Below are 210,015 nucleotides of genomic sequence, written 5' to 3'. Positions count from 1 at the left end.
GATGTCAACAAGGTCAATTGCTCCTGTTGGTCCTCTTTCACCAATGATAGAATCTTTGATTCGATAGCAGCAACCTCTTTATTTAGCTGTTTCTTGTTACGTATCAAGGAACGATAAACAAACTTTGAGGGTATGCCCAGAACAGCTTCCCCATGTATTTTGTTCTTGGTTGCGGTACGTTGTTTTAGATAGGTATCCAATAACCGGAACAACTGTAAACATTCGCTCTGGGTATCCGTCAAGGCATTGTAAATAGGAACCTCGTTGATAAGGGCATACTCACATATAGCCTTGGCATCGCTCTTGTCCGTTTTTACCTTGGCAAGTTTCATTTGAATAAAACGTTTGACAGATAATGGGTTTACTACTGAAACTATTACTCCATTTTTGTAAAGAAACTGGGCAAGTCTATAATGATAGTAACCGGTAGCTTCCATAACGACCAATGAACCTTTGGGTAATTCCTTAAGGTATTTCTTGAACCCCGTTTCATTGTTCTTATACTGGTCGTGGCCTGTTTTACTACCATGTACATCAAAGACATCTTTACTGATGTCAACTCCAAAAGTTTCTTTATATTTATTCATAAGAAATGTTTTATGAAAGAACCAGCTACTTCTGCTCACAACAACTTGAAAACGAGATCTAAAGTCTCACAGAACTGAACGTGATTTAAGTAGTAAAAGAGAGAGGATTATCAATGTTGTCGAAGTCTGAAGCTTCACCGTATATAGTAACCTTAATTCTCTCTTTTGTTCTTTCTAGTTATATCAACAATTTACTGAGAATCAAACTTAAGATGTATAAAAAACAGGCTAATTTATTATAGTGTCTAACTTTATGGGCTGTGCCTGTCGCCCGATTTTTTATACTAGACGTTGTGCGCAATATCAAATCACATCCAAATGGAATTAGAAAAAGACCGAATAATTGTTGCAAGTGATGTTCAACGTGACGGAATTGGGATTGAAGTTTATCGGAACAATGAATTGATTACTGAGATATTCCGTAGTGACTCCAAAAAAACGAGAACTATTAGAACTTTTAAAGAAAATGTTTCTCTCGAGTTAATGGAGGAATCCATTACTAAATTTAAAAAAGAAATTCCTTGGGAATACATTAGCCACTAACCATAAAAAGATATGGATAACGAAAAAAAGAAAGAAATTGGTTATGCGCTTGCAAAAGCTGGCTTTGGTTCAATTCCAGTTGTTGGAGCTGCCGCCTCAGAATTATTACAACTTTTAGTTACACCGCCAATAGAGAAAAGAAGAACAGATTGGATGAATCAAATTGGGGTAAGACTAAAAGATTTAGAAGATAAAAAGTTACTTGCTTTAGAGAGTTTACCAGAAAATGAAAAATTTATTGATGTTGTATTGCAAACAACTCAAGAAGCTATAAAAACGAGTGAAAAAGAGAAAATTGAATATTTCAGAAATGCCATACTCAATACTGCTGTTGGTCTAAACCCTGACTCCTCAGAAATACAAATATTTTTGAAATTTGTTTCAGATTTCACCGTCTGGCATATCAAAATTTTGAAATTATTTAACGACCCTAAAGAATGGTTTGAGAAAAACGAAAAAGAAATTCCAAATTATATGTCATCGGGTCTTTCAAGTATTCTGAGTTTGGCATATCCAGAATTGAAAGGAAGAAGGGAGTTTTATGATTTAATATGGGACGACCTTCACAGAGCTGGACTTCACAAAACAAGTGGCTTGCACGTATCAATGACCGGTTCTGGATTAATGGTGCCGAGAACTACAGAGTTTGGAAAAAGCTTTTTAAAATTCATAACGGAAAGCCCAACTGAATAAAAAACTATGCAAAACAAAGAACTGAGCTCAAAAACAAACAAATTCTAGCGCTACTTATCCACGTTGCTTCTATCAAAATTTATAACATTTAGCGATTAGGTAGTACGGCTATTTTAAATAGATTACGGGTTACCGTAATTCTACATTGAAGAAAAATACTACCTTGTTGTTCGGTTCTAAAACACTACTTCCCCCTGCCGTTTTAGAAGCAATAATGAATTGATTATATTTCCATTGTGGAGTAATCAAAACAAAGTAATTAGTCATATGAAACTAGAAAGTATACTTGATAGATTAGGCTCTATTGAAAAGAATTCATTTATAAAGATTATTGATAATATCATTTCAAAAAATCCAAAAAACGGTAAAGAGATTGAAAAGATTTTAAGTAGTTCTGATAAAGGTTTAAAATCAGTTGATAATCAAAATATTTCCACAATTTTCAACTTAACATCTTCAGAGTTCAAAGGCTATATCGAATGTGAATTTCAAGAAATCACATCTCAACTAGATATTTTAATTGATATAATTATTAGAGATGGTAATTGTATAATGAAACAAGATTGGTTCTCAAGACTATACGAAACCGAAATTAAAAACCTAAAAAATAAGATTAAAGGTCTTAATTCCGATTTTGAAGATGATAAATCAGAGTTAAGTCCTCTTAGGAAGAGAGACTACAAAATTTATAAATCCTGTTTGCATACAGCATATCAGAATGACATTGAGCATAATAGAGATGCTAAAATAACTTCTGATGAGCTCTCTATAATTCTAACATTAGCAAAGCAATTAGGACTATCGCAAGAGGAGGTTAAGTTGATGAATTATTCAATTATTCCTGTTAAAAAATTAGACATACAAGAAGTAATAAAAAGTCTTAAAAATATAGGTGTGATATTTTATTCTAATAAAGAAAACACGATTTATGTAGCAGATGAAATGGTTCGATTATTAAGAACTATAAGAAAGAAAGAGATTGCTACAAAGTTTTATAGAAGAACATTAAAATTACTTAGAGACCCGATAATAAACCAAATAGCAAGAGACCATAATATTGACAGAAAATTATCGTCTGCCCAAAAAATTGAAGAGATAATTAAGGAGGGTGTTTCATTTACTAGTTTGCTATTAGAAGATATCTACAAGCCAGGAAGTACCTTGACCGAAAAGAAGAAAACTTTAAATGAACTTTGCGAGAAAGGCTTAAATATTGGAAATCTAAAAGGAAATATTTTAGAAGATAAAATTGGGAGTTTAATTCAACATTTTGAAAATGTAGAACGTGACGAAAAAGTCGGAATATCTTTAGATGGTTTTGACAAACTACTAGTTGAATTAAATCAATCTTTACCTAAATTAAATAAAGAAATCAGAGCTCAATTTGAGTTACAAGACGAATTTGTTTTAAAGGGCGATTACTTATTAGACTACAACATTAAGCCTAGAGATATATTGGACTTAGTATTAAAATCTGATTTGACAAAGTTCATAAAAGACAATGGAATTAAGCAAAGAGGTGATGATATTTTAAATATTCTGGAACATTATAAAGATGTTGAGAATCTGTATTTAGAAAATTATTCTAATGTAGCTTTTAGAGATTTAAACTTGTTAAAAGAGAATGGCATTACTGTCAAAGAAAGTGAGCTAGGTTTGAAATTTGAAGAGTTGACGAAGGTAATTTTCAAAGGGCTTGGTTTTAATATAGATGATACTTTAAAACGAAAAATAAATACTCAAAATGATATGATTGATATCCTTTTGAATCTTGGGAACGAGGAGATTATTATTGTTGAATGCAAGACTAGTAAAGAAAAAGGGTATAATAAATTCAGCGCTGTCTCAAGGCAATTAAAATCTTATCAAAATTTAGCTTTAAAAAATAATCTGCGTATTGTTAAGATTCTATTAGTTGCTCCAGAATTCAGTGATGACTTTGTTACAGATTGTGAAATGGATACTGAAATGAATTTATCACTTCTAACAGCAACTACGCTGGCTAAAATTTTAGAATCTTTTAAAGGCTCCAATTACACTGAATTTCCTCATGTATTATTTAGAGATATTGTTATTAATGAAGAAAGAATTTTAAAGGCATTGAGTAAGTGACAATTTAATTTAAATAGATAGTTTCTGATAATTCTCATTATGGGTGTCTTTTTGCCTTCCTAACTATACCCAATCTAAATTATTTAGCAACCCATTAAGCATCAAACACTTAATTTAGCGATATTTTATCCGTTTAAAACTTACCTTTTTTTGTAAGAAAGTATTCACTGGTAATTCTTAACTTTCCCCTTTATATAAGTAGTTGCGAATAGTTTTGTTCCCCCAATAAAATTTATGAAATACTATGTAAATACTTCATTGTCAAGGCTCAAAATGAGTAATTATATTAATGTTTAATTTTAAATTTTAAAAGAATGAAAAATTCAATGAAAATGATGGCAATCGCTTTTGCTTCATCAATTTTATTAACATCATGTTATTCTTACACAAGTGTTGTAGGTAGTGGTGCTCAAGGTAACAGTGAAACTACAGAATGGAATCATTATGTAATTTACGGTTTGGCTCCAGTAGGTGTTTCTGATTCTAAGGCTATGGCTGGTGGTGCAGAAAATTACACAGTTACTACTAGACAATCATTTGTTAATGGTTTAGTTTCTGCAATTACTTTTGGTATTTATACGCCAACAACTACAACAGTTACTAAATAATTCAATTACAAAAGGGAGGTTGTTTTAAGTAACATCCTCCCTTTTATTATTTTCATATCATGAAAAAAATTATCTTTTACATTGCTGCAGTTTTCGCCTTTTTTATGTTGATTAATATAGCAAGCATTCTCATATCTGACTTTAGTAGACTTACCGAATATGGGTTTGGCTATTTAGCTGGTAAAGTGATACAATTTGTCTTGTTTGTAACTGTTGCGATTCTTTTAAGAAAACAAGTTTTTAAACCTGCTATAGAATCGTAATTACGATGCTATTCCGTAATTAAGAGTAGCGGTATGCTACTCCTTCACCAATTCCTTACTCAATTCCTCTAAAGAAACTCCTTTGGTTTCCGGCATTTTGGTAATTGCCCAAATAAGCTGCAATACCATCATGGCGCAGAAGAAATAGTAGATATACCACACTTGATCCTTTAATATACCTTGTGCGCTGTCTAAGAAAAACGGAGTAATCAATGTAATGATCGCTGCAAATACCCAGTGTATACTAACACCCCAAGATTGCCCGTATGCACGCACGCTGTTAGGGAATATCTCTGAGATAAACACCCAAATTACAGCTCCTTGCCCAATAGCATGAGAGGCAACAAAAGTACAAATGAAGGTAAGGGTTAGGGTAGAGCCTAAATCCATCTGAAAACAGAGTCCCACCATTATCAAGCTAATAATATAGCCAATAGATCCAATGATGATCAATTGTCGTCTTCCTAATTTATCTAACAATCGTATACCGATAAAAGTAAATATTAGATTTACGGCACCGATGGCAATAGAATTAAATAGCGATTCTTTACCGCCCAAGCCCGCTTGTTCTAATATTTCAGGGGCATAATACAGCACAAAGTTAATACCCGATAATTGATTGAAAAAAGCAATAAAAAAGGCTAGATAAAGCACCTTCGAATATTTTTTTTGAAAAAGACGTTCACTTTTGGTAGAATGTTTAAGGTCAGTTTTTATTTCTGCCAATTGCTGTGCAGCCTTTTCTCCTGGGTGTATAATCTCTAGTATTTTCAAAGCAGCGGCATCATCCCTTTTATGCAGTGCCAACCATCTTGGACTTTCTGGTACTGTGAATACCATTGCAGTGTATATAAATGCCGGTATGGCCTCTACGCCCAACATCCAACGCCAATCATTTATTCCGTCAAAACCTTTTAACAGCCAGTTAGAGACAAAGGCGATTAAAATACCGAATACCAACCAGAATTGGTACAGCCCTACCATTTTACCACGATTTTCTTTCGAGGTAATCTCAGAAATATAAATAGGGGCGGCAACGGTTGAAATACCTACGCCTACACCACCAATAAAACGAAATGCCGAGAACGAATAGGGGTCTTGTGCCAATGCAGAGCCTATGGCAGAAACCAAAAATAGAATACCGACCCAAAGTAAGGTCTTTTTACGACCCAGGTTTTTGGTGGGTATACCACCAAACAGAGAACCGAATACAGTACCCCACAGCGCCATACTCATGATAAAAGTTCCATGAAAAAGCGGAGAAGTGTTCCACAATTGTTTTATAGGTTCGTTTGCCCCGCTGATAACTACGGTATCAAATCCGAATAAAAATCCTGCGAGGGCCACGGTAATGGACCATACGATAATTCTGTTCATTGTTGAGTGTTAAGTTGTTGTTAAATATAATGAATGAAAACCACAAAATCGTAACCTTTTGGGTTAACAAAAAAATCAAAGAATTGGTAACTTGTGATAATTATAAAATTGAACGATGAAAGATTTGAAAAATAAAGTAGCCTACATTACAGGAGGCACGAAAGGTATTGGTTTTGCTGTAGCACAAACACTGCTAGGACAGGGTATGAGAGTTGCAATTAGTGGTCGATCTCAGGAAAGTGTAGACAAGGCACTTGAGGATTTTAATACTGATGCAGTTTTAGGAATTGTTTCTGATGTTGCTAAAATAGCAGATGAGAAAAATGCCGTTTCTAAAATTATGGACAAATGGGGTCAGTTAGATGTTGTTTTGGCAAATGCCGGTGTTGGTAATTTTGCACCAGTTGATCAGATGACAGAAGAAGAGTGGCACCAGATGATAGATATTAACCTAAGTGGAGTGTTTCATACGCTAAAGGCAACTGTAGAAAGTTTAAAGAAAACAGAAGGTTATTACATTACGTTGGCTAGTTTGGCAGGTACAAACTTCTTTGCACAAGGTGCAGGGTACAATGCTTCTAAATTTGGTGTAGTTGGTTTTACACAAGCTGCAATGCTAGATCTTAGACAGTACGGTATAAAGGTTTCTACGATTATGCCGGGTTCTGTGGCAACACATTTTAACCATAATGAGCCAGGGGATAAAGATGCATGGAAAATTCAACCTGAGGACATTGGTGAATTGGTGTTGGATCTATTGAAGATGAACGAAAGAACCTTACCTAGTAAAATAGAGGTAAGGCCAACAAGACCAGACAAGAAGTAAGCTTACACTTCTTTTTCTGTAAACGGAATGTCAGCATTACAGATTTCTGTAATTAGCTGACCTAGTATCTGCTCGAAATCAGAAATGACCTCATTAGTAATGATGTTATTTTTACTGGTTGATCGGGCAGATTCTTTTTGTGCAAATAACAACGTGCCCTCTGCAAAATTCTTTAGTGAAATTATACCTGCTTGAATAGATAAGTTTTCTGCGGGATGGGTTTTAGAATACATTAATCCGTAGCAAAGCAATTGAAACGCTTTACTATATTGATATTCTTCGGTTAGTATATCCCAATCCACAATTTCTACGTTACGGCGTTCTACCTTTCCGGTTTTATAATCTATGATACGGGTAATTCCGTCATATTCATCTACACGGTCTAACTTTCCTTGTAAGATGATGGGGAAATTTAATCCGGCAACCTCTAAAGGTACCGACAGCGCTTGCTCTAAAGCAAGAATGGTAATACTATGGTCGGCAAGTTCTTTAACCTCGACATCGATAAACGTTTGTATGTATTTAAGAATAACATGAAAAGAAATGTAGTTTTTGCCAGAACTGATGTTTCCGTCTTTGAAAGTTTTTTCAAAATTCTTAGCAACGATATTAGGTATGTGCTTTCGGATTCCGTTTAGTAAATCGGGCGTTAGTTCTTTGTTGATTAACGGAGTATACAATTCTTCTAAACTATCGTGTACAATGGTACCAAAAGTATTGGGTGCTAAAGTCTCTTCTACTTGTAAAACCTCGTTGATATTTAATAAATTCTGTTTGTAGAAATCGATAGGGTTTCTAATGTAATTACTGAGCGAACTAGGTGAAAAACCTTTTCTCGCTTTGTCTTGAATAAGGGCTACTAGCGAAGGAGTTTTTTCAATCTGTTCAATTTCTTTGGTAATAGGCTGTATAGTCGGGGTGGCAATAAAAGATTTAATATCGTTTCTATTGTCATCGGTCAATAATTGTGTAATCAATCGACTTCGCTCTCCGCCTTCTAATGCATCTGGTTCTGTGTTGTAGAGTATATATACATTTTTGGCACGTTGTAGTAAACGATAGAAGTGATACGTATAAACAGCATCTTTCTCTTTGTAGGTCGGTAATCGGTTTTTGATTTTTAGGTCGTACGGAATAAATGAATTGTTAGACTTACCCGATGGCAAAACACCTTCGTTGACAGAGGTGATAATGATGGTTTCAAAATCTAACAAGCGACTTTCTAGCATTCCCATAATCTGAATACCTTCAATAGGGTTACCTTGAAAATCTAAAGTTTCTGAGCTTAATAGCTGTGAAAACAGATGTTTTAAACTTTTAAGATTATTGATGTAGGTAAAACTGGTACATAAATCTTTCAGTTGATTAAATAGGGTGAAAAACTTGTATAGCTGTTCTAATAATAAAGAATTCTGCTTGACAACCTCAATAACCCGAATCGACTGAATCAGCGCTAAAAAATTATCAATAAACCGATTCGGATTATTTTTTACATCTTCGAAAAGTAATGTAATGGTACCATTATCTGGTAATAGTTCACGTATTTGTGCATTAGTGATGTATGACCAGTTATTTGTTTTAATTTTTGATATTAAAAGCTCTGTAGAGACTTGATTTGCGTCAAATAATAGTACGGCATACGAATGTGTCAAAAGATTAAGTAAGTGGTTGTAGAACCATCCTTTTTCTGTCTTTTGTTCGTGAAACTCTATAAGGTTGGTAAAAAAGCTCGCTAGTGTTGTAGAGGCTAGTTTTTGACCCATTGTAATATTCGTAGCAGGTATATTATCGGGTATTGAATTCAGTAAAGGGTTTAGCAATTCTTCATTACCCAAAACAATTGCGGCATTACGTAACGAATCTGGTGAGTCGTTCTGAATTTTGTACAGTAAATCGCCTACATAATTTACTTGAGAGATGTTTTTAGGCACCCCAATAATTTCAATATGCTTTTCGGTATTGTAGTAATTGGTGAGTCCCGCAAGAGGTTTTCCTTTTAGAACAGCCCAAGTATCTTGGTAGTTTCTTATAAAGTAACCGGCGTCATGAATGTTGTCTTGCAAAAAGTAGGGGTCAATGTCCCAGTAGATTGATGAATCTGTTTTTTCAAGAATAGTCTGTATTAGAATACTCTCTGCAGTATTCAAGGCATTAAAGCCAAGAAATATATGTTTTTTGTTGGTTGAATTTAGATAGTTAGGTAATTCCGATACCGATGTTTTGTAAATGAGTCCCTGATGACCGAGTCCCTGTTCTAGTAACCTACCATTGAATTGATGGTAGATGTCTTCTAAATACCTCCAGAAGTGAAGGTAGTTTTCAATCATTTCAGAATTATCAGGATTTAATGACCAGTGGTTGACTTCTTGTATGGCGGCAACGTTTTGGTATAGGGTAGAAGCGTCAACTAAGTAACGGTCTACTTCATTAAAATCTTGTAATAGTATTTGTCCCCATTTTAAAAAAGAATCGAAAGATTCCTTTTCATAATCGCCGACTTTTAAATAGGCATTATAGAGTTCAAATAATTGTGTGGTAGTATTTGCGGTTACAAGGTTAGAAACCTTTTCAATGAAATCTTCTATACTATAGATTTCAGGTGCAAGTACGGTTTGTGTTAGTGATTGTGAAAGTGTTTTTTTAAGAAATACACCTGCACGTTTACTGGGTAGAATAAAAATTACCTTACCAGTATCTGGATTATTCTTTAAAACGTCTTGTACTATATCTTTTATAAAGCTCTGCATTGTGTAAAAATAAAAAAGCTCCGCAATAATGCGGAGCTTTTATTTATTAAAACACTTAGGTTTTTATAAACTTATTTTACTAAGTTGATTTCTACCCTTCTGTTTTGAGTTCTACCAGCTCTAGTATTGTTAGTAGCCATAGGCTTAGACTCACCATAACCAACTGCAGATAATCTAAACTCTTCGATTCCTTTGTCAACTAAGAATTCTTTTACAGAAAGAGCTCTTGACTCAGAAAGACTTTGGTTTAATTTTTCGCTACCTACGCTATCAGTATGACCTTCAACAGTAAACTTAGCGTTAGGGTATTCTTTAAGGATTGTGATAATGTCAACCATTACAGAAGTAGACTCAGCTTTGATAGAAGATTTACCAGTATCAAATAAGATAGTTCTAGCGTAATCATTCAATTGCTTTTGAACTTCTTCAGTTACTTCAGGACAACCAGCGTTAGCTACGGTACCAGCAACATCTGGACATTGATCATCTTTATCAAGTACACCGTCACCGTCTTTATCAGCCCAAGGACAACCTTTGTTTTCAGCAGGACCAGCTTCAGAAGGACAAGCGTCATCTTTATCAGCAACACCATCACCATCAGCATCAGGACAACCAGCTAAAGCAGGAAGACCAGCTTCGTTTGGACAAGCATCATCTTTATCAGCAACACCGTCACCGTCAGCATCAGGACATCCGTTCATTTCTTTAGAACCAGCTTCGTTAGGACAAGCATCTTTGCTGTCTTCGATACCATCGCCGTCAGAATCAGGACAACCGTTGAATGCTTCAAGACCAGCAACTTCTGGACAAGCATCATCTTTATCATAAATACCATCACCATCAGTGTCAGTACCACCAAATTTAACTGAAATACCAGCTAAGTGTTGGAAATGAGTAACACCGTAATCTTCGAAAGCATGCTTGTAAGTAGATTGTAATGTAAGACCTAAGTTTTCAGTAAACCAAATGTTTAGACCAAGACCACCATTAACTGTACCTGCACCGATTTCATCAACCCAAGTATAACCACCACCAATCTCTACGAAAGGATCAAGAACGGTTTGTTTTTTAATTAAATCATATTTAATTGTACCATCAATAGCATAATGAGAAAGATCGTCAACGCTAGTATCTCCTATTTTGCTAATCTTGTTTAAAGAACCTCTAGCACCAACAGAGAAACCATCTCCGATTGATTTAGATACTCCTACATAAGAAATAGAAGGTAAAATGTTCCAGTGATCGTTCACATTAAAGAATTCGTTACCGAAAGAACTTACATCCGAAGTAGGATATACGTCAATGGCATTAACCCCAAATTGCACTTGCCAAGGGTTATTCTCGTCTTGCGCTTGTATGCTGTTGATACCTACTACAAGTAGGGCAACTGCCAATAATTTGCTAAGATGTTTCATGTATTAAATTTTAAGTTTAAGTGTTTATTAGCTGCAAATGTAACTTGTTAAATATTATTAACAAAATCAATTTCCTATTTTTTTTAATGCATTTAATAGATTAAATATTGCATTTAAACGATTTTAAGTTCTTTACCTACCTCAGTAAACGCTTTTATGGCACTATCTAAATGCTCAATCGTATGTGCTGCGGACAGTTGTACACGTATGCGCGCTTTACCTTTAGGTACCACAGGATAGAAAAATCCGATTACATAAATTCCTCTTTCCAGTAATTTATTTGCCATGTCCTGCGATAATTTTGCGTCATATAGCATTACAGGTACAATTGCAGAATCCCCTTCAACGATGTCAAAACCCGCCGCTTTGATGCCTTTTTTGAAATATTCAGTATTTTCTTGCAATTTATCTCGTAGAGAAGTATCGTTCTCTAGCATGTCGAATACCTTAATAGATGCACCAACTATGGCAGGTGCTAATGAGTTAGAAAACAAATAAGGTCTAGAGCGTTGTCTTAATAAGGTGATAATTTCTTTTTTACCGGTAGTATAACCACCCATGGCACCACCTAGGGCTTTACCTAAGGTACCTGTAATAATGTCGATCCTGCCCATTACCCCTTTTTCTTCTAAGGTTCCTATTCCTTTAGCACCTATAAATCCGGTGGCATGGCATTCATCGATCATGACCAAAGCATCGTACTTATCGGCTAAGTCACATATTTTATCTAAAGGTGCTACTATTCCATCCATAGAGAATACACCATCGGTAACAATAATCTTAAAGCGTGCACCGTCTTCGTTCGCTTTTATAAGTTGCGCTTCTAGATCTTGCATGTCGCTATTGGCATAACGGTAGCGCATTGCTTTACATAGGCGTACACCATCAATAATAGAGGCATGATTTAATGAATCTGAAATTATAGCATCCTCTGCATTCAACAAAGGTTCGAACACTCCGCCGTTGGCATCAAAGGCAGCGGCATATAATATGGTATCTTCAGTACCATAGAAATGTGCGATTTTTTTCTCAAGTTCTTTATGTATGTCCTGAGTTCCACAAATGAAACGTACCGATGACATTCCAAACCCATGGGTATCCATGGTATCTTTAGCTGCTTGTATAACATCGGTGTGAGATGATAGCCCTAAATAGTTGTTCGCGCAAAAATTTATAACCTCTTGCCCGGTGTTGATTTTAATAACAGCATCTTGCGGAGAAACAATAATCCGTTCTTCTTTAAAGAGACCGTCATTTTTAATATTCTCAATTTCTTGCTGTAAATGTTCTTTGATTTTTCCGTACATATTCCTTTATATATAATCTAGTTCTATTTCAGTATTAATATACACAATGATTTTGTGGTCTATAGTGTAGCCCATATTCGAAAAACTTTGGGCATACGTATTTACTTGATGGTGGTATTTAGGGTTTCGCTCACCGGTTTTGTAATCTATAATCGTAGCATGTTGGTTTTTAAGTACTACCCTATCGGGTCTTTGTACGCTACCATCTGCCATTAATAGGTCGCGTTCGTTTAGTGCTTCAACATCGTTTTGGTAAAATTGGGTCAAATCTTTATGATAGATGACTTTTTTTACAATATTCCTAATAGTGGTCACTTCCTGTTCTTTAATTAATCCCTTCTGTAAAGCCATTTGTACAGCTCTATCTAAATCTTTAGTAGTGTAAATAGCACCTAATATATAATGTATAACGTTACCTTGATTGATGGCCACATCTAAACCTTCGTCCCAAAGGGTACCTGCTAAAGCAAGTATTTTAAAATCGGGCCTATTTTTGTTGGTATATATATAAGGTATAGTCAATTGATCGGTACTCGTATGGTTTTTTGATTCATTTATTGCAAAATTACCAAAGTCGTACGACAGTTTATCTTGTTGATATGCACCGATACTTTTTAGAAAGTGAATAAAGAGTCCCGAATAGTAATTGGGGTTATGGTCGCCTTTTTTATCTAGATTATTGGCACTGATTATAAATAGCGCATTCACCGCCCTGGTAAGTACCACATATAGCAGGTTAAATGCATCTAACTGTAGCTTTTGGTGGTCAATGTCATAGAGCAGCGACTCTATTTCGCCATATTCTTGAACCTCTTGTTTTTTATTAATAAGAACTTCGGAAAAGCCAAGGAATTCATTTTTGTTTACAGGAAGCCATAATTTTGGGTCGATCTCTTCGAACACGTTTGAATTGGCATAGGGGAAAATAACCACAGGAAACTCAAGACCTTTAGATTTGTGAATGGTCATAATCTGCACCGACTCAATATTCTCTGGAGTACTTATACTCGCCGAATTTCCTTTTTTGTCCCAATAATCTAGAAACGACTGCATGTCTGAGCCGTATTTTTGCTCTACATCAAAAACCAAATCCATAAAAGCAGATAAATGAGCATCTGAAGTGGGAATGAGGTCGAATATTTTAATGGCATAGGCCAAACCGTCAAATACGGAAGTTTGCCTAAGTTTAGAAGAATCAAAACCGTAGGTTTCTAAAAGGTGTATATCAAGTTTCCCTAAGTTTTCATAGATATAGGCGTGTTTATCATCTTTACCATCCGACAGAAATTTCAAAATTTCATATTGAATCTCTAATTCTGCAGGCTGAACCATATATCGAATAAGCTGAACCAAAAAAATGGTTTTGTCGCTCTCGCTAAGTAAAAGTGAATCTGAAGAAACCACGGGAATTTTATGCTGCATTAAAAAATCTGCAAGTAGTAGCCCGTGTTTCTTTTTTCTAATAATAATACAGATATCACTATATGAATACCCTTGCGCCAAGCAATTTTCAATGGTTGCCAATGTGTTTGCCGCATATTCATCGTCGGTATCTTCTTCTAATAAAGATATATTGACATAGCCACCAATTTTCTGGTTAGTTTCTTGTGTGTTGCCCAGTTTAAAGAATTCTTGATAAATGTCGTTCTCTAAAAACGGACTAATACTCTGAAAGAAGTTGTTATTAAAGTTGATGATCTCGGCGTAACTTCTATAGTTTCTAGGTAGGGTAACAAGTTCAGAAGGTATGGTAAATGGGTGCGTTTGGTGTGTGGCCAATTCAAGAAATTGTTCTGCCTTACCGCCGCGCCATCTATATATAGCTTGTTTTGGATCGCCTACTAAAAATAAAGACCCTGTGTTGCCAATCTCATCCTCACCTTCCATAGCACTACCAATGAGAGGAATAAGGTTTTCCCATTGCATTTGAGAAGTATCTTGAAATTCATCAATAAAATAATGACGATACTTTTCGCCCAAACGCTCATAAATAAAAGGTGCAGGCTGATCCTTGATCTCTTTTGCTATCAATGTATTAAATTCAGAAATAGACAATTGGTCTTTCTCCTCTTGAATAATCTTCAGTTCTTTTTGAATCGCATTTAATAGCGCAAAGGGGATTATGTTTCTGTTGATATTGGCAAACAATCCTCTTCTATAAATAAGTTTTTTTATACCCTGATAATAATGGAGAAGTTGCGGGGCTAAATCTGCGGGAGCATCTTTTATGGTGGTCTTTAAAATCTTGCCATCAATTAAATTTTCCTCTAGTTTATTATTGTATATCTGGGTTGGTGCAAAGGTACCTGCTACAATTTTTTTGAAATGATTAGGTAGGGTTTCCCTGGGGAAATCTTTAAAATCCAATCCCGTTGCTGTCATCACATTAAGAGCAGCGGTAGCAAGTTCAATAATTTCTTTTTCTAAACTTGTCGTTTGTTTTTTAAGATGACTTTGCAATTTTAAGAAATCGCCTAATTCTATATCTTTTAGGTGCTTTAAATGTTCGGCATTGTTTTCATCGAAAATAAGTTTACCGATTTTAAGAAGGTCGAAAGCGATATCCCAACTTCTATCATCTTCAATTTTCTCTAAGGCAAAATCTAAAAGTATTTTTGTAAACTCAGGATCTTCACCTGCTTTACTAATTACACGCTCAACAGCTTCTTGCAACAATAGATCTACATCAAGCACCACTTCAAAATTTTGCGGAATCTTTAAATCTTTCGCAAACGTTCTTATGAGTCTGTGTGTAAATTTATCAATGGTAGAAATATCGAAGAAAGCGTAATTGTGCAGAATCTGCTTTAATCTAAGTTTACTAAGAGCAGGCAACTCTTCAAAAGTGTACTTAGTTTCGCTTATAATGTCTATAAATAAAGGAGCAGCGTCTTCAATAGAAGTAGTCTTAGAAAACTCGAACAGACTATTTAATATTCTGTGTTTCATTTCATTTACCGCTTTATTGGTAAATGTTATAGCTAAAATTTTTCTAAAATTCTGCGGAGAATCAAGTATAATTTTCAGATATACCTTGGCTAGCGCATAGGTTTTACCTGATCCGGCAGATGCATTATATATGGTAAAAGAATTACTGGACACTGATTTTTACTGCAAATTAAGGAATCCTGTACAGTTCTTAACAAATTATTACATGAATATAAATGTTAAAACCCGTAACTTTGGTAGACAATTAATATTAATCTTAAAACACATAAATTATGGCTTTTGAACTACCAAAATTGTCTTACGCCTATGATGCTCTTGAGCCTCATATCGATGCAAGGACTATGGAAATACATCATACAAAACATCACCAAGGATATACATCTAAGTTAAACGCTGCTATCGAAGGTACTGACCTTGCTGGAAAGTCTATAGAAGCTATCTTAACTGAATTGGATATGAGCAACGGTGCTGTTAGAAATAATGGAGGCGGATTTTACAATCACTCATTATTCTGGACAATTTTATCACCAAACGGAGGCGGAAAGCCAACTGGTGAATTAGCTTCTGCAATTGATAGCGCTTTTGGTTCTTTTGATGTATTCAAAGATAAGTTTACAACTGCGGCTGGGACAAGATTTGGATCAGGTTGGGCATGGTTATGTGTTCATAAAGGTGGTAAAGTAGAAGTATGTTCTACACCAAATCAAGACAATCCATTAATGCCAGGAGTGGAATGTGGAGGTCAGCCAATTTTAGGTTTAGATGTATGGGAACATGCATATTACCTAAATTATCAAAACAAGAGACCAGATTATATTGAAGCATTTTTCAACATCATTAACTGGGATGAAGTTTCTAAATTATATGCGAGTAACAAATAAGTAAGTGTAGAAATACTCTTAACTATCTTGTAGGAAACCACTTATGATTATTTCATAGGTGGTTTTTTTTGGTTTTAAAATAGAAAAGGGCGGAGAAGTCTCCACCCTTTTCGTCCCAAATCTTACCATAAACTTAACCTACTTATGCTATGGCGAGACTAAATTACTGGTATTGAGTAAATAAAAAAAGGATTTTTAAGAAAAAATTAATCTTTTATTTAACTAAAGATGTTTTCTTGGGATTGGTCGTTGTGGGTAGCAGAATGTTTTATAACCCAATTGGTATAAAATAAAAAGACGGAGCATTGCTCCGTCTTTTCCCCAAATCTTACCATGAACTTAACCTACTTATGCTATGGTTCTGTAAATATATAGGCTTACGGGGTATTGTAAAAAGCTATTCGTTGTACGTCACAAACTTAGGTTGTACTACCGAATTGAAAAATTGAGGAGAAATATTCGTCTTTTGTGAAGTTGAAAATGGATGAAAAATAAAAAGACGAAGCAATGCTCCGTCTTTTCCCCAAATCTTACCATGAACTTAACCTACTTATGCTATGGTTCTGTAAAGGTAATATGCTTATTAAGAAATGTAAAAGGTATTAGTTGAACATCTCAAACTTTAGGTGTACTGCTAGAATTAGAAATTTAGAAGATTTTATCTTGTTGTGAGATTAGTAATGGGTGTAAAATAAAAAGACGGAGCATAGCTCCGTCCTTTTCCCCAAATCTTACCATGAACTTAACCTACTTATGCTATGGTTCTGTAAATGTAATAGGCTTGTTAAGAAATATAAAAGGTATTGGCTAAACGTCTCGTAATAACGTTAAAGAGAGCTTTTTGAAGAAACGGATTACAACTATATGGCGAGAAAAAAAATGACAAATAAAAAAGGTGGAGAAGTCTCCACCTTTTTTGCCCCAAATCTTACCATGAACTTAACCTACTTATGCTATGGTAGCTTTAAAAGTAGAGCTGCTTAATTCAATATGACTATTCAATCGATAAAAGACCATTATCGTCGATGAAATGCACAAAAAGTATGTATTTCATCGAAATATTATTTAATAAGCACGTTCGTTATTCCCTTCGTAAAAGTTTATAAATGCTCTATTTACTACTCTGTTTCCGCCCGGGGTTGGGTAATTTCCTGTAAAGTACCAATCGCCTAAGTTTTTAGGACAAGCTTCGTGTAAGCTCTCAATAGTCTGATAAATAATAGAAACCTCGGCTTTAATTCCATCAGGACTCAAAAGTTCTCCTGTTTTCTTAGAAATCTCTTTTGCGGTAAAAGGAGCATAAAATTCTTTCACATAGTTAATAACATCTTTATCGTGTGTATTTACCTGAGTTAGACATTTTTTGTAGATTTCATCTACGATATGCATTGAGTTATGATCTTCATGTAATGCTAAAGCAGCTTTGAAAGCAATAAAATCTTCCAATTTTGCCATATCGATACCATAACAATCAGGATATCTAATTTGTGGAGCCGATGATACCACTATTATCTTTTTAGGCGATAATCTATCAAGTATTCTAAGAATGCTCTTTTTAAGTGTGGTACCGCGAACAATACTATCATCTATTATGACAAGGTTATCACCTTCATTTACAGATCCATAAGAAATGTCATAAACATGCGCTACCAAATCATCTCTACTACTATCTTGAGTAATGAAGGTTCTTAGCTTAGCATCTTTAATGGCAACTTTCTCAATTCTTGGGCGAACATCTAGTATCTCATGTAATTGTTCACCTGTAATACCTGTACCTAAAGCCAGTATTTGCTCTTCCTTTTTCTTGTTCAAGTAATTTTGAGCTTCTTTAACCATTCCGTAGAAAGAAGTTTCTGCGGTATTAGGTATGTAAGAGAATACCGTATTCTTGATATCCTCATCAATAGCTTCTAATATTTGAGGGAAAACCAATTTGCCTAAAGCCTTACGCTCTTGGTAGATTTCTTTATCGCTACCTCTAGAGAAATAGATACGCTCAAAAGAACATGCCTTACGCTCTTTTGGTTCTAGTATTTGTTTAATGTCACTAGTACCGTTCTTTTTAATAATGATTGCTGAACCTGGATCCAATTCTTTTACCTCTTCATAAGGTACGTTGAATACGGTCTGTATAGCAGGTCTTTCTGATGCTACTACGACAACTTCATCATCTCTATAGTAGTAAGCAGGTCTAATACCGCTTGGATCTCTTAATACAAAGGCATCACCATGACCTAATAAGCCGGCCATAGCATAACCACCATCAAAATTTTTGGCAGCCCTTCTAAGAATTTTATACACTTTTAAACGTTCGGCAATAAGTGGTGATGCTTCTTGTTTGGTATACCCTTCTTTTTTAATTTGCTTGTATAGTTTGGCGACCGCATCATCAAGAAAGTGACCTATTTTCTCCATTACGGTAACGGTATCTGCCATTTCCTTTGGATGTTGCCCTATCTGAATTAAGTTATCGAACAGTTCATGAACATTGGTCATGTTAAAGTTACCGGCAACAATAAGGTTACGGTGCATCCAGTTATTCTGTCTTATAAACGGGTGAACACTTTCGATGCTATTTTTACCAAAAGTACCATAACGTACATGCCCTAAAAGTAATTCACCAATATAAGGAATATGCTTTTTTTGCAAAGCCACATCATCTTCATACTCCGGGTGCTCTTTCAGCTCCGAATTGATACGATCGTTTATCTGGGCAAAGATATCTTGTATAGGTTGTTGTTGACATGAGCGTACACGGCTCATATAACGTTCCCCTGCTTTTACATCTAATTTAATACTGGCAAAACCTGCACCATCTTGACCGCGATTGTGCTGTTTTTCCATCATTAGATACATTTTATTTACACCATAAAATGCTGTTCCATACTTTTCCTTGTAATACTCTAATGGTTTTAATAACCGTATTACAGAAATACCACACTCATGCTTAATTGCGTCACTCATTGCTTTTGGTATTAAAAAAACCCCAAATATTTGGGGCTAGGGGGTTATTGTAATTCTATGTCAAACTGAGTCAGCTTTTTAAACTGATGCAGTCTCTTTCTAATTTCTTTGCGTTCTAAATGAATCATTCTTTCGGCTCCGAATTTCTCAACACTAAAGGAAGCTAAATTGCTTCCGTGAATAATTGCCTTTTTCATATTCTCAAAAGAACTATCATCACTAGCTGCTAAGTAGCCTGAAAAACCACCAGCAAATGTATCACCTGCACCTGTTGGATCAAACACTTCTTCTAATGGCAATGCTGGTGCAAAGAATACTTGGTCTTCGTTAAATAACAGAGCGCCATGTTCTCCTTTTTTAATGACCACATATTTAGGTCCCATCGTAAAAATCTTCTGTGCTGCCTTTACTAAAGAGTATTCACCAGTTAATTGTCTAGCTTCTTCATCGTTGATAGTTAAAACATCTATATGCTTAATGACTTCCATTAAATCGTTCAGAGCATTGTCCATCCAAAAATTCATGGTGTCCAATATGATTAACTTTGGTCGTTTTTTCATCTGATTAATTACACTCAATTGTACCATTGGGTGAAGATTGCCTAACATTACTACATCGGCATCAATATAATCTTCAGGAACTACAGGGTTGAAATCTTCTAGAGTGTTTAATTCAGTAGCTAATGTATCTCTTGAATTTAAATCGTTATGGTATTTGCCTTTCCAAAAGAATGTTTTGCCACCTTTTACAATTTCTATAGCAGAAATATCAATACCTCTATCGGTTAAAAGATCTAAATATTCTTGTGGCAAATCGTCACCAACTATAGATATAATGGCAGAATCAACATCAAATTGAGATGCTGCTAAACCAATATAAGTAGCAGCGCCACCTAGTATTTTGTCTGTTTTACCGAAAGGAGTTTCTATTGCATCAAAAGCTACAGTACCGACTATTAAAAGCTTACCCATAAAATTGTAAAAATTTAAGCTGCAAATATACGATTTTGATTTACTAAAATATGTCGTGAGATAAGCTATTCTACTATTATTATTCAGACAAAGAATCCTTTAATAAATGCTAGGGAAATTTTTAAAGCAATGACTAAAAATAAATTATTGAGCACTACAAGTGCAGAGGGTACAATTGTTGCAAATATGGGTAATAAAAATTTTATTACATTTAGAACTGTGTCCAGTTCGGGATTTGATGCAACAGTAAGTTTTAATTTTCAAAAGCTGTTGAATTCTAATAATTTTGTTTTAAAATTTTCTAAATCATGAAAACAATTAGTGATTATATTTCAAATCATATAGATGTTTTTTGTCCCAATTCAAATGAATTATTGCTTGATTTTATACATAATTTAGGTTATAATAATTTTGATAGTCTAGAAGTTAAATTAGATGTTTTAAGAATTATAGAAATTCTTCTTGATTTAGATTTAATTTATAGATACAAATGGTATGATAAATCACTTAAGCTTAATAAAGAACAAACTATAAATAATATTAGTGATATTTGGACTGAAAATGTTAAATATGAAGATTTCTATAATATGGTGTATTTTGGTTCGACAGATTGGTATGTAAAAAAATTAGAAAATTTGGGTATGAGTCAAACTACTGATTGGAGGTGTTTTGTGAAAAATAAGATAGGGGATTTAGAAAAATTCATTCAAAGTGAAAAACCAAAAAATATAGAGAAATAGAAAGATTTTTAAATAAATTTATTTCCTACCAAAATCAGCAGGAATTTCTCCCCAAGCTTTTGTTTCCCATTTTACCACTACCGTTGAATATTGATTTTTCTTTAGCCAGTCTACCGCTCTATCAATAAGCTCAAAAAGATTTTTGTTTTTGGCAGATACCGCTAGTTTTGTATTGCAGTTCTTTTTACGAACCCAGCTCATTGCAGTTCTAGAGTCTGTATAGATAATACGATCACTATTTCGTTCTTTTAAAAATGCTAGTCCGTGTACTATGGCTAAAAACTCCCCAATATTATTTGTGCCTTGCGGAAAAGGACCTTGTCGAAACAATTTTTTACCCGTTTTGGTATCTACACCTTGGTATTCCATTACCCCCGGGTTTCCACTTGATGCTGCATCAACAGAAATGGAATGGTAATTAGGTTGTCCTATTCGTATTAGCTCATCTTTTGACAGTGCGGAGCCAGTTTTCTTCTTTCCTTTAAAATCTGTATAAGAACCATTATATGCCTTTTTGGCCATATCAAAAGACTCGAAAGATTTGTATTCGGCACCAGCGTAGCCTGCAATAGTTTTTTTGCAAGCTGCCCATGAATCGTAAATACCTGGTTGTTTGCCTTTCCAGACGACATAAAATTTTCCTTTTTTTGCCATTACTGTTTTAATAGTAGTTCGTCAATAACTTTAGGAAAGTATTCATATTCTAATTGATGAACTTTTGCTGCGATTTCATGTGCCGTGTCATTCTTATCGACGCTAACTTTTACTTGTTCGATTATGGCACCTTCATCATAATGGGCATTTACATAATGTATGGTAATACCGGTTTTTGTTTCATTATGTTCCTTTACGGCAGTATGTACATGCATTCCGTACATGCCTTTACCGCCATACTTAGGTAAAAGTGCTGGGTGAATGTTGACTATTTTATTGGGGAAGGCATTGGTGATTGCTTCGGGTATTTTCCATAAAAATCCAGCCAATACTATTAGGTCTGGTTCTAGAGACTGCAACATATTTAAAATAAAGTCGCTTTTAGAGAAAGCTTGACGATTAAAAAATAGCGCATTAATTTCAAGTCTGTTACACCTTTCGATGACTTTGGCATCGCTTTTGTTAGTTAGTACACAGCATATAGTAACATCATTGCGGAGTTTAAAATAATTGGCAATGTTTTCAACATTAGATCCAGAACCGGAGGCAAAAAGAATAATTTTTTTGGTTTTCAATAGAAGTGGTCTTTTTAAGAGAGCGAACAATGAAATTAAATTTGGCATAAAAAGCAACTAAAAAGCTTGTCAGAATTTAGAAAAAAACGATTATCATTTATAGTTCTAATACCTCACTTCTTTTTAATATCTTTTTTCAACGTTACCGAAACGATATATTAATTTTGGTAAAATTACAGCACATGTCTTTAATTTTATTAAATTACCATACATTTTAACGACAATTAGTGTAATTAAACCAAAGTTTTTTATTTTTGCCTTCAATTTAAATTTTTAAAACAAATATTATTATGTCAGACATTGCATCAAGAGTTAAAGCTATCATCGTTGATAAATTAGGAGTTGATGAAAACGAAGTGGTAACGGAAGCTAGCTTTACCAACGATTTAGGCGCAGATTCATTAGACACGGTAGAGTTGATAATGGAATTCGAAAAAGAATTTGATATTCAAATTCCAGACGATCAAGCTGAGAATATCGCGACTGTTGGTCAAGCCATCAGCTATATAGAAGAAGCGAAGTAAAACATGTTTTCTTGAATAGAATTCAAATTATCCATGTGGTAAATGCTCCGCATGGATAATTTTTTTTAATTTACGCTTGGTTTAGATTTAAACAAATAAGAAGTTAAATGCAGTTAAAGCGAGTTGTAGTTACAGGTTTGGGGGCACTTACCCCAATAGGTAATAATATTGAAGAGTATTGGAATGCATTGGTCAACGGTAAAAGTGGAGCAGCGCCAATTACTTATTACGATACAGAAAAATTCAAAGTAAAGTTCGCATGCGAGCTGAAGAATTACAACATCGAAGATCATTTTGATAGAAAAGAAGGCCGTAAACTCGATAGATTTGCACAATACGCACTTGTATCTTCAGATGAAGCTATTCTTGATTCTAAATTAGATTTAGAAAAAGTCGATAAATTTCGTGTTGGAGTTATTTGGGGAGCAGGCATCGGAGGATTGGAAACTTTCCAGAACGAGGTCATGAATTTTGCCAATGGTGATGGTACACCAAGATTCAATCCATTCTTTATACCAAAGATGATTGCTGATATAGCACCAGGAAACATATCTATAAAACATGGTTTTATGGGTCCTAATTACACAACTGTTTCAGCATGTGCCTCTTCGGCGAATGCGATGATAGATGCCTTAAACTATATACGTTTGGGTCATTGCGATGTCATTGTTACAGGTGGTAGCGAAGCGGCCGTAACAATTGCAGGTATGGGTGGTTTCGGGGCAATGCATGCATTATCTACAAGAAATGAGAGTCCAGAAACAGCTTCAAGACCTTTTGATGCAACCAGAGATGGTTTTGTATTAGGGGAAGGAGCAGGGGCATTAGTTCTTGAAGAATATGAACATGCAATAGCAAGAGGAGCAAAAATATATGCAGAAGTAGCAGGTGGGGGTATGTCAAGTGATGCTTACCATATGACAGCACCACACCCAGATGGGATTGGCGTGGTTCGTGTTATGGAAAACTGTTTAAGAGATGCAGGCCTATCGATAGAAGATGTTGATGCTATTAACACACATGGTACATCTACACCATTAGGTGATGTTGCAGAACTTAAGGCGATTACCAAAGTATTTGGTGAGCATGCCAAGAATATAAATATTAATTCTACAAAATCAATGACCGGTCACTTGTTAGGTGCAGCCGGCGCTATTGAAGCGATTGCATCGATTTTGGCAATGGAACATGGTATAGTACCACCAACTATAAACCATACCACGGTAGATGAAAATATAGATCCTAGTTTAAACCTTACATTGAATAAAGCTCAAAAACGAGATGTAACAGTTGCGATGAGCAATACATTTGGTTTTGGTGGGCACAATGCATGTGTGGTTTTTAAAAAAATCGATTAATTAGTTTTATGTCATTTCCCACAAACTTATTTAATTCCCATCCAAAAGAGGATGGGGATTTTTTTTTGGGAATAACCAAAATTTTAGGTTTCAAGCCTAAAACCTTATCCTATTATAAAAAAGCCTTTCTTCATAGGTCAATGAATAAAAAGGATGATAAAGGTAATGCCATGAATTACGAGCGGTTAGAATTCTTAGGTGATTCTATGCTAGGTACTATAATTTCTAAACATTTATACAGCGAAGTACCAGAAGGTGACGAAGGGTATTTGACCAAAATGCGATCTAAAATTGTAAGTAGAGAGCATTTAAACGAGCTAGGTAAAGATTTGGGTTTAATAAATTATGTAGAAAGCAGAATACCTAAATCTCACTTTGGTCAAAACATACATGGTAATGTTTTTGAAGCATTGGTTGGGGCGATTTATTTAGATCGTGGTTATAATTATTGCGAGAAATTCATTCACAAAAGAGTAGTTGAGCCTTATGTTGACATTGAACAATTAGAAGGTAGGGTTATAAGTTATAAGAGTTTGGTGATCGAATGGTGTCAAAAGAAAAAGAAGTCTTTTGATTTTGATGTATACGAAGATACTGGCAACGACCCCTTAAAACATTTTGCCGTGAAACTCTCAATTGGTGGTAATGTGGTTGCAAAAGCTAGGGCAACATCAAAGAAAAAAGCAGAAGAAAGGGCTTCTAAAAGAGCATTTTTTGCTCTGCAGGACAAAATGGGCAATTAATCATTTGTAAAAATGATAAAATGCTAACATTTTAATAACTTTTAAAGTGTTTTTATCAATTTATGTAACTAGGCATTAAGGCTTAGAAGCTTTATATTTGCCCTTTTATTGAAGTATGGCTACTACTTACAAAATAAATGATGATTTTTACGATGAATCTTTTAGCCTTATAGCTTTACACACTACCTTAGAAGATTTTTCTTTGGCCTACGGGTTAAACCAAAGCATAAAGGCAAAATTTGTAAGAGCGAAAAAGAATTTTAATCTTGCTGAAAATAAATCGTTTCCAATTTTTGAATGGGATGATGAGTTTAATGATATGTATTGGGTATTAATAGCCAACCATAGCAGTGATAAAGAACTCGTTACTCACGATGATTTATTTAAGAACGAAACAACATATAAACGACCCAGGTTATTACCTGAGTATAAAGATGTTGACTATCTATTAAAAATAGAAACTGAAAAGGATTTTGATACAAATTCCTTAATAAAGAACATATTAATGTTGCCAAGAATTATGGCAGCTTATGAAATAAGTACTGACAAACTAAAATCAAAGAACAATCTAATTTTTTAAATATGCCAACTGTAAAAAAGACGAAAATTGTAGCCACATTAGGGCCTGCAACTAGCAAGAAAGAGGTACTCAGGAGCATGATTGATGCAGGAGTAGATGTATTCAGAATTAACTTCTCTCACGCCGATTACGCCGATGTTAAAGAGCGTGTAGCCATGATACGTGAATTAAACGCCGAAATGGACACCAACACATCCATACTAGCAGATTTACAAGGACCAAAATTACGCGTAGGTGTAATGGCAGGTGATGTAGTGGTAAGTCCGGGAGACGAAATTACATTCGTAACTGGCGAACCATTTGAAGGTACTGCAAAACGTGTTTACATGAACTATAAAGAATTTCCTAGAGATGTAAAAGCTGGGGAGCGTATTCTTTTAGATGATGGTAAATTAATGTTCGAAGTAGTAACGACAAATGGTGTTGATGAGGTTTTAGCCAAGGTTATACAAGGCGGACCATTAAAATCTAAAAAAGGTGTAAACCTTCCGAATACAAATATTTCTTTACCTGCACTAACTAAAAAGGATATTAAGGATGCTGAATTCGCTATCTCGTTAGAGGTGGATTGGATTGCGCTTTCTTTTGTACGTTTTAGCCAAGATTTAATTGACCTACAGAACATCATTAGTAAACACTCGAATCACAAAATTCCGATTATTGCTAAAATTGAAAAGCCAGAGGCTGTAGAAAATATCGATAAAATTGTTGCTTACTGTGATGGTTTAATGGTTGCCCGTGGAGATTTAGGTGTTGAGGTTCCTGCTCATGAAGTACCATTAATTCAAAAGCAATTAGTTTTAAAAGCTAAGAAAGCTAGAATACCGGTAATTATTGCTACCCAAATGATGGAGACCATGATTACTAGCCTTACACCAACTAGAGCAGAAGTAAATGATGTAGCAAACTCTGTTATGGATGGTGCTGATGCCGTAATGTTATCTGGTGAAACCTCTGTTGGAAATTACCCAGTACAGGTTATTGAAAAAATGACAAGTATTTTACAAAGTGTAGAAGGTTCAGATCTAATACATGTACCACATGATCCACCACATATTCGTACCAAGAGATTTATTACAAAATCTATATGTTACCATGCCGCTACAATGGCGACCGATATTAAAGCGAAAGCAATTTCTACTTTAACAAATAGTGGGTACACTGCATTTCAAATCTCTGCATGGAGACCAAGTGCGCATATTCTTGTGTTTACATCGAACAAAAGAATACTTACGCAATTGAATTTACTTTGGGGCGTAAAAGCTTTTTACTATGATAAGTTTGTATCTACCGATGATACTGTCGATGATGTAAACCGTATCGCTTTCAATAAAGGATATTTACAAGTTGGTGATATGATCATTAGTCTTGCCGCCATGCCTATTAAAGATAAGGGAATGGTAAATACATTAAGAGTTAGTGAAATTGAGTCTGGCGATATTTAGTCAGATTATCTATTATAAATAAAAAGGGTCGCTATTTAGCGACCCTTTTTTATGCTTTAAAGTAAAATACTTAAGCGACCTCTTTTTCAAATGCGATAAAGTTAACAAAAGCTCCATTTTTATCGAATATAGGTTCCCCTTGAATCCAACAATTATAAGTTGAGCCATCTTTTCGGTAGTTTACTACAGTAACCTCAAAAGGTTTTTTCTGATTAACCGCATCAGAAACTATTTTCAAAGTCGATTTGGATGTCAAATTTCCCTGAAACATTTTCGGACTTTTTCCTATTACTTCTTCAGGATGGTATTGACTCATATTCCACATGTTCTTAGTAGCAAAAACAATGTTTAATTTTGCATCAGTTACCACAACAACATTCTTGTTAGCTTTTAATTTTTCATCTAAAATATTGGTGTCAATATTCCATGAATTTGTAGAAACTAAGTTTAATAGTAGAGCAGCATCTTCTTCAGTACGTTTTATGTCTTCATAATTAGAAGCGTAAAAGTCCCAAGAAAGAACAGGCAACATAGTAAAGTTTAAGCTTTTTCTAAACTTAATTACGGCATTGTCGTAATTTTTTAAATCTATCATTCTGTGTAGTTTAGAGATAATTAAAATTTCTTTTTCATAGCAATTTGCTATAAAACTATAAAAATTACCAATGACACTTATAATTTTAAGAGATGATTCATGTAAATGTTTAAGTCTTCTTTCGTTAAACTTTAAAAAAGGCATTAAAAAGTTGAACACAAATAATGATATTTCTATCGTAAATACCTGAACATAAAGAAAAACCCTAATAGAAATTAATTCTATTAGGGTTTAAAATAGGTGCGTTATGTGCTAAAAATTAATTCCAACCGCCACCTAAAGCTTGGTAAACATTTACCCTTGCCATTAGTTGATCTTTCTTGGTTTCGACCAATTCCATTTTAGATTCTAAAGCTTCACGTTGTGTAAGCAATACTTCAATATATTCAATTCTTGCAGATTGAAATAATCGTGTAGACAGATCAATAGATTCGGTCAATGCTTTTACTTGGTTTTCCTTAAGGGTATAACTTTGCTTTAGGTTTTCCATTTTAGACAGTTGATTAACCACCTCTATGTATCCGCTCAAAAGTGCTTTTTCGTATTCGTATACGGCTTGTATCTGTTTAGAATTTGCGGTGTTATAATCTGCTTTAATCGCATTTCTATTGATAAGAGGACCTACTATATCGCCAACCGCACTATATATTAAAGATGCCGGAGTCTCGGTTAAGTATTTAGGTTTGAAAGCTTGAAGACCTATACCCGCTTTCAACCCAATTGAAGGGTAAAAGTTGGCTCTTGCCACTTTGATATTTAATTTCGCTGCTTCTAATTCATATTCAGCTTGTTTAATATCGGGTCTATTAAGAAGAAGTTGAGAAGGTAAACCTGCATAAATTGTATCCATTTCGGTTTCAATAAACCCTTCAGAATTACGGGCAATTAGCTGAGGTTGACGACCGATCAAGAAATTTAATTTGTTTTCCATTTCAACAATTTCTTGCTGTACTTCATACTTGTAGCTTTGATTCTTTAGCACCTCTGCCTCAAATCTTTTTACGGCAAGTTCTGTCGCTCTTGCAGCCTCTTTTTGCAAGCGAACCATTATCAGCGCATTGCCTTGTAGTTCAAGATTTTGCTCTATAAATGCCAATTGATTGTCTAATGCAATAAGCTCATAATACGAATCTGCAATTTCAGCAATTAATCTAGTCACCATAAAGTTTTTACCTTCGATGGTCGATAGATATTCTAGAGCAGCTGCTTTTTTAGAGTTGCGAAGTTTTTTCCAAACATCTAACTCCCAAGTAGCAAAAAGTCCAGCAGAGTAATCGGTTAAAGGCTCAGGAAACTCTTCACCATCTTTAATATCCAAACTCTTTTCTACAGCACCGTTACGGGTAAATTCACCCACTTTTTCGACTTCAGCACCAGCACCATAAGATATAAAAGGCAGGTATTCTCCCTTTCTAGCTTTAACCTCGTTTTGTGCAACGTCGATCTGCTGCATCATAATACGTAGTTCTTGGTTATTAGTTAATGCGGTATCAATCAATTTTATCAGGTATTTATCTTTAAAGAAATCCTTCCATTTTAATTGGGCGCTATTTGTTGAATCTGTTGCTTGATCAACATACTTTGATGGCGTAGTCGTATTCGCCACTTTCAAATCTTTAGTAGGTACGCATGAATAGAATAAACCTACATTAATAAGAACCACCAAAAGTAGCTTTCCATGCTTCATGGTTTTTTTAATTTTGATCATCTTCTTGTTTTTTGGTTAGTTTTTTAATCATTTGTTTTAGTTCTTTTATAGACTGATTGACCTTGGTGTCTCCTTCACTCGCTCTCATGAATTCTTCAGAAACCGGTTCAAATGATTCGTCTTTAATTAGACCTCTACCTTCGGCAAGTTTTGCGAATACAAAATACAGACCAGGAATTATAATAACTCCGAAAATTGTACCTATAAGCATACCACCAAGAGCAGACCCACCGATGGTGCGGTTACCAATAGCACCAGCACCAGACGCTATAACTAATGGAATTAACCCGGCGATAAATGCAAACGAGGTCATTAGAATTGGTCTAAACCTTGCTCTCGATCCTTCGATGGCAGCTTCTAAAACTGTCGCACCTTGTCGTTGTTTTTGAACAGCAAATTCAACAATTAAAACCGCATTTTTACCAAGAAGACCTACGAGCATAATAACACCAATTTGGGCGTATACATCGTTTGCCAACCCTGTCAATTTTAGTAATAAGAAAGAGCCAAAAATACCAACGGGTAAAGAAAGAATTACTGCAAATGGAAGTAGAAAACTTTCGTATTGAGCAGCAAGCACGAAATAAACGAAAATCAATACTACGATAAAAATGTAAAGAGATTCATTTCCTCTACTAGCCTCGTCATACGACAATCCTTCCCAAGCAATATCATAACCACTTGGTAGAGTTTCTTTGGCTACTTCTTTAATAGCTGTAATGGCATCACCAGTTGTAAAACCTGTTGCAGGTAAGCCGTTTATAGCTGCAGAGTTATAAAGGTTATATCTAGTAATCTCGTTTGGTCCCAATTTCTTTTCCATAGTCATAAACGCTGAATAGGGTACCATTTCACCTTCTTCATTTTTTACAAATAATTTTTCTAGATCAGAAGGTAGCGCTCTATACTCAGGCGCTGCTTGGGTATATACTTTAAAGAACCTACCAAAACGAATGAAACCTTGCTCATAAGTACTACCTATGAGTATGTTTAGGTTCTCCATTGCTTTACCTATACTAACACCTTTTTGCATAGCAATCTGGTTATTAATTTTCAGTTCGTATTGTGGGTAATTGGCAGAGTAAAACGTAAATAATCCGGTTAGTTCTTCACGCTCGCCAAGAGCTTTCATAAAATGGTTGTTGATTTTTTCGAAAACATGATAATCTGTGTTTTCAGTTTTATCCAGTAATCGCATAGAGAATCCGCCAGAAGAACCAAAACCAGGTACTGCAGGAGGTTCAAAATATTCAATTACCGCTCCTAAGTCTTTTGTTTCTTCCTCTAATTCTTCCATAATTTCGTGAACAGAATGTTCACGGTCAGACCATGGTTTTAAGTTAATTAAGCAAGTACCAGCATTTGAGCCCCTACCTTCTGTCATAATTTCATAACCAGCTAAAGAAGACACTGATTCTACCCCTTCCATTTCTTCGCAAATTTTCTGCAGTTTTCTGGCTACATCATTTGTACGCTCTAAAGTTGCACCTGGCGGAGTTTGAATAATCGCATAGATCATACCTTGATCTTCGTTCGGTATAAAACCAGCAGGCAGCGTTTTATTAGTAATAAAAATACCAACACAAAAAGCAATAAGAATACCAAAAGTAACTACGCGTCTTGCTACAATTTTATTTAATAGTTTAACATAGCTTCCGGTTAAACGCTCAAAGCCATTATTGAACCAGTTTATAAATTTATCAATCGGAGATTTCCGTTTTTCCTTACCATGATTGTTTTTCAACATCATAGCACATAGAACAGGAGTAAGGGTTAAGGCAACAATTGCAGAGATTACAATTGATCCAGCCATGGTAATAGAGAATTGTCTGTAAAAAACACCAACTGGACCTGACATAAATGAAATAGGGATAAATACCGATACCATAACCAATGTTATAGCTACGATTGCACCACCAATTTCGCCTAATACCTCTGAAGAAGCTTTGTAAGGGGAGAGGTTTTTCTCTTCCATTTTTACGTGGACCGCCTCGACCACCACAATGGCGTTATCGACCACAATACCAATAGCTAGTACCAAAGCAAATAGCGTAATTAGGTTTATAGACAACCCGAACATTTGCATTACAAAGAATGAGCCGATTAAAGAAACCGGTACCGCAATAATAGGTATTAAAGTGGAGCGCCAATCTCCTAAAAATAGGAACACCACTATAGCCACCAAAATAAAGGCATCTCTTAAAGTATGTAATACCTTTTCAATAGAGGCATCTAAGAAGTTAGAAACATCATAACTTACTTTGTAGTCTAAGCCAGGGGGCAAATTCACTTTTAGTTCCTCTAACTTTACCTTAACCGCATCGATAACATCTTTACCGTTACTACCTACCGTTTGTTTAAGAATCATAGAAGCAGAAGGGTGACCGTCTAAGTTGGAATAAATATCAAAAAATTCGCTACCTAATTCTACCTCGGCAATATCTTTTAATTTTAGAATTTCGCCCTCTTCATTAGCTCTAACAATAATATTTTCATATTGCTCAGGTTCATTATAACGACCTTCATAGGTAAGCACATATTCTAATGATTGCGATTTTTTACCAGAACTACCACCTAGTCTACCCGGTCTGGCAATTATGCTCTGTTCTTGCATAGCTTCCATAACCTCTTCGGCAGACACATTATAAGCACGCATACGGTCAGGTTTTAACCAAACACGCATTGCATATTTTCTACTACCTAAAATTTGGGCACTTGCAATACCATCGATACGTTGAATTTCAGGTACAATTTTAGTGTATGCATAGTTGTAAAGAAAAAGCTCATTGTCGGCTTCATTATTACTATACAAGTTCACGTACATTAACATACTGGGTTGTACAGGGGTTATTACTACCCCTTCCATTTGTACTAACTCAGGTAAGTTTGGCATTACTTGATCTACTCTGGTCTTTACCCTAACAACTGCTTGATCGGGATCTGTACCAGGTTCGAAAATAATACGTAATGTTCCTTCACCGGCACTTGTAGCATCAGAGGCTACGTAACGCATACCTTGTACACCGTTTATGGCAGTTTCTAAAGGAATAATAGTCGAATTAATAAGCACGTCTGCACTTGCACCAGGGTAAGCAATAAATATGTTTACCGTAGTAGGGGCAATTTCAGGAAACTGGGAAATTGGTAATTGCTTTATTGCCAATAACCCTGTAAAAACTATAATTACCGAAATTACGATAGCCAATACTGGTCTATGTATAAATCTCTTGAACATTTTTTTTGTATTTGTATTATATGGTTATTCTGTGTATAGATCTAAACTTGATAAAACCTTCTTAGGGGAAATAAATTCAGATTCTATTTGTTGGTTGTCTTTAACCATGCGTATACCATCAAGAATAATTTTATCTTTTTCAGTTAAGCCTTTGGTTACTACAAAAAGATTTGGCATTTCGCCACCAATAAATATTTCGCGTTGTTTTACAACATTGTTTTGATCAACAACAAAAACAAACTTTTTGTCTAAAATTTCGAATGTTGCTTTTTGAGGAATAATCAGTGCATCTTTAAAAGGTATGGTCATTAAAACACTACCGGTCTCACCATGTCTAAGTATTTTATCTGGATTAGGAAAAGTTGCTCTGAAAGCAATGTTTCCAGTTTCGTTATTAAACTCTCCTTCGATAGTTTCAACAATTCCTTTTTGATTAAACTCTTTATTGTTAGCCAATAAAAGACCTACTTCTTTTTTTACGTCTTTATCGCTGCTAATGATATAATCTAAATATTCGGCTTCTGGAACATTAAAATACACCCACATTTTAGAGTTGTCCGATAATGTGGTCAATAGTTCACCTTCATCTAAAAGGCTACCTTCTCTAACATGTAAATGGTCCATAATGCCATCAAAAGGAGCGCGAATACTTGTAAAACCTAAATGGGTCTGTGCTAAAGAAACTTCTGCATTTGCTTTATCTAAATTAGCTTTGGCCATAGCAAGTTCATTTTTAGAAACTACATTACCATCTGCCAATAATTGGGTATTTTGTAACTCTATTTCGGCAACCTTAGATTCGGCGCTTGCTTTTTGTAAATCTGCTTGATATATATTAGGCATAATATTGAACATTTTTTGCCCCTTTTTAACCTCTTGACCCTCATCAACGTGAATTGCCTTCAAATACCCTTTCTCAAGAGCTCTTAGTTCAATATGCCTTATAGAATGTATTTGGCTTACATAATCTTTAGTAATAGACGTGTCCATTTTTATAGGACTGGTCACTAAAAATTTAGCATGTTCTTCTTTTTTTTCTTTTTTAGATTCACAGCTTGTTGAAAAAAACAAAACACTAGCGACTGCGAACAGGAGAAATCTCTTGGTCATAATTTTAATATTAAATGGATTGGAAAATTTAAATTTTGAAATGCGGACGCGCATTGCAATTTGGGTGCTTTATAGACACAATAGGTCGTGTTAAAAGCGCCAAATACGAAAGTTTAGAGCACTTTTGATAAAATCAAATGCTCAATAAAAATTATAAACGAAATACTTGGTATAAGGCAAAGCGCCTATTTGCTGTAGGTAGAAAATTGAATAGCTTTTGAAGTGAATTGCTATTTGTAAAATAACTGAATAAGAATAGTACTGATAAAAGGTAATAAGAAATTGCTGCTTGGTGCTGCTCAATATCTTTTTTATAGAAAGTATGTTCACTCTCTTCTTCACCAATTTCTACAGCTTCAATTTCAAGCGCCTTCTCAGAATTATCTAAAGTACCTTTTAAAACTGCATCATTATCAACTACAACAGTTTCTACATTGTTGTCTATTGAATTTGTGAATTGTTGAATGGATTGAAAAGAGGTGGCCCCTATATTGTAGTTAGCCAATAGAGGACTGTATATACCAGAAAGTAATATACAGGTAGAAATAAGAAATTTTAAAAAACTCTTTTTCATTTAAGGAGCCAAAATTATTCTAGCAATAGTTGCTGTACAAGTATCCGTAGTTAATTTTTGTTAACATTTATGAGATTTATTTAAAAATCTAAAAATGAAGCCTTAACCATCAGAAATCGAAATTTAATTGAACTAAAATTGATTTATTGTCAATCTTTTTAGCTGTTTTATCATCGGTATTTAAGTTAGAAAGCGATATACCGAGCAGTCTTACAGAGTTTTGAAGTTCTTCTTGATACAAAAGATCTTTTGCCGTTTCAAGAATCAAGTTTTTATCTGCAATAAAATAGGGTAATGTTTTACTTCTCGTATTCAACGTAAAATCACTATACTTTATCTTCAAAGTAATTGTTTTACCTGCAACCTTAGATTTAGACAATCTTCTTTCTAGCTCTTGGGCAATATGATCTAAACGCTCGAGCATAAAAATCTCACTACTCAAGTTTTCATTGAAAGTACGCTCTGCACCAACTGATTTAGGAATGCGATGTGGTTTAACTTCACTATTGTGAATACCACGCACCACATGATAATAGTAGGGTCCACTCTTGCCAAAGTTTTCTGCCAGAAATTCTATTGATTTCTTCTTTAGGTCATTACCGGTAAAAATGCCCAGCTTGTACATTTTTTCGGCAGTAACCTTACCCACGCCGTAAAACTTTCTAATATCTAATTCTTCTAAAAAAGGAATTACCTCTTCTGGGTTGACCGTTTTTTGTCCGTTAGGCTTGTTGATATCACTGGCGATTTTGGCAATAAACTTATTGATAGATATACCTGCGGATGCGTTTAAGCCTGTTTTTTCTAAAATACGTTGTCGTATTTCAGCGGCAAGCATAGTTGCCGAAGGGTTGCCCTTTTTGTTGATTGTAACATCTAAATAAGCTTCGTCAAGAGAAAGGGGCTCAACCAGATCGGTATATTCAAAAAATATAGAACGTATTATTTTTGAGATTTCTTTATAACGTTCAAATCTTGGTTTTACAAAAGTTAACTGCGGACAGTTTTTCTTGGCCATAAATCCGCTCATGGCACTACGTACACCAAATTTACGGGCTTCATAATTGGCTGCCGAAACGACACCTCTTTTTTCACTACCACCTACAGCCAAAGGCTTCCCTTTTAAATCTGGGTTATCCAATTCTTCTACAGATGCATAAAACGCATCCATATCAACATGAATAATTTTACGAAGAGGCATTTCATTGGGCATAAGCAAATTTAAGACTTATCTTAGTTTATAGATAGTAGTTTTAACCATTCATATGATAGAAATAGAGCGCAAGTTTTTGGTAAAATCTGATGATTATAAATCAGTTGCAAGTTCTAAAACGCGAATTGTTCAGGGTTTTTTAAATACGGATCCAAATAGAACGGTTAGGGTTAGAATTAGAGGTGATATAGGCTTCATTACTGTTAAGGGTAAATCAAATGAAACAGGTACATCACGTTTTGAATGGGAAAAAGAAATTCCAGTCGATGAGGCAGAAAGTTTAATGAAATTATGTGAAAAAGGCATTTTAGAAAAAAGCAGGTACGAAATTTCAGTAGGGCAGCATACATATGAAGTAGATGAGTTTTACGGCGATAATTTAGGATTGACAGTTGCTGAAATAGAACTGAGTTCTGAGAATGAAAATTTCAAAAAACCTGATTGGTTAGCTGAAGAAGTTACGGGTAATGTAAAATATTATAATTCACAATTAAGTAAATTCCCTTTCAATCTCTGGTAGTTTTTCGATAAGTTGATAAGATGTAATTATCAATTAGAAATAATAAAAGATGCAAAGGGTCTCCGCGACATCATCCATTCCGACCCTTCACATCCAATTTCAAGTGTAACTTTAATGTTACACACTTGTTTTTATAATATTCTTATCAAAGATCTATTGCCATCCACCGCCAAGAGAACGGTATAATTCAACTGTAGCTGATAATTGAGCGAATTTGTTGTTTACTAAATTTAACTCAGCATTTAAAGAATTCTCTCTTGCGGTTAACAAATCTAAATAGGTTAGGTAACCACTATTCAACAATTCTTCAGAATTGCTTTCGGCTCTTTTTAATGCCGATACTTGCTTAGAGATATATGCCTCTTTTTCAATAGAAATATTGTAATCATATAAAGCTTCAGAAACTTCTTTTCCGGCACTTAAAAGAGCTTTTTTAAAAGTTAGTAAAGACTGTTCTTGTTGTATTTGTGCAACCTCATAAGCCGTTCTAATTTTTCTACCATTTAATATGGGCTGTGTTAAACCACCAACAAGATTAGCGAATATTGAACTAGAATCTATCCAATTATCAAGATCCAAACTTTGAAATCCGCCTTGTGCCGATAAAGTTATAGATGGGTAAAAATTACTTCTAGCAACGTTCGTTAATTCAAAACTATTTACTAAGCTATATTCCGCCTGCATAATATCAGGTCTGTTACGAAGTAAAAGAGCAGGTACACCTAATTGCATTTCGTTAGCTAAAGACTGCTCATCTAATGAACTGCGCTCGTAAGTTTGTGGTTCTTCACTTAATAAAATGCTCAAGGTATTTTCCGCTTGATAAAGTAGATTTTTAAGGTCTAATAATTGACTTTGAGCACTATATAATTGTGCTGCAGTTTGGTCAACACCAACCTGATTTGCTTGTCCGGCCTCTTTTAGCGCATTAATCGTTTCTAAACTTTTAGAGCGGTTTTCAATCGTCTCTTCAGTAACTGAAATCTGCTTATCCAAAGCCAAAATCTGATAGTAAGTAGTAGCAATTTGCGCCACTAAACTAGTTTTTACAGCTTTATGTGCCGCTACTGTTTGTAAGTAACTTGCATCGCTAGCACGTTTAGTACTTCTAATTTTACCCCATATATCTGCTTCCCAAGAAGCTGTGCCAGAGGTTTCATACTGATTAAAAGGCTGAGTGAAAAAACTACCAAACTGTCCGTTTTCACTTGTTCTGGCGGTTCTAGTTGCACTTGCGGCACCGCTTATAGTTGGTAAATAACCAGCTTTTCCTTGTTTAACATAAGCCTCTGCAGCCGCAATGCTTTGTAGCGCAATGCGAATGTCAAGGTTGTTTTCTAATCCTTTTTGAATATATGTCTTCAAATAAGAATCTGTAAAAATATCTTGGTAAGAAACCGAAGCGAAAGATATACTGTCTTGCGGCAGTTGATCAGTTCTATATAAATTTTCGGTCTCTAAAGTTGGTCGCTCGTATGTTTTTGCTGTAAAACAAGACTGCAGTAAAAGCGGCAGAACGGCAACCAGTAAAAGTTTATTCGATATTATTTTATTCATGATTTCTTTAGTTCTTTTATTCTTCAATAGAAGGTTGTGGAGCACCTGTAATACGCTCTTGAATAGTTTGGAAAATAACATACAATGCCGGTATAACGAATACACCAAATATGGTACCTATTAACATACCGCCAACAGCACTCATACCAATTGAACGGTTACCTACAGCACCAATACCAGATGATAGTGCCAACGGCATTAAACCAAGTATAAAGGCAAATGAGGTCATTAAAATTGGTCTAAGCCTTGCTTTTGCACCATCTATGGCAGAGTCAATAATAGACATACCATGTTTTCTACGTTGCAATGCAAACTCTACAATAAGAATGGCATTTTTAGAAAGCAAACCAATAAGCATGATCAATGCAATCTGGAAATAAATGTTATTTTCAAGTCCCGCCATACTAACAAAACCAATAGCGCCTGCAATACCTACCGGTAATGAAAGTAAAATTGCTAATGGTAAAATATACGATTCATACTGGGCACTTAGTAAGAAGTACACGAATACCAAACTCAATATAAATATCATGATAGTTTGGCTACCCGCACTGTTTTCTTCTTTAGTAAGACCAGAATATTCAAACGTATAATTATTTGGTAAAACTTCGGCAGCTACTTCTTCGATTGCCTTTATAGCACCCCCTGTAGAATAACCAGGGTTCATTGCCCCGTTAATTTTCACAGAGCTCAATAAGTTAAATCTACTCACTACCTCAGGACCGTAAATTTTCTTTAGCGATACAAATTGAGAAACGGCAACCGATTCTCCATTTGCATTGGTAACGAAAATATGGTTCAATGAATTTTCATCGGCTCTATCTTCAGGTTTAGCTTGGATCATTACACGGTATTGCTTACCGAACTTGTTGAAATCGGTAGTATAGAGACCACCATAATAACCTTGCATTGCGCTGAAAACATCGGTAACCGCTAAGCCTGCCATTTTGGTTTTTTCAACATCTACATCTAACTCATATTGAGGGAAATTGGCGTTGAAGTTGGTAATAGCGTATTGTACCTCTGGTCGTGCATTAATAGCAGCTAAAAACTCATTGGTAACTTTATTTACGGTTTGCCAATCATCAGCATCTTTACTTTGCAAGTTCATTTCAAAACCGGTAGAGTTACCGAAACCACGAACACTTGGCGGAGTAAAGAAAAATATTTTAGCATCTTTTAATCCCGCTGTTTTAGCGAATAAGCTTCCTACTACTTCTTGAACAGATTCTCCTTCACCTTCTCTTTCACCCCAATCTTTAAGACGAAGTACTGAGAAAGCATATGAACCACCATTTACACTATTTAAAATACTAAATCCGGTAATGTTCATTCTAGCTTGAATGATATCCATAGATTGGTAAATAGAGTCTAATTGCTTTACCGTTTTCTGTGTCTGCTCTAAAGTAGTACCAGGTGGCATGGTAACATCGGCAAATACAATAGCTTTATCTTCATTCGGAATAAAACCTGTAGGTGTCGACTGAAACAATAGGAAAGCGATTACTGCAAAAACAGCAAGAGATACCCATGTCACCCATTTTCTTTTCGCTAAGAATTTTACAGAACCAACATATTTATCGGTAACGGCATCAAAACCATTATTAAAAGCAGAGAAAAAACGTTTTACAACACCTTTCTTTTTTTCTTCGGATGTGTGATGTGGCTTCAACAAAAGAGCAGCCAAAGCCGGACTCAATGTCAACGCGTTTACAGCAGAAATAAGAATTGCGATTGCCAGTGTGATACCGAACTGTTGGTAGAATACACCCGACGATCCACTAATAAATGATACAGGAATAAATACTGCAGACATGACCAAGGTGATAGAAATAATAGCACCAGATATTTCAGACATGGCAGATTTAGTTGCTTTCTTTGCATCAGTAGCTCCCTCTTCCATTTTGGCATGTACCGCCTCGACGACCACAATGGCATCATCGACCACAATACCAATGGCGAGAATCATTGCGAATAGGGTTAGCATGTTAATGGAGTACCCAAATAACGAGAGAAAGAAAAACGTACCAACAATAGCCACCGGAACGGCAATGGCAGGTATTAATGTGGATCTGAAATCTTGTAGAAATAAAAATACCACTAAGAATACCAGTAAAAATGCTTCAATTAATGTTTGTACCACATGTTCTATAGAGGCACTTAAGAAATCTTTTGTGTTGTAAGGAATTACATAATCTAAACCTTTAGGGAAATCTGGTTTACTCTCATCTAAAATTGTCTGAATTTGGTCAATAATGGCGTTCGCATTAGAACCAGATGTTTGAAATATACCAACTGCGGTGCCGGGCTTGCCCATACCTTCGTTTTTAGTACCATAATTAAATGCACCTAGCTCAACTTCGGCAACATCTTTAAGACGTAAAAACTGACCATTTTCTTGAGCTCTAATAATAATGTTCTCATATGCAGCTTCGTCAGAAAGACGACCTTTATATTTTAATACATACTCATACACTCCGTCAGCATTTTCACCAATTTTACCGGTTGCTGCCTCAAGGTTTTGTTCTCTTAATGCGTTTTGAATATCAGATGGCATTAATTTATAGGCAGCCATTTTCTCAGGATTTAACCATATACGCATCGAGTAATCTTTGGCGCCGAAAACAGTTACGTTACCTACACCCTCAATACGTTGAAGCTTAGGTACTAGATTAATTCTAGCATAGTTCTCAACAAACGTTGCATCGTACTCATCGTTATCAGAAAATAATGAGAAGAAAAGTAATGCACTGGTCTGAGATTTTTGGGTAATAACACCAGTCTGTACTACCGCTTGTGGTAAAACACTATTTGCTCTTGCAACTCTGTTTTGAACGTTTACGGCAGCAATATCTGCGTTGGTACCTAATTTGAAAAATACATTTATTGTTGCAGCACCATCATTACTGGCAGTAGAAGTCATATATAACATGTCTTCAACGCCATTGATCTGTTCCTCTAAAGGAATTACAACACTCTTAAGTACTGTTTCTGCGTTTGCCCCCGTGTAAGTACTTGTTACTTGCACCGTCGGTGGCGCTATTTCTGGATATTCCTCTATAGGCAAGGTCGTTAAACCTAAAACACCTAGAATAACTATAATGATCGAAATCACCGTAGAAAGTACGGGACGATCTATAAATCTTTGAAACATTGTTGTTTATTTATATGTTATGTTTATTGGCGGATGCTTACTTAACCGGATTAATGCTCATTCCGTCCCTTAATTTTGAAACTCCTTCAATAACAATAGTAGTTCCATCTTCAATTCCAGTTTCTACTACAAAACCTTGTGGTGTAGTGGTAATGATATTCAATGGCATTGTAGTTACCGTATTATCAGTTTTTAAAACATAAACCAGTTTTTTACCTTGAAGATCAATAGTTGCAGTTTGTGGTATTTCATAAGCACCACTATAAATAGTTGGAATTTTAATTTTACCTGTACTACCACTGCTTAATAAATTGTTTTTGTTGTCAAAATCAGCTCTGGCTGTTACACTACCGGTTGTACTATTAATAATAGTATTTATCATCGCAATCTTACCCGGTTCGGCATATTCCTTACCATTTATCATTACCAAAGTTACTTCTGGCGCCTTCTCTATATCCATTTCATTGTTGTTGTTCTTAGGCATAGACTCTTTTAGTTTTAAAAGCTCTTTCTCGTTCATTGAAAAATAAGCACGAACCTCGCTAATATCAGAAACTGTGGTTAATGGTTTAGTCATAGCAGAGCTAACAAGTGCACCAATTTTAAAAGGAATCTCGCCAATATACCCATCAACAGGACTAGTGATACGTGAATAACCAATGTTAGAAGCTACACTTTGGTAATTTGCCTGTGCTTGTGCAAGTTGTGCTTTTGCAGTTTCTAATTGCACAGGGCTAATTATATTTTTTTCTACTAACGGCTTCAATTTATCTACTTCAACCTGTGCTACGTTAACAGAAGCTTTAGCCGCATTGGCGTCTTGATTTAGAGTTTGGGTTTCTAATTTAAAAAGTAATTGACCTTTTTTTATTTTTTGACCTTCTTCAACATATACCTCTTGAACGAAACCAGATACTTTTGGCCATATTTCTACATTCTGCTTACCCTCTAGTGTAGTAGAGAATTCATTATATATAGTTAAATCTTGCTTTTCTAGCTTAGCGACTTTCAAACTTGGTGGTGGGGGTACTGCCGGACCTTGTGCCGGTTTTTCAGATGACCCAAAGCAGGAACTCAAAAGAAGAGTCACACTTAAAATTCCTATAATTGATAAATTTCTCATTTTAGACGGATGTTTATATGTATTAAATAGTTGTTTGTACTTGTTAAGGTTTTGTTAATTCTGAATGTTCGGTTTAAAACGAACTAAAGGATTAAATTTTTTTAGAGTAGTTTTTTTAATGCTTCAATAGTGTCTTGGTATGTTTTTTCATTTTGACTAAGACATTCTAAATAAGCTTCTATTCTTGGCTTATTAGATGCATACTTTTCAGGATTATACTTTTGATCATATTCAGCAACAGTTTGTATTATTTTAGATTCTTTTGCTGCTTTTTTAAGTGCTTGTTCAAGTTTCTTAATGAAAAAGGTACTTTTATCCGATATTTTAAAATACCTTCTTCTATCTCCAGATTTAGTGAAATAGGTAATCATACCTAACTGAAGCAACAAATTTAGTGATGTTGAAATAGAGCTTTTACTTGCTCCTCTTTTTGTAAGACAATCATCAAATGTAAGTCCAACCTCTTCGGTTACCACAAGATTTCCAAATATTCTTGCTGCTAATGGAGGTAAATTATATTCGGCTTCAAAGTGAACTCCAAGCTCCTCTATTAACCTTTGTTTATTTTCTTCTTTTTCCATAATTCGCAAATTGAAGGAATAAAGGTATGATTAGTTCGGTTATAAACAAACTAAAAGAACTTAATTTATGTTAAAGTTTGTAAATGCTATTTGTTAGGTAGATTTATAAAGTAAGTGGTTGATATTTAATTGAATAAATATAACTTTTAACTGAATTGGGCTCTGGTAAGAAAACACTTATTCTAAATTAAATGCTATAAAAAGTTTTAAATTGAAGTAATTTAATAAAAGAAAAGGAGAAATTTAAAATGCAAAAATGCCATCTTTTTCAATAAGAGGAATGGTTATAAGGTTATTTTCTGTAACCGTATTTTTAGGGAATACAAACTTTTTCTCATACAATTTGTTATCTGCATAAAAAGTCATAAAAAATTCATTGTCCAAAGCGAGTAGGTCCTCTTGAACAACTTCAATTTTCTTAAAAGATTTAGATTCAAGATCACCAATAGCGTGTCTCATTATTGACGTTTTGCGTTCACCATCATAACCTTTGGATACTACCATGGTCAATTCAATAGGTGTATTACGATCATTTATGATATAGGCATTCCAGTCTTTGTCCAAGAATTCTTCGTTCCATTCACGAATAATGGCGATGTGTACATCTTTAACAACCGGTATTTCAATATCTTTTTTCACAGAGTACTATTAAAGGGCGCTTTTAAATTGTTCTAAAAAGCGTAAATCGTTTTCACTCAATAAACGTATATCTGTAATTTGGTGAAGAAGCATAGCAATACGATCGATACCTACGCCGAAAGCAAAGCCAGAATACACCTCAGGGTCTAGTCCACAATTAGTAAGCACATTTGGATCTACCATACCACAGCCTCCAATTTCTAACCAACCGGTGCCTTTTGTTATTTTGTAGTCAGATTCGGTTTCTAGTCCCCAGTACACATCAACTTCTGCACTAGGTTCTGTAAACGGAAAGTAAGAAGGTCTTAATCTAATTTTAGACTTTCCAAAAAGCTCTGCAGTAAAATACTGTAGTGTTTGTTTTAAATCAGCAAAAGAAACATCCTTATCGATATATAAACCTTCTACTTGGTGAAAGAAGCAATGAGATCGTGCCGAAATAGCTTCGTTTCTATAGACTCTACCCGGAGAAATCGTACGAATAGGTGGCTTGTTATTTTCCATATAACGCACCTGTACCGATGAGGTATGGGTACGTAAAAGAATATCTGGATCAGTTTGAACAAAGAAAGTATCTTGCATATCTCTCGCCGGATGATATTCTGGCAAGTTCAACGCAGTAAAGTTATGCCAGTCATCTTCGATTTCTGGACCTTCAGAAACATTGAATCCGATTCTTGAAAAGATATCGATGATTTTATTTTTCACTATAGAAATAGGATGACGTGATCCTAGTTCTAAAGGATAGCCAGGTCTGGTTAAATCGCCATACACCTGTTCGTCAATAGTGTTATTTTCTAAAACCTCTTTTAAAGATTCTACTTTTTCTGTCGCAGCTTGTTTCAGTTCGTTAATTGTTTGTCCGAACTCTTTTTTCTGGTCATTAGGTACATTCTTGAACTCCGCAAAGAAATCATTTAGAATGCCCTTTTTACCTAAAAATTTAATTCGAAACGTTTCAACAGCTTCCATATTGTCAGCCGTGAACGATGCTACTTCAGAGATTTGTTCTTTTATCTTATCAATCATGAATGTTGATTAAAGCCGCAAATTTAAAACTTTTAAAAGAGGTATGATATGTTTTTGTTGCATTTGATGTGTTAGCTATCACGGAATCTGTCTTTAACATTAGACTTTACCCAAATTAAGCACTCATCAAACGAAGCAAAAATATGCTCTTCAGGAATTAGATCCGGTATTAGTCCAACCCGCTCCATCATGTAACGTGGTTGTTTTAATACATCAACAAAAAGTATACTGATGCCCGATTTTCTAAGACTTATAAGCACATCTTCAAGAGTATACAAACCAGATTGGTCCATATACTGCATTCTCCCCATTCTAATAATTACGGTCGATGCAGTTCTAGGTATTTGATCGGCCATTTGTTGAAATTCACTTGTAGAACCAAAAAACAGGGGTCCTTTTAAGTGTTTTATAAATACCTCTTCTTGCAGACTTTTTGGAAAAGAAGCCTCATCTGGCCAATTCACTTCTTTCTCCAACGATTTCACATCCGATCGTTCTGCGGTTAAATCGCCCATTTTTTTCATGAACATTAGCGAAGCGATTATTAGACCAACACCAACGGCATATACCAAGTTCCAAACAGAAGAAAGTACGAGAACAACCAGCATGATAACAACCTCTGAGCTAAATTTAAACGGGCCTAAGCTCAAATCTTTAGGTAAACTCGGTATTGCTTTTAGACCTTTATAGTCCATAACACCAATACCTACCGTAACTAAAATACCAGCTAAAACTGCAGCAGGTATTTGAGAAGCTACTGGGCCAAGAGCTAAAAGAATAATTAGTAATAGCACACCAGCAACCATACCAGACAATTTAGTTTTGCCCCCGGCATTTATATTTACTACTGTTCGAATAGTTGCACCCGCGCCAGGTATACCGCCAAATATTGCGGCAATGCTATTACCGATACCTTGCCCGACCAATTCTTTGTTTGGCTGATGCTTTGTTTTTGTCATGTTATCGGCAACAACAGAGGTCAATAGCGAATCGATGGCGCCTAGAAGGGCTAGGGTCAATGCTGTAAATATATAAGGTGTTATTGAGCCTAATTCAAACTCGGTAAAAATACCAAAATTAGGCATTGGAAAACCGCTAGGTATTTGTTCTATAGGTCTATAGTCTAGCCCGAAACCATAGGCTACCCCTGAAACAGCGATCAATGCAACCAAGGCACTAGGTATATTAGTAGTTATTTTTTTAAAACCATAAATTATTATAATGGTTGCTAGAGAAAGAATTAATTCTAGCCAGTTAATATTTTTTAATGCCCTTGGCAAAACTTTTATAGCGCCAATAACACCAGATGCTTCTGATTTTGCCAATGTTTGAGCTTCTTTAAGCATATCTGCTTCTGTAATACTTTCTGCTCGAGCAATGGTTTCCTTAAAATTTTCAAGCACCAAAATACCTTCGCCAGCCTCTTCTTTCAAGATATTATCTAAAATTATCTCTTCGGCCATTGGTTTGTATTTATTTACGAACTCGGCATCTTCTTTAGGGTAATAACCAATTGCCGGTAAAATTTGCGTTACAAGAATAATAACACCGATGGCGGTCATAAAGCCAGATACTACGGGGTAGGGAATGTATCTTATATATTTACCTAACCCTATTAAACCTAGCCCAATTTGCATTAAACCAGCTAATAGAAAAACAATTAAAATAGCAGGTAAAGCTTTTTCTAGATTTCCGTCATTCATGGCAACGATACCTGCAATAACGACCATACTTACGGCGGTCATTGGTGCGGTCGGACCAGAAATCTGTGTGTTTGTTCCGCCAAAAAGTGCGGCGAAGAAACTAATAAATATTGCACCATATAATCCGGCGCTGGGGCCCATTCCTGAGCTAACTCCAAAAGCAAGTGCCAAAGGTAGTGCTACAATACCCGCTGTTATACCGCCAAATAAATCTCCTTTGAAATTTGAAAATAGATTCTTCATACTCTTAAAATAATCAATTTTAATGAGAAAATATCACGTTATTTTAAGGTGATATTACTCGAGTTTAATTAAAAAATTCTTCGTTGGCTGCGAATAATTGATTGATTTAATGGTATTTTAAAACCGATGAAAAACATCGGCTTTATAGTCACTATTTTTTTTATTAATTTCTAATTGTAGAAATCTACTTCACCTGTGGCAATATCATACATTGCACCAACTATAAGGACTTCGTCGTTTTTTTCCATTTCAGCTAAAACCGGGCTGTGCTTTCTAATATTTTCGATAGTCAATTCAACATTTTTAGCCGCTACCCGATCTACGAAGTCTAAGTTTTTAGAATTTCTTAAACTTTCATCTGTGGGCTCTTTTACAGCATCTACTGCAGGTTCTATTTTGTTGATTAAAGCAGTTAAATTACCTAGTCGTGCATGATCACAAGCACCTTTTATGGCGCCACAACTGGTATGCCCTAAAACGACAATTAATTTTGTACCCGCAAGTTTACAACCAAATTCCATACTGCCAAGAATATCTTCGTTGACAAAATTACCTGCTATTCTTACACTAAATATATCTCCCAACCCTTGATCGAATACTAGCTCTGCAGAAACTCTAGAATCTATGCAGCTTAATATGGTAGCAAATGGGAATTGACCTTCACTAGTGTCATTAACTTGTTCTAAAAGGTTACGATTCGCTTTTAAATTATTTTGAAATCTTTGATTTCCCTCCTTTAAGAAATCTAATGATTTCTTTGGGGTCATCGTTGCTTGGGTTTCTCTTGTATGTGCTTTCATATATTTTTATTTATTATACTGTATAATTATTTTGTCCCATTAGTAATAATGGAACATTAATATTATTGACCATGTCACTAATATTCGCTGGCATCGAAAGTGCTGAACTATCTTTCTTTTTCTTGTTTTCAAACCTGTTTACGCACAACAGGTTTATTTTGTTTTTAGTTATATAATTTGAAAGGTTCTTCATGGAATTAGAATTGTTCTCAAATATAAACTCAACCTCTTTTTTTTGTTGAGATGCTAAGGGTTTAGTTATGGTATTCATATTCTTTAAAATCTTAAATGATTTTAAAGGTTTTTGCGAATGAAGAAGTAAATCTTCGGTCAGATCAGCTATTAAAGTTTCTTTTGTATTGCTTTAGACTCCTAAAGATAAATCATTGCCAAAGCCTAATACATTTATCTCATCGGTTAAAAAAATAGGTCCTTTATGTATCTTCAATACAAATGGTATGAGTTTGTCACCAAGAATGTTGAAAAAGTTTGACTTCTTTTTACTTAGTACGATAAAATCGGGTTTCTCTTTTTCAATATAAGCGGCTATCTCATTCTTTAAATTACCGATGGCACATGAATAGGACATAGTAACGCCAAAATCTTTTGAATATGAGTTAACGATTGACTTTATATCATTATCCATAGTAATAAATTCACTATTTAAAGATCGAATAGCTGAAAGTTGGCTAGCTTCAGTTACAACTTCTGTGCCTTTTTTAACATGAAATATGGCTATTTCTCCATTAAGCATCTTAGCTAGGTTAAGCGTACTTTTAAGCGTGTTTCCTAACGACTCTTTCATGTCTGAGAAAACCGCTATTTTATATTTTTTACGCATGTCTTTTTTTTAGTTGATTGAAAACAACTTCAATCGGTTAGCTTAAGCTTATTTTCGACTTAGGTCTTTCCTCAAAGAATTCAATATAACTAGGCGGATTTTCTACTATACCACGTTTAGAAATGAGTTGAATATCAATATTTCTCTCCTTGGCCTTTAGACTAAAGTCTTCTAGAATCTCCACAATATCATAATCTAAATATCTAGTTTTTAAGACATCTAGCTCTAAGTAAGTATCATGAGGTAAACTATCAAGCTCTTTTAGAATAGCACCTTTGTTGAAAAAGGTAACTTCTTCTGCCAAAGTCATTTTTATTCTATGCTTACCATTGCTATTATCTTCGATATGAAGAAAGTGAGAGTTTTGGTAGCTTTTCAATAAAATAACTACGATACCTACGGCAAGCCCCAAACTAATTCCTATCAATAGATCCGTAAATACAATACCTAAAACAGTAACAAAGAATGGTATAGATTGTTTCCATCCTAACTTATACATTTTCATGAACAAGGCTGGTTTTGCTAATTTGTAACCTACAATAAATAGGATGGCAGCTAAAACCGATAAAGGAATCATATTTAATAACGTCGGAATCATGATCACAGAAATCAATAATAGAAATCCGTGAATTATCGCAGATAACTTTGTTCTACCACCAGATTGAATGTTTGCTGAACTACGAACGATTACTTGGGTAATAGGTAAGCCACCAATAAGACCAGAAACGATGTTACCTGCACCTTGCGCCAATAATTCTCTGTTTGTTGGAGTCACATTTTTGTGCGGATCTAACTTATCTGTCGCTTCAACGCAAAGTAAAGTTTCTAAACTGGCAACTAGTGCAATGGTAAAGGCTGTAATCCAAACTTGAGGATTAGTTATGGCACTAAAATTAGGAAAGCTGAACTGACCAACGAAAGAGGAAAAATCGTCTGGTACCGGTACACTTACTAAGTGATCTTTAGAGATTGCCAAAGCCCCACTATCTTGTGTAAAAACATAAAATATGATACCAATGGCAACAGCTACTAATGGACCTTGTATTATCTGAAACACTTTTCCTTTCTTAGAAAGAACTTTATCCCAAAGTAAAAGTATTGACAGACCAATTATTGCAATTAAGGTAGCCCCAGGGCTTATATTGTTTACAGTATTAAGAATCTCAGAAAACGTATTTTCGCCATCTACTTGAAAAAATGCCCAATCACCTTCGGGATCAGAATCGTAACCAAAAAAGTGAGGAATCTGTTTAAGAATAATGATAATACCAATACCGGTAAGCATACCTTTAATTACGGAAGAAGGAAAATAATAACCTATTACTCCCGCTTTTAAGATTCCGAATACAATTTGAATAACGCCACCCAATACAACGGCAACCAAGAAATTCTCATAACCACCTAAGGCACCGATTGCCGTTAATACAATTGCTGCTAAACCTGCAGCAGGGCCACTAACTCCGATTTTAGAACCACTAAGACCACCAACCAAGACACCACCTATAATACCGGCAATTACTCCAGAAAATAATGGGGCTCCACTTGCTAAAGCAATACCTAAACATAAAGGTAGAGCAACGAAAAATACTACGATACTGGCTGGAATATCGCTTTTGATAAATTTAAACATGTATAAAATAAAATTGTGCCCTAAAGTTATTTTTAGGACAGATTAGTCAATTGAAAAAAAGTGATAAAAATTAACTAGTCTTGTCGGGTGGTGGAGAGAAAACCTCTTGAGATAGATCTAAGTAACCTATTTGATTAAAGTTGCTGATAATTGAACTTTCGAAAATGGCAATGGTTGAAAAATCTAAAGAATTTTCTTTGAAAAACTTTTCTTCACCCATAGATTTTTTACCCGACTCTTGCTCTTCTTCGTTAAGGTTAGTTATAACAATTGGGTTATCAATATCGCATAGGGTTATTATGCTAGGTGCAGTAACTGCAAATAGCCATAATAGTAATAATGTAATGCGAGCAAAAATTGTCATATAATAAACATCGATTTTAAAGATAGTGTTGAAATAGTTAAAAACTGTTAACTATTTTCTAAAAATCTTTTATCAGTTTTAAATCTGTAGTTGGTAGCCATCCTATTTTGCCATCTGCAAGTTTAATTTTTTTCCAATCGTCTAATTGGTCCAACACATTTACTTTGGTGCCTGCGTGAATAGTAAATACCGCTGCACTAGTGTCATTAGGTTCAGATTTAACATTGCTTTCTTCAGCAAATAGTATTGCAGGTTGGTATTCATCAAAATCGCTTCGTTGTATAAATGCAAAAACAACAGCAATTATACATAAGAAAAGTGAAAGTAAACTACCAATGAACATCCACCTTTTTCTAGTGGAATATACAGCGTAATAAAAGAGAATATATAAAAGAACAAATAGCATCATAAAACCTATAGCCACATATGCCCATTGATCGAAGGTTAATTTACCGGTTATATTTTTATACAATTTAGACAAGCTCGTTTCTGGCATAGTATCTATGGCGTCTATGGTCATATTTTGAGCATAGCTGAGGTTGGTTTTCGTTTCTTGATCATTAGGTGAGAGTAATAGCGCTTTTTCATAAAAATAAATACTCTCAGCTATTTTGTTGAGCTTGTAATAAGAGTTGCCTAGGTTAAAGTAAACAGCGGCCGAGTGCTCGCCACTACTAAGAATATCATTGTAATAATCAACTGCCTGGTCATAATTACCTGCATTGTAAGCTTCGGTAGCCTGCTCAAACAATTTGTTGTTCTGAGCGGTACATAAGAGAACCGTAAAAAGACTAATAAGAGTAGCTAGCTTTTTGAACATACTTATAATTGTTTATCCATTATAGAAATTACCTCGCTTGCCTTGTCATAATCGGCTTGCATTTGTACGTTAGAGAACGGACTGTAGCGAGCTGCTTCGCAATTTTTAAGAAGAGATATAAAACTATTTACTGTTTCGTCATCTATCTGTTTTTGAGAAAGTAGCTCTGTAATTTTGTCTTTACTGAACTCAGAGGTCTCTATCTTCAATTTCGCTTTTAAATAGTTATGTAGCGCTCGCTCAAGGGCGACATAAAAAGCTTCTTTATTACCCAGTTGCTTTCTCGCTGCAGACAAATATTTACGTGCCAATTTGTTTGCTTTTCTAATTTTATTACCTACAACGTCACCTGCAATAGCATCCCTTTTCTTTCTAAATAGAATAGCTAAGGGAATAAGTAGAAGAGGGCATAATAACCACAAGTAAAATGAGGTAGAGCCGAAAAAGTATGAAACAGATTTATCTGATAGATTAGAATCTAGTTTTAAGAAATTAAATTCATTTCCGCTACTGACTACAGATTGTTTGTTGCTATTTGAAGACATCTCAGAATTAGACGATGCACTTAACGGACCTTCTAGAACATTAATTACAATTTCATCTGATGTTAGTGTAGTGTATTTTCCTGTAGAAGGATTAAAATAACTAAAACTTAAGGGAGCAATAGGATATTTTCCTCTAAACGATGGCACTATAGTATATTGATTGCTCACTTTACCTTGCATACCTGCAAGCGTAGTTCTTACACCTTCTGTAAACTCAGGCTCATATACTTCTAAGGCACTTGGCAACTCCAATTCTGGAAGCTTAAATAGTTTTAAATTTCCTTTACCACTTACTTCTATTGTTGCCTGCAAAGATTCTGATGCATTTAAACTTTTTTTGCTGGTAGAAACCGCAAAATCAAATTCACCAACGGCACCATTGAAATTGGCAGGTTGGTTTGTTAGCGGTAATGGTTTTACATTTATAGTTCTACTACCTGCAGAAACTGTTTTGTTCGTTTGGGCATACATTCTCTGACCAAAGAAATCTCTTCTGCCCGAAGGTACATCTACAGTAACATCGAGAGATAAGGGTTCAATGTCTAGTTCGCCAGATTTTTGCGGATAAAGAACAACGCGTTTTAAGATGACGTAACGATAAGGCTTGCCTTTATACGTGCCATTTTGAGCACTAAGTGCATTTACTTTAATATCTTGACTCCAGAAATTATTATAGGTAGGGTTGTCTAATGGTTGATAGTTCGATACGCTAATATTCGGACTAACATATAGCTTATAAATGACCGTAATGGCTTCATTCAAATACGGATTCGTTTTTGAAATCTCGGCAACTAAATGTAAGTTTTCATCAGCAACATCATCAGCGGTCATTTGGTCGCTCGGCTTATCGACAGCAGCTGTTACTTCGACATCTTGTGCTAATGATTTATAGGTTTCACCGCCAATTACAATAGATGCTTGCTTAATGGTGTATTTGCCTCTTGCTGAGGGCGCTAAAGTATATGAGTAAGATTTCGAGTAACTTCTAACTCCGTTAATCCAAGAGGAGCTAATAGATTGAGAAGGTCCCATTACAACTTTAAATCCGTTGAAATCTGGCGGATTAAAATTATCCCCATCTCGGTTCATAATAAAATCTACGCGCAACCTTTCATTAAGACCAAGCTTAGGTTTGCTCAGTTTCATTTCAAAAGTTACATCATTATTACCTTGGCCCATCATCAAAACTGATGATAGAAAAACGGTTACCAGTAACCCAAGTTTAGCTATGGACTTAAAGTCTACCAATCTTTTTCATTTTTAACCTTTACACCTTGCACTTTTTTTGCGTCGATTTTATCTTGAACCTTTTTTTCTGCATTCTGCATGGCTCTCAATAAATTATCGACCTGCTGCTTAGAAAGTTGATTGGGTCTAGGTTGTTGTTGCTCTTGTTCGTTTTCGCCCTCGCCTTGTTCGGGTTTCTTTTTTTGATCAGATTTATCCCCTTCACCATCTTTATTATCGTCTTTCTTCTCTTCGTTTTTATCGCCTTCGTCACCCTTATCTCCGTCTTCTCCTTGATCTTTCTTATCCTCGTTTTCTCCTTCGTCCTTTTTGTCTTCGTCTTTGTTCTCGTCTTGATCTTTGTCCTTGTCCTTATCGTCTTGATCTTGCTTGTTCTCATCTTGATCCTTTTTCAAAAGTTCTTTTGCCAAGGCTAAATTGTAACGGGTTTCTTCATCTGTAGGGTTATTACGTAAGGCCTCTTTATAAGCTTCTACCGCTTTTGCATAATCTTTACGTTTCATAAATACATTACCCATGTTATGGTAAGCTTTATGTTTATCTGCTTTAGATGTAGATGCTTCGCCTGCTTCTTTAAATCTGCCAAAAGCCTCATTATAGGTCTCGTTCTCGTAATAGGCATTACCTAAATTATAAGGTGCGGCGCTATTATCTGCGCTTTTTGAAATAGCTTTTCTATAGTCTACTTCTGCAGCAATAAAATTGTCATCAGACAAAGCTTTGTTAGCATCCCAAGTATAGTTTGTAGACGACCTTAATGCCTTTTCTTTTTCCTTCTCATCGATTTCTTGCGCGAAAGACGATAGGCAAACGAAAAGCAAAAGTAAAACTGTGCTTATTTTATTCATTTCTTTTCTCATTGAACAAATTGAGTTTCTTTAACCAGTTAGTCTTGCGGTCCAAGATAAATATATCTAAAAAAAGAAGCAACAATGCCCCGCCAATAAACCATTGAAACTGATCTTTAAATTCTGCGAATTGTTTGGCCTCGAATTCTTTCTTATCCATTTTCAACAATTCTCCTTTAATAAATTCTACTGCGGCTTCTGTGTTAGAGCCGTCTATATACTGTCCTTTTCCTTCGTTGGCAATATCTACTAAAACACTCTCGTTTAATTTTGTAATTACGGTTTCGCCCTGACTATCTTTTTTCAGGCTTTCTAAAATTCCGTTTCTTTTAATGGGTATCGGTGCACCTTTCTCTTTACCAACACCAATAGTGTAAATAATAATGCCTTCATCTACAGCATCTTCTACCGCATCTAAAGTAGAGCCTTCAGAGTGGTCTTCGCCGTCAGAAATAATGAACAGTACACGATTAGTTTGTTCGGCATCATCATAATAGGTAGTAGCTAACTCGATGGCTTGGTCTATGGCAGTACCTTGCGATGTTAGCATATCGGTATTCATGCCCTGTAAGAACATTTTTGCGGCGCCATAATCTGTTGTAATCGGTAGTTGTGGGTAAGCCTGGCCTGCATAAGCAATAATACCAATTCGATCGCTTGCCAATTGGTTTATGATCTCAGAAACTAATCTTTTCGCTTTTTCTATTCTATTGGGTGCAATGTCTTCTGCGAGCATACTTTTGCTGACATCAACGGCAAATACAATATCTACACCTTCGCGTTTTACGGTTTCTAGTTTGGTTCCAATTTTAGGATTTACTAATCCAATAATTAATAATGCAAGGGCAAGAATAAACACGACCAATTTAATGGTACCTTTATTATAAGAACGGTTTGGTGTTAGTCTTTTTAATAACTCTGAGTCTGCAAATTTCTTCTGCGTTCTCTTTTTCCACACCAATAATAATAGGAACAACACCACTATCACCGGGATGATAATGAGTAAATAAAAATATATTTTTTCGTCGTACTGTACCATATTATACAAAGCTTCTAAAAAGCGTGTTTCTTAAAATCCATTCTAACAAAAGCAAAGCTCCTGCCAATAAAACCCAAAGTCTAAATTTTTCTTCGTAGCGGTAATATTTAAATTCCTCTATTTCTGTTTTTTCAAGTTTATTTATCTCGTCATAAATTTCTTCTAAAGACTCATTATCTGTAGCTCTAAAATATTTTCCTCCTGTAGCGCTGGCAATATCTTTTAATAGATTCTCATCAATTTCTACTTGTCGCATTCCGTATCTAAAAGAACCGTCTGCGTTATAGGCGATTGGCGAAAGGGCATTACCGTTAGTACCCAAACCTATGGTGTATGTTTTTATTGCATATTCAATTGCAAGGTCGGCTGCCGTTTGTGGTTCAATAAAACCAGAGTTGTTGACCCCATCGGTCAATAATATGATAATCTTACTTTTTGCAGTACTTTCTTTTAAGCGGTTTACAGAAGTTGCCAACCCCATGCCTATTGCAGTACCATCTTCTAATTGACCATAAGTAATTTCAGAAAGCGCATTCAATACAATAGCTTTGTCGGTAGTAACAGGTGTTTTAGTGTAACCTTCACCGGCATACACTACTAAACCTATACGGTCATTAGGTCTTTTTTTGATAAAATCTGCCGCCACATCTTTAAGCGCCGATAGTCTATTCGGCTTCAAATCTCTTGCCAACATACTCGAAGAAACATCGATGGCCATAACAATATCAATACCCTTTGTAGTTTTGGTACGTGTAGATATATCTTCTGTTTGTGGTCTTGCCAATGCCACAATTATTGCACCTAGAGCCAGTAATCGTAAAACAAATAAACCAGGTTTTAATTTGGGTAAAATGCTATTATACCTAAAGCCCTTTACACTCGATATACGTAACGATGCAGTTTGCTCTTTTTGCTTAAAGATATACCACACGATTGCTAATGGCAGTAGTAAGAACAGCCAAAAGAAATCAGGATTTGCAAATGATATATTATCTAACATTTATGCTTCTGTTTTTACTTCTACCGATGCTAAAATTCGGTCTACTATTTCTTGTGCGTACGTGTCGTCTTTTAACCAGGTAAGAATTACGTATTGTTGAAAACCTTTACCACCAAAAAGGAGTACAGTATATTCCCCTGCCATTAATTCTTTTGATCCAGGTGCTAAAAATTCACCGCTTCCATAAACTTTAACCCCTTTAACACCACTAATCGTGCTGAATTCTTCTTGTTTGGTAATAATATTTTTCGCGCCTTGACTTTCAAAATTTGATAAAATCTGTTCAATGGTTTTATCAAAATCTGGTTCGGCATCTTGTTGTGCCAATGTAATAGACGTTGTTGCTGCATTGAAAAGACCGATTGGGCTAGAATATTGAAAAGCTTGAATATCTGCAATAGCAGCTTTCGCCTCTGGCGGTAATTTTATTTCTTGACGCACCAACACTTGCGGAGTCTCTAGTTGAATGGGAGGAAAGCCATAACTACTCCGCACCCATTCACCCTCTAAAAGTTCTTTGGTTGGGTGCCCAATAACTGTGTCTTTTAAGTAGCCAAAGCCAAATTTCACTCCCGCAATAGTAATACCTATCATTAGTAATGCAATAGTAGATAAAACAGCAATTTTTATTTTCTTCTTTTTTGCCTTACGTTCTAATTCTTCTTGATATTCAGCTTGTTGAAATAACTCTTCTTCGGTAGGTTCTGGTAAAGCATCGTGTGTTTTTACAACGATTTGTTCTACCAACTTTCTATCTTGTTCGGCAACAGAACTAGAAGGTTTATTTTTTGCGAACTTTACTAAATCTGCCGTCTGTAATATTTGCGAAAATTGTTTAATGGTGTCATCATCTAATTGTAATTCACCTGCATCTTTTAAAAGTTCTAGTTTTTCAATTAACTGACCGGTGGTGCTTTCTAATGCAGAAACATGTGCATCTTCTTCTAAATAAGAACGTACAATGGTAGTTAATTCAGAATAGTATTCTTTGTACTCGTCTTGAATTAAATATTTAGAATGTTCTAAACGTTTAAGTTCTAATAAAGCTCTATCGTAAGGCGGTAAAAGTGCTACTTTTTCCTCTTCGCTAAGTGGTTTTTTACGGAACACGAACCAATATAAAAGGGCACCTACAATTAAAAGTATTAAAAGACCGATCAATACATACTTCCAAAGGTCAAAATTGCTTTTATCTACGTTTATAAGAGGTTTAATATCATACATTTTCTGATTTAAAGTATCTACAGGTATTGTAGCTACATTAATCAGTGTTGAATCTGTCATAAAACCAGTACCGTTAATGTCGATACGTTGCGATGGTAGTTTGTAAGCGCCAGAATCGAATTGGGTAAGCGCGTATATTTTTTGAAGTGTAAGGCGGTCTTTTTTTCTTGTTGTATCGGTTGCAAAAGCCTCTACGGTTTCTAAAGGAGAAAATGTCTGCCCCTCCGGAAAAATAACAACGTCGGTAGAATCAACTTCAACTGTAACCGTCCATTTTACTTGCTCTCCAATTTTAATAAATGTGGTGTCGACCTTTGTAATTATACTCGGGCGTTCTTGTGCAGATAATTCAAAGAAAAACAGTAGAAATACCAATAAAGGTGAAATTCGTTTTATGAACGAAACACCGCTGTTAATTTTTCTATTCGTATAATTCATTCGTATCAACCTCTTCGTTTAAAATAGCCCAATAATTTTTTTACATAACTTTCGTCGACCCTACAATCTAAAACCCCGCAACCCGCTTTTGTAAAAGACTCTTTAAAATAGGCAACACGTTCTAAATTGTACGCAGCATAAGCGTTACGTACTTTTTTAGATTTGGTATTTACCAATTGTATTTTACCGGTCTCTGCATCTTCAATTTGCACCATACCCAAATTCGGAATGGTTTCTTCGCGTTCATCGTAAACACGAATACCTGTTACATCGTGCTTATTACCTGTAATCTTTAAAGTCTTTTCGTATCCTTCATCAATAAAATCAGAAAGAACAAAAACAATAGCTTTCTTTTTCATGATACTGCTCAAGAACTTTAATGCCTGTGCAATATCTGTCTTGTTACTTTTTGGCTTAAACTCTAGTAATTCTCTAATAATGCGTAAAACGTGGGTCTTTCCTTTTTTAGGAGGAATAAAAAGTTCTATTTGATCAGAGAACAAAATAACACCGACCTTATCATTATTTTGTAGTGCACTAAAAGCTAAGGTTGCCGATATTTCGGTTACAATTTCATTTTTGAATTGATTTGTTGTACCGAAAAGTTCAGAGCCACTAATATCTACCATTAACATCATGGTCAATTCTCGCTCTTCTTCAAAAACCTTTATATACGGTTCATTATAACGGGCGGTAACGTTCCAATCAATATTTCTTACATCATCACCAAATTGATACTGTCGAACTTCACTAAATGTCATACCACGACCTTTAAAGGTAGAGTGGTATTCCCCACCAAACATATGGTCAGAAAGACGTCTCGTCTTTATTTCAATTTTCCGTACTTTTTTGAGTAGCTCTTTGGTATCCATTTTTTTAGCAAACAGTTTACAGTTTCCTTTTAGCAGTATATAATATTCAGCATGTAAAATTGAAAATGCCGAATACCAAAAACTAGGTTAAGGTACCTCTATCTCGTTTACAATTTTGTTGATGATGTCAACAGAGGTAATGTTTTCAGCTTCTGCTTCGTAGGTTATTCCTATTCTATGTCTTAACACATCGTGTACAATTGCTCGTACATCTTCAGGAACAACATAACCTCTTCTTTTAATAAAGGCATAACATTTTGCGGCAATACCTAAGTTGATACTTCCTCTTGGCGATGCACCAAAACTGATTAAAGGTTTTAAACTTTCTAAATTATATTTTTCAGGATATCTAGTAGCAAAAACAATATCAAGTATATATTTCTCGATTTTTTCATCCATATAAACTTCACGTACTGCCTTTTGAGCACTTAGTATTTGTTCTATGGATACAACTGCATTTACGGTCTCATAATTACCCGCTAAATTCTGACGCATAATTAATTGCTCTTCATTTATTTTCGGGTAATCAATAACGGTCTTCAACATAAAACGGTCAATTTGCGCTTCAGGTAAGGGGTAGGTACCTTCTTGCTCAACTGGGTTTTGGGTTGCCATAACTAAGAAAGGCTTATCAAGAATAAAAGTTTCGTCACCAATAGTTACTTGCTTTTCTTGCATCGCTTCTAATAAAGCAGATTGTACTTTGGCAGGTGCACGGTTAATCTCATCTGCAAGCACGAAGTTTGCGAAAATCGGACCTTTCTTAATAGAAAAATCGTTTAGTTTCATATTGTAGATCATCGTACCAACAACATCTGCAGGCAGCAAATCTGGGGTAAATTGTATTCTACTAAAGCTACCTTTTACTGCTTTTGAAAGCGTGTTAATGGCTAAGGTTTTTGCTAAACCGGGTACCCCTTCGAGTAAAATATGACCTTGTCCTAAAAGTCCGATTAATAATCGTTCGACCATATATTTTTGGCCAACGATTACTTTATTCATCTCAAGCATTAGTAAATCGATAAAAGCACTTTCTCGAGCTATTTTCTCATTAACGGCACTAATATCAATTGAAGTATTTTCTTCCATTTAAAACTTTATATTATTGATTGTTAAGACTTCTAATTTTAACAGTCATGCAAATTGAAAATTTATTCAGTCAGTAGCTGTTAATGATAGGTTAAAAAATTGGAAAACCCCTGATTTTTATGAAGGTTTTAAGGGATTTCTTTTTAATTTCATTAAACAAATAACAATACATTGAAATATTCTAGAATAATTGCAGGTACTATGACGTGGGGTAAATGGGGAAAACAACATTCTACCGCCGAAATGATTTCACTAATGAATCATTGCATAGAAAATAATATAACCACTTTTGATCATGCAGATATTTATGGTGATTATACCAATGAAGAAGATTTTGGTAAAGCCTTTAAAGAGAGTGCCATCAAAAGGGAAGACATTCAATTAATAAGTAAGTGCGGTATTCAGTTCGATGTAAAGGAGAGGTCGAATAGGGTCAAGCACTACGATTATGATAAAGACTATATAATAGCATCTGTAGAGCGGTCTTTAAAAATGCTACAGACGGATCATTTAGATATGCTTTTGTTGCATAGACCTAGCCCATTAATGAATCCTTCAGAAATTGCCGAAGCTATTGATAAATTAAAGTTTGATGGAAAAATAAGGCAGTTCGGAGTCTCAAATTTTACGCCATCTCAAATTCAACTTATAGAAAAGGAAATTCAAGTAGAGGCAAATCAAGTCGAGTATTCCTTATCTTCAAATGGCGCAATGAATGACGGCACGCTTGACGATTCTTTAACTTATGATAGAATGGTAATGAGCTGGAGTCCGCTTGGCAGTTATTTTAGAGAAGAATCTAAAGCCAACGCTAGAATAAAAAACGTGTTAGCAGTATTGACGAAAAAATACAATGCAACAGAAGATCAGCTTTTATTGGCATGGATTTTAAAACACCCGTCTTATGTTTACCCTGTCGTAGGTACGGCAACACCGAAGCGTTTAAAAATGGCGATGGATGCGGTTTCTATTGAGATGGAGGTACAAGATTGGTTTTTATTACTAGAAGCGAATGAAGGACATGAAGTTGCATAATTAAAATATAAAATGACAAAAACAGCATTTATTACAGGAGCTACAAGCGGGATTGGAAAATCAACGGCGATTCATTTTGCTCTAAATGGAATTAACTTGGTGTTGTGTGGTCGTCGTCAAGATCGACTAGATGCGCTAAAAGAAGAATTGGGTAAAGAAGTTCAGGTACACACCTTAAATTTTGATATCCGAAATAAAGAATCGGTTCAAGAGGCATTTGATTCGTTACCCAAAGAATTTTCTCAAATAGACATTTTGATAAATAATGCAGGTAACGCCCATGGTATGGATACCATTCAAGATGGAAATACAGATGATTGGGATGCCATGTTAGATATTAATGTAAAAGGGTTGTTGTATGTTTCAAAAACCATAATCCCTCAAATGGTGGCTCGAAAATCTGGTCATATTATAAATATTGGTTCTACCGCCGGTAAAGAAGTATACCCAAAAGGCAATGTATATTGCGCAAGTAAGCATGCGGTCGATGCTATTAATCAAGGAATGCGTATGGATCTAAATGGCACAGGTATTCGAGTTGGCGCAGTAAACCCTGGGTTGGTAGAGACTGAATTCAGTAATGTTCGTTTTAAGGGAGATGAAGAAAGAGCAGAGAATGTTTATAAAGGATTTCAAGCCTTAAAACCTGAAGATATTGCAGATATCATTCATTTTGTGGTTACTAGACCTTTTCATGTAAATATTGCAGATTTAGTAGTAATGCCAACAGCGCAGGCTTCTTCAACTATGGTGAAGAAAGATTTATAGAGGAAAGTATTTTGAGTATCGGTAGCACAAAATTATCAGAGAATAGTAAAAAATTTTAGAATAAAATCTTTTAAGCCAAAAGCCAAAAGAAAAATCCTTAGAAATGATTAATAAACGCCTTTTGGTAAAAAACTTGCTCGCTCACAACGACGAAAATAGTTTTTACGATAAAAAGCGATTTATTTCAATAGGCGAAAAAGAGGGTAAGGGTAAGTTTTTAAAGCATGTATGTGCATTAGCAAATAGCAACCCCAAGAATAATTCATTTATAGTTGTCGGCGTTGAAGATGAGGATAATAAAATAGTAGGAGTAGATTTTTTTGATGATAGTAAGATTCAAAATTTGGTGAATGCCTATTTAGATAACCCGCCTTTAATTTCGTACGAAAATATTCCTTTTCCGCATTTGCCGAATGGTAAAGTGGTGGGCTTAGTAACCATAAAGTCAATCGGAAAAATTTGTTCGCTCAGAAAAAATATCTGGAAGTATTATGGCGGTTCGGTATTTTTTAGAGAAGGCAGTATAAGCCTGCCCAAGGTTTTTGATATTGAATTGAAAGATGTTAATTCTGAAGCTGTAGCCACTATTGAACAACATGCCAAAAATAACATAGAGCTTACTCTTGACGGTGTTATCGATTTTATAAACCACCGACATAAAGATTTAGAAAGTGATTATAAGGTCTTTAAAGAACAGTTCGTAGTCTGTTGGGCAGGCAATAAAAAGGTTACTAATGGAGAAACCTATTACTACAGGGTCGATATAGAATTGATAAATGAACAGGTAAAATTATTTTACTCCAACTTAGATGAGGTTACCATTGCTTATGACGATAATTCTTTTACTACAATTGAATATGTGCAGTTGGGTCTGGCCGCGAAACAAAAGTATTATCCGTTAGAAAAAGTGGTAATAAATTTTAGTGAGAATGGCACCTATCAAATAACCAGCGATTTACTTTTTGATCCTCCTGTACATGATAAACAAGAGCTACAAAAGATATATGAAAGCAATAATGCTTTAGTGATCAAAGCAGGTAAAAGTTTAGCACTGACTATACATGAGGTTAAAAGTTTACGATACTTGGCAGATTCGTATTTAATATGCTATCTCAACGGATTTGAAGAAGCTAAAGAACTAATGGAAAATGCCAGGCAAGTGCTTAAACCTAAATACCCGGCAATAAATGATTCGTTGAAAGAGGCACTTCGAGTACTTAGAAAGGTGAAGTATAGTTGATATTCAAGTTTAACTTATTTCAAAATGGCTCTCATCAATAAATCTTTAGCTTTATTGGCTTTATCAATGTTTTCATTAGAAAGCCATATTTTGATACTCCGATTTTCGAGGTCAATGTTTAAATAAGCTTTGTCTTTGTATTTACTACCGGATCCACTACCCGTAAAAAGATCTACGGTAAAACTTAAAATTGTAATGAACCAGTTAGTTTTTTTTCATTAACCTCAACATTTATAAGGTTCTAAATCAAAAAAAGCCCATTGTTATCTACATCCTCGGCATCAATTATTTCAAACTTTTCTTCGTTAAAAACAATTGTTACTTTAGGCTTAATTCTAATGTCTAATATTTGATTCATTTATTGATTTAATCTAAGAAATAATTAAATATTCTTAATCCAAATTTGCTCGTAAGGTTTTAGTGGTAGTTCATTATGTATGAGTTCAATGGTGTTACCTGTTAATAAATCAATAGAATTTGTACCGGCATGAATACCGATAGAAAGTAACCAACCAATATTTAAAGTTTCGGTCACTTCATTAAAATTAGACAGCACCCAAACACTCTGATCTTCATGAGTTCTTTGATACACAAATACATGCTGATTAGGGCAGCCATGAATTTTTATATCATTAGTATCTGAAAATACGCTGTGCTCTTTACGTAAGCGGATCATATTTTTTAATCCGTTGAAGATGATGCTTGCAGGACTATCTTTTTCAGTTTTCAATTTAGAAACAACATCCCAGTTTTGCATAGGTCTATTTACCCAGCGATTATCATTTACATGATCCACATTCTGCTCGTAAGAATAATCGTTTAAGGTGCCAATTTCATCACCGGCATAAATCATCGGTATACCGCCAAAAGTCAAAATAATACCATGCATCATTAAGATTTTAGTGATGGCATAATCGACAATATGTTTGTTGTTTTGGGCTAATGCAGTTTCTAGTCCTAATAACGATGCGGCGCTTCCGGTAATTCTACCATCCCCATTTTTAGGGTTGTACATGAACATCAACCCTTTTGCAGGTGACCATTCTAATTTACCACAATAATAATTAAGTATAAACTGCTTGTGAGCTGTCGGGTCAAAACCCATGGCACGTACAAAATCATCGTCATAGCCAAGACCGATATCATCGTGGCAACGAATGTAATTGATCCAGGTAGCATCATTAGGTTTACTCGGTATTTCGGTAACACTTTTGACCATTAAATCGGCTTTTTTAGTGGCAATCGAATTCCATAATAAAGCCATTAAAGAGGCGTTATAAGCAACTTCGCACTCGTTACCTTCTGTTGTATCTTCTCCAAAATACTTTATAATATTTCTAGGAGTTACAATTGCTTCTGCCAAAAGAATAACACCTGGTGCAATTACCTGCAAGCACATTCTAAAAAGAGAAATGAGTGTATGAGCTTCGGGTAAATTCTGTGATAACGTACCCAGTTTTTTCCAAAGAAAGGCAAGTGCATCAAAACGTATAACATCTACACCTAGATTTGCTAGAGACATTAAATTACCGAGCATTTCAATGAATACTTCGGGGTTTCTATAATTTAGGTCCCATTGATAGGTATTAAAGCAGGTCATAACCCACTTTTCCATCTCTATATTATAAGTAAAATTGCCTGGTGCCGATTGTGGAAATATTTCAGGAAGCGTCTTTTCGAACTCGTCAGGTATATGACGATCAGAATAGGTATAATAGTAATTTTGATGGTGCAAGCTTCCTTCTTTTGCTTTCATTGCCCACTCAAACTCATCTGAAGTATGGTTAACCACAAAATCGAGCATTAAGAACATGTTGTTCTCTCGTGCTTTTTTGGTAAAAGCTTTAAAATCATTTTTAGTACCGTAGGTGGTATCAATTTCGTGGTAGCTATTTACAGCATAACCACCGTCATTTTCACCAGCTGGTCTTGTGGTAATCGGCATTAGGTGAAGAAAGTTAATACCTAAATCTTCAAAATAAGGCAGTTTTTCTTTTAGTCCGTTAATGTCTTGGTTAAAGCGATCAACGTACAACTGCATACCCACCATTTGTTCACTTTGGTACCAATTACCAGAGTTTAAACGAACGATATCTTGCTTTTGTAGTTCTGTTGGTCGCTCTTTAAAAAGCGTTTCAAGGGTGTCTAAAAGGGTATAAAAGAATTTTTTATGTTCGTCTTCTTTGTACAAAGAAAAAAACTGAGTTTTAATTAGCGAAAGATTGGTTGCTAATCGTTGTTCAAATAATGACGTTAAAGGTTGAGCGCCTTTTTTATTTTGACTTCTTGTAGCCAGTAACCGTAGTAATTCAGCTTGGTTCATGTTAAGAATCTAATTGTTGTAATGTAGGTAGTGATTCGATAGCACCAAAATTTTCGGTGGTAATGGCACCTGCTTTATTGGCTCTTATTACCATATTGGTTAGAAGATTTTCGTCTGCCAGTACATTTTCTATTTTAGAATGTTGTGCAATTTGTTGTAAAAGACAACCAATAAAAGCATCACCAGCACCAGTAGTATCTTTAGGCGTTACTTTTATACTAGGTATAGTTTTACTAAAATTTGAAGTGCTCAATAGGGTACCTTCACTACCAAGGGTAATCACTATTATTTCTGTTCCCATTTCGTGAAACACCTTGCAAGCATCTTCTAAGTTATCTTTACCTGATAATAACTTAGCCTCTTCTAAACTAAATTTACACAAATGAGATTTTTCAATAAAGGCATGGCATTTACGTATAAAAACATCCTCTTTCTCTTTCCAAAGGTCAACCCTATAATTAGGATCAAAACTGATGAAGGCTTTTTTTGTGAGTCCGTCAAACAAGTATCTGCTATATGTTTCTTCTAAAGAACCACCTAGAAGTGCAGTGGCTGCACCGAAGTGTATAATATTATTTTCAAAATTAGTTTTTAGCGATGAATCGTAAGTAAGTTCTTTATCTGCGCCACGGCTAAAAACAAAATCGCGTTCACCATCGGCATCTATAGATACAAAGGCGAGGGTTGTAAATGTATCACTTTTTTGAGCTAGCGAAATATCAACCTTTTCATTGGCAAGAATACGCAATAAGAATGTTCCGAAAGGGTCATCACCAACACAGCCGACGAAAAAACTATCTCCGCCGAGCTTACTAATGGCACAGGCCACATTTGCAGGTGCACCACCGGCTTTCTTAGAAAATTCTTTAGCTTTCGAAAGATCTTTGCCTTGGTTTTCAGCAACGAAATCAATCAATAATTCACCGATACAAAATACCTTTTTCATAGTTCTGAAAGAAAATTAGGAAGCCTAAGTTAATTAGAAAAAACAACCATTTCCTAAATTATCTTAAGGAAATATTAAAATATGGTTGATTGCATATTATTTTATTGAATTATTATGCTGAAGGTTTTGGCTCTGTTGATGAATTGCATATCTTGAATTGCACATTTTAAAACACATACTGAGCATGAGCATATTTGATGAAATAAAGAAAAAATTGAGCCACGAATTTATAGATATTGTTGAGTGGCTAGACAATACTAATGATACTATTGTTCATCGTTTTGAACGATATCAAAACGAAATAAAAAATAACGCACAGTTAATTGTTCGCGAAGGGCAAACTGCAGTTTTTATCAATGAAGGGCAATTGGCAGATGTTTTTAAGCCGGGTACCTATACTTTAAACACTCAAAACTTGCCAATTTTAACCACTCTGAAAGGATGGAAATACGGGTTTGACAGTCCGTTCAAGGCTGAGGTGTATTTTGTAAATACGCGATTGTTTACAGATGAGAAATGGGGAACCAAGAATCCGTTTATGTTAAGCGATGACCGTTTCGGGTTGGTAGAAATACGCGCTTTTGGTACCTATAGTTTTAGAATCAATGATCCAGGTAAGTTTATAGTAGATGTGGTGGGTACCGATGGTAATTTCACAAATTATGAAATTAACGAACATTTAAAAAGTTTAATAGTTACCCGTTTTACAGACACGGTTGGCGAAGCTAATTTACCAATAGAGTTATATGCGGCAAATACTAGCGAACTTTCTGAAACCTGCCAAGTGGTAATGCAGCCAGAATTTAATAGGGTAGGTATTGAATTAGAGAAATTCTACATCGAAAATGTATCAATGCCAGAAGAGCTTAAAAAAGAGATTTTCGAGTACAGTCGTTTAGATAAATTGGACATGGGCAAATTAGCACAGTTCAAAGCGGCTAAAGCTATGGAGTTGGCTGCAAAAAATGAAGGCGGTACAGCTGGTGCAGGTATGGGCATGGGTATGGGCTTCGTACTAGCGCAACAAATGGGTGGTTTAATGGGGCAACCGGGTGCGCAACCTTTTGGCGGGCAACCCACACAGCAGCCACAAGCACCACCACCGATGCCTACGCAGATTACTTACTTTTATGCGGTAAGTGGTCAGCAATTGGGTCCGGTTTCATTAGAAAAACTTAAGGAGTTGTTTGCAAGCAGAACAATAAATAGAGATTCTTTGATTTGGAAACAGGGAATGGCAAATTGGACGGTACTTAAGGAAATTGAAGAATTAAAATCTTTCCTAGGTGGTAATACACCGCCACCTTTACCGACCGCATAATTTGAAGTAAATAAACAGACCTTTCTTGGACAAGGAAAATTTTCTATGGATGATATTCAACAATCGGAATATAAAAAAGCATGCGCCAATTGTGGTGCCGAATTAAAATTTAAGCCAGGTTCGCATCAACTAACATGCGAGTATTGTGGTTATGAAGAATTTATTGAGCAATCTAAAAGTAGCTTCGAAGAGCTAGAATTAGAGCATTACCTCAAAATTGTCGGTGAAAATGCCTATACAGAAACCATAGAATTACTGCATTGCAAGAATTGTGGAGCCAACCAGCATGTAGAGGAGAATTACAAATCACTTAATTGTGTGTATTGTAGCGAGCCTTTAATTAGGGAGGATATTGAAAAAGAAGGGTGGATATTACCTGGTGCACTAGTGCCTTTTCAGTTAGATTCGAAAAAGGCACATTCTATTTTTAAAGCCTGGGTAGCCAAAATTTGGTTTGCGCCAGATAATTTAAAAAAGGCTGCATTAGATCCAGAAGGTTTGCATGGGTTGTATATACCGTACTGGACGTTCGATGCCAACCTTTTTGCATCTTACCAGGGGCAAAGAGGAGATTATTATTATGAAACCCAAACTTATAATAGTAATAAAGGAAAAAGAACTAGGCAGGTAAGAAAAACAAGGTGGACCTATGCTGCTGGTAAAGTAGATGGTTTTGTTGATGATATACTCATAAGTGCATCAGAAAAGAAGCGAAAAGAAATTCCGTCTAAAATTGCCTTCTGGAATCTTAAAGATTTGGTGGTATTTAACTCAAAATACTTATCTGGTTTTGTGACAGAAAAATATACGGTATCGCTTAAAGAAGGACATCACAAATCTTTTCAAGAAGCAAAGAAAATCGCCTATAATTGGATAAAACGAGATATAGGAGGTGACACCCAAAGAGTAGCTAATGCCGATATTAAATTGACCGATGAGAGATTCAAGCATATTTTACTTCCTATATATCTTAGTTCATATAGGTATGATGGTAAGGAGTTTAATTTTTATATAAATGGGCAAACAGGGGTACTAAGTGGAAATAGGCCATATTCATTTTGGAAAATATTCTTTTTAGTGATTTTTATCCTTGTCATAATAGCCATAATTGCGATTTTTGCTAAATGAGTTTAAAAAGAACACTGGTTGTAGGCGATATTCATTCAGGATTACAAGCCTTAAAACAAGCACTTGAAAAAGCCGCTATTACCGAAGATGATACTATAATTTTCTTAGGAGATTATATCGATGGCTGGTCTGAGGCTGTTGAAACGGTAAATTATCTTTTACAATTAAAAGAGACCTATAATTGTATTTATCTAAGAGGCAACCATGACGAGCTTTGCTACGAGTGGTTAACGGGTCAAGCAGACAACCCAACATGGTTTATGCATGGTGGCGAGGCGACCTCAAATTCATATGGTAAGGCTACAAAAGAAACCAAGAATGCACACTTGAAATTTTATGAAAGCTTAGATAATTACTATTTAGATTCAGAAAGCAGATTGTTCTTACACGCGGGTTTTACCAATTTAAAAGGTATAGAACATGAGTATTTTAAAAAAACGTTCTATTGGGATCGTACCCTTTGGGAATTGGCACTTTCATTAAATACAGATTTAGATAAAGATCATATTCACTATCCGAAGCGATTAACAAACTATTCTGAAATTTATATTGGGCACACCCCCGTTACTCGTATTGGGAAAACGACACCACAGAAAGCGGCCAATGTTTGGAATATTGATACAGGTGCAGCCTTCAAGGGGCCGTTAACTGTCTTCGATGCAGATTCAAAAGAATACTGGCAAAGTGATCCCGTACATACCTTTTATCCTAATGAAAAGGGCAGAAACTAAGAAAACCATTAACTTTACTTAAAAATTGATTGTTTTATTGACGATCTTTAATTAAAACTAAACTATGTCTACTAAAAATATAAGATTAGAAGTGATGCAGGCTTTAGAGCCTAAGGTAGAAAGTTTCATGGAATCTTTCCTTATAAAACCAGAGGATATATGGCAGCCAACAGATTTTTTACCAAATTCTGAAAAGGATACATTCTTGCAAGAGGTGAAAGATATTCGAGAAGAGTCTAAAGATTTGGGATATGATTTTTGGGTAACCATGGTAGCTGATACCATAACCGAAGAAGCATTGCCAACTTATGAATCTTGGTTAATGGATGTTGTTGGTGTTGACCAACACGGTGACCATAAAACAAACGGCTGGGCAAAATGGGTTCGCGCATGGACAGCTGAAGAAAATAGACACGGCGACGTGCTGAACAAATATCTTTATTTATCTGGAAGGGTAAATATGAGAGAAATTGAAATTACTACTCAACATTTAATTTCTGATGGTTTTGATATCGGTACCGATCGTGATCCATATAAAAACTTTGTATATACCTCTTTTCAAGAGTTGGCTACGAATATTTCGCACAAACGTGTGGGGCAAATGGCAAAGAAAAAAGGAAATGCTTTATTAGGTAAAATGTGTACCATTATTGCCGGTGATGAAATGAGACATCATTTAGCGTACAGAGAATTCGTGAAGACTATTTTAGGCGAAGATCCATCTGGTATGATGATTGCCTTTGCAGATATGATGAAGAAAAAGATTGTTATGCCAGCACATTTTTTACGTGAGTCTGGTGGTACAATAGGGTCAGCATTCGAGAACTTCTCTAACTGTGCACAACGGTTAGGTGTTTATACTGCACAAGACTATGTTGATATTCTAAGTAAGCTTAATGCGTATTGGGAAATCGATACGGTTCGTTCTTTAAATGAAGAAGCTGAAAAGGCACGTGATTATTTAGTTAAGTTGCCTTCAAGATTAGAAAGAATTGCAGAGCGTATGAAATTTCCGCAAGATCAATATCACTTTAAGTGGGTTGAGGCAAACGGAGCATTATAAAACAAAAAATCCCGATCAGTAATGATCGGGATTTTTTTTTGCTGTAAACGGTAATTTATAATTTACCGTGTTTGTGTTCTTGTTGCCACTTTACAAGTTCTGCCCACTTACCTTCGTAGCACATCTTAGCTTGTAAAGGCCATGAAGCAGGATCGTGAATTTTATATCTAGTTCCTCCAGTATCCAATATTTTCTGACACTCGGCTAAACTAGCTTCAGAAAGTCCTTTCCAAGTCTTAATGCCATGGTCTTTGAACATACCTTCAATTTTTGGACCAATACCTTCAACAAGTTTTAAGTCATCTTGTTTAATTGTTTTTCCAAAAGCAGATTTGGCAGCAGATCCGTCAAAAGCTAAAGCGCTACTTGTAGCGGCACCGGCAGCAAAAGAGGCGGCAGATGCACCTAAATTAGTATTTGGTGCGTTAGGGGCAGCCGGGGCTGGCGTTACTACTTTGCTTGCCGCGATTACTCTTTGGTTACAAGCATCTAAATCAGCTTTTAATTTACTGTTGCTTGCTTTAAGATTGTTTAAATCGGATAGTTCAGCCTTTAACTTCGTGTTACTAGCCGTAAGACTATTGATTTCAGCAGAATTATCTATAACCTTGGCAGAACTTTTGCCTAGTAGGTAACCTAGTATTCCACAAATGATACCAACTAAAGCTGGAATTAGCCAGCACCAAATATTCATATTTTCAAAATTCATGTTTTTACTTATTTATAAGGTTAGTGTATGTTTTAATTTAATGTAATAACTGTTCGTCTATTTTTTACTCTGCCTTCTTCAGTGGCGTTTGTAGCAATTGGTTGTGTTTGTCCTTTAGACGTAGCAACAATTTTATCAGCGGGTATTCCGTTTTGCATTAGGTAGTTCTTAGCGAATTCTGCTCTGTCTTGACCTAGTCTCATATTTGTACTTGCTTGCCCGGTAGCATCTGTATGACCAACTACGCTTGATGTAGCATCAGAAACCTTATCTAAATATCTAGAAATATCGGCAACTTTTTGTTTTTGCTCGGCATCTAAATGAATTGACGCTTCTGCTGTATCGAAATAAAGAATTAGCGGATCAGCTTTAATTTTATCATATAAAGCCTTTAGGTCATCACCTTCAGTAGCAGACTTTTCTTCAAGACCAAATGAAGCCGCTCCCCAATACGTGCCATCTTTAGGGATCATCTCATCCATTAGTTTACCTTGGGTATTAATTTGGGCAGTAGAGAATCCCTTAGAAGCTAAATCGTTTTTAATGGAGTTTGCTCTTGCAAGTCCTAAATTAGGGAACGCAGTATTGTTCTCTTCTTCGCTAGTGTAATATCCTGTTACATTGATAACATTGCTACCATTTGACTCTAAATGGCTTTGTAGACCAGAAACTCCCTGAGTCAATTCAGCACTTAAAGGCATTAAAATGTCGTGAGAAGAGATGTTGAAGTTATAATTGTCATTGGTGTTGTAGGCAAATCCGTTTCCATCAATTGCGAATGGATACGATGTTGCCGAGGGCTCTTTTACGATTACCTTTTCTGTGGCTGGTTCTGTTACTGTAACCGCTGCGCCGCATTCGCTACAACAAGTTATGTAAAAGAAAGTACCAGCTACAATGGTAATCAACATCAATAATAAATAGGTTGTTGTTTTCGTCATTGTAAAAATGTTTAGTGTTTAGCGCACAATTTATTAAAAAAATCTTAAAAATGTTAAAAGATCGGCACCTAATTACCTTACAATCAATCATTATGTTAATAACAGTTATGTTATAATGCATACCAACTATACAATCAGTGGGTAAAACGATATAAAAAGTGTATGAAGCAACAACTATAAGTTGCATTTTTACGTAAGTATTTTAAATGGTATACATCTCCCCACAAAGATTGGGCATTGAATATACAATTTGAAGTTTTGAGTTAGTTGGTTAAAAAATCCTGTCCTCTTGAAGTCGACAGGATTTTTTTTATGTCTAAAATTTAAGGGAATAAAAATCCAACTATACAATATTCGGGTAAAGCTGTACAGAATTAGTTGAAACGAGTAGGATAATTTATTAGTTTAATACAGAGGTATTTACACTATAAAATGAAGAAAAAAATAAAAGGTATTATAAATTTCCTTTGCATGTTTATTGTTCTAGGTATTCAAACTTTACTTCATGGTAGTTGGTCGAACGAACCAACCAATTGAAAAGCTACCTAGTTATTGAACATACAAAGGAATTTATGTTTTTATTATAGATCAAACTTTATACCCTGTGCTAAAGGAAGCTCAGTAGTATAGTTAATAGTATTGGTTTGTCTTCTCATGTACACTTTCCAAGCATCAGAACCGCTTTCGCGACCACCGCCAGTTTCTTTTTCACCACCAAAAGCACCACCAATTTCAGCACCAGAAGTACCGATGTTTACATTGGCAATACCACAATCGCTACCCCAAGCAGAAAGAAAATGTTCGGCTTCACGAAGATTGTTTGTCATAATAGCAGATGAAAGTCCTTGTACCACACCATTTTGTATAGCAATGGCATTTTCAACATCACCAGAATATTTTAGTAGGTAAAGAACTGGAGCAAATGTTTCGTGCTGAACAATTTCGAAATCGTTTTTAGCTTCTGCAATTGCAGGTTTAACGTAACAACCACTTTCATAGCCAGCACCATCTAAAACGCCCCCTTCAACGATTAATTTTCCACCTTCTTTAACCACTTTTTCAAGAGCCATTTTATATTGTGCAACTGCATCGGTATCAATTAATGGACCAACATGATTATTTTCATCTAATGGGTTTCCAATTCTTAATTGCTCATATGCCGCAACAACTGCTTCTTTTACCTGATCATACATCGATTCGTGAATGATCAATCTTCTTGTAGAAGTACAACGTTGGCCGGCAGTACCTACAGCACCGAACACGGCACCAATGACGGTCATTTTTAAGTCAGCGTCTGGTGTAACGATAATAGCATTGTTACCACCAAGTTCCAGTAAAGATTTTCCAAGTCTGGCAGCAACAGCTTGAGCAACTATTTTTCCCATTCTAATAGATCCAGTTGCAGATACTAACGGTACTCTATTATCTTGGGTCATTAATTCACCAATTTTATAATCACCATTTATTAAGCAAGAAATACCTTCAGGTAGGTTATTGGCTTTCATAACTGCAGCAGCTATATTTTGACAAGCTATACCACATAGCGGAGTTTTTTCCGATGGTTTCCAAACACAAACATCACCACAGATCCACGCAAGCGCCGTATTCCAAGCCCAAACGGCTACAGGAAAATTAAAGGCAGAAATAATACCAACCACACCTAATGAATGATATTGCTCGTACATTCTATGCCCAGGTCTTTCTGAGTGCATAGTTAAACCGTGTAATTGACGAGAAAGACCAACTGCGAAGTCACAGATGTCTATCATTTCTTGAACCTCGCCTAAACCTTCTTGGTAGCTTTTTCCCATTTCATAAGAAACAAGTTTGCCCAACGGTTCTTTAAGCTCTCTTAATTTTTCGCCGAATTGTCTAACAATTTCACCACGTAGCGGTGCAGGTTTTGTTCTCCACTCTTTAAAAGTTGTCGTAGCAGTAGACATTACTTTTTCGTAATCTGCTTTTGTCGTTGTTTTGACCTTTGCAATTAGTGAACCATCTACCGGTGAGTACGATGAAATAGTATCGCCTGAAGAAAAATGGTTAGATCCAGTTGAAGTACCCTCGTTAACATCTTTAATTCCTAATGCTTTTAGAGCATCGTGTATTCCGAAATCTGCTGCTATTTTTGACATTTTATAACTTTTTGTGTGATTAATGTTAGATATATTACAAAAATACAAAGAATTTTATCCAATAAGACATCTTATTTATTCTATGAAAATTTAACGATACACCAAAAGATAATACCTAGTAAAGCGGGAATACTTTGAACAACAAATATTTTTTTACTTACGGTTAGTGCACCATAAGCACCAGCAATAGCAACGCAACCTAAAAAGAAGATTGCAACGTTTGCAGACCATTGTATATCGGTTATGAAAAAAGACCAGATCAGCCCAGCAGCTAAAAAGCCATTGTATAACCCTTGGTTTGCCGCCATAGATTTTGTAGGTTCAAATAAATCTTTCGGAAAATTTCTAAACACTTTTCTACCGGTCGTCGTCCATGCGAACATTTCAAACCAAAGAATATAAATATGAATGAGGGCTACGAGAGCGGTAATAATTTTTGCTGCTATTATCATTATTCTTTAGCTATAAAACGTTCGTCAACCGGCATTACTGTACCACAATTATCGCAAGTTCTTAATTCTTTTGAACTGTAAAAATGTTTAAAGTGAGATAAGAAATCTTTTTCAATGTCATGAAGGGTAAAATAAGCTTCATATAATTTGTGGTTACAATTGTCGCAAAACCATAACAGACCATCGTCAACATTCATGTCGGCGCGTTTTCGTTCTATGACTAGACCAATAGAGCCTTCTTTACGAACCGGCGAGTGAGGTACTTTTGCAGGGTGCAAATACATGTCTCCAGGACCTAATTGCATGGTTCTTTTTTTACCATTTTCTTGAATGTGAACTTCTATATTACCTTCAAGTTGATAAAACAACTCTTCAGTTTCGTTATAATGGTAATCTTTTCTGGCATTTGGTCCTGCAACGATCATAACAATATAATCGCCAGCATCTTTATATAAATTTTTGTTTCCGACAGGTGGCTTGAGAGAAGCTCTGTTTTCTTCTATCCATTTGTTAAGATTAAATGGTGCTTGTATACTCATTTCTATGATTTTTAGTGAAAGTTAAAGAAATGATCATTTCTTACCTAAAAGGTAAGCATAAAAAAAGCCTTTGGGTTACAAAGGCTTTCAAATTTTAATTTCTAAAATTCTATCTAAAAAAAAGTTGTGTAAAATATAAATCTCCTTTATTATTTTGTTGAATGTTTATAGCAGAAAAATCATAGTTACCTTCTATATTTTCTCTGTGACCAGCACTTAGTAACCATGCATCAAAAGCATCTTCAATTGTATCGTATTTTCTTGCTACATTTTCTGCAACAAATACGGCATTGGTTCTTTTTGCAATGTTACTTGCTCGCTTACTAAAATTATCATGACTTGTTTTACCTTTTGAAATCATATATGTGGTATGAAGGCTTGCATAGTAGAATGTTGTACTCTCAAATTGCAGTTCATTTAAACCTATGCTAACTCGATAATTATTTATCATTTCAAAAAGTTCGGCTTCTAGATTGTTATGTGAATTAGAAGAAGCCAAAGTATAAGTTGACAATTGTTCTTCAGAAGTTTCTTCGTAACCCACAAAGTTCTCATATCTAGAACATGACGATAAAACAGTAATGATTATAACTAAATAAAATAATGAAGATTTCATAAAGGGGAACTATTTAAGTATTGAATGACAAAAATAGGCTCACAAATCTTTTCATTAAGAAGAATATCTATAGAAAGTATATTTTGTGCGGTAAGCGACACGAATCTATAGATTGGGGTTGATTGTTAAAATACGTCAAAAATTACAACGAATAAAAGTGCATTTCATGTGACTATCTACATTTCATCAACTTAAAGAAACCAGTCAGCGAATTTGAGTTAAACTAAACCTAGATTAGTCCTTAATAAAGTAATACAAATGTTCTACTGCTTGTAAAAAAGTTGAGTAAAGTAATAGTTGCCCTGGTCATCTTTCTTTACACTTATGCCAGTGTGTGTAAAATCGCCTTCCATCGTTTTTTTATGGCTGCTGCTAACATACCATCCTTCGAACGCCTCTAAAGCAGATTGATAATCTTTAGCAACATTTTCTGCAACAATTTCAACGCTTATTTCAGAATCGATGTTAGATGCTCTTGAACTAAAATTATCGTGGCTAATGTTACCCTTAGATATCATGTAGTCGGTATGAAGGTTTGCGTATTTATATGCTACATCGCTAAACGCCAAAGTATTGGTATTTAGGCTTAAACGATGCTTATTTACAATATCTAGTAGGTCCTGCTCTATAGTTAAAACGTTTTCAGCTTCAAGTACTGGCGTATCATCAATAGACTCGCTAGTGCAAGAACCAAGAAAAAGTAATAAAAAGACAGGGACCGCGTAAAGCAATCTCATTTTCATATAAGTGTCTTTAAATCATGTAGCCTCTCGGCGTAGCGCAGTAGGTAAAAAAGTTAAGAGTGTTCTAAGCTCTCGCAATCGATTTGGGTTATCGATGTAGTAATATTATTGAAAAATTAAACGCAGGGCAGTAACAAAAATGCATATTCGATAAAGTGTACAAAAAGATAGATTAGCAGACTAACTGTTTAAATAGTAATAGGTTCTTCAGATGACTCTTTTTGAAGTACTTCATTCTGTAATACGTTATCAAAAATTAATGCGCCAATATCTTTAATAGGTTGATATAGAATAGATTTCTTTTTAGTCTCTTCTTGTATTAGGTTAAAGGTATTATCCATCCTATCAAAAAATATGAAAGCGGCACCAAGCAAAATAGCCACCTTTAACATACCAAAAATACCACCTGCAATTTTATTCAATAAGCCGAGCATGGCAAAGTTGGCAACTTTGGTCAATAATTTACCAGCAAGGTTTACAACAATAATAATTAAGACCAGGGTAATTATAAAAGCGATGATGCTCATATTGCGTTCATCCCAGTTTAAATGCTCAGATAAGTAGTTGCCAGTTATGTAAGAAAAATGGATTGCTCCGAAAATACCTGCAACAAGTGCTACAATAGATGCTATTTCCATGAATAGACCATTTTTATATCCCTTCCATAGACCCCATATTAAGGGTAATCCAAGTAAAATATCTAAAAGTCCCATTCGTAAAGTGTTTTAACAAATATAGAACTTTGATTTGTACCTTTGCAAGGTCTATATCATAGATGAGATTGAAGGAATTTTTATGGCAAGGGATATACAATTAAAAGAACGATGGGATTATTTGGTAGAAAAGCTTTCTGGAAAGTTTTCTGACGGAGACCCTTTAGAACTAGATGCAATCATTTACCTGATAGGGGTTCAAGAATTAGGGCAATACCATAAAAAATATAAGAAAGATGATAAGTTAGACTTAATGCATATAGCGATATGTCGTCTTTTAGAGCCTTATGGATTTTATGAATTCAGTTTTTTCGATGAAGACGGCTGGCCTCATTATAATGTTATAGAAGAATTACCATCTTTAAAAGCTGGGGAGCAAACTGTGCTTATGAAAGAAGCAATTGTTACCTATTTTGTAGAAAAAGAGTTTATTCAATAAATCATGAAAGAGCCTTATTACGCTGTTATTTTTACTTCTACGAGAACTGCAGGTGATAATGGTTATGGCGATATGGCAGATTTCATGGAGCAATTGGCAAAAAAACAATCTGGCTATATTGGCATTGAAAGTGCACGCCAAGAAATAGGAATAACCGTAAGTTACTGGGAAAGTCTAAATGCAATTTATGATTGGAGACAGCAAGCAGACCATTTATTAGCTCAGAAAAAAGGTATAGCAGATTGGTACAATTCTTATACTGTTCGCATTTGTTTAGTAGAACGAGAATATAGTTTTAACAGAAGCACATAATTCTTCACATCGCTTCAATTTTTGCTGCTTTGCATTAATTTTTATTTCCGCTATATTTAGAGAAATAACTTAAAGCACATGTCAAGGCAATTTATAATATCATTAGATCAAGGTACAACGAGCTCTAGGGCTTTATTGATAGACCATGATGGTACCATTAAAGGGATGGTTCAAAAAGAATTCAAACAAATTTTCCCTAAATCGGGTTGGGTAGAACATGATCCAAAAGAAATTTTAGCTTCTCAGATGGGAGTTTTAAAAGAACTTTTGGAAAAGGAAAAAGTGAAACCGACCGAAATAATGGCGATTGGGATCACCAACCAAAGAGAAACTACTGTAGTTTGGGATAAAAACACTGGGGAGCCTGTTTATAACGCCATTGTGTGGCAAGACAAACGTACGGCGGATATTTGTGAGCATTTGAAAAAAATCGGACTCACAGAGCATGTAAAGACAACTACAGGCTTGGTCATTGATTCTTATTTTTCGGGTACGAAAGTAAAATGGATTCTCGATAATGTTGAAGGAGCCAAGAAGAAAGCTCAAGCAGGCGATTTATTGATGGGTACCATCGACACTTGGTTGGTTTGGAACATGACAAAGGGTAATAATCATGTAACTGATTATACCAATGCTTCACGTACCATGATTTATGATATCGTAAATCTAAAGTGGGACGATAAAATGTTGAAGGCATTAGATATACCTAAATCCATGCTGCCAGAAGTAAAACCATCTGCAGCGAATTTTGGAGATTATGAAATTGACGGAGTAAAAATTCCTATAGCAGGTATTGCTGGTGATCAGCAAGCAGCACTTTTTGGTCAGGCATGTTTTAAGAAAGGGTCTGCAAAAAACACCTATGGTACAGGTTGTTTTATGTTAATGAATACCGGGGAAAAACCACAGTTTTCTAAGAACGGACTATTAACCACAATCGCATACGGTATAGACGGTAAGGTCAATTACGCGCTAGAGGGCAGTATTTTTATTGCTGGTGCGGCGATACAGTGGTTGCGAGATGGTTTAGAACTTATAAAAGATGCCAAAGAAACAGAAGAGTTGGCAAATTCAATAGAAGGTGAGAATCCCGTCTATGTAGTGCCGGCTTTTGCAGGTCTTGGTGCACCGTATTGGGATATGTATGCTAGAGGAGCCGTTTTTGGTTTAACAAGAGATACAGGTAAAGCACATTTGGCAAAGGCGACCTTAGAAGCATTGGCTTACCAAACAAAAGACATTTTAAAGGCTATGGAAGATGATTCGGGCATTCAGCTAAAGAACTTACGAGTTGATGGTGGTGCGTGTGCAAATAATCATTTAATGCAATTTCAGGCAGATATTTTAGATTCTGAAGTGCACCGACCTGAGATTATTGAATCTACCGCTATGGGTGCTGCTTTCTTAGCTGGTATTCAAGTAGGTTTCTGGCAGCAATCTGATATTGATCAAAGCCGACCAATGGACCGAATTTTTAAACCAACATTTGATCGTGTAAAAAGAAAGCGTTTATACAAAAAATGGCAAAAAGCCGTTGAAAGATCTAAAGGCTGGGAAGAAGAGGAATAGATTAATAATCAATTTTACAATTTATTAATTTTATAGAGCATAGAATAGCATATAACTAGCTATATCTTTGCTTGTAGATGTTAGGTTTTGTCTATGTTACGACCAAAATATCTGCTTAAAACTAAAAACACATCTACTGATGAAAAATATAAAATTCACCAATTTAGAACGCCAAAAAACGATAGATCACCTAGAATCGGAAGATTTTGATTTAGTGGTAATCGGCGGTGGAATTACAGGTGGTGGTATTGCCCTGGATGCAGCATCGCGCGGACTAAAAGTAGCCTTGTTAGAAAAAGGAGATTTTGCTTCGGGTACGAGTAGCAAATCTACCAAATTGATACATGGCGGACTCCGCTACTTAAAGCAATTCGATTTTTGGTTGGTAAAAGAGGTAGGGTCTGAGCGCGCCATTGTCCATAAATTGGCTCCGCATTTAGTATTGCCAGAAAAAATGTTGTTGCCTTTAATTGAAAATGGCTCTTACGGTAAATGGCTGACATCTATTGGTCTTAAGGTTTATGATATTTTAGCTCAAGTTACGGGCGATGATAAGCGAAAAATGCTAGAGAAAAAGGAAGCCATGAAGTTGGAACCTTTGTTACCTAAAAAGATTTTGAACGGTGCAGGTTATTATGCTGAATATAGAACAGACGATGCACGTTTAACCATTGAGAATATAAAAACCAGTCTTTTATTTGGTGCGCAGGCATTAAATTATGCCAAGGTAAATGAGTTTATTTACGACAACGAGAAAATTGCTGGTGTTAAGGCAATAGATACGGTTACGGGCAAAGAATTTACAATTAAGTCTAAATACGTAATTAGCGCTGCTGGTCCGTGGGTAGATGAATTGCGAAGCCTGAATAATTCTAAAAAAGGAAAGCAACTTCATTTGACCAAAGGGGTGCATTTGGTTTTTCCGTACGAAAAATTACCGGTGAAACAATCTTGCTATTTTGATATACCCGATGGTAGAATGATGTTTGCCATACCAAGAGGTAAGGTAACCTATGTAGGTACAACAGATACCAACTTTAATGATAATAAAGAAAATGTAAGAACTGATCTTGCAGACGCCATTTATTTGATTTCGGCGGTGAATAATATGTTCCCTGCTATTAATTTAGAGTTAGAAGATATTGTTTCTTCTTGGGCAGGTTTAAGACCTCTAATACATGAAGAAGGTAAGTCTGCGTCAGAATTATCAAGAAAAGATGAGATTTTTGTGTCAGATACCGGCTTAATAAGTATTGCTGGCGGTAAACTAACAGGCTATCGTAAAATGGCAGAAAGAGTAGTGGATCGTATTGGTAAGAAGATGGAAGAGGAGCATGATACCAAACTTAAAGAATGTTACACAGAGAAAATATTTTTATGTGGAAACGTAGATTTTAAGAAATTCAAGCATGTAAAAAAATATATTGATGAGGTGTATGACCAAATCAAAGAAGAAGGTTTTACCAAACACGATGCTTGGTTTTTAGTGACCAACTATGGTAAACAAACAGAGACTATTCTTGAGAATTATAAGGGTATTGTAGAAGATGATAAATACGTACGTTTAGCCAAGGCAGAATTGGCTTTCGGAATTGATTATGAAATGGTGCAAACCCCTATGGATTTCTTCATTAGAAGAACCGGCAGGTTATATTTCGACATTGAAAGTGTTAGAAACCTAATGGAGCCCTTATTAAAGGTGTTTCAGAGTAAGTTTAAGGTAGACGATGCTAAAATTGAAGAATGGAGAACAAAGTTGAACGCAGAATTAAAAGAGCATTCAGATTTTTCTTTAGAGAGAAGGTAGTTGCAAATTACAAATAAACAGACCCCCTTTAAATGTTATTTTAAAGGGGGTCTGTTTTTTAAATATAATCCAAAGCATCTAGACTAATTTATTAGATAAGGCTTGAAGTAGTCTTGACTTATTGAGCGCAATTTTCTTCCATTAAATCATTTAATGTAGGGTTGAAGAGATTGTTTTCTGCAGTGTAGAATTCTATTGCTTCATTCTTTGCTAAAGTGCTGATAGCACAATAATCAATTAAACTTTCATTAGTATTAATGGACAGTGTATTTAATGAAGTTAGATTTTCAAGTCCAACTAAATTTACTAAATCAGTACTTGAAATATTTAAATTGGTAATACTTGTAAAATTTTGCATTGGCTCTAGTGTTGTAATTTCACCAAGCTCACGATATCCTGTAATATTTAATCTACCTTCAAATTTTGTAAAATTTTTCGCAACTAATCTTTGAATATCATTATCGCTTTCAAGATTTAAGCTTCCATGATACGTGTCTAAAGGTATCTCCCTTGAACATTCTCCAGACCTAACATTACCAATTTCAGGATTATATCTATTCCATCTAGTATGGCTAAAACTACCTGTAAAATTCTCACTATTTAATAGAGACCTAATGGCACAGTAATTATAAAGTTTAGGATTGTTCATCACCGTAAAGCTACCACCTTGTTGTGTTAGGTTTTCTAAACCATCCAAAGATTCAATTGCAATATTGTCAACTAGTCTAAAGCTATCACCTATAGTTGTTAATTTTGTAAAAGCATCTAAAGAGGTTAGAATGTCGTTTTCTCTAATCCATAGATCATTTTTAATTTCAATTATGTTTGATAAGCCACTGATGTCGTTAAGCATAGGGTTGCCAAAAATGTTTACAAAATTTTCAACAATGGTAATATGGCTTAACGCATTTAAATTTTCAAGTTTCGAATTCCTTCCTATAGAAATACTTTGGTTTATTACGATACCTTCCAATCCATCAAGGTTAGTTAGTTCTGTAGTATTGGCAATATCTAATGAGCCAATTTCCGTGAGTACATTAAGATTTTCTAAGCTAGAAATAGCAGAAGAATTACCTGTTAAATTTCCAATAAATAGTACACCGGTTATTTTAATATATCCGGATAATGAGAACTCGTCAACTTCCTCTTGGTTTAAAAGACTAATAGAGCCCTCATAAATATTACTTACGCCTTTACCAGCTATTGCAATGTTAGTAACAGTGTTGGTCGCATCTGAGTCTATTTCTAAAAAACCATTATATTCCTTAATCGTTACAGGATTAAAGTTGATTGACACGTTGGTAGAATCATTCGGCTTTAAAGTGATTGTGTTAAATTCTGTACTAAACGCTTCTGGCAATGTTATATTTGAAATGGTTAAATCTGCATTACCGGTATTTGTAAACGTAATTGAAATAGACTTTGAAAAATTTTCAACAACATCACCAAAATCTAACGCATTTTCAGCGTTTATTTCATAATTAAGAACAGCGTTTACCTCTGGCACTGGTGCTGGAGGGGTAATTGTTTCAGTAGTTTCGTTTTCAGTTTTGCTACAACCTAAAAAACATAAAAAGCTTAAAAATAAAACTGTAAAGGATAAGGGGAATTTAATGCTCATATATTAATTTTATATATGCTAACAACCAATTTTAGCTTTTTTTATTTTACGAATACCCTATTTTTTTAGTTCGATAAAATTCTAATGAGCTTAATTTAATTTATCCGTTAGGTCTAAAAAAACTTTCTTAGGATTTTTATTCTCATAGAGAACTTTATAAACAGCGTCAATAATAGGAGTTTTGACCTTTTTTGTAAAGTTCTCCTTTATGTTATAAGCACTTTTTGCCGCGTAATATCCTTCGGCAATCATACTCATTTCCATCTGCGCACTTTTTACAGTATATCCTTTTCCGATCATGTTACCGAACATTCTATTACGACTAAATACAGAGTATCCGGTAACCAACAAATCACCTAGGTAGGCAGACTCATTGATGTTTCTGTCAATTTTATGAATACGTTTTGTATAGCGTTTCATTTCACGAATTGCATTACTCATCAATACACTCTGAAAATTATCACCATAACCCAATCCGTGGGCAATACCAGCGGCAATGGCATAGATATTTTTTAACATGGCGGCATATTCTGTACCGATAATGTCTTTACTGATATTAGATTTAATATAATTGCTAGAGAGATTATTGGCAATCAATTTTGCCTTCTCGGTATCTGCACAAGCAATAGTTAAATATGAAAGTCGCTCCATCGCAACCTCTTCAGCATGGCAAGGCCCAGTTATTACGCCAATATGATCAAAAGGTATTTCGTAAACGTTATGAAAATGCTCGCCGACTATTAATCCCGACTCGGGTACAATACCTTTTATGGCTGAAAATATTATTTTGTCTTTTAATGAAACGGTCAGTTTATCTAATTCTCCGACCAAAAAAGCAGAAGGAATAGCGAAAATTAAAACATCGGCATTATTCACAGCCTCGTTAATATCGTTGGTCAAATCTAATTGTTCGGTCTTAAATTCTACCGAAGTCAGGTAATTTGGGTTGTGTTTTTGAGTTTTAATATGCTCTATAGCATCGACATTACGCATATACCAACCAACTTTTTCTTGGTTACTGGTCAACATTTTAACGATGGCCGTAGCCCAACTTCCACCACCTAAAACCGCAAATTTCGCATCGTTGTTCATAGGGCAAATTTACCAATAATTTATATGCTCATAATATGATTAGTATCAGTCTTATGTAAATTTTGGCATGGAGATTGTTTTATGGTTAATAACCTATTAAATAAAATCATATGAAAACTATAAAACTACTTACAGGATATTTTCTATTGGCCACCTTAATGGTTTCGTGTTATTCAGAAGTTATTATTGAAGATGGTTTTATAGAAGAGTCAGCTTTTAATACCGATCAAGTTTTACAAAGCTATGATTTATGGTATGTAGATATTAATGCGACGCGTGGTAATGGTGAAGTGCCTTTTTTACAAAGAGCATTTACAGTGTCTTTTGATCGCGGAGTCTTATATGCAAATAATAATATCGTTGGCATCGGCAAAACGGGTGGTGGCTATGGTATTGATGTAGGTACTTATGGTACGCTTAGAGGTACTGTTGATATTGCACACGATATTGACGGATCTTGGTTTCTAGAAGTTTTTGCTGTAAATAATAATACGATAGAGTTGTATGATGCAAATTCAGATACATCGTATTATTTGAAAGGATATCAGATTAATAATTTCGATTATGACACGGTCTTCTATGATAATATCAATTACTTCATACAAGAATATGATGCATGGGAGAAAATCTATACTAGTGAAGCAGGCGCTTTAAATGATTTTGATAATGAAAATTATGTGCAATTTTTACCCAATTTTTTCAGGTCTTCATTAGATGCGCCAAATACAAGTGTTTCTAATTTACAGTGGGATTTTGAGGGTGATTATCAGGTATATGATGTTCAGGGCGACAATTCATTAAAAACATTGACTTTAGACTATGACTTTATGGGCGATGATTATTTTGAGTTATATGTGATAAATGACAGCACTATAGAGTTATATCACCCAGATAGTGGAACAACGTACGAGTTTAAAGGTAGAGGATACCAAGAGTATTTAAAATCTGCCAAAGGTTCAGAAAGTAAGAAAAGAATAAAATCTTTTAACCCTACGATGAAAGTAGAGCGAAAGAAGGCAAAATAATTTTTAGTTTGATTGTCTCAAGAATGCCCTATTCGTTAAGATTAGGGCATTTTTTATGCTTCAGGTTTTACGTCTTCTATTATGATAGTATCGATATCTATAGGTTTATCGGTGTGAAGAACCGATATATCGCCTGTAGTTTCAAAAATGACAGCTTTTACTTGCGACAGTTGTAACACATTTGCTTCACGAAGTTTGCCCATTAAATCTGCCTGACTTACCAATGCTTTTTTTAAGTTCTCTTTTAAAATTATACCGTTTTTCATTAGAAGAATTGGGGTATTGGTTATTACTTTTTGTGCAGCATTAGATGATGATAAAAGCTTGGCGAATAATGCCTGTAAACCTGCAAGCAAGGCTATAGAAACCATGGCGGGCATTAAACTTGATTCAGGTGTGTTTACAGCATCTGCTAGAATAGAACCCATGGCAATGGTAACTGCAAAATCAAAACTTGTCATTTTAGCGAATGTTCTTTTACCTGTTATTCGGGTAATGAACATCATATATAAATAGATAAAAACAGCTGCAATAACTATTTGCAAAACGGTTTTGAATGAAAGTGGGTCGAAAATTTCCATGAGTATATTTTTAGAGGTTATTCGCTACCCATCTAAAAGGTAGATGAATGTAGACATTGTGTTCCGCTAAAAATAAAAAGGTCTCACGTTACATGTTTCCTCTTTTGCATATAATCATAGTTCATTTAATTGCGCTGAAGTCTCTTTTTAAATGCTGAAGGATTTTCTCCTGTTACTTTTTTAAACGTTCTATTGAAGTATGATAGACTTTCAAATCCGCATTCAAAACAAGTTTCGCTAACATTTTTTCCTGTAAGTAATAAACGTTTCGATTGGCTTATGCGATATTGATTTAAGAACTCTATAAAAGTGCTGCCTGTGGCTTTTTTAAAGTATCGACAAAAGGCAGGTTTCGTTAAATTACAGAATTTGGCAACTTCATCTACCGAAATTTTTCCTTGGTAGCGCTCATCGATTAAAGCATAAATATCACGAATTCTACTTTGTTCTTTTTTACTATATCTATTCTTATACGGTTTTTTGTGTAGTAATTCGAACTCATTACTTTGAGATAGCCTTTTAAGAATATTCATGATGGACATGAAATATTCAAAAGGTTTTAAGGTGTGTAGTTCCTTTAATAATTCGCCCACTACTTTTTTAGTTTCCCCGTGAAAAGCGATTCCGTATCGAGAAAGATCTAGTAATCTATTTAGGCTTTGTAATTCTGGTAAAGGGTCAACAAAAGTATTTTTAAAATTAGGTTTAATATGTAAAACTTCTTCACGGTAATCTGTCTTCACACCGTAATCGAAGTTTAAATGCGGTATGTTAGAACCAATCAATACAAGGTCGTTTTCTTCATATTCAGAAATGTGATCACCAACATGCCTGGTACCATTAGCTCCTTCAATATATACCAACTCATATTCCGGATGAAAATGCCAGTAAAATAGATGGCTCAACTTAGGGTCATGTAAAAGTCTAAACGGACTTTTAGATGCGGGGTCAATAGTTTCTAGTTCAATCTTCATGGGCTAAATGTAACAAAATTGCATATAAATTTAATATTGAGAAGCTGTAAAATCAATATTGTTCAAATTATGGTCAATATTAAGGTAGTTCAATTTGCTAACGCTCAGTAGTTTTATAAAATAATTCAAACTAAATTTTTTTATACGATGCAACAGACAAACAAAAATGTTGAGCAGGGTAATAAAGCGCACAAAGATATACCCGGTAATCCATCAACAGCAACAAGTAGTAAACAAAAATTGAATGATCGATCTAACGGTAAACCACTTCGTGTACTCAGCGAAGAAGATTGGAAATTCTGGATAGAGAACGGATACATAGTTATCAAAAATGCGGTACCGCTAGAGCAATCTAAAATAACGGCAGATTTTCTTTGGGAGTTTGATGAAAAAAGTGCGACAGATTCTTCAACATGGTATGCACCGCCAAGAGCAGAAATGCAAATGAAAGAATTAACCGGTACCGGAATGGTTGAGGTATATAACCATCAATATTTATGGAACAATAGACAAACGCAAAAAGTATATGATGCCTTTGTAGATGTTTGGGGAACAGAAAAGTTATGGGTTACTATTGATCGTGCAAATCTAAATTTTCCATTACCACCAGGAGTAGATAAGAAAGGATTTATACATTGGGATTATGATCCAGAGACCAAGCCACAAAATGTTCAAGGAGTATTAGCATTAGCAGACCAAGAAGATAAGAATATGGGCGGATTTCAATGCATACCATGGTTGTACCGTAATTACGATACGTGGAAATTAACACAGCCAGAAGACCGAGACCATTTTCAGCCTTCGTTAGATGGTTTAGAAGATAAAATTGTAAAAGTGAAAATGAAGGCTGGCGATTTATTGATTTTTAATAGTACAGAACCTCACGGTATTCGACCAAATAAGTCAAAAGATAAAGTTCGAATAGCGCAGTACATTTCAATGATGCCTGCAGAGCCAGAAAATGAAGAAATACGTAATTGGAGGGTAAATTCTTGGAAGAACAGAATTGCACCTGAGGGGTATGCATTTCCGGGTGATCCGCGTAAATGGGAACAAACCAAATATGAAACTGCTAAATTATCACCGTTAGGAGAGAAATTATTGGGCATAACAAGCTGGTAGATAGATAATTTGTTAATAATCAATAGGTTTGTGGTGAGGCCAGTAAATATTACTATTTTTGCGCCCTTTAAAGTTAGAGGCACATGGTGAAGATTTTCAATTTATTCGATTTCAAACAAAAAGTAGACTATAAAAATGAAATTTTAGCAGGATTAACGGTTGCAATGACAATGATTCCAGAATCATTGATGTTTGCAATTCTTGCAGGATTTTCACCATTGGTAGGTTTATATGGTGCTTTTATTATGGGATTGGTTACGGCGATATTTGGCGGTAGACCTGGGTTAATTTCTGGTGGAGCTGGTGCAACCGTAGTGGTACTAATGGCATTAATGAATTCTCACGGTTTAGAATATGTTTTTGCAGCAGTTGCTTTGGCCGGTGTTTTTCAATTAATCGTTGGTTTTTTAAAGCTTGGTAAATTTATTCGTTTAGTTCCTCAGCCCGTTATGTTTGGGTTTGTTAATGGTTTGGCCATTATTATTTTTATGGCGCAAATGGACCAATTTAAAATTGGTGTCGGTGATGCCGCAGTTTGGCTAACAGGTACTACTTTGTATACTATGGTCGGCTTAGTGTTATTTACTATTGCAATAATTGTTTTTGTTCCCAAACTTACTAAAGCAGTTCCGGCTTCATTAATAGGAATTATTGTGGTTTTTGCCGTGGTGTATTTTTTAAAGATAGATACTAAGCAAGTGGTAGATATCATAAATCAAGATACATTACCTGGTGAAGAGTTGAAGTCGCTTAGTGGGTCTTTACCTTTATTTCATATACCAACTATCCCCTTTACATTAGAAGCCTTTAAAATTATTTTTCCATACGGATTAATAATGGCCGCGGTTGGCCTTACGGAAGGTCTGCTTACCTTGAACTTGGTAGATGAGATTACTGGTACAAAAGGTAATAGCAATAGAGAGTGCCTGGCACAAGGAGGCGCAAATATTTTGAATGGTTTCTTTGGCGGAATGGGTGGTTGTCCAATGATTGCACAAACCTTGGTTAACCTATCGGCAGGTTCAAGAGCAAGGTTATCAGGTATAATTGCTGCGTTAACGATATTGATGATCATATTATTTGGAGCACCGGTAATAGAACTTGTTCCTATAGCTGCATTGGTTGGTGTTATGGTTATGGTTGCTGTTGGTACTTTCGAATGGGCAAGTTTTAAGGCCTTGAAAAGAATGCCTAAACCAGATATTTTTGTAATGATATTGGTCACTTTAATCACCGTTATTTTACACAATTTAGCCTTAGCCGTATTGATAGGCGTAATAATTTCAGCCTTGGTATTTGCCTGGGAAAGTGCCAAGAGAATTAGAGCTCGAAAATACGTAGATGAAGCAGGGGTAAAGCATTATGAGATTTATGGACCTTTATTTTTTGGTTCAGTAACCGCTTTTAGTGAAAAGTTTGATGTTGCAAACGATCCAGACGAAGTGATTATAGATTTTGCAGAAAGTAAAGTATCGGATATGTCGGCAATTGAGGCCTTAAATAGAATAACAGAGCGATATGACAGCCAAGGTAAGAAAGTTCACTTAAGGCACTTAAGTAAAGATTGTATTAGCCTTTTAAATGATGCAGAAGACATTATTGATGTAAATGTTATGGAAGATCCTACCTACAAGGTTATGGTTAATAAGCCTCTTTCTAAAGCAAAAGGTCCAGAAACTAAAAACCCGTTTAATCTTTGGGGTTTATAAGAATCTAGATTTTTGTACTTCTTCTTAATTAAAATAATAGATAGCATAAAAGACTCCTAAAACTATAGCTATAGAAAGAATATAAATTCCTATTTCTTGTATGCTGTCTTTTTTAGCTTGCGCCCTTATTTTATCACGCACTATTTTACGCTCTACATCTGTAAGTTCTTTAAAGTGTAATTTGGTTTCTTGCGAGTAGTCAAGATAATCTTTGCGCAAATCTCTAAAGCTTCTACTTTTTTTAAGTAGCGCCCTATTTGCCTTTATTACTTTCATTGGTTGTCCGCCGTATCCCATCGTCATCTCTTTCTTATATGTAGTAAAATTGAAGATTTTGTTACATAGAATTGAATTAATCTTAGTTTTTGAGGAATTCTTTTATACATTTATTAATCTAAATACTAGGGTTTAATTCCCTCATCTTAATGGGGAATATTCTTAGAAAATAGAAATAGAAAAATGAAGAATAAATTCGGGTTATTTATCTTGAGCATTGGGTTGGTTATTTTAAATAGTTGTAAGGTGGAAGAGTCAAAAAATGAAGAGTTTCTTTTTGTGGGAACGTATACAGATAATGGTAGTGAAGGAATTTATCGTTTCAAATTTAATTCAGATACAGGTGAATTGGTAAACAAATCTATAGCTGCAAAAATCAAGAATCCTTCTTATATAGCCTTCTCTCCAGATAAGAATTCAATGTATGCTGTAAGTGAGGTAGATGATTTTAAAAAGGAAGATGGCTCTATAACTACATTTAGAATAAAAGATACCACACTTTTTGAGGTAGATGTGCAATCTACTTATGGGGCCAACCCATGTTATGTAGGTGTCGCTGATGACGGAAAATTAGTTGCCGTTGCGAATTATACGGGTGGTAATGTTGCTGTATATAAGGCCTTAGAAAATGGAAATCTTAAACCATCTCCACAAGTTATTGATCATAAGGTGATCGATTCTACCAAAAAAGCCCATGCGCATATGTCTTCTTTCTTAAATGGAGAATTAATTGTGTCTGATTTAGGTCTGGACCGAATTAAAAAATATACAGCGACAGATGGCAATTTTGTTCCAAGCGTACAAAAAGAATTGGTGGTTGCAGAAGGTGCAGGTCCTAGGCATTTTGTAAGCTCTAGTAATACAGAATTTCTTTATGTAATCAATGAATTAAATTCGACCATTACAATGTTTCAGAAAGAAGATGGTAAGTATTATGGTAAGGAAACCTATGATACAGTAGATTCAGACTTTGAAGGAGAAAGCTATTGTGCAGATCTTCATTTATCAGCTGATGGCAAATTTCTTTATGGTACAAATAGAGGGGAAAATACTGTAGTGATATTTAAAATAGATAAAAATACCGGAAAACTGGACTTAGTAGGCCGAGAGTCTGTAAAAGGCGATTGGCCAAGAAATTTTACTATAGACCCTACAGGTAAATATGTACTGGTAGCAAATCAACGCAGCAACAATATTGTTGTTTTTAATAGAGATGCAGATAATGGCACTCTAAGTTTTGTAAGCCAGGTTGATTTGCCTAGTCCAGTATGTTTAAAATTCTATTAATTAGATTTAATAATCTGTAGTAATTCGTTTTTTGGCACAACGCCAGATTGTCTCCAAACTTGCTTGCCGTTTTTAAATAGAATCATAGTAGGTACACCTCTAACTTGGTATTGAGAAGCCAATGTTTGATTTTTATCTACGTCTATTTTTACGACTTTAATAGCGTCACCTAAATCTCCTTTTACATCTTTTAAAATAGGTGCTAGGGTTTTACATGGTCCACACCAGTCAGCAAAAAAGTCTACTAAAACCGGAGTGTCCCCTTTTATGATATCAGAAAATGATGATTTCATAGTTTTTATTTTATAAATTAATATTGATTTTTAGCTAAGGTTAAGTTAGCAAATTCCGGTTGATGGATCACAACTATCACCTGTAGCAATTATTTTTAAAGGAGCTACTTGCTGAAAAGCCTCTAAAAATGCAGCTGGTGGTTGAGCACCACTAATCCCAAATTTATCATTGATGATAAAGAAAGGCACACTGTTAACACCGCGTTGCTGGTAATGGGCAATTTCTTTTTTTACAGCATAAGCAATAGCATCATCATTTAAAATATTTTTCGTTTTTTCTGGCGACCAATTATATTCAGCCATTATAGTACTTAACACATCAACATCGTTTAAATGTAGATTCTCATCAAAATAGGCTCTCATTAAGCGTTCTTTTAAGGCATCTTTAAATCCTTCTTCTCCAGCAACGTGTAATAGTTGATGCAATGGCAGGGTGTTGATTGCCAACCATTCTTTACCAAAATTAAAGTTGATGCCTTCTTCTTTTCCGCTCTCTTCTAAACGTTTGGTCATTTCAAGAGGACCTTCTAAGTTTCCAAATTTATTGGTTAAATAAGTATCTCTATCCAAACCTTCCTTTGGTATATTGGGGTCTAATTGAAAAGGGTGCCATTCAATTTCTATCTCGGCGCCGTCCCATTCTTTTATCGCTTTTTCTAGTCTTTTCTTACCAACATAACACCATGGGCAGGCAACATCAGAAACTATATCTATTTTTATTTTAACGTTTTGCATATTTCAATCATTTAATACCCAATTGGTCGTAAAAAGTAGTGAAAACATACTTTTATAAGTAACAAAGATTGTTTGCTAAAAAAAGAAAACCCTTTCATATTCATGAAAGGGTTTTCGGTATTAGGTTGGCGTTTAACTTTATAGCGTACGTAAGTATTCTGCTAAGTTACGAGCATCCTCTTCGTTTAAATTCTGATTAAGCATAATTGCATTGTTATATTCTTTTAATAATGATTTTGCAATAGGATCTTCTTTTAACATTCTATCTGGGTTGATAATCATGTTCATTACCCATTCTGGACTTCTACGCTCGTAAACACCTTTCAATGCTGGTCCTATCATACGTTGCTCTGCCATATGGCAAGCGGTACAAATAGCCTGAAATTTTTCTTTACCAGCAGCAGCCATTTCTTCGTTAACGGTATCATCAAAACTAACACTGGTAATTGGACCAACACCTTTGTTGTCTAAATCAACTGGCACGCCTTCACTTGCCGTTTCTTTTTTAACTTCTTTTTTGGTTCTGTTCATTTCAAAACCTTCTTTTTTCTCTTCTTTTTTCTCGCCACAACTAATAATCATTGTGCTAAGAGCTAATAAAGTGAATAATTTGCGCATACGTTACTATCTTTTAAGTGTTGTCTGTAAATTGAGCAACTAAGATATGAATTTTTACGAGTCGAAGTAAGATTTAATAAGGATCGGTTTTAGTTTTTAACTAATAATTTTATGAAAGTAACAATTTGTATGAACGAATTTATATTTGTTTAAAAAACCTAGACTAGGTTATGCTATATTGTCTAAAAACTCTAACGTACGTCGTTCTGCATACGTAAAATTATTGTTGCCGTAAAAACCTACATGCCCACCATATTTTGGCATTTCAAGAAATAGGTTTTTATGGTGTTTGGCAATTTCAATGGGGTAACATTCAGACCCTAAGAAAGAATCGTTTAAAGCATTGATAATTAAAGTTGGTACATCAATATTTTCTAGAAATTGAAGACTGCTACTTTTGGCATAATAATCCATCGCGTCTGTAAAACCATGAGCTCTACTCGTATAAAAATCATCAAAATCTTTAAGAGTTTTAATGTTTTCAATATCGGTATCTGAGATAAGGTCAGGAAACGACTGTTGTTTCTGTTTTAATTTTACGAGAAGGTTGCCTTTAAATCTTTTGGCATACAGTGCGTTCTTGAACTGCAGTAATTGATGAAGCGAATCTGCTAATTGACATGGTACAGAAATAGCAACTGCGCCTTTAATTTCAATAGGCAATTCACGTTTTTCGCCTAAGTATTTTAGTAGAAGGTTACCACCAAGGCTAAAGCCGTGTAAGTAAATATTTTGGTATTCATCTAACTGTAAAACATGTTCAATAACCGCTTGTAAATCTTCGGTAGCACCAGAGTGGTAAGAGCGAAACAATTTGTTGGCGGTACCACTACATCCTCTAAGATTTATGGCGCAAACATCATAGCCAGATTGTGTCAAAACTTTCGCACTGCCTTTCATGTAAGCACGCTTAGAACTACCTTCTAGGCCATGAATTATAATAACTAATTTTTTGGAAGGAGATGAAGCATAGCTCCAATCCGTATCTAAAAAATCAGCATCTGGTAAAGTAATTCGAATACGTATTTGCTCTAAATTGGCTACTTTTCTAACTAACCCTGAATATATGGTAGATAGGTGTCCGCTCTTAAAAAATAAAGGCGGATTATATGTAGAGTCAAGTAGAGGCATGATTTTAATTCTGAATGTTTATTTACTTCGGATATGATTCTAGAACTTTGATCTGTTCTTCGATAGCCTCTTTAAATTCTGTTTTTAAATGTGATACTAACTCGGCAACCGGTATAGAATCGTCAATAAGTGCTGAACCTTGCCCAGCAGACCAAATTGTTTTCCAAGCTTTAGCTTCGGTATCCAATTCTTTGCCAAAATCTATTTTTACATCTTTTTTAAGGTCTTCTTCTGTTATACCTGCCGCTTTTAAACTAGCACCTAGAAAATTGGCGTGTACACCAGAAATTGAAGCGGTATATACCACATCGCTAGCACCTGCATCGATAATCATTTGTCGATATTCAGGTGAAGCTTTACTTTCATTTGTATTGATAAAACGCGTACCCATATACGCTAAATCGGCGCCCATTTGAAGGGCAGATGCGATATCTCGACCCGTACTTATACATCCGGAGAGAAGAATAGTTTTATGGTAGAATTTCTTTATTTCAGCAACTAAAGGCATTGGGTTAATGGTACCAGCATGACCACCTGCACCTGCAGCAACAAGAATCAATCCGTCTACACCAGCTTCAGCAGCTTTCTCGGCATGACGTTTTTTAATAATATCGTGAAAAACCAATCCGCCATAACTATGAATAGCATCTACCACCTGAGATACAGCACCTAAAGAAGTGATGATCAAGGGTACTTTATGCTTCACACATAATTTTATATCTGCTTCTAATCTTGGGTTAGTTGCGTGTACAATTAAGTTTACGCCAAACGGGGCAGGTTTTTTACCTGTCTCTTCTTCAAAGGTCTTAAGGGCAGATTTTATTTCAATAAGCCATTCTTCAAATCCTTCACTTGTACGTTGGTTCAATGCAGGAAAAGTACCAACGATGCCATTTTTACAACATTCTATAACCAATTGAGGTCCAGAAATTAAAAACATAGGTGCTGCAACTGCAGGCAGTGATAATTCTTTTATGAAAGCGGGTTTATTTGACATAATGATGATAATTTGAACGTGATTTAAAAATAACTATAAAAAACGGTGTTCAGTAGTTCTTACATTTCAAAACTATGTTATTTTTATAAGGTATTATGCATGCATAACAAAAAATATTAAAATGTATATTAAGGATTTTGAAGTACGGTGGAGTGATATAGATGCGAATCGTCATTTAGCGAATTCTGCATATGTTAATCTTATGAGCCACACACGAATGGCTTTTTTAATAGAGCAGGGCTTTGATCAAAAAACTATGGTTACTTATAAAATAGGACCTGTAGCATTTTATGAGCACATGTATTATTTTAAAGAAGCCTTTCTTGGTAATCAGGTCAAAGTTTCTCTAGAGATTATGGGACTAAGTGAAGACGGTAAATTTTTTGAATTCCACCATAATTTTTACAATGACAAGGGAGAAAATATTGCGCGTTGCGAAATGATGGGTGCTTGGATCAGTTTAGAGTCAAGAAAGTTAACAGGTCTAGCCATTGAATTAAGATGTAAATTTAGTGATATAGAGAAAGCAGTTAGTTTTAAAGTACTCACCAAAGAGGACACAAGGAAATTCTTGAAAATTCCTAAAAATTTATAGGAATTGTAATGTTAAATACCTTATTTTTAATTTGTTAAATAAACTAGAAACTAGTGAGGTCATTAGTTCTTAAATAACCAAATAACAGATTTGCTTAATGGTTAGCCTGCCAGAAGAAATATTTCAAGATACATATGGTAAAGTGAAAAAGTTGATTGTCACCAAAAAATTGGTGCCGGGTCAACTTATAACCGAACATAGATTATCGCATACATTAAATATAAAAGATGACACGATACCAGTGGTGTTGTTACAGTTAAGACAAGAAAGTCTTTTGGTTGGTAATTTAGATAGTGGTCTTGCGGTTAGAGAATTATGTGCTCAAGAAATTACAGAAATGTTCGATTGTAGAATAGCAATTGAAACCATGGCTGTTAAACTTTTTACAAACCATGCATCACAATCTAAAATTGATGACCTAAGAAATCTATTGGTGCCTTTTGAGAATGGACCGAAAAATGGATATGTTTTCTATAAAATAGACCGATATTTTCACGAATTCATAGTAAAGAATTGTGGAAATAGAGCATTATACCAACTCTATAAATCTGCAAAAATACTACCTTTTATGGATCTTGTAGGTCTGAATAGACCGTTGCATGTGATCATGCAAGAGCATCTTGATCTGGTTTCTTCTATGCACCATCGCGATGAAAGTAAGGCAAGTGAGATTATGAGGATTCATTTAGAAAACGCAAAAAAATCACATATTTAGTCTTCTTGAAGTTGCCTTTTAGGTCTTTTACTTGAAAGATATACCCCTACCAATACAAAACAACCAGCAATAATTTTTATTGTAGTTATGGTGTCTTGACCTGTAAACACAGCATAGGTAATACCAACTAAAGGTTGTACATATACAAAAGCACTTAGAGTTGAGGCTTTTAACTGGGTAAGCGCAAAAATATTGAACAAATAGGTACAGAAAGTTGTTCCGAGAATTACAAAACAAATACCGAAATAAGCTTCAAAAGGTAAAGTGTTCCATGAAATTTCCATGAATTCTTGGTATCCAAAGGGTAGGCAAATAAGCACACCTAAAGAAAATAGCCATTTCATGAAGGTAAATGGATGGTATTTGCTGATTAATATTTTTACCAATACTAAGTAGGATCCATAGAACATAGAGTTCAAAAAAATCAAGAAATTACCGAGAGGTATATTTGGGGCATCTTGTCTTACTTCGGTGCCGAACAAAATTAGGCCTAGGGCACCAAGTAAACCGATAGTAATTCCTATTATTTTTCTTCCCGATATCTTTTCTTTTAAAATTACTGCCGATAGAATTAATACAACAATGGGCGTAGTTGTAATTAATACTGCGCTATTTATTGGTGTAGAGAGCGAAAGACCTTTGAAAAACACCAACATATTTAGAGCCATACCTAATAAGGCACAAATAAACATACGTAGGTAATCTTTAGGGTCGATACGTTCTTTTGGTCCGAAAGGTGAAATCAACCAAAATAGAATAGCTGCACCGAGAACCCTTAAAATTATAAATCCGAAGGGTTGCACATAATGTGGCATAATACCTTTGGCAATAGTATGGTTAACACCATAAATGGTAGTTGCCCCAATAGCAGCGAGTATGGCTAATAATCTTTTGCTCAAGAGTGGATTGCCGTTTTAGCGGCCGCTACCACTTTTTTACTATTCCCTATAAAAATTTGGTCATCAACAATAACAACAGGTCGTTTTAAGAAGGTGTATTGTTCTAATATCAACTCTTTAAAATTTTCTTCAGAAAGGTTTTGTTCTTTAAGATTTCGTTCTCGATATAAAATCGCTCTTTTGCTGAACAAATCTTCGTAGCTATGAGATAGACTTTGCATTTTTTTAAGCTGAGAAGGCGTTATAGGTTCAGTTTTTATATCCTGAAGTTCAAAATCTGTAAGTGGTTGTAGTTCTTTGATAATACGTTGGCAAGTAGAACAAGTACTTAAATGGTATATTTTTTTCATGACTTTGAGTGCTTAGAATGATGTTTTTTATCCTTCCGAAAGAAAAAACACCAGTATTCGATGTTGGATTTAGAAATACAAAGAAACCTAAATATCATTAATTGTGCTATTTTTACAAAGCTTAAAATATGAAATGATGACTGAGAATATATTTGAGATTATGTTGCAAAATCGTAGAAATCTACATGCGATATTAACAAAGACACCTAAAGAAAAACTACTTAATATTCCAGCAGGGTTCAATAATAATGTGTATTGGAATATAGCCCATACTATAGCAACACAACAAGTTCTTATCTATAAGTTCAGCGGATTAAAAATGCGTATACCTGAAGAATTGGTTGCCAAATTCAGTAAAGGTACGGTGCCAGATGGTACAGCTACCGATGAAGAAATGATGATGTTAGCAGATTTTTTAATTTCTACAGCAGAATGGCTAATAGAAGATTACAATACGTCACTTTTTCAAAAATTCAACGAGTATACAACGAGTGCACGTGTAACACTTAAAAATGCTGATGATGCGATAGCATTTAACTTGTTTCACGAAGGGCTTCACATTGGGCAAATCTCACTATTGTTAAAGCAATTAGCTTAAGGTTGCTGCTGCGGATACTTTAAAAAAGTGTTTGCTTCAATATAGGGTATGGTCAATGAAATAGGGCCATCTGCAAAAGATGCAATTTCGTAAGGTTCGTAGAAAAGTAGAAGTCCGTTTTCGGTATACCCCAAATTGTCAGGTAGATAAAAACTTTCTGATTCGAACATAAAACCAGTATTGTTTATAGAGCCTACTGTAGGTATGTTTTCTTGTTTTCTAAAAAGAGCTTCTGCAAATACTTTAAAGTCGTCTAGGTTTTTGAATAAATCTTCTTGGTATAATTCTACGCCATTAAGTTTGTCAAAATTCAAAAACCGGTTCGTACCGTAACCGTGTGCTCCACCGGTATAAATGTAAGACTCTAGTTTAATAGTAATTATATCTTTGTTTTCGAAAGTTATGGCGCCTTCTATTGTAGCTTCCCAGGGCATAGATTCTTCGGGGAATTTTCCGGTTAGTTCTTCATAATCATAAACAAAAGCTTCTTTCGCTTCTTCTAAGTTTTGCGCGTTGCTTTCCTCATCAAAATTCAATAGTGCGATGATTTCTCCTTCTAAGGCTTCGTTGATGGTCTTGCTTAATTTTGTTTTGCCGGTTGCCTCTGGTATTTCGATACGTACCGAAGTACAATTATCGCAAGATTCGGTAGCGATGGTCAACGGTTCAAAAGAAAGGGAGTCCTTAGTATTACAAGAGATAAGGATAAAACAAATAAGTAGGCAGGTAAGCTTAGATTTCATGGAGAAAATAGATTTTGTGTAAAAATACAGCTTCATTGTATTCCCCGAAAGATAACAATACATTTGTGTAATAAATTCTTGAATATGGGCTCTAAAAACTTAAAGTTTAATACGAAAACCATACATGGTGGTCAACAACCAGATGCAGCTTACGGTGCTGTTATGCCACCTATATATCAAACATCTACATATGCCCAAACTACACCAGGTGGTCATAAGGGTTATGAATATTCAAGAAGTGCCAACCCAACAAGAACAGCTTTAGAAAAGTCATTAGCAAGTATAGAAGGTGGCGAATTCGGTTTGGCTTTTGGTAGCGGTCTTGCAGCAATCGATGCAGTCCTTAAATTATTGGCACCGGGCGATGAGGTTATTTCTACCAATGATTTATATGGCGGATCTTATAGAATATTTAAAAAGATATTTGAAAAATTCGGAATCGTTTTTCATTTCGTAGGTATGCAGGGTACAGATGCTGTACGTGATAAAATAAATACGAAAACAAAGTTGATTTGGGTAGAAACACCTACTAACCCAATGATGAATATTGTAGATATAAAGGCAATAGCGTCATTAACCAAGGGGGAAGATATATTGTTGGCGGTAGATAACACCTTTGCTACCCCTTATTTGCAATTGCCATTAGAACTGGGTGCAGATATTGTAATGCATTCAGCTACCAAATATCTTGGGGGTCATAGCGATACTGTTGTAGGGGCTCTAATAGTGAAAGACCAAGAATTAGCAGATAAACTCTACTTTATACAAAATGCAAGTGGTGCCGTTTGCGGACCTATGGATAGTTTTTTGGTCTTGAGAGGAATAAAGACATTGCATGTACGTATGCAGCGCCATTGTGAAAATGGTAGGGTAATCGCCGAATATCTTAAAAGTAACCCGAAAGTTGAAAAGGTGTACTGGCCAGGTTTTGAAGATCATCCAAATCACCATATTGCAAAAGAGCAAATGAAAGATTTTGGTGGCATGATTTCTTTTGTGCCTAAAGGAGGTAATTATGATGATGCCATAAAGATTGTAGAACGGTTACAGGTTTTTACATTGGCAGAGTCTTTAGGTGGCGTAGAAAGTTTAGCCGGTCACCCTGCAAGTATGACCCACGCAAGTATTCCGAAAGAAGTACGACTTAAAAACGGAGTGGTTGATTCGTTAATCAGATTAAGTATTGGTATTGAAGATGTTGATGATTTAATATCAGATTTAGAACAAGCAATAAAATAATTGACCAAATGTTAAATTAAATGTAGCAAGATTAGGTAGTTTGTTGCCAAAACAACAATTTTTATCGATTTTTGAAAAAATACACTATCAAATTACACAAATAGCATAATTTTGACGTTATATTTTGAAATCAATAATTTAAATAAGTTTAAATAGCTTTATGGAAAATAAAATAAAAGCATTTATGGATGAGGTTATTGCCAGAAATGGTCACGAACCAGAATTCATACAAGCGGTGCAAGAAGTTGCAGAAACGGTTATACCATATATTGCAAATCAGGAAATATATAATGGTAAGAATATTCTTTTAAGAATGGTTGAGCCAGAACGTTTAATTTCTTTTAGAGTTGCGTGGGTTGATGATGCAGGTGAAATTCATGTAAACCGTGGGTATAGAATACAAATGAACTCGGCAATAGGTCCATACAAAGGCGGTTTGCGTTTTCACCCAACCGTAAATGCGAGTATCCTTAAATTCTTAGCTTTTGAGCAAGTATTCAAGAACAGTCTTACAACATTGCCTATGGGTGGTGGTAAAGGTGGTTCTGATTTTGATCCAAAAGGTAAATCTGATGATGAGGTAATGCGTTTTTGCCATGCCTTCATGTTAGAATTAAACAGACATATTGGTCCTAATACCGATGTACCTGCCGGCGATATTGGTGTAGGTGCTCGTGAAATAGGTTTCCTTTTTGGTATGTACAAAAAGATCCGTAATGAGTTTACCGGTGTATTAACAGGTAAAGGTCTTTCTTGGGGTGGTTCTAAAATTAGACCAGAAGCTACAGGATATGGTACTGTATATTTTGCACAAAGTATGCTAAAGACGAAGAATGAAACTTTTGAAGGTAAAACAGTAGTAATTTCTGGATCAGGAAACGTTGCTCAGTATGCTGCCGAAAAAGCAATTTTATTAGGTGCTACAGTAGTTACACTTTCAGATTCTAGCGGTTATATCTATGATAAAGATGGCTTGAACGATGAAAAGCTAGCTTTCGTAATGGATCTTAAGAATAATAGAAGAGGCCGTATTTCTGAGTATGTAGATAAATATGCTTCAGCCGAATTCCATAAAGGGAAAACACCTTGGGAAGTAAAATGTGATATTGCATTACCATGTGCTACCCAAAATGAGTTAGATGAAGATGATGCTAAAAAGCTATTGAAAAATGGATGTATATGTGTTGCCGAAGGTGCTAACATGCCTTGTAATGCAGATGCTGTTCATGTTTTCAATAATGCAAAAATATTATTTGCGCCAGGTAAAGCTTCAAACGCAGGTGGTGTTGCAACATCAGGTTTAGAAATGTCTCAGAATTCATTAAGAATTAGCTGGACACGTGAAGAGGTTGATGAGCGCCTAAAAGTAATTATGGAAGATATTCATGCTTCTTGTATCGAGTACGGTAAAGAAGAAGATGGTTTCTGTAACTATGTAAAAGGAGCAAACATTGCTGGTTTCGTAAAGGTTGCCGATGCAATGTTAGCACAAGGTGTTATCTAGAAATTAGATTTATAAAAGTAAAAATATAATGCGGGACTCTATATTAGGGTCTCGCATTTTTTTATAGAACGTCTTCGCCAAACTACAATCAACTATCTTTGTTGAAATAGATGTTCTAATATGCAGGTAACCACAAAGGCTATAGTATTTTCTGCACTAAAATACGGCGATACAAGTCTTATCGTCAAAGCCTATACTGCATCTGACGGAATTAAATCATATTTATTAAGGGGAGTCTTAGCTTCAAAAAAGGGAAAATTGAAGTCCGCCTACTTTCAGCCTTTAACCCAATTAGAAATTGTTGCCAACCATAAAAACAAGGGCACATTAGAGACCCTTAAAGAAGCAAAAGTATTTTATCACTATCAAACTTTATATGCCGACATGGCTAAAAATGCCATGACTTTATTTTTAGCAGAGCTTTTAGGCAATAGCATTCGAGAAGAAGAGCGCAACGAAGATATGTTCGACTTTCTTGAAGCATCGCTGCAATGGTTAGATATGAATAAAGAAGTCGCTAATTTTCATTTGTACTTTATGTTATCGCTAACACGTTTTTTAGGTTTTTATCCTGATGTATACCAGATAGATAAGCCCTATTTTGATCTGTTAGAAGGTGAGTTTGTAGCTGCCGAATCATTGAATCCGATACTTAGGGGAGAAAATATTTATCATTTCAAGACCTTATTGGGCACAAATTTTGATGTAATGCATACCGTAAAGATGAAAAAAAGCAGTCGTCAAGAATTGCTGAAATCCTTAATTCTGTATTTTGAATTGCATTTACAAGGTTTCAGAAAACCAAAGTCGCTTGCCGTTTTAAATGAAGTTTTCAATACCTATGTATAAGCACTTGTTCGTAGCTCTTTTTTTGTGTTATTTTTTTGGCACTGCTCAACAAATTACCGTCTTAGATGCCGATAGTGGAGAGAAGATTGCCAATGTTGCCGTTTTCAATAAAGACAAATCGAAAATAGCCTTATCTAATTTCGATGGGGTTTTCGATGCTTCGGTATTTATGGGTAAAGAACGCATCACGCTAAAGCATATCGGTTATCAAGAATTTAAAACAACGAAGCAGCAACTGCAAAGACAAGGCCAAAGAGCTTATTTGATTATGAAAGCCCAGCAATTAGATGAAGTGGTGATGTCTGTGTCTAAATGGGAGCAGCAAAAAAGAGATATACCCAATAGAATTATCTCATTAGATGCAAGAGCTATCGCTTTTTCTACACCGCAAACAGCTGCAGATTTGCTACAGAATAGTGGTAAAGTATTTGTTCAAAAAAGCCAAATGGGTGGTGGTAGCCCTATGATTAGAGGTTTTGCTACAAATAGATTATTGTTATCTGTAGATGGTGTAAGAATGAACAATGCCATATTTAGGGGTGGTAACGTGCAAAATGTAATATCTATTGATCCCTTTACAATTAAAAACACAGAGGTAATTTTTGGTCCGGGTTCGGTTATTTATGGAAGTGATGCTATTGGCGGCGTAATGAACTTCTACACCAAAAAACCGATGTTATCTCAAAACGATAGTCTTTTGGTACATGGCAATGCCGATTATAGATTTGGAACGGCGAATATGGAGAATACGGTGCATGCCGATATTAACTTAGGTAAAAAAACTTGGTCATCACTTACGAGTCTAACTTATAATAATTTTCAAGATTTAAGAATGGGTTCTCACGGCCCGGATTCATATTTAAGGAATACATACATAAAAACAGTAAACGGTATTGATGAGTTGGTAGAAAATGATTCTCCAAAGAAACAAGTTCCCACAGGTTATGATCAAATAAATTTTATGCAAAAACTTCTGTTTAAACCCAATGCAAAGTGGGATTTAAATTTAGGCACCTATTATAGCGAAGCATCAAACTATTCTAGATACGACCGTTTAATTAGACCAACTAGCGATGGTTTAGGCTTGCGTTCTGCTGAATGGGATTACGGGCCACAAAAGTGGTTTATGGCAAATGCGCAAGTACAGAAAAAAGGAAACGGAAAAGTATATGATGGTTTAAAACTAGGTTTTGCATATCAACATTTTGAAGAAAGTAGGATAAATAGAGATTTTCAAGACGAGATAAGAAATACTACCAAAGAAAAGGTAGATGCGGTAAACTTTAATATCGACCTAGAGAATAAAAAAATTGGCGATTTTAGGCTCTATTATGGTACCGAGTATATATATAATAAAGTAAGGTCAAATGGTTTTGATTTAAATATCAACACTGACGAAAAAACCGATGCTGCATCAAGGTATCCAGATGGTTCTACTTGGCAAAGTTTGGCAGGGTATACAAATGGAGAGTACAAGGTAAAGCCAAATTTTACAATTATGTCGGGTTTGCGATATAGCCATGTTTGGGTAGATGCTGTTTTTGATGATACGTTTTATGATTTTCCGTTCAAAACGGCAGATTTAAGTACAGGAGCATTAACCGGTAGTATTGGTTTTAGTTGGTTTCCTAGAGCTAATCTTCAGGTAACATTAAATGGTTCAACAGGTTTTAGAGCACCGAATATAGATGATGTCGGTAAAATATTTGATTCAGAACTAGGGTCTGTGGTCGTACCAAATCCAGATTTAGAACCCGAATATGCATACAATGCAGAGATAGGCATACAGAGAAACATAAACGATAAAATAATTCTAAAAGGAGCAGCTTATTACACGTATTTAGTAGACGCTTTGGTGCGTAGAGATTTTAGTTACAATGGAGTTTCAGAAATAGAATATGGCGGCGAGTTAAGTAATGTGCAGGCAATTCAAAATGCAGCTAAAGCCTATGTGTATGGTTTTGAATTTGGATTGGAAGCTTATTTGACCGAACAATGGTCACTATCTTCAAACTTGACATTTACAGAAGGTGTAGAAGAAGAAGATGATGGTTCAGAAACACCGGCACGGCATGCGGCACCTACTTTTGGGGATTTTCATATCGTATGGAAAAATCAGCGGCTACGAACAGATCTATTCTTGAATTATAATGGTGAAATAGGGTACGATGATCTTGCGGTATCAGAAAGGTCTAAAGAGTACATTTATGCTACAGATGAAAATGGAAATCCGTTCGCACCTTCATGGTACACTTTAAATTTTCGCTCTAAATATGATGTTACGAATCAATTTAAGGTAACCGCTAGTTTAGAGAATTTTACAGATCAGCGGTATAGAACATATTCTTCTGGTATAGTAGCGCCAGGTATACACATGATTATTGGTGTGGGATATCATTTTTAAATAAAAAAGACCCGTTGGTAACGGGTCTTTTAAAATTATAAAAAAAAAGGATATTGTTAGTGTTTAACCGCCTTTTTTACATCTTCAGCTGTTTGAGCTGCTTTGTCAGCTGCATCATTCGCAGCTTTTTTTACGTCATTACCTGCATCTTTAGCAGCATCCATAGTCTCTTCACCAGCTTTCTTAGCAGCGTCCATACCATCTTGACCAGCTTCTTTTACCGTTTCAGCAGCATCTTCAGCAGCATCCATTGCATTTTCACTTGCTTCTTTAGCAGCGTCCATTGCACCTTCGCCAGCTTCTTCTAAATCTTTACCAGCTTCTTTTAACTCTTCACCTGCATTTTCTAAAGCTGCACCAGCTTCTTCAGTTGCAGATTTTGCTTTATCGGCAGCATCTCTACAAGAAACTGACATACTAAGTGCTAAAATTGCTAATGATCCTAAAATTACTTTTTTCATTTTTGTAAACGTTTAATGGTTAATTGTTCCGTGTTAATATACGCAGAAATTTAACTTTTGGATGTTTAAGAGGTGAATTAATCCTTTAATACGTGGTTTATAAGCATTTCAGTACTGTCAATACACTCCTCTTTGCTTAAAATTTTATAATTTTGCAGCCTTTAAAATCCAATACTATAAGCATTTTGTATGAAGTTCACAGAATATCAAGGATTGAATTTACCAAAGGTCGCAGAAGAAATACTTGACTACTGGTCAAAGAATGCCATTTTTGAAAAAAGTATATCTACTCGAGAGGGTAAAGAGAGTTATGTATTCTATGAAGGTCCGCCTTCAGCGAACGGTATGCCTGGTATACACCATGTAATGGCACGAACCATTAAAGATATCTTCCCTAGGTATAAAACCATGAAGGGATTTCAAGTAAAGCGTAAAGCTGGTTGGGATACTCATGGTCTTCCTATTGAGTTAGGTGTCGAAAAAGAATTAGGTATTACAAAAGAAGATATCGGGGTTAAAATTTCGGTAGAAGAATATAATGCAGCTTGTAAAAAAGCGGTTATGAGATATACCGATGTTTGGAATGCTATGACCAAACAAGTTGGCTATTGGGTAGATATGGAAGATCCGTACATTACCTATAAGTCCAAATACATGGAAACTGTTTGGTGGTTGTTAAAACAGATATATTCAAAAGATTTAATATATAAGGGTTATACCATACAGCCATATTCACCAAAGGCAGGAACTGGTTTAAGCTCTCATGAGCTAAATCAACCAGGCACCTACCAAGATGTTACAGATACTACGGTTACTGCACAATTTAAAGCTGTCGAAGAAACATTGCCAGATTTTTTACAGAACGAAGGCACGGTTTACTTTTTAGCTTGGACGACCACCCCTTGGACATTACCTTCTAATACTGCATTGACAGTAGGTTCAAGAATAGATTATGTTTTAGTAGAATCATATAACCAATACACGTTCGAACCTATGAATGTAATACTTGCCAAGAATTTGGTAGGCAAACAATTCTCGGGTAAATTCAAAGAAGTATCAGAAAAGGCTGAGTTATTAGAATACAAGTCTGGTGATAAGAAAATACCGTTCTATGTTGTAAAAGAATTTAAAGGAAAAGATTTATTGGGTATTAGGTACGAGCAGTTATTAAATTATGTGTTGCCTTATGAAAATGCAGAAAACGCCTTTAGAATAATTGCTGGTGATTTTGTTACCACCGAAGATGGTACAGGTATCGTACACACGGCACCTACTTTTGGTGCAGATGATGCTTTTGTAGCTAAACAAGCAGTACCAGAAATACCACCAATGTTGGTGTTAGATGAAAATGCAAACTTGGTTCCATTAGTCGATTTACAAGGTAAGTTTAGACCAGAGTTAAAAGAGTTAGGTGGTAAATATGTAAAGAACGAATATTACGAAGATGGTGAAGTGCCTGAGCGTTCTGTAGATGTAGAAATTGCCATTAAATTAAAAGAAGAAAATAAAGCCTTTAAGGTAGAGAAGTATGTGCACAGTTACCCAAACTGCTGGCGTACAGATAAGCCTATTTTGTATTATCCGTTAGATTCTTGGTTTATAAAAGTAACCGATGTTAAGGATAGAATGTTTGAGTTGAACCAAACAATTAACTGGAAACCAAAAGCAACTGGTGAAGGTAGATTCGGTAATTGGTTGGCGAATGCAAATGACTGGAATCTTTCTAGGTCTCGTTATTGGGGAATTCCATTACCAATCTGGAGATCAGAAGATGGTAAAGAAGAGATAATAATAGGATCGGTTGCAGAGCTAAAGTCAGAAATGGCAAAGGCGGTTAAAGCGGGAGTTTTAGAAAAAGATATCTATGCAGATTTCGTAGTCGATGACATGTCTGATGAGAACTACGATAAAATAGATTTACATAAGAATATAGTTGATCAAATTACATTGGTGTCAGTATCGGGTAAACCGATGAAACGAGAGAGCGATTTAATCGATGTTTGGTTCGATAGTGGTTCTATGCCTTATGCACAGTGGCATTATCCTTTTGAGAATAAAGATTTAATTGATGACGGAAAAACCTTTCCGGCAGATTTTATAGCCGAAGGTGTTGATCAGACCCGTGGTTGGTTTTACACATTACATGCTATTTCAACCATGGTATTCGATTCTGTCGCGTATAAGAATGTAGTTTCAAACGGACTGGTTTTAGACAAAGAAGGTAAGAAAATGTCTAAGCGATTAGGCAATGCTGCAGATCCTTTCGAAACTATGAACGAACATGGTGCAGATGCTACAAGATGGTATATGATTAGTAATGCCAACCCTTGGGATAACCTAAAGTTCGATACCGAAGGCATTGCTGAGGTTAAGCGAAAGTTCTTTGGTACCTTATATAACACCTATTCATTTTTTGGACTGTATGCTAACTTAGACAAGTTTACCTATGCCGAAGCAGATGTGCCGATGGCTGAACGTACAGAGATAGACCGTTGGATCATCTCAGAATTAAATACATTGATTAAGACGGTAGACACGGCTTACGATGAGTATGAGCCTACACGTGCTGCAAGAGCAATATCTGACTTTGTTCAAGAAAATCTAAGTAACTGGTACGTACGTTTATGTAGAAGACGTTTTTGGAAAGGCGAGTATGCCCAAGATAAAATCGCGGCATACCAAACGCTATACACCTGTTTAGACGTTGTTTCTAAATTATCGGCGCCTATTGCTCCTTTTTTCATGGATCAATTGTATTTAGATTTGAACAGGGCAACGGTAAAAGATGGTTTTGAAAGTGTGCATTTAGCAGACTTTCCGGTGGCAGATGAGTCGCTAATCGATCAAAGCTTAGAAGTTAAAATGCAGAAAGCGCAGATTATTTCTTCTTTGGTATTATCTATTCGTCAAAAAGAGAAAATAAAGGTGCGTCAACCTTTACAGAAAATAATGATTCCCGTTTTAGATGATAAGGACAGAGAAGAAATTGAAGCGGTATCAGAATTAATTAAATCTGAAGTTAACGTTAAGGAAATTCAGCTATTAGATGATGCCTCTGGTATCTTGGTAAAACGTATAAAGCCTAATTTCAAGACATTAGGTCCGAAGTTTGGTAAAGAAATGAAGCAAATTGCTCAAGTTGTCAATGGTTTCGACCAGAATGATATCCAAAAAATTGAGCAGGATGGCGAATTATCGATACAGATAGAAAATAAAAGTATTACTTTACAGTTACAAGATGTAGAGATTTCCTCTCAAGATATTGAGGGTTGGATGGTCGCGACCTCTGGTAAATTAACTGTTGCTTTAGACGTAACAATTAATGAGGAGTTGAGAAATGAAGGTGTTGCAAGAGAATTAGTCAATAGAATTCAGAATATTAGAAAAGATTCAGGATTTGAAGTGACAGATAAAATTGCAATTCAAATATTAAAAGATGGTTTTGTTGAAGTAGCTGTTAAAAATAATATTGAGTATATTAAAACAGAGACCTTGACGGCAGAATTAAATTTTGTTGAAAAATTGGATAAAGGCATAGAAATTGCTTTTGACGAGGTGAACACTAAATTGTTTATTGAAAAATATTAAAAGATGGCAGAAGATTTAAAAGTAAGATATCCTGACAAAGATTTGGCAGAATTCAAAATATTGATAGAAGATAAAATAGAGAAGGCAAAAAATCATTTAGAGCTTTTAAAAAGTGCTTATATGAATGATGGTAATAATGGTACCGATGATACTTCGCCTACCTTTAAGGCTTTTGAAGAAGGTTCTGAAACAATGAGTAAAGAAGCTAATACGCAATTAGCTATTAGGCAAGAGAAATTTATTCGTGACCTAAAGAATGCGATGTTACGCATCGAGAATAAAACATATGGCATTTGTCGTGTAACAGGAAAACTAATCAATAAAGAGCGGTTAAAACTTGTGCCGCACGCCACGCTTAGCATTGAAGCTAAGAATATGCAATCATAATTAAAACGCCTTTAGGGGCGTTTTTTAATAGGTACTACTTTGAAAAGATTTTTTCTCTATTTTTTATTGTTACTTTCTTTAGGGCTTAGTGCTCAAAAGAAGATGTATAATAAGATTTTGGCAGCACATATTGGTCTTATTCAGGTAGATGCTACCAATTGTTTCATAGTAGAGGTGCAGACTAATAAGGGTAATGAAATTACTATTGAAGCAGAGATGGAAGGTGAGTATAGTCAAGATTTAGATTTAAAAGTCTCAACTAATGGTACTACCCTTATTGTCGAAACCGGCTTTTCTCCGAGTTTCGAAAACCCGACTGATAAATTAAGTGCGCATAAAGTAGTTTCTATTTTATTAAAGTTAAATATTCCCCAGCATAAACAACTTGAAATTTTCGGCACCAATTCTAGAGTAGTGGTTGAAGGCGTTTTTAAGGAATTGAATATTTCTTTATCAGATGGTGCTTGTGTATTAAATAAAGTGGAAGCAAATGCTAACGTAAAATCGCAAAGTGGTCATATTGCAATAATTTCTGGCGGAGCTCAAATTTCCGCTGAAAGTAAATATGGTACAGTATCTTCCAATAAAATACCCTACGGTAATTCAATTTTTAAATTACAAACGGTTACCGGTAATATAGATCTTAGTAAAACCGAATAATATTTATATTTTTGCGCTCATTGATTAAAGCCCATGAACATTAAAAAATCTGTACTATTTATTCTATTGATATTAATTATTGATCAATGGAGCAAAATTTATATAAAGACCCATTTTGTATTGGGTGAGTCTGTTGAGGTGTTTAACTGGTTCAAAATTTTGTTTATTGAAAATGAGGGGGCTGCATGGGGTGCAAAGCTTAGTGATGTATTGCCGATCTCAGATAATATCGGAAAATTAGTACTGACTATCTTTCGATTATTTGCCATATTCGGTATCGGTTATTGGCTTTTTGATGTCATTAAGAAAAAAGCATCTAACACATTAATTTGGGCAGTTTCATTAATATTTGCAGGGGCTTTAGGTAATATTTTAGACTCTGTTTTTTACGGTGCTATATTTAATGAAAGCTATAATGTGGTCGCGACCCTATTTTCTGATGAACCTTACGGCAAGTTGTTTTATGGTAAGGTAGTAGACATGTTATACTTCCCGATGGTAGATTCTACATGGCCCACTTGGATGCCTATTGTAGGAGGTCAAAATTTTAGATTCTTTGAACCTGTCTTTAATATTGCCGATACTGCTATAAGCACTGGCGTAGGTATACTTTTAGTTTTTAATAAAAGAGCATTTAATAAAGAAGAGGTACTAGTTCAAGAACCTGAAAGCACTCAAGATCAAGACGTTTTAAAAGAATAGGTTTTAGTAGGTGTAACGCAGAAATCTAAAGGTATATCTGTAGTGTCCATATCATCTATAGAATTTTCAGCTTCAAAAAATGATAGTCCGATTTTAATGACATCTTCTCTACATTGATCTAAAAAGCGGTCGTAATATCCTTTTCCGTATCCTATTCTATTGCCAGCCTTATCAAAAGCTAATAACGGGATAAATACCACATCTATTTTATTCGGTTCAATGTTAATACCATCGACAGGTTCGGGAATATTGAGGCTGTTTGATGTAAATTTTGTGTTGTCGGTAAGTAAAAAATGTTCTAATTCGGTCGGAGACTTAATTTTTGGAACGATTACATTCTTATCAAGACCAAGAAGAATAGATATAATACCTTCAGTATCTATTTCGGCTTTTTGTTCAATCGGTAAAAAAATGTGGAAATATGAATTTTTCCATATTGGCAATTGCAAAACTGAATTCGCAATTGCAATACTTTGAGAAGATAATTGAGAGGGTGTTAGGGAACTACGTAGTTTTAAATATTTTATGCGTAAATCTTTCTTCAACATAGTGAAGTGATTTTAGCACATTGATATTTTAAATTATTCTTTACCTGCAACAGCAAAAAATACCTTGAAAAATAACATTAAAATAAGGTAGGTTCCTAAAGTGATGATATAACTATCCATAGTTTTCTTTTTTGTAAATGAGCCAATAATTGTTGTTGTTGAGTTAAAAATAGGTAAAATAATTAATATAACATCTTTGAAATGCACTTTTTTCTCGGTGAAATGCACTTTTTTATTATAAAATTAACAGTTTCATTCATATAAAGAAATGTAAAAACAATTAATTGCCTGAAAATCAAATAATTAAATGTATGTATATTTTTTTAAATTACTAATCCGATAATATGAATATGATAATATTATTTAGATGAAAAAATATAGCCCCTTAAAATATCATATTCATAATCGCTTAAATTGATAGCAAGGAACATTAACCATGGTGGTGTAAGATGAAATGGCTTTTATAGACTAAATTAGTACTATTGAATTATGACAGAAATACCCTTAAATATACAGCTCAGTGCATTACCTACCGGACCAGGGGTGTATCAATTTTATGATAGTAGCGAAAGTATACTATATGTTGGTAAAGCAAAAAATTTAAAAAAAAGGGTATCATCCTACTTTAATAAGAATCATGAGTACGGTAAAACCCGTGTTTTGGTTAAAAAAATTAGGTCTATAAAGCATATTGTAGTGCCTACGGAATCAGATGCATTGCTGTTGGAGAATAATCTAATCAAAGAATTAAGACCTCGCTATAATGTATTGCTAAAAGATGACAAATCTTATCCTTGGTTGTGTTTGAAAAATGAACGGTTTCCAAGGTTTTTTCCGACAAGAAGAGTAATTAAAGATGGATCGGAATATTTTGGTCCGTATACTAGTATGAAAACGGTACGGGTGCTTTTAGATTTAATTAAAAGTGTTTATCCGTTACGAACGTGCAACTACGATTTATCCGCAGAAAAAATAAATGCAGGTAAGTACAAAGTGTGTTTAGAGTATCATTTGGGCAATTGTAAAGGTCCGTGCGAGGGGTTTCAGTCGCTTACAGAATATGATCGTCAAATAGATGATATCAGACAAATTGTGAAAGGCAATTTTAAATCGTCGATTACCTATTTTAAAGGGCAGATGAAAGCTCTGGCAGATGAAATGAGGTTCGAAGAAGCCCAAAAGATTAAAGATAAAATAGACGTTTTAGAGAACTACCAGGTTAAGACAACAATCGTTAATCCTAAAATTAGTAATGTAGATGTGTTCAGTATAATTTCTGATAATGCTTTTGCTTATGTGAACTTTCTACAATTGGCACATGGCTCAATAATTAGGTCTCATACTATGGAGATTAAAAAGAAGTTAGAAGAGCAAGATGAAGATTTGCTTGAGTTGGCCATAGTAGAAATAAGAGAGCGATTTAAATCAGACTCAAAAGAATTATATGTACCCTTTAATATTGCGGTATCACCAGGTATAAAAGTGACCATACCTAAGTTAGGGGATAAAAAACGAATATTAGATTTGTCTGAGCGTAATGCAAAATTCTTTAGGCAAGAAAGGTTCAATCAAATAAAGATTATTGATCCGGATCGCCATACAAATAGAATTATGGCACAAATGAAAAAAGACATCAGATTATCTGCCGAACCTAGACATATTGAGTGTTTTGATAACAGTAATATACAAGGCAGCAACCCTGTAGCTGCTTGTGTGGTGTTTAAAGATGGTAAGCCATCAAAAAAAGAATACCGTCATTATAATATAAAAACGGTTACCGGTCCAGATGACTTTGCCTCAATGGAAGAGGTGGTATATCGTAGATATAAAAGATTGCAAGAAGAAATGCAGCCATTGCCACAATTAATTGTCATTGATGGTGGTAAGGGGCAATTGTCATCGGCGTTAAAAAGTTTAGATTTATTGGGTTTGAGAGGTAAAATCGCTATAATAGGTATTGCAAAACGTTTGGAGGAAATATATTTTCCAGAAGACCCAATACCTTTGTATTTAGATAAAAAGTCTGAAAGCCTTAAAATAATTCAATATTTACGAAATGAGGCCCATAGATTCGGTATAACATTTCATAGAAATAAAAGAAGCAAAGGGGCTATTAATTCTGAATTGGAAGGTATAGATGGTGTCGGTGAAAAGACAGCCCAACAATTGCTAAAGAAATTTAAATCGGTAAAGCGTATAAAAGAAGCTTCTGTAGACAGTCTAAGTCAAGAGGTGGGTGCGTCAAAAGCAAAAAAGATATATGACTCTTTTCGTAAAGAATAATATCGGTAGAATACCAATCGTCTTAGCGGTACTTTTATTAAGCGCCAGTTCTTTGATTGCTCAAAACATCGAAAAAAATAAGAAACCGAAAATAGGCTTAGTGCTAAGTGGTGGCGGGGCAAAGGGTATGGCGCATATTGGTGCGTTAAAAATTATAGAAGAAGCGGGTGTTGAAATAGATTATATAGGAGGTTCTAGTATGGGTGCCATTGTTGGGGCATTATATGCTGCGGGTTATACCGCCAATGAGCTAGACTCTATATTCAAGGCAACCAATATTGGGTCTTTGATTCAAGATAATTTACCAAGAAGTGCTAAAACTTTTTATGAAAAAGAAGATTCTGAACGGTATGCGTTAACATTACCATTTAAGAATTTTAAGGTAACAGTGCCGCCTGCATTTTCTGGCGGTCAGAATATATATAATGAGTTTGTTCGATTGCTTTACCATGTAAAAGATATTGATGATTTTAATAAACTACCCACCCCGTTTGTTTGTATAGCTACCGATATAGAAACAGGCAAGCAGGTTATTTTAAATTCTGGATATTTACCCGAGGCAATTTTAGCCAGCGGAACCTTGCCTTCTCTTTTTGAACCTACGATTATTAATGACAAAGTATTAATAGATGGTGGTGTAGTTAATAATTACCCGATAGATGAGGTTAGGGCAATGGGTGCCGATATTATAATTGGTGTAGATGTACAGCATGATTTATCTGATAGGGAAGCCTTATTATCGGCGACAGAAATTTTGTTGCAAATAAATAATTATCGTACGGTGGCAGACATGCAGATAAAATCTAAAAAGACCGACATCTACATTAAGCCCAAAATTGAGCAGTACTCGGTAATAGATTTTAACAGCTTAGGGGAAATTGTAAAAACGGGCGAAGATGCCGCAAATTTGAAGATAGAAGAGTTAAGGCAACTTTCAACTAATTATAAGAAGGGTAAAAATGCAATTTCAGTTGTTGAGGGTGAAAAACAGTTAATAGTAAATAGATTGTTAATAGATGGCAATACAGATCATACCAGGGGTTATGTAAAAGGTAAGCTTCGTTTTAATTTAGATGAGCCTACGAATTTCAATAAACTACAACAAGGGATCAGTAATTTATCTGCAACGGGTAATTTTAGAACCATCAAGTATAAGTTGCTAGATAATATAAATGGAGGGGAAGATTTAATATTGCCGCTAGATGAAATTAAAAACACCTCTTTTCTAAGATTGGGAGCCCATTTTGATGATTTATATAAAAGCGCGGCACTTATAAACCTTACAAAAAGAAGAATACTGTCAAAAGATGATGTAGCTTCTTTTGATTTTATTTTAGGTGATAATATCAGATATAATTTTGAATATTACATAGATAAAGGTAGCTATTGGAGTTTTGGGATCAATTCTAGATTCAATGATTTTGAACAAGAAATAAATTTTGATTTAATTCAAGATAATTTTGAAGTAAGCACAGGAACGTCACTTAATAGAATTAATTTAAATGTATCTGACTTTACAAATCAGTTATATATACAAACCGTAGTTAAAGAAGAGTTTGCATTTACACTTGGTGCAGAGTTTAAACATTTACAATATAGTACTAGAACATTTGCAGACACGCCTAATAGTACAACCCCAGGTACTACAGCTAGTAATGGTAGAACATATTTTGAGAGAAGTAATTTTATTAGTGCTTATGGTGCGCTTAAATTAGATACATACGATGACAAGTATTTTCCGTCAAGGGGTCTATATTTTAATGGCGATATGCATTATTATGTGTTATCATCTGATTTCAACAACAATTTTAAAGATTTTTCTGTCTCTAAAGCTCGTTTGGGTATGGCAATGCCTTTGATAAATAAGCTGTCCATAAATATAGAAACAGAAGGTGGTTTTAAATTAGGAACGTCTAATGTTACCTCTTTTGATTTTCTTCTTGGTGGTTATGGTACAGATTTTATAAATAATTTTATTCCATTTGTTGGGTATGACTTTATTAGTTTACCAGGAAACAGTTTCGTAAAAGCCTATGCGAGGTTAGATTTTGAATTTGCCAAAAAGAACCATGCGTTATTCACGGCAAATTTCGCAAATGTTGATGATGATCTCTTTAGAACAGGCGATTGGTTTAAGGCGCCGACATATTCAGGTTACGGTATCGGGTATGGTTTAGAGTCATTTTTAGGTCCGATTAACTTAATGTATTCTTGGACACCTGAAATAGAGAAGTCACAATTTTTTGTAAGTGTAGGTTACTGGTTTTAATACCTAAAGGTTATCATTATTTTAATAAATAATGCTTTAGGTGAATCGATAATTCTTAATAGATTCCCAATTATTAATGAGAAGTGTGAATAACTGTTAAGGTTATCATTAAAGTAAGTTAAACAGTACTGTAGGTAGAATAATGTGCCTTAAATTTACATCAGCTAAGGGGTGGTTCCCTTACAACTTTAAGTAGTGGTTTTTCATAATTTAAAGTTTGGTTGGTTATTTAGGAAAAGCCCAGTTTTTAAACTGGGCTTTTTTTATACAACAATACTTTGGAATAAATTTTGTTTAAGATATTGTAATGAAAGTAATAGAGAACTATCTATTACTATTTTTACATTAAACTATGCACTATGAGAAAAATATTCTTATTAACCCTTATCCTAACATTTTTTGGTGTCCAAGGTCAAAGTTCTCAGTCTGCCTTTAAGACAGGAGAGTGGTTAAAGTTTAGAATGCATTATGGTTTTTTAAATGCGAGTTATGCCACATTACAAGTTAATTCTGCAACTATAGATGACAAGGCAGTATACCATGTAGTAGGTCATGGCGAAACTACCGGAGTTGCTAGTTGGTTTTTTAAGGTTGACGATACCTATGAGAGTTATTTTGATAAGCAAGATGGTAAACCCTATAGGTTCGTGCGTAAAATTGATGAAGGCGGTTATACCAAAGATGTTGAAATAAACTTTGATCATAAAACGTCTAAAGCAGAACTTAATGATAAGAAAAACAAGAAAAAGCTTAATTTTACATTAGAGAACAATATACAGGATTTAATATCCGCTTTTTATTTTCTGAGGAACAACTATAAAATAGAGGACCTTGAAGTAGGGAAAGCGATTACCCTGAAAATGCTTTATGACGACGATGGTATCTTTGATTTTAAACTTAAGTATTTAGGTATAGAAGTTGTAAATACAAAATATGGTAAAGTTGAATGCTTAAAATTTAGACCCTTGGTACAATCTGGGCGTGTATTTAAAGAGCAAGAAAGTTTATCGTTATGGGTGTCGAATGATGACAATCGAATTCCTATAAGAATTAAAGCAGATTTAGCGGTGGGTGCTATAAAAGCAGATATTGATGGGTATAATGGTCTTAAGCATCAGTTTAAAATTATAATGGAGTAGACCCTAAAATGGAAGATAAAGAGAAGATCAAATCCCAAATCTCTAAACTAGAAGAAAAATATAAAGATTCAGGGCAAGATCTAAGCTCTTATTTAGATGGCTTATTGCACCAACGTTATCTTACCTATTGGGACTATATTCATCTAGATACCTTATTAAGTCTCCAAGTTCCAAGAACACATTTTCCTGATGAAGAGATTTTCATCATGTACCATCAAATTACAGAGCTGTACTTCAAGCTTATTTTGCACGAGCAAAAACAACTGGTAGATGATAAAAGTGACAACCTAGCCTTTTTTATTGAAAAAGTTAGAAGAATAAATAGCTATTATACCGTTCTAATATCTTCATTTAGTGTGATGATAAAAGGCATGGAGCGTGAGCAATTTTTGCAATATCGAATGGCATTGTTACCTGCAAGCGGTTTTCAGTCGGCACAATTTAGAATGATCGAGTTGTATGCTACGCCTTTAGAAAACTTGGTACATGTTACTGATAGGGCTCAGTTTTCATCAGAATCTACAATAGAGGAATTATACGAACATATCTACTGGAAAAGAGGTGCTACAGATGTATCTACAGGTGAAAAAACCTTGACCTTAAAGCAGTTTGAGTATCGGTATACACCAAGGCTGATAAGAATAGCAAAACAGGTTGAGAACACAACAATATATCATAAATACCTAAGTTTACCCAAAGAGCAGAGAGAAGATAAAACTTTGGTCGAATCATTGAAAACTTTAGATATAAATGCCAACATTAATTGGCAATTAATGCACATGGGTTCTGCCCATAGGTATTTAAGAAGAGACACTGGTGATATTGAGGCGACAGGAGGTACAAATTGGAAAGAATACCTGCCACCGAGCTTTCAGAAAATTGTGTTTTTTCCAGAATTATATACAGAACAAGAATTAAGTAATTGGGGCAAGCAATGGGTAGACCATATGTTGAATCCAGATAAATCAAGAGTAGAATAATGCAGAAGTATTGGGGGATATTATTGGCATTAACAGTTATTGCATCATGCAAAGACGCCGATAATCAGAAAAAGGACATAGCACAAGATGTAAAAATAGTCGAGCTGCCAGAGGTAAACGAGAGATTTGGTTTCAATTTAGATGAATTTATCGTTAAGCTAGATACCATACGTTATGGCGATAGCTTCGGTGAGTTAATGATGCAGAATAAGGTTGAATACCCGAAGGTAGCTGCCATTTCAGAGAATTTCAGAGATAGTTTTGATGTTCGAAAAATTAGGGTGGGCAAGCCATATGTTATATTACAGTCTAAAGATACCATGGCTCAGGCTCAAGTATTTATCTATGAGAATGACCCAATAAATTATACTGTGGTCGATTTACGCGATACTGTTAAAGTATATAAGAATAAGAATAAAGTTAAGTATGTACAACGCGAAGTTTCTGGTGTTATAAAATCTAGTCTGTCAGAAGCAATATTAGAGCAGGGTGTGGATTATAATGTTACACATAATCTAGCAAACGTATATGCATGGACTATCGATTTTTCTAGATTACAAAAAAACGATAAGTTCAAGATTATCTACAATGAAAAATATATAAACGATACCGTTTATGCAGGGGCAGAACCCATAGAAGCAGCCTATTTTAAACATAACGGAAAACCTATTTATGCCTTCGCTTATGAAAATGATTCGTTAAGGAGTTTGGTAGATTATTTTGATGAAGATGCCAATAATCTAAGAAGAACATTTTTAAGAATGCCAGTAGAGTATGGTAGGTTATCTTCTAGGTACAACCTGAATAGAAGAATAAAATACTACGGTTATAAATTACGCCCACATAAAGGTACAGATTATGCAGCGCCTATTGGTACGCCAATTATGGCTACTGCCGACGGTACGGTCGAAGAATCTACAAGAAGAGGTGGTAATGGTAAATATGTTAAGATTAGGCATAATGGCACATATTCTACCCAATATTTACATATGAAGGCACAGAATGTGAAAAAAGGTCAATTTGTAAGGCAGGGTGACGTAATAGGATGGATTGGAATGACAGGTAACACAGGAGGTCCTCATGTATGCTATCGCTTTTGGAAAAATGGTAAGCAAGTTGATCCATTGCGCGAAGAGCTTCCGCAGGCAGAACCATTGGCAGATTCACTTAAAGAAGCATATTTCGCATATATCTCAACATATAAAGAACAGTTAGATTGCATTATATATCCTGAGGTCTTATTAGAGGAAGACAAAGATTTATTAACACTTAATCAAGAAAATGGTACTAGATAAAATAAACCCGCTACACACAGATATTTGGAATAAGTTAACGGCACATTACAAAGAAACTAAAGGTACACACCTTAGGTCTATGTTTTCTTCCGATTCAAATAGGGCAGAGAAGTTTACTTTAGAATGGAATAATTTTCTTTTTGATTATTCAAAGAATAGAATATCTACCGAAACAATGCAACTTTTACTGCAATTGGCAGATGAAGTAAATTTGAAAGGAGCCATTAAAGATTATTTCGATGGTGGTTTAATAAATGAAACTGAAGGTAGAGCTGTGTTGCATACTGCACTTCGCGCCAAAAAAGATGATGTAGTTTTGGTCGATGGCGTAAATGTAATGCCAGAGGTTTATGCAGTAAAAGAGCATATTAAAGAATATACCGATTCAGTAATTAATGGAGATTTAAAAGGGTATACCGGTAAAGCATTTACCGATGTAGTTAATATAGGTATTGGTGGTTCAGATTTAGGTCCGGCAATGGTGACCGAAGCTTTAAAGTTTTATAAGAATCATTTATCTATTCATTTCGTTAGTAATGTAGATGGTGACCATGTTCATGAAGTTCTAAAAGCATTAGATCCAGAGACCACTTTATTTGTAGTTGTTTCTAAAACCTTTACAACTCAAGAAACATTAAGTAATGCGACCACAATTAAAAAATGGTTTTTAAAGCATGGTACGCAAAAAGATATTGCAAAGCACTTTGCTGCAGTATCGACTAATAGCGAAAAAATTGCTGAATTCGGAATTGATGCCGCAAATGTATTCCCGATGTGGGATTGGGTAGGTGGTAGATTCTCATTGTGGAGTGCGGTAGGTTTAACAATTGCTTTGGCGGTTGGTTATGATAATTTTGATGCATTGTTACAAGGTGCCAATGAAGCCGATATACATTTCAGGGAAACTGAATTTTCAGAGAACATTCCGGTTATAATGGCATTGGTAAGCGTTTGGTATAATAATTTTTATGGTGCAGAGACAGAAGCTATAATTCCGTATGCACAATATTTAAGTAGATTTTCAGCCTACTTACAGCAGGGCATAATGGAAAGTAATGGTAAAAGCGTAGATAGAGCTGGTAATACCGTTGGCTACGAAACAGGAACCATTATTTGGGGAGAACCTGGCACAAATTCTCAGCATGCCTTTTTTCAATTAATTCACCAGGGTACGAAATTAATACCGACAGACTTTATTGGTTTTAAACATTCGTTACATGGCGATAAGGACCATCATAATAAACTGATGGCAAATTATTTTGCACAGACCGAAGCATTAATGAATGGTAAAACTAGAGAAGAAGTAGTTGCCGAATTAAAGACTAAAAATTTATCTGAGGCAGAAATTAATAAGCTTGCACCGTTTAAGGTATTTTCTGGTAACAAGCCGACTAATACCATTTTAATAAATAAGCTTACACCGAAAAGTTTGGGGTCTCTAATCGCGTTGTATGAGCATAAAATATTTGTACAAGGGGTGATTTGGAACATATTTAGCTATGATCAATGGGGTGTAGAGTTAGGTAAACAACTTGCAGGTACCATACTTGATGATATTAACAATTCAGAAATTTCTGATCACGATAGCTCTACGATGAGACTTTTGCAATATTTTAAGAAATAATTCTTAATACTGTAAAGTTCTTATTAAATGGATAACTATTTCATTATCATATAAATTGTGTTTGGTTTTTAGGTATTTTTGTCTTGCTGATTTAACGTTCTCTTAACGTTGAAGGTTTAAAAATAAATGACTTTTGCAGCAAGTTAAAAAACTAACAAATACTCGAAGAAAATGAAAAAAATGTATTTTGCATTAGCGGCATTTTTAATGACCGTAACTGCTTTTTCACAAGGACCAATTACTGGTACTGTATTAGATGGTGACTCAAATAGTCCGTTGCCAGGTGCTACAGTAATAGTAAAAGGAACAACAAATGGAACATCAACTGATTTTGATGGTAATTTTACAATTAACACAAGTTCTGCATCCGGAACTTTAGTAGTTTCTTACATTGGTTTTAATTCAAAGCAAATTACTTTTACTGCTTCAGGAAATATTGGTTCTATTGTTTTAGAGCCAAATGCTGAAGAATTAGAAGGTGTTGTAGTGGTAGGTAGAGGTATTATTGACCTTGCTAGCGATAGACAAACACCGATTGCCGTATCATCTATTCCTGTTGAAATCATTCAAGAGAAAATAGGTACTCAAGATATTACGATGACAATGGTGAACACACCGTCTGTTTATGTATCTGGTCAAGCAGGAGGTTACGGAGATTCTGACATTAGAGTTCGTGGTTTTGAGCAAGACAACACAGCATTCCTTTTAAACGGTCAGCCGATTAACGGAATGGAAGACGGTAAAATGTACTGGTCTAACTGGTCTGGCTTAAATGATATTTCTAGTGGAGTTCAAATTCAACGTGGTTTAGGTTCTTCTAAATTGGCAATTTCATCTGTTGGTGGTACGGTTAACTTTGTAACCAAAGCTACAGAAATGGATGCAGGTGGTTTTGCTTACGCAACAGTTGCTAACAATAACTACATTAAAACAACTGCGGGTTATAACACTGGTATTTCTGAAAAAGGTTGGGGTTTAAGCGTAATGCTTTCACACTGGCAAGGAGATGGCTATAACGAAGGTAACTTCGGTGAAGGTCAAACATATTTCATTTCTGCAGGTTATAGACCAAACGACAAGCACGGATTTAACTTTTTAATTACCGGTGCTCCACAATTTCACGATCAAAACTTTACTAAATCTATTTCTAGTTATTTAGAAAATGGTTTAAGATATAATAATAACTGGGGTACGTATAACGGTCAGTACTTGACTGAAAGAAGAAATTTTTATCATAAACCAGTTGCTAACTTAAACTGGGATTGGACTATAAGTGATAAATCCAATCTTTCTACAGTATTATATGCCTCTTGGGGTAATGGTGGTGGTACAGGTAATTTAGGTAACCGTATTAGAACTGCAGATGGTCGTATAGATTACGATGCAATTTATGCTCAAAATGCTGCGGTAACTGATGGTGCTGGTGTTAATTTTGGTTCTGAACCAGCTTACATTACAAGATCATCTATGAACTTACATAGCTGGTACGGTTTAATTACCAACTATGAAACTAAAATTACAGACGAACTTTCTTGGAACGTTGGTTTTGATTTAAGGACATACTATGGTAAGCACTTTAGAGTTGCTTCTAATCTACACGGTTTAAACTCGTTTACCGACAATATTCGTTTAAGAGATCAAAATAATGATCATCAAACTTACGGTAGTTTTGGTACATATAAGTTTGCTACTGCAACCGAAACATTCAGACCTTCTGGTTGGGAAGCTGCATTTGATTCTTACTCATTAGATCAAAAAATTGGTTACAATAATGAGGAGCGTATTTCTTATGGTGGTTTGTTTACTCAGTTAGAATATGCAACTGATAATTTGTCTGCCTTTTTCCAAGGTTCAGTTTCTAACCAATATCACCAAAGATTTGACTATTACCAATATGCAGATCAGTCATTGATCGACGGTACTTCTAGCCAATCAACTGGTGTAGCTTTACCTGCAGGTATAACTCCTGGTACCGATTCTGAGAAAGTAGATAACTTAGGGTATAATGCAAAAGCTGGTTTTAGCTACAAAGCTACTGAAGCTCACGCTTTTTATGTTAATACTGGTTACTACAACCGTCAACCTTACCATGATAATATTTACTTGAATTTTACAAATCAAGTGAACCCTTTAACTGAAAACGAAAAAATATTTGGTTTAGAGGCAGGTTATGGTTTTAAAAGTTCAATTTTCTCAGCAAACTTAAACTTATATAGAACCTCTTGGAAAGACAGAGTAGTTTCTAGCTCGAACATAGTTGATGATGTGGTTCAATTTACCACTAACTTTGGTACAGAGCAATTACACTCCGGTGTTGAATTAGATTTTAAATTAAGACCAGTAACTGACCTTTCTTTTAACGGATTTCTATCTGTAGGCGATTGGCAATATAAAGGTGAGGCGGTACAACAAATAACAGATGAAAATAGAAATGTTATTAGCTTTGAAAACGAAGATTTCGATGGTGGTAAAGTTGGTGGTGCTGCACAATTATCAGGTGGTTTAGGTCTTGTTTATAAAATCAACCAAAACTTTTCATTTGATTCAGACTGGAGATATTATGATAACTTATATTCTGATGTAGGTGCAGTAAAAGAAAACCTTAAATTACCTTCTTTTAATTTATTAGATGCAGGTATTACTTTTAAAGTGCCTTTAGGTGCCGATAAGTTAAAGGAATTAAAAATTAGAGGTAACATTAACAACGTTTTTGATACTGAGTATTTATCTAGCCTTACTACTGCTAATTTTGCAGAAGCTGGTGATGAAACTTATAATGGTGTTGCTGTATCTAACCAAGGTTACTTTGGTTGGGGTAGAACTTGGAACGTTACTTTACGTTACGAATTCTAGTAGTAATATTGATAATAAATATAAAACCTGACCACACGGTCAGGTTTTTTTTTGCTCAAAATTCAGTACATTTAAAACTTAAAATTAGAACTATGTACGAAACTATTCACATGCTACATTCATACTTGGCTTATATAGCATTGGCTGTATTGATCTTAGCGGTTGTTAATGCTATTTCAGGGCTTTTAGGGAAACGAATTTTTAATATGGGTAAAGATCTTAGATTAAGCCTATTTGCGCTTATTTTATGCCATATTCAATTATTGGTAGGTCTAATATTATATTTTGTTTCTCCAAGCGGATTAAGCGCAATACAAGAGTTTGGCATGGGTGGCTTAACTTCTGCCGCCCGTTTGTTGGCAGTAGAGCATCCTTTCATTAATATATTGGCAATTGTATCGATAACCATTGGCTGGTCAAGACATAAGAAATTTGTTGACGGAGCTAAAAAGTTTAAAAGTATTGCTATTTTCTACACTATAGGCTTACTTCTTATTCTAAGTAGAATTCCTTGGGGACAATGGTTTAACTAAGATTGTAGTATTTGAAAAATTATAAAGAACCTAATGGATTAATATTAGGTTCTTTTTTTATGGATTAACTTTTTTAATGAGATGCAGGTATACAGGAAAGTGGTCGCTATACCCACCAATATAACTTCCGCCGGCATAAGTCCGTAATGGGTACCCTTTATATTTTCCCTTTGGATCCATTAAGTAGTCAGGGGCAAAAATGCCGACTTTCCAATAGCTATAACCTTCTCTTTTTTTGGCTATAAGTGTTGATGTCATATACAGCTGATCAAATAAATTCCATTTATCACGGTAAGCTAAAGAACCTCTTCCTTTTTTATAAAGTTTTTCCATTGGTCCGAAGAGGCTTAGCGAGTCCAGATTCTTAGAATTTTTTTCAACCTGTAATATCTTTTTAAAACTCGGGTCTATAGGATCATCGTTAAAATCTCCCATACTAATAATTTTGGCATTGACATATTGCCTTTGAACAGAATCTATTATGCGCTTGTTTAGTTTAGCGGCTTCTAATCTAAAAGGCCTACTTCTAGCCTCCCCACCACTTCTAGAAGGCCAATGGTTGACCATAAAGTATATCTTTTCGTTATCTAATAAGCCCTCTACTATGAGTTGATCTCTGGTATAATCTCGTTTTCCTTCAAGGTTAAAAAGTAGTAATCTATGGCTATTAAAATTAACAGGTACAAAGGCACTTTTCTTATAGAGTAGCGCAACGTCTATACCACGTTCATCAGGAGATTCGAAATGAACAATTCCGTAATTGAACTTCGCTAAGTTTTTATGATGTACTAAATCTTCAAGTACACCTAAGTTTTCTACTTCGCAAACCCCTACAATATCAGGTGCCGTTTTATTATCGGTAGAGCCAATTTCAGAAATTACCTTCGACATATGTTCCAATTTGTTCAAATAGCGTTCTTCGGTCCAGTTATCTTTTCCTTCAGGCGTTCTGTCATCATCAAAAATTAAAGTGTCATTTTTTGTATCAAATAGATTCTCTAGATTATAGAAAGCAACAGTTCTAATTTGGTAAGTATCAGAATTTTGAGCACATGTAAGTAATGAGGAAAAGAAGCAGATAAGAAGTAGTAATCGCATTATAGAAGGTATTTGGTCTTAATTATTAGCTAGTATACGGAAAATTCACGTTAATTATTTCTTAAATAGTATCTTATTGGCTCATTAGTAAGGCCTTAAGATATATAATGATTAAGCATATCCTATTTTTATTACTATTTATTAAAATATGTTTCTTACATGCTCAAAGTGCAACGACAATTTCGGGGGTAATAAAAGAAAGGGATAAAAGTGAAATAATTGTCAATGCACAGGTAGTATTAGAAGGAGAATCAACGCCGATTACCACTAATGATTTAGGAGAATTTAAATTGATTACTTCAAATAAAGGAGAATTTATACTTCAAATTTCTACTCCCGATTTTGATATCAAAAGAATCCCAGTATTTCTTGATGACAATACTATAGAATTAGGTGTCATTTTTTTGGAAAGAGATATGACCGTAGAAAAATCTATAAACCTCATTAATATTACCGATGATGAGTTATTAGATGATGAGATAAATTCTAATGCACTCGCTTTATTACAATCAACGAGAGATATTTTTCTAAATAGGGCGGCTTTTGATTTTGGTCAGGCATTTTTTAGGGTAAGAGGATATGATTCTCAATATGGCGAAGTACATCTAAACGGATTACCAATGAACAAAATGTATGATGGCAGGCCACAGTGGAATAATTGGGGCGGGTTGAACGACGTAATTAGAAATCAACAATATGCGAATGGTTTAGAAGCATCAGATTTTACATTTGGCGGAATTTTAGGAAACACAAATATAGATTTGCGACCATCTGGGTTAAGACCAGGTACCCGATTATCTTCATCTCTCTCCAATAGAACATATAGCGGCAGACTTATGGCAACTTATAATTCTGGGGTTAAGAATGAGAAATTTGCATATATTATTTCAGCTTCTCGACGCTGGGCAAAAGAAGGGTATATGGATGGTACTTTGTATGATTCGTATTCAGTATATAGTTCATTCGAATATCTTTTAAATGAAAAAAACACAATATCTGCCACAGCAATTGTAGCATCTAATAGAAGAGGGCGGTCATCTGCCATTACCGAAGAAGTACAAGAAATTCAAGGAAACAGATATAACCCATATGCCGGTATTCAAAATGGCAAAATCAGAAATTCTAGAGAGCGACATATTCGTGAGCCATTGTTCTTGTTCAACTATCATCATGAATCTAAAAGTTTGCAAATTAATGTGGGTATAGGCTATCAGACAGGTGTATACAAAAGAAGTCGCTTAGGGTATTATAATGCTCCGAATCCTGATCCTACATACTACCGTTATTTACCGAGTTTTTATTTGAACTCGCCCATAGGTGCCAACTATGAAAGTGCTATACAAGCAGAAGAAGGCTTTATAGAAAACCCTCAGTTAGATTGGGATAATGTTTATAAAGCGAATACCAGTATTAGCCAAAACGGAGAAGCGGCTTATGTACTTTATGATGATACCACAAAAGATAATCAGCTAACTGCGAGGGCTATTGCCAATATAGATATTGATAGTCATTTGAAACTCGATTTAGGTCTAACCCACAGGCAGCTAAATTCTAAAAACTACGCTCAAATAAATGATTTATTGGGGGCGGAGTATCATCGTGATATCGATACGTTTTCAGAAACCTTAAATGATGTTTCATCTGAAGTAAATAAACGTAATGGTGCTGTTTTTAATTACAATTATAATTTAATCGGAAGCAATACCGATGTTTATGCTCAATTGAATGTGCATTATAATAAAGTAAAGGCGTTTGTGTCTGGTAAATATGCTATCGTTAATTATCAAAGGGAAGGTTTGTTTAAGAATGAACGTTTTATAGATAATTCGTTTGGGGAGAGTGAGCAGGTAAAATTTTCAAATTGGTCAATAAAATCAGGAGCGTCTTATACAATAACAGGCAGGCATTGGGTTTCGGTCAATGCAGCAATTATCAATAAAGCACCTGTTTTACAAAATGTATTTATAAACCCGAGGGAGAATAATGCAATAGTTCCCAATTTGCAAAGCGAAACCATTACCAGTGTCGATGCTACGTACTTTCTTAGAATGCCGAAATTGACGGGTAGATTTACAGGTTTTTATACCCGTTTTCAAAATACCACAGATGTAAATTTCTTCTTCGTTGATTCGGGTGTGGGCTCAGATTTTGTGCAAGAAGTACTCACTGATTTAGATAAATTACATATGGGTCTTGAACTTGGTTTAGAATACCAAGTATCTAGTGCTGTTAAATTATCATTAGTTGGCTCTGTTGCAAAACATGAATATGCAAGCAACCCTTTTGTGACTATTAATTTTGATACAGCAGGTGCAACCGAAGATTTAATCGATATTTCTGGTTCTAAATTTTTAGGACAATCGGCAGTTAAAGATTATAAGCTGGCTCAAGGTCCGCAGAAAGCAATTGCAGCAGGTATAGAATATAGAGATCCCAAATATTGGTGGATAAGCGCTTCGGCAAACTATCTGGCAAATAACTATGCCAATATTTCTACGATAACCAGAACCCAGAGTTTTTTAATTGATCCAGAAACCCAGTTAAGATTTCCTGATGCGACAGATGAAAATGTTCAAAAATTACTAAAGCAAAAACCATTAGATAATTTCTATTTATTGAATATGGTTGGCGGTAAGTCGTGGCTTAAAAAAGGCAAGTATATAAGTGTTTTTGCAAGTGTTAACAATCTTTTTGATACCACTTTTAGAACGGGTGGTTATGAGCAAAGTAGAAATGGTAACTATGGTCAACTTAAACAAGATAATTTAAGTGGTAATCCGTCTTTTGCACCTAAGTATTGGTATGGTTTCGGTAGAACCTATTTTTTGAATTTCGCCTTTAGTTTTTAAATACAAATAGTATGAAGATAGAACGTAACATATTTTATTGGATGATGATCATCGGTATTATACTATCATCATGTGTAAAAGATAAGGAATTTGATGCGCCAGATTTAGAATGTTCTGATGCTGTGTTTACGTTTATAAGTATATCAGAATTAAAGAATATGTATAATGGCGAGACTATTCAAATTCAAGAAGACTTGGTAATTAATGGTTATGTAATCTCTTCGGATAAAGAAGGTAATTTTTTCAATATCATACATTTTCAAGATGAGCCAAGTAATCCGACCGATGGAATGCAAATCGAATTAGAATTAAGAGATGCTCATTTGTTCTTTAATGTAGGGCAACAGGTAATAATTAAGTTAAAAGGGTTGTACTTGGGCGAGTCTAAAGGGGTTTACAAAATTGGCGGGGTATTTACTTCTTTTGGTAACCGTAGCGTAGGTAGGCTGCCTAAAAATGTGGTTTTCGACCATGTATTGATCTCTTGTAAAGAGAATGTTGGCATTGTGCCTACTTCGGTTAAAGTATCTGAAATAAATGAGTCTATGTTGAATACATTGGTTGTTGTAACTGATGTGGAGATAAAGCAAGAAGAGCTAGGCGAAACGTTTGCGATTAAAGAAGAAGAAACATTGCGAACATTGATTGATTGTGACGATAATGAATTGGTAATAGTAAACAGTGGTTATGCTGATTTTCAAGCCGAAATACTCCCCGATAAAATGGGAACAGCCACCGGAATTTTAACGATGGATAATAATAAATTTCAATTGATAATAAGAAGTGTAGATGATCTTTCATTTAACCAAGAACGATGCGAAGATTTGATAGATGAATTTACGTCTTCTTCAATTTTTATATCTGAAATTGCTGACCCCGATAATAATGCGGGAGCGCGATTTGTAGAGCTTTATAATGCATCTGTAGAAAGTCTTTCGTTAAATGGATGGGTATTGGAGCGGTATACAAATGATAATAGTGAGGTTAGTTCTAGTATAGATTTATCTGAATATATAATTGAAGCCAACGGATTATTGGTCATTTCGCCCAACTCAGAAGAGTTTAAAAATGTGTATGGTTTTGATCCTGATATAGCAGTTGGTACAAATTCTCCCGCAGATTCTAATGGTGATGATACAATTGTGTTAGTAGACCCTTTCGGTAGAATCATAGATATTTTCGGTGTCATTGGTGAAGATGGTAGTAATACAGACCATGAATTTGAAGATGGTAAGGCTGTGAGAAAAATAGAAATAGTTTCAGGTAATCCGGTTTTTACGATAACAGAATGGACTATTTATAATGATACAGGTGATGAGGGTACAATAAATCAGCCGCAAAATGCTCCTTTAGATTTTAGCCCAGGGGTAAGATAATTTTATACTATTTCTTTTGAGTCGATTATTTTTTTAACGGCACTTTCAGTTAAAGGTTTAACGATATAATCTTTAACCAATTTGTAATGTTTAGCCTTCTCCATGTATTTAGGACTTATGAACGAACTGGTAATATAAATTTTAATATGCTCTATTTTATCTTGGGGTAGGGCTTCAAATTCTTCCAAAAACGACCACCCGTCTTTATTGGGCATGTTTAAGTCTAGAAAAATAACATCTGGCAGCTTAATATTTTCAACAAGTAAGCCAATAAGACCGTCTAATGCCTCTTGACCACCCGAATAATATAGAATATTGTCACTAAAGTTATGATGCTTCAAAATATTCTTACTACTCAACGAAAAAAATTCATCGTCATCTATGATGCAACAACTAGAAAATATGCTCATTTTTAATTATTTCAAAGGTAAATACCCCTCTATCTTGGGTAAAAAAAGATAACAAATTACCTGGTGACTAAGTTATATAAATGATGATATACTACTATTGGTCACTTAAATAAGTTGCCCTCATTTTTATTAACAATAGTGTTTTGTCTGATATTTAAGTCTCTAGCTTAATTTTCAACAACAGTACCTAATATTTTTATAAGGTCATCTGGTGTAATCGGTTTTAGAATATAGGTGTCTACTTGGTCATAATTTTTGACCCTTTCTAAGTCTCTAGGATCAACCGAAGAGCTAATGATGTAGATTACAATTTTTTTAGATCTTTTACTTTTATAGTTTTTAAATTCATCTAAAAATTCCCAACCATTTAGAATTGGCATATTTAAATCTAAAAATATAACATCGGGCAATGGTTCTTTGGCGATGCATAATTTTGTGAGTCCGTCAAGAGCTGCTTGTCCATCACTATAGACAAGTATAGATTTTGCAAAACCTACTTCTTTCATTATTCTCTTTGTGCCATAAACAAATATGGGGTCGTCATCTATTATGCAGCAGAGTTCAATTTTATTCATAATTATTTTATTATGCCTGTTTAAGTTTAATGAATATAGTAGTGCCTTTGTCAACTTCACTTTCAATGCTTATGCTACCATTCATTGATTCTATTTGGTTTTTGGTTATAAATAACCCTATTCCTTTGGCATCTTTATGTTTATGAAAAGTTTTATACATACCAAATATGTTTTCGCCATGTCTTTTTAAATCGATGCCTTGACCATTATCTGTAAATGAAATTAGAATATTATTTTTCTTAATTTGAGATTTTATATCAATAACAGGTGTTCTTTCTTTCGCCCTATATTTTAAAGCATTAGTAACAACGTTTAAAAATATACTTTCTAAATATGCTGGTACTGCATGTGCAAAATGCGATTTATTTACATCAATATTTAATATTGCGCGCTGTTCTTCGAGTAAGCCGTTTATACTCTTGGTTATTTGATTGATTGTGCTGAGTACACTAATGCTTTGCATTTGTTCAAGTGCACCGGTTTTTACTTGTACTACATCATTTAAATGCGCTATGGTTTCAGATAAACTTTGGCTAGCGCTTGTGATCATTTTATTTAAATTTTTAACCTCATTTTCATCTTCCTCTTCATTTAAAAATTTGGTAAGCATGGTCATGTTAGTAGAATGCGACCTTAGGTTATGCGATACAATATGGGCGAAATTGGTTAAACTTTCATTTTGGCTTTTGGTAACGTCTACCAATGCTTCTAATTTTTTTTGAGCTTCAATTCGGTCGGTAATATCTAAAAATTGAGTAATTACATGGCTTACTTTGCCATTTAGGTCATTTACAGGGGTTGCCCCAATAATTGCATGAACTATATTGCCATTTTTATGAAAAAACCTTTTCTGAAATTGCAAATTTTCATCGTTGCCCTTAACAACATTATTTTTAAAAGAATTACTGCCCGTTAAATCATCTGGGTGAGTAATATCCATTGAGGTCATTTTTAATAACTCTTCTTCAGAATACCCTAAACTTTGAGATAGGCTTTTGTTTACTTTAAGCCATTTAAGATCCGAACTTACCAATGCCATGCCAATGGCAGAATTTTCAAAGGTTTTAGCGAACAGTTTAGTACTTTCGGCTAATTCAAATTCAGTACTACGAAGTTCTGTAATATCCCAATTTGCCCCCGTCATTTTAATGGTATTACCATGTAGGTCTTTAATGGTCTTTGATAGCCCTCTAATAAATTTTATATTGCCATCTTTATGTTTTATTCTAAACTCTTCATCGAAATCTTTAATACCATTGATAGCATCGTTTGTAGCAGCCAATGTTCTTTCTAAATCATCTGGATGTATTGCCGATGACCAAGCTTTAAAAACCCCTGAAAATTGATTTTTATCAATATCAAAGATTCTATACATTTCATGATCCCATTCTAATTCATTTTCAGTTAGATCATAATTCCAAGTACCAATTTGTGCAGTTTGAGTTGTAATTTTTAAACGCTCTGAGATTTCTTGATGAGCTAATTCGATTTTCTTTCGTTCATCTATATCTTGAAAAGTACCAATAAGTCTAACCGCTTTACCATTTAACAACTCAACTTCACCTTTTGCGCAAACCCAAACTTCATTTCCTTTGGCAGTAATAATAATTAACTCAGTTTCAAACGGTTTACCTTCGTTAATTGCCAAACCAACTAATTGGGTAATCTTGTCTCTGTGAATACCTTCTTTATAAAAGTTTATGCCTTCTTCTAAATTCGGAACAAAATCAATGGCTACTTCGTGAATATCTTTCGTAGTTTTTGTCCAGTTTACGGTGTTATTAAGTAAATCGAGTTCCCAGCATCCTATTCTGGCAACCTCTTCAGCTTTATGTAATAGTTCTATTTCTTTTTGTTCAATAGTTATATCATCCATAAAAATTATGGCGCCGTCAAAACCATGATTCTCAGTTTTAGAAGGTATAATTTTCCATTTTAACCATTGAAGGTTGCCATCGGGTAATATAAATTTTCGCCCATGATTGATGTCCTCTTCCCCATTTATAGCTTTTTTTAAGGCAATTTTAAATGAATCGGGCATTTCGATAATGTTGTCAAACAGGGGTTTGTTATTATTATCAGTTTTGTTAAGACTAAATTTTTGATGCCACTGGTTAGAGTAGCTAATAAAGTTTAACTTAGTATCGACGATAGCAATTGCGTTGGGGGACTCCTTTAAAAGAAAGTCAACGGCTAATGTTTTCAAAAGTTCTAAAATTTTAATTAAAGGTACATATTATCTTTAAGGTAGGAAAAATTTGTCGAACAGTAAGAAAATACTTCTTAGTTCAATTGCTTCTGTTTTCTGAATAATGAGAATAATTTATAATACAATCTTATGAACGAGTTTTTTTTTAAAGGAATAAGAGAAGGTAGTTTTAACGAGGTTAAATCTATGTTAGAAAAGAATCCTGTACTTGTTAATAGTAAAGATGCTAGAGGATCGACACCATTAATTTTAGCAGCGTATTATGATGAAATGGAGATTGCATCACTTCTATTGGGCAAAGGTGCAAAGATTGATGCTGTAGATGCCTCAGGTAATACAGCTTTAATGGGTGTTTGTTTTAAAGGTTTTACTGATATCGCAAAATTATTGATAGAAAAGAAGGCACAGTTAAATGAGCGTAATGCAATGGGTGCTACGTGTCTTATATATGCCACGCAATTTAATCGCTTAGATATTGCGAAGTTATTAATTGCCAACGGCGCAGATAAATCGATAAAAGATAATAGAGGAAATAGTGCTTTAGATCTTGCTAAAACTCAAGGCTTAAGCGCTTTTGTAGATTTATTGGAATAACTTTTATGCAACAGATTAACAGTCGTTTAAAAATAGCGTTAATTCAATCTTCTTTACATTGGGAAAACCCTAGTGCAAATAGAGGTATGTTCGGTGATAAAATTGAACAAATCGAACAAGATATTGATCTTATAGTACTACCAGAAATGTTTACTACGGGTTTTACTATGTCACCTGCTAATATTGATAACCAAGAAGGTTTAATAACCTTAGATTGGATGATAAAAATGGCAGACTATAAAAAAAGCGCTGTTATTGGCAGTACGGTATTTTATGATAACGGAAATTATTACAATAGGCTTTTTTTTGTAAAACCTAATGGAGAATATGACAGCTATGACAAACGGCATACGTTTACCTTGGCAGGTGAACATGAAAAATATACGGCAGGTACCGAAAGATTAATAGTGCATTTTAGGGGGTTTGCTATTTGCCCTTTAGTATGTTATGATCTTCGTTTTCCGGTTTGGAGTAGAAATACAGAAAATTTTGATGTGTTATTGTATACGGCAAATTGGCCTACACCAAGAATTAATGCTTGGGATGCATTGTTAAAAGCAAGAGCCATTGAGAATATGGTTTATGGTATTGGTGTAAATCGTGTTGGTGTAGATGAGGTAGGTCATCAATACCCAGGGCATTCTAGCGTATACGACCCACTAGGCGAGTTGATTTCGCTTACCGAAAAAGAAGAAACGATTATTGTAGAGTTAGAGAAGGAAAAAATTGACCTCGTTCGTAAAAAGCTTCGTTTTCTAAATGACAGGGATGATTTTACAATTACATAGAAAATTATCTTGCATTCGCCAGTTTAAATAGCTTAATAATATCTTCTTCTTTCTTCAATGATAGACGTTCTGTTTTCGAAGATTTTATCATTTGTGAATCTAAGGTTTCGTTGATATCTTTTTTGGAAATAGGAAATTCATTGATAATGCCATCTTTTTCGTAATATAGATTAGAGGTTATAACCACTCTATCTGTACTTTCTAGGTTTAATAATTTAGCATCAGAAGGAGCTTTGTTGATTTTAATATCATAAACTTTATATAGATTGTTCTTTCCTTCTACTAAGATTTCGGCGAAAACAAATTTATCTTCAATTAATACGGCAACAAATTTCTTTTGGTTTAAAGTAACATTTAGCCCTGGTACAGGTAATAAAGCACTTGTAGTATCATCTTTAAATATCTCTATTTCACTATTATATGCATTAAATTTAGCTAATACAGTGGTTCTGTTCAGATTTTTATCGAGGATAGTTGCTTGTTCCCAATTATCGTTTAAATATATGCTTCCTTCTATTTTATTTCCCGATTGATTAGAAACTCTTAAAAAAGGAGAATCAATATTACCAGTTTGAAATGTGCCAGATTCATCGTTTATATGATTTATCTGTCCGAATATTAAATTGGCAAATAAAAATGTAGCTATTATAATTAAATATTTCATTTTAAATTTTTTTTAGATTTTAATCTATTAAATTAAATGTCTCTATTTTTTCCCAATTGGCACGTAATTCTATTAACGTGGGGTAATAGCTTATTTTTTCAGGTTGTCTATGTTCTAAGAAACTACCGGTATCCCATTTTCCATTACCGTTCATATCGAATATGACTCTAGCTTGGTATTTACCTGGGTTCAGATTGTTAAAAACATATTCTTGTGGTCCGCTAGCATAAATTTCTCGCTGTAAATCTCCCTTTTCATTGGTTAGCTGAACAATTATGGGGTAAACAATAGAATTGCCATTTAAACTCAAGGTCAGGTTGCCATAATCGGCAACACTCTTTGTTCGAAATGAGTATGCTACCGAATCGTTCGATGTTTCGAAAAAATCAGTTACTGCACCGGGCACTAATTCCATTCTATAACTTTGATCCGGATTAACCTTAAAATCAAAATTCAATAAATTTTGAAGTGTGTCAAGCTTTAATTTATAGGCAATTTCGACAGAATCTTTATCCATCAATTTAATCTTGGTACTATCGAACCTAATTATTGGCGTATTGCTTAAAAGGTTTATAGGTTTATCCATTTCTATATTACCCTTTTGGCTCATTGCAATTTTCAAAGAGTCAAATGCTACTTTTCTATTTTTAACTTTGAAGGTATCTTTTACTTTTAAGGCTTCATTGGTAATAACGAAAAGTAGAGAGTCCATTTCATAAGGTGTAAACCAGAAATTAAGTGTGTCTTTTTCTCTTTCTTTGGTAATTATTGTTCTAACGGTATCGGGTATTTCGGTAATAGTTTCAATAGAGATGTCGGTACCATCACCATAATAGCCAAAACTAATTCTATTACTAGCTTCCATACTAGGTACGGCAACACTGTAATCGGGTACTTCCTTAAATAGATTCAATAAATAAATAGAATCTGTAGGCAAATTGATGGTATCTCTTACAAATCCTATTTTATCGGTTTTTTGATCAAATAAATTATTTCCTGCTGCATCTTTAATACCGAACAAAGCGTATTTACCTTCTTTTAAATTATTAAGTTTAAATATAACTGCGCTATCTAGAGTATTTGTAATGTAATTCGGTGGTCTCTTGTAAACTGTAGAGTCGGTGTAACTACTATCAATTTTATAGAGCATTACACTAACAAATTCATCGGCTTTTTTATTGAACGCATCTTTAATCACACCTGTTAGCGATAATGAATCAATATAGTCGCCAGTAGAGAAAACATAGGTGAAAAAAGATTTCGGATTTTCTTCGTTATTATCAACAATACCTTGACCGAAGTTAAATGTATATGTAGTATTCGGCTCAAGGGTATCTTTAATCGTTATTTCAACATATTTATTGGCATTGCCAATGGGTGAAAGCACCGGAGCATTTTTTAAAGGGGGTGAAATAATCAGTTGCTTTTGAATATCTTTTAGCTTCACTAATTCATCAAAATACAATCTAATTTTCTGTCCCGTAAAATTAGTAGTTAAATTAGGTGGCTCGGCCCTCGTTAATTCTGGTGGTGTAATATCTTTTGGTCCGCCTGTCGGTGTACCGCGTTGTGCACATTGGTACGAAACCAATACGATGATAAAAACAAATATAAAACCTAAAATTTTTCTGCTCATTAGTGTGATTATCGACCGCAAAGAAACAACTTATTTTATAGAATTCTAATTCTTTGGTACAACGGCCATACTAGAAATATAAATGACAGCGCCTTTAATATCTTTAAAGGTATTTGCGCAGATTTCTATAGTAGCCCCAGTTGTAATTACATCATCAACCAATAAAATAGTTTTATCTACAAGTAGTTCTTTATTTATTATTTCGTACAAAGACCTGTTATCGTACCATCTGTTTAATCTTGTTTTCTTGGTCTGGGTTTTAGTATTTGCTGTTTTTATAAGTAAATCATCTGCATACCTTGCATTAAGGTGATAGGCAATTTGTTTGGCAAAAAGTGCAACTTGGTTATAGCCTCTTTTTTTTAATTTCTTTCGGTGCAATGGTACGGGTATAACAAAATCTATTTGTGGCAAATGACCTTGCTTTTTTAAAATTTGTCCGTGCCAGTCGCCTAAAAAGTGACCAATACCTTCTTGATTCTTATATTTTAGAAAATGGATAAGGTTCTTTACGATTCCAATTTCGGTAAAGAATAAGAATGAATTTGCCTTTTTTATGTTAATTCGACCATAAAAAATACGGTCAACGGCATTTTCATCGTTAAATGTATACTCGGTAAGTGGTAATTGATGTCGGCAAGATGTGCAGAGAAGAGCCTCTCCTCTATATAATCGAGCATTACATCCAAAACATGATATGGGTAGTAGTATGTTGGTAACATCCTTTAGTATATTTGAAATTATGTTTTTCATCAAATTTTACAGATTAAACAACCTACAGCCCGCTTATTAAATGGACAGTCAAGATAACAAATTCAATTATAAAATAATACTTGCAGCATTTGTTGCTGTTATTATAGCGTTACTAATTGCATTTTACTATAGTTATGCCCAGTCAAATGCCCAAATTGGTTTTTTAGAACAAGAAAAAGAGATTTTGGTAAAAGACCTTACTATAATGAAGGCAGATGTAGCACGTTTATCTGCTAAAAGTGAAATGAATGAAATAGAATTGCAAGATTCTAAATATAAAGTACAAGAACTTCTAGATTCAGTTGGGCGTTTAAACTTTACGGTTCAAAAGCTAAGAGAATTCAAAACAGAACTTCGTAGGCTAGAGTCTAAGAACGACAGCTTAATTTTAAAGAATAATTTCTTACGTTATAACAACATGTTACTTACCGATAAGTACGATGAGTCTCGTAAGCAAATCGAAAATCTTAGAACAAACAGTAATTCTTTAGCAGAAGCCGAAGCTTTACAAAGAAGAAAAATACTAGAACTTAATCAGAAATTAAAGACGAAGAGCTATTTGAAAATGGCAAATTCTGAAGGAAGCGGTTTTAGATTAATTCGTGGAACAAAGCCGACTAAAACTAACAAGGCATCTATAATTGAAAAATTAAGAGGTTGCGTTACAGTTTTGGCAGATGAGAGTGAAGCTAATAATGAAAAAGTTATTTATCTACAGTTTTTAGATCCCAATAAGCAGATTGTTGAAGATAATGCTAATACCATTACTGTAAATGGAAATGTTTATAGCAAAAGAGTCGAATTTATATTTACAGGATTAGACCAGTCTTTATGCGAGTCGATTACCATACCAGAAGGTTCATTAATGGAAGGTAATTACACTTTAAATGTATTTGAAGACGAACGTTTAATTACTTCTTCTGAATTTGAATTGAAATAATTATTTTTTTTTTGGGCTATTGTTCTATTTTTGCCAAATGGCAAAGCAAGAAGATGATTTTAAGCGTGTAATTTCTCACGCAAAGGAATACGGATATGTATTTCAATCTAGTGAAATTTATGACGGGTTAAGTGCTATTTATGATTACGGTCAAAATGGTGTTGAACTTAAAAAGAATATACGTGACTATTGGTGGAAAGCCATGGTGCAGCTCAATGATAATATTGTTGGCTTAGATGCTGCAATTTTTATGCACCCATTAACCTGGAAGGCTTCTGGACATATTGATGCTTTCAATGATCCGTTGATAGATAATAAAGACTCTAAAAAAAGATATCGAGCAGATGTTTTGGTAGAAGATTATGTAGCTAAAATCGACGCGAAAATTGAAAAAGAAGTCGGTAAAGCTGAAAAACGTTTTGGCGAAGCTTTTGATAAAGAACAGTTTTTGCAAACGAACCAACGAGTAGTTGAGTATCAAGAGCAAGGAAAAACCATTTTAAGTAGATTGGCAAAATCTTTACAAGAAGAAGATTTAGCCGATGTTAAAGCGCTAATTGAAGAATTAGATATTGCTTGCCCAATGTCAGGTTCAAAAAACTGGACAGAGGTAAAGCAGTTCAATTTAATGTTCGGTACAAAATTAGGTGCCAATGCAGAAACAGCAATGGATCTATTTCTTAGACCAGAAACTGCACAAGGTATTTTTGTAAATTTCTTGAATGTTCAGAAATCTGGTCGTATGAAAATTCCTTTCGGAATTGCACAGACCGGTAAGGCTTTTAGAAATGAAATTGTTGCTAGACAGTTTATTTTTAGAATGCGTGAGTTCGAACAAATGGAAATGCAATTCTTTATACAACCAGGTACCCAGAAAGAGTGGTACGAGATCTGGAAAGAAAAAAGAATGAAGTGGCACTTGTCACTTGGTTTAGGTCAAGATAATTATCGTTTTCATGACCATGAGAAACTAGCACATTATGCAGATGCAGCTTCTGATATAGAATTTCGTTTTCCATTCGGATTTAAAGAATTAGAGGGTATACATTCTCGTACCGATTTTGATTTAAGCAGTCATGAGAAGTTTTCTGGAAAGAAACTACAATATTTTGATCACGAGGTAAATAAAAACTACGTGCCTTATGTATTAGAAACATCTATTGGTTTAGATAGAATGTTCTTAGCAGTATTCTCTAACTCTCTTAAAGAAGAAGAATTAGAAAATAATACAACGAGAACAGTACTTAAGTTACCAGCTGTTTTGGCACCTGTAAAAGCTGCTATTTTACCATTACTTAAAAAAGATGGTTTACCAGAAATTGCACAAGAAATTATTGATGATCTTAAGTGGGATTTTAATGTTACTTATGATGAAAAAGATGCTGTAGGTAGAAGATACAGAAGACAAGATGCCAATGGTACTCCGTTTTGTATTACTGTTGACCACCAGTCTTTAGAAGACCAGACTGTTACTATTAGACATAGAGATTCAATGGAGCAAGAACGTGTTGCTATATCGGCATTGAAAGGTATTATTCATAATGCGGTCGATATGAGTACTTGGTTAAAAAAAATGGAATAATTTATAGGGTGTAATTCAGTTTTACACCACCGTAATAATTAACAGTGTTCCCAGGGTAGAAATACCTTGGGGCATTTCCTCCAAATCCGGTAGCATTTATTAATACTGATTGGGCATACTTTGTGTCTGTTAAATTATTGATACCAAAATCTATGCCTACACGTAATTTATCTGTTATTTGATTTTTGTAGCCCACTTTAATGTTCAATAAATTAAAGGAGTTACTATAAAGTGAATTCGCATCTGTTAACGGTATTTCATCAATAAATTGATGGGTAATATTTGCAAACAATCCGTTTCCGAAATTCGTCTGTATTCCAGAATTTATTTTGTTTTTTGGCACACCTGTTAGTGCATTTTCAGAGTAATCTGCATCAACCTCTTCATCTATGAAATCAACGAATTTATGATTACTATAGGTGTAACTTATAAATGGTGATATCGTTATTTTATTGGTTAAGTTAATGCGATAACTCCAGTCTAGATCAACACCTTGATGTTTGGTTTTGCCCGCATTACGCCCAATATACTGGTTGTCGCCAACGCGTTTGGCGACCAGTAAATTATTAATGGGCATTAGGTAAAAAGCGACATCCAATTTTAGCCTATCGTCTTTGCTTTTATGTTCAATGCCAATTTCGTAGTTCGTGCCCGTTTCTTGAACAATATCGGTATTTATGATTCCGTCAGGGGTTAATGTTTCTTCTAAACTCGGGTTAGAAAATCCGCGGCTAATGTTCGCATATAATTGGTTGAATGGGGTAATAGCATAGTTGACATCTAAACTAGGTAAGAATAAGGTTTTAAAATCCCTATTGGCACTTGTATTTGTTTCACCAGAGTTAAACAGATCTCTAAAATTATATTGAGTTTTGTTACTATTTAAGCCCAATTGTGCGGTCAATTTATTCGTAAATGAATAAGAAGCTGTTGCGAAAGCATTAATTTGGCTTCGAAATTCTTTGTTTTGAGATAATCTGTCTCCTTGTAAACTTCCGTTACCATTGTTATCTCTATAAAGGTTTTCAAAAGTTCCCCATGAGTATTCATCTTTATAAAGTTCAGCACCGAAGGTGTACAATAGGGCATTTTCAGAAATATTTATTTTACCAGAGAATAAGGTTCTAAAACCATAGCCGTTAGTGTATTCATCTAAAATATTGAACGGCGCAGGTTCATAATGGTCTAAATAAGTGTAAAATAAACTGGTCGTATTTTTAATACTAGAATTTGCGTAGTAGGTATGAGAAAGCCCTATTAGGCTATAATTGTTGTCTTCATATCCTTTGGCTGATTGCCAAGTAAATGCAGCTTGGGTAGGGTCTTCATCGAAATCTTCTTGACTTATTGAGCTAGCGATTTGAGCCGAGTAGTCAATATGATTTATCAGAAGTCCGATTTCACTTTTAGCTGAAAGTTTAAAAATGGTATTCAGTAGAAATCCGTCACGTTCAAATCTATTGTTATCACGGTATCCGTCAATTTCCATATGACCGTATTGAAGCGTCATGTAAAAATTCTCCTGTGAATGAGTAAATCCTAAACTATTTTTAAATAATCCGTAAGAACCAATGGTAGTGTTATTGGTGAGCTTAGTAGGTTGGTCGCTCAGTTGTTTGGTATTCAAGATAATTGCTCCGCCTAAATTAGTTCCAAATCCAGTTCCTTTTGGTCCTTTAATGATTTCAACAGAGGTTAGGTTTTCTAGGTCAAACGCTTCAATCGTTGAAGAACCTGTTCCGTTTGTAATAGGTATGTTGTTGTAGTAAAGTCTTAATTTATCGGTTCCATAAAGTGTTCTCGCACCCACACCTCTGATTGTTATTCTATTGGTGTTCAAAGCACCCGATAACGCATAGACACCAGAAACTTGATTAATGGAACTAATAAAATCAACAGGACTATAATTTGCAAATGTGGATGTGCCAATGGTTTGTGATGGGATAATGCCAATAGCATTTTTTGCGGTAAGCGTGTCTATAACAATAACTTCGTTTAATTCTGTAATACTGTCTTTTTCGACAGTATTCTGTGCAAAAAGGCTTGAAGAGATTTTAATAAATAATACTAAGAATACTAGTTTTTTCATAGGATGATAAACCCCAAAAATACCTATTAAAAGCGGTAACCTAAAGATAAACCGGCTTTGAACATAAAGTCATCTTGAAAATCTTCAGGATTAATGTTTCTTCCTAGCCCTCCATTTAATTCGATGGTAAATTTTTGGCTTCTTGTAGCCCATTTATAACCGCCACCAAGACCTAGTGCTACAGTAGAATAGTCGTAATTTCTATTGCCTAGAACTTCAGAATCTACATCATCCTCACCAGTATAATAAAGTCCGAATACTTCTGCGAAAAGACCACTTTTAGGTCCGTAGCCAAAATAAGCCCTTAAATTTGGTCCGATACCGAAATTACCATTGTAATCTGTTGCTTTACCATCGAAATACATAGTTCCGCCAATACTGGTATCTTCATTAAGATAGTATTCATAACCGAATTCAATAGTGGTAGTAACCAAAAATTGACCAATATTTAATTTTACTTCATGGCTATTATCACTATCACGATACGCCTGTGAAAATGATGAAGTTGTTATACATAATACGAGAATAGAAAAAATAAACTTGTTCATAAGATGCGTTTTAAAATGCAAATAAGATTTAAAAGCTGTGAAATTATGATTTTAATAGAAAGTAAGCACGTATAATCTTCAACTCTTTTTTATTTTTAAGCCAAAATGAAGACACATGAAGATTGTTTCTTACAATGTAAATGGAATTAGGGCGGCATTAAAAAAAGGATTTTTAGATTGGTTGGTGGCAGTTTCACCAGATGTAGTTTGTTTGCAAGAAATTAAGGCAAATGAGGATCAGCTGGAACTTTCATTATTTGAAGAGGTAGGTTATAAATACAATTATTGGTACAGTGCACAAAAGAAAGGTTACAGTGGCGTGGCCATACTTTCAAAAACAAAACCAGATGATGTGGTTTTTGGCACTGGCATAGCGTATATGGATTTAGAGGGAAGAAATATTCGTGCCGATTTCGGGGATATTTCTATCATGAGCATGTATTTGCCTTCAGGCACAAATATGCAGCGTTTAGATTTAAAGCTTTCATACATGGCAGATTTTCAAGAATATGCCAATGCATTGAGGTTGACAAAACCTAATTTAATTGTTTTGGGCGATTATAACATTTGCCATGAAGCAATAGATATTCATAATCCTGTAGGCTTAAAAAATGTATCAGGTTTTTTACCAGTTGAACGAGAGTGGATAGGTGATTTCATGAAAAGCGGATTTATAGATAGTTTTAGGGAGTTTAATACTGAGCCAGATAATTATACCTGGTGGAGTTATAGGGCGAATGCTAGAAATAACAATAAGGGTTGGCGTTTAGACTATGCCATGGTAGCGGCTACATTGAAAGATAGGCTGTCTAGATCGGTAATATTGTCTGAAGCGAAACATAGTGATCATTGCCCAATATTGATAGAGGTAGAGAGTTAACTATATGGGTACAACTACCCTCAAAATATTTAGTAGTTTTGCGTTTAATGTTAGCAAATAGAATAATTGAATGATCTATACCAATTTACCGCATACAGATATCGAAGTAAGTAAAATTTGTTTGGGCACAATGACCTGGGGTAATCAAAATACCGAGGAAGAGGGGCATGATCAAATAAATTATGCCATTGATAAGGGTATTAATTTTATAGATACTGCTGAGTTGTATCCTGTTCCTGCGCATAAAGATAGATATGCCGCTACCGAGCAAGTTATTGGAAATTGGTTTAAGAAGAATGGCAATAGGGAAGACATAGTGCTAGCTACTAAGATTGCCGGAAAAGCAGAAATGAGCAAATTTATTCGCACTACAGGCTTTACCAGAGAATCAATTATTGATGCAGTTGAAGGTAGTTTAGAACGTTTGCAGACAGATTATATCGATTTATATCAACTTCATTGGCCAGATAGAAGTACTAATTATTTCGGTCAAAGAGGCTATAAGCATGATATATCTGACCATTGGGAAGATAATATTCATCAGGTTTTAGAAACCATGCGCGATCTAATACGTGAAGGTAAAATTAAACATGTAGGTATATCTAACGAAACACCTTGGGGTACCATGCGTTTTTTAGAAGAAAGTAAAGTTCATGGTACATTACCGAGAACAATAACTGTTCAAAATCCTTATAGTTTATTGAATAGACTGTTCGAAGTAGGTATGGCAGAAATAGCTATGAGAGAGCAGGTAGGTTTGTTGGCATATTCTCCGATGGGCTTTGGTGCTTTAAGTGGAAAGTATTTAGGTGATAGAATGCCAGAAGGTTCAAGGTTAAGTCTATTTCCGCAGTATAATAGATATATTGGCGATACAGCTGTGGAGGCGACAAAAAGATATTATGATTTGGCACAAACCAATGGTCTTTCATTAGCACAAATGGCATTGGCATTTGTAAATTCTAGACCTTTTGTTACCAGTACGATTATAGGCGCTACAAGTATAAGGCAATTAGAAGAAAATATTGGAAGCATAGATGTGGATCTATCTGATGATATCATTCAGCAAATTGAAGGTATTCACAACTCCATACCTAATCCGGCACCATAATATGCAAAACCTTGTACTGTTACAAGTCGGATTCGGACAGGTAGTTCTTACTATAGTGGTAATTGTCTTTATTATGGTTTTGGCCAGAATTATGAGAGATAAGCGCTAGCCGAATAAATTAGCTGCCACTTCTTCGATTTTAGAAGCCAAAAGAATTTTTATTTTGGTCGATTTGAGTCCTATTTTATTATTCTTTGAAATGATAATAGTAGTGTATCCGAGCTTTTCGGCTTCAAGAATTCGTTGCTCTACTCTTTGTACAGGTCTAATTTCGCCAGCTAGCCCAACTTCGGCAGCAAAGCAAATACCCTTATCAATAGGGATGTCTTCATTGCTTGATAGAATTGCTGCAACAACGGCTAAATCGATTGCAGGATCGTCTACTGAAATACCACCGGTTATATTCAAGAAAACATCTTTTGCTCCAAGTTTAAAACCTGCCCGTTTTTCTAATACGGCCAATAGCATATTTAATCTTTTTGCATTGTAACCAGTTGTTGAACGTTGAGGTGTGCCGTAAACTGCTGTGCTGACTAAAGCTTGAATTTCGATGAGTAATGGCCGCATACCTTCAACGGTCGAGGCAATGGCGGTACCACTTAATCCATCATCGTTTTTAGAAATCAATACTTCTGAAGGGTTATTGACTTCGCGCAATCCGCTGCCTTGCATTTCATAAATACCAAGCTCTGCGGTTGATCCGAATCTGTTTTTTAGCGACCTTAGAATACGATATACATAGTTTCGATCACCCTCGAATTGAAGAACGGTATCGACCATATGTTCTAAAATTTTAGGCCCGGCAATAGAACCATCTTTAGTAATATGACCGATAAGTATTACGGGTGTGTTCGTCTCTTTGGCAAATTTTATAAGCTCTGCCGTACATTCTCGAATTTGAGAAATGCTACCTGCAGCAGACTCTATATAATCTGAATGTAATGTTTGTATAGAATCGATAACTACAATATCTGGTTCTGTAGCTTCAATTTGTTTAAAGATATTTTGAGTTTTTGTTTCCGTTAGAATAAAACAGGTTTGGCTGTTTGGGTGAATTCTATCGGCCCGCATTTTAATCTGTTTTTGGCTTTCTTCACCAGAAACATATAGTGTCTTATAGGGTAGTTTTAAAGCGATTTGAAGAAGGAGCGTACTTTTACCAACGCCGGGTTCGCCGCCAAGTAAAACTAGGGCGCCAGGTACTAAGCCGCCACCAAGAACTCTATTGAATTCAAGGTCAAAAGTGTTTAGGCGTACTTCTTTTTCAATACTGATTTCATTCACCAAAAGAGGTTTAGAAACTCTTTTTGATGTCTGAGAAGGAGTTTTCCAGCTTGCCTTCTCTTCTTTTTGCACTACCTCTTCAACAACGGTATTCCATTGTTTACAGGCAGAACACTGTCCTACCCATTTAGCATATTGGGTTCCACAATTTTGGCAAAAAAATGCAGTTTTTGTCTTGGCCATCTTTAGCTTTTATCGAAAAGGCTAAAGGTAGCAAGAAGTTTAGAATGAGTACATCTAAGAATGAAATTATGATCTAACTATCACTAGATCTTTCTTTTTTAAAAGCACTAAAAGCGAGGAAAAATGATGCCCACGCCATAAATAGGGCAATGCCGTTATAGGTTAAAATAAATTCTCCTTTTAATCCAAAATAGGTAAATAGCACTCCGGAGAACACGAAGTACATTGCGTCAATTTTAATCATATTTAAGTAGGTTGGGCTAATTTGGGACTAGCCGTTTAATAATATTCTTTAAAAACCGAAATCGGCTTTTAAAGCATCCATTTTTTCAAGGGCCATTTCTTTAGTTAAAAAATCTATTTCTTTCATTTGAAAAGCTTTTTCAAATGTTCTTAATGCTTTCTTTGGTTCACCAAGTTGCTCATAGTACTCCGCTTCAAAATAAAACCCAAGCATTGTTTCTGGGTATTCTTTTTTACAAAGGTCAGATAAGGGTTTTAGTGACTCAAAATCTTCTTTCTTTCTAGATGCCGCATATATTGCCATAATATCATTTAGCTCAACAGGCTTGCTAAAACCGAACATATCTACAATGCCCTGGTATTTGCTTTCTAAATAGTTGTAAACCGGCTCTTCGCTAGTAAGAATCTGAGTTTTGTATTCTTTCGGACTAATAGGTTTGAACATACCGAAAATGTTGTCGAACGCTTTTCCGATACCGTAGGTGGCAACAGAAATATGGTCGGCATTGGTGTATTCGTCAAAGAAGTAATGTAAAGATTCTTTTTCTATCGCCTTGATGCCTTTGTCGAGAGACATAATTCTTTGCTTGTCTTTACTGTCTTCACCCTCAACAATCAATTGATAAAAAATTTGATTTTCAAAAGTGCCTAACCGCATTGGTACTCTGCTTTCCATTTCAGGTGCAAGCGTTGGTGATATGCTAACATAGCCATCAAAGACAGAATTATCTTTAAAAAGCCAGTAGTTCATAAAGTTGGCGGTAATATCATAGCCGACAATCATTTTAAATGGCGCTGTACTGTAGTTGAGGTCTAGGTAAGGTATAAGTTCCATACCAATAAATTCATAAAAGCTTTTGCCTTTTTCAGAAGGTAGGCCACTTTCTGGATCAAAGGCACAATCTTCATATCTAAGGTCATTTTCGCTTTGGTTGACACCGACAACAATACTTTGTGGCATACCATGAAATCGACTATAAAATTTTGATGTTGCTACTACCTGTTCAAAAAGATATTCTCCGTCAAGTACGATAATTAAAGGGTACTTTTTGGTTTCATCCATATTTTCGGGAAAAAAGTAATTTACGTCTCTTCTTTCTTGAAGTTTAAAAGATTCGAAAATTTCTTGTGTCACTTGAGAATAGGAAGTCATCCCAAATAAAAGTGCGAATATTAAAGATACATAACGCATAAAAAGTAATTATTAGTTTAAGGTTACTATTTACTTCTGTTCAATAACGGTAATAAAAGAAAAGATATTGCACCAAAAACAACTATCATTAGTGTCTGTGCAATCCAAATTATCCATCCGAAGGCATCACCAGATACAGAACTGATTCCGAAAATAGCCAAAGCACTGCTTACCGCGATAGGGTAAAGACCAATTCCACCATTAGTTGTTGCCATGGCGAACGCCCCTGCTACAAAGGCTACCAAGAGTTGACTTAATGAAAGCGATATGGTTTCTGGTACTGTAAATTTAATGATCCATAGCATTCCGATATAGCATCCCCAAATGAAAAAAGTATGGAATATAAAAAGCCATTTATTTTTCATTTTAAAAATACTAAAAACACCATCGAGCAATCCTTTTACAAATGTTTTGATTTTTAGGGCAAAGGCGCTTTTCGACCTTTTAATTATAAAAATGAATAAAAAGAATAAAACAATGCCTGCAACGGCAAGCGAAATAAGTCCGGCAACATTAAAACCACGTTCTTGGAGAATACCCATGATCACATCTGTTTGTAATAAAAATGCAACAGTGACTACTAAAAGTAGCATGATAACGTCGATTACCCTTTCGGTGACAATGGTGCCAAAGCCTTTTTCAAAAGGTACCTTCTCATAGGTAGTTAATGCCGTAGCTCTTAAGATTTCGCCAGTTCTGGGGATACCTAAATTTGCGAAGTACGAGGTTAAAATTATTAAAATGTTATTTGTGAGTTTAGGCTTGTAGCCTAGCGGTTCTAAAAGATAGTTCCAACGAACGGCTCTAGAGATGTGCCCAAAAATACCGAGTAAAACAGAAAGAAATACATAGAGCGGATCCGCTTCTTTAATGTAAAAAATTATTTCTTTTCTATTTTCAGGAGTTGTTGAATTGTAAGAGTACCAAACTAAAAAAACTCCCAATGCAATTGGGAGTATAATCTTAAGATTTTTTTTTAGCGTATTCGTCAACTTTTACGTTAAAAGGTTATTCGCTTCGTTAGGAAAAACTAAAGAAGGATTGAATTTTTTTGCATCCTCGATATCCATCCAAGTATAAGAAATTAAAATTAAAATATCGCCAACCGATACTTTTCTTGCAGCGGCACCATTTAATGTTATTTCTCCACTTTTTCTTGGACCAGGAATAATATAGGTCTCTAGTCTTTCGCCGTTGTTATTATTAACGATCTGTACTTTTTCGCCACGAATAAAATTAGCGGCATCCATTAAATCTTCGTCAATTGTAATGCTACCAACATAATTAAGATCAGCACCGGTAACTTTTACTCGATGTATTTTTGATTTAACTACTTCTACTTGCATATCTTAAATTAATTTAGGGCTATGTTATCGATAAGCCTTACGTCTTCAACGTAAACGGCAATAAACGCCCGGTATTTTATATTATTAATTTTATTCTTTATGGGTGTTAATGTTTCAACATCGGTAATGTCAAAATATTCTAGTTGAAAATCATCCGTTTTTTTAAACTCGTTTATGACCCATTCTTTAACGTTAAGAGCATTTTCCATGCCAAATTTAATTTTGGCAGCTTTCAAGGTTTCATATATAAATGCAGCCTTTTGTCGCATAGCTTTGCTCAACCTTTCATTTCTAGAACTCATTGCTAAGCCATGATCTTCTCTAATAATTTCGCAACCTATAATTTCGACAGGTATATGCTGTATTTTGGTCAGTTTTTGAATGATACGTAATTGTTGAAAATCTTTTTCTCCAAAATAAGCTTTAGTAGGTTTGACAACCTTAAGTAGTTGTTCAACTATAGTACCGACGCCATTAAAATGATCATCTCTAAATTCACCTTCCATGACCTTGTCAAGTCCTTCAAAATCATAAATTTTAGGCTCAATTGAATCTGGGTATATTTCGGCAACGTCGGGTGTAAATATGATAACGTCTTCTGAAATAGTGGAAATAAGTTGAATATCTGCCTCTAAAGTCTTCGGGTATTTGTCTAAGTCTTCTTTATTATTGAACTGTGTAGGGTTTACAAAAATACTGATAACGACTTTCTCATTTTCATCAACGGCTTTCCGTATTAAAGAAGCATGCCCTTGATGTAGGGCTCCCATTGTAGGTACTAGACCTAGTTTATGGTCTTCGCCCAGTTTGTTAAGTTCTTCTGTAAGCTTGTTTTTAGACTTTATTACCAGCATTGAAAAGTGCATTAGCGAGCAAACTTACTATAATTACTGCTAATCTCTATATTTTTTGTAATTTTGCAGTTACGTTTCAGTGAAAAATAAAATATAACCTTTATGAATGGTAAAAAGATATTATTTGTATCTTCTGAATTAGTTCCTTACTTACCCGAAAACGAAGTTTCCCTAATGTCTTATGAAGCGCCTAGAATGGTCAACAGCAATGGTGGTCAAATTAGGATTTTTATGCCTAGATATGGGAACATTAATGAAAGAAGGCATCAATTACATGAAGTAATTAGGCTTTCGGGTATGAACTTGGTCATTAATGATATGGATATGCCATTGATCATTAAGGTGGCATCTATCCCAAAAGAAAGAATTCAAGTTTATTTTATCGATAACGAAGAGTACTTTAAGCGTAAAGCTACTTTTACAGACAAGCAAGGAAACCTTTTTCCAGATAATGACCAACGTGCAATTTTCTTTGCAAAGGGAGTTATGGAAACGGTGAAAAAATTAAATTGGTCTCCAGATATCATTCATGTTCATGGCTGGATGGCAAGTTTATTGCCGTTATATCTTAAAAAATATTATGCTGATGAACCACTTTTTGCGGATAGTAAAATAGTTTTATCGGTATATGGTAGAACATTTGAGGGTTCTTTAGATAAAGATATGGTTAAGAAGATTGCTTTTGATGGTATTCCAGAAGAAGCGATTGCATCTTTAGGTGATCCTACCTATAATAATTTGTTAAAGGTAGCTGTTGATTATTCTGATGCTATTATTTTAGCTTCGGAAGATATTCCTGAAGAATTAGAAAACCACATTTCCAACCAAGAAAAACCAGTGTTGCAATATGTACCTGTTCAAGAGTTTGAAGAGGCATATGCTAATTTTTATAACACCGAAGTTTTAAAATAATCTGAATGAATTTTATCGTTAAGTCCGCTATTCCCAAATTTTCGGGATTGTTATTGATATTAGGTCTTTTGGTTTCTTGTGAGCAAGATTTAACCACCATAGGTTCTGGTGTAGTCGGCAATGAGCCATTTACTACAGGTACAGAAGTCTATGATGTTTTTGCTTATAACAAAAATATTGAAGCTGTACAGACCAATAAATTACCAATTTATCAATTAGGTACTTATAGCGATCCTATTTACGGTAAAACAGAGGCTTCTGTAACTTCTCAGATTTTCTTAAGTGCTACTAATCCATCTTTTGGTAGTTTTTCTCAAGAGAAAGAAGATAGAGCAGGTACTACAGATGAGTCAATTTCAACGGTTCAGGAAAATGAAACTGTTAAAGAAGTTTATCTTTATATCCCATTTTTGACAAATACAAATGCCTTGGATACTGATGGCGATGGTGTAGCGGATGAATTTGACAAAGTACCAGATAGCGATAATGATAATGATGGTGACGGAGTGGATAATTCAGTAGAAACTGCATCTAACACAGATCCTTTAGATATACTGAGTGTAGATGTAGATAGAGATGGATTAAATGATGGTGACAATGCTCCTATTTTTACGAATAATTTTGCTAAAAAGGTGGAGTTAGATAGTATTTATATTAATGGAACAAATTATGATGATGTAGTCAAATCTCCATTACCTTCTTTTAATTTGAAAGTAGAACGTTCTTCCTTTTTCTTACGTGACTTAGATCCTAATGCAAGTTTTCAAGAGGCACAAGAATATTATTCTAATCAAGTTTTTTCGCCAGATTTTGTTTCGGATGAATTGTTCGATGGTATTGTAGAAATTAATGATGAAGAGATTTTGATACAAAACGAAGATGATGAAGATACCGAAGATGTAGATGAGTCGTTAACATTTTCTAAAATTCAACCAGGTATTAGAGTAGCATTGAATAATGAATTTTTTCAAACTAATATCTTAGATAAAGAAGGAGATTCTCAGTTAATAAGTCAGTCGAATTTCACTGAATTTATACGTGGGCTTCATTTTTCTATTGTAAGCCAATCTGGCAACGATGTTATGTTTATGTTCGATTTAAAGAGATCTAACGTAACAATGACCTATAGTTACACAAACTATGACACCAATGGTACAACAGATGATACAAGTGACGATAACCCGAATAACATTTTAGAAAAAGACTTTACATTTTCTTTCTTGACAGGTAGTACAACGGGTGCAGTTTCAGGTAATGCTGTAAATACTTTAGTCACTGAAAATTACGGTCCTCAAATATTACAGGCACTTGATAACGGTGAAAATGCCTCAAGACTTTATTTAAAAGGTGGGGCAGGTACCTATGCCGAAATCAATTTATTCGAAGAAGATGGTGGTGAAAGTATTTTAGAGCAGATAAAAAGTGAGAATTGGGTTATAAATGAAGCTAATCTTGTTTTTTACATAGATAGGGATCATTTAGACGCCGCAGGTAGTGCTTTAGAGCCGCCAAGACTTTATTTGTACAATGCAGAGAATAAATTTCCTTTGATAGATCCTGCTACAGATCCTGCTACTGCAGTGTCAGGAGTCTCAAATTTGTTTGGGTTTTATCCAAACTACGATGGTGTAATTGAAAAATCTAGTGGTAAAGGTGTTAAGTATTCATTGAAAATAACCGATCACATTAATGATATGGTGGTAAGAGATTCTACAAATGCTAAATTGGCATTAACTTTAACTACTAATATACAAAACTGGAGCATTGCTGATGCAAAGGTTGTTGGTGGTGAAGAGAGATTAGCAACGACATCGACAGTAACCCCTTTAGGTACTATACTATATGGCGGTAATATTCAGGCTACAGACCCTAATTTTGACAAAAGGCTAAAGCTTGAGATATCGTATACTAAAGCAGATTAATAACTATAGTAGTACAATTTTATCATTAAATTCAATGTTTACATACCACTTCTTAAGTATTAGCGTTGTATACTCTAAATGATATATATTTTATAGTCATGAGATTTTATGACTTTAATATTTAATTAAAATTTTCAAATTGATAGTATTATGTGCGGAATTGTAGGTTACATAGGACATAGGGAGGCATACCCAATAATAATAAAAGGACTTCAGAGATTAGAATACCGAGGATATGACAGTGCAGGTATTGCGTTGTATGACGGTAATCAAATCAATCTTTGTAAAACAAAAGGTAAAGTTGAAGACTTAAAGAATAAAGTAAAGAATATTTCTCAAGCAGGTAGCATTGGTATTGGGCATACACGTTGGGCGACCCACGGTGTTCCAAACGATGTTAACTCACACCCTCATTATTCAAATTCTGGTAGTCTGGTAATCATTCATAATGGTATCATCGAGAATTATGAATCAATCAAGAAAGAGTTAACTAAACGTGGTTATACATTTCAATCGGACACGGATACTGAAGTTTTAATTAATCTAATTGAAGAGGTTAAGAAAACTGAAGGTGTTAAGTTGGGTAAAGCAGTACAAATAGCACTAAATCAAGTAGTAGGTGCTTATGCCATTGCAGTATTTGATAAAGAAAAGCCAGATGAAATTGTTGTTGCCAAATTGGGTAGTCCTTTAGCGATTGGTATTGGTGAAGATGAATTTTTTATCGCTTCGGATGCATCACCGTTTATTGAGTTTACTAATAATGCCATTTATCTTGAAGATGAAGAGATGGCAATTATCAGATTGGGAAAAGAAATTAAGCTTAGAAAAATTAAGGATGATGCAGTAGCATATCCAAGAATTTTGGAGCTTCAGATGAATCTTGAGGAAATTGAAAAAGGTGGTTACGATCACTTTATGTTGAAAGAGATTTATGAACAGCCTAGAGCTATAAAGGATACTTACAGAGGTCGTTTGTTGGCGGATCAAGGTTTGATAAGAATGGCGGGAATTGACCTTAATATGGAAAAATTCTTAAATGCCAACAGAATTATTATTGTTGCTTGTGGTACCTCATGGCACGCTGGTTTGGTTGCTGAGTATATATTTGAAGATTTAGCAAGAATTCCGGTAGAAGTAGAGTACGCTTCTGAATTTAGATATAGAAACCCTGTAATAACAGATAAAGATATTTTAATTGCAATTTCACAATCTGGTGAAACGGCAGATACTTTAGCTGCTATAAAGCTTGCTAAAGAAAGAGGTGCTTTTGTTTTTGGTGTATGTAACGTGGTAGGTTCTTCTATAGCTAGAGAAACTGATGCAGGTGCTTATACCCATGCTGGCCCTGAAATTGGTGTTGCTTCTACAAAAGCATTTACTACACAAATTACAGTACTTACGCTAATTGCTTTAAAACTAGCGAAGGCGAAAGGTGTTTTCTCTGAATCTAGATACCACGAGTATTTAACTGAATTAGAGAATATTCCGAATAAAGTTGAAAAAGCTTTACAGTCGAACGCACTTATAGAAATAATTGCCGATGTTTATAAAGATTCAACGAACTGTCTATATTTAGGTAGAGGTTATAATTTTCCGGTAGCATTAGAAGGAGCTCTAAAATTGAAAGAGATTAGTTATATTCATGCTGAAGGTTACCCAGCTGCAGAAATGAAGCATGGTCCTATAGCATTGATTGATGAGCATATGCCAGTATTCGTAATTGCAACAAAAAAGGGGCATTATGAAAAGGTAGTAAGTAACATTCAAGAAATTAAATCTAGAAAAGGTAAAATTATAGCAATCGTTACCGAAGGGGATGAGCAAGTAAGAGATTTGGCAGATCATGTAATTGAAGTGCCTGAAACTTTAGAAAGCTTAACTCCGTTATTAACCACAATTCCTTTACAATTACTGTCTTATCATATTGCAGTAATGAGAGGTTGTAATGTTGATCAACCTAGAAATTTAGCAAAATCGGTTACAGTAGAATAAAATAGGTAATCTAATATATTATAAAGGGGCGTGATTCATTTCACGCCCCTTTTTTATTTGTATGTTGTTCTTTTCTATGTAGATAAATCAATTTTGGCGCGATTTTTTGGAGGCTGTTATTATTAAGTTAATTGCGTATATCATAAAATTCTACCCATTTGATTGTGGAAATTTTACTATGCATGCATAATTTTTTTCAAATTACTATTCTCCGTATGAAATAATCTGTATCTTAACCCTCAACTAATTTTAAACTTTAATTAAGAATGAGAACAATACTACTTTTAGCATTGATGGTTATTGGTACTTTTGGGTATTCCCAGACCAATATCAATGGTAATGTTGTTGACCAAAACAACGAGCCTATCCCCGGGGCCAATATTGTTATTGTTGGCACAACCATTGGTACAGTAACAGATTTTGATGGTAATTTCAATTTGGCAACATCCGAAGTACCACCTTTTAAAATAGAGGTGTCTAGCATCGGGTATACTAGTGTTAAAGAAAATATTACTAGTGCAAGTCAAACAATTACAATCATTTTAAACGAATCACAAACCTTTTTAGATGAGGTTGTTATTTCAGCATCTAGAACTCCAGAGCGTATTTTCGAATCGCCGGTTACGGTAGAGAGAATGGGTGTTTCTGAAATAAAAAACACTGCTGCCGCCGATTTCTATGGTGGAATAGAGAATTTAAAGGGTGTTGATGTAAACACGAACAGTTTAACTTTCAAATCTGTAAATACTAGAGGTTTTGCTTCTTTTGCAAATACTCGTTTTATGCAGTTGGTAGACGGTATGGATAATTCTGCACCTGCGTTAAATTTCCCGATAGGTAACTTAGTTGGGTTAACAGAAACAGATGTGTTAAGTGTAGAATTACTGCCTGGCGCTTCTTCTGCATTATACGGTGCAAATGCTTTTAATGGTATATTATTTATGCGAAGTAAAAGTCCGTTCGATTACGAAGGGTTAAGTGTAGCTATTAAAAGAGGAATAACTTCACAAGAGGCCGCTGGTGATAATGCATATACAGATGTTAGTATAAGAGCAGCCCATAAATTTAGTGATAAGTTTGCGGCTAAGGTCAATTTCGGTTATTTAGAAGGTACAGACTGGGCAGCGAACAATATTGAAGGAAAAGATGAAAATAACTTTATTGCAACAGGTTTAACCCGCGCAAACGATTTAAATTATAATGGGGTAAATGTATATGGTGATGAAGTAGCTACCGATATAAAAGATGTTGCGCTTACTTTAGAAAGTCTTGGGCGTATTCCAGCAGGTGCAAATGCATTAATTCCTTCAGTGCAAGTAAGTAGAACTGGTTACAACGAAAGTGATCTTACAAATTATAGCGCAAAAAGTATTAAAGCAGATTGGGGATTGTATTATAGACCAATTGAAGATAATAGCTTAGAGCTTTCTTATGTAGGTAAAGTAGGTACTGGTAATACTATTTATCAAGGTACTAACAGGTATAATATTAATGGTTTCTTTCAAGAACAACATAAACTAGAAATAAAAAACGATAATTTTTTCGTTCGTGGTTATTTAGTAGGCGATAAATCTGGAGATTCTTACGATATGGTTTTTACCGGAATTAATATCAATAGAGCTTGGAAAAGTGATCAACAGTGGTTCGGTGAATATACAGGGGCTTATTTACAAGCTACTTTAGCTGGTGCAACTGATGAAGCAGCACATGCAGCTGGTCGTGCAACTGCTGAAACAGGTAGATTTCTGCCAGGTACACCAGAATTTCAAGCGGCTTTTGATAGAAGTGTAAGTGATCCTGACCTTAGCACAGGTTCAAAGTTTCAAGATGCATCAAAATACTACCATGCAGATGCAAATTATAATTTCAGCCATTTAATTGATTTTGCAGATATACAAGTTGGTGGTTCTTTTAGGGAATATAGTTTAAATTCTTCGGGTACTATCTACACTGATACTGACGGACCGATTAACTATTCAGAATTTGGCGTCTACACTCAAGTTCAAAAGAATTTACCTTTGTCTGGTGAGAAAAATTTAAAATTGACCGGATCTGTACGTTATGATAAGTCTGAATTTTTTGACGGTTTCTTTTCTCCAAGAATATCTGCAGGTTTAACTATTAATCGAAATCATAACATTAGGGCATCGGCACAAACAGGATTTAGAAACCCTACAACGCAAGATCTTTTTATAGGATTGGATGCTGGTAGAGCTATTTTGGTAGGTTCTGCTCCAGATAACCTTGATCGATACACTCGCGATTTTACCATTAGCCAAGCAGGTCAAGATAATTTTGGACAACAAGCTAGCATCACTCAAACTGGAAGAGCAGCATACGAAAACTCGTATTCTTTAAGTTCGGTTAATGAACTTAGTCGAACTGGAAACCCTGCGGTCTTAGAAATTGCGAATCCAGATATTATAACACCAGAACAAGTAGCTTCGGTGGAGGTTGGTTATAGAGGTAAAATAGATAAACTAATTATTGATTTTAGCACCTATTATAACAAGTATAAAGACTTCATATCACAAGAAGTAGTAATAGCGCCACTATATGGTGAAGTTGGAGATGGAGGATTATCGGTTGCTGCTGTAGCAAATGGTGATTTTCAAGCGTATAGTACGTACACTAATTCTGATGCTGATGTAAATTCATATGGAGCATCTTTAGCTTTAAGTATGAAGGTTTTGGGTAATTATGATTTAGAAGGAAGTTATACGTATACCAAATTAGATTTTGATCGTGAAGCTAATCCCGATTTACAATTAAATTTCAACACGCCAGAACATAAATTCAAGGCTTCTTTCGGAAATACGGCATTATTTGAAAATTTCGGATTTAATGTTTCGTATAGATTTAGTGATGATTATTTTTGGGAAGCAACATTTGCTCAGGGTGTAGTACCTGAATTCCACAATATAGACGCACAAATAAATTATTCTGTTCCAAGCATAAAATCTACGTTTAAGGCAGGGGGTACAAACATATTAGGCGATGAGTACTATACAGCTGTAGGTACTGGTTTTATAGGCTCTATGTACTACTTATCTTGGACAATTAACAACTAATTAAAATCAAAAGTTGAAATGAAAAACTTAAAATATTTATATATTTCTTTAGGGATATTAGCTTTTACGGCTTGTAATGACCCTGAAGATGTTGATCTTAATCCAGTAGAAATGGCTGAAGATCTACCTGTATTAACAGCGGGCTCAGCAGATTTTTCTAATTATGTTTCTTTAGGCAATTCTTTAACGGCAGGTTTTACCGATGGTGCATTGTTTCAAGCAAGTCAGAACCTTTCTCTTCCTAATTTACTTTCTCAAAAATTCAGTCTTGCTGGTGGTGGTAGTTTTACCCAGCCATTAACCAATGATAACATTGGTGGTTTGGCACTTGCTGGTACTCGAATTCAAAACCCTAGATTGGTTTTTGGTGGTGCTGGTCCAGTACCTTTAGAATCGATAATAGGAGATGTAACGGTTACAACTGATATTGCATTGAACAATCCAACAGGTCCTTTTAACAATTTAGGAGTGCCTGGTGCAAAAAGTTTTCACTTATTGGCGCCTGGTTATGGTAACATAGGCAACGTGCAATTGGGTCTTGCTAATCCTTATTTCGTAAGAATGACAGGTTCAACACCAGATATTAGTGTGTTACAAATGGCAGTAAGCCAAGCACCGAGCTTTTTTTCTCTTTGGATCGGTAATAATGATGTATTAGGGTATGCTACTACAGGTGGTGACGGTACTAACCCTATAACTCCTGTTTCAGGAGCGCCAGGTCAAGGTTTTGACGGTAGTTACGGAGCTTTAATTGCTACCTTAACTGCAGGGGGTGCACAGGGAGTTGTTGCAAATATTCCGAATGTTACAGATGTACCACATTTTACAACAGTACCTCATAATCCTTTAGACCCAACAAATCCAGATTTTGGACCACAAATAGCTACATTGAACGGAATCTTCGGTCAATTAAATCAGGTTTATGCCTTTTTAGGGGTACCAGAGCGTTCTATTGAATTCTCAACAACCGCGGCAAGTGAAGTAGTTATCAGAGATGAAACATTAACAGACTTATCAGCTCAAATTGCTGGCGTATTAAGTGCTAGTCCAACGTTCCCTGCATTTGTAGAGTCGTTTGGCTTACCGGCACAAGCAGCACCGTTAGTTGCTGGTTTATTAGGGAGTACTTACGGTCAAACAAGAGAAGCTACGGCTGCAGATTTATTTGTATTGCCAAGTGCTGCAGTAATAGGTACTATAAATTTAGAATCTGTTGGTGCTTTAATGGCTGCCGGATTACCACAAGCATTGGCAGGTCAGTTTTCAGTTGAGGGTATATCACTTCCTTTAGCAGATAAATGGGTACTTATACCAAGCGAGCAAGAAGAAATTGCGGTCGCTACAGCGGCATTCAATCAAATTATTGCAGCAACTGCTAGCCAAGCAGGTTTAGCTTTGGTAGATGCAAATACATTATTAAATCAATTGGCAAATGGGGGTATTACCAGCGGACAATTTACATTAACAGCTAGTTTGGTTACCGGTAGTGCCTTTTCTTTAGATGGTATTCACCCAACGGCTAGAGGGTATGCATTATTGGCAAATGAATTTATGAAAGCAATTGATGTTACTTATGGCTCAAATTTTGAAGCATCGGGTAATTTATTAAATGTAGGGGATTATCCAACAAATTACTCTCCAGCATTACAATAAAAGTAAATAAAATAGTAAGATTTAAAAGGTGCTTTACAGGCACCTTTTTACTTTTATAAAAAAGGGAAAAAACAATTTTTCTTTAAAATTGAAAACTATATCTTTGCAGCCTGAAAATGAGAGCATTTTTCAGGATATATTAAACGTAATACATAAACAAATAAGTAATGTCAAAAGTTACAGGTAAAGTTTCGCAAATCATTGGGCCCGTGGTTGATGTAGAATTTCAGTCAGGTGCTGATCTTCCTAGAATCTATGATTCCTTAGAAATTGTAAAAAAGGATAACTCGATTTTAGTATTAGAAGTACAATCTCATGTCGGTGAAAACACGGTAAGAACTATTTCAATGGATTCTACCGATGGTTTAAGCAGAGGAGTAGATGTAGTTGCTACAGGTAGTGCGATTCAAATGCCGGTAGGTGATGACGTATATGGTCGTTTATTTAATGTTATTGGTGATGCTATTGATGGTTTAGGTAATTTGCCTAAAGCAGGTAAAGCGGGTCTTCCAATACACAGAGAAGCGCCAAAATTCGAAGATCTTTCAACTTCTACTGAAGTTTTATTTACTGGTATTAAAGTAATCGATTTGATCGAGCCTTATGCAAAAGGTGGTAAAATTGGATTGTTTGGTGGTGCTGGTGTAGGTAAAACGGTATTGATACAAGAATTGATCAACAACATTGCAAAAGGTCATGGTGGTCTTTCTGTATTTGCTGGGGTAGGTGAAAGAACTCGTGAAGGAAATGATTTACTTCGTGAGATGTTAGAATCAGGTATTATAAAATACGGTGATGATTTCATGCATTCTATGGAAGAAGGCGGATGGGATTTGTCAAAAGTGGATAAAGAGGTAATGAAAGGTTCAAAAGCGACATTCGTTTTTGGTCAAATGAACGAACCACCAGGAGCACGTGCTAGAGTTGCACTTTCAGGTTTGACGATAGCGGAGTATTTCCGTGATGGAGCAGGTGAAGGTCAAGGTAAAGATGTACTTTTCTTCGTAGATAATATTTTCCGTTTTACACAAGCAGGTTCAGAGGTATCGGCATTATTAGGTCGTATGCCATCTGCTGTAGGGTACCAACCAACTTTGGCAACAGAGATGGGTGCTATGCAAGAGCGTATTACATCAACAAAAAGAGGTTCTATTACTTCTGTACAGGCGGTTTACGTACCTGCAGATGATTTAACGGATCCTGCACCGGCAACAACGTTTGCTCACTTAGATGCAACAACGGTATTATCTCGTAAAATTGCTGAGCTAGGTATTTACCCAGCGGTTGATCCTCTTGATTCAACTTCAAGAATTTTAACAGCTGCTATTTTAGGTAAAGAGCATTATGATTGTGCACAAAGAGTAAAAGAGCTTTTACAACGTTATAAAGAACTTCAAGATATTATTGCCATTTTAGGTATGGAAGAATTATCTGAAGAAGATAAATCTGCTGTTGGTAGAGCAAGACGTGTACAACGTTTCTTATCTCAACCTTTCCACGTAGCTGAACAGTTTACAGGTCTTAAAGGTGTATTAGTTGATATTAAAGAGACTATAAAAGGATTTAATATGATAATGGATGGTGAATTAGATCACTTACCAGAATCTGCTTTTAACCTTAAAGGTACTATCGAAGAAGCTATTGAAGCTGGTGAAAAAATGTTGACTGAAGCGTAATTAAGTTCAGAGTTCAGGGTGTAGAGTTCAGAATTGAAACTCAAAACTCATGACTCATAACTCATAACTAAAAGAGATATGTATTTAGAAATTGTATCACCAGAAGCAACATTATTTGCAGGCGAAGTAACATCGGTTACGGTACCAGGTATAAATGGTGAGTTTCAAATGTTAAAAGACCACGCCCCAATTGTATCATTGTTACAAGAAGGTAAGGTTAAAATTACAGGTAATATTTCTTTAGATGAAGAATATGCCTCTAAGTTTACTAAAGATGCTAGCGGTAGTACAGTATTACAAATTTCTAGCGGTACTATTGAGCTTAAGAATAATAGAGTTATTGTACTTGCAGATTAGTTAGTACTTTAAGTAATAAATTTAAAAGGCTACACTGAAAAGTGTAGCCTTTTTTATTCCTTCTCATATGCTAAAATATCTGCAGGCTGACAATCTAAAGCTTTACAAATGGCTTCTAGTGTAGAAAAACGTATTGCTTTAGCTTTGCCTGATTTTAGAATAGAAAGGTTAGCTTCAGTAATACCAATCATTTCAGCAAGTTCTTTGCTTTTTAGGTTCCTTTCAGATAATACGTTGTCTAAGTTTACGACTATACTCATAGTTATATGGTTAGATCGTTTTCAGATTGTACGGTATAGCCCTTTTGAAATACGTAGGTTAAAAACAAGGAAATCATTCCAAATATAATCAGCAGAATAAGATTGTGTATATTTCTAAATTCAGTCTTGTGCATTATTGGGTAATGGATAAGAAAGTATAAAACAGGACCAACAATTAAATTTAGAATGGTTAAAAGTTTTAAATTTTTGACAATACCTTTATTAAATATTATAGTCTCTTTTAATGCTTTAAAGATATTAGAAAGCAAATAGAAAAGTAGAATTCCAAATATTAGAATTAGAGATATAGTTATTATATCGCTAGATTGATAATTACCATCAATAGAGTTTCCTGTCAAAGGGATTTTCATATTGAATCTACCATCGTTTACAGTGAATCTATTGGTAAAAAAAGCAAATTCCATATAGGTTAGAAAAGCAAAGAGTATAATTGAAATACTTTTAAAAATGTAATAGAATATAGTTGAAAGTGATTTTGGACCGAATATCTTCATTGTAAATATTTATATGGTTAAGTCATTTTCGTTATTAAAATTTGAGGCTAATTTGAGTACATTACTCTGAATGATGAAAAATAAACCCATAATGGTTATCATTATTTGTGAAAAAATATTGTTGTCAAAATAAACGTTGAGTCTGTTACCGAGAATAAACTCTTCGATGAATATTAATATAAAAACTAAATAACTCGCGATAGAGCTACTGATTAGAAAGTTGCCGGTTGTGCTTAATTTCTGCGGGAGATAAATATCAAAATGGTTTTTTGACACCATAATTTTTGCAGCATCTTTCAGGTTTTTGATTGCTATTATTAATATTAAGTAAGACAAAAGGGATAGAATAAAAAGTGACCAGCTGAAGAAGCTCCAATCAAAAACATCTTTATTGTCTTGACCAATGGATCTTAATCCAGTGGGCAAATTTAGAAATAGACCAGAAAATCCAACACAGAGGAAAACAAATAAAACATCTATAATTAATTTAAATTTTTTTGAATTGTTGATATACATTTTATTATTGTTTAACGATAACAAATATATAAAAATTATCGAAAAACAATAATAAAATGAAGAATAATTATATTCAACTAGTCTTCAAAGAAATCAATTCCCAATCTTGCCCTAAAGAACTATAAGTGCATATTTTCTCAAATCCTACGGCGTAATGTGCCCCTAAAGAACGGGAGTTGGTGGCGTCAACTTCGGTGATAATAGCGTCATATTTAGGGTAAGAGGCAATTTTCATAGAGTTATAAAGTCCGCGAAAAATACCCATTTTTCTATGGGTCTTGGCGACACAGATTTGCCCCATGGTAATAAAATTTTGAATGTTGACGTTTTCTAGTTCGGTAAACATTGGTCTTAGAACTGAAATTTCATCTTTAAAATCATCAGTCATTGATAGTGCGTAACCAACGACTTTATCTTCATCTTTCGCAATAATATGCGGGCAGGCGTTATTCATTCTGGTAAGAACATCTAACGAATGATGAACAGTAAGAAAACCTTCTTGTTCCATTTCTAAATCAGAAACAGAAGATTTTAAATTCATTTCTTGTAAAGAGAGAATTTGTATTAATTCATCATTTGTTGTTGCGGTGGTATATATCAAATTCATTTTAGTCAACTTTTAACCAAGCTTTGCGAGCTTTTAATACTTTTTTTGAAGGAGCCTTTTCATTTTTCTCAACCAAACTAATTGCATAGTTAGGGTTAGATGATAAGGTGACTTCCGTTTTTCTTTCTAAACCATCTCTTAAAAATGTTATCGAAAGGACATCATTTGGCTTAAACCCATCTTTGATAAACGTATCGAATTGAATTCCGTCCGGGAATTTATCGCCATTAATTGTGGTAATGGTATCGTCGTTATCTAGACCAGCAAGGTAAGCGGGACTCCCGATTTTGGTATTGCTTTGAATTTTACCATTTAAATCGTCTGTTATAGATACAGCGGCTCCGAAATAGGCAGTTTCAGTGTCTTGAGACAAACTAACACCTACGGTTTTAAATAGTTCGTTATATAGCGGCATTTCGCTTTTGTAAATAAAATTGCTAAAGAAATAATTTCCGAAATCTTCGCCTGCGTACATATTCAAAGCTTGGTTCAAGTTTTCTATGGTATACGGGTTTTCAGTTTTTCCGTAGGTATTCCAAACCAGTTTCATGAAGTCATCTAAATTCAAGTCTTTCTCTCTTAAAGAAAGGTCAAGAGCCAAACCAAGAACGCTACCGTAAGAATAATAGGAGATAAATGTATTCTCCCTGTTTACAGGATCTACAGAGGTTGATGCATCTACGAAAGGAGCTTGGTAACTCATTTCTATGGGGTTAAAAAATTGTCTTGCAGGTGAATTCCATACATAGTTGAAAGTCCCGGTTAATCCTTCCACATAATTTTCAGGCGTAATTAATCCTGATCGGCAAAGTATCAAATTTGTATAGTAGCTGGTAAAACCTTCTGCAAACCAAAGTTCGCCACTCATATTAGCTTTCTCAAAATTAAAGGGTTCTAAAGATTTTGGTCGTATACGTTCAACGTTCCAACTATGAAAAAACTCATGCGAAACTGTACCGATATTACCATCCATTCCTCCGTTGGCTAATGTCCGTGTACTGGTTAAAATAGTAGAGTTTCTATGCTCCATACCATCACCGGAGGCATTTGGTATGTAACAGGCTAAAAAAGTATAAGAACCGTAATCGAAAGAAGGTAATTCACCAAATACTTCTTTTTCGGCAAGAACCACTTTTTTTACTTTTTCAAAATATGCGTCTGCTTCTTCTTCGGTACCAGGGTCGTGCAACGCTAATTTTATCGTTTGCCCGTCTACACTAAATTCTCGTACCATATGGTTACTTAACTCCGTTGGACTATCCATAAAATAATATAGATTAGGTGCGCTATAGGTATTGTTTTTTACATGAGGTAATTGCGTAGCTATCTTCCAATTAAGATCATCTCTTGTTTTAAAATCAACTTCAATTTTTCTTTCACTAAGAGAAGGCGCATACATAAATGTAGCCGGAATATTTAAATGAGCATGTGATTCATCTATTTGAGAATAGGTGCCATCGCCTCTATTTGCAAAAAGTGCATATGATATTTCTACGGTACCATCATGACCAGAAACTTTCCATTCATATGGGTTTGTTCTTGAAATAGTTAGGGCATTTCCTTTACTGTCAGTAGCCTTAAAATTATAAACGTTTTTAGCAAATTCGTGAAGGGCATATCTGCCGGGCGAAGTTCTGCTCATTCTTAATGCTAAAGTATCTTGAGCTATTTGCTTAAACGTAGCTGAAATTGTAGCCTCATGATGAACGGCATATTCGAAAGAGATTGAATAGGTGTTGGTTTGTGCAACTAGTTGTATCGATTTAAAACAAAAGAGTAATACTAAAATAAGGTAGCGCATACGATGATTTTTAGCTAAGATACAGAAGCTAATTCATGTGGTAAGCAGTTTCGTTTTAGAAAATAGAAGGTAAATTAGATGGGCTGATTTTTTTCGAATCTATCTTCAATAGTTTCTTTAATACCATTCAATATATATTCGGTAATTGGTTTGGTAACGAAATCTGCAACCAACGGTTTTTTCTTTAAGCGCTCTATATCATTGCGATATGCAGAAGAGGTCAAAACAAAAACCATACAATTATCGGTTTTTGCAAATGTTTCTAATTGATTCATAAACTCCCACCCGTTCATTACGGGCATGTTTAGATCTAAAAAGATGATATAATTACTTGTATCTGAATACTCTTTTACTAGATAATCTATGGCAGGTTTTCCGTTACAAAAATTATGTAATTTACCCTTTAATTTGGCATGTTCAATACCTTTTTCTAACAAAAAAGTGAATATAGGGTCATCTTCAATGAGTAGTATTTGATAATTCATTTAATCTAAATCAATTGCATTTATAGTATTGTCAACGATATCTTTTATGACATAGTCAATTTCATCTGCTGAAGTAATTATATAATTGAGAATACGCTCTTTTTCTTCATAACTCAATTTTTCTTTATCATCTCTCAATAAATCTACCAAGCCCATTAATCTTGCAACCGGGGCTCTAACTATATGAGATTGTGTCCAGGCAATTTTTTTAAGCTGGGCATTCTGTTCTTCTATCGCTTTTAAGTGCTGAACTTTAATGGTGACATCTTTCGAATTTACAACAATACCATTAATTGTAGGTTCATTTAATTTATTAGTTACGATAGTTTCTAACCAAACCCAATGACCATCACCATGCTTAAACCTAAATGGTTTTATGGCGATTTGTGGGGTATCTAAAACTTTAATAAATTCATTATAGACATTGTCAAAATCTTCTGGGTGAACATGTTTGAAGGCACTTGTACCTACAAATTCTTCGGGTGTAATATTTAAAACTTTAGTTGAAGTCGGACTTGCATAAGAGAAAATTGCCTGTTCATCAACTATGCAGATCATATCACTGCCTTCTTGAACCAATGTTTTATAACGACGTTCGCTATATTCTAATTTTTCTTCAGCTTTTCTCTTTTCAGTAATATCTCTCGTCGTAACTACGAGTCCGTTAATAGATGGTTCATTTATTTGGTTGGTTATTATATTCTCGAACCATTTCCATTCACCATTAATATCTTTAAACCTAAACGGTTCAATTGATATAGACGCATGGTTTTTTATAGAATAAAATTTGTCTTGAACTCTTTGTAGATCATCGGGGTGAATATATTCAAAGGCATTGGTGCCCATATAATATTCAGGATCACCACCAAGTACTTTTTTAGAACTAGGGCTTACATAGGTAAAATTCGCCTCAAGATCAAGAATAGAAATGATATCGCTACTTTCTTGAACCAGTGTTTTAAAACGGCGTTCACTGTTTTCTAATTGGAGCTCAGATTTTTTCTTTTCAGTATTATCTTTAGCAATACAATAGTAAATGCGATCTTTTTTTTCCCACGTAGAAGACCAAAGCATAGGTACTATCGCTCCGTTTTTATGTTTATATCTATTTTCAAAATTGACGACTTTTTTGCCAGATAAAACCGATTCGGCAGAATCTTCGGTCAATTTAATATCTTCATCATAAACCAAATCAAGATATTGGGTACCAATAATAAATTTGGGATCATAACCCCAAATTTGTTTACACGCTCTATTTACGCTTAAAAAATAGCCTTCTTCATCCATAGTACAAATTATGTCTAGAGAAGTGTCCATTATTTTTTGTAGTTCTTCTTTAGCATTTATAAGTACTTGTTGAGATAATACTTCTGAAGTAATATCTTTAGAGAAACAGGTAATTCCTATTTTTTCACCTTCCTTATTATAAAGAAGATCAAATGAAGTAAGGCCATAGGTCGTCCAAAATTTTTCAGGATCTTGAATTTTTTGTTTCACAGAAAAGGCACCGCTGGTAAGGGCTCTGTTATAATATGCTTTCCACTTTTTTGTAATCTGCTTGGCTACATTTTTCGAAAAAACTAAGTCGCCTTCATTGAAAGGCGTACCTTGAATTTTTTCAACTAATTCATGAAATGCGGTATTGGCAGTAATTAATTTAAATTCTAAGTCAATAGACCACATTAAGTCTTTAGTACTATTGATCATGGCTTCTTGGTTATTTTTAACCCTTTGAAGCTCATTGGTAAAATTCTTTTTTTCAGTAATATCTTGTACGGTACCGTACATTAATTGTGGTTTCTTATCATCACTCCACTGAAGTACTTTACCCTTGTCTTGAATCCATTTATAAGTGCCATCTTTTTGAAGCATTCTATATTGAACACTACACCCGTTAGATGGGTAGCTTAAACATTCAGACATTTTAATTTTCACCTCTTCTAAATCATCTTCATGAATTAGACTAAACCATGTATCGGTTTTGAAATTTGATAAAGATGTATTTTCTATACCATAAATATCTAGGGCTTGTTCGTTTAGGGTAAGTACGTCAGCAATAAGATTGCGTTCCCAAATTCCTATTCCTGTTGCAGTAACAACCTTGTCTAAAAGCTTGCCTTTTCTTTCTAAATCTAATTGCTGTTCTACTTCTTTCTTTTTAGATTTACGAAGATTTAGTAAATGAATAACCTGTTTGGCAAGTGTCTGAAGGCCATTAATTTGAGCTTCATTAAGTTGTTTTGGTTTATAGTCTAAAACACAAAGGGTGCCAAGACGCTGACCATTTTCTGTGGTTAATGATGCACCGGCATAAAAACCGATATTCGGATCATTTTTTACTAAATTATTATCACTGAAACTTAAGTCTTTATGGGTGTCTTCTACTATTAGCAAATCAATATCATCTGTAATAACATGCTTACAGAAAGAGTCTTCTAAAGGTGTGCCATTAATATCTAAACCAAAATGAGATTTAAAAAATTGCCTTTTATCATCTACCAAAGAGATTAGGCTTGCTGGTGTATCACAAATAGAAGCAGCAAGAGATGTTATCTCATCATAGATAACCTCTGGGTGTGTATCCATAATGTCATAAGACATCAATGTTTCTAATCTGTTCGTATCTAAAATATTACTCCCGTTCATTTAATCCTTATCAAAAAACATGTACTTAATCTAATACTTTAACGTCAAAGTAGGAAATTTCTTTAAAAAAAAGACGCAAAAATATGATATAACTTTATCTTTTACCTATTATTTTATAGTTTTTTTCATAGATATGTAGTTTTTTTGAATTTGTAAGTAACTATTAGTCAGATTTATAAAATGATTTTATCAGTAGATTTAGAATAAGTTTAATATATTTTCAACGATGCAGATAGATAGCTTAGAAAAATTACAGGAATTCGTTAATTACATTACAATCATTTCATAGAAAAGCTATTTTTGCGCTATGATCCAACTACCCAAAAAATTACAGAATATCTTGGCAGAACGTAAAAAGGAAGAAACTCTTCGTTCGCTAGAGTCTACCGAAGGCTTAATTGATTTTCTTTCTAATGACTATTTAGGTTTTGCTACCAATGAAACTTTATTTTCTAAGACATTTCAGCTATTATTAACAGAAAATGTAGCATCAAACGGGTCTGGCGGATCTCGGTTACTGTCGGGCAACCATAAATTATATAAGCGATTAGAACCGCTATTGACTGGGTTCTACAAAGCAGAAGCAGCATTAGTGTTTAATTCTGGTTACGATGCCAATATGGGGTTGTTCAGTGCCGTACCCCAACGTGGCGATTTAATTTTTTACGATGAGTTCGTACATGCAAGCATACGCGAGGGTATACGTATGAGCAATGCAAAAGCATATAGTTTTTCGCATAACGATTTGGCAAGCCTACAAGAAAAGGTAAAATTAAATACTGCTAGAAACGAGCATGAAGATTATGCCGTATATGTAGTAACTGAAAGTGTTTTTTCTATGGATGGAGATACGCCAGACTTAAAAGCATTTGCAGAATTTACAACAGCTAATAAGTATCGTTTAATAGTAGATGAAGCTCATGCGGTTGGGGTTTTAGGAAAGAACGGAGAAGGATTGGTCCCAGAATTAGGACTTGAAAAAGAAGTTTTCGCGAGAACGGTAACATTTGGCAAAGCCTTTGGTTGCCATGGTGCAGCTATACTTGGCTCTGAACAGTTAAAAGATTATTTGGTAAATTTTGCCAAACCATTAATATATACCACAGCATTAACGCCTCATACCTTGGCGACAATTATTACCGCACATGAATATATGGGCGAATTGGGTAAAGAACCGAAAGAGATATTAAAAGATCATATCGATTTCTTTAAAAAGCAGCTGGTAGCCTTTAAAATAGACCATCATTTTATACCAAGTTCAACGGCAATACAGGGTTGTATAATACCTGGCTCAAAGAAAGCAAAGCAAGTATCAAAAAAATTAATGGATAAAGGTTTTAATAGTAAAGCTATTTTATCGCCAACGGTACCAGAAGGGCAAGAAAGACTTAGAATTTGCTTGCATAGTTTTAATTCTAAAGAAGAAATTGGGTTATTGGTAAAATTGTTGTCTAGTTTTATATAAATATGGAAGATAAATTTTATCAGCTTGCCTCTTTTGAATATGTTGCCGATGTACAGATTGTAAAAGGTAAATTGGAATCTGAAGGGATACCAGTTTTTCTTAGAGATGAAAATACCTTAAATTCAGACCCATTAATAAGCAATGCCATCGGCGGAGTAAAACTGCAGGTATATTCTAAAGATAAAGAACGGGCAATCGCTATTTATGATGAGATAAGAGCCTATGCTGTTGATATTGATGGTGAGCCTATTGTTTGCCCCAATTGCAAGGCTAAAAAATCTGAACCATATTATAACAGCAAGGGAGTATTTTATAAACTTTTTCCATTTTTCGAAAAAAGAAAATATAAGTGCCTAAATTGTGGCATGATCACTAACTCAAAGTAAGTATACATGCAAAAGATATTTGTAACAGGAATTTCGACGGAAGTAGGTAAAACAATCGCATCGGCAATTTTTACCGAAGCATTACAAGCAGATTATTGGAAACCTGTACAAGCCGGCGATTTAGATAATACTGATACAGATAAGGTAAAGAGATTAATATCTAATACTAAATCGAAATTTCACCCTAGTAGCTATAATTTAAAGGCAGCTATGAGTCCGCATGCAGCGGCAGAAATAGAGGGTATCAAAATCGATAGATTCCATATCAATGAACCAGAAACAGATAACAGCTTAATAATTGAAGGTTCTGGCGGTATATTGGTTCCTTTAAATGAGGAAGATACCATGTTCGACATCATCATGCCCGATTATAAAGTTATAGTGGTTTCTAGAAATTACTTAGGTAGTATCAATCATTCGCTGTTGACCATAAAATGGCTGTTACACAAAGGCTATGAGGTTTCTGTGTTATTTAGCGGGGAAGAAAACCTTCACACCGAAAATATTATTTTGAGTAAAACAGGGGTTTCTTCAATTGGTAGAATCGATGAAGAAAAAGAATTCACCAAAGAGGTTATTAAAAAGTATGCCGATAAGTTTGAGGGTATTTTGAGAACGTTATAGCCGCTGTAAAATTTCAGCATTTTCAACCGTAGCATACACCCTATAATGTTTGGCTAAATAGGCATCTATATATTCGTTTTCCTCAATTTCTTTTTTATCTAAAATTCGCCGACCTTTTCGTATTACAACAGTTTTTGGTTGTAATTCTTCCATGATATATGTAAGCTCCTCGATAGAATTCTTTCTGGGGTTGTCAAAAAAAGGAAACAGCTCATCTCTACAAATATTACTTGGGTGTGTAGAAGCTGTGGTAGGTGGTAAGGTATCTAAATTCCAGTATCCTATATGATATTCAAAAAATAGGATGTTTTTAGTTTCTAAATTATGTTCTAAAATATATTGCGGAGCAGAAAAGCCTTCCCCATTAAAAAAAGTATCTTTTTCAAATTTGTTCTTTATAATATTTACATATTCCAGATAACTTTCCGCAGGAATAAATAACGCAATAAACATGGCAAAAACTGGTAATTTCGGCTTGTACTGCACTATTAAGGTATAGATAACAACTCCAATTAAAATGAGCAACATCGGGTGTAACTGAATCAAATAATGACCATTGATTCTTCCGCCTTTTACAAATGAAAATAGCACACCTAAAATCGCAATTATTAAAAGTTGAACGGTTCTATTTTTAAAATCAAGGTTTTTACTTTTATAGGCATATAAAAAGAAGAGTCCCGTAATTACAAAAATGGGTGCAAGTTTAAAAATGGAATACCTTCTAGCCTCTGTATATTCTAGTGGTGCTAGTACTACAGATTCCCACCAAATATGAGTTTGGTTGCTTACGAAATAGGGTATAATAGTTGCAAAAATTACAGTTATAACACCAGTGCCAAATAACAGAATAGACAAGAAAGTTATTTTCTTCTCTGTAAATAAAGCTTCGTAAACCAAGAATAGGCCAATGAATAAAATAGGGAAAGCCATATTCAATTTTACCATAACCGTTGCACCTAACAATAGCCCGGCAAAGAATAGATATAGTGCAGATTTCTTAGTTAGTAATAAATAGATACCGGGCACAAATAATGCAATACAAATATGTTCAGACATTACACCCTGTAGACTACCAAAAAGGCTCAGTAGAATAATGCAGAATACCCCAACGAAGATAGAAGCCTTTTTAGGTATCATAGTAAGTGCAATCTTATAAGTGTAAAATGCAGTAATGACTACTAAAAATACCCCGGCGAGCCGAATAGCGATAAAACTTTTGCCAAATATGGATATAATGGATGCGAAAAAAGCAAAAGTTAGCGGTGGCTTTAGATCCCACAACTGGGTATAAGGTAGAAAACCATTGGCCCAAGATTGCCCTAAAAGAATAAAGGTACTTTCATCACGGTCAATATAGTCTCTAAAGAAAAAAGGAAAACGAATAAAAAAAGTGATTAAAAAGAATAGGCAGAATACAGCCGTATTCTTCAATTCGGAAAAATTTAAAAACGCTTTTTTGTTTCTTGTTAAGGGCATCTCTTTGTTGCGGTTTATTTCCCGATCTTTGCAAGATAGATAAAATGAAGAATTATAAATTCTATGAAAAAGGAAAATCTATCTACTCGCGATAAAAAATATTTATGGCATCCGTTAACTCAACATAAGTTGGGTAAACCACAATTACCTATAACCAAAGCAAAGGGTGCAGTATTGTTTGATGAGGAAGGAAACGAATATATCGACGGTATCGCATCTTGGTATACCGTAATATACGGCCATTCAAATGACCATATTATTAATGCTATGACCGAGCAAATGCAAAAGTTAGATTTTGTAATGTTCAGTGGTCTGACTCACGAACCAGCAATAGAATTGTCTGAAAAATTGATGGGCATTTTGCCCGATAATCAGGCAAAATTATTCTTCAACGATAATGGTTCTACAGCAATAGAGGCAGCGATAAAAATGGCACTTCAATATTTTCATAATAACGGAGAAAGAAGAGATACCCTAATTGCTTTTGAAGATGGTTTTCATGGCGATACATTTGGGGCAATGAGTGCATCTGGTTTATCATCTTACAACGGTCCGTTTGAAGATTTTCTATTAAAAGTAGTGCGAATACCTACTCCCCAAGAAGATAATATAGAAGAAGTTAAAAGCAAACTTTCTCAAATTTTAGCGGAGAACAAATGTGCGTCATTTGTTTTTGAACCATTAGTGCAAGGTGCAGCAGGTATGAAATTTCATTCAGCCGAAGGGTTAGATGCTTTGATCGGGCTTTGTCAAGAGCATGAAGTTCTGTGTATAGCAGATGAAATAATGACCGGTTTTGGTAAAACAGGTAAGAATTTTGCATCAGATAATTTATGGAATAAGCCAGATATCATCTGTCTAAGTAAGGCGTTAACGGCAGGTATGTTTCCGTTGAGTATTACCAGTTGTACGCAAAAAATTTATGATCGTTTTCTTAGTGATGAGGTACATAAAGGTTTCTTTCATGCACATACATTTAGTGCACATCCTGTAGGTTGTGCAGCTGCTTTGGCAGGACTTGAACTTTTGAATTCTTCAGAAATTATAGAAAGAAGAAACTATATTGAAAATGCTCATAACGCATATGCTAGCAAAATTCAGAATCATGAGAGGGTAAAAGACGTTAGGGTAATGGGTGCTATTCTTGCTGTAGACTTTGAAATAAAAATGGAACGTTATGGTAATTTGCGTGATCAACTTTATAACTTCTTTTTAGAAAGAGGGGTGTTGTTACGACCATTAGGTAATACCGTATATACATTGCCGCCCTATGTAATTACAGATGCACAACTCCAGAAAATTTACGACGCCATCACTGAGGCTTTAGATACATTTTAGATTATAATTTGAAAGAAAAAATATCCATAACAGCCATAGCTTCGATGTCACCTTTGGGTAGCACATTAGAAGAAACTTGGCAGGCATATCAGAACAACGAACATTACTTTTTATTGGTTGAAGCGAATGAAGGTACATCTTGGGTAGCACCATTATCATCATCTGCACGATTAAAAGTAGATGAACTTAGAGCATCTGATAGTAAATACAAAAAATTAGATGATAGTGTACTTTTCGCAATGGTAGCTTCAAGAAATGCAGTGAAGCAATCGGGTTGGGAAAACACAGCTGAATTCGGAATTAATTTGGGGTCGTCTCGTGGGGCAACAAAACTATTTGAGCAATATCATAAAGAGTATTTAGAAACTGGTATTTCGTCAACCTTAAGCTCACCAACAACTACATTGGGTAATATTTCTTCATGGGTGTCTCATGATTTGGGTGCGACCGGACCAGAAATATCACATTCCATCACCTGTTCAACGGGTTTGCATTCGGTATTGAACGGAGTGGCGTGGCTAAATAGCGGAATGGCAAATAAGTTTTTGGTAGGTGCCAGTGAAGCGCCGCTGACCAATTTCACCATTGCCCAAATGAAGGCATTAAAAATTTACGCAAAAGCACCCCAATCGTATGAAGATTCGGTAACTGAGCGAAGCCGAAGTTACCCTTGCCAAGCGTTGAACTTAAAAAAAGAATACAATACCATGATATTAGGCGAAGCTGCTTCGGTAGCGTGTCTAGAAATAGGAGTGGTAAAAAATGCTTTGGCAATAATAGATGGAGTTGGCTATGCAACTGAAATATTGAAACATAATACGTCTATTTCAGCAAACGCGGTATGTTTTCAGAAATCTATGAAAATGGCTTTGGGCGATTTAGATGTTGCTGAGATAGATGCCATTGTAATGCATGCGCCGGGTACAATAAAAGGAGATTCATCAGAATACAATGCAATTCAAGAAGTTTTTGGGGATTACATACCTCAATTAACTTCTAACAAATGGAAAATTGGTCACACCTTCGCAACCTCGGGGATGCTAAATCTAGAGTTGGCAGTTTTAATGTTACAACATAATAAGATGATCTCGGTGCCTTTTATTGTGGCAAAACCTAATAGTAGAAATATTAAAAAAGTACTGGTAAACGCAGTTGGTTTTGGTGGTAATGCTGTGAGTATTTTAGTAAGTAAAAGCGAATAAACTAAGATAAAAGAGAACAGATGTAAAGGTGTCGTAATTTTTTTAAAACCTACCAATTATTTTTTCAATTTAAATTCCGTTATTTTTGAACCCTGGTAACAACCTAAGATTATATGAGCGAAGCAAGACACAATTGGTCAAAAGAAGAAATTTTAGAAATATACAATATGCCTTTAATGGAGCTACTTTATGAAGCTGCAACCGTGCATAGAAAAAACCATGACCCAAATACGGTTCAAGTTTCTACTTTACTGTCTATAAAAACTGGTGGTTGCCCAGAAGATTGCGGGTATTGTCCGCAAGCTGCTCGTTACCACACCGACATTGAAGGTAATGATCTTATGGCTGTTTCTCAGGTTAAAGCTCAAGCGCTTAGAGCAAAGGCATCAGGTAGTTCTCGTGTATGTATGGGAGCTGCATGGCGAAATGTAAAAGATGGTCCTGAGTTTGATCAAGTTTTAGAAATGGTACGCACCATAAATAAGCTTGATATGGAGGTTTGTTGTACGTTGGGTATGATTACCGAGAATCAGGCAAAACGTTTAGCAGAAGCAGGCTTATATGCTTACAACCACAATTTAGATACTTCAGAAGATTATTATAAAGATGTAATTTCTACACGTGCCTTTGAGGATCGTTTAGATACTATTGAAAATGTTCGTAAAAGTAATGTTACCGTTTGTAGCGGTGGTATTATTGGTATGGGTGAAGAGTTAGAGGATAGAGCAGGTATGTTAGTTGCTTTAACTTCATTGAATCCGCAACCAGAATCAGTACCGATCAATGCATTAGTTGCTGTAGAAGGTACGCCGATGGAAGATATAGAGCCTGTTTCTATATGGGATATGATTCGTATGGTAGCAACTACCAGAATTGTAATGCCAGAAACTCAAGTACGTTTATCTGCAGGTAGAACTGAAATGAGTAGAGAAGGGCAGGCAATGTGTTTCTTTGCTGGTGCGAATTCTATTTTTGCAGGCGATAAATTATTGACTACTCCGAATCCTGATGTAAATGAAGATATGGCGATGTTCAAGATGTTAGGTTTGAATCCGCAAAAACCATTTACAAAGGTATCACAGCCTAAAACGGTAGAAGCTGTAGATTCGCAAATTCAATCTTTAGGTGAAAAACCAAAATGGTCTAGACCTGGTCACTCCATTGAACGTAATGAAACTGCGAAGCAAAAAGCTAAATTTGTTGACTAAGACCATATTATTACTTTTTTAAGAAATTATTTTGTTATCGTTAATTACCTTTGGCTTCCCTAAAAAAACCATGTGTAATTGAAGTTAGCAGAAATTCCGAGGGTAAAACATATTACCAAGGACAACTTTATTAAAGAGTACCTTAAGCCTCAAAAACCTGTTGTATTAGAACAGGCTATTGCAGACTGGCCTGCTTTTAACAAGTGGAATCTAGACTATATTAAGGATATAGCGGGTGATGTTACCGTGCCTTTGTATGATGATAGACCGGTGCAGCATAAAGATGGTTTCAATGAACCACATGCCAAAATGAAAATGGCAGAGTATGTGGATCTATTGAAGAAGGAGCCTACCAAGTACAGAATTTTTCTTTGGAATATATTGAAGGAAGTGCCTGCGTTACAGAAAGATTATCGCTTTCCGGACTTCGGATTAAGGCTTTTAAAAGGTGTGCCAATGATGTTTTTCGGCGGACGAGACTCGTACACTTTCATGCATTACGATATCGATTTGGCAAATATATTTCATTTTCATTTCGATGGAGAAAAGGAGGTAATATTGTTTCCTCAGTCAGAAACGGAGAATCTATATAAGGTTCCACATTCTTTAATTACCCATGAGAGTATAGATTTTTCAAACCCTGATTATGATAAGTGGCCTGCTTTAAAAAAAGCAAACGGATTTAAAACTACCCTTTCTCATGGCGAAGTTTTATATATGCCAGAAGGATATTGGCATTATATGAAATATAACACTCCGGGGTTCTCAATGAGTTTAAGGGCATTAGCGCGTAATCCTAAGAATTTGGCTAAGGCATCGTATAATATTGTAATAATGCGCTACTATGACGTTTTAATGCGAAAGCTAAAAGGACAAGATTGGATAGATTGGAAAAATAGAGAAGCCATATCTAGAACCAACAAAAATCAAAAAGTATAAATAGAAAGTTGAATGAGCGTTACTTAATAAGCTCATAAAGTTTCTCATACACCAAATGACTTTCCCAGCCTCTATATAGAAGATAATCGGCTAATTTTTTTCTCCGCTTTTGAATATTGGTTTCGGAAATTTGCAGTAATCTTTTGTGAGCTAATTCATCTAAAGTTGTCAAGTAAGCTTCAGACTCAATCTCTTTTAATGCAGTGGTGATATTATATTTAGAGATGTTTCTAAATTTTAGTTCTCTAACAATTCTATTTTTACCCCATTTTTTAATATTGAATTTGCCACGAGCAAAACTTTTTGCAAAGCGCTCTTCATTTAAAAATCGGTCTTCAATAAGTTGGGCTATAATAGTATCTACTGCTAATGGGATCATACCCATGTCTTTCAATTTCGAAACCACTTCTTTATGACAACGATCTTGGTATGCACAATAGCTTTCTATTTTTTTTGTGGCTTCTTGAATGGTATAGCCTTTCGTTTTTTGGTTCATGTAGTTCAAAAATAATAAACCAATAGTAGTTTTAAACGTTTATTACATATGCTAATTTATAAAAAATTATAGCCTAGTACTATAGACAGTACTTTGTAATCAGAAGAAATAGCCGCATAGTTACTAAGCAATGCTCTTCTAGGGTTATAGTTTAATTTAATACTAGCATTTTTATGAGCAAAACCTAATCCAAAATTAAAAGAAGTGCGAGGTGCGATTTCAAAATCGCTGCTAGATTCGAAATCTATCTTAGAATCTAAAGCCGTGTCTATTTGAAATGCAGAATTTAAAAATATTTTAGAATCGGAATTAAGAAAAAAGTAATGTCTGACTCCTATAGAGGTTTCGATTGATTTGTAATCTACTGAGACCTTTTGAAATTCTAATTGTTTTTCACCTTCAAATGTTTGATAAATAGGTTGGATAAACAATGACCACTTGTTTTTATTAAAAGGCAAAATAGCTTCAAGCTCGACGCCAAATCTTATACTAGAGTTGTTTTCTAGCTCGAAATTAGTACTTGGATTGAGGTGACTTAAAATTCATAGAGGCAGAATTTAAACCAGCACGTAAACCTAAATTAAATACGTCTTTATTATCCCTTTGAGAAATAGTAGAGCTTACGTAACTAGGGTTTTTACATTGATTGTAAGAAGTAAAAAACGAAAGTAATTCAGACTTTTTGTAATCAGTAGATTTTACATCGTCAAGAGATGAATTCCCGCATTTTAAATCATGCCACAGCTGTTTTTTATATTCAGTATTCTCTCCAATACGATTGTTTTCAGTGAGGTACTTTTTATAAATCAATTGTGTTGTAGAATTGTTGTTTAAGTTGTAGAAGAATCTTACTAGATTACTGTCTTCATAGTAAAATAAATTTGCATCACCTTCAACTAACTGTTCAAGAAATAAGGTCTCTAAGATGAATTCAGCTTCTTTTGTTTTGCTTAGTCTTTTGAGAATCGATTTAGACCTATCTATTTTTATTTCTTTTCTTGCGTACTTTTTTCCGTTTTCAATTGAGAATTCTGCTATATTATAAATTCCTCCTTCTCGTACTTCAGCATTTGAATCAATTTTATATTCAAATTTTGTTGGATTGTTTTTCCAACCGTTGTTCTTTATAAGACAATTTATCTTTTCCCCAGAATTATTAATAATATAGCCTGGTTCAAAAGTAATTTGGGCAAAGGCGTTGAAACTCAAAAAAGTCAATAGAAATACAGATAGATATTTTTTCATCTTCAATTGAAATGGTTAAGATTAGTTAATATGCTTTATTCAATTTTGGCAACAAAAAAAGCGACTCCCTAAGGAAATCGCTTTTTTCATTAATATATTGTTTTGCCGTCTTTGTTTTTAAAACGATACTCAAGATACGTATACGCATCACGCGGCTGAATTTTAATCCATCTTTTGTATTCTAAGAACCATTTTGTTCTCATTGATGGAAAACCTTTTGTTATATAGGCTGCTATAAACGGGTGTATATTTAGTGATATACTGTTGTCTTTTGCAGGTCCTTTAAGGAGTTTTTCAAGGTCCGATGTAATTTTATCTATTAAAACAATAGGTGCTTCCACCTCTTTCCCTGCATTGTTAGGGTCCTCTTCTGTTGTTTTAATATTCATTTCAGGTCGTACCCTTTGTCGGGTAATCTGAATTAAACCAAATTTACTAGGAGGTAGTATTTTGTGCTTGGCACGATCATCTTTCATCTCATCTCTAAGATGTTCAAATAGCCTCTTTCTATGTTGTGGTTTTACCATATCGATAAAATCTACAACTATAATACCGCCCATATCACGAAGACGTAATTGTCTTGCAATCTCTGATGCGGATAAAAGATTTACCTCTAGGGCAGTGTCTTCTTGGTTTTTGGCTTTGTTAGATCTGTTACCACTGTTTACGTCTATTACATGAAGTGCTTCTGTATGCTCTATAATTAAATAGGCGCCTTTGCTCATTGCGGCAGTACGGCCAAAAGACGTTTTTATTTGTCTTTCAATACCAAATTTCTCAAAAATAGGTACGTTGGTGTTATTGTAGTGCTTAACGATGCTCTCTTTTTCAGGAGCAATTTCCGACACATAATCCTTAATTTCATTGTATAAGGTGTCGTCATCTACATGTATTCCAGTAAAACTATCATTGAATACATCTCTTAAAATAGAAGATGCTCTATTGAGTTCTACGAATACTTTTGATGGTGTTTGAGCACGTTGTAATTTTTTACACATTGCTGTCCATTTGTTCAGCAAGTTTTCTAGATCTTTGTCCAGTTCTGCGACTTTTTGTCCTTCTGCGACTGTTCTAATGATAACACCAAAACCTTTAGGTTTAATGCTTCTAACGAGTCTTTTTAACCTGTCTTTTTCTTCCTTGCTCGCAATCTTTTGAGATACGGATACACGGTCAGAAAAAGGAACCATAACCAAGTAGCGTCCGGCAATTGATAGCTCAGAACTAATTCTTGGTCCTTTAGTAGATATAGGTTCTTTTACAATTTGCACCAATAGAGATTGGTTTGCTTTTATGACATCGGTAATAACACCGTTTTTGTCAATATCGGTCTCGATCGGGAAATTTCCTAAAGTGTAATCATTTAGTTTTCCTGAGCTCACTTGTTTTATGAACTTAAGCATAGAAGATAATTGCGGACCAAGGTCATGATAATGCAAGAATGCATCTTTTTCATAACCGACGTTTACAAACGCTGCGTTAAGCCCGGTAACCGGCTTTCTGATTTTGGCGAGAAAAATATCGCCTACAGAAAAATCGTTACTGTTTTCTTCTTTATGCAGTTCAGTGAGTTTTCCATCCTTTAACAAGGCAAAGTCAACAGATTGGGAACTAGATCTTACGATTAATTCTCTATTCACCTGAATATATTTTTAGTCGTTCGGCTATTAAAATAGGGAACGAACTGATTAAACAATACCATAGACAAATACAAAAGTATCTGCCGAAATCCGAATTCTGGATTTCTATGTCAATGAACGTATTTTAAAAAGAAAAAGTAGTTATTAAAACTACTTTTTCTTGTGTCGGTTAGCTCTTCTACGCTTTTTGCGCTTGTGTGTTGCTACCTTATGTCTCTTTCTTTTTTTACCGCTTGGCATAAAGTTCTTTTTTTAAGATTAATTATTTTACGTGTACGTTGCTCTTAACTCCTTCTACAAAAACCTTTGCAGGCTTAAATGCTGGAATGTTGTGAGCGGGTATTTTAATAGTTGTGTTTTTGGAAATATTTCTACCGGTTTTTTCGGCTCTTGTTTTAATGATAAAACTACCAAAACCTCTTAGGTAAACATTATCACCACTTTCTAATGATGTTTTTACCTCTTCCATAAAAGATTCAACAGTTGCCTGTACATCTCCTTTTTCAATTCCCAGTTTATCTGAGATTTTCGATACAATTTCCGCTTTCGTCATCTTTCAATATTAGATTTTCTGTATGTTTTTTCGGGTTGCAAATATATAAATTAAATTCAATCTTTCTTTCTAATGGGTTAATTTTAAGTGTATAAACTGCTACTTTTATCACTTAGCATAGAAGAGCATGTCATTTTCGGGTAAAATTTTAGATTGGTATCATATAAATAAGCGCAGTTTACCATGGCGCGGGAGTACTGATCCATACAAAATTTGGCTCTCAGAAATTATTCTTCAACAGACCCGGGTAGCTCAAGGAACCCCGTATTACTTGAGGTTTATAGAGACTTTCCCTACTGTTGATGACTTAGCTGATGCAAATGAAGAGCAGGTTTTAAAACTTTGGCAAGGGCTCGGGTATTATTCAAGAGCACGAAATTTACATTCAGCAGCAAAAATGGTGGTCGATGAGCACGGTGGCAAATTTCCTGATAGTTATAAGCAACTTTTAACATTAAAAGGCGTAGGTGACTATACGGCGAGTGCTATTTCTTCTATATGTTTTAATGAACCACAGGCTGTTGTTGATGGAAATGTATACCGTGTGCTTGCAAGATATTATGGTATAGACACCCCAATTAATAGCACAGAGGGTATGAAATACTTTAAAGCTTTGGCTGAAAAAGTAATGGACTCATATCATATTCGAGACTACAACCAAGGTATTATGGAGTTTGGTGCTATACAATGCTCACCAAAAAAGCCATTGTGTTTGCACTGCCCGTTAAGCGATAGTTGCGTGGCACTGCAGAAGGGTCTGGTGGATCAGTTGCCTGTAAAATTAAAGAAGACAAAAGTGCGCAATAGATACTTCAATTATCTTATACCTATATATAAGGATGCAGGTGGAAATCAATTTACGCGTTTAAATCAAAGAATAGGAAAAGGTATTTGGCAGAATCTATGGGAGTTTCCGCTAATAGAATCAAAAGATGCCCTTGAAATAGATGATGTTACTATAAGGTATAAAGAGGTATTGGACACTTTGCCGTCAGTTGAAATAATAGAATACAACGAAAATGCTATTGTTCATAAATTATCGCATCAACACCTACATACCAGATTCTGGATTATTTACACCGATAATAAGTTTGAAGGTCAAATATCGGTTGAAAAAATAACCGAATTTCCTGTGCCTGTTTTAATCGCAGATTTTATCAAAGCATTTAAATTTTAGTACTTTTGGTTTTTATATCTTTAAGTTATGAGCGGTACATTAAATAAGGTAATGTTAATTGGGCATTTAGGCGATGAAGTTAAAATGCATTATTTTGAAGGCGGCGGTAGTATTGGCAGGTTTCCGTTAGCTACAAACGAGACATATACCAACAAATCTACTGGTGAACGTGTTACCAATACTGATTGGCATAATATAGTGGTACGAAACAAAGCTGCTGAAGTTTGCGAAAAATATCTTAGTAAAGGCGACAAGGTATATGTAGAGGGTAGGTTAAAAAACCGTCAGTGGCAAGGTGAAGATGGTGTTACTAGATATTCGACCGAAGTACATGTTCAAGAATTCACTTTTTTGACTACCAAAAAAGAAGGAATGCAGAACAATGGTGGTTCGGCTCCGGTAGCTCAAAAGGCGCCTAGTACTGAGAATAAAGCACCAGCTAAAGCTTCTGGACCTGGACCTGCACCTGCACCTACAAGTCAAGAAGATGACGATGATTTACCATTCTAATAAATTTAAATAGCAGCTATTGGACCCAGACCCCTTACCGTTTTTAATGACAACATTAGTTGTAAACGGTGTTTTTGCAATTAATATAGTTGTACTTTTTGTACTACTTCTTTGCTCTGCACTTATTTCTGGTGCCGAAGTGGCAATGTTCGGTCTTTCGCCAACCGAGGTTAAAGAGCTTCAAGACGAAAAATCTGCTAAAAGTGCCATATTACTTAAGCTTTTAGAACGACCTAAAAAATTATTGGCAACCATACTAATAGCAAACAATGCTATAAACATTGGTGTAGTTTTACTGTTCAGTATCATTGGTAACACACTTTTTGAAAATATAAATACCGTATTGTTCGGTGTATTATCAGTTCGTTTTTTGTTAGAAGTCGTGGTCGCAACGTTTCTAATTTTAATGTTCGGTGAAATTTTACCAAAGGTATATGCCAACAGAAATAGAATGAGCTTTGCGCATTTAATGGTGTATCCGTTAAGAGTGTTAGATTTTATTTTTTCGCCATTGAGTTTACCAATGCGTTCGGGTACTTTGTTTTTGTATAACAAACTAGGCAAACAAAAATCGAGCTTAAGTATCGATCAATTGTCACAGGCATTAGATTTAACCTCTCATGGCGATACTACTAAAGAAGAAAAAAAGATTTTAGAAGGTATTGTAACCTTTGGTAATACAGATACCAAACAGGTAATGAGACCTCGTATCGATATTTTTGCGCTGAACGAGCAAATGAAATTCCCTGAAGTTTTAGGTGAGATAAAGAAGAACGGGTATTCCAGAATTCCGGTATTTGGCGAGAATATCGATAGCGTAAAAGGGGTGTTGTATGTAAAGGATCTATTGCCATATTTAGATAGAAAGACCTTTAATTGGATGACACTTATCAGAGAGCCCTATTTTGTTCCTGAGAATAAAAAATTAGATGACCTGTTGGGTGAATTTCAAGAGAAGAAAAATCACTTAGCTATTGTTGTTGATGAGTATGGTGGCACTTCTGGGTTGGTGACCTTAGAAGATATTATTGAAGAAATTGTTGGCGATATCAGCGATGAGTTTGATGATGAAGATTTAATTTTCTCTAAACTCGACGAGTATAACTATGTTTTCGAAGGAAAAACTCCTCTTAAAGATTTTTACCGTGTGATAAAATTAGATGATAACGAAATTTTTGAAAGTAATAAAGGGGAGTCAGAAACACTAGCTGGCTTTGTTCTGGAAAAGGCAGGAAGCTTCCCGAAAAGAGGTGAGAAAATACAGTTCGATTCGTATACTTTCGTAGTTGAGGGTATGGACAAGAAAAGATTGAAACAAATAAAAGTAACCTTGCCACATGAAGTTTAATGCATTGATTATAATTTTAATAGGTTTTGCTTTTATGGTAAGTTGTAAAGAAGAGCCTGTAATTCCTAAACCAAAAGCTAAAATGCGTTTAGAATATCCTCAAGGTAAATTGGCGGACTTAGAAACCGAGAATTTCAGTTTCAAATACAATCAATTGGCAAAGGCTGAGTTAAATGGCGATAAGGCCTATACTATTTCATATCCAGAAATGAAGGGTGCAATTTTTCTAAGTTATAAGAAAATCGATGGTAACTTATCTAAGCTAATAACTGATTCTAAAAGACTTAGTTATGAACATGCGACAAAGGCAGACAATATTGTAGAGCAACCTTATGTAAATCCTGATGAGAAAATTTATGGTGCTTTATTTGAAGTGCAAGGTAATGCCGCTTCACAATCGCAATTTTATGTAACCGATAGCACAGAGCATTTTTTAACCGGTTCCGTTTATTTTTATACGAAACCCAATTATGATTCTATTTTACCTGCAGCGTCATATCTTCAAAATGATATCAGAGGAATCATAGAAACACTTCGGTGGAAAAAATAAAGTCGTATGATGACAAAACAAGACCTTTTAGATTGTCATAAACGAATAACTCCATTTATTCATAACACAGCTGTTTTAACTTCTAGACTAATCGATAAAGAGGTTGGTGCTCAAGTATTTTTTAAGTGCGAGAATTTTCAAAGGGCAGGAGCGTATAAAATGCGCGGTGCTACCAATGCCATTTTACAGTTAAGCGAAGAGCAGAAGAAAAACGGAGTAGTAACACATTCTTCCGGTAATTTTGCACAAGCATTATCTTTAGCAGCACAAAGTGTTGGTGTTATTGCACATATTGTGATGCCAAATACAGCCCCAGAAGTTAAGAAAGTTGGTGTGAAAGAATATCGTGGTAAAATTTACGAATGTGAACCTACAGTAGAGGCGAGGCAAGCATTAGCAGATGAGATTGCCTTGAAAACAGGAGCTACTTTCGTGCACCCATCCAACGATAACAATGTTATATTGGGTCAAGGCACGGCTGCTTTAGAGCTGTTATATAAACAACCCGATTTAGATTTTATATTTTGTCCCATAGGTGGCGGCGGACTCATTGCCGGTTCTGCGTTAGCAGCTAAATATATTGGCGATAACTGTAGCGTTTATGGAGCTGAGCCGTTTGAAGCAGATGATGCTTACCGTTCGTTACAAAGTGGTAAAATAGAAACTAACGAAACCGTAAACACTATTGCCGACGGATTAAAAACAGTTTTGGGCGACAAGAACTTTCCCATTATTAAAGAGCTTGTTAGCGGTATTGTAAGGGTAACTGAAGATGAGATTATAGCCGTGATGAAATTAGTTTGGGAGCGTATGAAAATTATCATAGAACCTTCTAGTGCGGTAACTGTGGCTGCAGTTTTGAAACAATCAAAAGAGCAGCCAGAAGTTTTTCAGAATAAAAAAATTGGTATTATAATATCTGGTGGTAATGTAGACTTATCTAATTTACCTTTTTAGAATATGTAATCTTTACTGCTTACTTAAAATCTCTTCAGCACGCTGAATACTAGAATTGATGTTTTCTTTTACTTGTTGAACTTTCTCTTCTTCTTCTTTTAACCATGCTTTCTTTTCATCAGAAAGTTCTTTGCCGTTCATAATTTCTTCAGAATCGAAACGATCACCAAAACCTTGCATCCAGTCCATCATAGATTTATTGGCTTCTTGTAAATCTTTCATTGCTTTTGCTTCAACCGATTCAACCCCAAGAGAATCTGCCATTGGTTTTAATTGCCCAACTAGTTTTCCTATAGTTCCCATTTTTGGCATTACCTCATCATGAATGCTCATTACGTTCTCCATTTTAGAAGGCTCTTCAGCTTTCTTGGTTTCTTTGCAAGAAGTGAACGTAATTAATGTAGCTATGGCAAGTGTATAAAGTATATTTTTCATATTAGTCGTTCTTAGGAGTAATAGCTGTAATAGTTTTGACAGATGTAATGGTGTAATTGTAATCTTTGACTTTAGTATCGGTAATTATGGCCTTTACCTCTTCAATAGTTATAATTGTTGGGTCAAAAGAGATAAGGCCGCTTTTATTTTCAAAACTGATTTCTGAAGAAACGACTCCTTCGCTATCCATTAAATTTGAAGAAATCTGATCGGCACAACCTTCTTGGCAAGCCATACCTTCTATAGTAACTAGTATGGTACTACTGTCATTAGTTAAAATTTCAGCAGGTAAAGCCTCACCTTCCTGTGCTAAACAATTATTTATTACTAAAGTAAACATAGCTATAAAAAGGACTACTGTTTTTGATTTCATAATGATAGATTTAACAAATACAATTAATAAATGTATTTGGTTATAGTGTAAAGATACCAATTATGTAAAATGGTTTTAGATATCAATTGTAAAAATATCGGAATAGGGATTGGTTTATTTAGAAAAAACCCCACTTTTGCTGTAAAATTATACAATTGAAGAATATAGACCAGAAGTGGCTTTACCTAGTAATTCTATCACTTATATGGGGTTCGTCTTTTATATTAATAAAAAGATCTCTAGTTGGGTATATGCCATTGCAAGTTGGTGGTTTAAGAATTGTATTTGCATCGGTATTATTATTCATTCTTGGGTTTAAATCTTTAAAGACACTTTCAAAAACCGATTGGAAATGGGTTGCTATAGCAGGCTTATGTAGTTCGTTTTTTCCTCCTTTTTTCTTTGCCTTGGCACAAATGGAAATTAGTAGTGGTATTACCTCTATTTTAAATTCCGTAGCACCATTATTTACCACATTGGTTGGTATAGCGCTTTTCGGACTTTCACTAAAGGGAAGGCAAGTTTTAGGGGTGTTAATAGGTCTTTTTGGTACTATAGTGCTTATTGCTGCAGGTATGGAGAATAATGTGAACCAGAACTATTGGTATTCTTTATTTATTATTATTGCTGCATTAGGGTATGCCTTTAATATCAACATCATTAAGAAATATTTATCTCATTTAACGCCGTTAGCAGTTACGACCGCTAGTTTCGGAGTCGCTTTTTTGCCAGCATTAATTATATTGATTTATACGGGAGTATTTCAGCAGTTTTCTGGTAATAGTGCAATGCACCAAGCTGTTTGGTACATTATGGCTTTAGCTTTTTTAGGTACGGCCTTGGCGAACATCCTATTTAATAAATTAATAAAATTATCGAGTCCCGTATTTGCAGCATCGGTAACGTATTTGATTCCTCTTGTTGCAGTGTTATGGGGTTTTTTAGATGGCGAGAATATCAGTATTTTACAGCTATTGGGCGGACTCATTATCTTATTTGGGGTATGGCTCGTAAATAGGAAAAAAGTGATTGTTCTGCAAAAATAATTCGGCGTACTGTAACAAACTTGACTTAGGGTTGTCTTTGTATAGAACTAATCGAAAAAACGAAAATCATGAAAAAAATCATATTTACGCTACTCGCAGTAACCTTTGTTGTAGGTAGTTTACAGGCTCAAGAAAAAACATTCAACGTAAAATCTTTCGATAAACTAATTGTTAGTCCGCATATAGAATTAAATCTTGTTGAGGGCGAAGAAGAAAGTGTTGTTATTGATAATGCAAAAATATCGTTAGATAAAATAAATGTAGAAGTAGAAGGTAGAACGCTACGGTTGTATTTAGATGGTGCTAAGGTTGTAACGAAATCTGAGCGTGTTTCAAATGATCAATGGCGCGGTAGTAAATCACTTTATAACGGCACAATGGCTTCTATTACCGTAACGTATAGAAAACTCGAAAATTTATCGATACGTGGGGAAGAAATTGTTAGATGTAAAAATCTCTTTAATGCTGATGATTTTAAAATGTCCTTATATGGTGCGGCCAAAGTATATTTTGATTCGGTTTCTATAGACGAATTAACCGTGGCAATTTATGGTAGTAGCTATTTAGAAATTGGTGAAGGTACTGTGGCGCGCCAAGTATTTAGAGCCTATGGCGAAAGCGAAGTAAATACAGAAGGTATGGTAGCAGAAGAAACTAAGATTACTGCGTATGGCGAAAGTAATTTTAGAGTGAATGTAAAAGAGCGATTAAAAGTTACCTGCTATGGCGAAACAAATATTAATTACACTGGTAACCCAGAAGTGGATAAAGGATTAATTTTCGGAGAAGCAACTATTAGAAAAATAGGGTAAAAACTTAACCTAGAAATTGAAAAACAAAAAACCCGCTAATTAGCGGGTTTTTCTATTTGTAATGCATTGTTATTATTCAAAATCAGCAGGCGATACACCGTCATTTACTTTGATTTCTGAAACTATGAATTCAAAAGATTGTGGACCAACAGTCTGCATTATTTTATAAGGGAACAATATACCAGCGACCTCTTTGTAATCTTCAAAATTAGAAGTGCTTGCAATTTGTTGACCTTGCATTTCAGTTACGGTCACCTCTTGTAATTTAAGTCCGGTTTCAACATCGTAGAAAGCAGATTTGTTTTCACCCACCTTAAGTTTATAGGCATTTTTATCACCAACCATTTCCATACCTTCTAAAGCAATGGTGTCGTCGGTCAATAATTGAAGTTCAGAAAAAGGGGCAGATTCTTTTTTAATGGCTTCAAATTCCTTTTCTTCAAGATCCTTGCGTTGACCCTGCATAACCATGTAGCCAGAATCTCCGTTTAAAACTTGTTTGCTAACAGAATTACCCATCATTTGTAAGTCTTGCATTAATTGATCGCTAGATGTTTTTTTGATGTTAAGGTCTAGCTTCATTCCTTGCATTTCTGCTGCTGCCACCATTGCTATGGTATTTACACTCTCTAGTTTCGATTTTCCGCCAATAGCCTCAATATATTTTTCAAGTATTGATTGTGCAGATACGTCGGTTGGTAATGCGGCATTGTAATCGGGCGTTTCAACTCTGTCGGCAGTTTTAGAATAGGCAAGAACAGGAACTTTCTTTCCTTTAAACTCCACATTTTCTAGGTTGGACAAAATATCACTTCCTTTACCAACTACAATTACTCGAGCATTGTCAACATTGAAATACTTTTTAGCAGCTGTTTTTACTTCCTCTTTGCTAACCTTGTCTAGTTTCTCTAAAAACGTTTTGTAGAAATTTTTAGGTAAATTTTCTTTCTCAACGTTTAAGGCATACCTAGCAATTGTTTCTGGATCTTCTAAAGCCATTATAAAGCTACCGGCATATAATGCCTTGGTAGTTTTTAACTCTTCATCTTTTACTGGTTGTGTATTTATTAAGTCGATCTCTTTTAATAATTGTACGACCGAGCTATCTGTAACCGTATTTCTTACTTCAGCAGAAGCGGCAAATCTAGAAGGACCGTATTTATCATTTCCAAGAGATGAATATGCGCCATAAGTATATCCTTTATCTTCTCTAAGGTTCAGGTTTATTCTACTGTCAGAGCCGCCACCCAATATTTGGTTCGCTAATAATGCCGCAATGAAATCGGTATCACTCATTTTTAGGTTAACAATATTCTGCACGGTAATTTCTGACTGTACGGCATTTGGCATATCTACAAAGTTGATTTGCGTATTCGGTACATTTTTAGGTTGAGAATATGACAAACTTGGTGGTACGGCCTTGGTCCAAGAAGTAAAATAAGTTTCTGTTAAAGTCTTTACCTCTTCAAAATTTACATCACCAATAACGATTAAATATGCATTTGCAGGCACAAAGTATTCGCGATAATATTCTTCAACATCACCAAGGGTTACATTGTGTACGGTTTCTTCAGTAGTAAATTCTCCGTATGGATGTTTTTTACCGTATGCCAAGGCTCTTTGAACTCTGCTAGAAATTGAAGAAACTACTTTCTCTTCAGATTTTAGTCCGGTTATAAGTTTATCCTTTTCCTTGTCAAATTCCTCTTGGGTAAAATTCGGATTTATAGCAGCATCGGCCATAAGCTCGATCATTCTCGGAAAATATTTAGAAAGCGATTGCGCATAGGCGCGACTAGACGTAAAATAAAGTCTAGCTCCTAAAAAATCGATTTCTTCATTAAAGGCCTCTTTCGATATGTTTTTAGAACCTAGCCCTAAAAGACTACCGGTTAAACTAGCCGTGCCAGCTTTATCACCTTCTAAAACGGGCGGGTTGTCAATAGATAATTGAACAGAAACTCTTGGTAATTTATGATTTTCAACTACTAAAACTTTTAAACCGTTGTTAAGGTTAAAAGTTTGCGGTACACCAAGGTTAATTTCTGGTGCAGGACCAGGTGTAGGCATAACCGTTCTGTCTACCTGCGCTTGTAAAGCTATACAAGAGAATAATGTTAAGAATAATATATATGTATTTTTCATAGTCGTAATTAGTTTGCGGTATTTTGTTCAGGTAAATATTCTAAAACCAATCTTTGATTTGGTTTTAAATACTTGTTGGCAACTTCTTTGATCTCTTCTCTGGTGATAGATCTGTAAACTTCTATCTCTTTATTTATTAAAGAAGTGTCGCCGTAGAGCATGTAATATTCTGCAAGTGAATTTGCAATACCCTCAACGCTTGAGTTACTGTTTACGAATTGGTTTTCAAATTTATTCTGTAGTTTTTGGTAGTCATTCTCAGAAATAAGATCAGTTCTTAATTTCGCAACTTCATCTTCTATAGAATTATTTAAAGCAGGTAGACCAGTTTCACCAACCGGAAGTGCAAAAATGATATACATACCATAATCTTCTAAAGTAACGGGTATAGCCCCAATCTGTAAAGCCTGTTTTTCATCGTCTACCATTCTCTTAAAAAGCTTAGAAGATGGTCCGTCGGTCAAATATGTCGAAATCATTTCTAATACTTGACTTTCTCTATTCTTAAGTCCAGGAGTTCTATAAGCGATCATAGAAGCCGGAATTTGAATATTTGAATCGTATGCTTTCGCATTAATTTCAGTTTCAATAGGCGTTTCTGAAGGAAAACTTCTAGAAGTCTTAGTCCCTTTGGGAATGTCATTGAAGTAATCTGAAATCAGTTTTTTTGCATTCACTTTTTCGAAATCGCCGGCAATGACCAATACTGCATTGTTTGGTACATAGTATTTCTTCTGAAAAGCAATAAATTCATCTAAAGTAGCAGCATCTAAATCTGCCATCTTTCCAATTACGGTTTCTTTATACGGATGATTTTTAAAAAGATTCTTCTTGATGTTTTCGATAAACTTACCATAAGGTGAATTATCTACACGAAGCCTTTTTTCTTCCTTTACCACTTCATTTTGAGTATCAACTCCCTTTTGATTAATAACAGGATGTAACATTCTCTCAGATTCTAACCAAAGTCCTAATTCTAAGTTATTAGAAGGGAAAACTTCGTAATAATACGTTCTGTCTTCATCTGTGGTAGCATTACCAGAACCACCGTTAGATGATACGATATTGTCCCACTGGCCTTTTTCAATATTCTCGGTACCTTCAAAAAGAAGGTGTTCAAAAAAGTGGGCAAATCCAGTACGGTTTGGGTCTTCATCTTTAGAACCAACGTGATAGAGCACTGAAATGGAAATTATGGGGGCAGAGTTGTCTTGGTGTAGAATAACATGAAGGTCGTTGTCTAAGTTGTACTCTTCAAAAGCGACCTCTTGAGAAAGTCCGGCAAAACCATAAAGGCAAATAGCCGAAACCAGTAGTAATTTCATTTTCATTTAAACTGTTTTAGGTTAGTGAATTTTAATGTTCTGTTTTGTTAGTGTATAATTTTACAAAAATGTTACATAAAAAAATAATTATTTGTAGGAGCAATCTTCAATATAAGTATTCTTTAACAGATTAAATTGAATTAATAGTTGTTTATTGTTTATCTTAAAACTCTAAACAAAAAAAATATCTCAATTATGAATAACTATGCCCTACCTATTAGATTTGGTGTCGCGGCCAGTGGCTCTTTAATCGCCTATTTTTTAATATTGTCATTACTTCAGCTACATGTAAATGTATTCTACAGTCTTTTTAATGCTGTAATTACCGGTTTTGCTATTTATGAATCCATTAAATATTACAAGTTAGAAAAGGGGTCTACCTTTACCTATACTGGCGGGTTTATGGCCGGTCTAATAACCGGTGGCGTTGCAACTTTAATTTTTACTTTCTTTTTTGCGTTATATTCAACAGAGCTTCAGCCAGGCTTTTTAGAGGAATTATCGACTAAATGGGCCAGCACTTATCGTAGTTTTGAAGCGATTGTTTTTTTAGTGGTAGCCATAATGGGTTTTACGACAAGTTTGGTATTAACGCTCTCATTTATGCAACTATTTAAGACTTCGAACACTAGAAGCATTAAGAGAGTATAAAAATCATAAAAAACACTTGTAAATTCACGATTAAGAATTATATTTGCACCCGCCTATGGAAAAAATCCATCAGGTTTAATCATTACATTTAACAATATGTACGCAATTGTAGAGATGGCAGGGCAGCAATTTAAAGTTGCAAAAGACCAGAAAGTGTACGTTCACCGTTTACAGGTAGAAGAAGGTAAAAAAGTCACTTTTGACAATGTACTTCTTTTGTCTGATGGATCGAACGTTACTGTCGGCGCCCCGGCTATAGACGGAGCCGCAGTAGAGGCTAAAGTCGTTAAGCACCTTAGAGGTGACAAAGTAATCGTTTTTCACAAGAAAAGACGTAAGGGTTACAGAAAGAAAAATGGACATCGTCAGTCTCTTACAGAGATTGTAATCGAGTCGATTATTTCTAAAGGAGCTAAAAAAGCAGAAACTAAGAAAGCTGAACCAAAAGCTAAAAAAGAAGAAGCTAAAGCAGCACCAGTTGAAGCTAAGCCAAAAGCTAAAAAAGCTACAGGTAAAGCTGATGATTTAAAGAAAGTTGAAGGTATCGGACCAAAAATCGCTGAGACTTTAAACAATGCAGGTATTTCTACTTTTGCTGAATTAGCAAAAACAGACGCAGCTAAAATTTCTGAAATTATTGCTGACGTTCGTGGAAATCACGTAACTGACACTTGGCCAAAGCAAGCACAATTAGCTGCTGATGGTAAATGGGACGAGTTACAAAAATGGCAAGACGAATTAGATGGTGGTGTAGCTAAATAAGCTAAATCATTAAGTATAATAATATTTAAAACCTTAGACAATGGCACATAAGAAAGGTGTAGGTAGTTCGAAAAACGGTAGAGAATCAGAATCAAAACGATTAGGAGTTAAGATTTTTGGTGGTCAAGCTGCAATCGCTGGTAACATTTTAGTTAGACAGAGAGGAACAAGACACAATCCTGGTGAAAATGTTTACGCAGGAAAAGATCATACGTTACACGCACGTGTTGATGGTATGGTAAAGTTTACTAAAAAAGCTGGTGGAAAATCATTTGTTTCCATTGAGCCTTTTGAAGCATAAGCTTTATATGAATTTTTAAAAAACCCTCTTCAGCAATGAAGAGGGTTTTTTTGTTAGCAATGGGTTAACTTAATGTAAATATCTATTAAAATTCAAGAAATCTTAAAATAGCCTTAAAATTAAGGCAACACTATTTCAACTCGTTTCTAATTTCTTTGTGATCCAATAACAACCACATAGAAAATGAAAAAACCAGTATTATTCTTCTTGCTCTTGCTCTTACCTTTTATTTTAGTTGCCCAATCTGGTAACATTCAGGGCGTCGTAACCGATGAAAACGGATTGTATTTACCCGGGGCAAATGCCATTATCCCTTCATTGTCAAAAGGTTCAATTACAGACTTTGATGGAAAATTCACAATAGTAGATGTACCTGAAGGCACTTATTCTATAAAAGTATCTTATCTAGGATATGCAGATTTATCACAAGAAGTTACCGTAGTTGCTCACCAAACCGTTAGTATTAGGTTATCTGTAGAACAGAAAAGTGTGGAACTTGAAGGTGTTGAGGTATCTGCTTACGGGTTAAATGGTCAATCAAAAGCTTTGAATACCCAAAAGACCAATTTGAATATAACCAATGTAGTTTCTACTGATCAAATAGGTAAATTTCCTGATGCCAATATAGGTGATGCGGTAAAAAGGATTCCTGGTATAACCATGCAAATGGATCAAGGTGAGGCAAGAAATGTTATAGTTAGAGGTTTATCACCTCAATTAAATTCCGTGACATTAAATGGTAGCAGAATACCATCCGCTGAAGGCGATAACAGAAATGTTCAGATGGATTTGATACCTGCTGATATGATTCAATCTATAGAAGTAAGTAAAGCGGTTACACCAGATATGGATGCAGATGCATTGGGTGGTTCTGTAAACTTGATAACAAGAACATCTCCGCAAGGTTTTAGACTTTCTGCAACATTGGGGTCGGGTATTAATTTCATTACAGATAAACCCATTTTAAATGGCTCGGTTCTTTTAGGTGACCGTAGTAAAAATGATAAGTTTGGTTGGATGATTTCAGTCTCTGGTAATGATAACGATTTTGGTTCTGATAATGTAGAGGCAGAGTGGACAGATGAGTTCGAATATAATACTGGAATTGAAGATGGCGATGGAGAACCAATTTTAGAAGAAGTAGATGTTGATCCTTATGTAAATGTATATGAGCAACGAGAATATTTGGTACAGAGGATAAGACGTAGTTTTTCAACAAATTTGGATTATAAATTCGACGCTAATAATACTGTGTTTTTAAAAACAATGTATAATTGGAGAGATGATCGTGAAAACAGATTTCGTTTAGAGCATGAGATTTTAGATGCAGAAGATATTGAAGAAAGCGACTTTATTATAACCGACGGTGTACCTACAAGATTCCCTGTAGAAGTCAAAAGACAATCTAAAGGTGGTATTGATAGTGGTAGAAATAAAAATCGCCGCTTGGAAGATCAACGAATGCAAAATTACAGCTTAGGTGGTAATCATCTTTGGGGTAGTTTAAAAGTAGATTGGATGACTTCTTTTGCTAAAGCATCTGAAGAGCGTTTAAATGAGCGTTATGCAGAGTTTGAATCTGAATATAGTATTAATAATGATATATTAAATTCTAGGTATCCAAGATATTCGGTAGTAAATACGGCAGATGCTGCTTTAGAAAATTTCGAGTATAGTGAGGTTACTGAAGAGAATCAGTATACAGAAGAAGAAGATTTAAACGTATTTGTAAATTTTGAAATTCCAGCAGATATTTTTAGTCAAGGTGAAGGCAGCCTAAAATTTGGTGCAAGAGGTAGATTTAAATCCAAATTAAGGGATAATAATTTTTATGAATTTGATTTAGAAGATGATTTTCCAACCTTGGCAGCAGTACCAGTAAAAGATTATAGTGACCCAGATTATCTGGCAGGGAGTCAGTATCAAATAGGTTCATTTGCGAGTGAGGCTTGGCTAGGTGCTTTAGATTTGAATATTGCAGATGGCGAGTTAATTGTAGATGAGTTTGCGCCTAGTAACTTTAACGTAAATGAAGATGTGCTTGCTGGTTATGTTATGCTAAATCAGAAGCTATCTGAAAAATTTAGTGTTTTGGTTGGGGTGAGATTAGAGAATACGCAGTTAGAATCTAAGGGTAATAGAGTTATTTATATAGAGGAAGATGAAGATGCAGGTATAGATGAGGCTGTACTGGTAGAAGAAGTAATTGGCGAAAATTCATATACAAATGTGTTACCTGGTGTGCATTTAAAATATGATGTATCTACAAATACCATATTAAGGTTTGCATGGACCAATACTTTGGCAAGACCTAATTATCAAGATCTTATTCCACGGGCTGAAGTAATTAATGAAGACAAAGAATTGGTTATAGGTAATGCAGATTTGAACCCAACTACATCTATGAATTTTGACCTTATGGCAGAGCATTATTTTGAAAGTGTAGGTTTAATTTCTGGAGGTTTGTTCTATAAGAATATAGATGAGTTCATTTATACATTTATATATGAAGCACCAGATGATAATTTAGGTGCAGGAACAGAAGGTTATGATGTTTTTCAACCTTTGAATGGCGATAGCGCTACAATTTTTGGGATGGAATTTGCTTTTCAGCGTCAGTTAGATTTTCTACCAGGTTTTGCTAGAAACTTTAGTCTTTATTTGAATTACACTTACTTATCATCTTCTGCCGATGGTATACGAAATGAAGATGGCGATGAGCGTAGCGATTTAGATTTGCCAAATACGGCTCCCAATATGTTTAATGGGTCTTTAGGTTATGCAGATAAAAAATTCAGTGCAAGATTATCTGCAAATTTTTCTGATAGTTATATTGATGAAATCGGCGGCAACGATTTTGAAGATAGGTATTACGATACCCAAATGTTTTTAGATTTTAATGCTACGTTTCAGGTAAGCAAAAATCTTAGTGTGTATGCAGATTTAAATAATATTACCAATCAGCCATTGCGGTATTTTCAAGGAGTTAAAGAGCGTACACAGCAAATCGAATTTTATGGACAACGTTTTAGCTTAGGCTTAAAATACGACCTGTTTAAAAAATAATCCAGTACCCACTTTAAATATTAAAAATGAAAAATATATCATATTTACTAGTGCTTACAATTGTTATGGTTTCTTGCAGACATAGTAGGTTGCCAAAAATTACACCTGATGTTATCACAGAATTTACGTTGAACGATACCGATGACCCTGCCATTTGGGTTAACCCTAAAAATCCTGCTGAGAGTATTGTTTTTGGAACCGATAAAAAAACTAATGGTGCTATCTATGCTTTTGATTTGAACGGAAAAATTATTCAGGATAAAACTATTAGAGATATTCAACGTCCAAACAATGTAGATATTGAATATGGCTTTCAGCTGAACGATTCTACGGTAACCGATATTTTGGTTTTTACAGAGCGTGAGAAACAGCAAATAAGAATGTTTTCTGTACCTGATATGAAGCCTTTAGACGGTGGTGGTTTTAAGGTATTTGAAGATGAGGAATTAGAAGAGAATAGATTGCCTATGGGGATAAGCTTATTTAAGTCACCCAAGGATGCAACTGTATATGCTATTGTAGGTAGAAAAACTGGTCCTGCAGATGGTTATCTGTATCAGTATGCTCTTATTGCTGATAGTCTTGGTGTATCCTCCAATTATTTTCGAAAATTCGGTAAGTTTAGCGGAGTCAAAGAAATTGAGGCAATTGCTGTAGATGATGAAAATGGTTTTGTTTATTTCTCTGATGAAGGTGTGTGCATTAAAAAATACCATGCAGAACCAAGTATGGGTAATGAAGAGATTTCTTGTTTTGGGGGTGAATATTTTGATGAAGATATAGAAGGTATTGCTATTGCATCTTACACAGATGGACATGGTTATTTAATTGTATCTAACCAGCAGAAGGGCGAGTTCAACATTTTTGATAGGGAAACCAATACCTATATTACTACTGTGAATCTTTCTACCACCGAAACTGATGGTTGTGAGGCAGTAACTGTGCCGTTAAATGATACATTCAAAAATGGACTTTTCGTCGCTATGAACGACGAAAAGAACTTTTACTTTTATGACTTGAAGAGGTTGGGGTTACAATAATTTCTCCCCAATCTCAAACCAAGTATTTACACGTTCAAACCCTTCAGTGTTTACATTGTGTGGCGAGGTAAATTGTAGGCTTCTGCCATCAAAATTTTCTAGATTAAAACTTCTGTCGTCTATAAGTATATCTCCTTTGAGAATGTGTTTGTGACCGCAAAGAATTCTATTTTGCCAAGGTAAAAAAGGAAAGTGCTCATCTAACCATTCGCTTTTTTCTTCTAAAGAGTTAGGGAATTGCATGGCGGCCGATGCGATATAGACTTCATGTTTGTCCGCAAGCTTAGATAATATTTCTTGACTACCTGCAATGGGTTTTAGATTTCTGAAGAACCCTCTTCTTGTAGCGTGCTTACGAACACTTTCTTGGTGCGATTCTGGAACCATGCGCCATACCTCGGTACCCGAACATAAATCTTTTGTTAGTTCTCCGTTAAATTCAGCGTTGTAAAGTTCTATATGGGCGCCATAGGTATCAGCAATAACCTCGTCCATGTCAACGAAAAGTATCATATTATTTTAATTTAAATAGTAGAAAGTGATGGTTCTAAAACCAAGTTTTCAGTGGAAAATTAAAACTAAGAATTTTGAAGCAAAATGACGGACTGCTTAACAATCATTTAGAACAATGAGCAGCTAAAATCATCTATAGAGTTAACAATAAAATGTAAAAGAGAAAATATAAGAAGTATTGAGTTGTATTTTGCTGAACTAATTCTAAACAAATCATATCATGAAAAAATCAATTATCTGTGTTGCAATGGCAAGTACATTATTATTCTCTAGTTGCTTAGGGTCTTTTAGTGCCTTCAATAATTTAAAAGACTGGAATCAAGGGTTGTCTGACAGTAAATTTGTAAATAATTTGGTGTTTTGGGGCTTAAATATAATTCCGGTATATGGTTTATTCTTTTTAGGAGACACCATTATCTTCAACGTAATAGAATTTTGGGGAGGTTCTAACCCAATTGCGATGGAAGAAGGGGAATCAGAAACCCAGATGGTAGAAAGAGATGGTAATACCTTTGAGATGACCGCTACTAAGAACAGAATGCAAGTAACCGTAGTTGATGGACCTAAAAAAGGAAAGAAAATTGATTTAGTTTATAAGCCAAGTGAAAAATCTTGGAATGCTGTAAGACCAAATGGTGAGATAATAAAATTATCTTCTTTTGAAGAAGGATTTTATATCGTATACATGCCAAACGGAGAAGAGGTTAAAATTAATCCGTTAAGCTCTAAAGAAGAAGGTTTGGCTCAAATTAAAGAGCAAACAGATTGTTATTATCTAGAAGGTATGTTGGCAGAAAACAACTAATCTGAAGAACATATAAAATTAAAAAAGGTCCTGATATTCATCAGGACCTTTTTAGTTTCTAAAACCAATGTTCTAGTATCTGTAGTACTCAGGCTTGAAAGGACCATCAACGGTAACACCGATATAATCTGCTTGGTCTTTTTTCAATTCCGTAAGTTCGGCTCCTAAACGAGATAAGTGAAGTTTTGCAACCTTCTCATCTAAATGCTTAGGTAACATATAAACATCATTTTCGTAATTGGCACTGTTTTTCCAAAGCTCTATTTGAGCTAGTGTTTGGTTGGTAAATGAGTTACTCATAACAAAACTAGGGTGCCCAGTTGCACAACCTAAGTTTACCAATCTACCTTCTGCCAAAATAATTAAGTCCTTACCGTTAATAGTGTACTTATCAACCTGTGGCTTTATTTCATCTTTTGTATTTCCGTGGTTCTTGTTCAACCATGCCATGTCAATCTCATTGTCAAAATGACCAATGTTACAAACGATAGCTTTGTCCTTTAGGGCTTCAAAATGCTCAGCTCTAATAATATCTTTATTTCCGGTTGTAGTAATTACAATATCAGCATTACCAATAACCGTTTCTAGTTTTTTAACCTCAAATCCGTCCATACAAGCTTGTAATGCACAAATAGGGTCAATTTCAGTAACGGTAACAATAGAGCCAGCACCTTTAAAAGAAGCTGCGGTACCTTTACCCACATCACCGTAACCAGCAACAACAACTTTTTTACCTGCAAGCATAGTATCTGTAGCCCTACGAATAGCATCTACAGCACTCTCACGACAACCATATTTATTATCGAATTTCGATTTAGTAACCGAGTCATTTACGTTAATAGCGGGCATCGGTAAAGTTCCTTTCTTTACACGCTCGTATAAACGGTGAACCCCCGTTGTAGTTTCTTCAGAAAGACCTTTAATACCTGCAGCCATTTCTGGGTATTTATCTAAAACCATATTAGTAAGATCACCACCATCATCTAAAATCATGTTCAATGGTTTTCTGTCTTCACCAAAGAATAAGGTTTGCTCGATACACCAATCGAATTCTTCTTCGTTCATACCTTTCCAAGCATAAACAGGTACACCTGCTGCTGCAATAGCTGCTGCCGCTTGATCTTGGGTAGAAAATATGTTACATGAGCTCCAAGTAACATCTGCGCCAAGAGCGGTCAATGTTTCAATAAGTACAGCGGTTTGTATGGTCATGTGAAGACAACCTGCAATACGAGCACCTTTTAACGGTTGCTCATTTTTATACTCATCTCTTAGTGCCATTAAACCTGGCATTTCAGCTTCTGCTAGTTCGATTTCTTTTCTTCCCCAACCAGCAAGGGATATATCCTTAACCTTATAAGGCACATACGGAATAGTTTTCGTGCTCATATCTTTATTATTTTATACTTTCGTTAATCTGTGTACAGCAATTTTTAATTCGTGCAAAGGTACGAATAACACTAAGAATCTCATGCCGCTTTACAAAACTATAACAGTAAATGAAGAAACCTCTCTAGCTATTTGGAAGGTTGAAGAGACAGAAGAAAACCTGTGGAAAGAGATCGTTCTTACGCCTTATTGCCAAAATAGGTTTAACGGAATGAAATCTGAACTCCACCGCAAGGCTTTCTTAAGTATAAGACATTTATTGCGGGAGTATAATTATACCGATGCCGATTTGATGTATGATGAAAACGGAAAACCCCATTTAAAAGATGGTAAGTTAATATCGATTACCCATTCACATAATTTTACGGCTATTATTGTAAGTTCAGCCGAACATGTGGGTATCGATATCGAAATGCAACGCGATAAAATTTTACGAATAGCACATAAATTTACCCCTTTTGAAGAGTATAGAACACTGGCAAATACTGCGGCAGTGGTTAGAAAATTAACCATTGTATGGGGGGCTAAAGAATCGCTTTATAAAATATATGGTCATAGAGGGGTAAGTTTTTTACATCACATTAATGTTCAAGATTTTAGATTCGATGACCATAAAACAACGGCACAAATTATTTTCGAAGGAAATTTATCTAACTATAAGATTAGATTTTTAGAATTTGAAGAATTCACCTGCGTTTATGCTACCAGAGATAAAGAATAGAATAAATAATAGATAGCGTATTTTATATGGATATATCAGTAGAATTGACCTTTTCACCATTGCAAGATGATTTTGAGCAACACATTATAAATTTCATAAAAAAACTGCGCGAATGTGGTTTGACCGTGCTTGAGAATCCGTTGAGCACGCAGGTTTATGGTACTTATGATGAAGTAATGAAAGTGTTGAATACCGAAATTAAAACGGCATTCGAGCTGATGGACCGCGGACTTTTATTCATGAAAATAGTTAAATCTGATCGAAGCGACTATGAGCCCCATTTTTGATTATCTCTTTGGTCAATATGCCGATTATGACGCTTTAGATATTATGCTTGAGATTGTAGCAGTCATTTTCGGACTATTATCGGTATGGTTTTCAAAACAGAACAAGATTCTAGTATACCCTACAGGGTTGGTAAGTACTTCGATATTTGTCTATCTTTTATTAAAGTGGGGTCTATTGGGCGATATGATGATCAATGCCTACTACTTTATAATGAGTTTATATGGTTGGTATATATGGACAAGAAAAGTAGATGCAGATCATTACACACCGATAACAAGAGTAACCAAAAAAGAAAATATCACCTCAATTTTCATTTTTATAGGTACTATCATTTTTGTTTTTATCGTGTATCAAGTTTTTGATAAATGGAATAGTTGGACGGCTTATGTTGATACCATAACAACAGCTATATTTTTTGTGGGTATGTGGCTGATGGCCAAGAGGAAAGTAGAAAATTGGATATATTGGATCATTGGAGATCTAATATCTATCCCCTTATACTTTTATAAAGGATTTACGTTTACTAGTATTCAATATCTCATTTTTACAATATTGGCCGTTTACGGTTATAATGCATGGAAGAAAAATACAAGCAAGAACCTTCAGATGTCATAAAAGTGGTTCTTTTCGGTCCAGAATCTACGGGCAAAACAACGTTGTCAGAACAATTGGCTAGGCATTACCATACCGTTTGGGTGCCAGAATATGCCAGAGACTATCTACAAGACAAATGGAATAACGAACGTAAAACCTGCGAACCGCATGACTTGTTACCTATTGCCGAAGGGCAAATGAAATTAGAAAACAAGCTGGCAAAAAAGGCGACCGATATTCTTATTTGCGATACCGACCTGTTGGAAACCAAAGTGTATTCAGAAGCATATTATATAGGTGATTGCGATCCTGTGCTAGAAAAGTATGCCTTGGAGAATACCTATGATCTTTATCTATTAACTTATATTGACATACCGTGGGAGGCAGATGACTTAAGAGATAAGCCAAATGAAAGGGAAGAAATGTTCAATTATTTTAAAGATACTTTAGAAAAATACGGCAAAAATTTTATTACCTTGAAGGGGAACAAAAAACAACGTTTAGAAAAAGCCATTAACCATATAGATACCTTATTACATAAATGATTGAACTTACAGATAAAGACCTAAAGCAATTGGAGAAAAAGGGAATTTCAAAAGAAAATATGTTGAGTCATATCAACACATTTAAAGAAGGCATCCCTTTCGTGAAACTAGAGAACGCAGCCGTAATCGGTAATGGTATTTTAAAATTCTCTGATGCCGAAGAGAAAGAACTTATTTCATTTTATGATTCAAAATTGAAAGAGCTTGATATTTTAAAATTTGTACCGGCTTCTGGTGCAGCTTCTAGAATGTTCAAAGCTTTATTTAGTTTTTTAGATGCATATAACCCTGCTGAAGAAACATTGGATGCTTATTTATCAAGAACCAATGATACCGATATTAAGAAGTTCTCTGAAGGATTAGAACGGTTTCCATTTTACCAAAAGGTAATGGATAGATTAAGTTTGAAATCTAATGCTCAAGGTCAAAAGGTGTTTAGTTTTGTGACTGAGCTACTAGGCGAGAATGCACTTAATTATGGTTTTTATCCTAAGGGGTTATTACCATTTCATAATTATAAATCGTCTGTAGCTACACCATTTGAAGAGCATTTAAAAGAAGGTGCGTTATATGCAGGTTCTAATGGGAAGGCAAAACTTCATTTTACGATTTCTGAGCAGCATGAAGAAATGTTCGATAAAGAATTTAGTGAATCAGGACCAAAAGTTTCTGCTGATACCGGTGTTACTTATGACGTAGATTATTCATTTCAAAAATCGTCTACCGATACTTTAGCGGTAGATATGAATAATAATCCTTTTAGAAATGAAGACGGCTCTGTGTTATTTAGACCAGGTGGGCATGGTGCATTAATTCAAAATTTAAACGAACAAGACGCTGACATAATTTTCATAAAGAATATTGATAACGTTGCCGTAATGAAAGATGCAAAGGCAGTTGCCGACAGCAAAAAGGTTTTGGCGGGTGTTCTGTTAAAAGAGCAAGAAAAAGCATTTGAATATGCCGCTTTACTTGATAAGGGCGATGTAGAGGATGTAGAAATAGAGGAAATCAGAAATTTCTTGGGTACCAACTTAAATGTTCGGTTCTCAAATGACTTCGATTCAAAATCGAATACCGATAAAATCGCTATATTAAAAGATAAGGTTAATAGACCAATACGGATCTGCGGTATGGTTAAGAACGAAGGTGAGCCAGGTGGTGGTCCGTTTTGGGTAACCAATGGTAAAGGTGAAGTTTCTTTACAGATTATAGAATCTGCTCAAATAGATATGGATGACGCGCAACAAGCAGATCTTCTTAAGAATTCTACCCACTTTAATCCGGTAGATTTGGTTTGTGCTGTTCGTAATTATAAGGGTGAGAAATATGACCTATTAAAGTTCGTAGATGAAAAACAAGGTTTTATAACAGGTAAAACAAAAGATGGTAAAGAACTAAAAGCATTAGAGCTTCCGGGATTATGGAATGGAGCTATGGCATTTTGGAATACCATTTTTGTAGAAGTACCATTGGTAACCTTTAATCCTGTAAAAAGTGTGGTGGATCTTTTAAAAGATTCGCATCAGGCTTAAATTGCAACCTATATTATAGTATAAAAAGTGTGTAGTTTCTACACACTTTTTTTATTTACACACAGTTTTACACAACTTCATATTTAGCATCATGTATTATAAAAAGCTGTAATACAGTATTTTAAGTATTGTTTATAGGTGATTTTAGTATTGGCATAATTTTTCTAATATACCTATCAAGAATATTTAATCTAAAATTTATAAAGATGAAAAAATTAGTTTTCGCCACAGCTTTAGCAATAGGTAGTTTAACAATAGGTACTGCCGCAACTCCAATTATATTTCATGATGGTATAATGGAAGATATCTTTTTACAAGATTATACAGAAGTAGCTGCTTCAGATTTACCAACGCCAATTGTAAGTGCATTAGCAACAGATTATGAAGGTGCAATGTTGAACAAAGCATATGTTGATGATGAAAATAATTATAAATTAGAAATTACTTCACAAGATGGAGCATCAACAGTTCTATATGCAGATGCAGACGGTAACTGGTTAGAAATGTAACTATTATAAGTTTGAGTTAGTTGTTTATAAAAAGCTGCCTAGGCAGCTTTTTTCATTTAAAAATTTAAAATTTCGTTAAGTAATAATCCATATGTAAGATTGGTCCGTAAATAATGAAAGAACGAGAGTTATTAACGATTAAAATATTAAGCATGAAAAATTACGCACTACTTGTATTTTTAACTTTTGGAATTATGTTTACGGCAACAGCTAAAACTAGTTCAGATGTAATTAAAACCGAAATTGTAGCTGTTACGGCCGATGAATACATAAAAATAAAATCGAGTGAATTAACACCACCGGTTATTGAAGAGATATTAAAGCAGTACCCAACCTCTAAACTTGGTGGTGCTTTTAAAAATGATAAAGGAGAATTTAAATTAATAATGGTTCTTAAAAGTGGTACAAGAAAGACCGTATATATAGACCAGTACGGCAATTGGATCATTAAAAAGTAAACTGTTTAATACACAGGAATAAAAAAAAACTGCATTTTGCAGTTTTTTTTTATTTAAAATGTGACCTACCAGAAAATGTTGTGTCTTAATAAGTGAAGCAAGTTATGAAACATGGTCACATTAGTATTTATTTCGGTCATAAGCACAGTTTTGATTTTAGCATTAATTGTAATATCAAAATTAGTATGGGAGAAATAAATAAGTAAAATATCACTTTCGCGTAAACACTAACCGTTAACTATGAAGGTGCCACCAGATAATTGTATTTGAAATAATCCCCCGGATTAGCATTGCCAATTTTAGTTGTTGTTGAATTGATTGAGGTGTTGATTTAAAATTTTAAGACAAGAGTTTGATAGGTGGTTTGAGGGGGGCTGCAATTTGCAGCTCCTTTTTTTTTGTCTTTGTTTAAGTTCTAAAATCACAGAATATGTGATGACTTTAATGGGTAAAAATTATACAGTAGTACTTAAATGATACAATTTTACTCAAGTGCGAAAAAGTTGAAATACCTGTAAAGTATTGAAAATCAATACACATGTTGTTCTGAAGTTTTCTGGCATTCTTTTTTCTTAGTTAATAGTATTGATATGTATTATTAACTTAAATATAAAAAGATGAAAACTTTATTTTTATTAGGAGCGATGACAATAGGAGGTTTTGCAATGAGTGCACAAGATGTATTGGTTTCAGAAAATGGAATACAGCATAACCAAGTAAACGAGATTTCAATTGCAACAGAAGATTTCGAAGAGATTTCGGTTGCAGAAGTACCACAAGCAGTGACAGATGCAGTGTCAAAGAATTTTCCAACGGCAAATTTAGATAAGGCATATACAAATGAAAAGAAACAATATAAGCTAGTATTATCTCTTGAAGATGGTACACAAGGTACGGTGTATGCAGATGAAGAAGGTAATTGGATAGATATGTAATTATAGAGAAACTTGTTTGTTCAAGTTGGTTTGGTCAGGAAAGGATAGCTAAAGGCTATTCTTTCCTTTTTTTATGCTTTCTTTTAAATGAATGCATAAAAGCTTTATGATAATTTTAAAATACTAATAGTCGGCGAATGGTATTTTTACGTAGATACTTTGAATACCCAAACGACTATGCTCAAAATTTTAATAATTGAAGACGATACTTCATTCGCCCAAATGCTTCAAAAGTTTTTGGCAAGAAATAATTATGAAGTCATATTAAGTCACACTGGGTTAGATGGTGAAAAGCAACTAAAAGAACACGATTTTCAATTAGTAATTACAGATTTACGATTACCAGATTATGACGGAATTAAATTGGTGTCTGAGTTAAAAGGAAAGATTCCGGTAATTGTAATGACAGGTTATGCAGAAGTTGCTACTGCGGTAAAAGCAATGAAAATGGGAGCTTACGATTATATTTCTAAACCTTTCACTCCTGATCAGATGCTATTGGTAATTGATGGTGCATTAAGTGCCAAGCCAATTACTTCAAAAGAACCAGTAAAGACCGTAACCGAAAATTCAAGAGAGATTGCTTTGGGTGAATCAAAATCATCTACATCTCAAGAATTTATTTTAACCAGCGATGCAACTGAGAAATTAGAGGAGCATATTGTGTTGGTAGCACCTACAGATATGTCGGTTTTAATTATTGGAGAAAGTGGCACGGGTAAAGAGGTTACTGCAAAAGCCATTCACCAAAAAAGTACGAGAAATGAAAAGCCGTTTATAGCGTTAGATTGTGGTGCAATACCTAAAGAATTGGCGGCAAGTGAGTTCTTTGGTCATATAAAAGGAAGTTTCACAGGTGCTGTGACTGATAAGCTCGGAAGTTTTGAAGCTGCCAACGGTGGTACTTTGTTTTTAGATGAGGTAGGTAATCTTTCTTATGAGAATCAAATACAGTTATTAAGAGCGTTACAAGAGCGCAAAATAAAAAGAATAGGTAGTAATACCGAAATAGAAGTTGATGTTCGAATACTATCTGCCACAAATGAAGATTTAAAAGCTGCAGTTGAAAAAGGCACTTTTCGTGAGGATCTTTATCATCGATTGAATGAGTTCTCATTGCAAATACCTGCTTTGAAAAATAGACATGGCGATTTACCAGTACTGGCTTCTCACTTTCTAAGAAAGTTCAATGAAAAGTTGAACAAACAAATTGTTGATTTTTCTGATGAGGTTTGGAATATTTTTAATGCCTATCATTGGCCAGGCAATATTCGAGAATTACAAAATGTAATTCAGCGCGCAGTTTTACTATCTACTTCAGATAAGGTGGAAGCAAAGGTTCTACCATCGGAAATGATGAGTCCGGTTTTAGAGACAGCTGAATTTGGGAGTCTTTCAAAAGCGGAATTCGAAAAAGAACAAATTGTAAATGCTTTAAAACGCACCAATTATAATAAATCTAAAGCAGCAAAATTACTACAGGTTACAAGAAAAACACTGTATAATAGAATCAACTATTATGATTTGGATTTATAAAAATTTCTTTTGAAAGCATTTCTGTTAGTTTCTTAATCTCCCCTTGCAATTCAATGTTCTTTGCCTTGAGTTGTTGGTCAGAAAAATCACCCCTATTCAAAACTTCAAATGTCTCTAAAATAGGAATAGCAGTATAAACTTCTAACTGGCGGAACATAGGTAGCATTTTATGTGCTATTGAGTTTACTTGTGTAATGTCATTGTTATCAATTGCAGTACGAAGTAAAAGGGCATTCTCTTCGGTGTCTTTTTTAAAAATATACAATACTTCATCGATAGCGTTTTGGTCATCGCCTAAAAACATTTTTAAGGTATTTATGCTGTATAGTTGACGAGAATTAGGGGTGACAGCAGACTCTTCTGTAGAGATGATTTCATCTGCATTATTGAAAAGGACATGAATTTTTTGTAATAATTCTGTTTTAGAAAAAGGCTTACGAATAAGATTAGAGAAACCTTTTTCTGTAAAATGTTCTAAAGTTAAATCGCGTCGACCGGTCATTGCCAAAATCGGTTGATGATTAAATTTTTTAAATTCACCAGATTTCAGCTGAGTGACTACTTCATAACCAGTAACCGTCGGCATTTCTACATCAGTTAAAACAATATCAAAATTGAAATTATCATTAGGTTTAAATTCATTGAAGTCTGAAAATAGCTGAGTTTCTATACCTGCGGATTTAAGCATCTCGCCAATGAGTTTTAATAAGGAGACATCGTCATCAAAAACAATCATTTTTAAATCACTTAAAACAATGTTTTCTACTACTACCTGCTCAGGTTTTTGACTAAATTCGATGGGTATTTGTAGGGTAAATGTGCTTCCTCTATTAATTTCACTTTCCAATAAAATAATCCCTTCTAACAGTTCTGTAAGTTTTTTGGTAATGGTAAGCCCTAGTCCGTAACCACCATATTTCTTATCGGTATCGCTTTCTGCTTGAGTGAATTCCTTAAAAATAAGCTCTTGTTTTTCTTTAGAAATGCCTATACCTGTATCGGTTATTTTAAGAATAAGCACTTTTGATTCGGTAACACTTCCGGTTAAGGTGATGCATCCTTTTTCTGTAAATTTATAGGCATTAACCAATAAGTTAGAGATGATTTGACGTAAACGAAAAGCATCCGAATGTATCGGTTGTTTTAAAGAATCGTCTAACTTTAAAATTAGTTCAATGTTCTTGCTTAAATACTGAGATGCTATATTTCTAGAACTTTCCTGTATCAACTTATCCAACCTAAAAGTAGAATTCTTGGCAACCATTTTACCGGCTTCTAACTGCGAGAAATCAAGCAAGTCGTTCACTAAATTATTTACATATGTTGTGGCAGATTTTATGTGCGTAATATGTTCTTTGTTCTTTTTTGTGTTGTTGGATTCTTCAATAATGGTCGCATAACCGCTTATAGTATTCAGCGGGGTTCTTAAATCGTGACTTACTGTAGCAATTAGTTGTTCCCTGCTTTTTAAAAGAGACTCTGAATATGCTTTTTCTTTCTCTAGTTTTTCGCGATACAAGTTGACTTTCCAAAAATCTCGATTAAGTATAAATGTAAAAACGCCAACTACCAAAAAGCCGAGAATGGCAGCAATAACAGCTAGTCGAATACTTCTTTTTAGTAAGCTTTCTTTTTTTATGGAATTTGCCAAGCTGTTCATTATAATTTCCTGTTCAAAAGAAGAAAGTATGGTTCGCAATTGCTGAGAGAGCTCAATGTCGGTTCTGTTAATATTGGTTTCTCGAACGGCTAAAGAATTTTCGTTCAGGTTATTTTCTTGCTGCACATCTTTTAAAAGATTTTTAGAAATCTGAACAACACTATCCATCTTTTGGGCTTTTTGTAGTGCATTACCTTCTTCTGGAACATTGGCATTTAAGTAATCGGCTACTTTTTTAATGGTACTTTGTGCTTTTGGGGATAGTTCGTCAAGATTTGGAGCCAACTCTTCGGGTTTTATTATGCCCAAAGATTCTTCAAGTTTATCAAATTCTTTTAAGGCAGAATTTATAGCAGTGCCCGTTTGATCTTTAAGTCTAATGGAGCGCAAGGCATTGATATTGGCAACTTTTTTATTTAAAAGAGAGCGAAGACTATCTAAAAGACCATGTTGGTAATCACTTTCAGTTAAGGTTTTTAATTCTTCAATATTTGTATAAAGTGAGTCGATTTTATGTTCGTAAGCCGTAAAATTAACTTTGCTCTTTGTTTGTAATGCAAGTTTAGAAAGACGCTCTGCCTCATACAGTTGGGCAAGAAAAGAGTTGGTTCTAAGAAGCTTATTATCTTTATCGGTAGTTGTTTCTGTCTCGATATAATCTTGAACTTCTGTGTAGATGTAATAAGATGCTATAACCCCTAAAATTATTAGCAGTAGGTAGCTTACGGTAATCTTAAGAGTGAATTTGTTTTTTGTTGTATTCATAGGGCAATTAATACGTAGTATAAATACGATAAAAACGTGTAACTAAGTTCTAAAATGATGTTAATTAAGCGAGTTGTTATTTTTTTAAATTTCTTTATGAGAGATGAATTATGTGTATTACATTTGTGGCATCTCAAAGGGGTGCCTAGTTCTTGTATTGGAACGAAGCTGAGATTATACCCAAAGAACCTGGGCAGGTAATGCTGCCAAGGGACAATTCGAAAATTTTTAAAATTTTTGGAGTAAGATGTAGTGTGAATGATTTTTTCATGTGAAGTCTTTTGGAAATCGAGTGTAGTTGCTCAAAAATCAATTTTAACTTTAGAATAATAGCCCCTTTTATTCGTAATTATTTTACGAATGAAACTATCTATTTTCACAATTGCAGCGTGTTTGGCGCTAAGCATGGGTGTCTGTGCCCAAGAACAGGAAACCGACTCTTTAGAAGGTCAAAAAGTAGTGCTAGACGAAGTGTTCGTTTCAGCAATTAGGGTAACCAAGCAATCTCCGGTTACATTTTCAAATCTTACAAAAGAGGATATTAAGCCTAGAAATTTAGGTCAAGATATTCCTGTTTTAATGAATTTTTTACCGTCTGTAGTAACCACAACAGATGCAGGTGCTGGTGTAGGCTATACAGGTATTAGAGTTAGAGGTAGCGATGCTACACGTGTAAACGTAACTATCAACGGCATACCTTATAACGATGCCGAGTCGCAAGGTACTTTTTGGGTAAACATGCCAGATTTTGCGTCTTCAACAGAAAGTTTACAATTACAACGTGGCGTGGGTACATCTACCAACGGTGCAGGTGCTTTTGGGGCTAGTTTAAATATTTTGACCGACGGATTCTCGCAAGATGCATACGGACAAATATCTACTTCTGTTGGTAGTTTCAATACCTTAAGGAATAATCTGAAATTTAGCACAGGACTCTTAAATGACCATGTAGAAATCTCAGGTAGATTATCTAAAATCAATTCTGATGGATACATAGATAGAGCTAAGTCTGACCTCGATTCTTATTTTTTACAAGGCGCTTATAAAGATGATAATACCTTGATAAAAGCATTGATTTTTGGCGGTCATGAGGTTACTTATCAAGCATGGTACGGTATAGATGCTCAAACTTTAAAAGATGATAGAACTTTTAATCCGTCGGGTATTTATACAGATTTAGATGGCAATACTCAGTTTCATGATAATGAAGTTGATGATTATAAACAAAATCATGCACAGCTTTTATGGAATGAAAAAATATCAGATTTCTGGAGCACGAATATCGCCCTACATTACACAAAAGGTAGAGGTTTCTTTGAGCAATTTAAAGAAGACGATGATTTTTCTACCTATGGTTTTGAGCCAATTATTGTAGATGGTGAAGAAGTAAATACGACCGATGTTATTAGAAGACGTTGGTTAGATAATGATTTTTACGGTACCGTATTTTCTGCAAATTATAAGAAAGACAAGCTAGATTTAATAATGGGTGGCGGTTTCAATAAGTATGAAGGTGATCATTTTGGTGAAGTTATTTGGGCTAGATATGCCAGTAATAGTAGTTACAGAGACCGTTATTATGATGACAGTTCGTCAAAAACAGATTTCAATATATATACAAAAGCAAATTACCAACTAACAGATCAATGGTCGTTATACGGAGACTTGCAATATAGAACAGTTGGGTATAAAGCTAATGGTGATGAAACCGGTTTGGTCGATGATACTTTTAACTTTTTCAACCCGAAGGCTGGTGTAACATTCGATTTAAATACGAATAATAATTTCTATTTGTCGTATGCGGTTGCCAATAGAGAACCAAATAGAAATGATTACGAAAGTGGAAACCCTAAGCCAGAAAAACTAAATGATTTTGAATTAGGATGGCGTTATATTTCTTCGGCAGTTCAATTAAACACCAACGTATATTATATGAACTACAAAGATCAATTGGTACTTACAGGCGCTTTGAATGATGTTGGTGCACCATTACGTGAAAATGTAGGTGAAAGTTACCGTTTAGGTTTAGAGGTAGATGCTAATATTACATTAAGTAAAAAATTCTCCTTAAGACCAAATATTGCGTTAAGCACCAATAAAAACCAAGATTTTGTATTTGAGCGAGATGGCGAATTACAAGAGCTAGGCAGTACAAATATTGCATTTTCACCAAATCTGATTATAGGTAATATATTCACGTATAGTGCTACCGAAAATTTTCAAGTATCCTTTTTATCTAAATATGTTGGCAAGCAGTAT

188 protein-coding genes (1 of these 188 running past the window's edge) are annotated in these 210,015 nt (G+C 34.9%); 93 read left to right on the top strand and 95 right to left on the bottom strand.

Annotation, left to right across the window (positions count from 1 at the left end; all coding sequences use genetic code 11):
• A partial coding sequence (locus tag ACEN2N_RS08085; RefSeq protein WP_441823847.1) for an IS110 family transposase occupies positions 1-587 on the bottom strand: 587 nt, incomplete at its 3' end.
• A 318-nt stretch (positions 588-905) separates the two neighbouring features.
• On the opposite strand from ACEN2N_RS08085, the gene ACEN2N_RS08080 reads away from it, so the two are divergent.
• From ACEN2N_RS08080 to ACEN2N_RS08060, 5 genes are all read left to right on the top strand, one after another.
• Positions 906-1,130 (top strand): hypothetical protein, encoded by a 225-nt coding sequence (locus ACEN2N_RS08080; RefSeq protein WP_441823846.1) that lies wholly within the window; start codon positions 906-908, stop codon positions 1,128-1,130.
• 12 nt (positions 1,131-1,142) lie between these two features.
• Complete coding sequence (locus ACEN2N_RS08075) at positions 1,143-1,823, top strand: hypothetical protein (RefSeq protein ID WP_441823845.1); 681 nt, start codon at positions 1,143-1,145, stop codon at positions 1,821-1,823.
• 267 nt (positions 1,824-2,090) lie between these two features.
• Positions 2,091-3,935, top strand: coding sequence for a hypothetical protein (locus ACEN2N_RS08070; RefSeq protein ID WP_441823844.1), 1,845 nt, complete (start codon positions 2,091-2,093; stop codon positions 3,933-3,935).
• A 314-nt stretch (positions 3,936-4,249) separates the two neighbouring features.
• Positions 4,250-4,543: a Bor family protein gene (locus ACEN2N_RS08065; protein ID WP_282048613.1), complete on the top strand. Its 294-nt coding sequence runs from the start codon at positions 4,250-4,252 to the stop codon at positions 4,541-4,543.
• A 59-nt stretch (positions 4,544-4,602) separates the two neighbouring features.
• Positions 4,603-4,806, top strand: a complete 204-nt coding sequence (locus tag ACEN2N_RS08060) for a hypothetical protein (RefSeq protein WP_441823843.1) — start codon at positions 4,603-4,605, stop codon at positions 4,804-4,806.
• A gap of 36 nt (positions 4,807-4,842) precedes the next feature.
• Here ACEN2N_RS08060 and ACEN2N_RS08055 read toward each other — a convergent pair whose 3' ends face one another.
• Positions 4,843-6,183 carry a sugar porter family MFS transporter gene (locus ACEN2N_RS08055; RefSeq protein ID WP_441823842.1) on the bottom strand — a complete coding sequence of 447 codons (1,341 nt, stop codon included), beginning with the start codon at positions 6,181-6,183 and terminating at the stop codon, positions 4,843-4,845.
• A gap of 115 nt (positions 6,184-6,298) precedes the next feature.
• On the opposite strand from ACEN2N_RS08055, the gene ACEN2N_RS08050 reads away from it, so the two are divergent.
• The gene (locus ACEN2N_RS08050) at positions 6,299-7,009 is read left to right on the top strand and encodes an SDR family oxidoreductase (protein WP_441823841.1); all 711 of its coding nucleotides are present in this window, start codon (positions 6,299-6,301) and stop codon (positions 7,007-7,009) included.
• Between the two features lie 2 nt (positions 7,010-7,011).
• Here the strand turns inward: ACEN2N_RS08050 and ACEN2N_RS08045 are convergent, their stop codons facing one another.
• From ACEN2N_RS08045 to ACEN2N_RS08030, 4 genes are all read right to left on the bottom strand, one after another.
• On the bottom strand, positions 7,012-9,756 hold the full coding sequence (locus ACEN2N_RS08045) for a PD-(D/E)XK nuclease family protein (RefSeq protein WP_441823840.1): 2,745 nt from the start codon (positions 9,754-9,756) through the stop codon (positions 7,012-7,014).
• Positions 9,757-9,827: 71 nt separating this feature from the next.
• Positions 9,828-11,171, bottom strand: a complete 1,344-nt coding sequence (locus ACEN2N_RS08040) for an OmpA family protein (RefSeq protein WP_424003476.1) — start codon at positions 11,169-11,171, stop codon at positions 9,828-9,830.
• 113 nt (positions 11,172-11,284) lie between these two features.
• Positions 11,285-12,478: a glycine C-acetyltransferase gene (gene kbl, locus ACEN2N_RS08035; protein ID WP_441823839.1), complete on the bottom strand. Its 1,194-nt coding sequence runs from the start codon at positions 12,476-12,478 to the stop codon at positions 11,285-11,287.
• A gap of 6 nt (positions 12,479-12,484) precedes the next feature.
• Entirely contained in the window at positions 12,485-15,580 is a 3,096-nt protein-coding gene (locus ACEN2N_RS08030; protein ID WP_441823838.1) for a UvrD-helicase domain-containing protein, read from the bottom strand.
• 119 nt (positions 15,581-15,699) lie between these two features.
• Between ACEN2N_RS08030 and ACEN2N_RS08025 the strand changes: the two genes are divergently transcribed.
• Positions 15,700-16,308 (top strand): superoxide dismutase, encoded by a 609-nt coding sequence (locus tag ACEN2N_RS08025; RefSeq protein WP_441823837.1) that lies wholly within the window; start codon positions 15,700-15,702, stop codon positions 16,306-16,308.
• A gap of 1,065 nt (positions 16,309-17,373) precedes the next feature.
• Here the strand turns inward: ACEN2N_RS08025 and ACEN2N_RS08020 are convergent.
• Positions 17,374-19,272, bottom strand: coding sequence for an amidophosphoribosyltransferase (locus ACEN2N_RS08020; RefSeq protein WP_441823836.1), 1,899 nt, complete (start codon positions 19,270-19,272; stop codon positions 17,374-17,376).
• A 44-nt stretch (positions 19,273-19,316) separates the two neighbouring features.
• The gene (locus ACEN2N_RS08015; protein ID WP_441823835.1) at positions 19,317-20,243 is read right to left on the bottom strand and encodes a PfkB family carbohydrate kinase; all 927 of its coding nucleotides are present in this window, start codon (positions 20,241-20,243) and stop codon (positions 19,317-19,319) included.
• 308 nt (positions 20,244-20,551) lie between these two features.
• On the opposite strand from ACEN2N_RS08015, the gene ACEN2N_RS08010 reads away from it, so the two are divergent.
• Entirely contained in the window at positions 20,552-20,983 is a 432-nt protein-coding gene (locus tag ACEN2N_RS08010; RefSeq protein WP_441823834.1) for a hypothetical protein, read from the top strand.
• 18 nt (positions 20,984-21,001) lie between these two features.
• Here the strand turns inward: ACEN2N_RS08010 and ACEN2N_RS08005 are convergent, their stop codons facing one another.
• Both ACEN2N_RS08005 and purN read right to left on the bottom strand, forming a co-directional pair.
• Positions 21,002-21,637 carry a ribonuclease H1 domain-containing protein gene (locus tag ACEN2N_RS08005; protein ID WP_441823833.1) on the bottom strand — a complete coding sequence of 212 codons (636 nt, stop codon included), beginning with the start codon at positions 21,635-21,637 and terminating at the stop codon, positions 21,002-21,004.
• Complete coding sequence (gene purN, locus ACEN2N_RS08000) at positions 21,637-22,212, bottom strand: phosphoribosylglycinamide formyltransferase (protein WP_441823832.1); 576 nt, start codon at positions 22,210-22,212, stop codon at positions 21,637-21,639. The genes ACEN2N_RS08005 and purN overlap by 1 nt, the downstream gene beginning before the upstream one ends.
• Positions 22,213-22,502: 290 nt before the next feature.
• On the opposite strand from purN, the gene ACEN2N_RS07995 reads away from it, so the two are divergent.
• The 5 genes from ACEN2N_RS07995 to pyk all read left to right on the top strand — a co-directional run bounded on the left by ACEN2N_RS07995 (position 22,503) and on the right by pyk (position 26,862).
• Positions 22,503-22,736, top strand: a complete 234-nt coding sequence (locus ACEN2N_RS07995) for an acyl carrier protein (protein WP_008269813.1) — start codon at positions 22,503-22,505, stop codon at positions 22,734-22,736.
• Between the two features lie 107 nt (positions 22,737-22,843).
• The gene (gene fabF / locus ACEN2N_RS07990; protein WP_441823831.1) at positions 22,844-24,094 is read left to right on the top strand and encodes a beta-ketoacyl-ACP synthase II; all 1,251 of its coding nucleotides are present in this window, start codon (positions 22,844-22,846) and stop codon (positions 24,092-24,094) included.
• An 8-nt stretch (positions 24,095-24,102) separates the two neighbouring features.
• Positions 24,103-24,837: a ribonuclease III gene (rnc, locus tag ACEN2N_RS07985; protein WP_424003456.1), complete on the top strand. Its 735-nt coding sequence runs from the start codon at positions 24,103-24,105 to the stop codon at positions 24,835-24,837.
• A 115-nt stretch (positions 24,838-24,952) separates the two neighbouring features.
• Positions 24,953-25,417 carry an IPExxxVDY family protein gene (locus ACEN2N_RS07980; protein ID WP_441823830.1) on the top strand — a complete coding sequence of 155 codons (465 nt, stop codon included), beginning with the start codon at positions 24,953-24,955 and terminating at the stop codon, positions 25,415-25,417.
• A 2-nt stretch (positions 25,418-25,419) separates the two neighbouring features.
• Positions 25,420-26,862, top strand: a complete 1,443-nt coding sequence (pyk, locus tag ACEN2N_RS07975; protein WP_441823829.1) for a pyruvate kinase — start codon at positions 25,420-25,422, stop codon at positions 26,860-26,862.
• 70 nt (positions 26,863-26,932) lie between these two features.
• Here the strand turns inward: pyk and ACEN2N_RS07970 are convergent, their stop codons facing one another.
• The 6 genes from ACEN2N_RS07970 to dinB form a co-directional block, all read right to left on the bottom strand.
• A complete protein-coding gene (locus ACEN2N_RS07970) occupies positions 26,933-27,457 on the bottom strand; it encodes a PAS domain-containing protein (RefSeq protein ID WP_424003450.1) in 525 nt (174 codons plus the stop codon).
• Between the two features lie 259 nt (positions 27,458-27,716).
• Positions 27,717-29,165, bottom strand: a complete 1,449-nt coding sequence (locus tag ACEN2N_RS07965) for a TolC family protein (RefSeq protein ID WP_441823828.1) — start codon at positions 29,163-29,165, stop codon at positions 27,717-27,719.
• Entirely contained in the window at positions 29,152-32,400 is a 3,249-nt protein-coding gene (locus ACEN2N_RS07960) for an efflux RND transporter permease subunit (RefSeq protein WP_441823827.1), read from the bottom strand. The genes ACEN2N_RS07965 and ACEN2N_RS07960 overlap by 14 nt, the downstream gene beginning before the upstream one ends.
• Before the next feature lie 24 nt (positions 32,401-32,424).
• A complete protein-coding gene (locus ACEN2N_RS07955; protein WP_441823826.1) occupies positions 32,425-33,510 on the bottom strand; it encodes an efflux RND transporter periplasmic adaptor subunit in 1,086 nt (361 codons plus the stop codon).
• Positions 33,511-33,661: 151 nt separating this feature from the next.
• Positions 33,662-34,084 (bottom strand): hypothetical protein, encoded by a 423-nt coding sequence (locus ACEN2N_RS07950; protein WP_441823825.1) that lies wholly within the window; start codon positions 34,082-34,084, stop codon positions 33,662-33,664.
• Between the two features lie 109 nt (positions 34,085-34,193).
• Positions 34,194-35,297: a DNA polymerase IV gene (gene dinB / locus ACEN2N_RS07945; RefSeq protein WP_441823824.1), complete on the bottom strand. Its 1,104-nt coding sequence runs from the start codon at positions 35,295-35,297 to the stop codon at positions 34,194-34,196.
• A 52-nt stretch (positions 35,298-35,349) separates the two neighbouring features.
• Here dinB and ACEN2N_RS07940 point away from each other — a divergent pair, with 52 nt between their 5' ends.
• On the top strand, positions 35,350-35,817 hold the full coding sequence (locus ACEN2N_RS07940; RefSeq protein ID WP_441823823.1) for a CYTH domain-containing protein: 468 nt from the start codon (positions 35,350-35,352) through the stop codon (positions 35,815-35,817).
• A 153-nt stretch (positions 35,818-35,970) separates the two neighbouring features.
• On the opposite strand, the gene ACEN2N_RS07935 is transcribed toward ACEN2N_RS07940, so the two are convergent.
• The 20 genes from ACEN2N_RS07935 to ACEN2N_RS07840 all read right to left on the bottom strand — a co-directional run bounded on the left by ACEN2N_RS07935 (position 35,971) and on the right by ACEN2N_RS07840 (position 58,604).
• A complete protein-coding gene (locus tag ACEN2N_RS07935) occupies positions 35,971-37,374 on the bottom strand; it encodes a TolC family protein (protein WP_441823822.1) in 1,404 nt (467 codons plus the stop codon).
• A 16-nt stretch (positions 37,375-37,390) separates the two neighbouring features.
• Entirely contained in the window at positions 37,391-40,528 is a 3,138-nt protein-coding gene (locus ACEN2N_RS07930) for an efflux RND transporter permease subunit (RefSeq protein WP_441823821.1), read from the bottom strand.
• Between the two features lie 37 nt (positions 40,529-40,565).
• Positions 40,566-41,651 (bottom strand): efflux RND transporter periplasmic adaptor subunit, encoded by a 1,086-nt coding sequence (locus ACEN2N_RS07925; protein ID WP_441823820.1) that lies wholly within the window; start codon positions 41,649-41,651, stop codon positions 40,566-40,568.
• Positions 41,652-41,752: 101 nt separating this feature from the next.
• The gene (locus ACEN2N_RS07920) at positions 41,753-42,232 is read right to left on the bottom strand and encodes a GbsR/MarR family transcriptional regulator (protein WP_441823819.1); all 480 of its coding nucleotides are present in this window, start codon (positions 42,230-42,232) and stop codon (positions 41,753-41,755) included.
• A gap of 243 nt (positions 42,233-42,475) precedes the next feature.
• A complete protein-coding gene (locus ACEN2N_RS07915) occupies positions 42,476-42,871 on the bottom strand; it encodes a hypothetical protein (RefSeq protein WP_441823818.1) in 396 nt (131 codons plus the stop codon).
• Positions 42,872-42,880: 9 nt separating this feature from the next.
• Positions 42,881-43,900: a phenylalanine--tRNA ligase subunit alpha gene (gene pheS / locus ACEN2N_RS07910; RefSeq protein ID WP_441823817.1), complete on the bottom strand. Its 1,020-nt coding sequence runs from the start codon at positions 43,898-43,900 to the stop codon at positions 42,881-42,883.
• A gap of 71 nt (positions 43,901-43,971) precedes the next feature.
• Complete coding sequence (locus ACEN2N_RS07905; protein ID WP_441823816.1) at positions 43,972-45,846, bottom strand: SulP family inorganic anion transporter; 1,875 nt, start codon at positions 45,844-45,846, stop codon at positions 43,972-43,974.
• A 170-nt stretch (positions 45,847-46,016) separates the two neighbouring features.
• Positions 46,017-46,646 carry a carbonic anhydrase family protein gene (locus ACEN2N_RS07900; RefSeq protein WP_424003423.1) on the bottom strand — a complete coding sequence of 210 codons (630 nt, stop codon included), beginning with the start codon at positions 46,644-46,646 and terminating at the stop codon, positions 46,017-46,019.
• Positions 46,647-46,659: 13 nt separating this feature from the next.
• Positions 46,660-46,917, bottom strand: a complete 258-nt coding sequence (locus ACEN2N_RS07895) for a hypothetical protein (RefSeq protein ID WP_441823815.1) — start codon at positions 46,915-46,917, stop codon at positions 46,660-46,662.
• Positions 46,918-47,010: 93 nt separating this feature from the next.
• Positions 47,011-47,487 carry a hypothetical protein gene (locus ACEN2N_RS07890; RefSeq protein ID WP_441823814.1) on the bottom strand — a complete coding sequence of 159 codons (477 nt, stop codon included), beginning with the start codon at positions 47,485-47,487 and terminating at the stop codon, positions 47,011-47,013.
• A gap of 37 nt (positions 47,488-47,524) precedes the next feature.
• Positions 47,525-49,117: a SulP family inorganic anion transporter gene (locus ACEN2N_RS07885; protein ID WP_441823813.1), complete on the bottom strand. Its 1,593-nt coding sequence runs from the start codon at positions 49,115-49,117 to the stop codon at positions 47,525-47,527.
• 70 nt (positions 49,118-49,187) lie between these two features.
• Positions 49,188-49,481, bottom strand: a complete 294-nt coding sequence (locus ACEN2N_RS07880; protein ID WP_441823812.1) for a hypothetical protein — start codon at positions 49,479-49,481, stop codon at positions 49,188-49,190.
• Positions 49,482-49,539: 58 nt separating this feature from the next.
• Complete coding sequence (locus tag ACEN2N_RS07875; RefSeq protein ID WP_441823811.1) at positions 49,540-50,301, bottom strand: tetratricopeptide repeat protein; 762 nt, start codon at positions 50,299-50,301, stop codon at positions 49,540-49,542.
• A gap of 2 nt (positions 50,302-50,303) precedes the next feature.
• Positions 50,304-52,028 carry a BatD family protein gene (locus tag ACEN2N_RS07870; RefSeq protein WP_441823849.1) on the bottom strand — a complete coding sequence of 575 codons (1,725 nt, stop codon included), beginning with the start codon at positions 52,026-52,028 and terminating at the stop codon, positions 50,304-50,306.
• A 59-nt stretch (positions 52,029-52,087) separates the two neighbouring features.
• On the bottom strand, positions 52,088-52,942 hold the full coding sequence (locus ACEN2N_RS07865; RefSeq protein ID WP_441823810.1) for a tetratricopeptide repeat protein: 855 nt from the start codon (positions 52,940-52,942) through the stop codon (positions 52,088-52,090).
• Positions 52,935-53,981 (bottom strand): VWA domain-containing protein, encoded by a 1,047-nt coding sequence (locus tag ACEN2N_RS07860; RefSeq protein WP_441823809.1) that lies wholly within the window; start codon positions 53,979-53,981, stop codon positions 52,935-52,937. The genes ACEN2N_RS07865 and ACEN2N_RS07860 overlap by 8 nt, the downstream gene beginning before the upstream one ends.
• Position 53,982: 1 nt before the next feature.
• The gene (locus ACEN2N_RS07855; RefSeq protein ID WP_441823808.1) at positions 53,983-54,981 is read right to left on the bottom strand and encodes a vWA domain-containing protein; all 999 of its coding nucleotides are present in this window, start codon (positions 54,979-54,981) and stop codon (positions 53,983-53,985) included.
• On the bottom strand, positions 54,982-56,643 hold the full coding sequence (locus ACEN2N_RS07850) for a hypothetical protein (protein ID WP_441823807.1): 1,662 nt from the start codon (positions 56,641-56,643) through the stop codon (positions 54,982-54,984).
• A gap of 5 nt (positions 56,644-56,648) precedes the next feature.
• Positions 56,649-57,515 (bottom strand): DUF58 domain-containing protein, encoded by an 867-nt coding sequence (locus ACEN2N_RS07845; RefSeq protein ID WP_441823806.1) that lies wholly within the window; start codon positions 57,513-57,515, stop codon positions 56,649-56,651.
• An 87-nt stretch (positions 57,516-57,602) separates the two neighbouring features.
• Complete coding sequence (locus ACEN2N_RS07840; protein ID WP_424003405.1) at positions 57,603-58,604, bottom strand: AAA family ATPase; 1,002 nt, start codon at positions 58,602-58,604, stop codon at positions 57,603-57,605.
• Positions 58,605-58,775: 171 nt separating this feature from the next.
• On the opposite strand from ACEN2N_RS07840, the gene ACEN2N_RS07835 reads away from it, so the two are divergent.
• From ACEN2N_RS07835 to ACEN2N_RS07825, 3 genes are all read left to right on the top strand, one after another.
• Positions 58,776-59,639, top strand: coding sequence for an aldo/keto reductase (locus tag ACEN2N_RS07835; protein ID WP_441823805.1), 864 nt, complete (start codon positions 58,776-58,778; stop codon positions 59,637-59,639).
• A gap of 12 nt (positions 59,640-59,651) precedes the next feature.
• On the top strand, positions 59,652-60,407 hold the full coding sequence (locus ACEN2N_RS07830) for an SDR family NAD(P)-dependent oxidoreductase (RefSeq protein WP_441823804.1): 756 nt from the start codon (positions 59,652-59,654) through the stop codon (positions 60,405-60,407).
• Between the two features lie 103 nt (positions 60,408-60,510).
• Complete coding sequence (locus ACEN2N_RS07825; RefSeq protein ID WP_441823803.1) at positions 60,511-61,647, top strand: ATP-binding protein; 1,137 nt, start codon at positions 60,511-60,513, stop codon at positions 61,645-61,647.
• A gap of 382 nt (positions 61,648-62,029) precedes the next feature.
• On the opposite strand, the gene ACEN2N_RS07820 is transcribed toward ACEN2N_RS07825, so the two are convergent.
• Both ACEN2N_RS07820 and ACEN2N_RS07815 read right to left on the bottom strand, forming a co-directional pair.
• On the bottom strand, positions 62,030-63,970 hold the full coding sequence (locus tag ACEN2N_RS07820) for an amylosucrase (RefSeq protein ID WP_441823802.1): 1,941 nt from the start codon (positions 63,968-63,970) through the stop codon (positions 62,030-62,032).
• 1 nt (position 63,971) lies between these two features.
• Positions 63,972-64,916, bottom strand: coding sequence for a carbohydrate kinase family protein (locus tag ACEN2N_RS07815; protein WP_441823801.1), 945 nt, complete (start codon positions 64,914-64,916; stop codon positions 63,972-63,974).
• A 184-nt stretch (positions 64,917-65,100) separates the two neighbouring features.
• Here ACEN2N_RS07815 and ACEN2N_RS07810 point away from each other — a divergent pair, with 184 nt between their 5' ends.
• The 4 genes from ACEN2N_RS07810 (at position 65,101) to ACEN2N_RS07795 (ending at position 69,159) form a co-directional block, all read left to right on the top strand.
• Positions 65,101-66,237 carry an SPFH domain-containing protein gene (locus tag ACEN2N_RS07810; protein WP_441823800.1) on the top strand — a complete coding sequence of 379 codons (1,137 nt, stop codon included), beginning with the start codon at positions 65,101-65,103 and terminating at the stop codon, positions 66,235-66,237.
• 45 nt (positions 66,238-66,282) lie between these two features.
• Positions 66,283-67,365: a DNA helicase PriA gene (locus ACEN2N_RS07805; RefSeq protein WP_441823799.1), complete on the top strand. Its 1,083-nt coding sequence runs from the start codon at positions 66,283-66,285 to the stop codon at positions 67,363-67,365.
• Positions 67,362-68,096: a metallophosphoesterase family protein gene (locus ACEN2N_RS07800; protein ID WP_441823798.1), complete on the top strand. Its 735-nt coding sequence runs from the start codon at positions 67,362-67,364 to the stop codon at positions 68,094-68,096. The genes ACEN2N_RS07805 and ACEN2N_RS07800 overlap by 4 nt, the downstream gene beginning before the upstream one ends.
• Before the next feature lie 64 nt (positions 68,097-68,160).
• Positions 68,161-69,159, top strand: a complete 999-nt coding sequence (locus ACEN2N_RS07795; RefSeq protein WP_424003385.1) for an acyl-ACP desaturase — start codon at positions 68,161-68,163, stop codon at positions 69,157-69,159.
• 55 nt (positions 69,160-69,214) lie between these two features.
• Here ACEN2N_RS07795 and ACEN2N_RS07790 read toward each other — a convergent pair whose 3' ends face one another.
• The 8 genes from ACEN2N_RS07790 to ACEN2N_RS07755 form a co-directional block, all read right to left on the bottom strand.
• A complete protein-coding gene (locus ACEN2N_RS07790; protein WP_441823797.1) occupies positions 69,215-69,868 on the bottom strand; it encodes a hypothetical protein in 654 nt (217 codons plus the stop codon).
• 32 nt (positions 69,869-69,900) lie between these two features.
• Complete coding sequence (locus ACEN2N_RS07785; protein ID WP_441823796.1) at positions 69,901-70,809, bottom strand: OmpA family protein; 909 nt, start codon at positions 70,807-70,809, stop codon at positions 69,901-69,903.
• A 581-nt stretch (positions 70,810-71,390) separates the two neighbouring features.
• The gene (gene amaB, locus ACEN2N_RS07780) at positions 71,391-72,944 is read right to left on the bottom strand and encodes an L-piperidine-6-carboxylate dehydrogenase (RefSeq protein WP_441823795.1); all 1,554 of its coding nucleotides are present in this window, start codon (positions 72,942-72,944) and stop codon (positions 71,391-71,393) included.
• Between the two features lie 80 nt (positions 72,945-73,024).
• On the bottom strand, positions 73,025-73,396 hold the full coding sequence (locus ACEN2N_RS07775; RefSeq protein ID WP_441823794.1) for a DUF1304 domain-containing protein: 372 nt from the start codon (positions 73,394-73,396) through the stop codon (positions 73,025-73,027).
• Positions 73,396-73,935 (bottom strand): 3-hydroxyanthranilate 3,4-dioxygenase, encoded by a 540-nt coding sequence (locus ACEN2N_RS07770; RefSeq protein ID WP_441823793.1) that lies wholly within the window; start codon positions 73,933-73,935, stop codon positions 73,396-73,398. The genes ACEN2N_RS07775 and ACEN2N_RS07770 overlap by 1 nt, the downstream gene beginning before the upstream one ends.
• 109 nt (positions 73,936-74,044) lie before the next feature.
• Entirely contained in the window at positions 74,045-74,551 is a 507-nt protein-coding gene (locus ACEN2N_RS07765) for a CAP domain-containing protein (protein WP_441823792.1), read from the bottom strand.
• 263 nt (positions 74,552-74,814) lie between these two features.
• Positions 74,815-75,294 (bottom strand): CAP domain-containing protein, encoded by a 480-nt coding sequence (locus ACEN2N_RS07760; RefSeq protein ID WP_441823791.1) that lies wholly within the window; start codon positions 75,292-75,294, stop codon positions 74,815-74,817.
• 188 nt (positions 75,295-75,482) lie between these two features.
• Positions 75,483-76,007, bottom strand: a complete 525-nt coding sequence (locus ACEN2N_RS07755) for a CvpA family protein (protein ID WP_441823790.1) — start codon at positions 76,005-76,007, stop codon at positions 75,483-75,485.
• Positions 76,008-76,089: 82 nt separating this feature from the next.
• Here ACEN2N_RS07755 and ACEN2N_RS07750 point away from each other — a divergent pair, with 82 nt between their 5' ends.
• The 4 genes from ACEN2N_RS07750 (at position 76,090) to ACEN2N_RS07735 (ending at position 80,134) form a co-directional block, all read left to right on the top strand.
• Positions 76,090-76,446, top strand: coding sequence for a hypothetical protein (locus ACEN2N_RS07750; RefSeq protein ID WP_441823789.1), 357 nt, complete (start codon positions 76,090-76,092; stop codon positions 76,444-76,446).
• Positions 76,447-76,449: 3 nt separating this feature from the next.
• A complete protein-coding gene (locus ACEN2N_RS07745; RefSeq protein ID WP_441823788.1) occupies positions 76,450-76,758 on the top strand; it encodes an antibiotic biosynthesis monooxygenase family protein in 309 nt (102 codons plus the stop codon).
• 78 nt (positions 76,759-76,836) lie between these two features.
• Positions 76,837-78,327 carry a glycerol kinase GlpK gene (gene glpK / locus ACEN2N_RS07740; protein ID WP_441823787.1) on the top strand — a complete coding sequence of 497 codons (1,491 nt, stop codon included), beginning with the start codon at positions 76,837-76,839 and terminating at the stop codon, positions 78,325-78,327.
• A 139-nt stretch (positions 78,328-78,466) separates the two neighbouring features.
• Positions 78,467-80,134 carry a glycerol-3-phosphate dehydrogenase/oxidase gene (locus ACEN2N_RS07735; protein ID WP_441823786.1) on the top strand — a complete coding sequence of 556 codons (1,668 nt, stop codon included), beginning with the start codon at positions 78,467-78,469 and terminating at the stop codon, positions 80,132-80,134.
• A gap of 118 nt (positions 80,135-80,252) precedes the next feature.
• Here the strand turns inward: ACEN2N_RS07735 and ACEN2N_RS07730 are convergent, their stop codons facing one another.
• A complete protein-coding gene (locus tag ACEN2N_RS07730) occupies positions 80,253-81,755 on the bottom strand; it encodes an Ig-like domain-containing protein (RefSeq protein ID WP_441823785.1) in 1,503 nt (500 codons plus the stop codon).
• Between the two features lie 90 nt (positions 81,756-81,845).
• A complete protein-coding gene (locus ACEN2N_RS07725; RefSeq protein WP_441823784.1) occupies positions 81,846-82,847 on the bottom strand; it encodes an NAD(P)H-dependent glycerol-3-phosphate dehydrogenase in 1,002 nt (333 codons plus the stop codon).
• Between the two features lie 110 nt (positions 82,848-82,957).
• On the opposite strand from ACEN2N_RS07725, the gene ACEN2N_RS07720 reads away from it, so the two are divergent.
• A complete protein-coding gene (locus tag ACEN2N_RS07720) occupies positions 82,958-83,872 on the top strand; it encodes a nicotinic acid mononucleotide adenyltransferase (RefSeq protein WP_441823783.1) in 915 nt (304 codons plus the stop codon).
• A 53-nt stretch (positions 83,873-83,925) separates the two neighbouring features.
• On the opposite strand, the gene ACEN2N_RS07715 is transcribed toward ACEN2N_RS07720, so the two are convergent.
• Together ACEN2N_RS07715 and ACEN2N_RS07710 are read right to left on the bottom strand one after the other, a co-directional pair.
• Positions 83,926-84,453 carry a DUF421 domain-containing protein gene (locus ACEN2N_RS07715; RefSeq protein WP_441823782.1) on the bottom strand — a complete coding sequence of 176 codons (528 nt, stop codon included), beginning with the start codon at positions 84,451-84,453 and terminating at the stop codon, positions 83,926-83,928.
• A 125-nt stretch (positions 84,454-84,578) separates the two neighbouring features.
• Positions 84,579-85,427, bottom strand: coding sequence for a helix-turn-helix domain-containing protein (locus ACEN2N_RS07710; protein ID WP_441823781.1), 849 nt, complete (start codon positions 85,425-85,427; stop codon positions 84,579-84,581).
• A gap of 147 nt (positions 85,428-85,574) precedes the next feature.
• On the opposite strand from ACEN2N_RS07710, the gene ACEN2N_RS07705 reads away from it, so the two are divergent.
• Together ACEN2N_RS07705 and ACEN2N_RS07700 are read left to right on the top strand one after the other, a co-directional pair.
• Positions 85,575-86,549: a phytanoyl-CoA dioxygenase family protein gene (locus ACEN2N_RS07705; protein ID WP_441823780.1), complete on the top strand. Its 975-nt coding sequence runs from the start codon at positions 85,575-85,577 to the stop codon at positions 86,547-86,549.
• An 83-nt stretch (positions 86,550-86,632) separates the two neighbouring features.
• The gene (locus ACEN2N_RS07700; protein WP_441823779.1) at positions 86,633-88,258 is read left to right on the top strand and encodes a SulP family inorganic anion transporter; all 1,626 of its coding nucleotides are present in this window, start codon (positions 86,633-86,635) and stop codon (positions 88,256-88,258) included.
• A 24-nt stretch (positions 88,259-88,282) separates the two neighbouring features.
• Here ACEN2N_RS07700 and ACEN2N_RS07695 read toward each other — a convergent pair whose 3' ends face one another.
• Positions 88,283-88,555, bottom strand: a complete 273-nt coding sequence (locus ACEN2N_RS07695) for a hypothetical protein (protein ID WP_441823778.1) — start codon at positions 88,553-88,555, stop codon at positions 88,283-88,285.
• A 162-nt stretch (positions 88,556-88,717) separates the two neighbouring features.
• Between ACEN2N_RS07695 and ACEN2N_RS07690 the strand changes: the two genes are divergently transcribed.
• Positions 88,718-89,821, top strand: coding sequence for a lactonase family protein (locus ACEN2N_RS07690; RefSeq protein WP_441823777.1), 1,104 nt, complete (start codon positions 88,718-88,720; stop codon positions 89,819-89,821).
• Here the strand turns inward: ACEN2N_RS07690 and trxA are convergent.
• The 5 genes from trxA to ACEN2N_RS07665 all read right to left on the bottom strand — a co-directional run bounded on the left by trxA (position 89,818) and on the right by ACEN2N_RS07665 (position 93,595).
• Positions 89,818-90,114 (bottom strand): thioredoxin, encoded by a 297-nt coding sequence (trxA, locus tag ACEN2N_RS07685; protein ID WP_441823776.1) that lies wholly within the window; start codon positions 90,112-90,114, stop codon positions 89,818-89,820. The genes ACEN2N_RS07690 and trxA overlap by 4 nt on opposite strands.
• A gap of 45 nt (positions 90,115-90,159) precedes the next feature.
• The gene (locus tag ACEN2N_RS07680) at positions 90,160-90,849 is read right to left on the bottom strand and encodes a DsbA family oxidoreductase (RefSeq protein WP_441823775.1); all 690 of its coding nucleotides are present in this window, start codon (positions 90,847-90,849) and stop codon (positions 90,160-90,162) included.
• Positions 90,850-90,987: 138 nt separating this feature from the next.
• Positions 90,988-91,467 carry a c-type cytochrome gene (locus ACEN2N_RS07675; protein ID WP_441823774.1) on the bottom strand — a complete coding sequence of 160 codons (480 nt, stop codon included), beginning with the start codon at positions 91,465-91,467 and terminating at the stop codon, positions 90,988-90,990.
• A gap of 168 nt (positions 91,468-91,635) precedes the next feature.
• Positions 91,636-92,598, bottom strand: a complete 963-nt coding sequence (locus ACEN2N_RS07670) for a YheT family hydrolase (RefSeq protein WP_441823773.1) — start codon at positions 92,596-92,598, stop codon at positions 91,636-91,638.
• A gap of 22 nt (positions 92,599-92,620) precedes the next feature.
• Positions 92,621-93,595, bottom strand: a complete 975-nt coding sequence (locus ACEN2N_RS07665; protein ID WP_441823772.1) for an NAD(P)H-dependent flavin oxidoreductase — start codon at positions 93,593-93,595, stop codon at positions 92,621-92,623.
• Positions 93,596-93,716: 121 nt separating this feature from the next.
• Here ACEN2N_RS07665 and ACEN2N_RS07660 point away from each other — a divergent pair, with 121 nt between their 5' ends.
• Together ACEN2N_RS07660 and ACEN2N_RS07655 are read left to right on the top strand one after the other, a co-directional pair.
• A complete protein-coding gene (locus ACEN2N_RS07660) occupies positions 93,717-94,190 on the top strand; it encodes an acyl-CoA thioesterase (protein WP_441823771.1) in 474 nt (157 codons plus the stop codon).
• A gap of 97 nt (positions 94,191-94,287) precedes the next feature.
• On the top strand, positions 94,288-94,905 hold the full coding sequence (locus ACEN2N_RS07655; RefSeq protein WP_441823770.1) for a GntR family transcriptional regulator: 618 nt from the start codon (positions 94,288-94,290) through the stop codon (positions 94,903-94,905).
• Here ACEN2N_RS07655 and ACEN2N_RS07650 read toward each other — a convergent pair.
• Positions 94,902-95,804: a DMT family transporter gene (locus tag ACEN2N_RS07650; RefSeq protein ID WP_441823769.1), complete on the bottom strand. Its 903-nt coding sequence runs from the start codon at positions 95,802-95,804 to the stop codon at positions 94,902-94,904. The genes ACEN2N_RS07655 and ACEN2N_RS07650 overlap by 4 nt on opposite strands.
• On the bottom strand, positions 95,801-96,154 hold the full coding sequence (locus tag ACEN2N_RS07645) for an arsenate reductase family protein (protein ID WP_441823768.1): 354 nt from the start codon (positions 96,152-96,154) through the stop codon (positions 95,801-95,803). The genes ACEN2N_RS07650 and ACEN2N_RS07645 overlap by 4 nt, the downstream gene beginning before the upstream one ends.
• 136 nt (positions 96,155-96,290) lie before the next feature.
• Here ACEN2N_RS07645 and ACEN2N_RS07640 point away from each other — a divergent pair, with 136 nt between their 5' ends.
• Complete coding sequence (locus tag ACEN2N_RS07640) at positions 96,291-96,752, top strand: DinB family protein (RefSeq protein ID WP_441823767.1); 462 nt, start codon at positions 96,291-96,293, stop codon at positions 96,750-96,752.
• Here the strand turns inward: ACEN2N_RS07640 and ACEN2N_RS07635 are convergent.
• Positions 96,749-97,495, bottom strand: a complete 747-nt coding sequence (locus tag ACEN2N_RS07635; RefSeq protein WP_441823766.1) for a DUF3298 and DUF4163 domain-containing protein — start codon at positions 97,493-97,495, stop codon at positions 96,749-96,751. The two genes, ACEN2N_RS07640 and ACEN2N_RS07635, sit on opposite strands and share 4 nt — an antisense overlap.
• Before the next feature lie 84 nt (positions 97,496-97,579).
• On the opposite strand from ACEN2N_RS07635, the gene ACEN2N_RS07630 reads away from it, so the two are divergent.
• The 4 genes from ACEN2N_RS07630 to ACEN2N_RS07615 all read left to right on the top strand — a co-directional run bounded on the left by ACEN2N_RS07630 (position 97,580) and on the right by ACEN2N_RS07615 (position 103,491).
• Entirely contained in the window at positions 97,580-98,734 is a 1,155-nt protein-coding gene (locus ACEN2N_RS07630) for a cystathionine gamma-synthase (RefSeq protein WP_441823765.1), read from the top strand.
• Between the two features lie 160 nt (positions 98,735-98,894).
• Positions 98,895-100,238 (top strand): NADP-specific glutamate dehydrogenase, encoded by a 1,344-nt coding sequence (gdhA, locus tag ACEN2N_RS07625; protein WP_441823764.1) that lies wholly within the window; start codon positions 98,895-98,897, stop codon positions 100,236-100,238.
• Between the two features lie 120 nt (positions 100,239-100,358).
• Positions 100,359-101,087, top strand: coding sequence for a DNA repair protein RecO (gene recO, locus ACEN2N_RS07620; RefSeq protein WP_441823763.1), 729 nt, complete (start codon positions 100,359-100,361; stop codon positions 101,085-101,087).
• Positions 101,062-103,491, top strand: coding sequence for a TonB-dependent receptor plug domain-containing protein (locus ACEN2N_RS07615; RefSeq protein ID WP_441823762.1), 2,430 nt, complete (start codon positions 101,062-101,064; stop codon positions 103,489-103,491). Before recO ends, ACEN2N_RS07615 begins: the two co-directional genes overlap by 26 nt.
• 56 nt (positions 103,492-103,547) lie before the next feature.
• Here the strand turns inward: ACEN2N_RS07615 and ACEN2N_RS07610 are convergent, their stop codons facing one another.
• A complete protein-coding gene (locus ACEN2N_RS07610) occupies positions 103,548-103,952 on the bottom strand; it encodes a hypothetical protein (RefSeq protein ID WP_441823761.1) in 405 nt (134 codons plus the stop codon).
• 189 nt (positions 103,953-104,141) lie between these two features.
• On the opposite strand from ACEN2N_RS07610, the gene ileS reads away from it, so the two are divergent.
• The 4 genes from ileS to ACEN2N_RS07590 are packed head-to-tail and all read left to right on the top strand — an operon-like array spanning position 104,142 to position 109,289.
• Positions 104,142-107,540: an isoleucine--tRNA ligase gene (gene ileS, locus ACEN2N_RS07605; RefSeq protein WP_441823760.1), complete on the top strand. Its 3,399-nt coding sequence runs from the start codon at positions 104,142-104,144 to the stop codon at positions 107,538-107,540.
• Positions 107,541-107,543: 3 nt separating this feature from the next.
• On the top strand, positions 107,544-107,927 hold the full coding sequence (locus tag ACEN2N_RS07600; protein ID WP_424003310.1) for a TraR/DksA family transcriptional regulator: 384 nt from the start codon (positions 107,544-107,546) through the stop codon (positions 107,925-107,927).
• 39 nt (positions 107,928-107,966) lie between these two features.
• Positions 107,967-108,587: a hypothetical protein gene (locus ACEN2N_RS07595; RefSeq protein WP_441823759.1), complete on the top strand. Its 621-nt coding sequence runs from the start codon at positions 107,967-107,969 to the stop codon at positions 108,585-108,587.
• Between the two features lie 33 nt (positions 108,588-108,620).
• On the top strand, positions 108,621-109,289 hold the full coding sequence (locus tag ACEN2N_RS07590; protein WP_441823758.1) for a lipoprotein signal peptidase: 669 nt from the start codon (positions 108,621-108,623) through the stop codon (positions 109,287-109,289).
• Here ACEN2N_RS07590 and ACEN2N_RS07585 read toward each other — a convergent pair.
• Positions 109,268-109,837: a 5-formyltetrahydrofolate cyclo-ligase gene (locus ACEN2N_RS07585; RefSeq protein WP_441823757.1), complete on the bottom strand. Its 570-nt coding sequence runs from the start codon at positions 109,835-109,837 to the stop codon at positions 109,268-109,270. The genes ACEN2N_RS07590 and ACEN2N_RS07585 overlap by 22 nt on opposite strands.
• 489 nt (positions 109,838-110,326) lie before the next feature.
• On the opposite strand from ACEN2N_RS07585, the gene uvrC reads away from it, so the two are divergent.
• The 8 genes from uvrC to ACEN2N_RS07545 all read left to right on the top strand — a co-directional run bounded on the left by uvrC (position 110,327) and on the right by ACEN2N_RS07545 (position 122,813).
• Entirely contained in the window at positions 110,327-112,120 is a 1,794-nt protein-coding gene (uvrC, locus tag ACEN2N_RS07580) for an excinuclease ABC subunit UvrC (RefSeq protein ID WP_441823756.1), read from the top strand.
• Positions 112,098-114,389 carry a patatin-like phospholipase family protein gene (locus tag ACEN2N_RS07575; RefSeq protein WP_441823755.1) on the top strand — a complete coding sequence of 764 codons (2,292 nt, stop codon included), beginning with the start codon at positions 112,098-112,100 and terminating at the stop codon, positions 114,387-114,389. Before uvrC ends, ACEN2N_RS07575 begins: the two co-directional genes overlap by 23 nt.
• Positions 114,390-114,748: 359 nt before the next feature.
• On the top strand, positions 114,749-115,528 hold the full coding sequence (locus ACEN2N_RS07570; RefSeq protein WP_441823754.1) for a DUF3108 domain-containing protein: 780 nt from the start codon (positions 114,749-114,751) through the stop codon (positions 115,526-115,528).
• Between the two features lie 8 nt (positions 115,529-115,536).
• Positions 115,537-116,508 (top strand): tryptophan 2,3-dioxygenase family protein, encoded by a 972-nt coding sequence (locus ACEN2N_RS07565; RefSeq protein ID WP_441823753.1) that lies wholly within the window; start codon positions 115,537-115,539, stop codon positions 116,506-116,508.
• A complete protein-coding gene (locus ACEN2N_RS07560) occupies positions 116,508-117,803 on the top strand; it encodes a M23 family metallopeptidase (RefSeq protein ID WP_441823752.1) in 1,296 nt (431 codons plus the stop codon). The genes ACEN2N_RS07565 and ACEN2N_RS07560 overlap by 1 nt, the downstream gene beginning before the upstream one ends.
• A complete protein-coding gene (gene pgi, locus ACEN2N_RS07555) occupies positions 117,790-119,427 on the top strand; it encodes a glucose-6-phosphate isomerase (protein WP_441823751.1) in 1,638 nt (545 codons plus the stop codon). The genes ACEN2N_RS07560 and pgi overlap by 14 nt, the downstream gene beginning before the upstream one ends.
• Positions 119,428-119,598: 171 nt before the next feature.
• A complete protein-coding gene (locus ACEN2N_RS07550) occupies positions 119,599-122,280 on the top strand; it encodes a TonB-dependent receptor (protein ID WP_441823750.1) in 2,682 nt (893 codons plus the stop codon).
• 92 nt (positions 122,281-122,372) lie between these two features.
• Positions 122,373-122,813, top strand: coding sequence for a hypothetical protein (locus tag ACEN2N_RS07545; protein WP_441823749.1), 441 nt, complete (start codon positions 122,373-122,375; stop codon positions 122,811-122,813).
• 57 nt (positions 122,814-122,870) lie between these two features.
• Here the strand turns inward: ACEN2N_RS07545 and ACEN2N_RS07540 are convergent, their stop codons facing one another.
• Complete coding sequence (locus tag ACEN2N_RS07540; protein ID WP_441823748.1) at positions 122,871-123,911, bottom strand: endonuclease/exonuclease/phosphatase family protein; 1,041 nt, start codon at positions 123,909-123,911, stop codon at positions 122,871-122,873.
• Between the two features lie 107 nt (positions 123,912-124,018).
• On the opposite strand from ACEN2N_RS07540, the gene ACEN2N_RS07535 reads away from it, so the two are divergent.
• Positions 124,019-126,760: a TonB-dependent receptor gene (locus ACEN2N_RS07535; protein WP_441823747.1), complete on the top strand. Its 2,742-nt coding sequence runs from the start codon at positions 124,019-124,021 to the stop codon at positions 126,758-126,760.
• Between the two features lie 11 nt (positions 126,761-126,771).
• A complete protein-coding gene (locus tag ACEN2N_RS07530) occupies positions 126,772-128,136 on the top strand; it encodes a DUF5689 domain-containing protein (RefSeq protein WP_441823746.1) in 1,365 nt (454 codons plus the stop codon).
• Between the two features lie 2 nt (positions 128,137-128,138).
• Here ACEN2N_RS07530 and ACEN2N_RS07525 read toward each other — a convergent pair whose 3' ends face one another.
• The 3 genes from ACEN2N_RS07525 to ACEN2N_RS07515 all read right to left on the bottom strand — a co-directional run bounded on the left by ACEN2N_RS07525 (position 128,139) and on the right by ACEN2N_RS07515 (position 131,327).
• Positions 128,139-128,546 carry a response regulator gene (locus tag ACEN2N_RS07525; protein WP_441823745.1) on the bottom strand — a complete coding sequence of 136 codons (408 nt, stop codon included), beginning with the start codon at positions 128,544-128,546 and terminating at the stop codon, positions 128,139-128,141.
• Between the two features lie 167 nt (positions 128,547-128,713).
• Positions 128,714-129,121: a response regulator gene (locus tag ACEN2N_RS07520; protein ID WP_441823744.1), complete on the bottom strand. Its 408-nt coding sequence runs from the start codon at positions 129,119-129,121 to the stop codon at positions 128,714-128,716.
• Positions 129,122-129,131: 10 nt separating this feature from the next.
• Positions 129,132-131,327: a PAS domain-containing sensor histidine kinase gene (locus ACEN2N_RS07515; protein ID WP_441823743.1), complete on the bottom strand. Its 2,196-nt coding sequence runs from the start codon at positions 131,325-131,327 to the stop codon at positions 129,132-129,134.
• 132 nt (positions 131,328-131,459) lie between these two features.
• Between ACEN2N_RS07515 and ACEN2N_RS07510 the strand changes: the two genes are divergently transcribed.
• On the top strand, positions 131,460-131,924 hold the full coding sequence (locus ACEN2N_RS07510; RefSeq protein WP_441823742.1) for an ankyrin repeat domain-containing protein: 465 nt from the start codon (positions 131,460-131,462) through the stop codon (positions 131,922-131,924).
• A gap of 5 nt (positions 131,925-131,929) precedes the next feature.
• Positions 131,930-132,712, top strand: coding sequence for an amidohydrolase (locus ACEN2N_RS07505; RefSeq protein WP_441823741.1), 783 nt, complete (start codon positions 131,930-131,932; stop codon positions 132,710-132,712).
• A 4-nt stretch (positions 132,713-132,716) separates the two neighbouring features.
• Here ACEN2N_RS07505 and ACEN2N_RS07500 read toward each other — a convergent pair whose 3' ends face one another.
• From ACEN2N_RS07500 to ACEN2N_RS07490, 3 genes are read right to left on the bottom strand one after another with little or no spacing between them, the layout of a single operon-like run.
• On the bottom strand, positions 132,717-133,376 hold the full coding sequence (locus ACEN2N_RS07500) for a hypothetical protein (RefSeq protein ID WP_441823740.1): 660 nt from the start codon (positions 133,374-133,376) through the stop codon (positions 132,717-132,719).
• Positions 133,377-133,395: 19 nt separating this feature from the next.
• Positions 133,396-135,012 carry an Ig-like domain-containing protein gene (locus ACEN2N_RS07495; RefSeq protein WP_441823739.1) on the bottom strand — a complete coding sequence of 539 codons (1,617 nt, stop codon included), beginning with the start codon at positions 135,010-135,012 and terminating at the stop codon, positions 133,396-133,398.
• A 45-nt stretch (positions 135,013-135,057) separates the two neighbouring features.
• Positions 135,058-135,765 (bottom strand): ComF family protein, encoded by a 708-nt coding sequence (locus ACEN2N_RS07490; protein WP_441823738.1) that lies wholly within the window; start codon positions 135,763-135,765, stop codon positions 135,058-135,060.
• Between the two features lie 40 nt (positions 135,766-135,805).
• On the opposite strand from ACEN2N_RS07490, the gene ACEN2N_RS07485 reads away from it, so the two are divergent.
• Complete coding sequence (locus tag ACEN2N_RS07485; protein WP_424003266.1) at positions 135,806-136,705, top strand: hypothetical protein; 900 nt, start codon at positions 135,806-135,808, stop codon at positions 136,703-136,705.
• 37 nt (positions 136,706-136,742) lie between these two features.
• Positions 136,743-138,287, top strand: a complete 1,545-nt coding sequence (locus ACEN2N_RS07480; RefSeq protein ID WP_424003264.1) for a glycine--tRNA ligase — start codon at positions 136,743-136,745, stop codon at positions 138,285-138,287.
• A 1-nt stretch (position 138,288) separates the two neighbouring features.
• Here ACEN2N_RS07480 and ACEN2N_RS07475 read toward each other — a convergent pair whose 3' ends face one another.
• A complete protein-coding gene (locus tag ACEN2N_RS07475) occupies positions 138,289-140,376 on the bottom strand; it encodes a TonB-dependent receptor domain-containing protein (RefSeq protein WP_441823737.1) in 2,088 nt (695 codons plus the stop codon).
• A gap of 26 nt (positions 140,377-140,402) precedes the next feature.
• The gene (locus ACEN2N_RS07470) at positions 140,403-140,924 is read right to left on the bottom strand and encodes a hypothetical protein (RefSeq protein ID WP_441823736.1); all 522 of its coding nucleotides are present in this window, start codon (positions 140,922-140,924) and stop codon (positions 140,403-140,405) included.
• Positions 140,925-141,039: 115 nt separating this feature from the next.
• Here ACEN2N_RS07470 and ACEN2N_RS07465 point away from each other — a divergent pair, with 115 nt between their 5' ends.
• Together ACEN2N_RS07465 and ACEN2N_RS07460 are read left to right on the top strand one after the other, a co-directional pair.
• Positions 141,040-141,804 (top strand): exodeoxyribonuclease III, encoded by a 765-nt coding sequence (locus ACEN2N_RS07465; RefSeq protein ID WP_441823735.1) that lies wholly within the window; start codon positions 141,040-141,042, stop codon positions 141,802-141,804.
• A 70-nt stretch (positions 141,805-141,874) separates the two neighbouring features.
• Positions 141,875-142,915, top strand: coding sequence for an aldo/keto reductase (locus tag ACEN2N_RS07460; protein WP_441823734.1), 1,041 nt, complete (start codon positions 141,875-141,877; stop codon positions 142,913-142,915).
• Positions 142,916-143,020: 105 nt separating this feature from the next.
• Here the strand turns inward: ACEN2N_RS07460 and radA are convergent, their stop codons facing one another.
• From radA to panC, 6 genes are all read right to left on the bottom strand, one after another.
• On the bottom strand, positions 143,021-144,382 hold the full coding sequence (radA, locus tag ACEN2N_RS07455) for a DNA repair protein RadA (protein WP_424003254.1): 1,362 nt from the start codon (positions 144,380-144,382) through the stop codon (positions 143,021-143,023).
• Between the two features lie 73 nt (positions 144,383-144,455).
• Positions 144,456-144,626 carry a hypothetical protein gene (locus ACEN2N_RS07450; RefSeq protein ID WP_424003252.1) on the bottom strand — a complete coding sequence of 57 codons (171 nt, stop codon included), beginning with the start codon at positions 144,624-144,626 and terminating at the stop codon, positions 144,456-144,458.
• A gap of 48 nt (positions 144,627-144,674) precedes the next feature.
• Positions 144,675-145,817, bottom strand: coding sequence for an alpha/beta hydrolase (locus ACEN2N_RS07445; protein WP_441823733.1), 1,143 nt, complete (start codon positions 145,815-145,817; stop codon positions 144,675-144,677).
• 26 nt (positions 145,818-145,843) lie between these two features.
• Complete coding sequence (locus ACEN2N_RS07440; protein WP_441823732.1) at positions 145,844-146,809, bottom strand: lysylphosphatidylglycerol synthase transmembrane domain-containing protein; 966 nt, start codon at positions 146,807-146,809, stop codon at positions 145,844-145,846.
• Between the two features lie 3 nt (positions 146,810-146,812).
• A complete protein-coding gene (gene panD / locus ACEN2N_RS07435; RefSeq protein ID WP_027065788.1) occupies positions 146,813-147,163 on the bottom strand; it encodes an aspartate 1-decarboxylase in 351 nt (116 codons plus the stop codon).
• 8 nt (positions 147,164-147,171) lie between these two features.
• A complete protein-coding gene (gene panC, locus ACEN2N_RS07430) occupies positions 147,172-148,017 on the bottom strand; it encodes a pantoate--beta-alanine ligase (protein ID WP_441823731.1) in 846 nt (281 codons plus the stop codon).
• A 102-nt stretch (positions 148,018-148,119) separates the two neighbouring features.
• Here panC and ACEN2N_RS07425 point away from each other — a divergent pair, with 102 nt between their 5' ends.
• The 7 genes from ACEN2N_RS07425 to ACEN2N_RS07395 all read left to right on the top strand — a co-directional run bounded on the left by ACEN2N_RS07425 (position 148,120) and on the right by ACEN2N_RS07395 (position 159,603).
• Positions 148,120-148,929, top strand: coding sequence for a glycogen/starch synthase (locus tag ACEN2N_RS07425; RefSeq protein ID WP_424003242.1), 810 nt, complete (start codon positions 148,120-148,122; stop codon positions 148,927-148,929).
• Between the two features lie 5 nt (positions 148,930-148,934).
• Entirely contained in the window at positions 148,935-150,851 is a 1,917-nt protein-coding gene (locus ACEN2N_RS07420) for a DUF4270 domain-containing protein (RefSeq protein ID WP_441823730.1), read from the top strand.
• Between the two features lie 150 nt (positions 150,852-151,001).
• Complete coding sequence (gene glmS, locus ACEN2N_RS07415; protein ID WP_441823729.1) at positions 151,002-152,846, top strand: glutamine--fructose-6-phosphate transaminase (isomerizing); 1,845 nt, start codon at positions 151,002-151,004, stop codon at positions 152,844-152,846.
• A 266-nt stretch (positions 152,847-153,112) separates the two neighbouring features.
• Positions 153,113-155,917, top strand: coding sequence for a TonB-dependent receptor (locus ACEN2N_RS07410; RefSeq protein ID WP_441823728.1), 2,805 nt, complete (start codon positions 153,113-153,115; stop codon positions 155,915-155,917).
• An 18-nt stretch (positions 155,918-155,935) separates the two neighbouring features.
• Positions 155,936-157,570, top strand: a complete 1,635-nt coding sequence (locus ACEN2N_RS07405; RefSeq protein WP_441823727.1) for an SGNH/GDSL hydrolase family protein — start codon at positions 155,936-155,938, stop codon at positions 157,568-157,570.
• Positions 157,571-157,737: 167 nt separating this feature from the next.
• Positions 157,738-159,246: a F0F1 ATP synthase subunit beta gene (atpD, locus tag ACEN2N_RS07400; protein ID WP_441823726.1), complete on the top strand. Its 1,509-nt coding sequence runs from the start codon at positions 157,738-157,740 to the stop codon at positions 159,244-159,246.
• A gap of 78 nt (positions 159,247-159,324) precedes the next feature.
• Positions 159,325-159,603: a F0F1 ATP synthase subunit epsilon gene (locus ACEN2N_RS07395; RefSeq protein WP_073240906.1), complete on the top strand. Its 279-nt coding sequence runs from the start codon at positions 159,325-159,327 to the stop codon at positions 159,601-159,603.
• 53 nt (positions 159,604-159,656) lie between these two features.
• Here ACEN2N_RS07395 and ACEN2N_RS07390 read toward each other — a convergent pair whose 3' ends face one another.
• From ACEN2N_RS07390 to ACEN2N_RS07365, 6 genes are all read right to left on the bottom strand, one after another.
• A complete protein-coding gene (locus ACEN2N_RS07390) occupies positions 159,657-159,863 on the bottom strand; it encodes a helix-turn-helix domain-containing protein (protein ID WP_073240904.1) in 207 nt (68 codons plus the stop codon).
• 2 nt (positions 159,864-159,865) lie between these two features.
• Complete coding sequence (locus ACEN2N_RS07385) at positions 159,866-160,378, bottom strand: DUF2975 domain-containing protein (protein WP_441823725.1); 513 nt, start codon at positions 160,376-160,378, stop codon at positions 159,866-159,868.
• A gap of 589 nt (positions 160,379-160,967) precedes the next feature.
• Positions 160,968-161,501: a GNAT family N-acetyltransferase gene (locus ACEN2N_RS07380; RefSeq protein ID WP_441823724.1), complete on the bottom strand. Its 534-nt coding sequence runs from the start codon at positions 161,499-161,501 to the stop codon at positions 160,968-160,970.
• A 1-nt stretch (position 161,502) separates the two neighbouring features.
• The gene (locus tag ACEN2N_RS07375) at positions 161,503-163,302 is read right to left on the bottom strand and encodes a M61 family metallopeptidase (protein WP_441823723.1); all 1,800 of its coding nucleotides are present in this window, start codon (positions 163,300-163,302) and stop codon (positions 161,503-161,505) included.
• Positions 163,303-163,376: 74 nt separating this feature from the next.
• Positions 163,377-163,787 carry a response regulator gene (locus ACEN2N_RS07370; protein WP_441823722.1) on the bottom strand — a complete coding sequence of 137 codons (411 nt, stop codon included), beginning with the start codon at positions 163,785-163,787 and terminating at the stop codon, positions 163,377-163,379.
• Positions 163,788-166,433, bottom strand: a complete 2,646-nt coding sequence (locus ACEN2N_RS07365; protein WP_441823721.1) for a PAS domain S-box protein — start codon at positions 166,431-166,433, stop codon at positions 163,788-163,790.
• Between the two features lie 307 nt (positions 166,434-166,740).
• On the opposite strand from ACEN2N_RS07365, the gene ACEN2N_RS07360 reads away from it, so the two are divergent.
• From ACEN2N_RS07360 to bioD, 3 genes are read left to right on the top strand one after another with little or no spacing between them, the layout of a single operon-like run.
• The gene (locus tag ACEN2N_RS07360; RefSeq protein WP_441823720.1) at positions 166,741-167,898 is read left to right on the top strand and encodes an aminotransferase class I/II-fold pyridoxal phosphate-dependent enzyme; all 1,158 of its coding nucleotides are present in this window, start codon (positions 166,741-166,743) and stop codon (positions 167,896-167,898) included.
• 2 nt (positions 167,899-167,900) lie between these two features.
• Entirely contained in the window at positions 167,901-168,284 is a 384-nt protein-coding gene (locus ACEN2N_RS07355) for a DUF2007 domain-containing protein (protein WP_441823719.1), read from the top strand.
• Positions 168,285-168,290: 6 nt separating this feature from the next.
• Positions 168,291-168,908: a dethiobiotin synthase gene (bioD, locus tag ACEN2N_RS07350; protein ID WP_441823718.1), complete on the top strand. Its 618-nt coding sequence runs from the start codon at positions 168,291-168,293 to the stop codon at positions 168,906-168,908.
• Here the strand turns inward: bioD and ACEN2N_RS07345 are convergent.
• On the bottom strand, positions 168,903-170,339 hold the full coding sequence (locus ACEN2N_RS07345; RefSeq protein ID WP_441823717.1) for an ArnT family glycosyltransferase: 1,437 nt from the start codon (positions 170,337-170,339) through the stop codon (positions 168,903-168,905). The genes bioD and ACEN2N_RS07345 overlap by 6 nt on opposite strands.
• A gap of 108 nt (positions 170,340-170,447) precedes the next feature.
• Between ACEN2N_RS07345 and bioA the strand changes: the two genes are divergently transcribed.
• The 4 genes from bioA to ACEN2N_RS07325 all read left to right on the top strand — a co-directional run bounded on the left by bioA (position 170,448) and on the right by ACEN2N_RS07325 (position 175,071).
• On the top strand, positions 170,448-171,722 hold the full coding sequence (gene bioA / locus ACEN2N_RS07340; RefSeq protein ID WP_441823716.1) for an adenosylmethionine--8-amino-7-oxononanoate transaminase: 1,275 nt from the start codon (positions 170,448-170,450) through the stop codon (positions 171,720-171,722).
• An 8-nt stretch (positions 171,723-171,730) separates the two neighbouring features.
• The gene (locus ACEN2N_RS07335; protein WP_441823715.1) at positions 171,731-172,924 is read left to right on the top strand and encodes a beta-ketoacyl synthase N-terminal-like domain-containing protein; all 1,194 of its coding nucleotides are present in this window, start codon (positions 171,731-171,733) and stop codon (positions 172,922-172,924) included.
• A gap of 113 nt (positions 172,925-173,037) precedes the next feature.
• On the top strand, positions 173,038-174,132 hold the full coding sequence (bioB, locus tag ACEN2N_RS07330) for a biotin synthase BioB (RefSeq protein WP_441823714.1): 1,095 nt from the start codon (positions 173,038-173,040) through the stop codon (positions 174,130-174,132).
• Between the two features lie 78 nt (positions 174,133-174,210).
• Positions 174,211-175,071: a cupin-like domain-containing protein gene (locus ACEN2N_RS07325; RefSeq protein WP_441823713.1), complete on the top strand. Its 861-nt coding sequence runs from the start codon at positions 174,211-174,213 to the stop codon at positions 175,069-175,071.
• Positions 175,072-175,090: 19 nt separating this feature from the next.
• Here ACEN2N_RS07325 and ACEN2N_RS07320 read toward each other — a convergent pair whose 3' ends face one another.
• From ACEN2N_RS07320 to ACEN2N_RS07300, 5 genes are all read right to left on the bottom strand, one after another.
• Entirely contained in the window at positions 175,091-175,567 is a 477-nt protein-coding gene (locus ACEN2N_RS07320; RefSeq protein WP_441823712.1) for a regulatory protein RecX, read from the bottom strand.
• 56 nt (positions 175,568-175,623) lie between these two features.
• Positions 175,624-175,998, bottom strand: coding sequence for a hypothetical protein (locus tag ACEN2N_RS07315; RefSeq protein WP_441823711.1), 375 nt, complete (start codon positions 175,996-175,998; stop codon positions 175,624-175,626).
• 82 nt (positions 175,999-176,080) lie between these two features.
• The gene (locus ACEN2N_RS07310) at positions 176,081-176,812 is read right to left on the bottom strand and encodes a hypothetical protein (protein WP_441823710.1); all 732 of its coding nucleotides are present in this window, start codon (positions 176,810-176,812) and stop codon (positions 176,081-176,083) included.
• Between the two features lie 89 nt (positions 176,813-176,901).
• A complete protein-coding gene (locus ACEN2N_RS07305) occupies positions 176,902-178,452 on the bottom strand; it encodes an Rne/Rng family ribonuclease (RefSeq protein ID WP_441823709.1) in 1,551 nt (516 codons plus the stop codon).
• Between the two features lie 262 nt (positions 178,453-178,714).
• Positions 178,715-179,005, bottom strand: a complete 291-nt coding sequence (locus ACEN2N_RS07300; RefSeq protein ID WP_027065813.1) for an HU family DNA-binding protein — start codon at positions 179,003-179,005, stop codon at positions 178,715-178,717.
• 127 nt (positions 179,006-179,132) lie between these two features.
• Between ACEN2N_RS07300 and mutY the strand changes: the two genes are divergently transcribed.
• From mutY to ACEN2N_RS07275, 5 genes are read left to right on the top strand one after another with little or no spacing between them, the layout of a single operon-like run.
• On the top strand, positions 179,133-180,182 hold the full coding sequence (gene mutY / locus ACEN2N_RS07295) for an A/G-specific adenine glycosylase (protein ID WP_441823708.1): 1,050 nt from the start codon (positions 179,133-179,135) through the stop codon (positions 180,180-180,182).
• A gap of 27 nt (positions 180,183-180,209) precedes the next feature.
• Positions 180,210-180,692: a single-stranded DNA-binding protein gene (locus ACEN2N_RS07290; protein WP_441823707.1), complete on the top strand. Its 483-nt coding sequence runs from the start codon at positions 180,210-180,212 to the stop codon at positions 180,690-180,692.
• A gap of 19 nt (positions 180,693-180,711) precedes the next feature.
• Positions 180,712-182,040, top strand: coding sequence for a gliding motility-associated protein GldE (locus ACEN2N_RS07285; protein ID WP_441823706.1), 1,329 nt, complete (start codon positions 180,712-180,714; stop codon positions 182,038-182,040).
• On the top strand, positions 182,030-182,590 hold the full coding sequence (gene gldD / locus ACEN2N_RS07280; protein WP_441823705.1) for a gliding motility lipoprotein GldD: 561 nt from the start codon (positions 182,030-182,032) through the stop codon (positions 182,588-182,590). The genes ACEN2N_RS07285 and gldD overlap by 11 nt, the downstream gene beginning before the upstream one ends.
• 9 nt (positions 182,591-182,599) lie before the next feature.
• A complete protein-coding gene (locus ACEN2N_RS07275; RefSeq protein WP_441823848.1) occupies positions 182,600-183,547 on the top strand; it encodes a pyridoxal-phosphate dependent enzyme in 948 nt (315 codons plus the stop codon).
• Between the two features lie 12 nt (positions 183,548-183,559).
• On the opposite strand, the gene ACEN2N_RS07270 is transcribed toward ACEN2N_RS07275, so the two are convergent.
• Both ACEN2N_RS07270 and ACEN2N_RS07265 read right to left on the bottom strand, forming a co-directional pair.
• Positions 183,560-183,982, bottom strand: coding sequence for a hypothetical protein (locus ACEN2N_RS07270; protein ID WP_441823704.1), 423 nt, complete (start codon positions 183,980-183,982; stop codon positions 183,560-183,562).
• A 1-nt stretch (position 183,983) separates the two neighbouring features.
• On the bottom strand, positions 183,984-184,355 hold the full coding sequence (locus tag ACEN2N_RS07265; protein WP_424003178.1) for a heavy-metal-associated domain-containing protein: 372 nt from the start codon (positions 184,353-184,355) through the stop codon (positions 183,984-183,986).
• A gap of 155 nt (positions 184,356-184,510) precedes the next feature.
• On the opposite strand from ACEN2N_RS07265, the gene ACEN2N_RS07260 reads away from it, so the two are divergent.
• Both ACEN2N_RS07260 and ACEN2N_RS07255 read left to right on the top strand, forming a co-directional pair.
• Positions 184,511-185,401 carry a DMT family transporter gene (locus tag ACEN2N_RS07260; RefSeq protein ID WP_441823703.1) on the top strand — a complete coding sequence of 297 codons (891 nt, stop codon included), beginning with the start codon at positions 184,511-184,513 and terminating at the stop codon, positions 185,399-185,401.
• Between the two features lie 68 nt (positions 185,402-185,469).
• A complete protein-coding gene (locus ACEN2N_RS07255; protein WP_441823702.1) occupies positions 185,470-186,213 on the top strand; it encodes a head GIN domain-containing protein in 744 nt (247 codons plus the stop codon).
• A gap of 72 nt (positions 186,214-186,285) precedes the next feature.
• Here ACEN2N_RS07255 and ACEN2N_RS07250 read toward each other — a convergent pair whose 3' ends face one another.
• Together ACEN2N_RS07250 and ACEN2N_RS07245 are read right to left on the bottom strand one after the other, a co-directional pair.
• A complete protein-coding gene (locus ACEN2N_RS07250) occupies positions 186,286-188,358 on the bottom strand; it encodes an insulinase family protein (protein ID WP_441823701.1) in 2,073 nt (690 codons plus the stop codon).
• Between the two features lie 8 nt (positions 188,359-188,366).
• The gene (locus ACEN2N_RS07245; RefSeq protein ID WP_441823700.1) at positions 188,367-189,689 is read right to left on the bottom strand and encodes a M16 family metallopeptidase; all 1,323 of its coding nucleotides are present in this window, start codon (positions 189,687-189,689) and stop codon (positions 188,367-188,369) included.
• Positions 189,690-189,878: 189 nt separating this feature from the next.
• Here ACEN2N_RS07245 and ACEN2N_RS07240 point away from each other — a divergent pair, with 189 nt between their 5' ends.
• The 5 genes from ACEN2N_RS07240 (at position 189,879) to ACEN2N_RS07220 (ending at position 195,503) form a co-directional block, all read left to right on the top strand.
• Entirely contained in the window at positions 189,879-190,334 is a 456-nt protein-coding gene (locus ACEN2N_RS07240) for a DUF4199 domain-containing protein (protein ID WP_441823699.1), read from the top strand.
• A gap of 96 nt (positions 190,335-190,430) precedes the next feature.
• Positions 190,431-191,096 (top strand): 50S ribosomal protein L21, encoded by a 666-nt coding sequence (gene rplU / locus ACEN2N_RS07235; protein WP_441823698.1) that lies wholly within the window; start codon positions 190,431-190,433, stop codon positions 191,094-191,096.
• Between the two features lie 40 nt (positions 191,097-191,136).
• On the top strand, positions 191,137-191,397 hold the full coding sequence (gene rpmA, locus ACEN2N_RS07230; RefSeq protein ID WP_339836436.1) for a 50S ribosomal protein L27: 261 nt from the start codon (positions 191,137-191,139) through the stop codon (positions 191,395-191,397).
• Positions 191,398-191,580: 183 nt separating this feature from the next.
• Positions 191,581-194,463: a TonB-dependent receptor gene (locus ACEN2N_RS07225; RefSeq protein ID WP_441823697.1), complete on the top strand. Its 2,883-nt coding sequence runs from the start codon at positions 191,581-191,583 to the stop codon at positions 194,461-194,463.
• Positions 194,464-194,489: 26 nt separating this feature from the next.
• Positions 194,490-195,503 carry a phytase gene (locus ACEN2N_RS07220; RefSeq protein ID WP_441823696.1) on the top strand — a complete coding sequence of 338 codons (1,014 nt, stop codon included), beginning with the start codon at positions 194,490-194,492 and terminating at the stop codon, positions 195,501-195,503.
• Here the strand turns inward: ACEN2N_RS07220 and ACEN2N_RS07215 are convergent.
• Positions 195,495-196,016 (bottom strand): 5' nucleotidase, NT5C type, encoded by a 522-nt coding sequence (locus ACEN2N_RS07215; RefSeq protein ID WP_441823695.1) that lies wholly within the window; start codon positions 196,014-196,016, stop codon positions 195,495-195,497. The two genes, ACEN2N_RS07220 and ACEN2N_RS07215, sit on opposite strands and share 9 nt — an antisense overlap.
• 220 nt (positions 196,017-196,236) lie before the next feature.
• Between ACEN2N_RS07215 and ACEN2N_RS07210 the strand changes: the two genes are divergently transcribed.
• Entirely contained in the window at positions 196,237-196,821 is a 585-nt protein-coding gene (locus ACEN2N_RS07210) for a DUF3332 domain-containing protein (protein ID WP_424003158.1), read from the top strand.
• A 72-nt stretch (positions 196,822-196,893) separates the two neighbouring features.
• Here the strand turns inward: ACEN2N_RS07210 and ahcY are convergent, their stop codons facing one another.
• On the bottom strand, positions 196,894-198,210 hold the full coding sequence (ahcY, locus tag ACEN2N_RS07205; protein ID WP_424003156.1) for an adenosylhomocysteinase: 1,317 nt from the start codon (positions 198,208-198,210) through the stop codon (positions 196,894-196,896).
• Positions 198,211-198,292: 82 nt separating this feature from the next.
• On the opposite strand from ahcY, the gene ACEN2N_RS07200 reads away from it, so the two are divergent.
• From ACEN2N_RS07200 to ACEN2N_RS07160, 9 genes are all read left to right on the top strand, one after another.
• Positions 198,293-198,931 (top strand): 4'-phosphopantetheinyl transferase family protein, encoded by a 639-nt coding sequence (locus tag ACEN2N_RS07200; protein ID WP_441823694.1) that lies wholly within the window; start codon positions 198,293-198,295, stop codon positions 198,929-198,931.
• Positions 198,932-198,957: 26 nt separating this feature from the next.
• Positions 198,958-199,218: a thiamine-binding protein gene (locus tag ACEN2N_RS07195; RefSeq protein ID WP_441823693.1), complete on the top strand. Its 261-nt coding sequence runs from the start codon at positions 198,958-198,960 to the stop codon at positions 199,216-199,218.
• Positions 199,202-199,834 carry a nicotinamide riboside transporter PnuC gene (gene pnuC / locus ACEN2N_RS07190; RefSeq protein WP_441823692.1) on the top strand — a complete coding sequence of 211 codons (633 nt, stop codon included), beginning with the start codon at positions 199,202-199,204 and terminating at the stop codon, positions 199,832-199,834. The genes ACEN2N_RS07195 and pnuC overlap by 17 nt, the downstream gene beginning before the upstream one ends.
• Positions 199,795-200,358 (top strand): AAA family ATPase, encoded by a 564-nt coding sequence (locus tag ACEN2N_RS07185; RefSeq protein WP_441823691.1) that lies wholly within the window; start codon positions 199,795-199,797, stop codon positions 200,356-200,358. The genes pnuC and ACEN2N_RS07185 overlap by 40 nt, the downstream gene beginning before the upstream one ends.
• Positions 200,355-201,893, top strand: coding sequence for a DUF4301 family protein (locus ACEN2N_RS07180; protein WP_441823690.1), 1,539 nt, complete (start codon positions 200,355-200,357; stop codon positions 201,891-201,893). The genes ACEN2N_RS07185 and ACEN2N_RS07180 overlap by 4 nt, the downstream gene beginning before the upstream one ends.
• A gap of 206 nt (positions 201,894-202,099) precedes the next feature.
• Positions 202,100-202,402, top strand: coding sequence for a hypothetical protein (locus ACEN2N_RS07175; protein WP_441823689.1), 303 nt, complete (start codon positions 202,100-202,102; stop codon positions 202,400-202,402).
• A 152-nt stretch (positions 202,403-202,554) separates the two neighbouring features.
• Positions 202,555-202,860, top strand: a complete 306-nt coding sequence (locus ACEN2N_RS07170; RefSeq protein WP_441823688.1) for a hypothetical protein — start codon at positions 202,555-202,557, stop codon at positions 202,858-202,860.
• Positions 202,861-203,477: 617 nt separating this feature from the next.
• Positions 203,478-203,795, top strand: coding sequence for a hypothetical protein (locus tag ACEN2N_RS07165; protein ID WP_441823687.1), 318 nt, complete (start codon positions 203,478-203,480; stop codon positions 203,793-203,795).
• A 177-nt stretch (positions 203,796-203,972) separates the two neighbouring features.
• The gene (locus ACEN2N_RS07160; protein ID WP_441823686.1) at positions 203,973-205,331 is read left to right on the top strand and encodes a sigma-54-dependent transcriptional regulator; all 1,359 of its coding nucleotides are present in this window, start codon (positions 203,973-203,975) and stop codon (positions 205,329-205,331) included.
• Here ACEN2N_RS07160 and ACEN2N_RS07155 read toward each other — a convergent pair.
• Positions 205,306-207,756, bottom strand: a complete 2,451-nt coding sequence (locus ACEN2N_RS07155) for an ATP-binding response regulator (RefSeq protein WP_441823685.1) — start codon at positions 207,754-207,756, stop codon at positions 205,306-205,308. The genes ACEN2N_RS07160 and ACEN2N_RS07155 overlap by 26 nt on opposite strands.
• Positions 207,757-208,116: 360 nt before the next feature.
• On the opposite strand from ACEN2N_RS07155, the gene ACEN2N_RS07150 reads away from it, so the two are divergent.
• Positions 208,117-210,015: the 5' portion of a TonB-dependent receptor gene (locus ACEN2N_RS07150; RefSeq protein ID WP_441823684.1), read on the top strand. 276 nt of this gene lie beyond the right edge of the window; 1,899 of the gene's 2,175 nt are visible here — the first part of the coding sequence; it begins with the start codon at positions 208,117-208,119; its stop codon lies off the right edge, out of view.

It is taken from the genome of Maribacter spongiicola, assembly GCF_052119685.1.
Lineage (GTDB): Bacteria > Bacteroidota > Bacteroidia > Flavobacteriales > Flavobacteriaceae > Maribacter > Maribacter spongiicola_A.
The sequence above is the reverse complement of the archived record's forward strand: the minus strand, read 5'-3'. Positions and strand labels throughout refer to the sequence as shown.

Excerpts from the sequence above, each read along its gene's own strand:
- ACEN2N_RS08080 (WP_441823846.1), top strand. The coding sequence starts at position 906 with ATGGAATTAGAAAAAGACCGAATAATTGTTGCAAGTGATGTTCAACGT.
- ACEN2N_RS08075 (WP_441823845.1), top strand. The coding sequence starts at position 1,143 with ATGGATAACGAAAAAAAGAAAGAAATTGGTTATGCGCTTGCAAAAGCT.
- ACEN2N_RS08070 (WP_441823844.1), top strand. The coding sequence starts at position 2,091 with ATGAAACTAGAAAGTATACTTGATAGATTAGGCTCTATTGAAAAGAAT.
- ACEN2N_RS08065 (WP_282048613.1), top strand. The coding sequence starts at position 4,250 with ATGAAAAATTCAATGAAAATGATGGCAATCGCTTTTGCTTCATCAATT.
- ACEN2N_RS08060 (WP_441823843.1), top strand. The coding sequence starts at position 4,603 with ATGAAAAAAATTATCTTTTACATTGCTGCAGTTTTCGCCTTTTTTATG.
- ACEN2N_RS08055 (WP_441823842.1), bottom strand. The coding sequence starts at position 6,183 with ATGAACAGAATTATCGTATGGTCCATTACCGTGGCCCTCGCAGGATTT.
- ACEN2N_RS08050 (WP_441823841.1), top strand. The coding sequence starts at position 6,299 with ATGAAAGATTTGAAAAATAAAGTAGCCTACATTACAGGAGGCACGAAA.
- ACEN2N_RS08045 (WP_441823840.1), bottom strand. The coding sequence starts at position 9,756 with ATGCAGAGCTTTATAAAAGATATAGTACAAGACGTTTTAAAGAATAAT.
- ACEN2N_RS08040 (WP_424003476.1), bottom strand. The coding sequence starts at position 11,171 with ATGAAACATCTTAGCAAATTATTGGCAGTTGCCCTACTTGTAGTAGGT.
- kbl (WP_441823839.1), bottom strand. The coding sequence starts at position 12,478 with ATGTACGGAAAAATCAAAGAACATTTACAGCAAGAAATTGAGAATATT.
- ACEN2N_RS08025 (WP_441823837.1), top strand. The coding sequence starts at position 15,700 with ATGGCTTTTGAACTACCAAAATTGTCTTACGCCTATGATGCTCTTGAG.
- ACEN2N_RS08020 (WP_441823836.1), bottom strand. The coding sequence starts at position 19,272 with ATGAGTGACGCAATTAAGCATGAGTGTGGTATTTCTGTAATACGGTTA.
- ACEN2N_RS08015 (WP_441823835.1), bottom strand. The coding sequence starts at position 20,243 with ATGGGTAAGCTTTTAATAGTCGGTACTGTAGCTTTTGATGCAATAGAA.
- ACEN2N_RS08010 (WP_441823834.1), top strand. The coding sequence starts at position 20,552 with ATGAAAACAATTAGTGATTATATTTCAAATCATATAGATGTTTTTTGT.
- ACEN2N_RS08005 (WP_441823833.1), bottom strand. The coding sequence starts at position 21,637 with ATGGCAAAAAAAGGAAAATTTTATGTCGTCTGGAAAGGCAAACAACCA.
- ACEN2N_RS07995 (WP_008269813.1), top strand. The coding sequence starts at position 22,503 with ATGTCAGACATTGCATCAAGAGTTAAAGCTATCATCGTTGATAAATTA.
- fabF (WP_441823831.1), top strand. The coding sequence starts at position 22,844 with ATGCAGTTAAAGCGAGTTGTAGTTACAGGTTTGGGGGCACTTACCCCA.
- rnc (WP_424003456.1), top strand. The coding sequence starts at position 24,103 with ATGTCATTTCCCACAAACTTATTTAATTCCCATCCAAAAGAGGATGGG.
- ACEN2N_RS07980 (WP_441823830.1), top strand. The coding sequence starts at position 24,953 with ATGGCTACTACTTACAAAATAAATGATGATTTTTACGATGAATCTTTT.
- pyk (WP_441823829.1), top strand. The coding sequence starts at position 25,420 with ATGCCAACTGTAAAAAAGACGAAAATTGTAGCCACATTAGGGCCTGCA.
- ACEN2N_RS07970 (WP_424003450.1), bottom strand. The coding sequence starts at position 27,457 with ATGATAGATTTAAAAAATTACGACAATGCCGTAATTAAGTTTAGAAAA.
- ACEN2N_RS07965 (WP_441823828.1), bottom strand. The coding sequence starts at position 29,165 with ATGATCAAAATTAAAAAAACCATGAAGCATGGAAAGCTACTTTTGGTG.
- ACEN2N_RS07960 (WP_441823827.1), bottom strand. The coding sequence starts at position 32,400 with ATGTTCAAGAGATTTATACATAGACCAGTATTGGCTATCGTAATTTCG.
- ACEN2N_RS07955 (WP_441823826.1), bottom strand. The coding sequence starts at position 33,510 with ATGACCAAGAGATTTCTCCTGTTCGCAGTCGCTAGTGTTTTGTTTTTT.
- ACEN2N_RS07950 (WP_441823825.1), bottom strand. The coding sequence starts at position 34,084 with ATGAAAAAGAGTTTTTTAAAATTTCTTATTTCTACCTGTATATTACTT.
- dinB (WP_441823824.1), bottom strand. The coding sequence starts at position 35,297 with ATGCCCAATGAAATGCCTCTTCGTAAAATTATTCATGTTGATATGGAT.
- ACEN2N_RS07940 (WP_441823823.1), top strand. The coding sequence starts at position 35,350 with ATGATAGAAATAGAGCGCAAGTTTTTGGTAAAATCTGATGATTATAAA.
- ACEN2N_RS07935 (WP_441823822.1), bottom strand. The coding sequence starts at position 37,374 with ATGAATAAAATAATATCGAATAAACTTTTACTGGTTGCCGTTCTGCCG.
- ACEN2N_RS07930 (WP_441823821.1), bottom strand. The coding sequence starts at position 40,528 with ATGTTTCAAAGATTTATAGATCGTCCCGTACTTTCTACGGTGATTTCG.
- ACEN2N_RS07925 (WP_441823820.1), bottom strand. The coding sequence starts at position 41,651 with ATGAGAAATTTATCAATTATAGGAATTTTAAGTGTGACTCTTCTTTTG.
- ACEN2N_RS07920 (WP_441823819.1), bottom strand. The coding sequence starts at position 42,232 with ATGGAAAAAGAAGAAAATAAACAAAGGTTAATAGAGGAGCTTGGAGTT.
- pheS (WP_441823817.1), bottom strand. The coding sequence starts at position 43,900 with ATGATTGATAAGATAAAAGAACAAATCTCTGAAGTAGCATCGTTCACG.
- ACEN2N_RS07905 (WP_441823816.1), bottom strand. The coding sequence starts at position 45,846 with ATGAAGAATCTATTTTCAAATTTCAAAGGAGATTTATTTGGCGGTATA.
- ACEN2N_RS07900 (WP_424003423.1), bottom strand. The coding sequence starts at position 46,646 with ATGAAAGCACATACAAGAGAAACCCAAGCAACGATGACCCCAAAGAAA.
- ACEN2N_RS07895 (WP_441823815.1), bottom strand. The coding sequence starts at position 46,917 with ATGAATACCATAACTAAACCCTTAGCATCTCAACAAAAAAAAGAGGTT.
- ACEN2N_RS07890 (WP_441823814.1), bottom strand. The coding sequence starts at position 47,487 with ATGCGTAAAAAATATAAAATAGCGGTTTTCTCAGACATGAAAGAGTCG.
- ACEN2N_RS07885 (WP_441823813.1), bottom strand. The coding sequence starts at position 49,117 with ATGTTTAAATTTATCAAAAGCGATATTCCAGCCAGTATCGTAGTATTT.
- ACEN2N_RS07880 (WP_441823812.1), bottom strand. The coding sequence starts at position 49,481 with ATGACAATTTTTGCTCGCATTACATTATTACTATTATGGCTATTTGCA.
- ACEN2N_RS07875 (WP_441823811.1), bottom strand. The coding sequence starts at position 50,301 with ATGTTCAAAAAGCTAGCTACTCTTATTAGTCTTTTTACGGTTCTCTTA.
- ACEN2N_RS07870 (WP_441823849.1), bottom strand. The coding sequence starts at position 52,028 with ATGATGGGCCAAGGTAATAATGATGTAACTTTTGAAATGAAACTGAGC.
- ACEN2N_RS07865 (WP_441823810.1), bottom strand. The coding sequence starts at position 52,942 with ATGAATAAAATAAGCACAGTTTTACTTTTGCTTTTCGTTTGCCTATCG.
- ACEN2N_RS07860 (WP_441823809.1), bottom strand. The coding sequence starts at position 53,981 with ATGGTACAGTACGACGAAAAAATATATTTTTATTTACTCATTATCATC.
- ACEN2N_RS07855 (WP_441823808.1), bottom strand. The coding sequence starts at position 54,981 with ATGTTAGATAATATATCATTTGCAAATCCTGATTTCTTTTGGCTGTTC.
- ACEN2N_RS07850 (WP_441823807.1), bottom strand. The coding sequence starts at position 56,643 with ATGAATTATACGAATAGAAAAATTAACAGCGGTGTTTCGTTCATAAAA.
- ACEN2N_RS07845 (WP_441823806.1), bottom strand. The coding sequence starts at position 57,515 with ATGGATACCAAAGAGCTACTCAAAAAAGTACGGAAAATTGAAATAAAG.
- ACEN2N_RS07840 (WP_424003405.1), bottom strand. The coding sequence starts at position 58,604 with ATGGAAGAAAATACTTCAATTGATATTAGTGCCGTTAATGAGAAAATA.
- ACEN2N_RS07830 (WP_441823804.1), top strand. The coding sequence starts at position 59,652 with ATGACAAAAACAGCATTTATTACAGGAGCTACAAGCGGGATTGGAAAA.
- ACEN2N_RS07825 (WP_441823803.1), top strand. The coding sequence starts at position 60,511 with ATGATTAATAAACGCCTTTTGGTAAAAAACTTGCTCGCTCACAACGAC.
- ACEN2N_RS07820 (WP_441823802.1), bottom strand. The coding sequence starts at position 63,970 with ATGAACCAAGCTGAATTACTACGGTTACTGGCTACAAGAAGTCAAAAT.
- ACEN2N_RS07815 (WP_441823801.1), bottom strand. The coding sequence starts at position 64,916 with ATGAAAAAGGTATTTTGTATCGGTGAATTATTGATTGATTTCGTTGCT.
- ACEN2N_RS07810 (WP_441823800.1), top strand. The coding sequence starts at position 65,101 with ATGAGCATATTTGATGAAATAAAGAAAAAATTGAGCCACGAATTTATA.
- ACEN2N_RS07805 (WP_441823799.1), top strand. The coding sequence starts at position 66,283 with ATGGATGATATTCAACAATCGGAATATAAAAAAGCATGCGCCAATTGT.
- ACEN2N_RS07800 (WP_441823798.1), top strand. The coding sequence starts at position 67,362 with ATGAGTTTAAAAAGAACACTGGTTGTAGGCGATATTCATTCAGGATTA.
- ACEN2N_RS07795 (WP_424003385.1), top strand. The coding sequence starts at position 68,161 with ATGTCTACTAAAAATATAAGATTAGAAGTGATGCAGGCTTTAGAGCCT.
- ACEN2N_RS07790 (WP_441823797.1), bottom strand. The coding sequence starts at position 69,868 with ATGAATTTTGAAAATATGAATATTTGGTGCTGGCTAATTCCAGCTTTA.
- ACEN2N_RS07785 (WP_441823796.1), bottom strand. The coding sequence starts at position 70,809 with ATGACGAAAACAACAACCTATTTATTATTGATGTTGATTACCATTGTA.
- amaB (WP_441823795.1), bottom strand. The coding sequence starts at position 72,944 with ATGTCAAAAATAGCAGCAGATTTCGGAATACACGATGCTCTAAAAGCA.
- ACEN2N_RS07775 (WP_441823794.1), bottom strand. The coding sequence starts at position 73,396 with ATGATAATAGCAGCAAAAATTATTACCGCTCTCGTAGCCCTCATTCAT.
- ACEN2N_RS07770 (WP_441823793.1), bottom strand. The coding sequence starts at position 73,935 with ATGAGTATACAAGCACCATTTAATCTTAACAAATGGATAGAAGAAAAC.
- ACEN2N_RS07765 (WP_441823792.1), bottom strand. The coding sequence starts at position 74,551 with ATGAAATCTTCATTATTTTATTTAGTTATAATCATTACTGTTTTATCG.
- ACEN2N_RS07760 (WP_441823791.1), bottom strand. The coding sequence starts at position 75,294 with ATGAAAATGAGATTGCTTTACGCGGTCCCTGTCTTTTTATTACTTTTT.
- ACEN2N_RS07755 (WP_441823790.1), bottom strand. The coding sequence starts at position 76,007 with ATGGGACTTTTAGATATTTTACTTGGATTACCCTTAATATGGGGTCTA.
- ACEN2N_RS07750 (WP_441823789.1), top strand. The coding sequence starts at position 76,090 with ATGGCAAGGGATATACAATTAAAAGAACGATGGGATTATTTGGTAGAA.
- ACEN2N_RS07745 (WP_441823788.1), top strand. The coding sequence starts at position 76,450 with ATGAAAGAGCCTTATTACGCTGTTATTTTTACTTCTACGAGAACTGCA.
- glpK (WP_441823787.1), top strand. The coding sequence starts at position 76,837 with ATGTCAAGGCAATTTATAATATCATTAGATCAAGGTACAACGAGCTCT.
- ACEN2N_RS07735 (WP_441823786.1), top strand. The coding sequence starts at position 78,467 with ATGAAAAATATAAAATTCACCAATTTAGAACGCCAAAAAACGATAGAT.
- ACEN2N_RS07730 (WP_441823785.1), bottom strand. The coding sequence starts at position 81,755 with ATGAGCATTAAATTCCCCTTATCCTTTACAGTTTTATTTTTAAGCTTT.
- ACEN2N_RS07725 (WP_441823784.1), bottom strand. The coding sequence starts at position 82,847 with ATGAACAACGATGCGAAATTTGCGGTTTTAGGTGGTGGAAGTTGGGCT.
- ACEN2N_RS07720 (WP_441823783.1), top strand. The coding sequence starts at position 82,958 with ATGAAAACTATAAAACTACTTACAGGATATTTTCTATTGGCCACCTTA.
- ACEN2N_RS07715 (WP_441823782.1), bottom strand. The coding sequence starts at position 84,453 with ATGGAAATTTTCGACCCACTTTCATTCAAAACCGTTTTGCAAATAGTT.
- ACEN2N_RS07710 (WP_441823781.1), bottom strand. The coding sequence starts at position 85,427 with ATGAAGATTGAACTAGAAACTATTGACCCCGCATCTAAAAGTCCGTTT.
- ACEN2N_RS07705 (WP_441823780.1), top strand. The coding sequence starts at position 85,575 with ATGCAACAGACAAACAAAAATGTTGAGCAGGGTAATAAAGCGCACAAA.
- ACEN2N_RS07700 (WP_441823779.1), top strand. The coding sequence starts at position 86,633 with ATGGTGAAGATTTTCAATTTATTCGATTTCAAACAAAAAGTAGACTAT.
- ACEN2N_RS07695 (WP_441823778.1), bottom strand. The coding sequence starts at position 88,555 with ATGGGATACGGCGGACAACCAATGAAAGTAATAAAGGCAAATAGGGCG.
- ACEN2N_RS07690 (WP_441823777.1), top strand. The coding sequence starts at position 88,718 with ATGAAGAATAAATTCGGGTTATTTATCTTGAGCATTGGGTTGGTTATT.
- trxA (WP_441823776.1), bottom strand. The coding sequence starts at position 90,114 with ATGAAATCATCATTTTCTGATATCATAAAAGGGGACACTCCGGTTTTA.
- ACEN2N_RS07680 (WP_441823775.1), bottom strand. The coding sequence starts at position 90,849 with ATGCAAAACGTTAAAATAAAAATAGATATAGTTTCTGATGTTGCCTGC.
- ACEN2N_RS07675 (WP_441823774.1), bottom strand. The coding sequence starts at position 91,467 with ATGCGCAAATTATTCACTTTATTAGCTCTTAGCACAATGATTATTAGT.
- ACEN2N_RS07670 (WP_441823773.1), bottom strand. The coding sequence starts at position 92,598 with ATGCCTCTACTTGACTCTACATATAATCCGCCTTTATTTTTTAAGAGC.
- ACEN2N_RS07665 (WP_441823772.1), bottom strand. The coding sequence starts at position 93,595 with ATGTCAAATAAACCCGCTTTCATAAAAGAATTATCACTGCCTGCAGTT.
- ACEN2N_RS07660 (WP_441823771.1), top strand. The coding sequence starts at position 93,717 with ATGTATATTAAGGATTTTGAAGTACGGTGGAGTGATATAGATGCGAAT.
- ACEN2N_RS07655 (WP_441823770.1), top strand. The coding sequence starts at position 94,288 with ATGGTTAGCCTGCCAGAAGAAATATTTCAAGATACATATGGTAAAGTG.
- ACEN2N_RS07645 (WP_441823768.1), bottom strand. The coding sequence starts at position 96,154 with ATGAAAAAAATATACCATTTAAGTACTTGTTCTACTTGCCAACGTATT.
- ACEN2N_RS07640 (WP_441823767.1), top strand. The coding sequence starts at position 96,291 with ATGACTGAGAATATATTTGAGATTATGTTGCAAAATCGTAGAAATCTA.
- ACEN2N_RS07635 (WP_441823766.1), bottom strand. The coding sequence starts at position 97,495 with ATGAAATCTAAGCTTACCTGCCTACTTATTTGTTTTATCCTTATCTCT.
- ACEN2N_RS07630 (WP_441823765.1), top strand. The coding sequence starts at position 97,580 with ATGGGCTCTAAAAACTTAAAGTTTAATACGAAAACCATACATGGTGGT.
- gdhA (WP_441823764.1), top strand. The coding sequence starts at position 98,895 with ATGGAAAATAAAATAAAAGCATTTATGGATGAGGTTATTGCCAGAAAT.
- recO (WP_441823763.1), top strand. The coding sequence starts at position 100,359 with ATGCAGGTAACCACAAAGGCTATAGTATTTTCTGCACTAAAATACGGC.
- ACEN2N_RS07615 (WP_441823762.1), top strand. The coding sequence starts at position 101,062 with ATGAAGTTTTCAATACCTATGTATAAGCACTTGTTCGTAGCTCTTTTT.
- ACEN2N_RS07610 (WP_441823761.1), bottom strand. The coding sequence starts at position 103,952 with ATGAAAAAAGTAATTTTAGGATCATTAGCAATTTTAGCACTTAGTATG.
- ileS (WP_441823760.1), top strand. The coding sequence starts at position 104,142 with ATGAAGTTCACAGAATATCAAGGATTGAATTTACCAAAGGTCGCAGAA.
- ACEN2N_RS07600 (WP_424003310.1), top strand. The coding sequence starts at position 107,544 with ATGGCAGAAGATTTAAAAGTAAGATATCCTGACAAAGATTTGGCAGAA.
- ACEN2N_RS07590 (WP_441823758.1), top strand. The coding sequence starts at position 108,621 with ATGAACATTAAAAAATCTGTACTATTTATTCTATTGATATTAATTATT.
- ACEN2N_RS07585 (WP_441823757.1), bottom strand. The coding sequence starts at position 109,837 with ATGTTGAAGAAAGATTTACGCATAAAATATTTAAAACTACGTAGTTCC.
- uvrC (WP_441823756.1), top strand. The coding sequence starts at position 110,327 with ATGACAGAAATACCCTTAAATATACAGCTCAGTGCATTACCTACCGGA.
- ACEN2N_RS07575 (WP_441823755.1), top strand. The coding sequence starts at position 112,098 with ATGACTCTTTTCGTAAAGAATAATATCGGTAGAATACCAATCGTCTTA.
- ACEN2N_RS07570 (WP_441823754.1), top strand. The coding sequence starts at position 114,749 with ATGAGAAAAATATTCTTATTAACCCTTATCCTAACATTTTTTGGTGTC.
- ACEN2N_RS07565 (WP_441823753.1), top strand. The coding sequence starts at position 115,537 with ATGGAAGATAAAGAGAAGATCAAATCCCAAATCTCTAAACTAGAAGAA.
- ACEN2N_RS07560 (WP_441823752.1), top strand. The coding sequence starts at position 116,508 with ATGCAGAAGTATTGGGGGATATTATTGGCATTAACAGTTATTGCATCA.
- pgi (WP_441823751.1), top strand. The coding sequence starts at position 117,790 with ATGGTACTAGATAAAATAAACCCGCTACACACAGATATTTGGAATAAG.
- ACEN2N_RS07550 (WP_441823750.1), top strand. The coding sequence starts at position 119,599 with ATGAAAAAAATGTATTTTGCATTAGCGGCATTTTTAATGACCGTAACT.
- ACEN2N_RS07545 (WP_441823749.1), top strand. The coding sequence starts at position 122,373 with ATGTACGAAACTATTCACATGCTACATTCATACTTGGCTTATATAGCA.
- ACEN2N_RS07540 (WP_441823748.1), bottom strand. The coding sequence starts at position 123,911 with ATGCGATTACTACTTCTTATCTGCTTCTTTTCCTCATTACTTACATGT.
- ACEN2N_RS07535 (WP_441823747.1), top strand. The coding sequence starts at position 124,019 with ATGATTAAGCATATCCTATTTTTATTACTATTTATTAAAATATGTTTC.
- ACEN2N_RS07530 (WP_441823746.1), top strand. The coding sequence starts at position 126,772 with ATGAAGATAGAACGTAACATATTTTATTGGATGATGATCATCGGTATT.
- ACEN2N_RS07525 (WP_441823745.1), bottom strand. The coding sequence starts at position 128,546 with ATGAGCATATTTTCTAGTTGTTGCATCATAGATGACGATGAATTTTTT.
- ACEN2N_RS07520 (WP_441823744.1), bottom strand. The coding sequence starts at position 129,121 with ATGAATAAAATTGAACTCTGCTGCATAATAGATGACGACCCCATATTT.
- ACEN2N_RS07510 (WP_441823742.1), top strand. The coding sequence starts at position 131,460 with ATGAACGAGTTTTTTTTTAAAGGAATAAGAGAAGGTAGTTTTAACGAG.
- ACEN2N_RS07505 (WP_441823741.1), top strand. The coding sequence starts at position 131,930 with ATGCAACAGATTAACAGTCGTTTAAAAATAGCGTTAATTCAATCTTCT.
- ACEN2N_RS07500 (WP_441823740.1), bottom strand. The coding sequence starts at position 133,376 with ATGAAATATTTAATTATAATAGCTACATTTTTATTTGCCAATTTAATA.
- ACEN2N_RS07495 (WP_441823739.1), bottom strand. The coding sequence starts at position 135,012 with ATGAGCAGAAAAATTTTAGGTTTTATATTTGTTTTTATCATCGTATTG.
- ACEN2N_RS07490 (WP_441823738.1), bottom strand. The coding sequence starts at position 135,765 with ATGAAAAACATAATTTCAAATATACTAAAGGATGTTACCAACATACTA.
- ACEN2N_RS07485 (WP_424003266.1), top strand. The coding sequence starts at position 135,806 with ATGGACAGTCAAGATAACAAATTCAATTATAAAATAATACTTGCAGCA.
- ACEN2N_RS07480 (WP_424003264.1), top strand. The coding sequence starts at position 136,743 with ATGGCAAAGCAAGAAGATGATTTTAAGCGTGTAATTTCTCACGCAAAG.
- ACEN2N_RS07475 (WP_441823737.1), bottom strand. The coding sequence starts at position 140,376 with ATGAAAAAACTAGTATTCTTAGTATTATTTATTAAAATCTCTTCAAGC.
- ACEN2N_RS07470 (WP_441823736.1), bottom strand. The coding sequence starts at position 140,924 with ATGAACAAGTTTATTTTTTCTATTCTCGTATTATGTATAACAACTTCA.
- ACEN2N_RS07465 (WP_441823735.1), top strand. The coding sequence starts at position 141,040 with ATGAAGATTGTTTCTTACAATGTAAATGGAATTAGGGCGGCATTAAAA.
- ACEN2N_RS07460 (WP_441823734.1), top strand. The coding sequence starts at position 141,875 with ATGATCTATACCAATTTACCGCATACAGATATCGAAGTAAGTAAAATT.
- radA (WP_424003254.1), bottom strand. The coding sequence starts at position 144,382 with ATGGCCAAGACAAAAACTGCATTTTTTTGCCAAAATTGTGGAACCCAA.
- ACEN2N_RS07450 (WP_424003252.1), bottom strand. The coding sequence starts at position 144,626 with ATGATTAAAATTGACGCAATGTACTTCGTGTTCTCCGGAGTGCTATTT.
- ACEN2N_RS07445 (WP_441823733.1), bottom strand. The coding sequence starts at position 145,817 with ATGCGTTATGTATCTTTAATATTCGCACTTTTATTTGGGATGACTTCC.
- panD (WP_027065788.1), bottom strand. The coding sequence starts at position 147,163 with ATGCAAGTAGAAGTAGTTAAATCAAAAATACATCGAGTAAAAGTTACC.
- panC (WP_441823731.1), bottom strand. The coding sequence starts at position 148,017 with ATGCTGGTAATAAAGTCTAAAAACAAGCTTACAGAAGAACTTAACAAA.
- ACEN2N_RS07425 (WP_424003242.1), top strand. The coding sequence starts at position 148,120 with ATGAATGGTAAAAAGATATTATTTGTATCTTCTGAATTAGTTCCTTAC.
- ACEN2N_RS07420 (WP_441823730.1), top strand. The coding sequence starts at position 148,935 with ATGAATTTTATCGTTAAGTCCGCTATTCCCAAATTTTCGGGATTGTTA.
- glmS (WP_441823729.1), top strand. The coding sequence starts at position 151,002 with ATGTGCGGAATTGTAGGTTACATAGGACATAGGGAGGCATACCCAATA.
- ACEN2N_RS07410 (WP_441823728.1), top strand. The coding sequence starts at position 153,113 with ATGAGAACAATACTACTTTTAGCATTGATGGTTATTGGTACTTTTGGG.
- ACEN2N_RS07405 (WP_441823727.1), top strand. The coding sequence starts at position 155,936 with ATGAAAAACTTAAAATATTTATATATTTCTTTAGGGATATTAGCTTTT.
- atpD (WP_441823726.1), top strand. The coding sequence starts at position 157,738 with ATGTCAAAAGTTACAGGTAAAGTTTCGCAAATCATTGGGCCCGTGGTT.
- ACEN2N_RS07395 (WP_073240906.1), top strand. The coding sequence starts at position 159,325 with ATGTATTTAGAAATTGTATCACCAGAAGCAACATTATTTGCAGGCGAA.
- ACEN2N_RS07390 (WP_073240904.1), bottom strand. The coding sequence starts at position 159,863 with ATGAGTATAGTCGTAAACTTAGACAACGTATTATCTGAAAGGAACCTA.
- ACEN2N_RS07385 (WP_441823725.1), bottom strand. The coding sequence starts at position 160,378 with ATGAAGATATTCGGTCCAAAATCACTTTCAACTATATTCTATTACATT.
- ACEN2N_RS07380 (WP_441823724.1), bottom strand. The coding sequence starts at position 161,501 with ATGAATTTGATATATACCACCGCAACAACAAATGATGAATTAATACAA.
- ACEN2N_RS07375 (WP_441823723.1), bottom strand. The coding sequence starts at position 163,302 with ATGCGCTACCTTATTTTAGTATTACTCTTTTGTTTTAAATCGATACAA.
- ACEN2N_RS07370 (WP_441823722.1), bottom strand. The coding sequence starts at position 163,787 with ATGAATTATCAAATACTACTCATTGAAGATGACCCTATATTCACTTTT.
- ACEN2N_RS07365 (WP_441823721.1), bottom strand. The coding sequence starts at position 166,433 with ATGAACGGGAGTAATATTTTAGATACGAACAGATTAGAAACATTGATG.
- ACEN2N_RS07360 (WP_441823720.1), top strand. The coding sequence starts at position 166,741 with ATGATCCAACTACCCAAAAAATTACAGAATATCTTGGCAGAACGTAAA.
- ACEN2N_RS07355 (WP_441823719.1), top strand. The coding sequence starts at position 167,901 with ATGGAAGATAAATTTTATCAGCTTGCCTCTTTTGAATATGTTGCCGAT.
- bioD (WP_441823718.1), top strand. The coding sequence starts at position 168,291 with ATGCAAAAGATATTTGTAACAGGAATTTCGACGGAAGTAGGTAAAACA.
- bioA (WP_441823716.1), top strand. The coding sequence starts at position 170,448 with ATGAAAAAGGAAAATCTATCTACTCGCGATAAAAAATATTTATGGCAT.
- bioB (WP_441823714.1), top strand. The coding sequence starts at position 173,038 with ATGAGCGAAGCAAGACACAATTGGTCAAAAGAAGAAATTTTAGAAATA.
- ACEN2N_RS07320 (WP_441823712.1), bottom strand. The coding sequence starts at position 175,567 with ATGAACCAAAAAACGAAAGGCTATACCATTCAAGAAGCCACAAAAAAA.
- ACEN2N_RS07310 (WP_441823710.1), bottom strand. The coding sequence starts at position 176,812 with ATGAAAAAATATCTATCTGTATTTCTATTGACTTTTTTGAGTTTCAAC.
- ACEN2N_RS07300 (WP_027065813.1), bottom strand. The coding sequence starts at position 179,005 with ATGACGAAAGCGGAAATTGTATCGAAAATCTCAGATAAACTGGGAATT.
- mutY (WP_441823708.1), top strand. The coding sequence starts at position 179,133 with ATGTCATTTTCGGGTAAAATTTTAGATTGGTATCATATAAATAAGCGC.
- ACEN2N_RS07290 (WP_441823707.1), top strand. The coding sequence starts at position 180,210 with ATGAGCGGTACATTAAATAAGGTAATGTTAATTGGGCATTTAGGCGAT.
- gldD (WP_441823705.1), top strand. The coding sequence starts at position 182,030 with ATGAAGTTTAATGCATTGATTATAATTTTAATAGGTTTTGCTTTTATG.
- ACEN2N_RS07275 (WP_441823848.1), top strand. The coding sequence starts at position 182,600 with ATGACAAAACAAGACCTTTTAGATTGTCATAAACGAATAACTCCATTT.
- ACEN2N_RS07270 (WP_441823704.1), bottom strand. The coding sequence starts at position 183,982 with ATGAAAAATATACTTTATACACTTGCCATAGCTACATTAATTACGTTC.
- ACEN2N_RS07265 (WP_424003178.1), bottom strand. The coding sequence starts at position 184,355 with ATGAAATCAAAAACAGTAGTCCTTTTTATAGCTATGTTTACTTTAGTA.
- ACEN2N_RS07255 (WP_441823702.1), top strand. The coding sequence starts at position 185,470 with ATGAAAAAAATCATATTTACGCTACTCGCAGTAACCTTTGTTGTAGGT.
- ACEN2N_RS07250 (WP_441823701.1), bottom strand. The coding sequence starts at position 188,358 with ATGAAAAATACATATATATTATTCTTAACATTATTCTCTTGTATAGCT.
- ACEN2N_RS07245 (WP_441823700.1), bottom strand. The coding sequence starts at position 189,689 with ATGAAAATGAAATTACTACTGGTTTCGGCTATTTGCCTTTATGGTTTT.
- ACEN2N_RS07240 (WP_441823699.1), top strand. The coding sequence starts at position 189,879 with ATGAATAACTATGCCCTACCTATTAGATTTGGTGTCGCGGCCAGTGGC.
- rplU (WP_441823698.1), top strand. The coding sequence starts at position 190,431 with ATGTACGCAATTGTAGAGATGGCAGGGCAGCAATTTAAAGTTGCAAAA.
- rpmA (WP_339836436.1), top strand. The coding sequence starts at position 191,137 with ATGGCACATAAGAAAGGTGTAGGTAGTTCGAAAAACGGTAGAGAATCA.
- ACEN2N_RS07225 (WP_441823697.1), top strand. The coding sequence starts at position 191,581 with ATGAAAAAACCAGTATTATTCTTCTTGCTCTTGCTCTTACCTTTTATT.
- ACEN2N_RS07220 (WP_441823696.1), top strand. The coding sequence starts at position 194,490 with ATGAAAAATATATCATATTTACTAGTGCTTACAATTGTTATGGTTTCT.
- ACEN2N_RS07215 (WP_441823695.1), bottom strand. The coding sequence starts at position 196,016 with ATGATACTTTTCGTTGACATGGACGAGGTTATTGCTGATACCTATGGC.
- ACEN2N_RS07210 (WP_424003158.1), top strand. The coding sequence starts at position 196,237 with ATGAAAAAATCAATTATCTGTGTTGCAATGGCAAGTACATTATTATTC.
- ahcY (WP_424003156.1), bottom strand. The coding sequence starts at position 198,210 with ATGAGCACGAAAACTATTCCGTATGTGCCTTATAAGGTTAAGGATATA.
- ACEN2N_RS07200 (WP_441823694.1), top strand. The coding sequence starts at position 198,293 with ATGCCGCTTTACAAAACTATAACAGTAAATGAAGAAACCTCTCTAGCT.
- ACEN2N_RS07195 (WP_441823693.1), top strand. The coding sequence starts at position 198,958 with ATGGATATATCAGTAGAATTGACCTTTTCACCATTGCAAGATGATTTT.
- pnuC (WP_441823692.1), top strand. The coding sequence starts at position 199,202 with ATGAGCCCCATTTTTGATTATCTCTTTGGTCAATATGCCGATTATGAC.
- ACEN2N_RS07185 (WP_441823691.1), top strand. The coding sequence starts at position 199,795 with ATGGAAGAAAAATACAAGCAAGAACCTTCAGATGTCATAAAAGTGGTT.
- ACEN2N_RS07180 (WP_441823690.1), top strand. The coding sequence starts at position 200,355 with ATGATTGAACTTACAGATAAAGACCTAAAGCAATTGGAGAAAAAGGGA.
- ACEN2N_RS07175 (WP_441823689.1), top strand. The coding sequence starts at position 202,100 with ATGAAAAAATTAGTTTTCGCCACAGCTTTAGCAATAGGTAGTTTAACA.
- ACEN2N_RS07170 (WP_441823688.1), top strand. The coding sequence starts at position 202,555 with ATGAAAAATTACGCACTACTTGTATTTTTAACTTTTGGAATTATGTTT.
- ACEN2N_RS07165 (WP_441823687.1), top strand. The coding sequence starts at position 203,478 with ATGAAAACTTTATTTTTATTAGGAGCGATGACAATAGGAGGTTTTGCA.
- ACEN2N_RS07160 (WP_441823686.1), top strand. The coding sequence starts at position 203,973 with ATGCTCAAAATTTTAATAATTGAAGACGATACTTCATTCGCCCAAATG.
- ACEN2N_RS07155 (WP_441823685.1), bottom strand. The coding sequence starts at position 207,756 with ATGAATACAACAAAAAACAAATTCACTCTTAAGATTACCGTAAGCTAC.